Below are 230,686 nucleotides of genomic sequence, written 5' to 3' on the forward strand. Positions count from 1 at the left end.
GATCTCGCCCGGTTCGACGCGGAACCCCCGGACCTTCACCTGCTCGTCGATGCGGCCCAGGAACTCCATCGTGCCGTCCCCGCGCCACCGCACCAGGTCACCCGTGCGGTACATCCGCTCGCCCGGCTCACCGAACGGGCACGCCACGAAGCTCGACGCCGTCAAGCCCGGCCGGTCCAGGTACCCCCTCGCCAGACCGGCACCGGCGACGCACAGCTCACCGGGAACCCCGATCGGCACCAGCCGCAACCCGCGGTCCACCACGTGCAGGCGCGTGTTCCAGGCGGCCCGGCCGATCGACACGGGCCCCGGCGGCAACGGCTCGCCCGGTTCGATCCGGTGCTCCATGCACCCGACGGTCGTCTCGGTCGGCCCGTACTCGTTGACCACGGTCGCGGTCGGGTTCGCCCGCCGCCACTCCTCGACCACCTCACCCACCAGCTGCTCGCCGCCCAGGACCAGCTCACCGGTCGGTGACAGCTCGGCGGGTACGGTGGTCAACAGCGAGAGGTGGCTGGGCGTGGCCTTGAGGAACGTGGCCTGCTCCCCCGCTTCGACGTCCTCGGCCAGCTCGCTCACCCGGATGCGGCCACCCGCCAGCAGCGGCCCGAACAACGTCGTCACCGTCAGGTCGAACGACACCGACGAGTGCAGCACCGAGACGCCACCCAGACCGGGGTACACCTCGACGGCCCACAACAGGTAGTTCAGCACCGACCGGTGTTCGGCCACCACGCCCTTCGGCCGGCCGGTCGAACCCGAGGTGTAGATGACGTAGGCCGGGTTGTCCGGCGAGAGGGGCGCACTGCGGTCCACATCGGACGGATCGGTGTCCGGGTAGCTTCCGGTGCCGCGCAACGAGTCCGCGCTGTCGAGCACGACGATCGGGGCGGCGTCCTCCAACACCGCCGCCACGCGTGCCGCCGGGTAGGCCGGGTCGATCGGCAAGTACGCCGCACCGGTCTTCACCACCGCCAGGACCGCCACGACCAGCTCGACCGATCGCGGCAGCACCAGCGCCACCAGCCGCTCCGGCCCCGCGCCCCGCTCGATCAGCCGGTGCGCGAGCCGGTTGGCCCTCGCGTTCAGCTCCGCGTAGTCCAGCTCCACGCCCGCACAGGTCAGGGCGATCCGAGCGGGACCACGGGCGACCTGCGCCTCGAACAACTCGGGCAGGGTGGCCGCCGGGAGGTCGACCACCGGCCCGTTCCAGTCCACCAGCAGCCGCCGCCGCTCCTCCTCCGACACCCACGGCAACCGGGACAACGGCCGGCCCGGCTCGGCGACGATCGCGGACAGCAGCAGCACCAGGTGTCCGGTGAAGCGCTCGATCGTCGCGGCGTCGAAGAGATCGGTGTTGTACTCCAGCGCCCCGGTCAGCGCGCCGTCGCGCTCCTCGAACTCGACGGTGATGTCGAAGTTCGCCGACCGCCGGGACAGGCCCATCCGCTCGACGCGGAGCCCGGCGAACTCCGGCGCCTCGCCCTGGGAGTTCTGGAGCAGCACCATGACGTCGAACAGCGGGTTGCGGCTGACGTCGCGTTCCGCGCGAACCGCGTCGACCAGGTGTTCCAGCGGCGCCTCGTCGTGGGCGAAAGCCTCCTGCACGGTCCTCTTGACCTCGTCGAGGAAGTCGCCGAACGTCCGTTCCAGGTCCACCTCGGACCGCAGCACGACGGTGTTGACGAAGAAGCCGACCAGCCGGTCCAGCTCGGGTCTGCTGCGGCCGGTGGTGACCGTGCCCACGGCGACGTCCTGCTGCCCCGAGTAGCGGGCCAGCAGCACCTGGCAGGCCGCCACCAGCGCGGTGAGCAGGATCGTGCCGTGTGCGCGGGCGAGGTCGCCCAGTCCGGCGGCGACCTGCGCGGGGACCTCGAACGGGTGTACCGCGCCGGCGGACGTCCGCACCGGCGGGCGCGGGCGGTCGGTCGGCAGTTCGAGCGGCGCGACGCCCGTCAGCCGCTGCTTCCAGTAGTCCAGGTGCGCGCCCAGCGCGTCGTCGGACAGCCGGTCGCGCTGCCAGGCGGCGAAGTCCGCGTACTGCAACGGGAGCGGCGGTAGCGAGGCCTCCTCGCCGACCAGCGCCGCGCGGTACAGCACGGCCAGTTCCTCGGTCAGCACGCCCATGGACCAGCCATCGGTGACGATGTGGTGCGCGGTGAGCAGCAGCACGTGCCCGTCGTCGGCGACGCGCACCACCAACGCCCGCAGCAGCGGTCCCCGCCGCAGGTCGAAGGGCCGCGCGTACTCCTCGGCGAGCACCGCGTCCAGGTCGTCGCCCCGCGCCAGGTCGAGCACCGGCACGGGCAGGTCGAACGCGGGGTGGACGACCTGCACACCGCTGCCGTCGACCTCGTCGAACGTGGTGCGCAGCGACTCGTGGCGGGCGACCAGCCCGCGCAGCGCCTCGGCCAGCGCCGGCACGTCGAGGCGTCCGGTCAGGCGCAGCGCCAGGGCGCTGTTGTACCCCGACCCGCCGGGCTGGAACTCGTCGAGGAACCACAGGCGCTGCTGGGGGAAGGACAGCGGCAGCGGCCGGTCTCGCCCGACTGCTCCGATGGTGTCGGCCTGCCTCACCTGGCCCGCCAACCGGCGGCGCATCAGCTCCCTCAGGTGCGGCGGCAGGGCGGAGATGCGCTCTTCCATCGATGACGACATGGTCTTCTCCCTCACAGGTGCTTGCCGGCGTCGTCACCGAAGGCGACTCGTTCCAGTTCGATCAGGACCTTCTCCTCGACCACCCGCGCCAGTGCGGAGACCGTGCGGCTGGTCAGCACGTCGTGCGGGGTCAGCGGCACGTCGAACGCGGCCCGGCCGCGCGAGGTGACGAGCAGGCTGCGCATGGAGTCGCCGCCGAGGGCGAAGAAGTCGTCCTCGACGCCCACCCGGTCCGCTCCGAGCGCTTCGACCCAGATCGCGGCGAGCACCCGCTCGGTGTCGGTCCGGGGCGCCACGTACGCCGCCGCCGGCAGTGCGTCCACCGGGGCGGGCAGCGCCGTCCGGTCCACCTTCCCGTTGGACTTCAACGGCAACCGGTCCAGCACGACGAACGCCGAAGGGACCATGTAGTCGGGCAGGGACCGCGCCGCGAAGGCCGCCATCTCCTCGGCGTCGGGTGCCCGCGCCCCGCCGGCGGGCACGACGTAGGCCACGAGCCGCTTGGAGCCGGGGACGTCCTCCCGCGCCATCACCACCAGCCCGCCGACGTCGGGGTGGCGGCCCAGCACCGCTTCGACCTCGCCGAGCTCGATCCGGAAGCCGCGCAGCTTGACCTGGTCGTCGGCACGACCGGTGAACTCCAGCACGCCACCGGGCAGCCACCGCACGACGTCGCCGGTGCGGTACATCCGCTCCCCCGGCTCGCCGAAGGGGTCGGCCAGGAACCGCTCGGCGGTCAGGCCGGGTCGGTCGAGGTAGCCGCGGGCCAGCCCTGCGCCGGCGATGTGCAGCTCGCCGGGCACGCCGACCGGCACCGGGCGCAACCGGTCGTCGAGGACGTAGGCACGCATGTTGTCCATCGGCGCGCCGATGGGCACCACGTCGGGCACCTCGCCGATGTCGGACAGCGGGTGGCAGGTGGCGAAGGTCGTCGTCTCGGTCGGTCCGTAGACGTCCACCACCACGAGACCGGGACAGGCCTCCATCACCCGGCGGATCGCCGACGCGGGCACGACCTCGCCGCCGGTCCACACCTCGGCGAGCCCGGCCAGGCAGTCGGGCGAGTCCTGGGCGAGGACCCGGAACAGCCCGGTGGTCAGGAACGCGACGTCGACGCCGTGCTCGGTGATCAGCCGCCGCACCAGGTCGGCGTCGAGGTCGGTCGGGGGCGCCAGCACCACCCGGCCGCCGCGCAGCAGCGGCGCCCACAGCTCGTAGGTGGAGGCGTCGAACGCCAGCGGCGAGTGCACGAGCACGCTGCGGTGGGCGTCGAAGCGGCGGTCGAACGACAGCGCCACCACGTCCCGGTGCCGCACGGCCACGCCCTTGGGCGCACCGGTGGAGCCGGAGGTGAACTCGACGTAGGCCAGGTTGTCCGGGTGCAGCGCGACCACCGGCCGGTCGTCGCGCTCGCCGGACGCGTCGACCACCACGACCCGGCCGGCGTGGACCTCGCTCGCGGTCGCCCGCCACCGCTCGTCGGTGAGCAGCACGGACGAGCGCGCCTGGTCTAGCACCAGCCGCATCCGCTCGGCGGGCGCCCGGACGTCCAGCGGCAGGTACGCGCCGCCCGCCTTGGCCACCGCCAGCACGGCCACGACCAGGTCGGCGGACCGTTCCAGGAGCACGCCGACCCGGTCCTCGGGGCGGACGCCCAGGTCGACCAGCCGGTGCGCCAACCGGTTGGCCCGCACCTCCAGCTCGGCGTAGGTCAGCGACACCCCGTCCGCCACCACGGCGGTGGCGTCGGGCGCCCGGTCGGCCTGCTCGGCGAACAGGCTCGCCACCGTGCCCTCGGGCACCGGGTGGCGGGTGGCGTTGTGCTCCACCACCAGGTCCCGCAACTCGGCCTCGCCCACGACCTCGACGTCGCGCAGGCGGCGGTCCGGGTCGGCGGCCAGTCCGTCCAGCGCGCGGGCCAGGCGGTCCGCCATCCGCTCGACCGTCGCCGGGTCGAACAGCGCCGGGTCGTAGCCCAGGGCGATGGACAGCCGTTCGCCTGGCCGGACACCGACGCTGAGCGGGTAGTTCGTGGTCTCGACGGCGTGCAGGTCGCGCATCGCCAGGCCGTGGACCGACGCCGCCTCGTGGTTGACCGGGTAGTTCTCGAACACCAGGATGCTGTCGAACAGGCTGACCCCGCTCGGCACCTCGCTCCAGCCCTGCAACTCGCCCAGGGGGACGAAGTCGAACCGCCTGGCGTCCGCCTGGGCCGACTGCAACCGGCGCAGCCACGGCACCACGCCCAGGTCGTCGGCGACGTCCACCCGGACCGGCACGGTGTTGATGAAGATGCCGGTGATGGTGTCCGCGCCCGGCAGGTCGGCCGGTCGGCCGGACACCGTGGAGCCGAAGCACACGTCGTGCCGGCCGCCGCAGCGCGCGAGGGTCAACGCCCAGCCGCCCTGCACGACGGCGTTGAGCGTCAGGCCGTTGCGCTGGGCGAACTCCCGCAGTCGCCCGGTGTCCGCACCGGACAGCTCGGTGATCACCCACTCGGTCGAGCGGGTGGCGTGGGAGCGCTCCGCCGGCCGGTCGAGGGGCAGCGGGGTCGGCGTCGCGAACCCGTCGAGCACCCGGCGCCAGTGGTCCTCGGCCTCGCGCGGGTCCTGCTCGGCGAGCCACTTCAGGTAGTCGCCGAAGGGGCGTCGCCCGGTGGGCTCGGGACGGCGACCGCCGGCGAGCGCGGCGTGGCAGGCGAAGACGTCGGACAGCACCTGGAAGACGCTCCAGCCGTCCAGCAGCACGTGGTGGAACGTCCACACCACACGGACCTCGGTGTCGGACAGGCGGGCCAGCACCACCCGCAGCAGCGGCGCGGCGGCCAGGTCGACGCCGGCGGCCCGGTCGAGGTCGAGCAGGTCCCGCAACTCCCGGTCGCGGGCGTCGGGCGACAGCCCGGTCCAGTCGAGCTCACGGATCGGCACGGCCACGTCGCGGCACACCACCTGCAACGGCTCGTCGACGCCCTCCCAGACCACCCGGCTGCGCAGCACCGGCGTCCGCTCGACCACCTCGCGCCAAGCCCTGGCCAGCACGGTCGAGTCGGTGACGCCCTCCAGCACGAACGAGAGCTGTTCGAAGTAGAGCCGCTGGTCGCCCTCGGACAGGCTGTGGAACAGCATCCCGGACTGCATCGGGGTCAGCGGGTAGACGTCCTCCACCCCGCGACCGTCACCGACGAGGCGGTCCACCGCCGCCTGGTCCAGCCGTGCCAACGGGAAGTCCGACGGCGTCCGCCCACCCACACCGGGACGAGCGCAGTGCTCCACCACCTCGCGCAGGGCATCCGCCAACTCCTCGGCCAACCGCCGCACGGTGGCCTCGTCGTGCACCTGCTCGCTGTAGTACCAGGTGAACTCCAGCCGCTTGCCCTCCACCGCACCCACCACGTCGAGCAGGTGCGGCCGGGGCGTGTCCGGTGCGGCGTCCGAGCGCAGGCCGCCGGTCACCCGGAACGCGCTCCCGCCGGAGGACTCGGACCAGTCGAACCGCCCGAGGTAGTTGAAGCTCACCGCCGGGTCCGGCTGCTCACCCGAGGTCTGCGCCAGGTGGCGCGACGCGCCGTACCCGATGCCGCGCCGGGGCACGGCCCGGAGGAGTTCCTTGGTCGACTTCAGCGCCGCGCCCCAGTCACCGGGCTCCCGGTCGGCGTCGGGCACGTTTAGGACGACCGGGAACATCGTGGTGAACCAGCCGACCGTGCGGGACAGGTCGACGCCGGGCAGGACCTCCTCCTCGCGGCCGTGCCCCTCCAGCTCCACCAGCACCCGGTCTCGGCCGGTCCACCGGCCGAGGACCCTCGCCAGGGCGGCGAGCAGCACGTCGTCGACCCGCGTCCGGTAGACCGCCGGCACGTCCTGCAACAACGCCCGCGTCAGCGCCTCGTCCAACCCGACCGAGACGGTCCGCACGGTGTCGGCGGTGTTGGCGCCCCTCCGGTCCACGGGCACGGTCGGGTCCACGCCGGCGGCCACCGCGCTCCAGTGGTCCGCCTCGTCGGCGAAGCCGCCGGACGCGGTGTGCTCGGCCAGCCGGTGCGCCCAGTCCCGGAACGACGTGGTCCGGTCCGGCAACCGGACCGGCTCACCGCCCAGGGCCTGCCGGTACGCGGTGTCGAGGTCCTCCAGCAGGATCCGCCAGGACACGCCGTCCACGACCAGGTGGTGCACGGCGAGGAACAACGTCCACCGGGCCGCGCCCAAGTCGGCCAGCACGGCCTTGACCAGGGGCCCGCGACCGAGGTCGAAGCCGCGACGGGCGGCGTCGGTGACCGCGTCGAGCCGCCGCTCGGGGTCGTCCGCGGCGGACAGGTCGTGCACCTCCAGCACGTCGACCGGCTCGACCGGCGGGATGTGCTGCCGCCACCCGCTGCCGGTGCGCTCGAAGCGCGTGCGCAGCGCGTCGTGGTGGGAGAGCAGGGCGTCCAGTGCCTGCCGCAGCGCCTCGCGGTCCGGTTCGCCGGCGAACTCCAGCAGCACGGACTGGTCGAAGTGCTCCGGCCGAGCCGGTCCGGGGTCGAGGAACCAGTGCTGGACAGGGGTCAGCGGGACCTCGCCGCTGACCGGTCCTCGCGGCGCGGTGTCCGGCACGCCGGTCACCGGGGCTGCGGCGGCCAACGCGGCCACCGTGGGGTGCGCGAAGAGGTCCCTGGGCATCAGCCCGAGGCCTGCTTGCCGGGCGCGCGACACCACCTGGATGCTGATGATCGAGTCGCCGCCCAGCTCGAAGAAGTCGTCCTCGACGCCGACCCGGTCGACACCGAGCACCTGCGCCCAGATCGACGCCAGCGTGCGCTCGGCCTCGGTGCGCGGTGCGACGTAGGAGGCACCGGTGCTGCCCCAGTCCGGGTCGGGCAGCGCGTTGCGGTCGACCTTGCCGTTGCGGTCGAGCGGCAGCCGGTCCAACGCCACCGACGCCGAGGGCACCATGTAGTCCGGCAGCACGTGCCCGAGGAAGCCCCGCAGCCCGGCGTCGGACGGCTCGTCGCCCTTGGGCACGAAGTAGGCCACCAGCCGCTTGCGCCCGGCGTGCTCGCGGAGCACGACGACGGCCTCCGACACGTCGTCGTGGCGCAGCAGTGCGGTTTCCACCTCACCCAGCTCGATCCGGAAGCCCCGGATCTTGACCTGGTCGTCGGCGCGCCCGACGAAGTCCAACTCACCCGCCGCGGTCCACCGGACCAGGTCTCCGGTGCGGTACATGCGGGAACCGCCCCCGGTGAACGGGTCGGCGGGGAACCGCTGCGCGGTCAGGCCGGGCCGTCCGAGGTAGCCGCGGGCGACACCCGCGCCGGCGATGAACAGCTCGCCCACGACACCGATCGGCACCGGCCGCAGGTCGCCGTCGAGCACGTGGACCCGCGTGTTGTCCATCGGCCGGCCGATCGGCACGACGTCGGGCACCTCGTCCACCGAGGTCATCGTCCGCTGCGTGGCGAAGGTCGTGGTCTCGGTGGGTCCGTAGACGTCGACGACCACCAGACCGGGGCAGGCGGCCAGCACCCGGCGCATCGCCGTCGCCGGGACGACCTCGCCGCCGGTCCAGACCTCGCGCACGCCGGCCAGGCAGTCCGGCGCGTCCTGCGCCACCAACCGGAACAGCCCGGAGGTCAGGAACACGCCCGTCACGCCGTGCTCCGTCGTGACCCGCCGCAGCACCTCGACGTCGAGGTCGCCGGCCGGGGCCACCACGACCTGACCGCCGTTGAGCAGCGGCACCCACAGCTCGTACGTGGTGGCGTCGAACGCCGACGCCGAGTGCAGCAGCACCCGGTCGTGCCCGCCGCCCCGGAACCGCCGGTCGGAGGCCAGCGCCACGACGTCCCGGTGGCGCACCGCGACGCCCTTGGGCTTGCCGGTCGAGCCGGAGGTGTACATGACGTAGGCGAGGTTGTCCGGGTGCCACCGCACCTCGGGTCGCCCGCCCGGCTCGTCCTCCAGCGACCCGTCCACGAGCACCGCGTGCCCGTCGTGGACCGTCCGGGCGGTGTCCTGCCACGTCGCGTCGGTCAGCAGCACGGAGGTCCCCGCCTCGGCCAGCACCACCCGCATCCGGTCGGCGGGAGCCCTGGTGTCCAGCGGCACGTACGCCGCACCGGCCTTCACCACCGCCAGCTCCGCCACGACCAGTTCCACCGACCGCTCCACCAGCACCGCGACGCGGTCCTCGGCGCGGACGCCGAGCCCGATCAGCCGGTGGGCGAGCCGGTTCGCCCTGCTGTCCAGCTCCGCGTAGTCGAGCCGCACGCCGTCGGCGATCAGCGCCGTGGCGTGCGGCGACCGGTCCACCTGCCGGTGGAACAGGTCCGGCAGCGTGCCGGCGGGCAGGTCGTGGCCGGTGTCGTTCCACGCCACCAGCACCTGGTGGCGTTCGGCGTCGTCCAGCGGGGACAGCTCCGAGACCGGCCGGTCCGAGGCGTCCGGGATCTGCCCCAGCAGCACCTCCAGGTGCCGGCACACCCGCTCGGCCGTCCGCTCGTCGAACAGGGCCGGGTCGTAGTCGACCGCGATGGACAGCGCCCTGCCGGGCGTCGCCATGACGGCGAGCGGGTAGTTGGTCGGCTCGTGCGCGTGCACGTCGTGCATGCGCAGCCCGTGCTCGGCGGGCGCGTCGGCGTCGAACGGGTAGTTCTCGAACACCAGGATGCTGTCGAACAGGGCGCCGCGGCCCGGCAGTCCGCTCCAGCCCCGCACCCTGGTCAGCGGGACGTGGTCGAAGCGGCGGGACTCGGCCTGGTCACGCTGGATCCCGCGCAGCCACGACGGCACGTCGACGTCGTGCGGCACGGTGATCCGCGTGGGCACGGTGTTGATGAACATGCCGACCATCGACTCGACACCGGCCAGGTCGGCGGGCCGACCCGAGACGGTGGTGCCGAACAGGACGTCGGACGTGCCGCCGTAGCGGGCCAGCAGCAGTGCCCACGCGCCCTGCAGGACCGTGTTCACGGTCAGCCCGTTGCGCCGGCTGAAGTCGCGCAGCCGATCGGTCCGCCCGGACGTCAGCGTGACGCCGACCGTCGCGCCCGACTCGGCGCGGTGCGCCTCGACCTGCTGCCGGTCGAACGGCAGCGCGGTCGGCGAGTCGAACCCGGCGAGCACCCCGCGCCAGTACCGCTCGGCTTCCGCCGGATCCCGGTGGTCGAGCCAGTGCAGGTAGTCCCGGAAGGGACGCCGCTCGGGAAGCGCGGTGGGCAGGCCGCGCGTGATCGCGGCGTAGTGCTCGCACACCTCGGTGAAGACCCGGGCGGCGCTCCAGCCGTCGAGCAGCACGTGGTGGAAGGTCCACACGACCGCCACCTCGCCGTCGCCCAGCACGGCGATCGCCAGCCTGGTCAACGGGGCGGCGCCGAGGTCGAGGCCCGCGGCGCGGTCGCGGTCCAGGAACTCCCGCAGCGCCCGTTCGCGGGCGGTCTCGGACAGCCCGGTCCAGTCCAGGTGCGCGACCGGCAGGGTGACGTCCCGGCGCACCACCTGGAGCGGTTCGGGCAGCCCTTCCCAGACGACCTCGACGCGCAGCGCCGGCGTGCGGTCCACGACCCGCCGCCACGCGGTGGCCAACGCCTGCGGGTCTGCCACACCGGACAACCGCAACCGCACCTGGTTGAAGTAGGCCCCGGACGTGGACGTGCCGACGAGGTTGTGGAACACCATCCCGGTCTGCATCGGGGTCAGCGGGTAGACGTCCTCCACCCCGCGACCGTCACCGACGAGGCGGTCCACCGCCGCCTGGTCCAAGCCCGCCAACGGGAAGTCCGACGGCGTCCGCCCACCCACACCGCGACGAGCGCAGTGCTCCACCACCTCGCGCAGCGCATCCGCCAGCCCTTCGGCCAACCGCCGCACCGTGCCCTCGTCGTGCACCCCGTCGCTGTAGTACCAGCTCAGTTCGAGGCAGCCGTGCTCCACCGCGCCCACCACGTCCAGCAGGTGCGGCCGCGGAGCGTCGGCGGCGCTGTCCAGCTCCAAGCTGCCGTGCACGGCGTGGACCAGCTCCCCACCGGCTGACGACCAGTCCAGCCGGCCGAGGTAGTTGAAGCTGATCCGGGGAGTGGGCGCGCCGGACAGGGCGGTCGCGCGCAGCGCGCCATACCCCAGGCCCCGGCGCGGGACCGCGCGCAGCTGCTCCTTGACCGACTTGAGCACGCCGCCCCAGTCACCGTCCGGCACGTCCAGCGCGACGGGGAACATCGAGGTGAACCAGCCGACCGTGCGGGAGAGGTCCACGTCGTCCAGCAGGTCTTCGCGGCCGTGGCCCTCCAGGTCGACCAGCACGCGGTCACGGCCCGTCCACTCGGCGAGGACCCGCCCCAGCGCGCTCAGCAGCACGTCGTTGACCTGCGTCCGGTACACGCCGGGCACGTCCCGCAGCAGCGCCCTGGTGGTCCGCTGGTCGAGCCGCACGGTCAGCGCGCGGGCAGAACCGGCGGTGGCGGCGCCCGGGTGGTCGACCGGCAGCGACGGGTCCGCACCGGTGGTCGCGGTCCAGTGGTCGGCCTCGTCGTCGAAGCCGCCCGCCTCGGTGAAGGCCGTGAGCCGCCGCGCCCAGTCGCGGAACGACGTCGTCTTGGCGCCGAGCCGCACCGCCTCGCCTCGCGTCGCCTGGCCGTAGGCGGTGGTCAGGTCCTCCAGCAGGATCCGCCAGGAGACGCCGTCCACCACCAAGTGGTGCACGGCGAGCAACAGCAACGGTCTCCGTCCGCCGCCCAGGTCGAACAGCACCGCCCTGAGCAGTGGGCCGGTGGCGAGGTCGACGTTCGCGTGGGTGCGGGCCTTGATCGCCGCGACCGCCCTGTCCTGCGCCGCGGAGTCCATGACGGACAGGTCGAGGCGGGTGAGGACGTCGAGCGGCTCGACCGGCGCGTTGTGCTGTCGCCACCCCTGCCCGGTGCGCGTGAAGCGCATCCTCAGGGCGTCGTGGTGCTCCACCAGCGCCCGCAGCGCCCGCCGGAACGCCTGTTCGTCGAGCTGCTCGGTCAGCTCGGCGAGCACCGACTGGTCGAAGTGCTCCGGCCGCACGGCGTTGGTGTCGAACAGCCAGCGCTGGATCGGGGTGAGCGGCACGTCGCCGGTCACCTCGCCCTGTTCGGCGGTGACCGCTCCTGGCTCGACCACGGCGGCGACGAGGCCGGCCACCGTCGGGTGCCGGAACAGGTCGCCGGGGGTGAGGGCCAGCCCGGCCGCGCGCGCCCGCGACACCACCTGGATACCGAGGATGGAGTCGCCGCCGAGCTCGAAGAAGTCGTCCTGGGCGCCGACCCGCTCCACGTTCAGCAGTTCCGCCCAGATCCGGGCGAGCTCCGCCTCCGCGCCCGCGGCCGGCGGCACGTAGCCGCCGGTCACGCCGGCGCCCCAGTCGGGTGCGGGCAGGGCACGCCGGTCGACCTTGCCGTTCGCGTCCAGCGGCAGCGCGTCCACGGTGACGAACTCCGAGGGCACGAGGTAGTCGGGCAGCGCGCGGGCGAGGAACTCGCGCAGCGACGCCGCTTCAAGCGGCTCGGACACCGGTGTCACGTAGGCGACGAGGCGTTTGCGGCCGGTGTCGTCCGGCCGCACGACGGTGACCGCCTGGGCGATGCCGCCGTGCCGCGTCAGCGCGGTGTCGACCTCGCCCGGTTCGATCCGGAAGCCGCGGATCTTGACCTGGTCGTCGGTGCGGCCGACGAACCCGACCGTGCCGTCGGGTCGCCACCTCGCCACGTCCCCGGTGCGGTACATCCGCTCGCCCACCCGGCCGAACGGGTCCGGCAGGAACCGCTGCGCGGTCAGGCCGGGCCGGCCCAGGTAGCCGCGGGCCACGCCCGCGCCGGCGATGAACAGCTCACCGGCCACCCCGATCGGCGTCGGGGCCAGTTCCTCGTCGAGCACGTAGACCCGCGTGCCGTCGAGCGGTCGGCCGATCGGCACCACGTCCGGGACCTCGTGGGAGTCCGACATCGGGTGCGAGGCGGCGAACGTCGTGGTCTCGGTGGGGCCGTACCCGTCCACCACGGTCAGCCCCGGACAGGCCCCGAGCACGCGCCGCACGGCGGCCGGCGGGACCACGTCACCGCCGGTCCACACCTCGCGCACGCCGGCGAAGCACGCCGGGTCGTCCTGGGCGAAAGCCCGGAACAACCCCGCCGTCAGCCACAACGCCGTCACGCCGTGCTCGCTGATCGCGCGGCGCAGCACGTCGACGTCCAGGTCACCGGGCGGAGCGACGACCACCCGGCCACCGTTGAGCAGCGGCACCCACAGCTCGTAGGTCGTGGCGTCGAACGCGGACGGCGAGTGCAGCAGCACCCGGTCGTGCGCGCCGGCGCGGAACCGCCGGTCACGGGCCAGCGCGGTGACGTCGCGGTGCCGCACCGCCACGCCCTTGGGCACCCCGGTCGAGCCGGAGGTGTGCATGACGTAGGCGAGGTTGTCCGGGTGGGTCGTGACACCGGGGTCGGTGGCCCGTTCGTCCGACAGGTCCTGGGCGTCCACCGGCACGACCTGTCCACTGTGGACCTCGTTGGCGGTGTCCAGCCACACCCGGTCGGTGAGCAGGACCCGCGCACCGGTCTCGACCAGCAGCACGCGCAACCGGTCGGCGGGCGATCTGGTGTCCAGCGGCACGTACGCCCCACCGGCCTTCAGCACGGCCAGCTCGGCGACGACGAGGTCGACCGAGCGGCGCACCAGCAGCCCGACCGGGTCCTCGACGCGGACACCGAGACCGAGCAGCCGGCGGGCCAGCCGGTTGGCGCGCGCGTCCAGCTCGGCGTAGGTCAGCGCCGTCCCCTCGGCGATCACCGCGGTGGCGTCCGGCGTGCGCCGCACCTGCTCGGCGAACAGGTCGACGACCGTCGCCGGCGGCAGCTCGCGGCCGGTGTCGTTCCAGCCCTCCAGCACCTGCCGCCGCTCGGCCGGACCGAGCAGCGACAGTTCGGCGAGGGGCCGGTCCGGGTCGGTCGCGATCGCGTCGAGCAGCACCCGCAGGTGGCCCGTCATCCGCTCGACCGTGCTCGCGTCGAACAGGTCGGTGTTGTACTCGACCGAGACGTCCACCGAGTCGCCCCGCGGCCAGAACTCCACCAGCAGCTCGAAGCGGGCGGCGGGCCTGGGCAGGTGGTGCTCGGCGATCAGCAGCCCGTCCACCCGCGTCGGCCGCACCACCTCCTGTTGCAGCAGGACCAGCGCCTGCACCAGGGGTGTCCGGCTCGGGTCGCGCTCGGGGCGCAGCTCCTCGACCAGCCGGTCGAACGGCACCTGGTCGTGGGCGAACGCGTCGAGCATCGTCTCCCGCACCGCCCCCAGGAACCCGCCGAACGTCTGCGAGCGGTCCACCGTCGACCGGATCACCACGGTGTTGACGAAGAACCCGACCAGGTTCTCCAGTTCGGTCCGGTCGCGGCCGGACGTGGCGGTGCCCACGGCCACGTCGCGGCGGCCGGCGTAGGTGGACAGCAGCACCTGGACGGCGGCGGTGAGGGTCATGAACAGGGTGGCGCCGTTGCGCTGCCCCACCGTTGCCAGGCGGTCGACCAGTGCCGCGGGCAACGCCTCGCGGTGCACCGATCCGGAGGTGGTGCGCACGGCCGGTCGGGGACGGTCGGTCGGCACGTCGAGGGCGTCGAGGCCGGCGAGTTCGCGCCGCCAGTGGTCCAGGTGCCCGTCCAGGGCCGGGTCCGCCAGCCGTGCGCGTTGCCACACCGCGAAGTCCGGGTACTGGATCGGCAGTTCCGGCAGCGCGGCCGGGGCTCCTCTCAGCGCGGCCCGGTACAGCTCGACCAACTCGTCCACCAGCACCCTGACCGACCACCCGTCGGTGACGATGTGGTGCTGGTCGAGCAGCAGCAGGTGGTCGTCGGCGGCGAGCCGCACGAGCACCGCCCTGGCCAGCGGACCACGTCGCAGGTCGAAGGGCTCGGTCAGCTCCGCGACCAGCACCTCGTCCAGGGCGGTGTCCGGGCCGACGGTCAGGTCGACCACCCGCAGCGGCAGCTCCCCTCGTGCCGCCACCACCTGCACGCCCTGGCCGTCGACCGTGTCGAAGGTCGTCCGCAGCGCCTCGTGCCGGGCGACCAGCCCGTCGAGCGCGGTCCGCAGGGCGTCGGCGTCGAGGGCCCCGGACAACCGCAGCCCGACACCGGTGTTGTACTCGGAGCTGCCGGGGTTCAGCTCGTCCAGGAACCACAGCCGTTGCTGCGCGGGCGACAACGGCAGCGCCCGATCGCGGGGTGCGCGCGGGATCGGAGGGGTCGCGTCGGTGGGCAGCCGGTCCGCCAGCAGCTCGGCCAGGCCCGCGACGGTCCCCGCTTCGAACACCGCCCGCGAGGAGAGGTCGACGCCGAACGCCGTGCGGACGCGGGAGATCACCCGGATGGCCTGGATGGAGTCGCCGCCCAGGTGCAGGAAGTCGTCCTCGACACCGGGCTCCTCCCCCAGCACGTCCGCCCAGATCGCCGCGACCGCCTTCTCCGCCTCGGTGCGCGGCGCCGTGCGCCCCGCGGACGCGCCGCGGCCGGGAGCGGGCAGGGCGCGTCGGTCGAGCTTCCCGTTCGCGTTCAACGGCAGGCGGTCCAGGGTGACGAACGCCGAGGGCACCATGTAGTCGGGCAGCGACCGCAGGGCGAGCGCCCGCAACTCGTCGGCGTGCAGCGGCCCGCCATCGGTGGGCACGACGTACGCGACGAGGCGTTTGACGCCGGGTCTGTCCTCGCGGGCCACCACGGCGACCTGCGCGGTGCGCGGGTGCCTGCCCACCACGGACTCGATCTCGCCGACCTCGACCCGGAAGCCGCGGATCTTCACCTGGTCGTCGGCCCGGCCGATGAACTCGAACACGCCGTCAGGACGGCGCCGCACGAGGTCTCCGGTGCGGTACATGCGCTCGCCCGGCCCGGCGAACGGGTCGGCGAGGAACCACTGGGCGGTCAGCCCCGGCTGGTTGAGGTAGCCGCGGGCCAGTCCCGCGCCCGCCACGAACAGCTCACCCGGTTCGCCGGCCGGCACGGGCCTGAGGTCGTCGTCCAGCACGTAGGCCCGCTTGTCGTCCAGCGGCCGCCCGATCGGCACCACGTCGGGGACCTCGCGGACGTCCGACATCGCGTGCGCCGTGGCCATCACCGTGACCTCGGTGGGGCCGTAGGCGTCCACCACCACCAGGCCGGGGCAAGCCTCCAGCACCCGGCGGACGGCGCCCGCGGGAACCACGTCACCGCCGGTCCACACCTCACGCGCGCCGGCGAGGCACGCCGGGTCGTCCTGGGCGACCATGCGGAACAGCCCCGCGGTCAGGAACACGCCCGTGATCCCGTGCTCGGCGATCATCCGCCGCAGCACGTGCCCGTCCACGTCACCGGGTGGGACGATGACCACCCGGCCACCGCGCAACAGCGGCACCCACAGCTCGTAGGTCGAGGCGTCGAAGGCCAAGGGTGCGTGCAGCAGGACGCGATCGTGACCGCCGCCGGAGAACCGCCCGTCCGAGGCGAACGCGACCACGTCCCGGTTGCGCACCGCCACGCCCTTGGGAACCCCCGTCGAACCCGAGGTGTGCATGACGTACGCGAGCGTGTCGGGGTGCGGACCGACCAGGTCCCCCGCCGGCTCCGCCACCGGCGGGTCATCGGCCCGCACCACGACCACGTGCCCCGGGTGCAGCGCGGTCGCCGCGGTCTCCCGGTCGTGGTCGGTCAGCAGGACCGGCACGTCCGCCGCCGCCAGCACCGGCCGCAGGCGATCGGCCGGCGCGCGCAGGTCGAGCGGCAGGTACGCCCCGCCCGCCTTCACCACGGCCAGCAGGGCGACCACCAGGTCGACCGAACGCTCCATCAACACCCCGACCGGCCGCTCCGCCCGCACACCGAGCCCGGTCAGCCGACGGGCCAGGCGGGTGGCGCGGTCGTCGAGCTCGGCGTAGCTCAACGCCACGTCGTCGGCGACCACCGCGGTGGCCCGCGGCGTTCGCCGCACCCACTCGGCGAACAGGCCGGGAACGGTGGTGATCATCGGGTTCCCCGCGGGCCGTGGCGGTGCGTGGTGAGGCGACATGTGCGGTCCACTCTTTTCGGGCGCGGCGGAACCCACGCGAAAATGATCGGCGAGAATGGGCGGGCCGGGTTGGGCCCCGATCTCAGGCGGCTTCTCGCGCGCGCCGCCTCCGGGCGGCCACCCGGCCGCCGATCTGGATCCGGTCCACCCGGCCGTCGCGGGCGTTGCGCAGGAAACGGCCCGCATAACCCTGTTCGCCGGTGGTCACGTCCGTGACCGAGAACACGAGGCCTTCGTAGAGCGTCAACGTGGCCGCGGAATCACCGTCGACGACCAGTTGGACCTGGTCGCCACGAATGACGGCCGAGTACACGGTGTCGCCGTTGACATAGTCACCGACGCAGTCGCGCGGTGGCGCTATCCGGCGTTCCTCGCCCGTCAACGCGTGGTAGGCGCTGATGTTCAGCCCGGTGGACCGCAGCTCCGCGCCGAGGTCCCGCCACATCGCCGAGCCGCTGCCCGCGTTCGTGGTGAGCGCGATCACCGTGCCCCCGGTCGGGTCGACCCGGAGGTAGCACGACGTGCCGTCTGCCATGCCGTCGTGACCGAGCCAGGTGGTGGCGCCGCTGCGGAACAACGCGAGCCCGAGAGCCCACCCGTCGGCCAGGCCGAACGGGTCCGCGTAGGGGACGGGGCGGCGCATCTCGGCCAACTCGGCTTGGCCCACCGGGCCTGCCGCCGTTCCGCCGTGCTCGGGACTCAGGTGCATCCGGCCGAGCGCGACCAGGTCCGAGGCGCTCAAGGCCAGTGCGCCCGCCGGCGCCTCCGCCGGTTCGAGCGTCTGCTCGACCTTGCGGACCAGGCCGCGTGCCCGGTTCACCGCGTGGCCGGTCGCCACGGACGGCGCGGACGCCGAGAGGTCCGGCGTCACGATGGAGGCGGCGGTGATCCCCATCGGCTTGAGCACGATCGCTCGCATGGCCTCCCACCAGGTCATCCCGGTCAGGGCTTCGACCAGGTGCCCGGTGAGGACGTAACCGAGGTTGGAGTACGAGAAGCCGACGCCCGGCCGCTGGAGGGTGTCCAGGAAGCAGTCGCCGAGCGGGAAGTGGTCGGCCTCCGTGGGCGCGATGTGGTCGGCGGCGAGGCCCCCGGTGTGGCTGAGCAGGTGGCGCGTCGTGAGCAGGTCGACGAGGTCACCCGAGATCCGGTGCATCTCCGGCAGGTACTCGGCGACCGGTGCGTCGAGGTCCAGGTCGCCGTCGGAGACGAGCGCCATGAGCAGGGTGGTGGTGAAGGTCTTCGTGATGGAGCCGACGGGCACCTTGGTCGAACCGCTCATGGGTTCGCCGGTCCCGTGCTCCCGTTCGCCTAACTCGTACGTCCGCAACTCGCCTTGGCGCAGGACCGCCAGCTGGGCGCCGGTGACGTCGTTGCCCCGTGCGGCCCTCTCGAATCTCTCGGACAGGTCGTCTGAAGACATTTTTCCTCACTGATGGAGATCACTGATGGACATCACTCATCTCAACCCCCATGCTTGACCAATCCCCTCGATTCGAAACATGTTCACATTTCCCGACCCGGCCCCTCGGTGATCCCCCGGCCGCTCGGATGGCAACCCAGTACACGTCATGATGAATCGCGGGACCCATGCTCACCCTCACACCCCGTATGCGCGACCGCCAAATGGGTGGTAAGTCGCCGATCGTGACAATGAATAGATGATCGAGGTAAATAGACAACGCAAAGCATCCACCCTCCCTTGCAGATTCACCCGAACGCCATGTTTGGACCGCACCCTCCGCAGTCGTGCGAGATAACCGCCCCACTAATGCGAGGAAGACTCCGGTCAGCGTTCGCAAATAGCCGCGGGGTCCCGCGTACGGAAACTCACGCGGCCGATACAGTCCGACGCGGTCGGAAGGCTGCACCTACGTCCCCTGCGTCGGCTCGCGCCGAACACGCCGGTCGACCGCCGGGCGGGTCTGGAGGCACAGGATGACGGCACGACTCGATGGTGCGTCCCCGGTGGTGGCCGGGGTGTCGTTCAGCGCGGCGTCGTTGGCCGGGGCGCGCTGGGCAGCACGCCACGCCCTTCAGCGGGGCCGCGGCCTCCGGCTGGTGCACGCGTGCCGGGACCTCGCCGAGGTGCACGCCGCCCGAGCCCGCCTGGACGAGCTGGCCGCGCGATTACACGAGACGTCACCGCTCCTGGGCGTCTCGGCACGCGTGGTCGTCGCCTCCGCCGGGCGCGCCTTGATCGCCGAGTCCCACACGGCCGACATGATCGTTGTGGGCGGGCCCGCCCCGGACGCCGCCAGCGTGCTCGCCGCCACCGTGAGCGCGCGGTCCCGGTGCCCGGTCACCGCCGCCCCGGCCGACGTCGGGTCGGAGCACCCCGCCCCGACCGACCGCCCCGTGGCGGTCGGCATCAGCGGCGACGCCCTGGCCGAGCGCACGTTGCGCGCCGCGTTCCTCCTCGCCGCGGCCTTGAACACCGGGCTGCGGGTGGTGTGCTGCACGCTTGACGACCACTCCGCCGCGCCGGTCGCCATCCCGGACATCGCCCAAGCCGCCCTCTCCGCCACCCAGGCCTGCGCGGTGCACCACCCCTCCGTGCCGGTGGACGTGCGGATGGCCAGGTCACGCCCCGCCACCGGCCTCGCCCGCCATGCCGTGCTCGCCTCGATGCTGGTGATCGGCTCCAGCCCGACCGCCACGGACACCTCCACCGGCCACCGGCTGCTGCGCCGCGGAACGGGCCCGGTTGTGCTGGTGGGACCGCTGGTCGTCGTCCCCCGGTCGGCGAGCGACAGCCCTCTCCCCCCGGCGAAGTGACACCGGCGGTGGACGCGGACACCCTGCCGGGCCCATACCCCGGACAGCGAGCCCGCCGACCCCGTCATCGGCAAGACCCACAACCGATCTCGACAGCTCCCTCGCCGGCGTCAGCTCCGGCAGTCCCGTGGGGGAAGACCGATCCACGCGTCCGGCGGCCCGCTGACCGCGCGATCGTCGGCGGGCTACAACCCCGCGTACGCGAAGCAGTACGCGAGCGCCTGGTTCCGGTACAGGTAGGACAACAGCACGTCGCCCTGCTCGCCGGGTCCACCGCCCGGGTGCAAGTCCCAGCCGACGACCTCGTCGTCCGGGACGGTGCTGCCCTGACTACCGCTCTTGGGATTGGCGTACATGCCGTAACAGGTCGTGCCCGCCGACAGCACCTTTCCCATCACCGACCGCCCGGATGACACCCTGCTCCTGGAGGCGCGACCTCTACCGCTCCGACAAGACCGGAATGGCAACACGACCCTGTGTGTCGGCCGACGCACACCGTCTCCGGAGGGAGGACCGCTCGCAGTGGACGCGGTGGATCAGAAGCTGTCGGCCAGCGGCTGCACCAGGTGCCGTAGGTGGGTCTCCAGGTCCTCGGGTTGGTAGAGGTCGGGGTTCGCGTCGATGTGGATGAGCAGACCGCGCTGGTCCGGCTCGGGGTAGATGATCACGGACAGGTCGGTGACGGGGCCGTTGTTCAGGTTCCGCTCCAGCACAGGGCTTCCCGCCAGTGCCATGTCGTACCCCCTGGCCCACGCGTTGACCTTCGGTCCGAGAAACGGCACGGATCCCGAGGCGTCGCGCAGCAGGTCTTCCACTCGGCACCGCTGGTGCCGCAGGCAGGCGCGGAGTTCCCGGACGACCTGCGGGACCAGGTCGAAGGGTCCGGCGGTCGGCGGCACGGACAGGCGCACCGGTATCCGGTTGGCGAGCACGGCGGTGCCGCGCCGGGCCAGCGGGCCGAGCCGCCCGGTGACGGGGAGCTGGAGGATCACCTCGGGAACACCCGCCCGCCGCGACAGGTAGTGCGCGAGCAGGGCGGTCATGATCGCGGTCAGGCTCGCGCCGAGAGTCTTGGTCAGCGCCTGCGCGCGGGGCGGCAGGTAGCAGCTGCGGCGCAGGGCTCTGCGGTAAGGCGGTGCCGGGACACGACCGGCGAGGTTCACCGCCTGGTAGGGCTCGCTGAACCGCCGTAGCCAGAACTCCCGGTCGAGGGCCGCTCGGGCGGATGCCTCGTAGCCGCTCTCGTCGGCCAGCAGCTCTGCCAGGGACGGGAAACCAGACGGCGGTGCGGAGTCCGGCGCGGCGTACAGCTCGGCGATCCGCCGTCCGATGAGGACGGAGCCGTAGGCGTCCAGCACGAGGTGGTGCACCTTGCGGAACCAGAGGTGCCGGTCCGGTGCCACCCGGAACAGGGTCTCACGGCACAGCGGGCCGTCGAGCAGCGGCATCGGCCGCTCCAGCTCGGCCACCATCATGGCCTCGGCCACCGCGTGCGGATCGGGTTCGGCGGCGGCGTCGACGAGCGGTATCGGCCAGGATCGCGGGTGGGTCACGACCTGGCGCGGGCCGTCGTCGCCCGCCTCGAACCGCACCGCCAGCGACTCGGCTTCGACGGCGGCGCGGTGGACCGCGCGGGCGAACCGGTCAAGGTCCAGCGGGCCCGCGATCTCCAGGTAGCCGCCCAGGTTCCACAGTGGAGAAGTGGGGTCGTCCTCCTGCATGGACCAGATCGCCCGCTGGGCCGCGGTGAGCCGGTGGGTCACGACACCCGGACGGGAAGGGTCTCGAAGGCCCGGATGGTGAAGCCGGGACTGCGCCGCTTCGGCTGCCCGGCGAGCCGCAGCGCGGGGAAGCGGGCAAGGCAGGCGAAGGCCACCGCCGCCTCCATCCGCGCCAGTCGCGAGCCCAGGCAGTGGTGGATGCCCGTGCCGAAGCTCAGCGACCGCACCCCCGGCCGGGTGATGTCGAAGCGGTCGGGGTCGGGGTAGCGGTCGGGGTCGCGGTGCGCCGAGCCGTAGACCAGGGCGACCACCGCTCCGATCGGAATCGGCACGCCCGCGACGTCCAGCCGCTGACCGGCTACGCGGGAGTTCACCTGCACCGGGCTGTCCCAGCGCAGCACCTCCTCGACGGCCGCGTCGGCGCGTTCCGGCTCGGCGGCCAGCAGCCGGGCCTGCTCGGGGTGGGTCGCGAGCGCGTGCGCTCCGTTGCCGAGCAGGCCGACCGTCGTCTCGAACCCGGCGAGCAGCAGCCCGGCCAGCATGCCGGCCAACCGGCGGTCCGACAGCGTCCCTCCCGGACCGGTCAGCTCCGCGATCAAGCTGGACACCACAGCGCCGTCGGGCCTGCGCCTGCGCTCGGCGATGAGGGCCAGGAAGTAGGTGATGAGCCGGTCGTGGCTGTCGACCATGCGCCGCTTCTGCCTACCGGTCAGCACGACCTCGAAGAAGAGCGAGAACTCCGCCACCATCTCGACCAGGCGCGGCAGGTCGGCTGGTGGCAGGCCGAGGATCGTGGACATCACCACCATGGGCAATCGGTCGAGGTGCGGTTGCAGGTCCACGACCGCGCCGTTCGCGCCCCGGCGAACCACCTCGGCCAGTTCCCGTTCGTACTGCCGCTCGACCACCGGACGGAGGCCGTCGACCACCGCGGGCGCGAAGTGCTTCACCAGCACCTGCCGCGAGGCCGCGTGCGCGGGCGGGTTCCGGTACACCGGCCACTGGTCGATCGAGTGCAGGACCTGTTCCGGCCACCGCCCCAGGCGGCGCTCCTCGTGCAGGGCGCTGTCGATGACCAGCAGCCCGCGGTCCCGGTGCAGCGCGGCGCAGTCGGCGTAGCCGTTGACCAGGAACATGTTCAACGGCGCGAAGTGGTGCACCCGACCGTCGTGGCGGAGCGCGCGGTAGACGGCGTACGGGTCGGGGCAGGAACGCGGGGACAGCAACGAGTGGATCAGCCCCGCCGGTTCCGGCACGGCGCCTACTGGATGACGGCCGCGTTGCCGGCGCCGATGGCGTTCGGCACCCCGGGTTCAGACAGGCACGCCAACGGGGGCGGGGGGACGATGACCGACTCGCCCGCGAAGGCGGCGCCCGCGTACCGGCCCGCCGAGATCGTCCCCCTGGTGATCGAGACCATCTCGTCGTTCGGGCGCACCGAGCGGTTGACGACGTAGTCGACGGTGCTCGTCTCCCCGGTGGGCGACCAGGTGATCTCGATGGTGCCCTCGGCATCGCCCGCGGTGCAGCTGAATGCGGGGCTGGTCGCGTGGAAGGTGAACGTGGCACCGTTGATCTCGGCGTCGCCGACGCAGGGGCCCAGATCGCCGCTGCCGGTGATCTCGGTCGGCCTGGGGGTCGTGGTCAACCCGGGGGTGAACTCGGACGAACCGCTGCCGGGCCCGCAGAACACCAGGGTGGGCAGAGCGGCATGGGCCACCGGCGCGTGCGACGCGAACGCGACGATGATGGCGGACAGTGACGACAGAACGGCGAATCGATGCATGCCTTCTCCCCTGCGCTGCCGGCCAGGTCATCGGCCTGTTCGCCAGCGTAGGACCGGGTTCGCCCAGCCGCACCGCCCGGATCGGATGACACGGACGCACGAAAGGCGACAGTCCGCGTCACCCGCGTCACTGCCAGTGACCGGGTCAGTCGCGGTCCGGCCGGTGCACACGCACACCTCGTTGCCCCCCCGGCGGCGGCCTGGACCCAGAACGCGCGCCGCCGGGCCGCTGATCAGCGTCCCGCCAGCGCGTCCACGACCCGCTGATCCGCCTCGTCGTGCGCGACGATCAGGCTCCACTGTGGACGCGGTTGTGCTGCGGCCGTGGCCGGTCCATCCGCTGGAGCCGGATCGCCGGTTCCCGGCCGAGCGGGTCGGGCGTTCGCCGAGTCGGTGGACCGGGGCTGCAACACCGTGCGGATCTGCGCGATGCCGCTGCTGCTGTCCGGCACCGGCATCGACACCTCGGCACTGCGATTCGGCCCGTCGGGCGGCAGCTACGGCAGCCGCGTGCGCCGGTACGACGTCGGAGCACCCACCGCGCCGCCATGCGACAACAGCTCACCACCTGACGCCGCCGCCGACCGGGCAGCTGAGACCGGCGTGCCGCTGGTGTTCAGCGAGGGCTGGATCGACTACACCCCCACTGCACGGCACCTTCCAGGAAGGCCCCATCGGAGCCGAGTTCTGCCGCACCGCAGCAGCCGAAGCCGCCGGGTCCGTCTCCTGGTGGGACGACTGCGACCGAGGCCGAAGTTGACGAGGCGCCAAATCGTGACTCTGGTTCAAGCCGGTGCGAAGCCGGTCGGTCACCCCAAGCACCGCTCAAGCCGGAAGCGCTCGGCGTGAGCGGTGACGCGCGTGGCCCGGTGTCCACCCGGAGCTCATATCTCCAGGTTCCCTGGTTCGACCCCGGGACGCGCGACCGGATCGCGACCGGCCACGTCAACGGCCCGCCCGACACCCTCAGGCGATGGCGCCGGCGCCATTGACAACCAGCACGCCGGAAACCTCGCCGACGACCTCGGAACGCGTATGGAGTCCTTGCGCTTCCTACCCGCGACCTCGACACCAAGTACGGCCAGGGGTTCGACACCGTCCGCTGGTGCTCGGCGGGTGGTCAGCGGGACGGCAGGATGATCCACAGTGCGATGTAGATCAGGAACTGAGGGCCGGGCAGCAGGCAGGACAGCACGAACAGAATTCGGACCGTTCCGGGCTTCAGACCCCATCGCTGCGCCAGGCCGGCGCACACGCCGGCGATCCTGCGGTTGTCGACCGGCCTGCTCAACGTCGAACTCGTCATGTCCGTCATCTCCGTCATGGGGTTGTGGGTTGTGGGTCCAGTGCACCGCGATGCCGCCCCGCCGCGTCGGGTGGCGGGGCGAGCCGGTCCGGGACGCGGAGTTCAGCCGAGGTCGTCGGTGTCGAAGGTGGCGCAACGTGCGGGGTCACCGGTCTGGTAGCCGGTGGTGTACCACTTCTGGCGTTGGGCGGAGGTGCCGTGGCTGAACTGGGTGGTGTCGATGCGTCCGCCGAGTTCGCGCTGGATGTAGTCGTCGCCGATGCGGGAGGCGGCGTCGAGGGCGTTGGCGACGTCCTGGTCGGTGACGCCGATGATCAGGGGTTGGCCGGAGGCGGTGGGAGTGGTGGTGGCGTGGTGCGCCCAGGCGCCGGCGTAGCAGTCGGCCTGCAGTTCCAGGCGGACGGAGTCGGAGGTGGGGCCCTGGCGGGTGCGGACGCGGTCGGTGGTGCCCATCAGGTTCTGGACGTGGTGGCCGTATTCGTGGGCGAGGATGTACGCCTCGACGAACGGGCCGCCCGTGGCGCCGAACTTCTGCCGCAGTTCCTGGAAGAAGGTCAGGTCGATGTAGACCTGCGCGTCGGCGGGGCAGTAGAAGGGGCCGACGGCGGACGTGGCGTTGCCGCAGCGGGTCTGCACGCCGCCGGAGAAGAAGTTCGTCTGCGCGGGCTGGTAGGTGCGCCCGGAGCGGGCGAACTGGTCGGTCCAGAAGGCTTGGGTCGAGTTGATGAAGGCGACCGCGCGGCAGTCGGCTTCACGGTTGGCGTCCGCGCCGGTGCGGCACTTGGTCCTGATGGCCTCGGAGCCGACCTGTTGGCCGCGGTTGACGTCGCCGAACCCGGGGCCGGCGGGCAGTTGCGGGGTGCCACCGATCTGGGAGAGCACGAAGTAGATGATCAGGCCGACGATGCCGAGTCCACCGCCGCCCAAGGTGGCCCGGCCACCGATGCCGCGTTGGTCGGTGACCTGGGAGGTGTCGAGTTCGGCATCGGCGTTGAACTGCACCCGCGTGTCCTTTCGGTGCTGTCGAGCAGGGTTCGGGCGGATGAGTACCGCCGAGGGCGGCGCGGCGCACGATCAGGGTGGTCGCGGGTACCGGGTGACGCGGTGTGGTGCCGGCTGCGCGTGGTGTGCCCGGCTGGTGGTCACTCCTTCGGGGACGTCTGGTCGTTCTTGACGTAGGTGGGGTGCAGGTGCACGGGCTGCTGGGCGCGTTTGGCGCGGGCACGGAGGTTGAGGAACTCCACCAGGATGGAGAAGGCGATGGGGCCGTAGACGTAGCCCTTGGGGATGTGCTGGTCGAAGCCTTCGGCGATGAGGCTGCCGCCGATGAGCAGCAGGAACGACAGGGCCAGCATCTTGACCGTGGGGTGCCGGTTGACGAACTCGCTGATCGTCCTGGCCGAGACCAGCATGATGACCATCGCGACCACGACGGCGGAGATCATGATGCCGAGTTCGTCGACCATGCCGACGGCGGTGATGACCGAGTCGAGGGAGAACACCACGTCGAGCACGAGGATCTGGGCGATCACCGAGGCGAACGACACCGCCTTGCGGGTGCTGCCGTGTTCGGCGCCTTCGAGTTGTTCGTGGATCTCGTAGGTGGCCTTGCCGAGCAGGAACAGCCCGCCCAGCAGCAGGATCAGGTCACGGCCGGAGATCTCCTGCCCCAGCGCGGTGAACAGCGGCGCGGTCAGGCCGATGACCCAGGACAGCGACGCCAGCAGCAGCAGTCGGGTGATCAGCGCCAGGGACAGGCCCAGGACGCGGGCGCGCTGCTGCTGGTGCGCCGGGAGGCGGCCGGCGAGGATCGAGATGAACACGACGTTGTCGATGCCGAGCACGACTTCCAGCAGCAGCAGGGTGCTGAAAGCGATCCACAGCTCGGGGCTGAGCATCCATTCCATTGTGCGGGCCTATTCCTTGTCCCCGGTGGTGACCGGCGGCGGGCATTGACGAAGGCGGCGGCGCGGCAGGCGTGTCATGGGAGTGGCCGCCTGCCGCGCCGGTCTGGTGGGGGTGTCAGATCCGTTTGCGGCCGTACATGCCCGCGGCCAGGGCGACGCCGCCCGCGGCGAGGGCGACCTGGATGATGATCTCGATCCAGTCGATGCCGCGCGTGTCGCCGACACCGAGGGCGTTGGCCAGCAACGTGCCGACGATCGCGGCGATCACACCGATCAGCATGGTCAGCCAGATCGGGATGTTCTGCTTGCCCGGCAGGACGAGCCGGCCCAGCGCACCGATGATCAGACCCACGACCAGTGCGCTGATGAGTCCGGAAACAGGCATGTCCACTCCTTGCACGAGGGTTGGGTGAGCTGCACTTACCCGATCGGCGGAGGAATCATTCCTCGAAGGCCATGTCCTCGCCGCCGCCGTCGTCCTCGAACGCGTCGTCCAGGACTTCGCCGAGGATCATGCCTCCGACGACGCCGGCCGCCGCGCCGGCGACGACGCCGCCCATGCCGGAGCCCCGGTGCTGCCCGTGGTGGCCGCCGTGGTGGCCGTAACCGGGCTGACCGTAGGCGGGCTGGTGGCCGTAACCGGGCTGGCCGTAACCGGGCTGGCCGCCGAAGGCGGAGTGGCCGCCGCGTTCGGCGATCTGCGCCATCCACTGGTTGATCGCCGAAGCCCAGTCGGTGTTCATCGCGTCCTGGTGCGACACGTGGAAGCGGCCGAACGCATCACTGCCGGAGGAGAACATGCCCCCGCGCTTGTCGGCCTCCAGCACCACCACGAGTTCGTGCGGGTTGGTGACGAAGGTCAGCTCGACCTGGTTGATCCGGCCCGCGTACTGGGCGGGCGGGAAGAACTCGATCTCCTGGTAGAAGCCGAGTTCCTGGTGCACGCCGTGGATGCGGCCGGCTTCGACGTCGGCGCTGCGGAACTGGAACCCGAGCTGCCCGAACGCCTCCAGCACGCGGTCCTGGGAGGGCAGCGGGCCGACCAGGAGCGGGTCGAGGTCGCCCTTGTCGGGGGCACTGGAGATGACCAGTTCGGTGCGCACGCCGACGGTCATGCCGGGCAGTTGCTGCCCGCCGACGGCGGTGATCGGCGTCTCCCACGGGAGCGGGAGCTGGAAGGGCACGGCCATCGGCTGACCGGCCGGCACCCGAACGCCCTGGGCGACGACGACGCGCAGGAACTCCGAGACCCCGTTGAACTCGTGGTCGCCGTGCTCGACCTCGACCCGCGTCACGAGCGACAGCACGATCTGGTCGATGTTGGCCTCGTTGCTGCCGCCCTGGATGCGGACCTGGCCTGTGATCACCTGGCCGGGGGTGGCGTGCGGGGTGTCGAGGACGGTGTCGACGGACGGTCCGCCGACGCCGAAGGCGCTGAGCATCCGTTTGAACATCAGGATTTCCTTCCGGAGGGTACGAGTGCACGGGTGGAACCAGGTGGGGTGTCGGTCTCGTCCTCGAAGTCGCCGATCAGCTCTTCGAGGAGGTCTTCCAGGGCCGCGATGCCGATCACACGGCCCGCGTCGTCCGCCACCAGGGCGAGCTGCGCCCGGTCGGCGCGCATGGCGGTGACCGCGCCCGCGACGGGCATGGTGGCGGGCAGGGTCAGCGCCGGGGCCATCATGTCGCGGGCAGTGGCCCGCCGCCCCGCGACGGTGGCGCGCACGGCGTCGCGGATGTGGACCAGGCCGATGTAGTCCCCGTGGACGTCCACCACCGGGAAGCGGGAGCGCCCGGACTCGCGGCTGCGGCGTTCGACCGCCAGGGCGCTGCTGTGCTCGGACACGCTCAGCGCGTCCTCGATCGGCACCATCACCTGCGTCAGGGTGGTGTTCTGCAGTTGCAGCATCCGGGTCAGCAGCCGCTGCTGGCCTTCGGGGATCAGGCCGTGCTCACCGGACTGGCGCACCAGCATCCGCAGGTCCTCGGGCCGGTGGGCCTGCGCCAGCTCGTCCTGGGGCTGCACCTTCATCGCCCGCAGCAGAGCGTTGGTCACGCCGTTGAGCCCACTGAGGATCCAGCGGACGGAGTGCGCGAACGCGCGGAACGGCAGCGCGAGCAGCAGCGCCGAGCGTTCGGGGTGGGAGATCGCCCAGGACTTCGGGGCCATCTCGCCCACGACCATGTGCAGGAACACCACCAGCACCAGGCTCAACGTGAACGCGATGCCGTAGGACACCCCCGACGGCAGACCGGTCGCCAGCAACAGCGGGTCGACCAGGTCGGCCACCGCGGGTTTGGCCAGCGCGCCCAACCCCAGCGTGCACAGCGTGATGCCCAGCTGCGCCCCGGCCAGCATCAGCGACAGCTCGCGGATGCCGGCCACGGCCGCGCGGGCCGCGCGACTGGTCTCGGCGTCGGCTTCCAGGCGGTGGCGCTTGGCGGCGATGAGCGCGAACTCGGCGGCCACGAAGAACGCGTTGGCCACCAACAACACCAGCGAGACGAGCAGCGACCAGGTGGTGCTCATCGGACGTCCTCCCGGTCGGCTGTGCGGGCGGTGGCGCGGATGGCGAGCACGATGCTGTCGGGCACGTTGCGCGCGACGGCGGTGACCCGCAGCGACACCCCGTCCAACTCGATCTCGTCGTCCACCTGTGCGATGCGGCCCAGCCGGCTGAGCACCAGGCCGGACACGGTGTCGTAGGTGTCGTGCTCGGGCAGCTCCACACCGGTGGCGTCGGCGATCTCGTCGACCCGCATCCGTCCGGGCACCCGCCACACCCCCTCGCCCAGCGGCTCGATGACCTGCTCGACCGGGTCGTCCTCGTCGTGGATCTCCCCGACCAGCTCCTCGGCCAGGTCCTCCAACGACACGACGCCGGCGAACCCGCCGAACTCGTCCACCACGCACGCGAGCTGCCGGCGCTCGGCCCGCAGCCGTTCCAGCACCGCGGGCAGCGGCAGCGAGGAGGGCACGACCAGCGCGGGCGAGGCGATGTCACCGATCGGCGCGTCCGCGCGTCGACCCGAATCCACGGTCAGCACCTCGGCCAACCCGACCACGCCACGCAGGTCGTCCAAGTCCTCGCCGAAGACCGGGAAGCGCGAGTGGCCGGTGTCCAGCAGCTCCACCACACGCACGACCGGCTCGTCGGCGCGGACGGTGTGCACCATCACGCGCGGTGTCATCGCCTGCTCGGCCACCAGTTCCCGGAAGCCCAGGCCGCGGTCGAGCAGGCGGGACAGCTCCGCGTCCAGGTGCCCCTCGCCGCGCGCGTCGGTGATGATCTGGCGCAGGTCCTCCGGGGTGGCGCCCTGGGGCAGTTCCTCCACCGGTTCGATGCCCACGGCGCGCAGCAGGCGGTTGGCCGCCGCGTCGAACAGCCGGATCACCGGACCGGCGACCTTGAGGTAGGCCAGGGTGGAGGTGCTCAACGCCTTGGCCAGCGGTTCCGGGCGGGCGATGGCGAAGTTCTTGGGCAGCAGTTCGCCCAGCACCATCTGCACCACGGTGGCGAACACCAGCGCCACCACCATCGACAGCGACACCGCCACGGCCGCGGACAGGCCGGTCAGCCCCAACAGGTCGGCCAGCCCGGTGCCCAGCAGGGGTTCGGCCACGTACCCGGCCAGCAGCGCGGTCACCGTGATGCCGAACTGGGCGCCGGAGAGCATGAACGACAACTTCTGCGTCACCCGCAGGGCCCGCTCGGCGGCCTTGTCACCCGCCTCGGCCATCTGCTGGAGACGGCCCCGGTCCACCGCCATGTAGGCGAACTCCTGGGCCACGAAATACCCTGTGGCCACGGTGAGTGCCACGATCGCGAGCAGGCCGGAGAGGATCAGCACGGCACACCCGCCACGAGCAGGGAATCCATGATCAGCCGGGTCCCACCCGGCCGACTACTAGAAGGCTCTACGTCGACGTCTTCAGGCATACTTCACGGTAGCACGTGGCACTGTACGGTTGACGATGAGTACACGGAGGTGAGACCAACAGTGACCGTCGTCCTGCTCAAGATCGGCGAACTCGCCGCCCGAGCCCAGGTCAGCCCCCGCACCGTCGACTACTACACCAGCATCGGTCTGCTCACCCCGGCCAAGCGCACCGCGAGCAACTACCGCCTCTACGACCCGTCCGACGTCGAACGCATCCACCTCGTGCAACGCCTGGAAGTCCAAGGCGTTCCGCTGGAGGAGATCGCCGCCGCCCTCAAGAACCAGCACGCCGACGTCGGCGCGATCCTGGACCGCATCGACGAGGACCTACGCACCCTGCAGGCTGCTGCGGAAGCGGCGTCGCCGGAGGTGAACGGCCTACTGGCCGCGGTCGCCACCCGCGTCCACTCCCTGATCACCGTCGCCCTGCAGATCCCGCCCGACCTACCCCTTCCCTGACCCGCGCAGCAGCCGAAGCCCCAGACCTCGGTGATCGCGTGGTCCCCCACCGCGAGCACCTCGATCGTCCAGCCCGGCACCGTGACGCCATCGCCCGGCCCCGCGCCTGCCGACAACCTCGTCCACGCAGGTATCCTGGTACCGAATGCCTCGATAACGCGTGTGGGCGCCGCTCGTCGGCCACTGGGTGAGGATGCCCGTCGCGTGCGAGAAGACCGTTTGACCGGTGACCCCTCCGCGTCACTTCGACCCTCGAAACCGACACCTCACCGGGGTCACCGGCCAGTTCACTCGTTGCGGAATCGACTCAAAATCTCGTCGCCAACACGGTCCACGTCATCCATGGTCGACTTCTGGCACCCCACACCTCCGCTCCGATCGGACACCGCCTGCCGGAGTTCTTCGGAGAATTCCCAGGACCGCTCGGGCACCGACCTGCGGCCCGGGGACGGTTCACGCCACCTCGGACCGCACCTGGTCCCACGTCTTCGCGATGCCGACCTCCAAGCTGGTCGGCTCGGGGACGTCGAACTCGGCGAGGAACCGGTTCGTGTTCAGCACCGACGTCTGGACGAAACTCGGCGGGCAGGGCACCCGGGTGATGTCCAGCGGCAGGCCGGTCACCTGCCGGACGGTGTCGAACACCGCACTGAGCGGGGTGCCGACGCCGCTGCCGAGGTTGTAGGTGTCCTGGGTGTGGCACTCCCAGACTCGCAGGACCATGTCGATGAGGTCCGGCAGGTAGATGTAGTCGCGCACCATGCTCCCGTCGCCGAACTGCTCCAGCGCCAGGCCGTCGCGCGCGGCACGCAGGGCGATCGGGATGATGCCTTGCTTGGCGCGCGGCTTCTGTCCCAGGCCATAGGGGTTCGAGATGCGTAGCGACACCGACTTCAGCCCGTGCTCCAACTCGAAGTAGCGGAGGTAGTTCTCCAGCGAGACCTTCCCGATGCCGTACGGGGACACCGGGTTGCGCGCGCACGGTTCGTCGTGCGGCGGCTCCGCCGTGCCGTACACCGTGCCACCGGAGGAGGCGAAGAAGACGCGCTCGACGTCGTTGGCGGCGCACAGGGAGAACAGTTCGACGCCGGCCGTCATGTTCGTCGTGACGTCGTGCATCGGGTCGCGGGAGGACACGCGGGGGTTGGTGAGCGACAGGAAGTGGAAGACGTCCTGCGCGCCGGCGACGGCTGCGGCGAGGCTGGTGCGGCTCAGCAGGTCGCCCTGGAAGACCTTGACGGTGGCCGGAAGCCGGTGCCGCGGCCCGGTCGAGTAGCGGTCGAAGGCGCGGACGTTCGCACCGCGGTCGAGGAGTGCGTCGACGAGCGGCGCGCCCAGGAACCCGTTGGCCCCGATGACGGCGACGGTGCGACCGGCGAGATCGGTCAAGACGTCACCCCACCTTGGTGCCGGCGAGGCGGCTCGCTTTGTCGAGCCGTTCGGATATGCGCATCGCAGCCTCCGCGAGTTCAGGTGGACCTTCGATCACGAAATCCGAGTCGAACGTCGCGAGCAGCCCGAGAAGGCCGCCCCACGACCACGCCCCCATCGTGATCCTGGTGGTTCTGTCGTCGATGCACTCGATGTTCGCCCCGCCCGGAGCCCATTTCGCGACGAGTTCGACGGGGCAGTCCATCCGGACCGTGCCGCGACACGGCCACGAATCGGTGTTGTCACCCCGGTCGGGTTGCAACTGGATGAACCGGGTGACGTCGTCGGAGGGGAACTCGCGCGGCCTGAACCGCCACCCCGGCAGCCGGAGGTCGTTGATGCGGTCCAGCCGGTACGCGTGCCACGAATCCTGCCGCTGGCTGAACGCGATGAGGTACCAGCGCCCCGACCACACCACCAGCTTGTGGGGTTCGGCGACGACCTCGACGTCGGCCGCGGACTCGACCGACCCGGTCCGGTACTGGAACTTGACCAGCTCGCAACCCTGAGCCGCCGAGCTGAGGGCGGCCAGCAGCGCCGGGGCGACCTTGGGCGGTGCGAGGTCCCAGGCGTTGTCGATCTGCTCCACGTCGAAGGTCTTCAGCCGCCTCGCCAGGTGCGGTGGCAGCAGGTCCTGCACGGTCTGCAGCGCTCGTCTCGTGGCGTCGTCCAACCCCTGCACGGAACTGGGCGCGGTTCGCAGGGCGACGGCGATGGCGATCGCCTGCTCGTCGTCGAACACCAGGGGCGGCAGCTGCGGGCCGGGTACGAGCCGGTAACAGCCGCCGGGGCCCTTGCCCGCGTCGACGGGGTAGCCGAGTTCGCGCAGCCGGGTGACGTCGCGCCGCACCGTGCGCGTGCTCACCCCCAGTCGCTCGGCGAGCTCATCGCCCACCCACTCCTTCTGACTCTGGAGCAGGCTGAGGAGCGCGAGGGTCCGGGTGGCTATCTCCGACATGCTTCCGACAGTAGGCAAAGTAGAGGACAGGATCTGTCACCTACTGGTGCCATAGTTCGCCCTGGCCGCCGGGCCCGTCTTCTGGAATCACACGAATGGGTGTATCGCGGCGGGCCGCCTCATCGACTCCGAATCGAGGAAAGAAATGTCCACACCACCGGTTCACGAACCTGCACCGAAAAGCGCCTGGATGGGCCTCCTCGCCATCTCGCTCGGCGTTTCTCTCGTGGTGGTCGATTTCACGATCGTCAACGTGATCATCCCGCCGATCATCACCGACCTGGGGATCTCCTCGCTGGACGCGCAGTGGATCCAGGAGTCGTACGCCATCGCCCTCGCGGCGTTGTTGCTGGTGATGGGCCGGTTGTCGGACCTGCTCGGCGCCCGGAAGCTGTTCCTGGCCGGTACGGTGGTCTTCGGGATCGCGAGCATCGCGGCCGCCGTCGCGCCGAGCGGCGAGCTGCTGATCTGGTCCCGACTCGTGCAGGGCATCGCGGGCGCGGTCATCCTGCCCACGTCTCTCGCGCTGTTGAACTCGACGTTCCAGGGCCGCGACCGCGGCAAGGCGTTCGCCATCTGGGGTTCGACCATCGGGGCGGCCGCCGCGGTCGGGCCCCTGCTCGGCGGCTGGCTGGGCGAGTACTCCTGGCGCTGGGCCTTCGCCATCAACATCGTCGTGGTGGTCCTGATCATCCTGGGCGTCCTCAAGTACCTGGCCGCCTCGCAGACCCAGCCGGGGAGCCTCGACGGCATCGGGGCCGTGCTGTCGGTGCTCGGCCTGGGGCTGCTCGCGTTCGGCCTGATCGAGGGCCGCAACTACGGTTGGTGGGAGTCCACCCGCGAGTCCGGTCCGCTGGGCATCTCCTTCGGCGGTCTCTCGGTCGTCCCCGTCGCGCTCGCGGTGTCGGTGGTGTGCCTCGTGCTGTTCCTCGCGCGCCAGCGGAAGCTGACCCGGACTCGTCGGCCGGAGCCGCTGATGGACACCGAACTGTTCTCCGTCAAGTCGTTCAGCTCCGGCAACGTCGCCAGCCTGATCATCAGCCTCGCGGAGTTCGGCATCCTCGCCGTCCTTCCGCTGTGGCTGCAGTTCACCCTCGGCTACTCCACGCTCCAGACCGGTTTCATGATCGCGGTCGTCGCGGTGGGCAGCTTCGTCGCCAGCGGCGCGAGCTTCGGGATGGCCGCGAAGACCACGCCCGTGCGGCTGGTCCGGATCGGTCTCGTCCTGGAGGCGGCGGGCCTGCTGGTGTTCGGCGTCCTGGCGCGATCCGACTCCAGCTGGTGGATCATCGCCATCGGCATGTTCCTCTACGGCACCGGCGTCGGTTTCGCGACTGCCCAGGTGACCAACGTCGTTCTGGTGGACATCGCGCCGTGGAAGGCGGGCCAGGCATCGGGCATCCAGAGCGCCGCGCGTCAGCTCGGCTCCGCGCTGGGCATCGCGATCCTGACCACCACCTTCTTCAGCGTCCTGACATCGAGCACGTCGGAACGCCTGCGGCGTGACGGTGTTCCCGCGGGTGACGCCGAACGGCTCGCCGGTTCCGTCGGCGACAGTGCGGGCGCGGCCATCCCGGGCTTCGCGCAGAACCCGGCGACCGCCGACGCCGCCGCCGCCGCGCGCGAGGCTATGACCTACGCCGTGCAGATCAACGGCTACACCTGCGCCGCGTTGCTGGTGCTGGGCCTCCTGGCGACGCTGCTGATCCCCGGCAGGACCGCCTCGTCGGCCGGAGGGGCTTCGGAGTGGTCCGCCGCCGAGGCGGCTCCCGGAGCGCCGGACGCGAGGTGATCAGGGCCGGTGATCCGCCGCGGCCGTCGAGATCGGGTGCCGCCGGCGAAACTCCAAGATCCCGCCGCCTTCCCCCGGCCATACCTGTCGCCCGCGGTCCGGCGCGACGAACATCTTTACCGAACCGAGCACCTTCCGTCGGACCGGGCTCGGGTCGCACCCCGAAGGGACATCATGACCACCAGCGACGACACGCGGACGCCGCCTCGGCCGGCGCCGAGCCTCCGGCTCCTCGACCTCCTGATGGGGGCTGGAGAGCGGGCGTCATCAGCGCCTTCGCCGAGCTGGGGATCGCCGACGCGCTGCGCTCGGAAGCCCTGACCCCACAGCAGTTGGCCCACCGCATGGGGCTCGAACGGTCCGCCCTCTGGGCGACGGCACCGAGCGGGTCATCGTGTGCGACTTCTCGCGCCCTTTCACGTCCCAGGGCGCGCAGGCCACCCACGAGGAGGTCCGGGCCGCCTACGCGAACGTCGCCGGTGAGCCGTTGGCCGATGGCGAGTGCTTGTGGGCCAGCTCGTTCACCGACGCCTCCGCGCTGGTTCGAAAGTACCGCAAGGGAGGCGTGTTCCTCGTCGGCGACAGCGCCCACACCCACCTGCCCGCCGGCGGGCAGGTGGGTGTGGGCGTGTCCATCCAGGACGCCGTGAACCTGGGCTGGAAGCTGGCGGCGGTAGCCCAGGGCCGGGCGCCTGACTCCTCCTGTTCGCGGTGGACGCCGCGACGCTGGCCGAGCGGGCGGACTCTGGTGCTGGCGATGTCGGAGCGCAGGTGCGATCGGCGTTGTGGGACATCAAGCCGACCACGCAGAACAGGTCGAGTTAGGGTGGCCAGGACATCGAGTTCTCCGACGACCGTCGACCAGGAGAAGTCATGGCAGAGTTCAGCCAGTCCGACGATCTGCGGAGAGCGGAGTTCGTCGATGCGGACCTGCGTGGTGCCCGCTTCGTCAGAACCGACCTGTCCGGTGTCGTGATGCGGGGCGTCCAAATGGCGCAGGTGGAGATCGACGCACCGTGGCTCTTCGACGGCGACGGGTTCTTGCGTGTCAACGGCGTTGACGTGATCCCCTTCGTCGACGCTGAACTCAACCGCCGCTTCCCCGGCCGCGCCGAACGGCGCGCCGCGGTTCCGGATGACCTGCGCGCGGCCTGGGCAGCGCTTGAGCGCACATGGGCGGTCACTCTTGAGCGCGTCGCGGCGATGCCCGCCGGCGCAGTCGACGTTTCCGTGGACGGGGAGTGGTCGTTCGCGCAGACGCTGCGGCACCTGGTCCATGCCACGGACATGTGGCTGGGCCGGGCGATCCTGGGGCTCGAACAACCATTTCACCCGCTCGGTCAAACGGACTCCGGCACCGAGGGCGGCCCCTGCCAGGACATGTCGACCTCGACGACCACACCGTCATACGCTGAAGTGCTCGAGGTACGGGCGGGACGCGTTGCCATGGTGCGCGACTTCCTCGCAACGGTCACACCGGAGGAGTTGACCGCGAAGCGCGGGAACCCCCACGATCCCGAATACCCGGAGACAGTCCTCTCGTGCCTGCACGTGATCCTCGAGGAGGAGTGGGAGCACCACCGCTATGCCGTGCGCGACCTCGACGCGATCGAGGCGAAGCCCGACGCATGAACCGGCGTCGGCCTACGTGCGCCACGTCGACCGTCCGACTCGACCAGTTCGTCTTTGACACCTCCTGAGCCGAGTGCTGGTCGTACGCAGGCGGCTGAACAGGTCTGCCGCCGGACCGACGACGTGACCGCGTCCTACATCTCCCGTAGTCGCGACCTCGGAGCACCCTCCAGAACATCGTGGACCAGCGGCACAACGGCAGCTACGCCGGTCCCACGCCCATCACGGTCGCCAGCACGTCCGACGCGGTGCGGATGCGAGTGCCGGAAGCCGAAGTGGAACTGGAAGTCCCGCGGCGCGGTCCTGACGTCGGGGATGTTCCGCACCGGCCGGCTCGGCTTGGTCTACACAGCGCTCGCGGGCGCGGACTAGTTGGGCTGTAACGCCGAGTGCTGACCGGCTCTGCCATCGCCCGTCCACGACGATGGCCGGTGCCGAGCCCTTCGTCCGGGCTTCGCCAGCAGCACCGGCGCACCGATCGAGGCTGACCGCCTGCACCGTGCCGGCAGGCGCGTACCGATTGAGCATGGTCTTGACGCGGCCCGAGTCGGTCCCGAAACCCTGTGGCGGTGACGTCGCCGGGTGGTGATGATTGCGAACCATGACCACCGACATGTTCGTCGATCCGGGGAGCGATCCGCGGGTCGAGCCGCCGGGGCGCGGGGACGAGCGCGAGACGTTGACGGCATTCCTGCGATGGCAGCGGGGGACGTTGGAGCTGAAGTGCGCGGGGCTCAGCGCCGGGCAGCTCGCGCTGCGGGCGGTGGAGCCGTCGTCGATGTCGCTGTTGGGGCTGGTGCGGCACATGGCGGACGTGGAGCGCGCGTGGTTCCGGCGGTTCCTGGCTGGTGACGACTCGCCCGGGCACTTCGACGCCGAGCCGGACGAGGCCTTCCACGGCGCGGTCGACGATCCGGCGGTGGTGGCGCACGCGTGGTCGGTGTGGCGGGCCGAGGTGGAGTTCGCGGATCGGTTCGTCGCCTCGGCGCCCGATCTGGAGATCAGCGGTGAGGACCCGTGGCGGGGACCCCTGTCGCTGCGCTGGGTGCTGACACACATGGTGGAGGAGTACGCCCGGCACAACGGGCACGCCGACCTGCTGCGCGAGCGGATAGACGGGGCGGTCGGGCAGTGAGTTCGCCGATGTCACCGGGGTGGCTGTCGCCGACAACGGAAGCCAACCCCTGTCGTCCAGGCGACCCGATGATCCACAAGTGGGTCGCCTCGCCGATGTCGACCCACAAGTAGCCGATGAGGGGACGGGCGAGCTCGCACCAGGTAGGGGTGGACGTCGACCTTCTCGGGTTCGAGGCGGAGCTCGGCCCATGAGCCCCAGTACGGCACCTCGACGTCGACCTACGAGCAGTTGAGTTCCCACCGGAACTCCTCGTCCAGTTCCCACTCGACGTGGTGCGCGCCCAGTGTCGCCTCCAGCGGGTGGCCCAGTGCGCGAAGGGATCCGAGAACGTAACCGTTGACATCGTCCGGCGCGAGGCTCGACACTCCCACGCCATCCGCCCAAGCCCGAACGACTCCTCAGGGCATGGGGAGGCGACCCCAGACGACCTTCCGGTCGTCCTCGTGGCGCACGCCCCAGTCGTTGCAGATCGTCTCGACCATCTTCATGCCGTTGCCCCGGTTCGGACTGATGCTGGAGGACCCGACGACGGGGGTGCGGTCGGGGGTCGCGTCCCGGACCTCGACGACGAGTTCCGGTCCGCGATCCGGGTGCACTTCGCGGTGCAGCATCAGGTGCCGGGGATCGTCGGCGTGGTCGCAGGCGTTGGAGGCCAACTCCGTCGCCACCAGCCGCGCGTCGTGGACGAAGTCCTCGTCGTGCATCTGCAGCGCCTCGCCGACGCGGTCGCGCACGGCTGCGAGGTTGTCGCAGTGCAACGAGGCCTCGATCTCCACCTGGCCGGTAGTCCGACCCTCGTCGGCGTGGCCGTCCGCGCCGCGCTCGTCCTGCGGAATCGTCGCCGCCTCGCGCGACGCGGTCACGGTGTCCGCGTCCGGAAGGTCCCCAGTCGAGGGGTGATCAGAGGCGGAACTGGCATCGGTCACGAGACCAGGTTGCCCGGAACCGGTCCAACCCATACCCGATTGAGCCATTCGCCCCAACTCCACGGCGAGATCCGGGCACGGTGCGGACCGGGAAGGGGCGCAGCCTCGCATCCCGATCCGCACCGCGCAGTCCAGACCGGCCCGCCGCTGGCTGCTCAACGCACGCGCAGGTCTGGTTTCGGAACCCCCAGAACGTGGTTCCCACCGCGCCTCGCGCAAGCGCGGCCACCCTGGTCTACCCGTCGTCGCATCGGCTACACATCATCGGCTGTCGAAGTTGAACGGGCGGTCGACATGCCCCCACCCGTAGCCGAGGAGCCGGCCTCCGGCCCTCGACGACATCGTCGAACAGCCGACGGCCGAGGTTCACGTCGTGGACGCGCCACCCGCCGCGCGGCGGAACCTCGTGGCGAGGCGATCGAACGCCACCGCGAGCTCGTCTCCGTCGATCACCTCGATGTCGACGTCGAGCTGCGCCATCCACAGCGCGAGCCGGTCCGGGTCGTCGGAACCCAGTTCGACATGGCACGTGGACTCGTCGACCACCTCGATGTCGACGGGGATGTGGATCTTCGCGGCGACCTTGGCCGCGGGAGCGCGCACGAGTACCCGGGCGCGGTACTTCCAGGCCCCCTTGCTGACGCGTCCGACGACGTACTCGACGACACGGTCCTCCGGGATCACGCGCGGGCGGAACCGCGCACCAGTCGGTGCGTGCGGAACCATGCGGTCGACACGGAAGACCCGCCAGTCGTCACGGTCGAGATCCCAGGCGAGCAGGTACCAGAGCGCTCCCCAGCTCACCAGCCGTTGCGGTTCGGTGTGGCGCGCCTCTTCCCTGCCACCGGGCTTGGTGTACCCGAACCGGAGCCGTTCGTGGCCGCGGATCGCGGCAGCGACCGCGCCGAGGACCGAGAGGTCGAGCGGCGGCCCGACCCCTGGCACAACGCTCGTCGCCTCGCGCACCGCCTCCACCCGCCGACGCAGACGCGAGGGCAGCACCTGCTCCAGCTTCGCGAGCGCGGTGAGCGACGTCTCTTCGACGCCGAGCCTCTGGGTCACGACCGCACCCAGTCCGACCGCGACGGCGACGGCCTCGTCGTCGTCGAGCAGCAGTGGGGGCATCGCCGTCCCGGCGGCCAGCCGGTACCCGCCCGCGACGCCGGGGCGCGCGTCCACGGGATAGCCGAGCGACCGCAGCTTGCCGATGTCGGCGCGCACAGTCCTCGTGCTCACGTCGAGCCGGCCGGCGAGCTCGGAGCTCGTCCAGTCGCGCTTGAGCTGGAGCAATGACAGCAGTTCGAGCAGGCGGGCCGAGGTCTCCAACACGTTCTCCATCATTTCAGCAATTGCGGAAGCCAGCCTGCCGCATTGCCTGAGAACGTCCGTGTCATGAACGAAGACAACGCACTCACACCGTTCCGCGTCGACATCCCGCAGGCCGACGTCGACGACCTGCGCAACCGGCTGGCACACACGCGCTGGCCGACCCCCGTGCCGGGCCGGGACGATCGCGCCGACTTCAGCCGCGGCATCCCGCTGGTGTACCTGAAGGAGCTCGCCGAGTACTGGCGCGACGGATTCGACTGGCGTGCGCAGGAGGACAAGCTCAACGAGCACGAGCAGTTCACGACGGTCGCCGACGGCCAGACGTTCCACGTCGTCCACGCCCGATCGGCGAACCCGGAGGCCACCCCGCTGATGCTGAACCACGGCTGGCCGGGCTCGTTCGTCGAGTACCAGCGACTCATCCCGCTGCTGACCGATGAGTTCCACGTGGTCATCCCGTCGCTGCCCGGCTTCGGGTTCTCCACCCCGCTGTCGGGCACCGGCTGGGAGTTGGCGCGGACGACGGACGCCTACGCCGGGATCATGACGCGTCTCGGCTACGAGAGGTTCGCGGCCCACGGCACCGACATCGGTGCGGGCACCACCGGCCGCCTCGCGGCACTCCACCCGGAGCGCGTCATCGGCACGCACATCGGCAGCGACCCCCGGTGGCTCGGGTTGGTCGGGGACAAGCTCCCCTACCCCGACGACCTGTCCGATGACGAGATCGCCCAGATCGAGGCGGTGCGCACCGAGGCTGCGGCCGAGCGCGGGTATCTCGGGATGCAGAACCACCGTCCCGACACGATCGGCGCGGCGCTCACCGACTCGCCGGTCGGTCAGCTCGCGTGGATCGCCGAGAAGTTCAAGACCGGGGCCGGCGGCACCTACCGGACGCCGGACGAGTCGGTCGACCGCGACCAGCTCCTCACGAACATCAGCCTGTACTGGTTCACCCGCAGCGGCGCGTCGAGCGCGCAGTTCTACTACGAGGGCGAGCACTCCGGACTCGACTACTTCGCCATGGCCTCCGGCGTGCCGTCCGGATGGGCCGTGTTCGACACCCACCCGCTCATGCGCCGCGTGGTGGACCCGTGGAAGGCGATCGGCCACTGGAGCGAGTTCACCGAGGGCGGTCACTTCCCCGCGATGGAGGAGCCGGAGCTGCTCGCGGACGACATCCGCACCTTCTTCCGCGGCATTTCCTGACCCCCGCGTCAGGGCCGGCGGGCCACGAAGATCCATTCGAGGCCCGGCCGGTCCGGCGCGTCCAAGGCCTGCCCGCTCAACGGTCGACCGACCAATCCGTTCGGCATCGATTCCTGACGGGGTCGAGCGGAGCCGAGTCCTCGACCGCCAAGCTCTTGAGTCGCCGCCTGCGCCTTACGACGCTGGACCAGTCGAAGTCGATGTTTTGTTCATTCGACACTGAAGCCATCATGGCCGTTGACCAGTGGTCCACTCGGCGTTGAGCGAGGCGAATGGCCGAAGACGCGGCAACGTGATCGCGGTCGGCGCAGGCGCGCGGTGTCGTTCAGCGTCCGCCCCGGTGAACTGGTCGCGCTCACCGGTCCGTTCGGTGCGGAAAGACCGCGTGCGCGCTGTCGGCCGTGCGTATGTGGGATCCCGATACCGGCCGCGTCAGCCTGGACGGCGTCGACCTCGCCGAACGGGCCGACGACGACCTGCGCGGCGCGATCAGCGCCGTCCCCCCAGGACCCCGGTCTCCTCGCCGGCACGATCGCCACCGACATGGGACTCGGCCGCCCCTACGCCGACGAGGCCACCACCACCGCCGCGCCCACCTCGACCGACGACGACGTCGGCGTCCTCGTCATCTCCCATCGCCCGCTGAGACCGGACCGTCGAGCTGCGAGAGGGGCGGCGCACCGGGTGATCCGGCCGCCGCCCCAGTCGACTCCGTCCAGTCCTGGTCCCCAGCTTCCCCCTCGCGTCAGCCGACCCGCTTGCGACGTGCCAGGACCACCGTGGCGATGCCGGCCGCAGCGAGCAGCACGGCGACCACCAGCACCGTCCCCGTGGAACCGACACCGGTGGAAGCCAACCCGGTCGGCTTCGGCGCGGATGCCGCCGGTGAGCTGGTCGGAACCGGCCCGGTGGTGGCAGGAGTCGTGGTGGAGGTCGTCGGGGTGGTGCTCGGGGGTGCGCAGGCTCCGTTGGCCGTGGGGTCGACGTCGCCGACGGCGATGGTGAAGACGTCGCTGTCGGCGACCGTGCGGCCGTCGGCGAGGGTGGCGACGACTTCGATGGTGATCCGGTAGGCGCCTTCCGCGCCGAAGCCCCAGTTGGCGTGGGCGTGGGTGCCGAGCGGCACGGTGAGGACGTCCGGTAGCCCGTTCCCCGAGTCCACCAGCACGCTCGGGGTGATGCCGGTCAGGAAGATGCCGAGGCGGCCGGGGCCGTCCACGGCGGTGACGCGGAGGTCAACGCCGCCGGTGACGTCCTGGGGGCTGAGGGACTCGGTGTTCCAGCCCGCCCACACGATGCCGGGGATCTGGGTTTGCGGGATGAGCCAGACCGGTGCGCCCGGTGCGCCCAAGAACGAGTAGGCGGGGTCGGCGGGCACGGTGTTGCGCGCGGCGGGGACCAGGTGCAGCACGACGTCGGACGGGTCGCGCCACACGGCGCGGTCGGGTCCGGCGGTGCCGTCCTTGACCCGGGTGGTCAGGTCGCCGTCGAGGATGCGTGGCGCGACGAGGTCGACGTGCCCGTCGTCGAGGACCACGCACGACGTGGGTGGCGCGGTGGTCGTCGTCGTGCCCGTGGTCGTGGTGGACGTCGTGGTGGTCGTGGTGGTCGTGGTGGTCGTGGTGGTTGCGGTGGTCGTCGTCGTTGTGGTGGTCGTGGTCGTCGTGGTGGGCGGTTCCGTTCCCGTACCGGGTTTCACCGCCGTGGGGTCGACCGCGCCGACGGCGATGGCATAGGTCGTGGTGTCGCGCAGCGGCGTCCCGTCGGGGGTGGTGGCCGTGACGGTGAAGGTGAGCCGGTAGACGCCCTCGGCGGTGAACGTCCAGTTGGCGTGGGCATGGGTGCCCAGCACCAGCGGGTGCTGCTGCGGCAGCGGCAGGGCGGTGTCGAACGCTCGCGGCAAGGGCTCCCCGACCGGACCGGTCTGGAACACGGTGAGGGTGCCGGGTGCGGCGCTGCCGGGGAGGTCGCCGCCGATCGCGTCGAGGGTCCAGCGCACCGAGTCCGGGTCGACCTGGTCGGGGGTCAGCGCCTCGGTGTTCCACCCGGCCCAGACCACGTCGGGGTCCTGGACTTCCGGGATGAGCCACAGGTCGCTGCCCACCGGGCCGAGGAAGGCGTACTCCGGGATGTCGGGCACCTGGATGTGCGACTCGGGCTTGACGTGTGTGACCACCTGTTCGGGGTCGCGGACCGTCGGCGGTGTGGTGTTGCCGTCCTTGTAGCGGATGTCCAGTGCGCCGTCGACGACGACCGGCGCGAGCAGGTCCACGTGCCCCACGTCGACGACGGCCGTGGACTCCTGGGCGAAGGCCGGGGCGAGGGCCGGGGCGAGGGACAGCGCGGCGAGAGCCGCGACCGCGGAGGCGGCGACCGCGGCTCTCGCGCGGGTCGGGGTGGTCACGGGTTCTCCTTGGCGGGACGGCGGCGGGCGAGCGCGAGTGCGGCGACGCCCGTGACGACCAGGACGAGCGCGAGACCGGCGGTGGCGTGCAGAGCGGCCGGACCGGTGGACGCCAGGCGGTTCGGCGTGCCGGTCTGCCGGTCGGTGTTGCCCGGCTGTTGCTGTTGGGTCGGGACACCGGCGCCGTCACCGACTGCGAAGGTGAGGGTTTCCGTGTCGGTCAGCGGGCCGTTCGCACCGGGCGCCGAGACCGCGAAGGTCAGCCGGTAGCGGCCGGGTTCGGCGAACGCCCAGTTGGCGTGCGCGTGGGTGCCCAGCGGGACGGAGAGGTTGTCCGGCAGGCCGTCGGCGCTGTTGAAGATTATCTCCGGCGCGCCGAACGAGCCGGTGGTGAACAGGCCGAAGGCGCCCGGCCCGTCGACCGCGGTCAGCGTCCACGTCACCGGGCCCGACACCTCGGCCGGGCGCAGTTCCTCGGTGTTCCAGCCCGTCCACAGCAGGTCGGCGCGCTGGGTCTGCGGCAGCAGGAAGATCTGCTCGCCCGCTCCGCCGAGGAAGGACAGCGCCGGTTGCGCCGGTAGTTCGGTGCGCGCGGCGGCCGTGACGCGGAACTCGACGTCCGCCGGTTCGCGCCAGGTCGTGACGCCGGTGGCCGTGCCGTCCTTGACCTGGACGTGCAAGCCGTCCGGCAGCAGGCGGAGCGCGACGGCGTCGACGTGACCGCGGTCCAGGGTGACCCGACCGGTGGCCGTGGGCGGCTGCTGCGCCGCGGCGACCTGCGGTCGTGGCGCGGGAAGGGCCGGCAGCTGCGGGAGTGCCCGGAACTCGGCGGCGACTTCCGGCTGGTCGGCGTCGGGCCGGTCGGCGTCGGGCCGGTCGGCCTCCGGTCGGGCCTTCTCGGTGACGACCAGCTGGTAGTCGCGCTCGACGACCAGCGGCCGGCCGTCGAGCGCGTGGGCCGCGGCTTCGACGCGGAGCAGGTGGTCGCCCGGGGCCGGCACGTCGACGCTCAGCGTTCCGCCGGCGGCGACCGGGACCGTGACCGGATCCCCGTGCGGCACCTCTACCCCGGACGTGTTCGTGAGAGAGGTGCGCAGTCCGACCCGGTCCCCGAAGACGGCGCCGGGTTCGATGGCGGTGGTGTCCCAGCGCAGCACCACCCGTTCCACCTCGGTGGTGACGACCAGGGCGTCGGGTGGTCCGTCGAGCGCGAGTCGCCCGGCTTCCACGTCCAGCACCGCGTCCGCGGTGGAGACGTCCGGCGGGGTGGTCGGTTCCGGGTCGGCTGTCGCGACGGGTGCCGTCATCAGCAGTGCGGCGGCCACGCCGAGCAGCGCGCCGGTCCGGGTGGGGGTCACGACTTCTCCTCGGCGAGGGCGGCGGGGACAGCGGTCCGGCGAGGCCGGGTGAGCAGGCCGTGGCGCGGTGCGAAGAGCCAGCACAGCAGGAAGATGGCGGTGAGGGTCAACACGATCAGGCCACCCGCGGCGAGGTCGAGCGCGTAGGACAGGTAGAGGCCCAGCACGCTGCCGCCCGCGCCGATCAGCGGTGCCAGCAGCATCATGGCGCCGAGGCGGTCGGTGAGCAGCCTCGCCGCGGCGGCGGGGGTGACGAGCAGGGCGAGGACCAGGATGTTGCCCACCGCCTGCAACGAGATCACGATGGCCAGGGTCACCATCACGTGCAGCGCCACGTCCAGCCAGAACACCGGGAGACCGACCGCGCGGGCCTGTTCCCGGTCCAGCGTCGCGGCCACGAAGCGGCTGTTGAACAGCGCCGTGCACAGCAGCACCGCCGCGCCGATCACCGCGACCGAGACCACGTCGGAGTCGCTGATGCCCAGGATCGAGCCGAACAGGAACGACTCCAGCGAGCCGCCGTAACCGGGGGCCGTGCTCAGGATGACGATGCCGAGACCGAAGGAGGCGGCGAAGAAGATCCCGATGACGGAGTCCTCCTTGAGCCTGCGGTTCTGCGAGAACACCGCGATCAGCAACGCGGTGATCACGCCCGCGACCGCTCCGCCGAGAACCAGGTTGGTGCCCAGCACGAAGGCGACCGCGATGCCGGGGAAGACGGCGTGCGAGACGGCGTCGCCGATGAACGCCATGCCCCGCAGCACGACGTGGCTGCCGATCACGCCGCAGACCACGCCTGACATCAGCGCAACCAGCAGCGCGCGGCGCCAGAAGTCGTACTCCCACGGCGCCGTCAGGAACTCCAGGAACGCGGTCACCCGGTCACCCCCAGCGCCTTGAGCAGTTGCTCGGCCCGGTCCAGGCCGAAGGTGCGCAGCCAGATGTCGGTGTCGGCCAGCGCGGCGGGTTCGTCGTCGGCGATGACCGTGCGGTTGAGCAGGCACAGCCGGCTGCACAACGTGGTGGCGGCGGCGAGGTCGTGGGTGGTCATCAGCACCGCCACGCCCTCGTCGCGCAGTTCGGTGAGCAACGTGCTCAGCAACTCCTGGGTGGGGGCGTCGATGCCGGTGAACGGTTCGTCCAGCAGCAGCACCCGCGGCCCCAGGGCCAGCGCGCGGGCGACCAGGACCCGTTGCCGCTGGCCGCCCGACAGCTCGCCGACCGGTCTGGTCCTCAGGTCGGCCATGCCGACGCGGTCCAGGGCATCGGCGACGGCTCGGCGGTCGTGGGCCGTGCGGCGGCGCAGCAGCCCGGTCAGGTGGGTGCGGCCGGTGGCGACCGCGCCCTCGACCGTGATCGGGAAGTCCCAGGCGAACTCGTGGCGCTGCGGCACGTACCCCAGCGATCCCTGCGCCCGGCGCGGTGAGCGACCACCGACGACGACCGAGCCCCGGTGGACCGGGACCAGGCCGAGCGCGGTGCGCAGGAGGGTCGTCTTGCCCGCGCCGTTGGGGCCGATCAGGCCGACCAGCTCGCCCTGGCGCAACCGGAAGTCCACATCGGACAGCACTTCCCGGCCGCCCAGGTGCACGGTCACGCCGGTGATGTCGAGGACCGGGTCAGTCATCGCTCCTCCCGGCGGCCCGGCGGGAACGGGCGATGAGCGCTGCCGCAGCCCCGGCCACGAGCACACCACCCACCGCGATCCACAGCCAGGGCGGGCTCCCGGCCGCGGTGTCGGCGGGCTGCGCCGCGGTCCGGACGGACGGCGGGGTGCTCTGGCCGGTGGTGGCGAACGCCGTCGTCGGGTCGCCCGGTCCGACGTGCACCTTCAGCGTCGCGCGGTCCGCGCGGCCGTCCGCGGTGGCCATCTCCACGTCCAGCAGGTAGGCGCCGGGCGCGGTGAACACCCAGTTGCCGTGCACGTGGGTGCCGGCTTCGACGCCGGTCTCCTGCGGGTAGGGGCGGTCACTGCTGAAGATCGTCTCCGGCGTGCCGAAGTTGCCGGTGAGGAACAGCTCGAAGCGGCCGGGGCCCTCGACGCCGTGCAGCCGCCAGTCCACCTCCCGGCCGACCACGTCGGCGATGCTGGGGTCCTGGGTGTTCCAGCCAGGCCACACCACTTCCTGGTCCTGGACCTGCGGCAGCACCCAGATCTCGCCCCCCGGCGAGCCGAGGAACGCGTAGGCAGGGTCGTCGGGAACGGCGGTCTTGGCCTTGTCGGCCACCTGGAGCACCACGTCGGCGGGTTCGCGCCACACCGGGCCGTCACCGGTGTCGTCGCGGAGCTGGAGCGTCCACTGGCCGTCGACCAGGCGGGGACCGAGGTCGACGTGACCGTCGGCGATGACGACCGGGGCCTCGGCGTGCGCGACCGGCTGGACGAGCAGGAACGCCGCGACGGTGGCGAGCACGACCTGGATCAGGCGAGGCACCGGGCGATCTCCTCCGCGTTGTGGCGCATCATGTCCGTGTAGCTCCGGGCGTTGTCGTCGAAGGAGTCTCCGTAGAGAAGGCACACCTGGACGCCTTGATCGCGCGCGACCTGGGTGAGCACCGAGCCGCGCTGCGCCAGGTTGGGTTCCATGAACACGGCGGGCACCTTCAGGTTGCGGATGGTCTCGGTCAGCTTGCGCACGTCCTCGACGCTGGGTTCCTGCGCGGGGTTGGGCACCACGAACCCGGCCACGGTCATCTCGTAGGCGCTGGCGAAGTAGCCGAACCCGTCGTGCGTGGTGACCAGGTGGCGGCGGTTGCGGGGCACGGCGGCCACGGTGGCGCGGACCTGTTCGTCGAGCTCGTCGAGCCGGGCGAGGTAGTCGCGGGCGTTGCGGTCGTAGTCGGCCGCGCCGTCGGGGTCGGCGGTGCGCAGCGTGTCGCGGATCAGCTCGGCGTAGGCGCGCCCGTTGCGCACGTCCTGCCACAGGTGCGGGTCGATCTCACCGTGCACGTGCTTGCCCAGCACCGCCTGCGGCAACTGGTGCACCGACGCGCCGCCGCTGCCCAGGAACGCGAACCGGGCGTCGTCGGGCACCGTGGCGATTGCCTTGTTCGGCACCTCTATGACGGCCGCCGAAGCGGGCACGACCTCCTGGGTGGTGCCGCCGGCTCGGTCGTTGAACGTGTACAGCTCGCCGGTGTCCAGGTCGACCGTCAGGTCCGTGTGCCCCTCGTTCAGCACCGTGCCGGCGATCCCGGTCGGGTCGACGCCCACCGCGAAGGTGAAGGTGCCCTCCCCCAGTGGCACGACGTCGCCGCCGTTGTCGACCAGCGCCGCCCGCAAGGTCAGCCGGTAGGTTCCCGGTGCGGTGAACGCCCAGTTGAGGTGGGTGTGCGCGGCGGGCGGCAACGTGGTGGAGTCCACATCGGACAGGCCATCGCCGGAGTCGAAGTACACCACCGGCTTGCCCAGCGACTCCGTCAGGTAGGCCACGAGCTTCCCCGGTCCCTCCACCGCGGTTGCGGTCAGCCGCACCTCGGAGGTGCGCGTGGCACCGCGCTGCTTGCCGTCGCCCCGCACGCGCAGTCCGAGCCAGAGCACGTCGAGCCCGACGTTCTCCACCAACGGGATCACGTGCGCGCCGTAGGTCTCCGAGGCCTCGGCCAGCGAGACGTTCGGCGTTCCCGCGCGCGCGTTGGCGTCGATGGCCTTGATCAGGCGCTGTTCCTCCAGCAGCAGGTGGTTGGTGAACGTCACGTCCGCCGCGGCGACCTTCTTCGCGTCGGCGGGCGTGGGTTCGTAGGAGTGCGGGTCACCGCCGGGCGGCACCAGTGAGTCGACCCGGATCCGGTCTCCTCCGACGTTACGCACCAGGTCGGCCAGGATCTCCGTGGTGGCGACCACGGACAGGTTGTCACCACCGCCCTGTCCCCCCGCCGAGGTGCAGGCGGTCACGGTGAGCAGGACCGCGCACAAGGACGCGGCGGCCCGTGAGGGCGCACGCACTCGCATGTCTTGTCGAACCTCCAGACACCCGTCACCTGACCGGTGGGGGTATCGCGAACCTAATACCAACGACAACCGTTTTCAATACGCCATCCGGCCCTGATGATAACGATTGTCATTCGCCACACTGGCCCTCCCGTGCCTCGACACACCGAACCGACCCGAACCAGGACGACGACGATGAACACGACAGACCAGGACAACGCCACCGGCCCGTCGACGGAGGACCCCGCCGCAGCCGAGGCCGTGTTCCTGGAGGCGCACCTGGCCCTGCTCGCACCGCTGGACGTCCGCCCGGGAGACGTGGTCGCGGACATCGGCCCCGGTGCGGGCGCGGTCACAGTCACCCTGGCCCGGGCGGTGGGCGACACCGGCCGGATCTACGCGGTGGACAACGACCCCGCGATGCTCGACGCGGTGGCCCGCTCGGCGCACGAAGCCGGCGTGGCCGATCGGGTTCGACTGGTCCTGCACGACTTGGAGCAGGGTGTGCCACCGCTCCAGGAAGAGGTGTCCGCGGTCTGGTCGGCGGCGTGCGTGCACCACACCCGCGACTGGGCCGCGACCGTGGCCGGCCTCAGCGAACTGCTGCGCCCCGGCGGGGTGCTCTGCGTGGCCGAGGGCGGACTGCCCACGCGGTGCCTGCCGTGGGACGTCGGCATCGGGCGACCCGGACTGGAGACGCGCCTGGACGAGGCGCACAACCGCTGGTTCGCCGACTGGTTCCACAGCCGCCCCGGCCAGGCGCGCCAAACCAGGGGGTGGGTGGACCTGCTGTCCGCCGCGGGCCTGGCCGAGGTCACCAGCAGCAGTGCCCTGGTGGACGTGCCCGCCCCGCTGCCGGAACACGTGCGCGTCGTCGTCCTCGCCGAGTTCGCGGCCCGCGTCGACCGGGCCCGCCCGTTCCTCACCGAGGAGGACACCGCCACCTGGGCGCGCCTGCTCGACCCCTCGGACTCCGCATGGGTGGGACAGCGCACCGACCTGGCGCTGCTCACCGCCTTGTCCGCCCATCGGGGACGGGCACCGCATGGAGGCTGACAGCTCCCGGGGACAACTCGCCCTCGGATGCCGGCTCCCGCATCCCGAGAAGTGGTCCGTTCGGTCGTACTGAAAACGATAATCGTGTGCAACCCTACAGGCACGGTCCTCCCGGGCCGCCCCACCTGCACGATTGGAGTGCAACGACCTTGCGCACGACTGCACGCATCGCCCTGCTCATGGCGGCGGTGACCGGCCTGTCCGGCCTCGTCGCCGCACCGGCCACGGCCGCCCCGGTCGTCACGCTCGACTCCGGCCACGTCGACGTCTTCGGCGTCGCCTTCGAGGACGGCGAGTTCGACCTGCACGTCCACGACGAGGGCTCCGAGGCCGAGTACGCGCCCTCCGAGGTCCTGCTGGTCGCCAAGTCCGCGGCGAAGACCACCGTGCCCGCCGACCCCGCCTACGCCTTCCTCGGCGCACCCGGCGCGCCGGTCTGGGTGCTGCCCGAGATCGAGGACCCGAACCTGCTGTGGCCCGGCATCGCCACGGAGGAGGTGGAGCCCGGCGTCTTCGTCGACGGCTCACTGCGCCTGAAGGTCACGCGCGTGCACGGCCCCGGCGACTTCAGCATCTTCACCACCGACGCGGTCGGCGCGCCGACCGTCCTGGTCGACAACGGCAACGGCCTGCCCGACCGCATCGACCTGACGGCCGGCAGCCACATGCACGCCAACTGGGCCTTCGAGGCGGCCGGCTACTACCGCGTCACCGTCCGCGCCGTCGGCAAACTGGCAGCGACCGGCGAGCGCATCGTGTCCGCACCCGCCACCTACACCTTCAAGGTGAACAAATGATCGCCCGCCTCACCGCCGCGGCGTTCGCCGCCGGACTCGCCCTGCTCACCACGGGGACCGCCCACGCGGCGGTGACCATCTCCTCCGGCCACGTCGACGTCATCGACGTGGACTGGACCGGCACCGCGCTCACGCTCGACCTCCGCGACGGCACCGTGTCACCCGCCGTCGACCGCGACCCGGCGACGGTGACGCTCAACGCCGTTCCGGCGAGCAAGTCCACCGTGCCCTCCGGCAGCGCGTACTCGTTCCTCGGCGCACCGGGATCGACGTTCTGGGTCCTGCCGCAGAACTCCGCGAGCGGAATCCTGTGGCCGGGCTTCGACACCAGCGGCGTCCCCACCGGCGCGCTGCTGAACAACTCGCTGACCGTGAAGCTCGTCTCGGTGACCGGTCCCGCCGACTTCAGCGTCTACACCACCGGATTCGGCGGATCGGTGAGCGTGTGGTTCGACAGCGGGAACGGCCTGCCCGACAACCGCACCCTGGCGATCAACAGCCACGCACACGCCAACTGGGCCTTCGAGGCGGCGGGCACCTACACCGTCACCTTCGAGGTCACCGCCACCACGGCGACCGGCACCGCCATCACCACCGGACGGAAGGCCTACACCTTCACCGTGCAGCCCTGACCCCCACAGAGGTCTGATCCACCAGGTCCGCGGTGCTCACCGTTCGGTGAGCACCGCGGACCTTCGTGCATCGACGGCGTGCCCCTTGTCCGGCAACGGGATCGTGACGGACCAACCACTCACGGCTACAGTTGAAAAGGATTATCATTTGAATTAGCGTGGCGGCATCGAGTCCGGTGAAGAGGGAGACATGCGTTCCCGCACAATGAAGCTCCACGCACGCGAGCCCTTCGCCTCCAGGCTCACGCGTGTCGCGACCGCCCTCCTGATCACGATGTCCACCACCTGCGCCACGGCGATGGCCGACGAGGGGCCCGCTCCGACTCCACCGCAGCGGCAGTCGCTCTCGACCGGGCACGCCGACCTCGTGTCGGTGTTCCTCGAAGCGGGTTCGTTGGTCGTGGCAGGACAGTCCGATGTAGACCGGGTGGTCACCCGGTTCGACCCCGCGCGCACCACCGTGAACGTCACCGACGCCGCACTGCGGCCCGCGCCGGGTTCCCCGGCCTACGCCTTCCTCGGCGTCCCGGCCGGGACGCCGGTCCACGTGGTCCCGCAGGCGTTCCACCCCGGGGTGCTGTGGGCCGGGTGGAACACCGAGTCCGTGCCGCGCGGCGCACTGGCCGGTGACGCGGTCGACATCACCCTCCGCGAGGTGCGCGGGCCTGGCCGGGTCGAGGTCTACCTCAGCGGTGTCGACGGACCCGAGCGGGTCTGGAGTTCGCACGACCCGGGCCTGCGGACGTTGCGCGTGGCGGTGCCGACGCACGCGCACGCCAACTGGGCGTTCACCGCGCCGGGCGTCTACGAGCTGGAGTTCGCCGCCTCCGCCACCGCCTCGTCGGGCGCACCGCTGACCTCCGCTCCCGCGCGCTACGTCGTCGCGGTGGGCCCTCACACGACCACGCCGACCACGACGACGCTCGACGTGACGGACACCGGTAACGGATCGCGACTCACCGGCCGGGTGGCCGGCGGACCCGCACACCTGCACGGCGGCGTTCCCGCCGGGTGGATCGAGTTCCACGCCCACCACCCCGATCACGACGAGGTCGTGGGCCACGTGGCGGTAGGTGGCGGGCAGGCCGTGCTGGAGGTTCCCGACAACGCCACCGCTCTCGCCCACACCGCGCGGTTCGTGCCGGAGGTCGCGGACCTGGTGGCGCCGTCGTGGTCACCTGCCGTCGCCAACCCGAGAGCCCCTCCGGGCACCGCCGTGGTCGGCGTGCGCGACCGCTATGCCCTCGGGGAGACCATCACCGCCACCGCCCTGGTCACGCCACCTCGCCCCGACCACACCGTGGCTTGGTGGACCCGGGAAGGCACGACCACCACGCCACGGGGAACCGGTGAAACCCTGGCCATCACGGCCACCACCGACCTCGACGGCGCCGAGCTGGGTTTCGACCTGGTGGACCCGGAGGGGAACACCGCGGCATCCGCTCAGGCCGTCGACCTCCGCGTCGACCCCACCGCTACTCCGACCACGTCGACCACCCCGGTGCCCACCACCGCACCACTCCCGACGACCGTGCCCGACACCCCGCCATCCGCACCACCTTCGACCGGCACGGCCGCACCGTGCGTCGCGACCGAGGTCACCCGGACGTCCGAGGCCGGAGCAGCGGAAGTCGTTGCCGACGGCCACTTCGACTACGGACCGGTGGTCGAGAACGGCGCACTCACCGCGAGCATCGAGGACGACCGCGACGGGACACCGGCGTGGCGTGATCCGGCCGGGTACGTGTTCCACCTGACCGACGCCGCGCGCACCACCCCGCCGGCGGGCTCGGGCCACGACTTCCTCGGCCCCGGTCCCGTGTGGACGATCCCGCTGACCCAGTCCCCCGGTGTGCCCTGGATCGGGTGGAACACCCAGCACCCGTCCGTGCCGGCCGCGCTCGCCGGGGACATCACCATGACCTTGGAAAGCCTGGAGGGCCCCGGCCGGCTCGCCGTGTACGGGCAGGACCCGTTCGGCAGCGTCGGCACCCGCCACTTCGGCACCGTCGAAGGCTTCCCACGATCCACCACCGTCCCGGTCGGCCGCTCCGGCGTCCACGTCCACGCCGTGTGGGCCTTCACCGCACCGGGCGCGTACTCGGCCGACTTCTCCTTCAGCGGCACGGTGGACGGCCGACCGCTGTCCGCGAAAAGCACCCTGGCCTTCCACGTCGGGCCCGGCGAACCCGCCGCCGCCGCCGCCGTCGTCGAGACGGTCGGCCGCACGGCGAGTGGACAGGAGTGCGCGCTCGGCGCACCCGGTCTGGCGAGCACGGGGCTGGGCGGCGAGCACCTCCCGGGACTCGCCGTCGCCGCCGCCCTGCTGATCCCCCTGGGCCTGCTCCTGACCAGCCTGGCGACCTTGGCCGCCGCCCGCCGACGTTCCTGACACCACTCGCGAGGAAGGAGCGCCTTCCCCGTCCGGCGTCCCCGGACGTCATCCCCACCGCGCCGCGCCCTCCCGGGCTCGGCCAGAACCGAGGAAGAACCTTGAACGCAGTACGAGACCGCACGACCAGACGCCGGGCGAGGCGGCACACCGCCGCCCTGGCCTCGGTCACCGCGCTCGGGCTCGCCCTGGGCTCCCTGACCGGAACAGCCCACGCCGAAGCGCCCTACGCCGACAAGCAGGTCGTGTCCGAAGGCCACATCGACGTGTTCTACGTCGACGTCGTCGACTCCGCCCACACGCTGGTGGCGCACACCGGCGCCGGCAACGTCGCGCCGGCCGACCTGGTGATCCAGGCCAAACCGTCGGTGGCCTCGCGCACGGTCAGCGCGACCATCGCCGGCCTGCCCGGCTGGAAGCCGCAGGGCGAGACCTACTACCTGCTGCCGCAGACGTCCCAAGCCGGTCAGGTGTTCGGCGGGTTCGGCTACAGCTCGGCCGTCACCCGGGGCACCTCGGTGACCTACGACCTCGACTCGGTCGAGGGCCCCGGCGCGCTCGCGCTCTGGCAGAACTCCGAGGACGGCCCGAACGTCTTCCTCGCCTCCGCCGAGGGCGGCCCGAAGTCGTTCACCAGCGTGGCCGACCACGAGCACGTCAACTGGGGCTTCACCGAGCAGGGCGAATACCGCCTGACCGTCCGCGCCGCGGTCACACCTCCCGGCGGCGCCACCACGCAGCTACCGCCCGTGGTCTACACCTTCTTCGTCGGTGAGGAACTGCCGCAGGACCCGACGCCCGACCCCGGCACCCCGGCCACGCAGCTCACCATCACCGGCCTGGGCGCGCACTACCACGCCGGCGGCGTGGCTGCCCTGACCGCGGTGCAGACCCCACCGACCGGCGAGGAGCACTACCACTGGTTCACCCGCGCCGCCGGTGAGGTCGAGTGGTCGGTCGTGCCGGGCGCGCTCACCGGCAAGTACGGCTTCGTCGTCCGCACCGCCGACGACGACCGCGAGGTCAAGGTGGTGCTGTACGACCACGACCACAAGGTGATCGCCGAGTCCGCGCCGGTCGTCGTCGACGTCGACGACCACGGCAACGACCCGGTCAACGGCCCGACCATCACCACGACGCTCAGCGCGCAGGAAGGCGTGCTGGCGATCAGCGTCGCACCGGAGAACCGCGAGGTGGACCTGGGCGCGCTCACGCTGAACCCGGCCGCCGACCGCTACACCGCCGCCGGCGCGCTCAAGCCGATCACGGTCACCGACACCCGGGCCGACAACCCCGGCTGGAACGCCTCCGGCCGGGTGCGGGCCTTCACCACGGTCGACGGGCAGCAGCTCGGCGGCAGGTACCTGGGCTGGACGCCGACCGTGCTGTCCTCGTCGGCGAACCAGACCGTGACCGCCGGCCCTCAGGTCGCCTCCGGCTTCACCGCCGGCACCGGCCTGGCCACCTGGTCCCAGCTGGGCACCGCGGCGGCCGGCGCCGGCCGCGGCACCGCCCAGCTCGGCGCCGGGCTGAGCCTGGAAGCCCCCGCCGATCTGGCGCCGGGCACCTACCGGGCCCTGCTCATCCTCACCGCCATCTAGGTCACCCCTCGGTGCGGGTCCGCCCTTCGGCGCGGACCCGCACCGCCCTTTCCGCGCTGGAGCGCTCGTGAGAATCCTGCTGGCCGCAGCCCGCCGCGCCGGAGCCGTCCTGGTGGTCGCCGCCTTGCTGCCGGTGCCACCCCTGGCGGCACAACCTTCAGAGGGCGGCGGCGACCGGCAGACGTGGTCGGTCGCACCGGCCTCGGCCGCCGGGCCCGACGGCCGTGCCCGGTTCGACTACGTCGTGGAACCCGGGATGCGGTACGACGACCACCTCGCGGTGCGCAACCTCGGCGAAGGCGACATCGCGCTCGACCTCTACGCCGGCGACGCGGTCAACACCGGCACCGGCGGGTTCGACCTGCTCGCCCGCGACGAGGCGTCCACAGTGGTCGGGAACTGGGTCGCCGTCTCCGCGCCGCAGGTCGTCGTCCCCGCCCGCGACACCGTCGTCGTGCCGTTCAGCGTCACGGTCCCCGCCGACGCCGAACCCGGCGACCACGTGGGCGGGCTCGTCGCCGCCCTGACCACGGGCGGCGACACCCCGGTCGAAGTGGAGCGCCGCGTCGGCACCAGGCTCTACGTCAGGGTCGCCGGTCCGATCGACGCGGGCGTTCGGATCGAATCGGTGACGCCGTCCTACCGGGGCACGCCGAACCCGGCGGGGACCGGCGAGGTCGACGTCACCTACACCGTCGTCAACGACGGCAACCTGCGCCTGTCGCTACTGCCATCGGTGGGCCTGAGCGGCCTCTTCGGCCTCGGCGAGCGCTCGACCACCGGCGAGGTGCTGCCGGAACTGCTGCCGGGCAACGCCGTCACGCTCACCCAGACCGTCACCGACGTGGTGCCGCTGGGGCCGCTCGACGTCCGGGTCACGGCCGAGCCCGTCGCCTCTGCCACGCAGTCCCTCGGCGGCGCGGTGGAACCCGCGACCGCCGACACCTCCGTGTGGGCCGTGCCCTGGACCGCACTGGCCGCCCTGGCGTTGTTCCTGGGAATCGTCTTCGCGCTCTGGCGCGTCCGCAGGAAGATCCGGGCGCTGCGGAGCGGTCCGATGTGAGTCGGTGCTCGTCGTAGTGCTCGCCGTGCACGGCGTGGCGGTGGCCGTCGTGCACGTAGTCCACGTGGTCGCCGTGCGGAACAGCCACGTGGCCGCGACCCTCACCGTGGGCATGGGCGTGGTCGGCGTGTTCAAGGTGCGCGGTGGTCATGAACGACCCACCTTTCGATGTCCCGGGCTCCCTGTCACCCGTCTGCCTCAACGCCCCATGCCGCACCTCCACCGCTCACCCGAACGGCCGAGCACCCTCGATTCGACCTTGGTGAAAGTGGCTGTCGTTTACGGTGTGGGGCATGGACACCCCCGTCATCCTCGTGGCCGGGTTGGGCGCGCACGTCGTCGCCGGGGAGGTGCGGCGAGCGCTGCCGGGCTCGGTGCTGGTGCGGCACGACCTGAGCGGCCGGCCGAGGGCGTGGTGCGGCGGTGTGTCGACGGGGTGTTGACCGAACTGCGCCTGGAGCACGGCTGCGTGCCGTGCTCCAGGCGGCTGGACCTGCTGCCGCTGCTGCGGCGGCTGAACGGACCGGCGGGTGGACGAAGTGTGACGGGCCGCCGGCGCCGCGGCCTGGGACCGCGAAGTCGGCGACCGGGTCCAGGAACTGGTGGTTTCCGCCGTGCTCGGAGATCCGGGTCGGCTCTGCCCGGTCGGTCACCGGGCACCACTCCGGTCACTCGATCAGCTTGTCGCCCAGGGTCTCGCGCAGGAACTCGATGCTGCGCTCGGCCTCGTCGACCCGACCGCACTCCACGCTGAGGAAGATCTCGCGGTCCAAGGGCTCCAGGACCTCGAACACCCGTTCCCAGTCGACCATGCCCTCGCCGAGCGCGCAGCCCACCGGGGTGCCGGTGACCAGGCCGCGCTCGTCGGCGCTGTGCTGCTCGCTGATGTCCTTGGCGTGCATGTGGACCACGCGGTGCTTCACGCGGTCCAGTCCCTCGTACAGGTCCTCCAGCGCGGCCAGGTAGAAGTTGCCCGTGTCGAAGTTGACGTTGATCCACGGCGAGGGCGCGAGGTCCGCGATCGCCAACAGCCCTTCCGAGGTGCAGCTGAAGGTCCCGTGCGGTTCGATGCACACGTTCACCTCGTGCCGTTCGGCCACGAAGCGCGCCTTGGTGAGGGTGTAGCGCATCATCTCGTGGGCGAACGCGTCGTCCATCCACTCCGGCTTGATCATGTCATCGGTGTTGACGAACTTCGCCCCGCACGCGTCGGCGAACACGATCGCCCTGGTCAGCCTCGGCACCGCGGCTTCCGGCTTCATCAGCGGGCTGTGGCCGCTGATGCCGGACACGCGCACGCCCGCCCGGTCGCAGATCTCCTTCATCAGCAACGGGTCCTCCTCCATCGAGAAGGAGTGGAAGAAGTCCACCTCGCTGAGCAGGTCCCACCCGGTGTGCACCATCGGCTCCACCCACCGGTAGCCCAGCTCGGCCGCTTTCTCGACGCCCCACTGGAAACCCTTGGCGGCATCCTTGATGTACTCCATGTTCAGCGTCGCGCGGTACCTAGCCATGGGTGAGGACCTTCCCTTCGCGGTGCGCGTCCACCGAGGACCAGTGGGCGTGCATGGATTCGAGCACGTCGTCCAGCCCGTGCCTGGGCTGCCAATCCGGGTAGTGCTGCCGGAACCGCCGGGTGTCGGTGATCCAGCACTTGACATCGGCGAAGCGGGGCTCGGGCAGGTAGCGCACCGGGATCTCCCTGCCCACCAACGCCTCGCACTTGGCGACCGCCTCCAGCACCGAGCAACTGCGCTCCCGTCCACCGCCCGCGTGGTAGACCGCGCCAGGACGCGGGTCGAGGTGGAACTGCCAGAACATCTCGACGAGGTCGCGCGCGTCGATGTTGTCCCGCACCTGCTTGCCGCCGTGGCCGAAGATCCGGTACTCGCCGCCTGTGACCGCCGTGCGCACCAGGTGTGACAGGAAGCCGTGCAACTCCACCCCGGCGTGCCGGGCACCGGTGATGCAGCTGCACCGGAACACGCCCACCTTCATGCCCAGGTGCCGGCCGTACTCCTGCGCGGCCAGGTCCGCAGAGAGCTTGGAAACGCCGAAGAAGGTGCGGTCGGTGGCGTCGAGGGCCATCGACTCGTCGATCCCGTGCCGGTGGTGGGGGTGGTCGGGGTGGAAGTCCCACCGGGTGTCCAGCTCCACCAGGGGCAGCGAGTTCGGGATGTCGCCGTAGACCTTGTTCGTCGAGGTGTAGACGACCGTCGCGTCGAAGCAGTGCCGTCGAGCCGCTTCCAGCACGTTCACCGTGCCGACGGCGTTGATCGCGAAGTCGTCCAGCGTCCGCTCGGTGGCCCAGTCGTGGCTGGGCTGCCCCGCGGTGTGCACGATCAGCTTCACGTCCGAGCCGTAGAGCCGCAGCACCGCGTCGACCGACGCGGCGTCGCGGATGTCCAGCGTGTGGTGGCGGTAGTGGGGGATGGCGGACATCTCGCTCGCGTTCCCGCTGACGTCCCCGTCCGCACCGAACAACGTCCTGCGCATCCCGTTGTCCAAGCCGACGACCAGGTCGAACCGGGGCGCGAACATCCGCACCGCCTCGGTGCCGACCAGTCCGGCGGAACCGGTGATCACCAAGATGTCCATGCTGACCGCATCCTCGTCCTCCGTTTTCGGGCACGGTCGAGCCGTGCGGCGGGGTTGGTGGTCACGAACGCCATCAGGCGCCGATGTCGACGGCTGTTCGCAGAGGTGGTGTAGTGCGCGTTCCGGCGGGTGAGCGCTTCGGCTGGGCCAACCGGGGGACGCGTGACCCAAGGATTGGCAACGGTTCGGGAGGTTGCAACCACTGCGTGGAGGAACGCCCGAAGACCCCTTGCACGTATGCCCGAACGGGAAACCGGGTGAGCCGCCTGCTGCCCCACGGCCACCGGGTGGAGGAGTGCGTGGCCCACATCGCGGTGCCGGGGATCGGGTGGGCTCCGGTGGCCCGCAACGGTGGTGGCGGCCACCGGCGAAGTCCCCGGCATCACGGTGGTGTGCGAGGCCCGGGGTCGCCGGCGGTCCGGGGTCGCTTGGCCCGCTGGAACGCCTCGATGTACTTGGGCAGCTCGTCCAGCGCGCGTCGCAGACGCCCTCCGGTGACCTGTTCGTGGAACACCGCGTCCACGACGACGCGCTCCACCCGCGGGTGGGCTCGGCGGAGGTCGCCCAGTGCCGTGCCGCGCAGCAGGTCGATCACCTCCAGGTGTTCGGTGATCGCGTCGAGCGTGCGTTCCAGGCCCTCGATCACCCGGTCTGCCTCCGCGGGCTCCAGCACCAGCCGGCCGTCGACGGCGAGTCGCAGGTAGAGGTCGCCGGCGAACACCGGGTCCTGGTGGTCCTCGAAGTCGTCCTGGTCCCGGTTCACCAGCCGGACACGGCTTCCCCGGGAGGCGCCGGCGGAGTGCGGGAACCGGTGAGGTGCGGGTGCGGGGCCATGGTCGGCCTCCTTCTCGAAGAGGTCTGCCGAGCCGATCACGTGCTCGACGTCCGAGGACCACCCCGGCACGCGCCTGTGCACGTCCGGACCGCGCACCTTGCCCGGACGTCCACCGACCGATCGGTCTGCCCGCGAGCGGTCACGGGTCCTCCTCAGCTCGTCGGTGGATCAGATGAGGCCCGAGCGGACCGCGTACGCCACCGCGTGCGGCCTGTTGCGCAGGTTGAAGCGCGCAGTCACCCCGTAGATGACGCTCTTCACGGTGCGCTCGGAGTAGGACAGCTTGACCGCGATCTCGGCCGTGTCGAAGCCGTCGGCCATCATCCGCAGCACTTCCACCTCCCGCGGCGTCAGCCGGTTGCACGGGGAGTCGCCGACGTGCCCCATCAGCTGGCGCTGCAACCGCTCCACGTCCTTGATCAGCGCCCCGATCAGGTTGGGGGGCATGAGCCCGTAGCCGGCCGCTGCCGTCATCACGCTCTGCCTGAGCCGTTCTGCGGTGGCCGCCACCTTCGGCAGCACGGCGACCACGCGGCACTCGACAGCCGTCGCCAGCTCCGACTCCTGCAGTTCCGTGACGACCAGCACCACCGGTGTCCCCACCTCGGCCGCCGCCCGGCGCATGCCCGCCAGGACGTCCCCGCTCAGCCGGTCCGCCGCCACGACCGCGACCTCGGCCAAGTGGCCCTCGCCCCTGGGCAGGAGCACCATGTCGGGGAAGGGTTCGAGGTGGCCGACCAGACCGGCCATGGTCAGCGGGTCCGCCGCTTGAAGTGCCACTTTCACCCTGCGCACTGCTGCCTCCGAGGATCCGGGTCTGCTCTGCGTCGAAGTGTGCGACGCGGTCACCACATGCCGTCTGAAGCCGATCTACAGACGCCCTTCACGGTTCTTCGGACCGCGAAGGGACGTCATCGCCCCAACGGGCAACCTCCTCTGCACGAGCCGCGCCGACGTGCCGCCGCGGGGCCTGCGCCGGACAGACCCCCGGTTACGGTTGGGCGGTGTGGGCGCGGGGTCGGGAGAGACGAGCCGTCAGGGCGCTGGTGGCGCACCTCGACCGCGTCGACCAGACCCCCTCCGCGCTGGTCCCGGTGATCGGCGCCGCTGTCGGCGCCGTCGGCTGCGCGCTGACCGTGGACGGTCGGCGGTCCGCGTGGGGTGTCGACGGCGGCGGTTGGTGGGTGGCGGCCGTCGAGCACGGCGGGGAGGTCCAGGGCGAGCTGGCGGTGAGCCCGGCGTCCACCGGGCCGCTGCCCGAGCTGGTCACGGCGCTCGGCCCGGTGCTGGCCGCCGCGAGACTGGGCGTCGAGGCCGACCGGCTGTCCCGCGAGGCGGACGCGGCGGCCCTGGAGCTGACCGATGGCCGGTGGCGGGCGGCAGCCGAGATGGACCTCCTGCGCCGCGGCCTGGAACGCGACCTGCACGACGGCGCGCAGCACCACCTGGTGGCCCTGCGGATGTCGGTGGCGCTGCTGGAGCACGCCATCTCCACGGGCGCGCACGACACGGCGCGGCGGCTGCTGGGGCCGCTGGCGGACAAGCTCGACGCCGCCGAGCAGCTGATGGTCGACACGGCGTCGGGCGTCTTGCCCGTCGCGCTGGTCGTGGACGGGTTGGCGGCGGCGCTGAGGGCCGCGCTGGCGCAGCACGATGATGTGGTGCTCGACCTGGACGGCGACCTGCCGCGCTACCCGGCTGCCGTGGAGTCGATGGTCTACTTCGTGTGCCTGGAGGCGGTGAACAACAGCCACAAGCACGCGCCGGGGGCGTCGGTCCGGGTGGCGTTGCGCGACACCGCCGAAGGGCTGTGGTTCGAGGCCCGCGACGACGGGCCGGGGTTCGACCGGGTGCCGGGGCACGGAGGACTGCACAACCTGGTGACGCGCGCGGCGGCGGTGGGCGGCGCGGTGCGGATCGACTCCGCGTCCGGAGTCGGCACCGCCATCACCGGTCTCGTGCCGCGCTGAGCAGGCCCTCGCACGTCCGCACCGCAACCTCGCACACCGAGCGGAACCGGCCCGGGACCTCGGCCAGCACGCGCCAGCGCCCGGCCGCCGCGACGGCGGCCGCCCGGACCTCGTCGTCCCCGGCGTCCGCGGGCAGTCCGAGCCGTGCCCTGGCGTCGGCGCCGTGCAGGCCGAAGATCCGCTCGCACTCCGCCCGGAGCCCGGCGGGTGCCGGCAGGCCGGACTCGACCGCGTCGAGCGTGTCCAGTTCGACGATCTCGTGCGCCTCGGCGCGGATCCGGTCGACCTCCCGCCGCAGCGGGCCCGACGCCAGGCCGGTGACCGACACGAGCGCACGGCGTGCCGCGAGCAGGTCGGCCCTGGCGGCCAGCCGCCGGGTCAGCACTTCGCGCAGGGCGGCCAGGCCGCTGGACCGCACCAGGGTCGCGGCCAGGTCGGCCGGTCCGCCGGCGGCGCGTGCGGCCGCGACCGCCACCCGCAGGTCGTCGCCGGCGAGTCCGCCCACCGCTCGTGGCTCGGCCGACCGCAGGGCGTGGTACCGCTCCTCCCCCGTGGTCACCGCGAGCAGCGCGAGCGCGGGGCGCACGTCCGCCTCGACCAGGTCCACCCGCTGGCCCGCGGTCCGCAGGCCCAACCGGAACTGCGCGTCCGGCGGTGTCAGGCACAGGACCGCGTCGGCCGACCAGCCCGTGGTGATCTCCACCGCCAGCGTCCGGTCCACGGGTCGGGGGTCGTGGACGATCGCCAGGCCGCGCAGCAGCGGGGCCCTGCACCAGGCGGACGGCCACCGGACGTCGTCACCGTCCAGGACGTCCCCGGACGGCGAGGCGCCGTCGAGCAGGGCGCGGACCACGTCCGCGCCACCCGGCCCGACCACGACCAGCCTCGGCGGCTGACCGAGCCGGTCGGCCACGGCTTCCCACGGCGCCCGCTCGTCCGCCGCCTGCCAGCCCTGCTCGACCAGGAGCCGCACCCGGTCCACCAGACCGGCCACCGGCACGGCGGGCGCTGCCGCCGGACCGATCCGCTGGGACAGCCGCACCGCGACGGCAGCGACACCGCTGTCGACCTCGCACTCCAGTTTCCCGCCCAGCGCCGCCAACCGGGCCGCGTCGTCGGCGAGGTCGGCGCGCAGCCGGTCCGCGGACCACGGCCACTCCGGCGCGGTCACCTCGGCCCGCAGCACATCGCCGTCCCGACCGAAGAGGACACCGACCGGGGTTGCCGGATCCAGGCCCGCGAGCAGGTTCAGCACCGCGGCGCAGGCGTGGTAGAAGCCCGACTCGACCTCCCAGCCCACCCGGCGGCCGAGGTCGCCGCCGAACCGGACCGGTCGGCGCAGGACAGCGGCCAACTCCTCCAGCGCCGCGCGCGGACCGTGTTCGGGCAGCATCGCCGGGTGCACGCCGCGCACGACGGTGCGGAAGGCGTCGATCAGGTCGTCGAGCGCGTCACGGAGGTCCGCCGCCTGCCCCGGCCCAGGACCAGCGGCTCCGGTGCCGAACTCGTCGTCAAGCCGTGCGACCCGGGCCCGCACGTCGGTGAACCCGCGCCCGGCCAGGGTGGTGATCGAGCCGACCAGCCGCCGCCGCTCCAGGTCGCGCACCTCGGCCAGCCGGGCCCGCGCCACGCGCAGGTCGGCGGACAGGTGGGCGGCCCGGCCCGCGGCGCGGTCGCGGTCGGCCCGGAGCCGGTCCAGCCGGGCCGCCACGCCCAGCCAGGTGGCGGTCTCCCGCCACACCGCCCGGTCGCGCTCGTCCAGTCCGGACGCGGCGATCAGCACACCGCCACCGCCGGACACCGGTTCGACGCCGGACACACCGGGCAGCGCGACCACGGCGGCGAGGTCCGCGCCGAGCACCCGGCCCGGCGGCAGCGGCGGCCAGGACGCGATCACCGCGCCGGTCTGCTCGCAGTACGCGACGTGCCCGCCGACCAGTTCGGCCAGGTTGCGGACCAGGGCGGGGACGACCAGCGCGTGGGGCGTGCGCGCCACCACCCGGTGCGGCGCGCGGTCGGCCCGGTGTCGGGGTGCCACGGCGGCTACCCGTCGATCCGGCGGGCCCGCAGGTACGCGAGCACGGCCAGCACCCGGCGGTGGTGGGCGGACGGGTCACCGGGCAGGTCGAGCTTGGTGAAGATCGCCGCGATGTGCTTCTCCACGGCCTTCGCCGACACGAACAGCTCCTTGGCGATGGCGTTGTTGGTCCGCCCCTCCGCCATGAGCCGCAGCACGTCCGACTCGCGCTCGGTCAGCGTGGCCAGCGCGCCGCCGTCCCGTCCGGCCGGTGCCTGCACGAGCCGCTTGGCGAGCACGGGCTCGATGACGATCTCGCCGCCGGCGATGCGCGCCAGCGTGTCGCCGAGCACCTGCACTCCCGCCACCCGCTCCTTGAGCCGGTAGCCGATGTTCTCGGTGCCGATCTCCAGCACCCGCATCAGGTAGTGCGTCTCGGCGTAGTGCGACAGCAGCAGCAGCCCGACCTCCGGTCGCAGGGCGCGGATGCGCTCGGCGGTCACCAGCCCGCCGTCCGGCTCGGGCGGCATCCGGATGTCCAGCACGGCCACGTCCACGGGTTGGGTGGCCACCAGCGCCAAGAGCTTGTCGCCGTCCGCCACGCACCCCACCACCTCGTGCCCCGCCGCCTCCAGCAGCAGCACGAGCCCTTCCCGGAACAGCGCCCCGTCCTCCGCGATCGCTACGCGCACCGGACCACCGCCCAGTGGCGCCGGGGAGAACCCCCGGTGCGCTGGTCGCTGACCACCTGGACGAGGACCAGGTGGCGTCCGCCGCGCACCCGCACGGTCACCGCGGACTCGGGTCGCAGCGTGCGCAGGTGATCGGTCAGCAGCAGGCACACGCGGGACGCGGTCGCGGCGTCGATGGGGTCGGGCGGGACCTCCAGCGCGAGCGCCAGGCCGCGCCGCTCGGCGACCGCGTGCAGGGCGGGTCCGAGGCCCGCGCTGGTCAGCACGGACGGGTAGAGCGCGTCGCCCACGTCCCGCAGCTCGTCGAGCACGAGCCGGACGGTGCCCTGGACCGCGTCCACCTTCCCGCGCGCCCGCGGGTCGGTGATCGCCACCGCGATCAGGCCCAGCTCCAGCGCGAGCGCCGAGACCCTCAGCGCCGGGCCGTCGTGCAGGGCGCGCTCGAACTCGCGCCGCAGGGCGGTGGCCTCGCAGGCCGGGGGTCGAAGCCAGCGGGTCCGCCCGAGCAGCCCGCGCACCAGTCCGATCACGCCACCAGCGTGGGTGCGCGCGCGAGAAGGGGCAAGGTGGCCGGCCCGAAGGGGCAGTAGGGATTTCCCTACCGCCTCACCGGCCTCCTCGTGCGTGAGGATCACCGTGGAACGCCACGCAGGGAGGTTCGACGTGCGGTACGGGCTGGGTGTTGATCTGGGTACGACGTTCACGGCGGCTGCCGTGTCCGGGGAATCCGGCACGAGGGTGCTGTCCCTGGGGCGGAACGTCGTCGCGCCCTCGACCGTGTTCGCCACCCCGGAAGGGCGGCTGCTGACCGGTGACGCGGCGGAGATCGCGGGGGCGTCGGACCCGACCCGGGTGTCCCGAGGGCACAAGCGCAGGCTCGGCGACCCGACGCCCATCGTCATCGGCGGCACGGCCTACTCGCCCCAGGTGCTGATGGCCGCGCAGCTCCGTGACGTCGTCGCCCTCGCCACCGCCCAGGAAGGCACGCCACCGGACACCATCGTCCTCACCTGCCCCGCGGTCTGGGGTCCCTACCGCCGCGAGCACTTCGACCAGGTGCCGCACCTGGCCGGTCTGCCCGGCGCGCACATCGTCACCGAACCCGAAGCCGCGGCCACCCACTACACCGTCGAACGACGACTCGGCACCGGCGAGACCATCGCCGTCTACGACCTCGGCGGCGGCACCTTCGACGCCACCATCCTCCGCGCCACCACCACCGGCATGGAAATCCTCGGCACACCCGAAGGAATCGAACGACTCGGCGGCATCGACTTCGACGAAGCCCTCCTCTCCCACGTCGACCAGCGGTCCGGTCAGGCGCTGTCCGCGCTCGACCCCACCCGGCCCGACACCGCCACCGTGCTCGCCGCGGCCCGCGCGCTCGTCACCGGCGCCAAGGAAACCCTCTCCACCGAGCCGGACGTGACCCTCACCGTGCCGCTGCCCGACGGCAAGCGCTCCGTGACCACCACCCGGGTCGAGTTCAACGAGATGATCCGGCCCTCGGTCGCGCTGACCACCGAGGCGTTGCAGCGCACCGTGCACTCCGCCGGACTGCGGCCGGACGACATCGCCGCGGTGCTGCTCGCGGGTGGGTCGTCGCGCATCCCCCTGGTGCCCCAGATGGTGTCCGAGGCCTTCGGCACCCCCATCCGGGTCAGCCTGCACCCCAAGTTCACCGTCGCCCTCGGCGCGGCGGCCATCGCGCGCTCCACGACCGCCGCCACACCCTCGCCCGCCGTCGCACCTGTTCCGCCGACCGCGGCGGCGACCGGTCGCCGCCGGTCGCGGTGGCTGGTGCCGGCGGTGGCCGCGGCCACCGCCGTCGTGGTGGGCACAGCGGCCACCGTCTGGTCGCTCTCCGGGGACGACGAGCCGACCGCCGCGCCCGCGCCGACCACGCAGCCTTCTGCGACCACGCACTCCGCGGCGACCTCGACCAGCCGCGACCCCGGCTCGCCGACGGACCTGCGACTGCTCGACGGCGAGGCCGTCGTCGCGCCGTACGTCGGCATGGTCGGCTCGCCGGAGAACTGGGCGGGCACGCGCGTCGAACCCGACCGCGCGGTCGCCCACACAGCCGTGTCGGCGACCGCGTCCCCGGCCGGCCTGCGCACGACGTGGAACGGCAGCGGCTCCGGACAGGTCTACCTCCAGAACACCGAGGGCGGCGCCGACCTGCGCCGCTTCCTCGACGGCGGTGGCGCGATCGTGCTCGACCTCGTCGTCCACAGCCGGCCGGCGGACGCCACCTCGCTCTCGGTGCACTGCACGTTCCCGTGCGCGTCGGAGGTGCCGACCACCTCGGCGTTCCGCGAGCTCCCGGTCGGCCGCGAGTCGACGGTGACGGTTCCGGTGTCCTGCTTCACCTCCACCGGGCTCGACATCGGCCGCGTCGACACCGCGTTCCTGCTCAGCACCGCCGGCGCGTTCGACGCCACGTTCACCCGAATCCGGTGGGTCGCCGGGGCCGTCGACGCGCCCGCGTGCGACGAGCTGGGCTGATCACCGACCGACTCCCGGAGCGCCGGCCGGCGCCGGAACGTCCTCCGGCACGAGCAGGCACAGGTCGTTGACGGTGGGCGACGGGATGTGCCGCATCCGGCGGGCGTGCCGGGTCACCGCCTCGTCCAGGACCTGCCGGGCGTAACGGCCGTTGCCGAACGACTCGCCGCGCGGGGCGGCGGCGAAGTGACCGCGCAACGCGGCGACGGTCGACCCCGAACACTCGTAGCCCGCTTCGTTGGCGTGCTGGTTGAGGATGGTCACCAGCTCGTCGGTGGTGTAGTCGGCGAACCTGACGCGGTGCGAGAACCGCGACGACAGACCGGGGTTCGCCGCCAGGAACCCCTCCATCTCGCGCTCGTAGCCCGCCGCGATCACCACCACCTCGTCCCGGTGGTCCTCCATCAGCTTCACCAGCGTGTCGATGGCCTCCCGGCCGAAGTCGTGGCCGCCGCCCGCCGAGCTGGACAGCGTGTAGGCCTCGTCGATGAACAGCACCCCGCCGCGGGCGCGGTCGAACGCCTCGGTGGTGCGGCGGGCCGTCTGGCCGACGTACTCGCCGACCAGGTCCGCCCGGCTCACCTCGGTGACCTGCCCCTGGGCGAGCACGCCCAACGCGGTCAGCAGCGAGCCGTAGAGGCGGGCCACCGTCGTCTTGCCGGTGCCGGGCGGCCCGGCGAAGATCAGGTGCCTGCTCAGCGACGGCACGGGCAGCCCGGCGGCCTGCCGCTGCCGGGCCGAGGCCAACAGGTCCACCATGCCCGCCACCTCGACCTTGACCTCGTCCAGGCCGACCAGCCCGCGCAGCCTGCCGAGCAGCTCCTCCACGCGCTCCTCGTCCACCCGTCCCGCGCCCGCGCCGACCGCGGCGCCGGGCAGCGGCCCCAGGTCCTCGGGCATCAGGCGGGTCAGCGCGACCGCCGTGGCCGTCTCGTCCTCCGCCAACCGGTACGCCTGCCGGCCGATCATCTCCTCGAACACCTTCCGCGCGGTGCGGCCGTTGCCGAAGGCGGCGTCGCGCGGCAGGTTCGTGAAGTAGGTGTGCAGCGCGGCGCGGGTCTCGAACTCCAGCCGGTACTGGTTGCCGGAGCAGAGCCCTTCGACGATCGTCACCAGCTCGGCCGAGGAGTAGTCGGTGAACTCGACGCTGCGGGAGAACCTGGACGACAGACCGGGGTTGGCGGCCAGGAACGTGCGCATGTCGTTGGTGTAGCCCGCCACGATGACCACGACGTCGTCGCGGTGGTCCTCCATCAGCTTCACCAGCGTGTCGATGGCCTCCCGGCCGAAGTCCGGGCCACTGCCGCCGCTCTGCGCCGCCAGCGTGTACGCCTCGTCCACGAAGAGCACACCGCCGAGCGCCGCCTCGAACCGCTCGGTGGTCTTCAGCGCCGTGCCGCCGATCACCGACGCGACCAGGTCTGCCCGGGCGACCTCCACGAGCCGGCCGGTGCGCAGCACGCCCAGGGCGGCCAGGATGCGGCCGTACAGGCGGGCCACCGTCGTCTTGCCGGTACCCGGAGAGCCCGCGAAGACCAGGTGCCGCCCCATCGGCGGTGACGGCAGGCCCGCGGCGGCCCGGCGTTCGGCCATCTGGTGCAGCCGCACCAGGGTCTCCACCTCGCGCTTCACGCCCGCCAGCCCGACCAGGGCGTCCAGTTCCGCCAGCAGCGCGTCCAGGTCCTCGTTCACGAGGGCGCCACCGCGTCGTCCGGCCTTCTCCACCACCGGGGTGTCCCCGACGGCCCTGTCCCGCGCCGGCTCGGCGTCCTCGACGGCTCCCCTCAGGTCTCGGCCGCGGTTGCGCTCGACCCGGCAGCCGCGCACGCGCACCGGGGCGGAGGTGAGCACCGAGACGCCGTCCCCGAGGTTGTCGACCACGTCGCAGTCGAGCAGTTCACCGGACGCGTCGGTCTCCCAGCGCGCGCCACCCGCGCAGCCGCGCACCGAACCGCCGTCCACCGCCAGCCGCGCGCCACCACGTGCCAGCAGGCCGGGGCCGTTGGTGGCCGAGATGTGCGTGGCGACCAGTGCGACGTCGGCCTGGTCCTCCGCGAGGATGCCCGCACCGTCGCCGCCGGTGACCGCGCAGCGGGTGATCTTCGCCTTGGCGCCACCGGCCACGAGCACGCTGTCGTGCCCGGCACCGCGGATCTCGCAGTCGGCCAGCTCGATCGAGGAGTTCTCCAGCACGTGCACGGCGTGGCCGCGCGGCGAGTCGACCACGACCCGTTCCAGGACGGCGGACGCGCCTTGCACCACCACGATCGCCTGCGCCGCCGTGCGCTCCACGCGGCAGTCCCGCAGCACCGGTTCGGAGCCCGCGCCGACCAGCAGCGCCACACCGTCCACATCGGACACTACGGTGCCGGTGAGGGTGAGCCTGCTGTCCGCTTCCAGGACGATCGCGGCACCGGTGATCCGGTGGACGCGGCAGTCCTCCAGGAACCCGTCGGCCCGGTCGGCCGCGAGCACCGCGCCCTGCGCGTCGGTGATGACGCAGTCGACCAGCCTCGGCGTGCCGCCGGCCCGCGCCACGACGGCGGTGGTGGCGATGGACGCCAGCGTGCAACCGCGCAGCTCCGCGCGGCCGCCGTCGAACACCAGCAAACCCGCGCCGGCGCCGTTGCCGATCCGGCAGTCCCTGGCGCGCAGGTCCGCGCCCCCGCGCACCGCCACGGCGACGGACGACTCCGCCGTCACCACGCACTCCTCGGCGTGCAGCGTGCCACCGGCCAGGTCCACGGCCGCCTCGCCGCCGCTGTGGGCGAGCACGATGCCGGAGATGGTGGCGCGCTCGGCGCTCAGCCGCAGCACCGGGTCACCCGCGGACTCGATCCGCACCTCACCCGCGGCGCCCGCGCCGGACAGGGTGATCTCGCGGTCCAGCACCACGGCCTCGGCGTAGACGCCGGGGCGCACGGACACCACGTCGCCGTCGCCGGCCGCGGCGATCGCGTCGCTGATGGTGCGGAAGCAGTCCGGTTCGGTCGGCGAGACACCGAGGACCGAGCGGACGGCGTTCACCCGGCCCGCCACAGCGGTCCCTCCTCGTGGACGGGGGTCAGCGCGGCCCGCACGCGGTGCCGTTCGAGGTGCGTCAGGGCGCGGCCGGGCCTGCTCGACGCGGCGTGCTCCACCAGTTCGGGGTCGGGTGACACGAGGTGGCGATCCAGGTAGTAGTGCGAGGCTGCGGACCACACCCAGTCGCCGTCCGAGCGCAGGTCCACCGGAACCGCCCCGGTGGCCCGGGACAGCACGTCGTCCAGCGGGTCGGCAACCGGCAGCACGACCTCGCCGCCCGCGAGGAAGTCGAGCAGCCGCTGCCGTTCGTCGGCCTCGACGAGCAGTTCGCGGGTATGGCCGAAGTAGGGGCCTCGGGCGGGCTCGGCCCCGTCGAAGGTGCGGGCGACCCGGACCGGGACGGCGGGTTCGGCGCTCCACAGCAGCGTGGCGGCGAGCAGGGCTGCCTGGTGGTAAGCGGGCAGCACGGCGTCCGGGGCGAACACCTCGACGCGGGGGGACTGCTCTCCGCGGGCGGCCAGGGCCCCTTGCAGCAGGGCGGCGAGAGCGGGCAGATCCGCTCCGGACCGCGCCTGCACGAGGTACACCGGGTCCGTGCCGGAGCGCATCGCGCGCCAGCACGCGGCGACGGGCTGCGGTGCGAGGACACCGACCACCGCGCGGTCGGTGTCGGAGCACGGGTCGTCGGGCGGCTGGAAGCTCCGGCCGGCCGGTTCCCCACCCGGGTCCGCCCGTTCGAGCGCGGTGATCAGGCCCTCCAGTCGGCCGTGGTCGCCGGCGGCCAGCGCTTCACGGGCGACCGCCAACCAGCCGTCGGGCACCTGGCCCGCCAAGTCCAGCAACCGGGTGTGCGGGTCGGCGGTGCGCGGTTCGGGCACGGTGGGACTCCTTCCGTTGTCGTGTCACGCGATCGGCAGGTCGCCGCGCCACCGCGCGACGTCCTCGGTCCGCTCGCTCTCCTCCACGGCCCGCAGCCGGGCGAGCGCCTGCTCGTCGGGCGTGCCGTCCTCGCCGAGCAGCACACGCCGCCCTTCCACGGCCAGCACCCGCAGGCGGGTGTGGGCCGGGAGCACCACGTCGTCGCGGCGGTCGTCGAGCAGTCCGTCGAGGCGGCGGGCGGTGGTCGTCCAGATGAGCAGTTCGGTGCCGGGCAGCCGGTGCGGGAGCGGTGCGGCCCCGGCGAGGACGGGTGCGCGCAGGCTCAACGCCGTGCCGACCCGGTAGCCGTGGTCGGCGGGCGCGGCTCGCACCACCACCCCGCGCCGGGTGGGCAGCCTGCGCAGGCCCGACGCCAGGCACGTGTGGAAGTCCGCGTCGTAGTCGTCGGCCGGGTCGAACGCGAAGACCCGCACCACGGCCAGTTCGGCGGCCGGCGCGGCGGAGTCGGCGGTGCGCAGACCGGGGCGTTCGGCGAGCAGCCGTGCGACGGCCCGGCCGGCCACGTCGTAGCGGGTGCCCAGCGCCGCCCGGACCTTGGCGCGCTGCTCGGCGGTGCTGCGGGCGTCGACGGGGATGGACACCGGCGCCGGTGCGGCTTCGGTGGTGGGTGCGGCTTCGGTGGTCGGTGCGGCTTCGGTGGTCGGTGCGGCTTCGGTGGTCGGCGGGGCTCCGGCGATCGGCGGGGCTCCGGCGATCGGTGCGGCTGTGGTGATCGGTACGGGGTCGACGGGGGCCTGTGGTGACGGCCTCGGGCTCGGGGGTGCGGTCACGGAGGCCCGCGCGGTCGGCAGGGGTGCGGGTAGTGGGGTTCGCGCGTCGGTTGTCGGACCCGCCTCCACCAGGCCGGGTTCTGCGGAGGTGGGAGCGGGTGGCGTCGGGTCGGGCGTCTGCACGACTACCGGCTGCGGTTCGGCGGGCGGCGGTGGGGTCGGAGCGGGCGAGATCGGAGCGGACGGCGTGGAGGGCTGCGAGATGATCGGTCCCGGCGTGGCCGATGCGACAGCCGTCGATGACACGGGTTTCGGCTCGATGACCGTCAGCTGAGCGACCGTCGGCTCGGTGACCGTCGGCTGGGCGGGCGTCGGCACGATCAGGGGCCGGCGGGGTGCGCCCGTCCTCCGGCGGAGAGGTGGGTGTTCGCGTTCGGCCTGCCCGGGTGCGCCGACGACGGGATCGGTGCCCACGACCTCCCTCGGCGCCGGCGAGCGGTCGGGGGCCCACCTGCGGCGGGCCAGTGGCGCCCGGCGCGGCGGGACCGCGACCTCCGGCGGCCCGGACGGCAGCTCGACCGCCGCGATCGGCGACCGCGCGGCGAGGATCGGGGCAGCGGGCAGGACCCGGCCGTCCGCCGTGATCACGACGGTGGCCCGCCGGGGGTGCGGCACGTCGGTCAACCGCGAGACGGCCGCCTCGGCGAACGCCGACACGGGCACCAGCCGCAGGTGTTCCCGGGCGTCCTCGGGCAGGTGACGGACCAGGTCGTCCAACGCCTCCACCACCGGACCGGGCACCTCGCGGTCCGCCGCCACCACCACGTCGGCGGTCGGGCCGGTCCGGCCCGACCACTCCGGGTCCGGCACGAGGTCGTCCGGACGCGCCAGCAGACCGCGCGGCAGCACGTCGAGCCGCCAGCCCTCCGCCAACCGGTAGGCGGCGGGCGCGACGAGGGTCATCGGCGGCACGGGAGCCACCCAGCGGTCGAGGACGGGCGCGACGCCCGGCAGGTGCACGCTCTCCACCGCGAACGGCCGCCACGTCGGCCTGCCCTCCTCGTCCGGGCACACCGGCCGGTCCGGGCCGGGTATGCCGTGGAGGGTCCGCACCGGGGCGTCCAACTCCTCGGCCAGCGCTTGCGCCAAGTCGCAGCCATAGGACACGAACACCGTCCGGTCCCGTGCTTCTCCCGGCAGGGAGCGGAGCAGCGCCGCCACGGCGGACACCTCGGGGGCGGGTTCGCCCGGCGCGCCCGCGACGACCACGAGCCGCTCGGGATCGGGGACTCGGAGCCGCAGCGGGTCGTCGGGGCGGTCGGGCACCCCTTCCGCCCGCACCCAGAGGCCGAGCGGGATCTGCGTGACGGACGGGTCCGGCTCCTCCGGCAAGTGCTCCTGCCACCAGGGCGCGGGGTGGCGCGGACCGCGACGGCGACCGCTCGACCCCGGCCGGTACGCCACCCAGCCCGCGTTCCTGCCGGACACGAACACGTTGCCGCCCGCCAGGGCCTCCAGGGCGTTGTCCGGCGCGACGACCTCGACGCCCAGCCGGTCGGCCAGCAGCCTGGCCGGTGGCACGGCTCCCGCTCCACCCGCCGCCAGGTGCGGTGCGAGCAGTCGCACGCTCCCGGACACGTGCTCGTCCAGGTCGGCGACCACCCACGGGTCGACCCTCGTCACGGCGGCCACGGCGGACCTGCCGACCACGACCGCCGTCCGGTTGCGCTCGGGCGGCAGTGCGGCGGCCAACTCGGCCGCTTCGCCGTCCTCGCCGGACGTGGCCACCAGCAGCGCGTGGCCCACCCGCGCCACGGTGATCGCGTCGTCCACGGCGTCCTCCTTCCCGGGCTCTCACCAGTGACACGCGCCGGGTGGGACGGGGAGTTCACCCGGCCACGGGCAACGGCCGTCCTCTCGGCGGGAACTTCAGCTCACGCGGCTCCTCGCCGTCCGAACCGACCACCAGCGCGACGAGGTCCCGACCGAGGACGGCAGCCAGGTCGGCCGCCAGTTCGGCGGTGACGACCGCGCCGACGAGCCGCAGACCGCCGAGGCCGGGCACGAGCCGGGCCGACAGGTCGTGCAGCACGACTTCCCGTCCCGCCGCCACGTCCAGGCGCATGCGGTGGACGTCCACGTCCCGGTGGTGCAGGACCAGGTGCGCCAGCCGCTCGCGCTCGGTCGCCGCGCCCTCGGGCCCGAGGCGTTCGACGTCGGCGCGCAACGCGTGGATGTGACCGTCCACGAAGGACAGGTAGGACGACCAGTCCGGATCGGGCGAGGACGCGACCCGCTCGTACTCCGCGACCACCTCCGGACCGACCCCTTCCTCGACCGGCGGCGCGGTGAGCGGCGCGTGGACGATGAACCCGCCGTCCGCGTCCACCGGGATCGCGTACACCCGGTCCAGGCCCTCGATGGCGTCCTCGGTGGCGGGTCGGGAGGTGCCCGCCTGGGCGTCGACCAGCGACACCGCGCCGTGGTGGTTGACCACGTTCCACACGTGGCCGACGGAGCCGCGCGGGAAGCCGATGACCACGGCGTCGGAGCCGTGCCCGGCCCGCGTCACGCGGTCGATCACCTCCCGCAACGCCTCCGGCCCGCGCCCGATCCACTCCGGCGCGTACGGGGTCTCCTCGTACGCGGCCCGGACGGAGCCGGGCACCAGCTCGTCGGTCGGGCCCGCGCCCGCCACCCTGGGGTTGCCCCGGTAGGTCGAGTCGAAGGCCAGCGCGGCGTCCAGGCAGTTGACCTCACGGCCCAAGGCCGAACGGTCACCGTTGACCAGGCTCAACCACCGTGACGGGTCGGTGAAGCGCGTGCCGGGCGGGACTGCTTCCAGCAGGGCCTCGGTCTCCCGCGGCGAGGGCGGGACCAACCGCTGGGGCAGCGGGTGCGCGCGGCGCGGCTCCCTGCGGGTGACGGGCCCGGACTCGGCCTCGAACTCGTCGCGGCGGCGCTTGGCACGCCTCTCGTTCCCGGCTGCCGGAGCGGGGACGTCCACCTGGGCCGGCTCCGGCGTCGGGGCCCGCTCCGGCGTCGGAACGTGCCGGTGACCAGCGATGGCGTCCGGCGAGTAGGGCGTCGCGACGCCCGGTCGGTACGGCCGGTAGGTCGGCGCGGTCTCCCGGCCGGACGCGGACGAGTCCCCGCCGGGCCGGTATGGCCGGTAGGTGAACGCCGGCGGCTGGGTGCCGGTCCCCGGCGTCGGCCGGTAAGGCATGTAGGTGCGCTCGGTGGCCGGCGACGGCGCGGCATCCGCTCGGGTGTCGGAGATCCCCGTCTCGGGAACCGCGATGTCCGGCACTTCGGTGCCGACGACTTCGGCATCAGGTTCGGTGACATCGGGCGTGGTGAAGTCCGGCACGGTGCCATCGGCCGGCCGCGGTGCCGATGGCACGACGACCGGCGGGTTGTCGAAGACGCTGCGCCCGGTCTGGAAGCCCCTCGTCCGACCCCACTCGACGAACTGGTCCGCGGACAGGTAGTCGAACTGCGACTTCACCGGATCGCTCAGCACGAACAGATGTTCGCCGTCGACCTCGGTCGCGAGCAGGGCCATCGCGTGCCCCGGTTCGGCGAGCAGGATGCCCGCGCCCGCCTGGACGTCCTCCCAGAACCGGTCGACCGCGTCGCGGTCGAGGAGGCGCCGCGAGATCGGCACGCGCGGATCGTTCCACCGCTGCTCGGTCGACTCGGCGCGCGGGTCCGGTGCGAGGTACCGGAACGAGGCGTTCAGCACCGCCGTGTCCGGCATGCCCGTCGCGCGGCGGGACGGCCGGTCGAGGCCCACGGGCAGCAGCAGGGGGATGCTCAGCTCCCACGCGCCGGGGATGACCTTCCTGGTCAGCACCGGCGGTTGGCCGTTCTTCAGGTCCAGCACGGCGGCGAGCTTCTGCATGGTGCGCCCCCACTGCTTGGTGAGGTTCGCCCACTCGCGGCGGGCCGACGGATCGCTGTGGTTCGCGGTCGCCAGCTCCCGCGCCCTCGACTCGATCGAGTCGAACTGCCGGTTCGCGTCGTCGATCCGCGTCCGCACCATGTCCCCGACCGTGCGGCCGAAAGTCCGGTCGCGGGCCGCGAGCTCGTCCGGCGGAGCCGAGTGCAGCTCCTCCAGGACGCGCTCGACGACGCCCCTGCCCACCACGAGCAGCCCGGCGGTGGTGGGAACCTTGCCGCGCAGGACGGTGTTCACCGCAGCCGCCGCGCACGTGTTCATGAAGTGCTGCTCGTCGTGACCGGTGGCCCCGAACAGGGAGTCGACCAGCGCGGCCGGGTTGTCCAGCAGCAGCTGGAACAGCGCGTCGTCCTGGACGGCGGCACGTCCCTCGGCGTTCAGGTCCACCAGGCCGAGGCGCGCGAAGCGCTGCGGCGTCGACTCGGCGGGGTCGAACCTGATGCCCTCCACGGTGGAGCCGTCGGCGTGGAACGGGTCGACGCCCCGGTCGAGGTTCACCGAGATGTCCACCAGCACCTGCCGCAGCCGGTCGACCGTGATCGGCTGCACGACCACGCGCTCCCGCACGTCACCCAGCCGCAGGCGGGAGTTGTCCGGGACCGCCCGTTCCCGGGAGGGCACCAGGGACGCCGCCAGCACCGCGTCGTTCACCATCGTCCGCACCTGTTCGCGGACGACCGGGTCGGGCACCGCGCGCAGGTCGCGGTCGAGCTGCGCGAGCGCCTTCGACACGTCGTCCGACCCGAGCACCCTGGACGTGTGGTCCTCCAGCCTGCCGCCGTCGGCCATCGACACCAGGTCGGCGAGCCGGTCGGACAGCACGTCAGACCCCAGGGCGAGCGTGTCCAGGCCACCGAGCGCTGTCCCGTACCGGTCCGCGAAGTCCCGCGCCGCCCGCGGGAGGTCGGTGCCGCCGTCCGACCGGGTCACGGCGGATGGTCCGTCGGACCGCGCGGGGAGTTCCGGGCGGACGAGGTCCACGATGGCCGACCGCCGCCGGTCATCGAGCGTGGGGCCGGCGCTGCGCGGCTGCGGGTCCCGCCCGGCGGCGACCACCTCGGTCTTCAGCCGCTCCAGGTCGGGACGGACGCCCGCCTGCCTGCCGTTCTGCTCCCGCAGCACGTTCACGAGGGCGTCGCGCACCGCCTCGGCACGGGCCTGGCTGGTCCGCCTGGCGTGCGTCCGCGAGTTGCCGTACCCGGTGATCCTGACCCCGGTGTACGGGCTGCCGGTCGCGTGCTGGTCCGCCAGCTCGCGGTGCAGGCTGTCACCGATGTCCTGGATGACCTCGTGCGCACCGGTCGTCAGCTCGGCGTGCCGGGTGAAGGGGACCACGGCGGAGTCGATCCGGTTCGGCAGCCCCGCCACCGATGACGCGTCCGAGCCCGACTCCGAGCGGTCCGACTCCGCGTCGGACACATCGGCGTCGTCCCGGCCGGCGCTGCCCGGGTTCCCGCCGCTCGGCAACGTGTCGAAGTGCCCGGCCAGCGCCTGCGAGAAGTCGACGGCGGTCTCGTGGCCACCGCGCAGGTACTCCCAAGACACGAGCGCCAGCACGTCGTTCCACCGTGGAGTGCTGCCGTCGCGGGACAACATCGGCACGTCGTGCGTCTGAGCGATGACGTTCGTAGCGCGCTCGTCGAGGATGGCGCGGTCGGTGTCGCTGAGCTCGCGGAGCGACGACCACGCCTGCTCGGCCCGGGCGCGCACGGTGTCGGCGGTCCAACCGTCGATCTCGACGCGGCTCGCGCCGAGGTCGTCGAACACAGGGGCCGTGCCGCCTTCGAGAGTGCGCTGGAGCTCGTCCAGCTCGCTCATGATCGGAGCGACGTCTTCCGGGTACTGGTTGCCGGAGCCGTCGTCGGCGTGATCCGGTGCGAAGAGGCCGTCGTCCGATTCCGCGTCGGTGTTGCGGACCGTCAGCTCACCGCGACCACGCCACGGGAAGTCGTCGGACGATTCGCTGTCACTGCTGTAGGCGGAAGGGATGCGGCCGTTCCCGGGCTCGGACTCCGACGAGCTGTCCACCCCGTCCGCATCGGCGTTGCGAACCGCCAACCCGCCACGTCCGCGCCATCCCACCTCCTCGGACGACTCCGATTCCGCTTCCGACTGCGGTTCCGACTCCGGCGAGCTGTCGGACTCGCTGTCCGAAGCCCTGTTCGCCACCACCAAGCGCCTCGGTCCCGGCTCGCTGTCGCTGCCGCGCCGTGACAGCTCCCGCCCCGCGTTCGTGCCCTCGGACGGTGCTGTGTCGCTGTCGCTGTCCGAGGGCTCGGAGTCCTCGGGTGCGGACCGCGACTCGTCGGCCGTGGGCACATCGCCGTCCGACGGGCTCGAGGAGCGGGTGGACGAACCCGCCGGCACGGGCGGGAGCTTGTCGATCAACCGTCGTGGCAGCTTGACGTGCAGGGTGGTCTTGATCCCGGAGACCTCCTTGAGGAAGTCCCTGGCGAAGCTGACGCAGTTGTACTGGAGCAGGTTGTACTTGCGCTCCATCGCCGCCAGGGCGTACAGGTAGCCCTTGACCAGGTTCTCCGCGTTGGTCTTGTACGGCCCGACCACCTTCGTCCCGCGCGGCAGGTTCCCCATCGGGATCTCGTCGCGGATCTGGCCCTCCACCCGCACGAACGGGGTCAGCGCGCCCTGCCGGACGTTGGTGGACGGCCCGAACCCGAAGGACACCTCGGGTCCCCTCTTCGGCAGCTTGACCGTGATCCACGCGTGGCCGACGTCGCCGCGCAGGTTGTCCATCCGGTTCAAGGAGCCGATGTCCGCGACCACGAAGACGTCGATGTTCCGCCGCTGCTTGTCCGGCGCTCCCTGGATGTGGTCCATCAAGGGCCGCATGCGTTCCACGAAGTCGACCAGCGGCTCGTGCTCCGGGACGGGCCGTCCGTCCGGATCCGGTTCCGCCTCGGATCCCGAGTCGGTGTCGGTGTCGGAGTCCCAGTTCTGCCACGCGTCGACGGGCTCGACGCGTCCGATCGGGGCGGGCTCGTGCGGCGGCCCCTGCCGGTCCTGCGGCGCGCCGTCCTCGGATTCCGCGTCGACGGCCCGGCGTCGCCGACCTCGCCGGAGTTCCTCGGGCCCGACCTCGCCACCACCGCGCAGCACGGGTGCCGTGCGCGTGGTGCCGATGCCCGCCGCGATGTCGCGGGAGAGCTGCGTCGTGCGAGCCGTGTCACCGTCCATCAGGTCGAAGGAGAGAACGGTCAGCACGTCCTCGACGACGGATCGCGGCAGGTCGGGCCGGCCGGTGAAGTCGTGCGTGAACAGGGCGATGTTCCTGGCCCGCCCCCGGTGGTGCCCCTCCAGGTGGCCGCCGAGCAGGCCCATCATCGTCCGGGCCAGCCGGGCCTCGTCGCTCAGCCGGTCCGGGGTCCAGGGGCGGTTCCCGGCCGGATCGGCCGGAGCCGGGTCGGGGCCGTGCGGCGACGGCGTCGTGGGAGCCTCGGTGGCCGGGGGCACGTCGGTGGCCGGGGGAGGCGGGTCGGCGAACACCAGGGTCGGCGCTTCACCGGGGCTGAAGCGGATCAGGGGTTCGGCGTCGGGCGCGTCCTGGCGGTGGCGGTCGACGATGTCCTGGTAGATCTTGTGCTGGAAGTCGCCCTGCGGTTCCCAGTACATGTGCGCGCCGTGCTGCACACCGGTGTTGCGCCTGGTCAGCCGCCACACGTCCAGTTCGTAGTCGGCGAGGTCGAGGGGTGTGCCGTCATCGGGCCGGCGGATGTGGAACACGTCGTGGTCACCGGTGATCGGCTTGTACCCGTCCGGGGTGCTCATCTCCACGGTGCCGGACGTGGGGTCCACCCGGTAGCGCCCCTCGGCGGCGAACTGCCGGAACTCCTCGGCCAGTTCCCGGAACTCTCGACTGCGGTTCCGGTGGCGCTGCACCAGCCGGTCGCGCAGGCCCGGGTCCAGTTCGGCCACGTCGTCGGGCAGCGTCGGCTCGAAGTACCCCACGAGGCCGACGTGCTCGCGGGACGCGCCCAGGTAGGTGTCCAGCTCGCTGATCGTCTTGGCCTTGATGTCCTTCGGCTTGGGCGCGGCGCCCTGCTCCAGCCACTTGACCGAGTCGGGGTTGGTCGGCCGCACGTCGTAGGTCACGTTGAACCGGTCGGCCAGCTTCTGGAGCCGCCGCTGGTTGATCTCGGGCATGCCGAACTCGTCGCGCAGGCGTTCGGGCGTCAGCGGGCCGGGGTCGGCGGGGCGGGGCGAGTCCCACCGCGTCTCCCGCAAGTGCGCCGGACGGGGTGCGGTCTCCACGGTGTCGTCGAGCGCGTCGAACAGGTCCTCCACGAACGTGGGTGAGACGGTCTTCACCGGGTCGAGCCGCGGCGCGTCGCCGCGAGCGGTGCCGGCCGGTGCGCTCGGCGGGACGGCGCCGGGTGTGATCGGCGCGGACGGGGGCTGGATCGTGGACGACTCCAGCGCGCGCATGTGGTTCTCGAGCAGCCACAGGTGGCGCGGTTTGACGGAGGCGTCCGGCTCGTCCAGGCGGTGCGTCATCGGGCCGCTGTCGTCCACGACCCGGCCCTGGCCGTCCTGGTGCTGGAAGACCGGGACGCTGCCGTCGACCTCGAAGTACTCGTCGTGCAGACCGAGGAAGTGGCCGATCTCGTGCCCCAGGGCGCCGGGTGAGCTGTCGGTGGGCCAGGTGAACTGGTTGGGGCGACCGGACGGGGTGACGTCGATCTGCGCGTGCGCGTCGGCGGGGTCGGTGACGAATTCCACCGTGACGTGGAACTGCCCGCCACGAGGCAGTCGGTTGCCCCGGTTGAACAGGGACTCGACGCCTTGCCGGGTGCGGGTGCGCAGGTCGGCCACCTGCCGGTCGGTGACGCTGCCGTCCGGGTTCAGGTGCAGCTTGACGGTGAAGTCGCGGACCCACGCCCCGCCGACGTCCAAGTCGCGCAGGTCGTAGGCGATCAGACCGCGCCACGCCTTCAGGTCCACCTGACCGGCGGTGATGGTCGAGGTCTTCAGCAGACCGCCGTTCTCGCCGCGCACGGTGCTCGTGATCGGCACGTCGCGGGCAGCCTCGATCGCCGTCGAGTCGACGGCGTCGGGCAGGGCGTCGAACCACGACGGAGCACCCGCCGCCGTGCTGTGCCGCCAGCTCGGCTCGTCCAGGACGGGGTGAGAGCCCTGCGGTTCGGCGGAAGTGATCACCTCGTTCACGATCCGGTCGCCGACGTGCGCGGGCGGCGGCGTCCAGTCCGCGGGCCGCCGGAGGTCCCACCGCACGTGCACGTCGGTGCCCGTGCCGCGGCCGTCCGGGCGGATCTCCGCGTGGACGCCCCTGGCGTCGAGGGCGGCCGCGACGGTCCGGGCGTTCGCGCCGGACACCTCGACCGCGGCGGGCTCGTAGCCGTTGCGGTCGCGCATCGCGTTGGTCTCGGCGACCTCCGCCGCCAACAGGTCGATCCGGGCGTTCTGCTCCTGGCTCAGGTGGGTGCCTGCGGGCCCGTCGAACGACCACTCCGGGTCGGGGCCCGGTGCGGCGTCGTCACGGGTGCGGGCCGGGGGGCGTGGCGTGTCCGGCGCGTCGACAGGGGGAACCGGTGTGTCCGCGCCCCCCTCCGTTGAGGGGGCCTGCGGTGCGGACACCGTGCTCGACGCGGGAGCCGTGCTCGGCGGTGCGGAGGTCGTGCCGGGCGTCGGGAGCACCATCTCACCGACCACGCCGCGACGGCCCTGCTCGCGGTCGACGCCGGGTGCCAGGCCGCGGCCGTGGGATTCCGCCACCACCCGGATACGGTCCCCGGTCAGCGGGGACCGGCCCGGCGGCAGGTCGCGCTGCCGGTCGGCCAGCATCAGGTCGATCTCGCGCCGGACGAACGCCGCGGCGACGTCCGCGCGGTGCCGGCTGTTGGCAGCGGGGTGCGAAAGAGACTTGCTGTGGCCGTGCAGGTGGACTTCCGGCAGCGGCAGACCGTTGCGGTGACGCCACAGCGCCGCGTTGACCGCGTCGCGGGCGAGGGTCCTCAGCTTGCCCTCGCCGGGTGGGACCGCCTGACCGTCGGCGACCGCGGTCACGTCCAGGTCGCGCGCGTCGGGCATCGAGACGACGTCGGAGGACGTGGCGTTGTGCGACACGGTCACCGCCACCAGCGGGTTCGCGAGCTGCATCGTGAACTGCGGCGTGTCGACGTGGCCCCACTTGTCGAAGAACGTCTCCCCCGGCGCCTTGCTGTAGTGGTTGATGAACCACATCTGCCCGAGCGGTGGCAGGCTTTCCGGCCCGGCGAGCGCGGTGATGCTCTGCCGGGCGATGTACTCGCTCCGCTGGCGCGCGGTCTCTGCCGCCTGCCGCGTGCCGGGGTCGTCGATCCTCGGGTCGAACAGCGTCGCGCGGGCCTCGCGGAGGTCGATGAGCGCCTGCACGAGGTTCTTCCGCGCGTCGCTCGCGTCCGGGTCGGCGCGGAGTTCGTCCTGGATCTTCCGCAGCTCGTTCCCGTGCCGCCTGAGGTTGTCGCCGATCGCCCGGTCGAGGACGTACTTGCGCGCGGCGCCTTGGCGGACGACCTCCAGGGTGAGCTGCGACTTGCCGTCCGCGCTGTCCATCACGACCGAGCCGAAGTGGTAGCCCCACACCCGCGTCAACGCCTCGCCCGCGTCCGAACCGGGTACGGGCCGGGCGAAGTTCAGGCTGTAGTCGGGCGTCGGCTCGACCCGGGTGCTCGGCTTCGCCGCGGCGATGGACTGGGCGATGTACGCCTCGCCGGGGTTGGCCCAGGCGTGCTGGTTGACGCCCAGTCGCCGCGCGGCCTCGTCGAGCCGTGCGCGGGCCTCCGTGCCGGGCCTCAGCGCGGTGCCGTAGACCCGACCGGGCATCACCTCCCTGGTCCTGCCGCCGTTCTGCCGCGCCATCGCGTCGACGGCCGTCTCCGGGCGGAGACCGTCCGGCGGCGGGTTCTCGGCCGCGTTCGCCAGGACCTCGGCCAGCTCGTGCGTGCCGCGGAACACGTGCGGCCCGCCCTCGCCGATCCTGGCCAGCACGGCCGGGGCGTGCACGTCCGCCGGGCGCAGGACGGCCTGGCTCTGCACGCCGCCGATGATCTTCTGCGAGAACTCGCTGCACACCCCGGGCGGCTGGGAGCGGAACGTCGGGCGGACCATGACCAGCTCGGTGCCCACGCCGTTGCCGTCGAAGCGGATCCTGTTGCCCGGCACGGGTTCCAGCCGGAGGGTGCTGCCGACCTCGCCGAGCCGCGCGTTGCCCTCGGTGACGCGGTCCTCGGTGGCGTAGAACTCCTTGAAGTGCCCCTCCTCGGTCCGCTGCGGCACGGCGAGCGTGCCGTCCGACGAGAACACCATCACCGGCTTGTCCACCGGTGTCCGCTCCACCACCGGCAGCACGGCGGGGAAGCCGGTGCGGGTGGTGAGCGTGGTGGCCTCCGCGTGCCGCGTGAACGGCGGCACCACTCCGTCGGTCACCACGGTGTAGTCCAGCGTCACGATCGGCGCGTTGGAGGACGACAGGTTGCCGTCCACGACGACCGGGCGCGCGGCGTCGACGCCGGGGACGGAGTCGACGCCCGCGCTGGACACGGAGCGCGAGTCGGACTCGCTGTGCGCGCGCAGCGACTCGTTCTCCATGTCGGCGGTCCGCGCGACCCCCGTCTCCGGGTCGACCGTGACGACGTAGTCGGCGTTCCCCGCGATCGCGATGTCGAGGTCGCTGCGGACGGTGTCCGCCGGGTGCTCGGAGCGCGGCGAGTCCGCGAGGCCCAGGAGTTCGGCGTAGGCGGCGATCGTGTCGGCGTCGGCCGACGCGTCGTGGCCGGCGAGTGCCCTCAGGTCGGTGAGCGTGTCGATCTGGACGGCCTGCGGCCTGCCGGCTCCCGGACGACGGTGCGGGCGTGGCTGCGGTTGGTCCGCGTCGGCTGCGGGGGACGTCCGGTCGGGCGTGTTCCGGGCCGGCCCCTGGCCGTCGCGGTCTCCGGTGGGCAATTGTTCCGGGTTCCGGCGGGCGTTGTCGGGATTCCCGGCGGGGTCGAAGCCGCTGCCCCCGCGCAGCACTGGCGTCGTCCGGGTCGTGCCGATGCCTGCCGCGATGTCACGGGAGAGCTGCGTCGTGCGGGTGTTGTCGCCGTCCTGGTCGGCGTCCATCAGGTCGAACGCGAGCACGGCCAGCACGTCCTCCACCAGGGCCTGCGGCTCGTCGGACCGACCGGTGAAGTCGTGCGTGAACAGGATGATGTTCCGGGCGCGCCGCCGGTGGTCCTCCCGCGAGCGGTCGTCCAGCAGCGCCATCACGGTCCGGGCCTGCCAAGCCTCGTCGCGCAGACGTTCCTGGGTCCAGGCACCGCTCTCCGCCGAGTCGTTCTGAGCCGGGTCGGCGGCAGCCGGGTCCGGGGCGGCAGGGTCCGGGGCGGCAGGGCGGGTGGTGGACGGGTCGGTGGCCTGATCGTCCTGGCGGGGCTCGGAGGAGTGTGCGGGCGCGGTGTCGGGTGTGGCCGGTGCGGTCTGGTCGGCGTCGGACCCGGCGTCGGACCCGGCGTTGAACTCGGCGATGCGCCGCTCGACCTCGGCCTTGGCCTCCCACCACCTGGACTGCTGCTCGTCCGCCGCGGCACGGGCGGTGGCGAGGTCCTGTTCGGCGGCGGTGATCCGGTCGCGCAGGGACTGCCTGGTGTCGAGGGCCGACCGGTGCTGACGCCCGGCGTGGTCGTGGACGCGCTCCGCGCCTCGCAGGGCACCCAGACCCTTCTTCAGGCCGTCGCGCGCGGCACCGGCGGCCTCGCGGGCCTTCGTGTGCTCGTCCACGGCCTCCTTGAGCGCGTTCTCGGCGTCCGCGACCGCCCGGTTCGCGTCCTTCGCCGCCTTGCGGGCCTCGGTCTCCTCGCGCAACGCGGTCGAATGCGCTTCACCGGCCGTCTTCAGGTCTTCGCGCAGGACTTCGAGCGCACGCCGCCTGACGTCCGTGGCCGCCTCCGCGGCGGCACGCCCGTCGTCGTCGGCCTTGCCGGGCGCCTCCTCGCTGGCGCGCAGGCGCGCTTCAGCCGCTTCGACGTCGGCAACGGCGGTGTCGACGGCCCTCGCCCGCGTCGGCACGTCCTCGGCGCGCTCGCGCAGGGTCTCGTCGGCACGCGTGGCGATCTCGCGCGCCTTCCGCAGGTCCGACGTGAGGTTCTCGACCGCCGTTGAGGTTCTTTCGACCTGGTTGTCCGCCTCGTCGGCAGCGGACTCCAGCCTCTGGACCGCATCGGTGCCGGTGCGGACGGCCCGCGTCGCCGCGTCCACGTTGGACCGGCCGGCCGTCACGTCGGCCTCCGCCTTGGCGACGTCCGCCGCGAGCTCCTGCGCGAGGTCCTGCAAGGCGTGCCGGGCGTTGTCCACCGCCACCTCGGCCGACCGCCACGACTTCGCCGTGTCGCGCACGGCGTCCTGCGCGGCCGACAGCTCGCCCCCGATCTTCCGCCCGAGCACGTTCTCCAGGTCCGACAGCGGCATCCTCAGGTCGGCGGAGCCCTTGACGACCAGGTCGTTGACGCTGGTCCTACCACCGAGGTCGGCGACGAAGCGGTACTCGACGTCGACCTCGACCAGGCCGGTGCGGCCCTGCGGCTTGAGGTTGCGCAGCACGTTGGCGGTGGGGCCGGACGACTGCGACTCGGCGTCCTGCCCGATGTGTCTGGCCTCGATGCCGGTGGTCGAGAAGGTGGGGGTGCGCACCGGGTCCGGGCTGCCGTCGGCGTGGTTCTCCTGCTTGCGCATGCCACCCGACACGACGGCGACCGAGAAGTCGGCGGTCTCCGCGTGCTGCACGTCGTGGGTGGTGGCGAGGACGGTGCTCTTCGGCGCCTCCAGGTTCACGGTGTCGCTGAGCGAGTCCAGCCTCGGGTTGGCGAACTTCGCGTGCACCTTCAGCTTCGCGTGCTGCGACGGGAGGACGCTCGCCTCGTGCAGGCCGGGCACGTCCAGCGCCGCCGCGGTCATGTCGGGCAGGTTCGGCTGGAGGTTCTCGGAGCTGAGCGCGGACAGCAGTGCGTTGAGCGAGCCGGTGCCCTTGCCGGTGATGCCCGCGCCCGCGCCGGCCCTGCGCAGCGCCTCGATCGCCGCACGGCGCACGTCTGCCGCGCCGACCAGGGCTTCGACGGACGCGGTGGACGGCGGGGTGACGGGGTCGCCCGACTGCTGCCACGCCTTGACCTCGTCGGGCCGCCCGGCGGTCGCGGGCTTGTTCTCGACCGTCGAGCCGTAGCCGGGCCGGGGCTCCGGGTTCACCCGCACGCTGTCCGCGTGGATCCGCACGCCCAGGTTCTCCGGGTTGCCGCGGGCCCGGCCGAGGACCTGGTCCCCGCGTTCCACCACCAGCTCGAAGCGGATCGGGACGTCGAACCTGGCGGCGGGGCTGCCGCCCGCGCGCAGGTTGTTCGCCTGCCCGGTGGCGGACTTGGTGATGGTGCTGCCCCGCGCGCGCCCCATCGTCGCGCCGGCGCCCGCGCCCGCCGAACCCGTCACGGGCTCCGACGTCGGGCCCGACGGGTTCGCGACTCCCGCACCGCCGGTGCGCAGGCCCGCGCCCCACGCCGTGCCCCTGCCCTTGCCGGTGGCCGTCCGCTTCGCGCCGAGGATCGTGTGCTCGATGTCCCGGCCGTCGTTGACGACCCGGTCGAACTTCGGCGGCCCGGCGTACGCCTTGAGCGTCACCTGGTAGGTGTCCTTGCCCATCACCGCGCCGGGCTGGTGCAGCAGCAGCGGCACACCGCCGTCCAGCGCGCTGTCGATCAGGGACTTCACGCTGGTGGACGACGTGAAGTCGACCAGGCGGCGGAGGTTGTCCATCGAGTCGTCGAGGACCGAGTCGGGGAGGAGCTTGTCCTTGAGGAGGCTCTTGGTGTTCTCGCCGAGCTGCTCGGCCAGGTCGGACACCACTGACGACAGGTCCGGCACCTCGTGGACGAGGCTCAGCCCCAACGCGCTCGGACCGCCGCGCGGGTCGAGCCGCTTGGGTCCGGAGAGCCGGCCGAAGGACCGCGGCTGCTGCGGCGGGACGTCGCGCAGCAGGTTCAGGCCGCGGGCGGCGTCCTCGCTCAGCCGCAGGTACACCGCACCCGGCTGGGTGAGCGACCGGCCCAGCGCGTAGGGCGTTCCCCGGTAGGCGACGTTGCCGCTGCGGCTCTCGGCCACGATGTCGTACGTCACGTCCATCCGCACCAGCACCGTGCGGTCGCTGGGCGGCGTCACCAGGTTGCGGTCGACGCCACCGCCGACCTCCGCCACCTCGGAGGTGCTCCTGAGCCAGGGCACCCAGCGGGCGGCGGCGGTGAGGCTGCCGTTGGACCTCGCCGTCGTGGCCCCCGGCTTGGCCGACATGCCGACGTTGCCGGACAGCTCGACCGACTTGGTCCTCGTGGTCGACCCACCCGCCTTGAACCCGCCGGTGTCGGCGTGCTCCGTGCCGGTGTTGTCGGAGATCGACACCACGGCCGGGTTGCCGAGCCTGGCGGTCACGCCGATCGCGCCGCTCCGGTCGGTCATCCGGCGGCTGTACTTCAGGGCGTTCTGCTCGACGCCGGTCTCGACCAGCCGGCGGAGGTTCGCCTTCAGGCCCTCGGGGCTGAACAGCCGGTCGATCCGGTTGCGGGACTCGGTGCCCGGCAGGGTCAGCGCCCGGTCGCCGCCGGAGACCTGGTCGAGGAGCGCGATGGCCTCGTCGCGCAGCTCCCGGCTGTGCACGACCGCCTCGACGTGCAGCCACTCCGGCTGGGGCGGCCTGGGGGCGGCGGGGTTGAGCAGGTCGCTGATCCGCGTGTCCTTCGGCAGCGGGGTGGTCCGGTGGTCGTCGGGGTCGAGCGCCGGGGGCGCGACCTTCAGCGTCGACCCGTCGGACAACCACAAGTGGATCCTGCCCCGGATCAGCGGCAGGATCCTCGGGGTGTCCGGGTCGGCCGGGTCGAGGTTTCCCGACAGGTCCACCGTGCGGGCCACCGTGCGGCTGGGCGGCACCTCGGTGACCGGTGTCGCGGGCGTGACCAACCGGCCCTGGGTCCTGGTGCGGCTGAACACCGTGACGTCGACCTGGAACTCCACGTGGTGCTCGAACACCTGGGCGTCGGGGCTGCCGGTGTTGAGCCACGTGCTGTTCACCGTCGGCCCGGCGGCGGTCTTGACCGAGGTGCTGGAGGAGTACTTCACCCCGCCGCCGGCGATCGGCGAGAACACCGAGGCCCCGGCGGGCTTGGTCGCGCCCGCCCGCGCCTCGACGCCGGCGCTCCAGCCCTTCGTCGTGGCGGTGGAGCTGTCGAGCCGTGGGCCCGCCGAGGACGAGCCGCGCACGTTGCGCGCGTCCGCCTGCCCCAGGTGGCTGCCCGGTCCGAGCTTCGCCTTGACCGTGATGTTGACGTAGTCGTTGGTGAAGTGGCCCCTGCGCTTGAGCCGGACCTGCACACCCGCGCCGAGCAGGCTGTCCATCTGGGACCGCAGCGCGGTCGGCGACAGCTCCGTGTCCAGCAGGCGCTGGTTGGACATCTGCACGGCGAAGTCGTGGCCGTTCCAGCCGGTGGAGCCGCGGACGCCGTCGGTCCCGTTCCACTGCGGCAGGAAGTCCTCGAACCCGTCCAAGCCGGCCAGCAGGGACTCCACCTGGGCCTGGACGTGGTTGACGGGCGTGAACTCGCCGACCTTGGCGTTGCCGACGGCCAGGCCGCTCGCCAGGTACGGCGGCTCGAAGCGCGGCTCGGCGGTCGGCTTCGCGATCCCCTTCGGCGTGCCCTCCGGCACCGGCAGGCCCTGCGCGGCGGCCTCGGGCAGACCGATCCTCAGGTACGTGGTCGCGGGGACCTTCAGGTCGGGCCCGTGGGGCGTGCGGATCTCGACGTCGGCGTTGACCCGGTACAGGCCGGTGGCACCCTTGATCTGGATGCCCGTGCGGTTGGTCGTGGCGGTGCCCGACGTCGACGACTCGGCCGTCCGCGCCGAGATGCCGCCCACGAGGCCCGCGGACCCGACCGTGGCGGCTGGTGCGCCGACACCGCCGCCCACCGCCGCGTTGACGTCGACGCCGCTGCTGGTGGAGGTGGTGACGGTGCTGCCCATCGCGGTGGACTCGTGCAGGCGCAGTTGCGCCGAGTCGTGCGTGCCGAGCAGTTCCGCGTCGATCAGCGTGGCCTTGATCTTCACGGCGCTCGCGCGGCTGCCGTGTGGGCTGAGCAGGTTCGGCGAGGTCACCCAGCCGTTGAGCATGGGGCCGAGGTTGCCGCGGATGCTCGTCGGGCTGAGGAAGTCGCGCAGCGTCGAGCGGCCCTCCGCGCCGAGCTTGGTGATCGACGGGTGGAGTCGCGCCGAGACGTCCTCGAACAGCTTGTCCGCGCCGGTCATGGTGACCGCCTCGGGCACGGGGTGCTCCAGCTTGACGCCCCACTCGGGGTCGTCGGGAGTGGCCCTGCCCTGCCCGTGCTCGCGGTTCAGGTTCAGCAGGTCGTCGGCGAACTGCACGACCACGTCCACCTCGCCGGCGTCGTCGCTCCTCACGGTCGTGCCGTCCACCGGGACGCCCCGGTGGTCGATCAGCGCCACCGAGTACTGCACGGGGAGTTGGACGATCGTGGACTTCTCCCCCGCGCGGATGATCCGCTGGTCGACCGCGGCCGTCGAGGTCGTGGTGGTGGTGACGGGGGTCGCGAGGGGCGCCTTGACGCCCAGGGAGCCGTACGCGCCGACGCCCTGCGACGCCGTGGCGCCGATGCCGATGTCGTTGCCGGTGCTCAGGTTCTTCGTCGTGCTCGTCGTCGTACCCGAGTTCAGCCACATGTCGACCTTGGTCGTCTCCGCGGGCGTGGACGACGCCTCGTCCACGTCGACCGGCGGCTTCATGGTGGCCTTGACCTTGACGTCGAACCAGTGCGGGCCGACCCGCACCTGGAACGGGCGGCCTTCACCCAGGAACGACTCGAAGTCGGTTTCCAGCACCGCGCCGATCTCCATCACGCCCTTGGGCGTGCCACTCGCGTGCCGGGACAGCAGTTCGGCCACCGCCGCGGTGACCCGCTCCACACCGCGCAGGTCGACCGCGGCGACCGTGCCCAGCGCCTGGCTCTGCTGGACGTAGGACGGCAGCGCGAGCGACGGCAGCACGTCGTCGACGGGCGGGGTGACGACGATCATCGGGATGTCCCGCTGCTGTCGCCCGACGGGCACGTGCGGCGCGGGCTCCGGCTGGTCGGGGGGACGTGGGCCGCGCTCGGGGTCGAGTGCCGGGACGGGCGGCGTGAGCTGTGCCGTCGACGGGGTCGGACTCGGCGGAGCGGGAGTGCGCTCGGGGCCGGCGCTCGCGGGGGCGGGAGCCGAGAGGACGGGGATCGCCGAAACGGGGGTGGCTGGGGTTACCGCGGGAACGGAGGTTCGGGAACTGGTGGTCGGCAGGGGTGCCCGGTCGGTGGTGCCGCGGGACGTGCGGGGTACTCGCGGGGTTTCGGCGGGTCGGGCGGTGGCGCCGGGATTCCGGGACGAGGTCGACGGCTGCGAGGTCGACGGCTGCGAAGTCGACGGCTGCGAGGTGTCGGCGGTGCGGGGGACGGAGGCGGGCTTGCCGTCGGAGCGCGCCGAACCGCCCTGCTCAGCCGTCGGGGGCGCGACCGCCGTCGCAGCGGGAAGCGTGGTGGGCGTCGGGGCGGGCTGTTGAGTTCCGGTGGTGCCGGGAGTCGCGACGACAGCCGGAGCGCCGGGTTCCGGCGTGCTCTGGTCGACGCGGGAGTTCGAGGTGGTCGACACCTGGTCGTCGCCCTGATCGGTGCTCGGCTCGGGCTGTTGGCGAACCGGCTGGTCCGGTGATGCCGGGACCGACGCGTCCTCCGCTGCGGGCGCGGGGAGCGCCTGATCCGACGCGGGCTGGGTGACGGCTGGCTCAACCGACTGCGGTCCCGGTCCGGGAACGGGTGCAGGTGTGGGTGCCGAGCCCTCCGCGGGCGGGGTAGCCGTAGGTGGCGGAGCACCCGCTTCGCCAGTGGACGGTGTGGCCGTAGGCACCGGAGCACCCACCTCACCGGCCGACGGCGTGACCGCAGGCACCGGAGAACCGGCCTCATCAGCGGGCGGCGTTGCCGGAGGCACGGGAACGCCCACCTCGCCAGCGGGCGGCGTGGCCGAAGGCGCGGGGACACCCACCTCGGCCGAGGTCGGGGCTGTGGTCGTCGGCACCTGGGCGGCCGGGTCGTCGACGGGCGACGTGGTGGCGGGCGACGTGGTGGCGGGCGCGCCCTGCCGGTTGGCCGGCGTGTCCGTGCCGGGACGCGAGGTCGGTGCGGGAGGCTGGTTCCCTCCTCGTGGTCCGCCCTCGCCGGCCAGGGACGTCGGGTCGGGGCCAGGCGGCTGCGGGGTGGGAGTTCCCACGACAGGCACCGGCACGGGAACCGGCGTGTCCCCGGCCCTCGGAGGCGTGGAGTCGGCGGGCGGGACGTCGTCGTTGCCCTCCACCCTGTCCGGCGTCGGGGGCGCGGAGGGATCACGGTGGTCTGTCGAGTACGGGTTGTCGTTGCCGAGGTCCACACCGACCTGGTCCACAGCGACCTGGTCCACACCGACCTGGCCGTCGCCGGCCGGTTCGGTGTCGACGTCCCGGCGGTCGTCGTTCGAGGGCGGGTCGTCCGGCCCGTCGCCGCCGTGCGTGCCGTCCGGGCGCGGTGGCACCGGACCCGGTCCACTGCTACCCGTGGACGGGCCGCCGATCAGGTCCGTCGTCCCCGGCAGCGGACCGCCGTCGCCCGCCGGCGTGTCGTTGCCCGCGGTCTCCTCGCCGGTGCTCTCCTTGCCGGTGCTCTCCGGGACGACGTCCACCGGCGGCGGGGTGGTGTTCGGACCGGGGCCGTTGCCGCCGCCGAGCCCGAGGCCGATCTCGTTGCCGATCACGTTGCCGGCGCCGGAGACCATGCCGGACGTCGTCGAGTACGGGTTCAGCTCGAACTCGCCCTCGGTGATGTACTTGTAGAGGGCCTCGGTCAGCGTCTCCTGGAGACCCTCCACGCCGATGTCGACGATGGCCTCGGGCAGGTCCTTGTGCCAGTCACGGCCCTTCTCGACCTTGCCGAGCCAGTTGTCGAGGCCGCCCCTGGTCCCGTTCGCCAGGCCCTTGCCCACACCGGACAGGAACGGCGAGATCGCGCCGCCCAGGGCGCCGACGCCCGCGGAGTTCCCGGTCTTGTCGGTGTCCCACTCCTTGCGGCTGCCCGTGCCGAACTGGATGCCCTGCGCCAGCACGTCGATGACGAGCTGGAACGCGACGCCGAACGCCGCCGCCTGCATCAGGCGCAGGAACAGGCGACCGAGCAGGTGCCTGAGCATGGACCGCACGATGGACACCCGCGCGGCCAGCCAGGCCATGCTCGCGCCGCCGGTCCAGAACGCCATCGAGGTGGCCCAGGCGATCTCGGCGATGAGCGTCACCAGGGTGATGATCGAGACGAGCTTGACGTACTCGACGTCCAGGGCGAGCTTGCGCAGGAACTTGGCCATCATGCGGAACTGGCGGTCCGCGTTGGCCAGGTGGTTGTTCTGCCCCTCCACGAAAGGCGCCATCCGGGCGGCGAAGGCCTGCTCGGCCTGACCGTGGAAAGTGGTCCTGATGGTCACGACGGCGTGCTGCACCCGCGGGGCGAGTTCCCCGCTGAGCCGTCCCGCGGCCGTGTCCCAGGCATCGGCGAGCGCGCGCAGGTGGTCCTCGTTGGCGTCGGGCCACTCCTCGCCGGTGAGGACCTGGAACAGCGTGCGCACCTCGTCGGGCACCATCAGGGCCATCAGGGCACTCCTAGATCTTGCCGGTAACGGTGTTGGCGTCGCCGACTGCGTCCTCGAAGGAGCGGGACGTCTCGACGGTCCGGTCGCTCGCACCGCCGAGGGTCTCGTTGAGCAGGCCGAGGAACTTCACCGCCCGCTCGGCGGTGGGGACGTAGTTCTTGTCGAACATCTCCCCCATCTCGCCGGTGCCACCCGCGTTGCCGTACGCGAGGGTGGAGCCGATGAGGTCGTTGCAGATCGCGATCGCCAGCCGGGCCGTCGCCTCGACGTCCACCCCGCCGCGCCGCAGCGCGTCGACGTCCACGGTGATCCGGTCGTTCACCGCGCCCACCTGCCCGCCGTGACGTCCTCGATCGCCGCTTCGAACAGGCCGTCGAGGTCGAGCCCGCCACCCACCAGCCGCTCGGGGTCCAACCCGGCGGGCACCAGCCCGGACATCAGGCTCGTTGTCTGCTCCGCCGCCTTGTCCTGGGCGCGGTCGACCACCTCGACGAGCCGGGCCGCCAACTCGTGCGGGGCGAGGTCGCGCCAACGCCGGCCGGAGAACTTCAGGCCGGTGAGCCTGCCCCGGCCGTCGACGGTCGCCTGGATGAGCCGGTCGTCGCTGGTCACGGTGGTTTCGGCGGAGTTCAGCCTGGTCAGCGCCTCCGCGATGCGGCCCTGCTGCTCCCGCAGGTCCGCGAGGGCCGCCGTCATCTCGTTGTGCAGCGGGATCGACATCCGCTCCTCCTCCTCAGCTCGTGGTGCTGTCCGCGGTACGGCCCTGACCGGCACCGGTCGCCCGGTCCCGCGGTGCGGCGGAGCGGACGTGGACGTGGGTGGGGACGAGCACCTCGTCCGCTTCGACGTCCTCGGCGTCGGGCCTGCCGATCACGCCGAGGCCGACACCGGTGTCGGTGCCCCAGACCTTCTCGTCCTCGGACAACCAGGTCTGGCGCTCGCGTTCCTGTTGTTGCTGCTGGTTGCCCTGGAGGCCACCCATGCCGCCCATCATCGGCGGCATGAACGGCATGCCCCCTCTGCTGTCATCACGGCTGCCGGTGCCCGAAGGGTTCGCCTGACTCGTGAGGCCGCCGCTGTCGCGGCCGAACGGATCGGTGTGCCCCTCCGGCGAGCCGGCGAGGAAACCGGTCTGCCCCGAGCCTGGACCGGGACCGCCGAAGCCGTCCTTGCCCGAGCCGGGAACGTCGACACCGGCCTGTCCCGTGCCGGTGCCCGAGCCGAAGCCGTCCAGCCCGGAGCGCGGCGGGCTGAAGCCCTCCAGGCCCGCACTGGCGAACGTGCCCGCGCCGGCGCCGTCCCGGTCGTCGTCGGGCAGGCGCGGGGCCTCGACCAGCGGGGCGTCCAGCAGCGAGCCGGTGGGAGGCTGCCCGGGACCGAGGCCGGGGCCGAACCGCATCCCGCCGTCGGAGCCCAGGTCGGGCAGCGGATTGTCGGGCAGCGGGGCCTTGTCCGGGGTGGGCGTCGGCGACCAGCCGTCGATGTCGTCCAGGCCCGGCAGCGGGTTCCCGATGCCGTTGCCGTTCCCCATTCCGATGCCGTTGCCGTTGCCGGGCAGATCGAGGTCGTCGAACGCGCCATTCCCGTTGCCGGACTTCCTGCGCTCCTCGTCCTGCGGGTTCCCCGGGTTCCCCGGGTTGCCGAGCCGGAAGGCCGGCAGCAGCGGCATGGCCCCAATCCCGCTGCCCTGGCCACCCTGACCGCCCTGATCGCCGTGACCACCGGGACCGTCCAGACCGTTCAGGCCGTCGCCGAGTCCGCCGTTGCCGAGGCCGCCGTTGCCGCCGAGGAAGTTCTGGCCGTTGCCGGAGCCCAGACCGCCGGAACCCAGACCGCCGGAACCCGAACCGCCGAAACCCTCACCGAAGCCGTCGCCCAGACCGCTGAAGCCGTTGCCGCTGCCGCCTGAGCCGCCGCCAGGACCACCGAAGCCGCTGCCGGAGCCAGTGCCGTCGCCCTCGGTCTTGAAGAAGGCGTTCCTCAGCTCCTCGTTGGCGCCCTCGGGGTTGGGCGGTCCTTCCGGGTCCTTCGGGTCGGGCGGACCTTCGTACTCGATCGTGAACTTCTGCTCGTTCTGGCCCTCGCCTCGCCCTTCGCCCTTCCCGTCGCCGTCACCTCCGTTGCCGTTGCCGTTGCCGTTGCCGAGGATGTCGTCCAAGCTCGGCCCATTACCGCCACCACCACCACCGCCACCGCCGCCGAAGCTCGGCGGCTTGCTGCCGACGGTCGGGGGTGGCGTGGTCTTCAGGTCGCCGAGCGACCGGGTGGCGCGGTTGTGGACCTCGGTGAGCCGGGCGAACTCCTCCCGCGCCTTGGTGTCCAGCTTCGCCAGCTCGTTGCGCAAGTAGGTGCTGATGGCGGCGTTGACGGAGTCCCAGAAGCCCTTGGTCGAGATGTCGCCCACCAGCTGCGGGAACCCCGGCGGCAGGGGCGTCTGGCCGGCGCTGGTCGAGAAGTACCGGGACATGGTCTCCCTGATGTACTGCTCGGCGTCGGCCCGGCTGCCGAAGTCGTCGAGCACGTAGTAGCGCTGGTCGCTGTACTCGGCGTCCTTGTACCTGACGAACAGGCCGGAGTTGCGCAGGTGGTCCATGACGCTGCTGCTGATCGCGGTCGCGGCGTCGTGGGCGGCGTTGAACAGGAACGTGTTCGACTCCCACCACACGTACGCCATCGCCTGGCCGAACCGCCCCAACGCCTCCGCGCTGTCGCCGAGCGCGGTGGGCGTGGCGGGCTTGCGGTCCTCCATGATCTGGTCGCGGAGGTCGTTGAACGTGAACGCCAGCGCCTCCAGGTTGACCTTGATCGCGAACGCGGCCTTGCCCTTGAACGCGGAGTCGTCGGTGTCCATGCGGGACGCCCAGGCCTTGGTCGTCTCCAGTCCGCCGTCGAGCCACGACACGTACGTGTCGACGGCGCGCTTGGCGTCCCACAGGCGGGGGACGTCCATCATGCCCAGCCTGCCGGCGGCGAGTTGCTGCGCCACCTGCTCGATCTCGGTGACCGCCGCGACCCAGTTCCGGAACGCGGCCTGGTTGTAGTTGACGCCGAAGTAGTGGACGTCCCAGGCCCGGTAGGACATGTTCGCGGTGGAGAAGTCCTGGGCGAACTGGAACCAGCCGTCGTTCCCCGCCGCTCCCGAGATGTCCGCCAAACCGTGCAGGTCGGCGCCGTACCCGGTGACGGCGTGAAGGATCTGCTCGAACGTCGCGCGGGCGTAGTCCCCACTCGGTGGAGCGGTCGGCGGCGCCATGGTGTTCTCCTTCCGGTTCCGCTGCTACTTCTCGTCGCCGTGGCCGGGGTTGCCCTCCGGCCCATTCCCGGGGCCGCCTCCGGACCCGCCCGCGCCCGGACCGCCGATGCTGCCGAGCTGGAAGTCCGGGTACTCGGCGATGAAGCTGCTGATGTCGTAGTCGGCGAGGTCGTCGGTGTCCTTGAAGACGCCCTTCGCCGCTTTCAGGGCGTTGCGGAACTTCACCAGGGCCTGGCGGAGCGACTCGGTCTTCTCCTCCACCGAGCCGCCGAACTCCTTGCCCTTGTTGAGCAGGTCGAGGGCGGGCTTCCACTCGGGCGAGCCGGGGACGACCGTGAAGTCGCTGTTGAGCGGCACCGGGCCGGAGCTCGTGGCCTTGTGCAGCAGGCCCTGCTCCAGCTCGTCGAGCACCGCGATCAGCTTGTCGTACATGGCTTCGTCGAACGTGATCTTGTCGGTCATCGCCGTCCTCCTCCGGGATCGATCGGGGCGCGCGGGGCGCGTCGGGGTCCACTGATCGCTCCACAGTGGACCCCGACGCCGCGGGCGTTCAGCTGAGCATGATCCGCGCGCCGCGGTTGTCGCCGTTGCCGAAGATCTCGTGCACGTTGATCGAGGACAGGGTGTTGATGTTGAGCTTCTCCGCCATCTGCTGGTAGGCGGTGCTCCACTGGGTCTGGAGGTCGAGCCACAGGGGCGTGGCCTTGCCGTCCGTGGCGGTGGTGATGCCCTTCAGCACGGTGTTGAGGCCGTCCAGGATCTCGCCGACCGATTTGACGTGCATCAGGAGTTGCTCGTTGAGTTCGAGGTAGCCGTTGTTGTCGATGTCGAACGCGGTCATGGTCGGTCCTTCCGGTGGTGGGGTTCGCGGGTCGGGCGGATCAGCCGGCGGCGTTCGCGCCGCTGTCGGCCTCGTTGTCGGTGGCGCGGTTGGCCTGCAACAGGCCGTTGGCCTTCTCGTTGAGCAGGTTCAGGTTGGTGACCACGCGGCCGAAGTTGCTGTTCCAGTCGGACAGCGCCATCGACAGCTTCATGCCGGACGTGGAGTTGTTCACGCTCGGGAGCTGCCCCGCGATGCCGAGCACCCGCGAGTTGACGGTGGTCATGTTGTCCACCGCGGTCCGGGTGGCGTTGATGATGGACAGCAGGGTCGCGTCGTCGTATGCGTAGCGGGACACGGTCTTCTCCTCGGATCGGGTGACGGGTCAGGAGATGCGGTCGAGCACGGGCCCGGTCGGCAGCAGCGCGAGCAGGTCCGCGGGGACCGTCGTCGCCGAGTCGACCGGCAGGCCCAGGGCCGCGGCGGCGTCCGCGCTCGCCACGGGGTACTTGGCACCGGATTCGGTGATCAGGTGGACGCCGACGCCGGGCACGCCCGGCGCGGCGCGGGTGCGGGCGAGCAGGCCCGAGCCGGGCGTGATCTCGACCCGGTCGGCGGTCCGGCCGTCCCGGGTCACGCCGGGTTGGCCGGCGGTGCGAGCGGGGCCCGCCGGAGGCGGTGCGACGACCAGGGTCGCGGTGTCGCCCGCCCACCGCGCGCACGCGGAATCGCCGTCGAGCGCCACCGGTGACGGTGGTTCGGGCGGCAGTTCGGCCTGCCACGACGGCGCGGGCAGCACCGCCTGACCGGCCAGCTGGGCAGGCGTGATCTCCAGCACCGGCAGGCGTTCGGCGTCCGGGTCGGCGGCGACCAGGGCGGCCACCGTGGCGGTGACCGGCACCAGGCCGGTCGGCGCGACCACGAAGTCCGCCGCGCCCACGGCGTCCGGCACGGACACGAGCTGCCCCGAGGTCGTGGGCCGGCCGCCGACGACGGGTCCCGCGCCACCCCGCCGCAGCTTCGGCGCGCCGAGGTCGGGTCCGGCGGCGAATACGGTGATCCACGTCTCGTCGACCTCCAGCGCGGTGCCCGGGTCGAGGCCCAGGGCTCGGGGCGCCCACGGGGCGGTGACGCGGAACCTGCGGTCGCGCCACACCAGGTGCAGCTCGCCGGCGGCACGCACCAGCACGGCCCGGTCGGCGGGCGCCTCGCGCACCCCCGGCGCCTGGCCGATGGTCAGGGCGATCCCCGGGCCGCTCTTCGCGGTGGTCGCGCAGGCCGTCCACGGCGGTGCGCCACCGGCGGAGGGCAGCGAGTCCGGCGCGCCGAGGATGCCGACGGGGGCGCCCTGCGGCGTGCCGGCGAGGTCGTCGGCGCCCACCTTGACGACCTTGAGGTCCTTGCCCAGTGCCAACCGCGCGGAGGCGTAGTTCAGCACCGGCCGCAGCCTTCCGCCGGCCAGCAGGTACCGGTTGCCGGTGTCCTCGTCGACGACCAGCGCGCCCGGCTCGCGCCACTTGTCGCCGCCCTTGCCGGTGAGCAGGCCCGCGACCAGCACGCCCGCGACCACCAGGACGGCGATCGCGATGCCGCCGAGCACCCCGGTGGAGGTCCGCCGCACCGGCCGCTCGGCCGCGTCCGGGTCGGCGCGCAGCACCGCCGAGTCGAGCCTGCCGACCAGGAAGGAGTGCGCCTGGACCTGCTCGCGCCTGTCGTACACGGGTTCCGTCCTCTCCGATCGGGTTTCCGGGCGTCTACTGGTGGCACGTCGCCGGGTCTCGCCGGGGTTCACGCCCCGGCGGTTCGCCTCGCCACGACTTCGCGCGGCGGGTTCAGACGAAGGCGTCCCGGAGCGCGCCGTACACGCCTGTCAGCGACAACAAGAGCGGGACCACGGCAAGCGCGCACGCCCAGTGCGCCAGATCACCCCAGCGGCCCCAGCGGGGCACCAGCCTGCGGCCGGGCAGCACGTGCGCTCCCGCCACCGCAGCCGTCGCCAGCAGAAACAGTCCACAGAGGACGCATAGCCACCCCGTCGGGCCCCACCGGTCGGCCCACACGCCGGTGAGGACGACCAGGCCGACCACTCCGGGAGCGAGCGCCGACAGCCGGTGCCAGGTGCCGGTGAGCTCCCGCGAGTGCAGCAGCAGGACAACCGACACGACCCCGGCGAACGCGGCGCCGTCCCACACGGGTCCGAGGGCGACCACGACCAGGCCTCCCCCCAGCAGTGCTCCCAGCGCCACCAGGAACGCGGTCAGGTGGGCGTCCGCGCGGTCCGCACGGTCGAGCACGTCACCGCTGGGCAGCGGGTCGAGGCCCTGCTGGAACTCCTCGGTCGTCGTCGGCACGGGTTCCACGGCGAGGCCCGCCATGCGGGTGGCCACCGTGGGCACGACCTTGGTCAGCGGCAGCGCCACGGTGAGCACGATCGCCGCCGCGGCCGTGCCGCCCAGGTCGGTGAACGCGGCGATGGCCCCACCCACGGCGGTCAACGCGCCGGCCGCCGACACCGCGAGGAACGCCGACGTCGCCACGCGGGCCACCGCTCGCACCGCCGCGGCGGCCACGGCGACGGCGACACCCGCCGCGAGCACGCCCGGCCCGGTGGTCCACTCCCCCGGCGGCGCAGCGCCCGCCGGCACGGCCAGGCCCGCGACCGCCGCCGACACCACGGACACCGCGCCGAAGACGACCGCGGACGTGCGGTCGCCGACCGCGTGGGCCAGGGCGGCGGCACCGCCGAGCAGCCCGCACGCGAGCGCGCCGGCGCCGATCGCCACCGCCGTCCCGGAGCCGGCGAGGGCGGCGACCACCACGGCCAGCACCGCGCACACCCCCGCCAGCGCGACGCACGTGCGGCGGGTCAGCGCGGGCCGCCACCTGTCCTCGCGCCGGGAGAGTCCGGTGTGGACGCCGTCGACGAGGTCGTCGAAGTCGACCATCGGCAGCAGGTCGTCACGTGGTCGCAGGTGGAGCAGGTCGCCGTCGTAGAGCCCGGCCGCGGCCGTGCCCTGGTCCTCGTCCAGCGGTGGTTCGCCGAGGCGTTGCAGCACCCAGCCGCCGTGCCCGAGTCCGCTGGTGGCCAGCGACGGGTCGAGGTGGCCGAGCACGGTCGGCATCAGGTCGGCGATCGGGACGTGGGCGGGGACGGCGAGCTCCACCCGGGACGTCGGCCCGCAGATGGCGAGCCTGCACATCTCACCGGAGCCCGCGGTCACTGCGGTCGCCGGGGGCGCCGCGGTCGGATTGGTGGCCATGCCTCGACCACGGCTCCGGGCACGCGGAAGGTTCGCGTCGTCCGGCGCACGGGTCTCCCGGACCTCCGGTGAACCCCCGGACGGGCCGCCGCACGTGTACCGCGTAGGGGCGGGACCAGACCGAAGGAGCCGAGCGCGATGACCACGACGTTGTTCCGCAGGCAGGGGCGTGAGCAACCGCCGGAGATGCCGGGCGGCGAGCTGTCGCTCCAGGAGCCGCCGGTGTTGCCGGAGACCGTCGGCGGTGGCCTCGGCCCACTGCTGCTCATGGTGCCGATGGCGCTCGGCAGCGCGGTGATGATGGTCTTCATGTTCGGGCGCTCGAACATGGGGATGAGCCTCGGCATGGCCGCGATGATGGGTCTGATGATGCTCGGCATGGTGTTCAGCCAGGCCGGCCGCGGCGGTGCGGAGCGCCGCAGGCGGATGCGCGGCGAGCGCCGCGACTACCTGCGCTACCTGGGCCAGACCAGGGCGCAGGTGCGTTCGGTGGCCCAGCGGCAGCGCACGGCGCTGGCCTGGCGGCACCCGGACCCGTCGGGGCTGTGGTCGGTGGCGATGACGAACCGGCTGTGGGAACGCCGCGCCGCGCACGCGGACTTCGCCGAGGTGCGCATCGGGGTCGGTCCGCAGCGGCTGGCGATGACCATGACACCGCTGAGCACCAAACCGGTGTCCGACCTGGAGCCGCTGTCGGCGCGTGCGCTGCGCCGGTTCATCAACGCCTACACCACCGTCGCCAACCAGCCCACCGCGCTGTTCCTGCGCGGCTTCGCCCAGGTCCGGTTCAGCGGCGACGAGGAGGCCGTGCGGGGCGTGGTGCGGGCCGTGCTGGCGCAGCTGGCGACGTTCCACTCGCCGGAGGACCTGCGGGTGGCCGTGTGCGCGAGCGCGGACCGGGCCGAGCACTGGGACTGGGTGAAGTGGCTGCCACACGCGCAGCACCCCACCGAGCAGGACGGGGCCGGGCAGGCGCGACTGCTGGCCGACGGCGTGGACGAGTTGACCGAGCTGCTGGAGACGGAACTGGCCTCCCGCGCCCGGTTCGAGGCGGGTGTCGCGCCCAGCCGCGAGGAGCCCTACGTCGTGGTGGTGCTCGACGGCGTCGAGGCCCCGGTGGAGGCGCGACTCGCGGGTGCGGGCTACCGCAACACCGTCGTGCTCGACGTCTCCGGCGGGCTGGGCGGGACCGGTGGCCGGTCGAGGCTGCGCCTGGACGTCACCGCCGAGCAGGTGCACATGGTGCGCACCGACCGCACCGGCCAGGCCGTCCGCACCGCACTGTGCAAGCCCGACCTGCTCAGCCGCCCTCGTGCGGCGGCACTGGCCCGCGCCGTCTCCCCCTACCGGCTGGGCGGGACCACCGACACCTCGGAGTCGATGGTCGCCGACTTCGACCTGCCCCGGCTGCTCGGCGTGGCCGACCTGGACGAGCTGGACCCGACCACACTGTGGCGCATGACGCCCGGCCGGGACAGGTTGCGCATCCCGCTGGGCGTCGCGGAGGACGGCTCGACCGTGGAGCTGGACATCAAGGAGTCCGCGCAGGGCGGCATGGGACCCCACGGGCTGCTGATCGGCGCGACCGGCTCCGGCAAGAGCGAGCTGCTGCGCACCCTCGTGCTCGGCCTGGCCATGACGCACTCCCCGGAGATCCTCAACTTCGTCCTGGTCGACTTCAAGGGCGGCGCGACGTTCCTCGGGCTGGACCGGCTCCCGCACACCTCGGCGGTGATCACGAACCTCGCCGACGAGGCGCCGCTGGTCACCCGCATGCAGGACGCCCTGCACGGCGAGCTGGTGCGCAGGCAGGAGTTGCTGCGCTCGGCGGGCAACCACAGCTCGTTGCTGGACTACGAGCGGGCCCGCCAGTCCGGCACGCCGCTGGACCCGCTGCCGACGCTGGTGGTGATCGTGGACGAGTTCAGCGAGCTGCTGGCGGCCAATCCCGACTTCGCCGAGCTGTTCGTCATGATCGGCCGGCTCGGCCGCTCGCTCGGGGTGCACCTGCTGCTGGCCAGCCAACGCATCGACGACGGGCGGATGCACAAGCTGGAGAGCCACCTGTCCTACCGGATCGGCCTGCGCACGTTCTCCGCGATGGAGAGCCGTTCGGTGATCGGGGTGCCGGACGCCTACCAGCTGCCCAGCGCGCCGGGCAACGGCTACCTGCGCAGCGACGTGGCCACGCTGGTGCGCTTCAAGGCGGCTTACGTCTCCGGCAAGCACCGCAGGCGCACCCGTGAACAGCGCCAGGAAGAGGTTCGGCGGCAGGTCGTGCCGTTCGGCGTCTCCCGGCTGCCGCGGGTGGCCGCACCGGAGCCCAAGCCCGCCGAGGTCACCACCGAGACCGGCGACTCCGTGCTGGACGTCGCCGTGAACCGGCTGCTCGGCCGGGGCGCGCCCGCGCACCAGGTGTGGCTGCCGCCGCTGGGCGCGCCGCCGTCGCTCGACCAGCTCCTGCCACCGCTGGTGCCCGACCCCCACCTGGGCCTGGTGGCGGCGGGACGATCCGCTCACGGCGCGCTGATCGTCCCGGTCGGCGTGGTCGACAAGCCGTTCGACCAGGTCCGGGACCTGCACCTGGTCGACCTCTCCGGGGTCGGCGGCCACGTCGGCATCGCGGGCGGGCCGCAGGCGGGCAAGAGCACGGTGCTGCGCACCCTGATCACCGCGCTCGCGCTCACCCACACGCCGGCCGAGGTCCAGTTCTACTGCCTCGACTTCGGCGGCGGCACGCTGTCCGCCCTGGACGGTCTGCCGCACGTCGGCGGGGTGTCCAACCGGATGCAGGCTGAGCGGGTCGCCCGCACGATCGCCGAGGTGCAAGGCGTGCTCGCGCACCGCGAACGGGTGTTCGCCGAGCACGGCGTGGAAGGCATGGCCGACTACCGGGAGCGCCGGGCGGCGGGCGAGTTCGCCGACGACCCGCACGGTGACGTGTTCCTCGTCGTGGACGGCTGGGGTTCCCTGCGGGCCGACTTCGAGCAGCACGACCAGACCGTCCGGCAGCTGGCGCAGCGCGGCCTGTCCTACGGGGTCCACCTGGTGCTGACGGCCGGTCGCTGGTCGGACATCCACAGCGGACTGCGCGACCAGCTCGGCACCCGGCTGGAGCTGCGCCTGGGTGACGCGATCGACTCGGTGATCGACATGCGCAGGGCGGCGCAGGTGCCGAATTCGCCCGGCCGCGGCCTGACGCCCGAGAAGCTGCACTTCCTCGCCGCCGTGCCGCGGGTGGACGGCCGGGCCGGCGTCGACGGGCTGGCCGAGGCGACGCGTGAACTGGTGCAGGCGGTGGCGGAGAGCTGGACGGGGCCCGACGCGCCGGTGGTGCGGATGCTCCCGTCCGTGCTGCCCGCCGGGCGGCTCCCCGCGCCGGAGCGCGGACCGCGGGTCGCGTTGGGCGCGGGTGAACTGGACCTGCTGCCGGTGTGGCACGACTTCGCCGCCAAACCGCACCTCACCGTGCTCGGTGACACGGGCAGCGGCAAGACCGCCGTGCTGCGGCTCCTCGCCGCCGCCATCCCGCGGGTGTACTCCCCCGAACAGGCGCAGGTCGTCGTCGTGGACCCGAGGCGGACGCTGCTCGACAGCGTTCCCGAGGCGTACCGGCGCGGCGTGGCCGTGTCCACCTCGGCCGCGGCCGAGCTGATCCGCCCGGTGGCGGCCGAGCTGAAGCAGCGCGTGCCCGGCGCCGACATCCCACCCAGCCGCCTGCGCGAGCGGGACTGGTGGTCCGGCCCGGAGGTGTTCGTCGTGGTGGACGACTACGACCTGCTGACCGGTGCGATGGGCGGCCCCCTCGACCCGCTCGTCGAGTTGCTGCCGCAGGCGGGTGACATCGGCCTGCACGTCGTGCTGTCGCGCGCCGCGGCGGGTTCGGGCCGCACGTCGATGGACGCGGTCGTGCGCAGGCTCCAGGAGTCGAACACCCCGGAACTGGCGCTGTCGATGCCGCCGAACGAGATGCCGCTGCTCAACGGCGTCCGCGGCCGTCAACTGCCACCGGGACGGGCCGTGCTCGTGACCCGCCGCGACGCCACCGGCCTCCAAGTCGGCTGGACGGAGGAGCCGTGAGGGCGGGCCGGCACGCCCTGGTGGTCGGCGTGGTGATCGGCCTGGTGCTGGGCCTCACGACGATCCCGCCCGCCCGGGCCGCCGCGCAGTGCGCTCCCGCCGAGGAGGAGCCGATCGACACCGAGTCCTGGGCCCAACGCCGGATCGCCGCCTCCCGGGTCTGGCCGCTGACCGAGGGAGCCGTGCGGGTGGCGGTGGTCGACACGGGTGTGAGCGCGACCGCGCCCGCGTTGGAAGGTGCGCTGCTGCCCGGCGCCGACGTCGGCGGCGGACCTTCGACCGTCGACTGCTCCGGCCACGGCACGTTCCTCGCCGGCCTGCTGGCCGCACGCCCCCGGGACGGTTCGCCGTTCGCGGGGGTCGCGCCGGGTGCGCGGGTGATCCCGGTGCGGGTGACCGACGACCCGGCCGAGGTCGACCCCGCCCGGCTGGCGGCGGGCGTCCGGGCGGCGGTGGACGGCGGCGCGCGGGTGATCGCGGTCGGCCTGGTCACGGCGGTCGACCACGCGGCGCTGCGGGCGGCGGTCGCCGAAGCGGTGGCGCGCGACGTTGTCGTCGTCGCCTCCGCAGCCACCGGGGAGGCGGGGAACCGGTCGTACCCGGCCTCCCTGCCCGGGGTGGTGGCGGTGGCGCCCGTCGGCGCGGACGGTGCGGTGCGGACCACCCCGTTCGGCGCCGAACCCGCGCTGGCCGCGCCCGCCGACGGTCTGGTCGGCATCGCACCGGGAGGCGAGGGGCACCGGGTGGGCTCCGCGCCGGAACTGGCCGTGGCGTACGTGGCCGGCGCGGCGGCGCTGGTCCGCGACTACCACCCCGACCTGACCGCCCCGGAAGTCGTCGGCCGACTGCTCGCCACCGCGGACCGCCCTTCCGGCCGCGCACCCGACCCGGTGGTCGGCCACGGCATCGTGGACCCGGTGACGGCGGTGACCGCGGTGCTGCCGCGGGGCCACCCCGCCCTCGACCCCGTCGCCGAGCGGCTGGAAGTCCCCCTGCCGACCCGACCGGACGCGGCCCCGGCGCGTCGGGCGCTCCGGTTCACCGCGGCCCTGCTCGGCGCGGCGCTCCTGCTCGGAGCCGTCGGCGCCCTGGTGGCGCTCGGACGCCGCCGCGCTGGGGGAAGCCCTACCCCTGCCGCGGGGGAAGCCCGCTGAAGGAATCGGGAAAGCCCGTGCGAGCGGAGGGTCTGTCCCACCGACCCCAGCGTCCCGGAACGCGACCCTGATCAAGGGAAATCGCACAACGGGAGGAACGCGAATGTCCGCCTTCGAGACCATCGTCAGCGCCCACGGCTCCGCGCTGCTCGCCTACGCGAGCAGGCTCACCGGTGACCGCCACCGCGCCGAGGACGTCGTGCAGGAGACCTGGGTCCGGGCCTGGCGGAACCAGGAACGCCTCACCGAGGACCGGGGTTCGGTCCGGGGCTGGCTGCTGCGGGTCGCCCACAACATCGTGGTCGACCAGCACCGCAGCCGCCGCGCGCGGCCGACCGAGGTCGAGATGCCCGAGGGCGACTTCGCCGTGGTGCGGGAGTCGAGCGACGACGTGCTCAACCGGATGGTCGTCGACTCGGTGCTGGACGTGCTGCCGTCGCCGCACCGCGCCACCGTCGTGGAGGTCTACTTCGCCGACCGCACCGCCGCCGGCGCCGCCGAGGTGCTCCGCGTGCCGGTCGGCACCGTGAAGAGCCGCGTGCACAAGGCGCTGCGGACGCTGCGCCAGACCCTGCCGGAGCCCTCCGCGCTCGAAGCCGCGTGACCCCGGTCGCACTCGGGAGCACGAACGGGCACCACCGTCCGGACGAAGGGGCAGCGGGGACGTCCCGACCCCCGGCACGGTGTATCCCTTGTGGCGGAACGCCACTACACGTCGAGAGGGGTGTCCACAGTGGGGTACGGACTCGGTGTCGATCTCGGCACCACGTTCACGGCGGCAGCCGTGTCGGAGAAGACCGGCACGCGGATGCTGCCGCTGGGCCCCGACGTGGTCGCCCCCTCGGTGGTGTTCGCCGGCCCGGACGGGAAGCTGCTGACCGGTGTCGCCGCGGCCGGCCAAGCGTCGACGGACCCGACCCGGGTGTCCCGGGGGCACAAGCGCAGGCTCGGCGACCCGACGCCCATCGTCATCGGCGGCACGGCCTACTCGCCCGAGGCGCTGATGGCCGCGCAGCTCCGTGACGTCGTCGCCCTCGCCACCGCCCAGGAAGGCACGCCACCGGACACCATCGTCCTCACCTGCCCCGCGGTCTGGGGACCGTACCGCCGGGAACAGTTCGAGGAGGTGGTCCGCCTGGCCGGTCTGCCCGGCGCGCACATCGTCACCGAACCCGAAGCCGCAGCCACCCACTACACCGTCGAACGACGACTCGGCACCGGCGAGACCATCGCCGTCTACGACCTCGGCGGCGGCACCTTCGACGCCACCATCCTCCGCGCCACCACCACCGGCATGGAAATCCTCGGCACACCCGAAGGAATCGAACGACTCGGCGGCATCGACTTCGACGAAGCCCTCCTCTCCCACGTCGGCGGACCGGCCCTCACGGCCGACGCGGACGTGCTGCGAGCCCTGTGCGCGCAGGCGAAGGTCGGCCTGTCGAGCGAGCCCGACGTCACGGTCGCCGTCCCCACCGAGGACGGCACGCGGACCGTCACCGTCACCCGGCGGGAGTTCGACGAGATGATCCGGCCCTCGGTGGCGCAGACCATCGAGGTTCTGCGACGCACCCTCGTCTCGGCCGGGCTGGAACCGCGGCACCTGACCGGCGTGCTGCTCGCGGGCGGGTCGTCGCGCATCCCCCTCGTGCCCCAGATGGTGTCCGAGGCCTTCGGCAAGCCCGTCCGGGTCGGCCTGCACCCCAAGTTCACCGTCGCCCTCGGCGCGGCCGTGATCGCCCGGTCGGCCTCCGCGCCGGCGCGGTCCGTCACCGGCCCGGCCGCGAGACCCCGCCGGCTGGTGCCGGCCATGGCGGTCGCCGTGGTGGTGGCCGTGACCGCGGCAGTCGTCGTCCTGGCCGCGGGCGAGCCGCCGGATGACGCGAGGGCGGACGTCCCGGCTGCGGGTTCCACCACCACGTCGACCACCACCGGCTCCACGTCCGGTTCGACCACGACGGCCTCCACCACGACCACCGCGTCCACCACTGCTCCCGCCACCACCACCGCGCCGACCACGACCGCGCCCCCGGCGGTTCCCGCTCGGCAGTCGGTCATGGCGCGACCGGGCCTGGACGTGTACACCGGCCGTGACGGGGTGTCGTACCGCTCCATGCTCGCCACCTCCGTGGACGGCTGGGCGGGCACGTCCATCGGCGACGACCGCACGGCCGCGACCGGTTCGATCTCCGCCGCCCCCGACGGTCCGGGCGGTCTGCGGGTGAACTGGAGCGGCGCCGCGTCCGGACAGCTGTACCTCCAGCACACCGACGGCGGCTCCGACCTCGGCCCCTACGCCGACGGCGCCCTGGTCGTCGACATCGTCGTGCACCAGCCGCCGACCGCGACCACGGCTCTCTCCGTGCACTGCGGCTACCCGTGTGCGGCGGAGCTCGACGCCACCTCGCTCCTCCGACGCCTCCCGGTCGACGTCCAGCGGACGCTCAAGGTCCCGATCAAGTGCTTCACCGCCGCCGGGCTCGACGTGCGGAAGGTCACCACGCCGTTCCTCGTCGCCACCTCGGGCCGGTTGGACGCCACGTTCGGACACGTCCGGTGGGTCGCGGGGGCAGCGGGTGACCCGGACTCGACGCCGTGCGCCGACCTGGGCTGAGCCGATCCGCGGCACGGGTCCGGATCCCGACCGGTGCGAGGATGACGATGCGGTTGAACAGCCCGTCCTGTCGCACGTGCGGTGGGGCCGGTGGGTGTCGTCGATCGGAGGAGCCGTGTCGGAGTCGGGGCGCTTCCCCCTGCGGGTCCAGGTGTTGGGACCGGTACGGGCGTGGTCCGGCGAGCACGAGCTGCCGCTGGGCTCGAACCGCCGGCAGGCGGTGCTCGCGGTGCTCGCGGCGCAGCCCGGCCGACCGGTCCCCCGGCGGGCGTTGATCGCCGGCGTCTGGGGTGGCGAGGTCCCGCCGAGCGCGACGGGCAACCTCCACACGTACCTCTCGGGGTTGCGGCGGGCGCTGGGTCCGGCCCGCGACCTGCTGGTGTCGGACGCGCACGGCTACTCGCTGCGGCTGGACCGGGAGTCGCTGGACAGCGCCGTGTTCGACCGGTGCCGCCGGGAGGCCCGGCAGCGGCACGCGGCCGGTGACCTCCGCGGCGCGGTCGCGCTGCTGGACGAGGGTCTGGCGCTGTGGGCCGGTGAGGCGTACGCGGGGGTGCGCGGCCCGTTCGCCGAGCAGGCCCGCCGCCGGCTGGAGGGCGAGCGCCTCGAAGCGGTCGTCCTGCGTGCCCGGACCCGGCTGGAGCTGGGCGAGCACGCCGGTCTGGTCCCCGAGTTGACCGACCTGGTGCGCCGGCACCCGCTGGACGAGTCGCTGCACGAGCTGCTGATGCGCGCGCTGCACCGCGGCGGGCGGCACGCGGAGGCGCTGGAGGCGTTCCGCACGGCCCGCTCGGCGTTGGCGGCGGAGGGCGTGGAGCCGGGGCGCGACCTGCGCGACCTGCACCAGCTCATGCTGGCCGGCCCGTCGCAGCGCGACGTCGAGGTGCTTCGGGTCGGACCGCCGCGTGTCACGACCGGTGCGCTGTCGGGTCGCGCCGCGGAGCTGGCGGCGTTGACCGGCGCGCTGGACGGGGTGCTCGACGGCCGGGGACGGGCCGTGTGGGTCGAAGGGGAGTCGGGCATCGGCAAGTCGGCGCTGTTGACCGCCGCGCTGGTCCGGCCCGACGACCGCCCGCACCACCTGGCGTGGGCGGTCGCCGACGAGATGGGCGACCGGTTCCCGCTGGCGGCGGTGTTGGACGCGCTGGACGTCACCCCGAGGTCCCGTGACCGCAGGCGCGCGGAGCTGGCCGCGCGGTTGCGCGCCCCGGCGGCCCGGCAGGGCTGGAACCGCACGGCGCCGGTGGACGAGCTGCTCGGGTACGTGGCCGAGCTGTGCGCCACCGCGCCGCTGGTGCTGGTCGTGGACGACCTGCACCGGGTCGACGACGCCGGCCTGCTGTTCTGGGACCGGCTGGTGTCGGCCACCGGGCACCTGCCCCTGCTGCTGGTCGGCGCCACCAGGCCGACCGGGTCACGTGACCGGTTGGCCCGGCCGCGACGTGGCGTGGAGAACGGGAACGGTCTGCTGCTGCGGCTCGGACCTCTGCCCCAGGGCGATGTCGAGCACCTGGTCGGAGCGATGGTCGGCGCCACGCGAGGACCGGCGCTGCGGTCGCTGGCGTCGTCGGCGGCCGGGAACCCCCGGTACGCGGTGGAGGTCACCGGGATGGTGTGGCGCGACGGCGGCTTGCGGGTGGTCGACGGCGAGGCCCGACTGGACGACGGCGGCGCGCTCGACCGGCTCCGCGACGGCACGACCGTGCTGGACGACCTGTCCCAGGACGCCCGGGAAGTGCTGCGGTCCGCCGCGCTGCTGGGCGCCCGGTTCGCCGTCACGGATCTGGCGACGGTGACCGGGCGGTCCCCCGTGCACCTGCTGCGGGTGCTGGACGAGGCGGTCGCCGCGGGGTTGGTGGTCGTGTCCGAGGACCACTTGGCGTTCCGCCACCCGTTCGTGCGGTGGGCCGTGTACCGACGGGTGCCGCAGTCGCTCCGGACGGCGCTGCACCGCGAGGCCGCCGAGGCCCTGGCCGGCGCCCGCGCTCCCGTCGAGCGGATCGTGGAGCACCTGGAGTCCGCGACGGTGGACGCGTGGGTGGCCGGCTGGCTGGTGGCGCACCGCGAGGAGGCGGTGGAACGCGCGCCGCTGCCCACGATCGACCTGCTGCGCAGGCTCCTGGCCACCGGGCTGGTCGACGGGGCGGACCGGACCGCGCTGGCCATGGTGCTGCTCCGGGCGCTGTTCCGCCTCGGGCACGACCTGCGCGCGGAGGCCGCCGACGCGCTGGCCGGGGTCATCGGCCCCGACGACGCCGCCGAGGCACGCCACCTGCTCGCGCGCACCCGCCACCGCCAGGGCGACACGGCAGGCGCCGTCGCCGTGCTGGAGGCCGCCGTCCGGGTGCCCGGCACCTCGGCGATCTGGCGCATCCGGCACCACGCGTTGATCGCGGACCTGCACCGCGGCACCCTGGCGGATCCGGCCGATCTCGACGCCTGCGCCGAACGCGCCCACGGCCGGTCAACGGCCGCCGGCGACACCTGTGCCGCCGCGTACGCGTTGCAGAACAGGTGGTTCGCCGCATCGGTCCGCCGTGACCACGAGAGCGCGCTGCACCGCGTGGACGAGGCGCTGGCCCTGGTGGACGACGACCCCGCGCTGGCCCCGGCGCGGTGCGACCTGCTGGACAACCGCGCCTTCACGTTGCAGAACCTGGACCGGCTGGACGACGCGGCGCTCACCCTGCGCCGGGCGCGCCAGGTGATCGCCGACCACGGGCTGCCGGCCGGGATGGCGATCCCCTCGGCGGTGCTGCGCTACTGGTCGGGCGACTGGGAGGGCGCGCTGGTCGAGATGAGCGGGGTGAACAGCGACTCGCCGGGCACGGCGTTCTACGGCATCCGGGAAAGCGGGCCCGGCCGGGTCCTGCTGCACGGCCTGTCGGCGCTCATCTCGATCCGCCGTGACGAGTGGGACAACGCCCGGGTGCACCTCGACGCGGTCGAGTCGCCCACCGCGCTCACCGGGTCGGAGCGGGACAGCGCCGACTTCCTGCTCGTGGCCACCGCTCTGGCGGCCGAACGCCGGGGCGCGCCCGACGAAGCGGTCCGGCTGCTGACGCCCCTGCTGCGCCCGTGCGAAGCGCCGATGGTCCTGCGCCACCAGTGGCTCCCGCTCGTGGTGCGACTCGCGCTGGAGACCGGTGACGACGACGTGGCGCGCCGAGCCGTGGAGGTGGCCGAGGGCGAGGCCGCCGCGGAGGTGACCCCGGCCCGCGCCGCCGCGGCGTCGGCCCACTGCCGGGCGCTGGTCACGGGTGATGCGGAGGCGATCGCGGCCGTCGCCGACCACCACGGATCGGTCGGCCGCGTGGTGGAACGGCTGGCGGCGTTGGAAGACCTCGCGGCCACGGACCACGACCGCAGCGCCGAGGCTTCGGCCGAGGTGGAAGCGGGATACCGGCGCCTGGGCGCCCGCTGGGACCTGCGCCGCGTCCGACGTCGTCCCGGCTCGGGGGCCTAGCCGGGGAGCGGGCGCAGCCCGATCCCCCTGCTGCGCGCCAGTTCACCCGCCGCCGCCCGACCGCGTTCGCCCGGCACGCCGAGCACCGACAGCCGAACCCGGCGCAGCACGGCTCCGTCCAGCCGGTCCAGCAGGACCGACACCACCGTCCACACCTCGTCCGGCAGGGGTTCACCGGGATCTCCGACGGCGACCACCACCACCGCCGGGTCCACCGCCGCTCCGACGGGCACGGGGAACCCGGCCCGATCGGCCCGTCGCACCCACAGACCGCTGCGCATCACGCCGACCACCCAGCCGTCGGTCACCCGGAACACCCCAGGCCCGCAAGCGGAGAGGTCCGGGTGCGGCGCACGCCAGCGCAACGGCACCGCGGACCTCCCTCCTGCCAGGCACCGGATCTCCTGGAGGAACGGCGTCCACGCCGGCCGGCCGGCGGAGTGCAGCAGGAACTCGACGCGGCCGTCGCGCACGACGGGCCTCCCCTCCACCACCGTGACGGCGGTGCCGAGCATCCCGGCGACGGCACGTCCCAGCGCCACCACCTCCTGCCCGCTCCCGCACACCAGGCGTGCGGTCGCCGCCACTTCGACCGGCAGGGTCGCCAGGTACGCGGCGACGTCGTCGGCGCGGACCGGCGCGCCGCCCGGCACCCCCGCGACCACGGTGAGCCGACACGGGTCCGGCGGCACCGCGTGCCACTCCGAGCCGGACGCGGACACCCCGGGGCGCAGCAGCACCCCGGCCGGGATGTGCTCGACGACCAGGTCACCGTGGACGGCGGAGGACTCCGGCGGCGGCGACTCCTGCCACCGGGGCTCGGGATGCCGCGGCCCCAGGGCGCGGTCCGCCTCGCCCGGCGCGTACCGCGTCCACCGACCCCGCCCACCCGCCACGAACAGGGTGGTCCCGACCAGCGTGACGGCCCCGGACGGCACGAGCAGCGTCACGTCCGCACGTTCGGCCAGCCGACGCCACCAGGCCGGAGCGGCGTCCGGAAAGCCCTCGTCACCGACCAGACGCACCTCCCCGAACCCGCGCTCCGCCGCGGCGGTCACGACGTCGACCACCTTGTCGAGCACCTGGCGCCCGGTGACCACGACCGACGCCGGCACAGCGGGCAGCGCTCCCGCCAACTCCCGCAGCGCCGGGTCGCGGCGCCGGGCGGGGCGCACGACGACCGCCTCCCCGACCCGCTCCACCACGACGTCCCGCCCCGACGCGCGCAGACCCCGGCCCGCGCGGACCGGCGGCAGGACCGGGGTGGAGCGCACCCCCCGACGCGACACGCTCATGCGGCGTCGACCACTGGGCACATCTGGTCTCCTAGATGATTGATTCCAAGGGTTAGTGGTCGTAGGCGGTCAGGGAGCGCTTGATCGGCTGGTCGGTGTGGTCGTTGTGCCAGATGGCGGCGGTCAGGGCGAGGATGCGTTGCAGGACGCGGGCGATGACCCCGGTGGGTGTGCGTCCGCCGTGTCGTTCGAGGTCGAGTTGGGCTTTGAAGGTCTGGTTGATCGACTCGATGGTCTGGCGCAGTGGTTTGAACAGGGCTGCGCCGGGCCGTTCGGCTTCGCCTTTGCGTGCCGGGCGCAGCAGCCGGAGGCCGGTGTCGGCCAGGGCGTGTTCGAAGTCGCGGCCGTAGTACTGCCGGTCGGCGATCAGGACCTGGCCGGGACGCTCGACCGCGAGCGTCGGGTCGGCGTCGAGGATACCGAGCAGGGTGGTGCGTTCGTCGGCCTTCGCGCCGGTCAACGCGAAGGCGATCGGCAGGCCGCCCAGGGTGCAGACCAGGTGCAGCCGCAGGCCCCAGAAGAAGCGGGAGTGCGAAGCGCAGTAACCGTACTCGGCCCATCCGGCCAGGTCGGAGCGTCGCGTGGTCTCCCGCGACCGGCCGCACTCCACCGGCGTGGAGTCGACCACCCACACGTCGTCGGTCCACAGTGCGGTGTCGACGGCCAACAGCCGGATGACCGCCTTGACCAGGCCGGACGCCTTGCGCAGCCGCTTGTTGTAGCCGGGCTGTAGGGGCAGGTAGCGGAACAGATGCCTTAGATGCGCGCGGGCGTGGCGTAACCAGCGGGCCTCGGAGGTGAATCCGAGCAGGGCCTGCATCACCGCCAGGGTGACCAACTCCGCGTCGGTCAGGCGGGGTCGCAGGCCGACCTTCGGACGCCACGGCGCGAGGTGCGGCGCGTCCCTCAATAGGTCGTCGGTTCTGACATAGAGTGCGGTCGCGAGGGTGTCAATGTCGGTCGTCACAACCCGTACATCGACACCCTCGCCCCACATCTCCAGGTGCCTACCCCTTGGAATCAATCATCTAGACGGACAACGGATCACCGCCGCACGACGTCGCGGCGCACCACCGCGTGCGGGTTTCCGCCGAACATAGGTCAACCGGACGCCCTGATCGCCGCCCACAGCGGACTGTGCCCGTCGAGCGCCCGGGTTCTGCCCGAAGCGCCGAAGACGCGAGCGCCCCGTGCCCGATCGCGCGCCGTGCCCTGCCCGATGGATCCGATTCGCAGTGCTCCCGGCCACACCCCGTCCCGAACGAGGGGCGATGGCGCTACCGGACCGAGGTCGCCACCTGATGTTAATCTTGGCCGCGCACAAGGTAGTTACGCTCGGGCCCACCCCTCACCGCCTTGTCCGCCTTCGATCCCGGGGACGAGCCATGTCGCCTGCTGAGCCGTTGTCCGCGGAACTCCTCGGACCCGTGCGGGTGTTCCTGGGTGGAGCCGAAGTCGACCTGGGCGCCGCCCGCAGGCGGGCGGTCTTCGCCGTCCTCGCCCTGCGCGCCGGCCAACCGGTCCCGCTGGACGACCTGGTCGACGCCGTGTGGGGCGGCGAACCGCCGGCCAACGCCGAGGCGTCGATCTACACCTACATCTCCGGCCTGCGCAAACTGCTCGAACCGCACCGCTCGGCACGGTCGACTCCGGCGGTCCTCGTCTCCACCGGTTCCGGCTACTCCCTGCGGCTCGGCCCGGAGTCGACCGACGTGGCGCGCTTCGAGGCCCACCGGCGGCGCGCCGCGTCGATGGCCGCCGGCGCGGCGGTGAAGGAGCTGGACGAGGCGCTGGCGCTGTGGCGCGGTGAGGCGCTGGCCGGCGTGCCCGGCCGGTTCGCCCGAGCACAGCGCGCCCGGCTGGACGAACTGCGGCTCGTGACGGTGGAACGCCGTGCCGAATTGGCCCTGGAACTCGGGCGGCACGCGGAGGTCGTCTCCGACCTGACGACGCCGGCCGCCGAGCACCCGCTCCGCGAGGGCCTGCGGGCGCTGCTCATGACCGCCCTGCACGGCGCGGGCAGGCACGCCGAGGCGCTGGAGGTCTTCCGCGACACCCGGCGGCTGCTGGTGGACCAGCTGGGCATCGAGCCCGGCGCCGAGCTGCTCGCCGCGTACCAGCGGCTGCTCCAGGGCATGGTCGCGCCGGCCGCGCCGCTGCGCGCCACCATCCCGGTGCGCAAGCCGCCCGCGCCGCCGAGCGTCACCGGCCGGCAGCCCGAGCTGGACGTCGCGCGCCGGGCCGTGGACGACCTCGCGGCCGGGCGGGGCGGCAGCGTGTGGGTGGAGGGCGAGCCGGGACTGGGCAAGTCGGCGCTGCTGGCCGTGCTGCTCGCCGAGGCCGCGAGGCGGGGCCACCGGGTGGCGTGGGCGGAGGCCGACGAGCTGGGCATGAGGTTCCCGCTGCGGGTGCTGCTGGACTGCCTGGAGGTGACCACCACGTCGACGGACCCGCGGCGCGCGGAAGTCGCCGAGGCGCTGATCGCGGCGGGCGGGGCCGACCCCGAGCCGGAAGCCGTCGGCCGACTGGTCGACCTGGTCGCCGAGCTGTGCGACGACGGTCCGCTGGTGCTCGCGGTGGACGACCTGCACTGGGTGGACGGTGCGAGCGCCCTGGTGTGGCACCGGCTGGTGCGGCTGGCGCACCGCTTGCCGCTCCTGCTCGTCGGCACGTGTCGACCGGTGCCGCGCCGCGACGACCTGGACCGGGTGCGCGACGCCGTTCGCGGTTCCGGTGGCGAGGTGCTGCGGCTGGCGCCCTTGGCCGAGGAACACCTGGTGGAGCTGGTCGCGCGCCGACTGGCCGCCGAACCGTCCGAAGGCCTGCGCGGGCTGCTCGCGCAGGCCGGGGGCAACCCGTCGTACGCGATCAGCGCCGTGGACGACCTGCTGGGCCGGGACGTGGTGCGGGTGCGTGCCGGGATCGCCGACCTGGTGGACGAGGACGCCGACCGGACGTGGTCGGCCGACGCCGTGCCCGCGGACCGCCTGGACTTCCTGTCCGCTGACGCGATCGAGGTGCTGCGCACCGGGGCGCTGTTCGGCATGGAGTTCGCGATCGGCGACGTCGCCGTCGTGCTGGGCCGGGCGCCGTCGGACCTGGTCGCCGCGGTGCAGGAGGCGATGTCGGCGGGCGTGCTGGTCGAGTCGGGCGCGGAGTTCGCGTTCCGGTACCCGCTCGTGCGACACGGCCTGTACGAGGGCGTGCTGCCGCCGGTGCGCGCCGCGCTGCACCGGCAGGCCGCCGAGGCGCTGGCCGACGCGGGAGCGCCCGCCGTGCGGATCGCCCGCCACGTCGCCGCGTCCGTGCACGTCATGGACGCGTGGAGCGCGGCGTGGGTGGCGGACAACGTGCGCGAAGTGATGCTCGCCGATCAGGACCTGGCCGTCGCTCTCGTCACGTCCGCGGCCGACCGGCCGTCGCTGACCGAGGCGCAGCGCGACCGGTTGACGTCGTGGACGGCGTGGCTGAGGTTCTGGCAGGGCAAGCGGCCGGAGAGCGAGGCCAGGGCCGTGCTGGCCCGCACGAAGGACCCGCACCTGGCCGCCGAGATGCGGTGCGTGCTGGCGATGCTCCACCTCGGTGAGGGTCGGGTCGAGGCGGCGGCGGGCACGCTGCGGGTCGCCGTGGAGGACGAGGCCACGCCGGAGCCTTGCCGGACCAGGCAGGAGGCGCTGCTGGCCGACGTCCACCGGTCCGGGTTCGCCGACCTGGAGACCGCCGAGTGGTACGCGCACGACGCCATCAGCCGGGCCGAGCAGTCGGCCGACGGCTTCGCCATGAGCCACTCACTGCGGGTGCTGTGGCAGATCAGCACCGCCCGACGCGACCACGTGGAGGCGTTGGCGCAGGTCGACCTCGCGCTGACCATGATCGGCGATCCGCAGGACGTGCACGAGCTGCGACCCGTGCTGCTGGAGAACCGGGCGTTCTCGCTGCAGAACCTGGACCGGTTGGAGGAGGCGGGGCAGGCGCTGCGCGCGGCACGTGCGAGGGCGCGCCGGGGTCCGAGTGCGGCGTTCCTGCGGGCGGGCACCGCGGTGCACGAGTTCTGGACCGGTCGGTGGGACGACGCGCTGACCGGGGTCGGTCACGTCGCCGACGTGGTGAACCACCTCGGCATGCAGGGCCACGGCGCGGCGCTGCTGGTGCCGGGCCTGGCGGCGCTGATCGAGGCGCGGCGGGACCGGTTCGACGAGGCGCGGTCGCACCTGCTGACGGTGGCGGAGCAGCCGATGGTGCTGGTGGCCGACCAGGAGCACGCGGACTTCCTGCTCGTCGCGCGGGCGTTCGTCGCCGAGTGCGGTGGCGCGGACGTGGCCGAGGTGTTCGGCCACCTGGAGCCCTTGCTCGTCGACCGGCCGGGCCACGTGACGCTGCGGCACCAGTGGATGCCCAACGCGGTGCGGTCGGCCCTGTCGGCGGGTGCGCGGGACCTGGCCGAGCGCGCCCACCGGGTGTGCGTGGACGAGGCGGCCCGTGAACGGGTGCCCGCGCGGGCGTTCGCGGCCGAGGCGCGCAGCCGGGGCTTGCTGCTGTCCGACCCGGAGCCGCTGCGGGCCGCCGTGGCGCGGTACCGGATGGTCGGGCGGCCGGTGGAGTTGGCCGAGGCGCTGGAGGACCTGGCCGTGGTGCTGGCAGCCGCCGGAGCCCGGGTCGAGGCCCAGGACGCGCTGAGGGAGGCGGTCGACGGGTACACGGCGTTCGGTGCGGTGCGCGACGTGCAGCGGGCCGTGCGACGGGTGCGGTGACGGCCCGCCCGCCACCCGCTGCCCGTCACCCGCTGCCCGTCACCCGCTGCCCGTCACCCGTCACCCGTCACCCGTCACCGGCGAGCAGGAACCCGGTTCGCCCAGCCCGCCACTTCGTCCTGCGTCGCGCGGCGGACGTGGTCGGCGTTGAACCCGGCCAGGCAGGTCCGCCGCTTCACGTCGTCTCCGGCGCACCGGTGCCGGGCGGCGCCGCGAACGCCATCGGCTCGGCGGGCAGGTCGGGCAGGACGTACCAGCACTCGCCGGTCTCGGCCGAGGCCAGCGCGGACTCGAACGCGGTGACGACGGCGGCCACGTCCAGGACGGTCAGCCCCAGGTCGCCGATCATGGCGCGGAACCCGTCGATGATCGAGGTCTCCGCGAAGCCGGGGCACAGCGCGGTGATCCGGATGCCCTCGTGCGCCACCAGCGGCGCGTACGACCGCACGTAGTTGACGACAGCCGCCTTGGTCGCGCCGTACACCGGGTCGAACGGCACCGGGACCAGCCCGGCCAGACTCGACATCGCCACGATCGTGCCGCCACCACGGGCCCTCAGCGCCGGCACGACCGCCTCGATCCCGAAGACGACGCCATCGACGTTCGTGGCGACAACGCGCCGGTACCGCGCCGCGTCGAACCCCTCACCGCCGGTCACCACACCGGCGTTCAGGCAGGCGACGTCGAGCCCGCCGAACCGGCCGACAGCCACGTCGACAGCGACCCGGACGGCGTCCGGATCCGTGACGTCGCACGAGGTGAACACCCCGCCGACGTCCTCCGCGACCGCCTCGCCGCGCTCCACGTCCACATCGGCCACCACGACGCTCGCCCCGCGGTCCGCCAACCGCCGCGCGATGGCCGCGCCCAACCCGTTCGCCGCACCGGTGACCAGCGCGACCTTGCCGGCGTACTCGTTGTCGCCCATCCGACGTCCTCCTGGTCCGATCCCTGTGAACCGGGATCCTGGCCGGCCACGACCCGTCCGGCAACGCACAACCACACCCCCGTCCCCTCCGCGCCCCACAGCTGCCCGAACAGGCGACGTCGGGACGGCCTCGGGTGAATCGGCCCACAGAACACCGCTCGACGTGCGGTTCTGCCGGTCCCGTTCGGACACTGGAGGGGTGAGCCCCCAACCGCTGATCTCGCCGACCCGCATCTACGTGGAGCCGGCAGCCGCCGACCTGCCGCGTGGGCGTGAGGTGCTCGACCGCTTCCCCGACGCGGAGCGGGTGCGGGTCGACAGCCACTGGAACATCCCCGAGCTGCACGGCGACGAGGCCAACGCCCGCCGTTGGGTGCGCATCAAGCAGGAGGCCTTGGTGCTCGGGGTGAAGAAGTCGCTGAGCGCGCGGCCCAACGGGCGGTCGGCCCACTTCATCGCCCCGTCCACGGCCAACGGGTGCGCCATGGCCTGCGCGTACTGCTACGTGCCCCGGCGCAAGGGCTACTCGAACCCGATCACGGTGTTCGCGAACATCGAGAAGATCACCGGGTACCTCACCCGGCACGTCGCGCGGCAGGGTCCGATGACCGAGCCCGGCCAGGTGGACGACCACGCGTGGGTGTACGACATCGGGGAGAACTCCGACGCTTCCGTGGACGCCCTCATCAGCGACAACGTGCGCGACCTGGTGCACCTGTTCCGCGACCTGCCCACCGCCAAGGCGTCCTTCGCGACCAAGTACGTCAACCGGGACTTGCTGGACTGGGAACCGCGGGGCCGTACGCGCGTGCGGTTCTCCCTGATGCCCGAACGCGCCGCGAAGCTCCTCGACATCCGCACCAGCCCGATCTCCGAACGCCTCGCCGCCCTGGACGACTTCCGCGCCGCCGGGTACGAGGTGCACGTCAACCTCAGCCCGGTCGTCGTGCACGACGGCTGGTTGCAGGACTGGCGCGAACTGCTGGAGGCGCTGGGCGACGCGATCTCCCCCGCGACCCGCGACCAACTGGCCGCGGAGATCATCATGCTCACCCACAACCAGGCGCTGCACGAGGTGAACCTCCGCTGGCACCCGCGCGCCGAGGACGCCCTGTGGCGACCCGACCTCCAGGAGCCCAAGCGAAGCGAAGGCGGCGGTGTCAACGTCCGCTACCGGCGTGGCCTCAAGAGCAGCCTGCTGGACGAACTGCTGAACCTGATCACCCACCACGCACCGTACCTCCGCGTTCGGTACGCCTTCTGAGACCGGGCCCGGCTGAAGCCGTGAAGGCTCGCACCTCTTCCCCCATCACCCGGTCCCGCTGGACCCGCATACCGCGAGCGGGCCGCTGCGACCGCAGTTCGCTTCCGACCTCTCGACTTGGCCGCTGCACACGCTCGGCTGCACGTTCGACAACCCCGACCTCGTCAACCGGGTTCTCGGGTACTGCTCCTGCCAACCATTCCCCACCGTGGAGACGCGCGACTGACCGACGTGCAGACAGCCGGCGCAACCGGCCGGACGATTCCACGAGTGCTATTCACACCGGCCCGGCGGCGCGTCGGGAGTGGTCCTGCTCAATTCTCGTGAGATCACGATCCGTGGCCCGGAGTCGACAGTCTCCGGGCCACGGAGGTGGAGCTGCCAAGACCAGGACGGCGGTGTGGCCGCGTGGCCGTCGACCACGCCTTGGACCCCGACGCCCTCGTGGTCTCAAAGCCCTCGACCTACGACAGCCCGCCGACGCGTTCGATCGCGTCGGTGGTGGTGGGACACCAACCAGGATCGTGCGTCCGGCGGTCACAGTGCCGGTCTTCTCCAGCAGCGCGAGTCGGCGTGGCGAGACCCAGGGCGCCCGGGGCAAGCACTGATCAGCACCGCCACGGCGGCACGGGAAGCAGCCGACACCCCTCCATCGGCACCTAGTGCCGCATCAGGCAACGTTCGCCCTGTTGACGACTGCGCGTAGGTGTTCGTCCTGGGCGTGTTTGTTTCGCCAGATGATGTAGCGGCGGATCATGCTGCCCTGCTCTTTGTGGCTGGGGTGGTCGGTGCCGTCGAGGGTGAAGTAGCGCAGGGCCGTGAACTGGGCCTCGATGCGGTTGAGCCACGACGAGTTGGTCGGGGTGTAGGCGATCTCGACGTTGTTGGCCTCGGCCCACTCGCCCACGCGCCGGTCGACCCTGGTGGTCAGGTGCGGGGCGTAGTTGTCGCACACGATCGCCAGGCGGACCGTCGGCGGGTGCAGCGTGCGCAGGTAGCGGCAGAACTCCAGGAACTTCGTCCGGTTCTTGGTTTTCTTGATGTGGCCGTAGAGCTTGTCCGCGGCCAGGTCGTAGGCGGCGAACAGGTGCCGGACCCCGTGCGGGCGGGTGTAGGTCGCCCGCCGCCGTGGTCTGGGCCCGCGGTCGGGGTCCTTGTGCCTGCCGCCGCGTTCGGTCCACTGCCGGCCGGGATGGGGCTGGAGGTTGAGCGGCCCGAACTCGTCCAGGCAGAACACCACCTCCGGTTCGCCCGCCTCGGGGACGACCTCGCCGTCGGCGATCGCATACAGGTGTTCCACCCGTGCCTTCTTCGCCTCGTAGTCCGGGTCGCGGGAGGTCTTCCAGGTCTTCACGCGTTGAAAGGTGACGCCTTCCTCGCGGAGCAGGATGCGCAGGCCCTCGTGGCTGATGTCGTCGACCACCCCCTCGGCGACCAGGAAGTCGGCCAGTTTGGCCAGGCTCCAGGTCGAGAACGGCAGGCCGTGCTCGACCGGCCCGGACTTGGCGATCTTCTTGATCTCGCGGCGCTCGGGCAGCGTGAACGTCTTCGGCCGGCCGCCCTTGTACTTCGGATACAGCGAGTCGAAACCGTCGGTGTTGAAGTTGTGGATCACGTCCCGGACCCGGTCCGCGCTGGTGAACGTCACATCGGCGATCCTCGCCACCGGCATGCCCTGCGCGGACAACAGCACCATCTGCGCCCGCCGCCAGGTCACCACCGACCCGGTACCCCGGCGGACGATCCGTAGCAGGCGCCTGCCCTCGCCGTCATCGATCTCGCGGACACGTACCCGATCTGCCACTCACCCAGCCTGACGGACACGCACCGCCCGGAACAGGACCCGAGCGGCGTGTCAGGTCAGGGCGAACGTTGCCTGATGCGGCACTAGGCAGAAGGCGAGTGTGCCGATGGCCAGGGCGATCACGTCCGCACGACCACCCCAGAGATGCGGCCGGCCAAGCGCTGGGTCTCGGCCTCGCCGTTCTGTGCGTCCACAGCCGGCTTGGCCAGTGCCGTCGGTGCGCTGGACGGCGAGGTTTAACGACGTCATGCCGGGTGTGCCGGGGAGTCAACGTGGCTGCCGCAGACCAGGACAACCAGCGGTGTCTTTGCGCCATCCGAGCCTGTGCGCCGATTTCGAGCACCAGTGGACTTCCGGCACGGACGCAGATCAGGCCGAGTGGACGCGGATGTACCGCCGAGCGGCCGACACACTTGCCTCTGAATAGCGACCCGGATAGTTCGGCGTTGACCGTCGGATGAACAGAACTGCGGCCGTTCAGGCGACAACTCCGGTAACACGCTGTAGTTCCGTTGCCGACGCACCACGGTACCCATCGACGCGAAGTCACCCACGTTGAAGTCATGGGTGACTTCGCTCCGCTCTGCGGACGCTGCGCGCTACTCGTTGATGAGCTGCTCACGCAGGATGTCGGCGTGCCCGCAGTGCTGAGCGAGTTCCCGCAACACGTGGAGGTACACCCAGCGCAGCGGGAGCGGGCCGCGTCGGTTGCCGCGGACCGTGTCGTCCAGTCCCAAGGACGACGTCGCGTGGCGGGATGCCTCGCATGCGGCGCGGTGTTCTCGCCGGACGGTGGCGATGGTGTCGTCGTCGTCGAGGACGAACGACTCGTCCGGTGTCGCGGGGATGCCGATTTCAGCACGCGCGCGGCAGGTGACGGCTTCGTCGAACCAGACCTTCTCGACGAAGGTCGCGTGCTTCACCAAACCCAGCAGCGTGGTCCGGGAGGGCACCAGCGATCGGCGCACCTGTTCCTCGGTGAGCCCGTCCAGGCAGCGGTCGAGGGTACTGCGGTGCTCGTCGAGGAACACCTCGAACTGGGCACGAAGAGGCTGGTCCACAACGTTCTCGGCGGACGCCGCTGGGGATGCAGGCATGTGCGAAGCATCTCAAACCGGTCCCAGGAGCACCCACATCGGCAGAAGCGAACGTTCGCCGGCACTTGGCCTGCGGCGTGGCGAACGGACGCAGTGCCTGGTGGACGGTCCTGCCCCGAGGCAGTCACCGCGAAGAACGTCACGTCGACCGTGGTCGAGTCACCGACGAGGACGTCACGCGAACGGCTCCACGGCAGCTCCGTCGCGCCACGTCACGCACTCCGGGCCGTCGCGCGCCGATCACCGGAAAGCAGACGATCGGGGGTTTCATCCGGGTGGCCGCTCCTCCTAGCGTCGAAGTCAATCGGAAACCCTGCTCCCGGCTGCCCCTGCGGTCCGGGATTTCCGGTGAGGAGCGCACCACCATGAGAATTCTGCGAATGGCGGGGCTGGCCGTGCTCACGGTCGCCGTGGCCGGGTTGTCGATGACGACGGCGTCCGCGCACGACCCCGACACACCCGAAGGACAGGCGGCGGTCCGCGCGTTCATGGCCGACCACCGCCCGGCCGAACGGCACGCCGTGGTCGGCACCGCGGCCGGTGTGCCGTGCGTGAACGGCAAAGCCGACATCTACCCCTGCAAGAACGTGGACCTGCTCAGCGTGCTGCCGTTGTCCGGCATCGGCGGTGGCAACGGCAACGACATCTGGGGCTGGACCGACCCGTCCTCCGGCAAGGAGTACGCCATCGTCGGCCGCACCAACGGCACCGCGTTCGTCGACGTGAGCACGCCCACCTCACCCAGGTACCTGGGCAACCTGCCATCCAACGGCGGCAGCAGCAGTTGGCGCGACATGAAGGTCTACAAGAACCACGCGTTCATCGTGGCGGACGCCATCAGCGGCCACGGGATGCAGGTGTTCGACCTGACCCGGCTGCGCACCATCACCACGCCGCAGACGTTCTCGGTGGACGCGCTGTACCGGGAGTTCGGCCCGGCGCACAACATCGCGATCAACGAGGAAACCGGTTTCGCCTACGCGATCGGCTCCAACACCTGCAGCGGCGGACCGCACATCGTCGACATCCGGACCCCGAAGTCGCCGACCAGGGCCGGCTGCGTGCCCCAGGACGGCTACACGCACGACACCCAGTGCGTCGTCTACCGCGGTCCGGACTCGGCGTACGTCGGCAAGGAGATCTGCTTCAACTCCAACGAGGACACGTTGACGATCGTCGATGTGAGCAACAAGGCCACGCCGGTGCAGATCTCGCGCAAGTCGTACTCCGGCGCGCAGTACTCGCACCAGGGCTGGCTGACCGAGGACCAGCGCTACTTCCTGATGGACGACGAGCTGGACGAGTCGCGCGGCACCGACAAGCGCACCAAGACCTACATCTGGGACCTGGCCAGCCTGCGCGCCCCGGTGCACACCGGCACCTACAACTCCCCGGCCACCGCGATCGACCACAACCAGTACATCAAGGGCGGGTACTCGTACCAGGCCAACTACCAGGCGGGCCTGCGCATCCTGGACGTCGGCAGGGTCGCCTCGGCGCAGTTGAGCGAGGTCGGGTACTTCGACATCTACCCCTCCGGCGACACCGCGAGGTTCAACGGGGCGTGGAGCAACTACCCGTACTTCGCCAGCGGCATCGTGATCGTCAGCGGCATCGAGCAGGGCTTGGTGGTCGTCAAGCCCAACCTCGGTGGCGCCGAGCCGCCGCCGGGCGCGAGGTTCGAGAACACCGCCAACGTGAACATCCCCGACAACGGCGCGGCGGTCACCTCCGAGGTCACCGTGACCGGTGTGCCGGGCAACGCCCCGCCGGCGCTGAAGGTGGACGTCGACATCAAGCACACCTACCGGGGCGACCTGGTCGTCGACCTCGTCGCACCGGACGGGACCGCGTACCGGTTGAAGGGTTCGAGCTCGGACTCGGCCGACAACGTGCTCACCACCTACACGGTGGACGCCTCGGCCGAGGTGGCGAACGGTGCTTGGAAGTTGAGGGTGCAGGACGTCTACAGCGCCGACACCGGCTACATCGACGCCTGGGGCCTCCAGTTCTGAGGTGAAGCCCGGTGCGTGGTGGACAGCGCCGTCCACCACGCACCGGGTCCGCTGCCGTCCCGCCGGACGTGAGGAGTGACGATGCGCGACCTGCGCTTCACCGACTGGGTGTTCGTCGTCGTGGCCGTGGTGATCGTCGTAGCGGGGGCGCTGACGTTGTTCCGAGCCACGCCCACCCCCTCGCACTACGCGCACCAAGGGGCCGCACCCGCCGACATGGTGCCCGCCGCCCACAGCGACGGCCTGTCGGAAACGGAGAGCGGCTACCGGTTCGAACGGGTCACAGTGCCGTCCGCCCGGGGCCCGGCCATGCCGGTCGCGTTCCGCATCCTCGGGCCGGACGGGCAGCCCGAGACCCTCTTCCTGGACAACCAGACCAAGCAGGTGCACTTCTTCGTCATCCGCGACGACTTGCACGTGTTCCAGCACGTGCACCCGACGCTGGTCGGCGACACGTGGCACACCACGGTCACGCTGGAGGACGGCGGCGCCTACCGGATGTTCGCCGAGTTCGTCCCGCTCGACACGGAGGACCCCCGGCACCCGGTGGTGCTCGGCGTCCCGTTCAGCGTGCCCGGTGACACCACCCTGGCGCCGGTCCCCGCGCCTGCTGCCGAAGCGGTGACCAGCGGCGGGTTCACGGTGACCCGCGTGGACGAACCCTCGCAGCCCCAGCGGATGCGACCGCAGACACTGCGCTTCTCCATCCGGACCCCCGACGGTGCCCCGGTCCGCGCACTGGAACCGCACCTGGGCGCCCACGGACACATGACGGGGTTCCACACCATGCTGCTGTCGGCCACGCACCTGCACCCGGTCGAACCGCTGGGTGCGCCGCTGGTGGACGGCGAGTTGACGTTCCAGGCGGCGTTCGCCGACTTCGGCGAGTACCGGCTGTTCCTGGAGTTCGCGCACGGTGGAGTAGTGCACACCGCCGCGTTCACCATCGCGGTGACGTGATCCGCTGAGCCGATCGGTGGGCAGGTACACCGATCCGGAACCAACCGGTTGAGCCGAACCGGTCATCCTGGGAACGAATCGATCCGGTGCGGTGTCCCAGGCGCAGTAGCTTGGCCCGATCGCCACGTCGCCGGAGGCGAGCGGATGACCGGTCCGTTGGCCAACGCGCAGCGCTTGGTGGACGACTGGGAGCGCGACGCGGAGGAGAACGCCGCCCGCTACGAGTCGATGCGGCAGGAGGTCGAGCGGATCTCCACCACCGCGTCGGCCGCTGGTGGTGCGGTGAGCGCGACCGTCGGCCTGAACGGCATCCCCAGTGCGGTGACGATGACCGAGGGGGTGTACGCCGACGCCGACCTGTTCGACCTGGTCACCGCCTGGCAGCTGCTCCCCGTCACACCCGCCACCCGCGCTGCGACCGTCCCCGGCCCCGCACTCCCGCTCACCGCTATTGGCTCGCTCCGGACGCTCCACCCCCTTGTGCCGCTACGACGACTCACCCGGCTCCACCGCCCACCGCCGACCCCGACCTTCCCGACGACGACTTCCGCACCGCGCTCACCACCTACTTCCACCTCACCACGCCGACCGCCGTCACGGCGATGGAGGACGGCGACCCCGGCATCCTCGCCCGACTCTTCACCCTCCGCGACACCCTGCGCCCCGACCACGGCCCCACCACCCGCCGCACCGCACTCCGTGACACCTCACGAACCTGATCGACTTCTACACCTGACGTCGACAAACCCCGGCGCAGATCAGCGGCGACGACGCTGGAACTCGTGCCACGGCAGCATCTCGGGCACGTCGGCGCGCCCCCGCCAGGGTTCCGCCGAAGCCGAAGAGCACACCGCGAACCACGCGCCGCCCCTTCAGAACCGTCCGGCGCGGTGCGGGAAGTAGTCCTCCAGCACACCGTCGCGCTCCACGTCGACCGTGGCGCAGTGCAACCCACCGCCGAACGGCGCCACCGCCCGGAAGGGCACCGGCACGACCTCGAAGCCGAGCCCGACGAGCTGATCGGCCAGCCGGACCTCCTCCGCCTCGACGCACAAGGTGTTCGGGTCGAGGTTCAGCATGCTCACCGCGAGCCACGGGGTGCAGACGACAGCCTCATCCGGTGCTCCCACCTGGCCGGCGCAACGGCCTCCACCACCTCCCAGCCGTTGACCTCGAAGTACTTGGCCAGTTCCGGGTCGGCGAGGCGCTCACCGCTGTGCAGCACCAAGCCCGGGCGCACCGGCACGCGGATTCCCGGACGGTGCCGGACCACTACGAGAACCGGACCACACCTCAATACGCCGTCGACCGGCCAACCGGCTCGGTGCCGGTTTCCTCCTGCGCTATGACGTTTCAGCCAGCCGGGCATTCGCCGAGTGCTGCGGGCTGCAATACAGGGGACCGGATCTCGGCCTGCGCGGGCGACCAGGGCACCAGAAGCACACTCCGAAGGATTGCGCCAGCATTTCGGAAACTGTTCGAAATAGTTGACCGACGTCGGCGATCTCCCAACAATCGCAGTAGCGAATTGCGTCTCAACAGGCGATCCAATCCCCGTCTCGACACCACCCGCACTTATTCCCCAGCCGGCCAGGAGGTCCCTGTGACCCGCAAATCAGGGCGAGGCTCGTTCGTCCGCCTCGTCCTCGCCTTCGCCCTCGTCGCCACCGTCGCAGTGGCCATGCCGTTGACCGCGCGGCCTTCCCACGCGGCCACGCTGCTGACCACCGTGCAAGCGGAGTCCATGACCAACGGAGGCGGCTGCACAGCGCTCCAACAGGACCGCGCGGTCTACTACTGCAACAACGACAGCACCTACACCTCGTACGCGTTCAGCCAGGCCGGGCGCTACAGCGTCACGGTCCGAGGTGCGTCCAGCGCTGCCAACACGGCCGGTATCAGCGTGCTCGTCGGAGGCGCCAAGGTCGCCGGACTCACGTTCACCGGGACGGCGTTCACCGCGCAGTCGGCGATCTTCGACCTCACGTCCGGAGGCGCCCAGGAGATCCGGCTCAAGCTGGAGACCGACAACGGCCAGAACGACACCCACGTCGATTACATCGAGGTGTACCACGAAGGCGCGATCCCGCCGCTGCCACCGGCGCCGAACCCGCCGTCGACCGGCGCGTTCGCCAGCGGGGTGTACCGCAACCTGTTCCGGGAGTGGGACCCGTCGCTGACCGACGCGGCCGTCACCGCCAAGCTCAACACCTACTGGGATCACTTCTTCACCAGCACGGACGACACCAAGCGCCTGTACTACCCGGCCGGCTCCAACGCCAACGGCGCGCTGGCGTACATCAAAGACACCGGCAACGACGACGTGCGCTCCGAAGGCGTCAGCTACGGCATGATGATCGCCGTCCAGATGAACAAGAAGGCCGAGTTCAACGCCCTGTGGAACTGGGCGAAGACCTACATGCAGCACAAGACCGGACCCCGCTCGGGCTACTTCTGCTGGCAGGCCGACTTCACCGGGTCGTGCCGGGACAACAACCCCGCCTCCGACGGCGAGGAGTACTTCGCCACCGCCCTGTTCTTCGCCGGCCACCGCTGGGGCAACGGATCGGGCATCTACGACTACACCACCGAGGCCAACGGCATCCTCGACGAGATGCTGCACAAGGAGGACATCAACGGCGGCGTCGTGGACAGCGTCACGAACATGTTCAACCGCAACCAGAAGATGGTCGTGTTCGTGCCGTACGCCACCGCAGCCACGTTCTCCGACCCGTCCTACCACCTCCCCGCGTTCTACGAGCTGTGGGCCAGGTGGGCGACCGGCTGGAACGGCAACCAGGCCGCGGACCGCCAGTTCTGGCGCGACGCCGCCGCCCGCAGCAGGCAGTTCTTCGCGCAGGCGACACACCCGACGACCGGCCTGAACCCGGACTACGCCGAGTTCTCCGGCGCGCCGAACAACACCGGCAACCACGGTGACTTCCGCTTCGACGCCTGGCGCACCTCGGTCAACTGGGCGGTGGACCACGCCTGGTGGGCCGCCGACGCCAACTCCAAGACCCTCACCGACCGCATGCAAGCCTTCTTCGAGACCCAGGGCGTCAACGCCTACGTCAACCAGTACTCCCTCGCCGGGAACCCCTTGTCCTCCGACCGCTCCCCCGGTCTCATCGCGTCCAACGGCGCCGCCTCGCTGTCGGCCACCAACGCCCGCGCGTGGAAGTTCGTCGAGGCCATGTGGAACCTCCAGCCACCCACGGGCCAGTACCGCTACTACGACGGCCTGTTGACCTTCATGGCCATGCTGCACGCCAGTGGCAACTTCCGCATCCACAAGCCGGGCGGTGCTGTCGTCGACACCCAGCCGCCGACAGCACCGGGCAACCCGACGTCCTCGTCGAAGTCGTCCACCAGCGCGACGCTGTCCTGGTCGCCCTCCTCCGACAACGTCGGCGTCACCGGGTACACCGCCTACACGGGCGCCGGCACGACCGGCACGGCGGGCTGCACCGACGTCACCACCACCACCTGCACGGTCACCGGCCTCTCACCGAGCACCACGTACGTCTTCACGGTCAAAGCCCGCGACGCCGCCGGCAACACCAGCGCGGCGTCCACGAGCGTCTCGGTGACTACCAACACACCGTCGACCACCGCTCCGGCCGCGCCGTCGAACCTCACCGCCATCGCGGCACCCGGCTCCATCGCCCTGAACTGGCGCGACAACGCAGGCGACGAGACCGGCTTCGTCGTCGAGCGGAGGGTGGGCAGCGGAACGGCGTGGAGCCGATCCGGATCAGTGGGTGCCGGCGTCACCGGGTACCACGACAACTCGGTGACCACGGGTACGCGGTACAGCTACCGGGTGCGAGCGAGCAACCAGGCCGGAGACTCGGCCTGGTCCAACGAGGCGACCGCCACCGCCGTGGGAGCCGGCACCGGCAACCCCTACCAGCAGGTCGAGGCCGAGTCTTACGACACCGGCTCAGGAGTCACCACGCAGTCGTCCGACGGCGGAACCGTGGTCACCTTCTCCGGCGCGGGTAGCTACATCGCGTTCCACAACGTGGACTTCGGCTCCACGGGGGCGAGCCGCGTGCAGTTCCGCGTGGCCGGCGCCTCGCCCGGGGTGAACGTCCAGGTCCGCGTCGGCAGCACCTCCGCCTCCCCCGCCTGCACGGTGTACCCGGACGGCAACGGCACCTGGCACGTCAAGTCGAACTCCTGCTACCCGAAGGTGACGGGACTGCGGACCATCTACATCACCGTCACCGCACCCGTCCGGATCAACCACCTCACGTTCGCGTCCTGACCCGGGGGCACGACGGGCTGCTCGTCTGCGAGCGGCTGTCCCATCGAGTGCGCCGGGGTGCGACCATCACAGGTCGCACCCCGGCGCGGCGATGCCTTGACGCCACGGTGGACTGTTTCGCGTTTCCGCTGCAAGGGAACCCGGGAGTGTCGGCTCGGGCGATGGAGGGTGTATGCGGTGTCACTGACGGTGAACGGCAACTTGCTGGCGGGTCGCTACCGGTTGCTGGACACGGTGGGTGTCGGTGGCATGGCCGAGGTCTACCGGGCCGAGGACGTCGTGCTGGGCCGTGAGGTGGCGGTCAAGGTGTTCCGGCCTGGTTGGGACGACACGGCCAGGCACCGGTTCGAGACGGAGGTCCGCACGCTGGCCGGGCTGTCGCACCCCGGCCTGGTGCCGGTCCACGACGCCGGCACCGGGGGTGACACGCCGTTCCTGGTGATGCGGCTGGTCGAGGGGCGCACCCTGGGCGCGGAGATCGCCGACGGCCCGTTGCCGGTGCGACGGGTGCGGCGGCTGGGCGCCGAACTGGCCGAGGCCCTGGCCTACGTGCACGCGCAAGGCGTGGTGCACCGTGACGTCAAGCCGTCCAACATCCTGCTCGACGCCCACGACAGGCCGTACCTCGCCGACTTCGGTGTGGCCCACCTGCCCGGCGCGACCAGGCTGACCCGCACCGACCAGCTGGTCGGCACCGCCGCCTACCTCGCTCCCGAACAGGTCCGCGGCGCCGACGTCGACCACCCCGCCGACATCTACGCCCTCGGCCTGGTCCTGCTGGAGTGCCTCACCGGCCACCGCGAGTACCCCGGCAGCGAGGTCGAGGCGGCCGTCGCCCGCCTGCACCGCTCCCCCGCGCTCCCCGAGCACCTGCCGGCCGACCTGGTCGACCTGCTGTCCTCGATGACCGCCTCCGACCCCGACCAGCGGCCGACCGCCGCCGACTGCGCCCGTGCCCTCCGGACGGACCCGGCCGACGACACCGTCCCCGCTCCCGCTCCCGTCCCCGCTCCCGTCGCTGTCGTGGACACGGCTCCGATCAAGGCGCCGCGCTCGGCGCGGATGCCCCGCAAGGCGCTCCTCGCCTCGGCCGCAGCGCTGTTGGGCACGGTCAGCATCGCGTGGGCGCTCACACCCGACGCCCAACCGGTGAACTCGGCACCCGTGACCGCACCTTCGGCCACCTCGTCTTCCAGCGCGCCGACCGCGATCTCCCCCTCACTTCCCCAGACCGCACCGCCGCAGACCGCGGCACCGGCGACGATGCCGGCTCATCAGCCCACCGCCCAGGTCGACACCGCCACCCCGGCTCCAGCCCTCCCGGAGGTGGCGCGGCAACGAGGTGGACCGGCCAAGGAGAAGCCGCAGCCGCCAGGTAAGGGGAAGAAGTAGCCGGTTGCCCCACCCGGTGTGGGCAGGTGCCGCGACCGGCGGTAAACGTCGGAAAGTCGACATCAGGTCGTTGATGCGAGGTCGTCAAACGTGGGTCGGCCAGCGTTGTCCCGGCTCTTTGACCACCCGATCGCCGACGGCGAAGCCACGGAAGACTTCGGGCGTCACCCCGACGCTGATTGTTTCGTCGTCATCGGTGCGCACCACCAACCAGAAGTCGTAGCCGACGCTCCTCCCGGTGACGACCTTCTCGTGCCGCCGCTCGACGACGTGGCCGCGAAACATCTGAGCCGCCGTCGCGGCGACCCGGTTGCCGGGGAACGCCAGCAGGGCGAAACCGACGCAAGCCACAGCCACCAAGGCCACCACCGCTTCGACCGGCATCCCCATGTACAGGTCTTACCCCGGTCATCGGCATCGATACGCCACCCCTCGACCTGCACCCGTTCGGACCAGTCGCTCACGTGAGCCGCCCGGCGCGCACACCAAGAGGCCCCCGCAGTCAACGGTCGGGATGTCCGCATACCGATACGAACGGCTCCCGGTGCACTGGCCGTATCCGCGTTCGACCAGCCACATGGCAATGATTCCGATGCCGGTGCGGAGCCGATTGCTCTCGTCGAGCAGGCTGTCCACCGCCCGTGCCGGCCTGGCATCGGCTCGCGTCACCGAGGGGCGTGCTCGGGCAAGCGGCGGCCGGTAGGTGAACGACGGTGTCGCGGGCCTCGGGTGGGAACTTGGTGGGCGGAGGGTTGGTAGTCACCCGATTGGGGTAACAGTGGGTGCCGAGGCGTGTCCGCGTCCGGTGCAGTCCTGACCAGGATGCCCCATCGATCGACTAGGGACCACAGCGATGAGCAGCCACAACCTCCCCGTCGACGGTTCCGTCGTGCACAGCGGCGACACTCTCCCCGCCGGTCACAACGGCACCGAAACTCGTGCCCAGACCAGCGCCGCTCCGCCCGCTGACGTGGTCGCGACCCCGATCTACGACGAGTTGGCCGCCCGCTTCGACCTGCCGAACGGCCGTGAGGGCGCAGAGCGCAGCGCCGACCCCGCGCCGGTCGGCACAACCCCGTCCGGTGCCGTCGAGGTGGACGAGGAATCCATTGCCGTCCGTCCGGCCTGCTGACGAACCGCCGGTCATCGGATCGAGCGCAGGTTGGGGCGCATCGCGGCGGTGCCGGGAACGTGTCGACGGGCTGAGGGAGTGGACAGCCACCCGCACCCCTCACCTTGTCGGCTTACGGGTGCAGTTCCATCACGGCTGCGGCACGTCCGTGGACCGGTTCGCTCCGTCCCGGACCTGCCGTGGCGGCTGGCGGGACAGGCGAGCGCCGTCGACCCTGTCCGGTCACTTCCAGGTGATGGCACACGACACCGCGCGGGTGTTCATGCTGCACCGACGCCCCGGCTCCTGCTGGTGATCGGCTCGTGTTCGACGGTGATGCCGGTTGGTCGTGCGCTCGCTCAGGCCTACGGTGGGGTGCCGGGCTGACCGGTGCGCCCGGGAGTCGCTGGGCGGCAACCGTGAGGCGGTCGGGCGTGAGCGTCGAGAAGGATCCCGAGCCGCTGGTCCTGGGCTGGACGACCGAGCAGATGCCTCCCCTGGTGCAGGTCCGACAGTGGACGGCCACCGCGCTGGGGGACCTGGACGACGACCACCTGGAAGCGGTGCTGCTGATCAGCACCGAGTTGTTGACCAATGCCTACGAGCACGGCGACAGCCCGTACGGGGTCCGCCTCAGACGCGGCCGGGTGCCGTGCCGGGTGCGGATCGAGGTCGACGACACCTCGCCGGACCAGCCGGTGGTCGGACGCTCCCGGCTCGCCGACACCCGCGGCCGGGGCCTGATCATGGTCGACAAGCTGTCCTGGAAGTGGGGCGTCTCCCCTCTGCCCGGTGGGGGCAAGACCGTGTGGGCGACCATCTCCTGTGATCAGGAAGGCTGGATCCCCTGCACGGGGGACACCTGAGTCCACGCCCGCACATCGGCATGAGCGCCCGTTGGAATGCACGTCACGTCGGTCGGGGCTGGTGGTTCCACCCGGCCGAGGCGTGGACGACGCGCCTGGCGATCTCGGCGTCGAGTGGGCTCATGTCCTCACCGACGGCGTCCGACGGCGGCCACCACAGGAAGTCGAGCACCTCGTCGTTGACCAGCAGTCGGGGCGCGTCCTGGAGCCGGACGCGGTAGACGGCGAGGAGTTCGTGGCGGTCCGGGTTGGTGAGATCGAACTCGGCCACCGCGACGCCGTCCGGTTCCGCTCCGTCGATGCCGGTCTCCTCGCGGAGTTCCCGGACCGCGGCCTGACGTGACGTCTCGCCAGGCTCGCGTGCTCCTCCCGGGAGCTCCCACTGCCTTCGCCAACTGTCGAACACCATGAGCACGGCGCCCGCGTGCTCGGCCACGACCACGGACGCCGGTACGGCCGCCCGATCGTCCAGGCGCTCCAACTCCACCTCGGTGACGACGCGAAACCCCGTCAACGCGTTGCCTGCCCGGTCACGGATCGGAAGCGGAGCCACGAGAACCATGCAACCGCGACCACGAGCGACCTGCACGCTGAACCCCGACGGGCGGCGATGCCGCAGTGAGCACGTGCTCACCGGCAACACCCGCTTCACGGCATGAGCGGATGCTTGCCTCGTCTCGGGTTCGCGCGATCATCTCTCCATGAGGTGGCTCACCGGCGCGGGCACAGCGGCCGTTCAGGCGTAGTCGCGCAGCGTGCGCGCAACGTCGTGCGGCGACGGCATCGCGGCCACCTCGGCGGCCATCGCGCGGGCCGCGTGGCGCACGGCCTCGTCGGTGAGCAACCGCCGTGCCTTCGTCGCGATCGCCTCAGCGGTCACGTCCTCGGCCAACAGGTGGTCGCCCAGGCCGGCGGCGGTCACCACCTCGGCGTTGTTGAACTGGTCGGCCGCCTGCGGCAGGACGAGCTGCGGCACGCCCGCGCCGAACGTGCCCATCGTGGTGCCCGCGCCGCCGTGGTGGACCACGAGGTCCGCGTGGGGCAGCAAATCTGCTTGGGGCACCCACGGCAGCACCACGACGTTGTCCGGCAGTTCGCTCAGCGCCTCCGGATCGACCTTCGGTCCGGCGGCCACGAGCACCCTCCCGCCCACCACCGCCAGGCCTTCGACGGCGGTGCGCAACAGCGCCGCCTCGCTGAACGCCGTGCCCAACGTCAGGTACACCAAGGGCTCCTGGTGCTCCACGACCCACGACGGCAACTCGCCCGGTGCGGCGAACGCCACCGGCCGCAACGGAATCCGGTGCACCGACGAGGCCAGGAACGCCGGGTTCTGCACCGAAGGCGGGCAGATGTCGAGGTACGGGTGGCCCAGCGCCATGGAGTCGGTCCGGGGCACCTCGACGCCCAGCTCCGCGCCGAGGGCGGTGAGGTAGTCGCGCGCGGGCTCGGCGAAGTCGGGCTCCTGCCACATCCGACCGTACGAGTGGCACAGCGCGGGCACACCCGCGACCTTCGCGGCCAGGCCGGCGCCGGGGTTGCCGAACTCGTGCACGACCAGGTCTGGCTTGCGCTCGGCGAGGACCGGCGCGAGCCCGGTGGCGAAGCTGCGCGGCAACACGGAGGCGAACGTGAACGCGACCCGCTCGGTGTCGACGTGGCTCGGCGTCTCGGGCCTGGCGCCCGCGATCGCGGACTCGAACGCCTTGCCCGGCGACATGCCGCCCCTGATGTGCTTGATGCCGTGTGCGGTCAGGACGTCCGCGAAGACCTTGCCGGTGAAGTAGTCGACATCGTGGCCGAGCTCTCGCGCGGCGACGGCGAGCGGCAGCAGGGGGAAGGTGTGCCCGTATAAACCCAGGCTGGAGAAGAGGATTCGCACGGGTGCAGAGCCTAGGTACTCCGGCCACACTTGGCGACTATGTGCGTTTCCGCTGGTAGTGGCTCTACGTGATCAGTTCGGACTATGTTCTCGAAGGCAGCCGGCCGAACAGTCCGGCCGCCGGTCGGCGTGACGGCGAGTGGGATGCCGGTGGCGTCCCACTGCCCCGGGCAGAACACCGCTCCGGTCGCGGCGAGAGGTGACCACCGGAGGTGATCGTCGGCGAACCGGCCGACAGGCACGACATGCGGTCCGCGACGGAGTCGGTCGTAAAGGGGCCGGGGCGTCGGTCATCACCGATCTGCTCCATGCGCATTCTCGCCACGCTGCCGGTGCGGTCGGCCGGTAACACGACGGCGCTCCTGAAAGATTCGTTTTTTCACGGGCGGAACGTACGGGAAATAGTCGGGCGCCCATCGGACCCCGCCGAGTTCCTGGCGGTGGCGCGCGACGTCGGGTCGCGCACCGGTGGTACGGGTAATGGTTCTTCCGGTGACCGGACCCGACTTCTGCGGCCACGTTTGGCCCACGCCGTCCTGGCACCGCCGTGGCCGGCACACCGCTGGACCGACCGGAGCAACGTCCCGCGAAGTGCGCGAGAAGACCTTGCGGATTCACGAAATCACCTTCTTGAAGGCGTTCGCTCTCCTGTGCTTGGATGCCTTGGGGCACCTGACCGGCCGGTTGAGGGTCGGCGTCCATTCGGGGTCACGAGAACTGCGGCAATGCGCCTGCGGTCAATTCGACGAGCGGTTGGTCGACGAACCGCACCACCGAAGGACTCGCGGGAGCGCCATGACGACAGGAACACCTCCCAGCGCGGGGTCCGCGACGGCCGGGTTGCGCGCCACGTGGGCGAACTGGGTGGACGAGGCGGTGCGGTCGCGGTTGCGGATCGCGCGCTTGCTGCCGTCCGGGGGCGTGGGACTGGTCGTGTTCCTAACCGTGCTCAACCTCGCCCTCGGCCTGTTGCCGGTGGGCTTCGTGGTCGCGACGAGCATGGTGGTCGGCGAGGTGCCCGCCGCGGTCGACGGCGGGGTCGGCAGCGCGGCCTGGGACCGGCTGACCTCGATCTTCCTGCTCGCCGCCGCCGCGTTCCTGCTCACGCAGGTCCTCACCCCCGTGGGCAACGCCCTGGGCCAGCAGTTGCGGCGACGGGTCGACAGCGCGCTGCGGAACGACGCGATGGCGTTGATGCTGCGGCCGGTCGGCATCGGGCCGTTGGAGGACCAGCGCACGCTGGACGAGCTGAACGAGGCCGTGCGCGCCTTCGACCGCGACTGGGGCACACCGGGGCAGGCGTGCGCCGGCATGGTGGCGCTGGTTGCCCGCTACACCCGCCTGGTGGCCCTGGTGGTGGCCATCGGGCTGACGATCGGGTGGCCTGCGGGGCTCGGGGTCGGTGCGGCGGTGTCGGCGTTCCGCTACGGCCAGCGCGGCGGACTGCGCAAGTACTCGCGAGTGGGACGCGACCTCATCGGCAGGATGCGCGAGATCGGCTACCTCAACGGACTCACGATGACCGACGTGGCGGCGAAGGAGATCCGGATGTTCGGCCTCACCGGCTGGCTCGCGGATCGCTACGCGGCCGTGTGGGAGACCGTGCGCAACACCTTCGAGCGGGCGCGCCGCCGCGTCTACCTGACCCCGTACCTGCTGCTGACGTCCGTCGGTCTGCTGCTGGCCGGTGCCGCGATGGTGCACGCCGCTCAGCTCGCCGCGACCGGTCGGGTGAGCCTGACCGCGTTGGCGCTCGGGGTGCAGGCGGTCGCGATGGCGATGTCGCTCGGCGGCCACTACTCCGAGTCGGACACCAGCACGCAGTTCGCGATGCAGTCGCTGACCGCGCTGCAACGGTTGCGCGACCGGCTCGCCGAGCTGGACGAGGGGCAGCCGCGGCCCGGTCGGGTCGAGGTGCCCGCGGGCACGCCCGCCGGGTCGCTCACCTTCGACCGCGTCGGCTTCCACTACCCCGGTTCGGACCACACCGTGCTCGACGGCATCGAGCTGGAGCTGCCTGCCGGGCGCTGCACGGCGGTGGTGGGGGTCAACGGTGCGGGCAAGACCACACTGGTGAAGCTGCTCGCGCGGCTGTACGAGCCGACGTCGGGTGCGGTGCGCGCGGACGGCGTGGACATCGCGGAGTTCGACCCGGTGCGGTGGCGCCGCCAGGTCGGGGTGATCTTCCAGGACTTCGTGCGCTACGAGTTGACCGCGGCGGAGAACATCGCGCTGGGCGCGGCGCACGTGCCGGTGGACCGGGCGGTGGTGCTGCGTGCCGCGGAACGGGCCGGGATCGCCGACGCGCTGCTCGCCCTGCCCGGTGGCCTGGACACGCCGCTCTCGCGCGCCTACCCGGGCGGGACGGACCTGTCCGGCGGGCAGTGGCAGCGGATCGCCATCGCCCGTGCGCTCTACGCCTTGGAGGCGGGTGCGACGGTGCTGGTGCTGGACGAGCCGACCGCATCGCTGGACGTGCGCGCCGAGGTGGCGTTCTTCGACCGGTTCGTGGAGCTGACGCGCGGAGTGACCTCGCTGCTCATCTCGCACCGGTTCTCCAGCGTGCGGCGGGCCGACCACATCGTGGTGGTGGACGGCGGGCACGTGGTGGAGCGGGGTTCGCACGACGAGCTGATCGCGGTGGGCGGCCACTACGCACGCCTCTTCGCCTTGCAGGCGAAGCGATTCGCCCGAGGGCTGGACGCGGAGGACATGGAGGAGACCGACGCCGTGGAGGACGACGCGCTGGACGGCGGCACGGCCCCAGGGCACCCGGCGGACCAGCCGGCGCTCGATGGGGCGGCGGCGCCCAGGCAGGCCGCGGATCGGCCGGCGGCGAACGGCGCGGCGGCGGACACGGCCGCAGCGGACGCGGTGGCGGAGGGGGTCAGCCGGTGATCGACGTCGTCCGCGGTGGCTGGGAGTTGCTCCTCATCGCCTGGCAGGAGAGCCGGTACCGGTTGGTGCTCGCCGTCGTGCTCATGATCGCCCAGGCGTCGGCTATACCGCTGGCCGCGCCCGCCCTGGCCGCGTTGGCCGACTCGGCGCTGGCGGGAGACGTCCGGGGCGCGTCCGTGGCGGCGGTGCTGGTCGTGGTCGCGGTGATCGCCGCGCTGACCGCCGGGCACTTCGCCCACATCTTCTACTTCGAGCTCGGCGACCGCGCGGTGCCACGCCTGGAACGCGAGCTGATCGAGATGACCAACGGCTCGGCCGGTCTGGAGCACCACGAGCGACCCGAGTACGCCGACAAGATCCAGGTGCTGCGCAACGAGCTGCACCGGGCCGGGTGGGGTTCGATGGAGGGCCTGCTGAACAGCCTCGGGCTGCTGGTGGCGATCTCCCTCACCGCGGTCCTGCTGGCGCGGCTCAACCCGCTGCTGTTGCTGCTGCCGCTCGCGGCCGTGCCGCCGGTGCTGCTCGGGCGGCGGGCGGAGTCGATCGTCAACGGCGCGCGCGAGCGTTCGGCGGCGCCGTCCCGGCACGCCAAGCACCTCTTCGGGCTCGTGGCGAACGCGGCGTCGGCCAAGGAGCTGCGCGTCGGCGGGCTGGAGTCGGAGCTGCGCTCGCGCCAGCGCCGGGCCTGGGACGACGCGTCGGCGCAGCTGTGGCGCGGTGAGCGCCGGGCCGTGCTGCTGCGCACCGGCGGAGAGCTGTTCTTCGCCGTGGCCTACGTGTTGGGCACGCTGCTGGTGCTGCGTGACGCGGTGGCCGGCCACCGCAGCGTGGGCGACATCCTGCTCGTGCTGACCTTGGCGTCACAGGTGAACCAGCAGGTGACCTCATCGGTGGCCACGATGCAGGAGATGCAGCGCACCGGACGCGTCATGGCCAACGTGCGCTGGGTCCGCGCGCTGGTGGCGGGCCAGGCGCCGCCACCCCCCGACCGGGACGTGCCCCGACGCATCCGGGACGGCATCGAGCTGCGCGGCGTGTCCTTCACCTACCCGGGCACCGACCGTCCGGTCATCGCCGACGTCGACCTCACCCTGCCCGCGGGCAGCACGGTCGCGTTCGTCGGTGAGAACGGCGCGGGGAAGACCACCCTGATCAAGCTGCTGTGCCGGTTCTACCCGGCCACCACCGGCACGGTCTCGCTGGACGGCACGGACTTCACCCGCTTCCCCGTGGACGAGTGGCGCGCCCGCATCGCCAGCGGGTTCCAGGACTTCGCCCGGTTCGAGCTGCTCGTCCGCGAGAACGTCGGTGTCGGCGAGCTGACCGAGATCGACTCGGCCGACGCCGTGCACGACGCCCTGCGCCGCGCACACGCCGAGGACGTCCTGGACCACCTTCAGGACGGTATCGAAACCCGGCTCGGCAAGACCTACGCCAACGGCGTGGAGCTGTCCGGCGGGCAGTGGCAGAAGCTCGCGCTCGGCCGGGCCATGATGCGCCGCGAGCCGTTGCTGCTCATCCTCGACGAACCCACCTCGGCGCTCGACGCGCAGGCCGAGCACCGGTTGTTCGAGCGGTACGCGGCCGGCGCGCGTGAGGTCGGCCGGCGGACCGGTGCCATCACCTTGCTCGTCTCGCACCGGTTCTCCACCGTGCGCATGGCCGACCTCATCGTGGTGGTGGCCGGCGGACGGGTGGAGGAACACGGCTCACACGACGAACTCATGACCGCGAACGGCCTGTATGCCGAGTTGTACTCGATGCAGGCGGCGGCTTATGCGTGACGTGTGGTCGACGGCCGACGTCGAGCGGTTGGCCGCCGAGCGGTCGGCCCCGGACGTGTGGGACTACATCGCCGGCGGCAGCGGTGAGGAGGTCACGCTCGCCGCGAACCGGGCCGCGTTGGACCGGGTCGCGGTCGTGCCGCGGGCGCTGGTGGACGTCTCTGCCTGCGACACGGGCTCCGAGCTGTTCGGTGTCGCGTCGACGCTGCCGCTGGCCGTGGCTCCGATGGCCTACCAGCGGCTGATCCACGACGGTGGCGAGCGCGCGGTCGCTGCCGCCGCGGCGGCGGCCGGTGTGCCGTACGTCGTGAGCACGCTCAGCTCCGACCCGATCGAGGACGTGGCCGCGGCGGGCGGCACGACGTGGTTCCAGCTGTACTGGCTGCGCGACCGCGAGCTGGTGGTGAAGCTGCTGCGCCGTGCCGAGGAGGCGGGGTGCGGTGCGGTGGTGCTGACGGTCGACGTGCCGGTGCTCGGGCGGCGGCTGCGGGACATGCGCAACGGGTTCGGGCTGCCGTCGTGGGTGAAGCCGGTGAACACCGACGGCGAGGTGGGCGACCGGGTGGAGGGTGACTCGGTGATCGCCCGGCACACCAGTGCGGTGTTCGACCCGTCGTTGAGCTGGCGTGATCTGGAGTGGATCCGGGCGCACACGACCCTGCCGTTGGTCGTCAAGGGGGTGCTCGACCCGGGGGACGCGGCGCGGGCCGTCGACCTCGGGGTGCAGGGTGTGGTGGTGTCCAACCACGGTGGGCGGCAGTTGGACGGTGCGGTGGCGAGTGCCGTCGCGCTGCCGGGGGTCGTCGCCGCGGTGGGTGGGCGGTGCCCGGTGCTGCTGGACAGCGGGGTTCGCAGCGGGGTGGACGTCTTGCGGGCACTGGCGCTCGGGGCCGCGGCGGTTCTGGTCGGCAGGCCCGTGCTGTGGGGGCTCGCGGCGGGTGGTGAGGAGGGTGTGGCAGCGGTGCTGGACGTGCTGCGGGCCGAGTTCGAGACGGCGCTGCGCCTTGCGGGCTGCCCGGACGTGCCCTCGGCCCGCCGCCTGACCGTCGCCGAGAGTCCGGCGCTCACGGCGCGTGAGTCCTACGAACGGAGCACGTGAGTGCAACGCTCACACCGAACGCCCCGCGTGGACGCGGTACGACGGTTGGGTGTGTCGCCACCGATTGTGTACAGGTGACGCCGCAGGTTCGTCGAGCAACCCCGGGACGGCCCTGTCCGCGAGCCCCGTCCCGGCGACTCAGGCCACCGACACCGCTAGCCGTGAGCGTTGGCCTCGTCCTCCGCGGACGTAGGACTCTCGACACGTGGACGTAGGACTCTCGCGTCGACCGCGAGGTACCGGCGCAGGAAGGTGGCGACTTCGGCCCTGGCTTCACGTGCCGCGTCCGCGACACCCGACATGGCGAAGAAGCCGTGCGCCACACCGTCGTAGCGCGTGGCGACCACGGGCACACCGGCCTCCCGCAGGCGTTCGGCGTACTGCTCCCCCTCGTCGCGGAGCGGGTCGTGCTCGGCCGTGATCACGAGTGCCGGCGGCAGCCCGGTGAGGTCCTCGGCCAGCAGCGGCGAGACCAGGGGGTTGCTTCCGTGGTCCGGGCTCGCCAGGTAGTGGCTCCAGTACCAGGCGACGGACCGGCGGTTGAACGCGGCGGGGTCGTCGTTGACCCGCATGGACTCCGTCTCGCCGCGGTGGTCGGTGTTGGGGTAGACCAGCACTTGCGCGGCGAGCGCGAGTTCGCCCCGGGTGCCGAGGGCGGTCACGGCCGCCAGGTTGCCGCCGGCGCTGTCACCGGCCACGGCGAGGCGGTCGGGGTCGACGCCGAGGGAGGCGGCGTTCGCCGCGATCCAGGACACGGCCGTGCGGCAGTCGTCCACGGCAGCGGGGAACTTGTGCTCGGGCGCCAGGCGGTATCCCACGGTGATCACCTGGCACGGCACCGCGTTGGCCAGCGCGCGGCATATCTCGTCGGACGTCTCGATGCTCCCGAGCGTCCAGCCGCCGCCGAAGAAGTAGACCAGGGTGGGCATGGGCTCGGCCGTGCCCACCGTGCGGTAGATCCGGATCGGCAGGTCGCCGTCCGGTCCGGGCAGGTGGCGGTCGGCAACGTGGTGCACCGGCTCACCCTGGCCCGCCGCCGCCCGGATCGCCGCGAGGTCGGCCTTCCGGGCTTCCTCGACCGAGAGCGTGTACAGCGGCCGGACGCTCTCGGGCGTCGACCGCACCTGCGGGTCGGGTGACATGCGGACCTCCCGTGGTCAGTGTTTCAGCACCTTCTGGATCGCGGCCGTCAGCTGGGCGCGGTCGGGCTGCACGGCGTGGTCCAACGCGAGGGCGAACGGCACCACGGCACCGTCCGGCCTGGTCACCCGGACGGGTGGGGCGAGCAGGTCGAACCGCTCGGCGGCGGTGGCGAGGACCTCGGCCGCGATGCCGCACATGCGGTTGGAGTCGTCGACCACCACCAGCCGACCGGTCCGGGCCACCGACGCGGCCAGCCCGTCCCAGTCGAAGGGGTACGCGGTGCGCGGGTCGAACACCTCGACCGACACCTCACCGGCCAGTTCCCCGGCGACCGCGAGCGCGTCGTGCACGAGGTGCCCGACCGCGACGACCGTGACGTCCTCGCCGTCCCGGTGCACCCGCCCGACGCCGAGCGGCACCGGGGCCAGCGCGTCGAAATCGACGTCCACCCGCACCCCGAGCGCCGCCGCCGGCGCGAACACCACCACCGGGTCGTCGTCCCGGATGGCGGTGACCAGCAGGCCGTAGGCGTCCTCGGGTGTGGCCGGCACGACCGTCTTCACACCCGCGTGGGCGAACAGGGCGTACGGGTGGTCGGAGTGCTGCCCGGCCCAGCCGGTCTTCGACCCGGAGCCGGGCACCAGGTAGGTCACCGGCACTCGGGCCTGGCCGCCGGTCATGAGCGAGAACTTGTGCGCCTGGTTGACGATCTGCTCGAACGCCAGGTACAGCAGCGCCGGGATCTGGAACTCGATCACCGGACGGCGGCCGAGCAACGCGGCTCCGGTGGCGAAGCCGGTGAACGCCTGCTCCGACAGCGGCGTGTCCAGCACCCGGTCCGGTCCGAACCGCTTGAGCAGGCCCGCGGTCACGTTCGAGACCGCCACGCGGACGTCCTCGCCCAGCACGAACACCGCCGGGTCGCGCGCCATCTCGTCGCCGAGCGCCCGGTTGAGCGCCTTGTGGTAGGACAACCACGGCATCACCCACCACCGCCCGGACGCGCGCGCATCCCGGTGGCGTACAGGTGGTCGAGCGCGCCGACCGGGTCCGGGTGCGGGCTGCCGAGCGCGAACGCGACCGCCGTGTCCACAGTGGACTCGACCTCCGCGTCGACCCGTTCCCGCTCCGCCGCGGTCACCCGCACGCCCTGGATCACCACCGGGTCCCTCTGGCGTCCACTGTGGACCTCTTCGTCGTCGCGGTAGCGGACCCGGGCCTTGTGCTCCCACGTGTGGTGCGCGTCGAACCGGTAGGTCAGGCACTCGACCAACGACGGCCCGCCGCCCGCACGAGCGCGGTCCACCGCCTCACGTGCCGCGCCGAGCACCGTCCGCGGGTCCATCCCGTCCACCGTCACCGAGGGCATCCCGAACGCCGCGCCGCGCCCGGTGATCGTGCCGGCGACCGCGTCGGCGACGGTCAGGGTGGTGGCGTAACCGTTGTTCTCGCAGACGAACAGCACCGGCAGCCGCCACAGGGCGGCGAGGTTCATGGCCTCCAGCAGCACGCCCTGGTTGACCGCACCGTCACCGAAGAAGCTCACCGCGACCTGGTCGCGGCCCGCCTGCCCGGCGGCCCAGGCCGCGCCGGCGGTGATGGCGCCGTTCGCGCCGACGATCGCGTTCGCGCCGAGGATGCCCAACCCGAAGTCCGCGGCGTGCATGGACCCTCCGCGCCCCCGGTTGAGCCCGGTGGCGCGGCCGGCCAGTTCGGCGAGCACCCTGGCGGGATCGGCGCCCTTCGCGAGCACGTGCCCGTGCCCGCGGTGGGTGCTCGTGATCATGTCGTCCCCGCGCAGCGCCGCGCACACCCCGGCCGCGACGGCTTCCTGGCCGGTGTACGGGTGGATGCCGCCGACGATGTCGCCGGAGTGGACGAGCTCGACCGCCCGTTCCTCGAACCGTCGGATCAGCCGCACCGTCCGGTACAGGCCGATGTCGGTGTCCGGTGCCGGCTGCACCATGGTCAGGCGCGCCACACCGGAGGGCAGAACTCCGGGTCGGCGTAGTCGGGCCTGTCGTCCGCGGTGCGGCGCACGAGGGAGTCGTGGTTGTAGAAGGCGGGGCTGCCGTCGGACAGGGGGAACTCGCGGTAGGCGTTGTCGCCGTCCTGGAGGTGCAGCGAGATGGCCTGCCGCGGCCGGGCCGCGCGGTTGGGTCCGCTGCCGTGGTAGGTGCGGCAGTGGTGGAAGCTCATGTGCCCCTTGGGTATGTCCATCGGGATCTTCGTCACCCGGGTGCCGTTGTGCGCGGCGTTGACCGAGAGCAGGTTCTCCAGGTGGTTCGCGTCCCGCTCGGCGAAGTGCTTGTTCGCGCTGTCGTCCGAGCCGACCTCCTCCCAGCGGTGGCTGCCGTCGACCATGGTGATCGTGCCCAGCTCCTCGTCGCAGTCGTGGAACGGGATGAACGCGGTGAGCATCGCGTCCGAGGAGGACGACAGCCAGTAGTGCTTGTCGAAGTGCCAGGGCACGACGTTGGACGGCTCCGCGGCGATCGGCGGCTTGTAGATCAGCGTCGACTGGAACACCCGGATCTCGTCGGCCTGCGCCAGGCGTGCGGCCACTGCGCCGAGCAGCGGCTTGAGCAGCGCCTTGGCGATCGGGTCGCTCTCGTAGTGCACGTAGTCGTTGTGGCGCTGCACGTCACCGTTCTCGGGCGTCCAGTAGGCCAGCCGGGGAGGTCGGGTCGGCAGCCGGCGGCTCCGCTCACCCGCGTAGTACCGGTCGACCGCGGCGGCCAGCTCGTCCACCTCGTCGTCGGAGAAGAGCTTCTTGGAGAGGTACCAGCCGTGCTCGGCGTAGAACCGGACCTCGTCGTCGGTCGGGAGCAGGGCGCGCTCCTGCTCGGTCAGCGTGAACTCGTGCACCGTGGTCTCCCCTTCAGCCGGCCGTCGTGCCGGACAGTTCGCCCCGCTTCGCCTCGTACAGCGCCTTGATGTTCCCGCTGCCGAAGGTCAGCGCGCCCCGCCGCTCGATGATCTCCAGGAACAACGTCCGGCGCACGTGCATCGACTCGGTGAAGATCTGGAGCAACTGCCCCCAGTGGTCCCGGTCGACCAGCACGCCGAGCTCGCGCAGCTCGTCCAGCGGCGCGTCCAGGTGGCCGACCCGCTCTTCGAGCGTGTCGTAGTAGGTGCTCGGCGTGCCGAGGAACCGCACGCCCCTGCCGCCGAGCGTGCTCACGGCCTTGACGATGTCGTCGGTGCCGAACGCGACGTGCTGCACGCCGGCGCCCGCGTGCCAGGTCAGGAAGTTGTCGATCTGGCCGGGCCGGCGTTGCGGGTCGGGCTCGATCAACGTGAAGGTGACCTGCCCCGACGAGCTCTGCACCACCCTGGAGTCCATGCCCTGGCCGCCGACCTCGACGTACTCCTCGAAGATCTGCGTGAAGCCGAACACGTCCACGTAGTACCGGGCGGTCGGGGCGAGTCCGCCGGCCGGCACGCAGATCGCGATGTGGTCGATCACGCGCAGCACCTTGTCGTCCGTGTCCGGCTCGGGGTCGGTCACCTCGATCGCGCCGGGCAGGAACGCGCGCCGCGAGCCGTGCCGCTCGACCAGCCGGTGCGTCACGTCGGAGAAACCGGACACCTCGGCCACGACCACCCGCTGGTCGTGCCCGCCCGGCCCTTCGGTCACGTACTCGCGTGGCGGCGACACCGATTCGGCGCCGCGCTCGGTGAGGCCGCGGTAGGCGGCTTCGACGTCGTCCACACCGATCCCGATGACCGCCACGCCGTCGCCGTGCCGGCGCACGTACTCGGTCGCCGGGTGGTCCGGGGCCAGACCGGTGGTCAGGACGACCTGGATGTCACCCTGCCGCAGCAGCAGCGACCGCCGGCCCTCCAGCCCGGTCTCGGGGCCGCCCTGGCCGCAGACCTTGAACCCGAACGCGGTGCAGAGGTAGAACGCCGCCTGCCTCGCGTCGCCCACGTACAGCTCGATGTGGTCAATCCCGGAGGTTTTCATCAGGCATCCCGATCACTTCCCGGAGCACGTCAGCGGCTCCCGAGACGGTGGTCATGCGGCTGTACTGGCCGCTGTCGAGTTCCATGCGCACGCCGTAGCGCTGTTCCACCTGGTTCACGAGCCAGGCCAGCTCCATCGACTCGATCAGCTCGGGGACGTCGTCCGCCGGTCTGCCGTCGAGGCCGGCGAGCATCGCCAGGACGTCGTCCCGATCGGGGGCGTGGTCCTGGCCCACCGCGGCACTCCGTTCCCCGCCGTCCCCGTCCCCCACTGTCCTCATCGGATCACCTTCCACCACGCGCGACCTCGCGGAGCACCGAGCGGTCGCGCACCAGCTTTCCCGTCGTGGTGCGCGGCATCGCGTCGAGCACGTGCACCCGGCGTGGTCTCTTGTAGGCGGCGAGCCGTTCGGCCAGTCCCGCCTGGACGGTCGCCGCCGTGGCCGGGGCGTCGAGTTGCGCGTAGGCCGTGATCACGTCGTCGTTCAGCACGACGGCCGCGATCACCCCGGGCAGTTCGGCCAGCGTCGCCTCCACCTCGGTCAGGTCGACCTTCAGGCCGCCGACCGACACCTGCGAGTCGAGGCGCCCCTTGACCGTCACCAGGCCGGTGTCCGGGTCGACCGTGCCCGCGTCCCTGGTGCGCAGCCAGCCGTCCGCCCACCGCTCCGGGTCCGACAGGCCGACGTAGGGCGACCGCGGCCGGCTCACCAGCAGCTCGCCGTCGCGCTCGACCACCGCGAGGCCCGGCGCGGGGGTGAGCGCGGGCCGGTGCTCGCCGAACAGGTCGGTCGCGATCACGCCGACCTCGGTCATCCCCCACATGTTGCCCAGCGGCACGCCGTACTTGCCGGTGAAGGCGGTCGCGGTCGCGGCGGGCACCGCTTCGCCACCGGTGGTCATGCGCCTGAGCTGCGGCAGGGACGGAGGGTCCACGACCGACGCGAGCAGACCGATGTGGAACGGCACGCCCAGCACCGTCGCCGGTGTGGCTTCGCCCGCCACCGCGTCCAGCACGCTGTCGCCGGTGAGCCGTTCGGGCGGTCTGATCTGCACACCCGCGTGCAGGCCGTAGAGCAGCGCGCCGACGAGTCCGAGGACGTGCACCATCGACGCCAGCACGATGATCCGCTCGCCCGGCAGCGGCACGCCGTCGATCCGGGTGTACCGCTCGACCTCGGCGATCAGGTCGGCGGCCGTGCGGCCGATCACCTTGGACGGTCCGGTGGAGCCCGAGCTGAACTGGATCACCGCGTGCGGTGTCGCCGCGGGACGGCCGGGACGTGCCGTGACGGTCTCCTCGACCTCGGCGAACGCGCTGAGCGGTCCGCTGGTGATCCGCCCCGGTTCGACCACCACCTGCGGTGCGAGCCGACCGAGCGCGGCGTCGACCTCGAACGCGGTCAGGCGGTGGTCGAGGAGGCTGACCTGGGCGCCGATGCGCCACCCGGCGAGCAGGTTCGCCACGTAGGCCACCGACGGCGGCAGGCGCAGTGCGAGCGACCCGCCCGCGCGCAGTCCCGCCTCCGCCAGGCGCGCCTGCCGGTCCGCGACCATCCGGCGCAGCGCGGACCGGTCGACCGGTTCTCCCGAATACAGGCAGACACCGTCGTCCGCGCCGCGGAGCAGGATTTCGTCCACCCATTCCGGACTCGTCTCGAGTTCGAATCCAGGCGACGCCAGGCCTTTTGTCATCAGGTCTCCCGCCTGGTTCCGCACAGCGCTTCGAAAAAGTTTCGCAGAAGTTTCGGATCAATCACGGTCCGCGTGGGCAGAATCGTACGTCACGGTTCACCCGACGCACTATCGGCCAATCGGCCGCGATGGATCACCACGTTCGCCGACCGGGCGCACGTCATTGACCAGTGCGGCCAGCCGATCGAGGCCGCGGTCGATCTGCTCGACCGAGACGACGCTGCACGAAAGGCGCAGCGCGCGAACTCCCGAACTTCCGTCGTAGAAATGGCCCATTGGTGTCCACAACACGCCGTAATCACGCGCCGAGCGTTCCAGGAGCCGGTCGTCCACCACGAACGGGACGGTGACCACGACGAAGAACCCACCGGTCGGCACGGTCCAGGTGACGTCCGACCCGGGTGGGAAGCGCTCCGCCAGCCCGGTCACGAGGTGCCGCAGGTTCCGGTCGTAGAGCTGCCGTTCGGGGGCGGTCGCACCGGTGAGGCGGCAGCCGTGCGCCAGCAGCTTGCCGCCGACGACGGCCTGCGCGATCGGCGACGTGTTCACCGTGAGCATGCTCTTGATCTTCGACAGCTGGTCGGCGAACAGGCCGATCGTGCCGTCGGCGCCGGATACCCGCTGGTCGGCGACCACGTAGCCGACCCGTGCGCCGGGCAGCACGGACTTGGCGAACGAGCCCAGGTAGACGACGCGACGGTCCGCGTCCAGGGCCTTGAGCGTGGGCACCCGGTCGGCGTCGCCGTGGAACAGCCCGTACGGGTTGTCCTCGATCAGCAGGACGTCCTCGGCCGCCACGACCTCCAGCAGGCGCTGCCTGGTCGCCAGGTCCAGGCTCAGCCCCGACGGGTTGGCGAAGTCGGGGACGACGTAGCAGGCGCGCGGCCGACGACCGGCGACGCGTTCCCGGCGGATCACCGCGACCAGGTCCTCCAGGTCGATCCCGTTCTCCCCGGTGCGGACCGGGCGCACGGGCAGGTCGACCAACCGGGCCGCGCCGGTCAGCCCGACGTACGTCGGCGATACCGCGAGCAGCACGTCGCGTTCGTCGGCACGCAGCGCGCGCAGGACGAGGAACATCGCTTCTTGGCAACCGGCGGTGATCACGACCGATTCAGGGTCGACCGGGATGTCCTCGTCCAGGCGCAGGTTTTCCGCGACCAGTTCGTGGATGATCCCCTTGGTCCGACCGTACTGCAATACGGTGCGCCGCACCTGTTCCTCGGTGAGGTGCCGGGCGAGGTGCCCGGAGAAGATGCGCAGATATCGGTGCACGTCCTCCAGTTCGAAGAACTCCTCGCTCGGTCTCCCGGCGGCCAGCGGTATCGCGTCCGGATAGTGGATCGCCACCTCGTTGAGGAAATTCATCGAGTTCAGGGCGGGGTCCTCCAACGCGCCGAACAGCGTGTCGGTGGCCAGGTCGGCGACATTCCCGGCGGTGGCCGGCGACGCGCTCACCTCCCGTCACCCCCGGTGGACCGGCGGCGCTCGCGGGTGGCCATGACGGCGCGGAGCAGGTCGTCCAACTCGTCGTCGGACAACTGCGCCAACCGGGCCGCCCGATCGGCTTCCGCCACCCGGTCCGCTTGGGCGGCCTCCAACTCCGCCGACACGAACTCCGCGAGCGCCGCGATGGTCGGCGAGGCGAAGATCCGCGGAAGGACCAGGGTGACGCCGTAGGTGTCGGCGACGAGCGAGGCGAACCGGACCGCCGTGAGCGATCCCCCACCCAGGCCGAACAGGTTGTCGTGCACGCCGACGTGTTCGATCTCGGGGAGCAGGCCGACCCAGGTCTCGGCCATGGCCCGCTCGATCTCGACCCGCGACGGCACCGGACTCACGTCCACTTCGGTCTTCGCGGTCTCTGCGGCGGCAGGCCGGACCGCGCCGTTCGGCGACAGCTCGACCAGCGACAGCTCCGTCCGCGACGATTCGCCCGGTGACGGCTCGGTCGCCGCTGACCACGTGTCCTCGGGAACCGGCACCAGCAGCTCCGACACCGCGCCGTCCACGGCCGCGTGCTCCAGCACCGCAACCACCGACTGCAGCAACCAGTCGGCGAACCCCGAGTCGGTGCGGTGGTCCAGGGTCAGTGCGCCGTTCTCGTCCGCACGCAGGTCGAGATCGGCTTCGGCGGCGTCCGTCAGGACGACCCGGCTCCGCACGGTCACGCCGGGAAGGTCCAGCGCGGGCGCGGCAGGCGGCGGGAAGGTGAACCGCACCGCGCCGGAGAGGTCGACACCCAGTCCTCCAGCGAGCACCGTGAGCGGGACCTCGTCGTGCGACAACGCTTCTGCCGCGGCGTCCCGCACCCGGACGAGCAGGTCGGCGAAGGTCGGCTCACCCGCCAAGGACACCCGGACGGGAACCACGTCGGCGAACGGGCCCGCAACCGACTCCAGCTCCACCCGGATGCGACCACTCACCGGGAGCCCGATCACGACATCGGTCCGGTCCGCGTACCGGGACAGCACCACCGCGTACCCGGCGAGGAACGCCGTGGACAGGGTGGCGCCGACCCCCTCCGCCACGGCGGCCAGTCGCCGGACCGCAGCCGAGTCGACCACCGCGGTCAGCGATGCGGCACGGTGTCCGGCCGGGAGCCGCAACGGTCCGGGAACGTCGCGCAACACCTCGCGCCAGTGCTCCAGCTGACGCGCCAACTCCTCACCGCGCAACCGCTCACGCTGCCACACGGCGTAATCGCTGTAGTCCATCCACGACCGGTGCAACGTCGACGATCCGTCAGAGTACGCAGTGGACAGGTCGGCGAGCAGCATCGCCAGCGCGGAACCATCGACCACGACCCGGTGCGCCGCCAGCGCGAACAGCCACCGGTCCGCACCGACCTCGATCACCGCGGCCCTCAACAAGGGCTCGCGCGAAAGGTCGAACGGCCGCTCGGCCAGTTCGGCGGCGATCGACTCGGCCCGCTCCACGTCACCGGGCAGCACGACGTGCTCCACCACCACACGCCCCGTCTCCGAGACGACCTGCTCCCCGGAGGCGGTGACGTGCGTCCGGAGCGTCGAGTGCCTCGCGGCCACGACGTCCATCGCCCGTTGCAGCGCGACGGGGTCGACCGGACCGTCCAGCCAGGTCGCGTGGGACAGGGCCGCGGGCAGGGAGAGCGCCCACTCCTGTGCGAACGACAACGGATACCGCACGAGCTACCTCCCGTGTGGCGCGTCCGCCAAGACCTGTTGGCGCATCAGGAACTTCCGCACCTTCCCGGTCGGTCCGACGGTCAGCCGCCCGTCCGGCGCCACGTCGACCCGCCGCACCGTCCGCGCCACCGCCTCGCCGAGCGCGGCCCGCACCGCCTCGCCCCGGTCCAGGCCCGGATCGGCCCCTTCGTGCAGCACCAGCAGCACGTCGGTCACCGGAGTGCCGTCGTCCTGCTTCGACGCGAGCACCGTGCAATCGCGCACGTCCGGACAACGGGCCAGGACGCGCTCCTCGGACAACGCGGTGTAGAGCCAGTCACCGTCGCCGAGGTCGATCGCGTCGTTGACCCGGTCGAGGTGGTAGTAGTAGCCCTCCTCGTCCCGGTACATGAGGTCGCCGGTCAGGTAGTAGCCGTTGAGGCGGCTGCGGTAGGTGGCGGTCGAGTCGTTCCAGTAGCCGGGTGCGATCGTCGGCGACTTGAGCCCGCACTGCCCGACCTGGCCGACCGGCACCTCCTCGCCCGTCGCCACGTCCAGCAACGCCACCTCGGCGAACGAGTACGGCTTGCCGACGCACCGGTCGTAGCGGTCGCTGCCGGGCCGGTGGCTGATGGCGAACGCGCTGTGGCCCATCTCGGTCGAGCCGAGCGTGTCGATGAACTTCGAGCCCGGCTCGTCCACCACGCCGTCCGGGGTCCACACCGGGTGGCTGCCGACCGCCACCAGCTTGCGGATGTGCGCCTCGTGCGCGCAGTCGCCGGTGCTGGACCAGTTGCGCACCGATCTCAGGTCGCGCTTCGACAGGTCGAACCGCGCCAACTCGGCCCACGTGACGGCGAAGCCGAACACACCGGTGGGTCGCCAGCGCTCGATCGCGTCCAGCACCACCTCGCCGCTGCGCTCGAAAGGCCCGCCCTGCGCGGACAGGCACAGCAGCTCGTAGCCGTTGCACAACGCCTGGTTCACCACGATGATCCCGGCGGCGTGCGCGGCGGGCAGCACGGACATCTCGCGCACCTGGCCGTGCGGCCTGGCCTCGGTGAGCCGCACCGCGCGCACGGCGGCGAACAAGCTGTCGTGCGAGTGGACGACCGGCGTCGGCATCCGGGTGGTGCCGGAGGAGTGCGTGATCACCACGGGGTCGTCGCCGTGGTGGCGGTAGGGCGGCGGTGCCTGGTCGGGGTCGCCGGTGCCGGTCTCCGACGCGTCACCCAGGACGGGTACGCCGAGTTCGTGGTCCCGCAGCGCCGCGTGGTCGGCGTCGACCAGCACGCCGACGCCGCGCAGCCGGCGGACGAACTCCGCGGCGACCTCGATCGGCATGCTGCCGTTCATGAGCGCCGGGATCGCGCCGAGGTGGTTGAGCGCGAAGAAGTTGAGGAACACGTCGGCCGCCGAGGTGACGAACACCGCGACGGGGTCACGTCGGCCGATCCCCTTGCGGGCGAACCAGTCCGCCCGCGCCGCGACCCGATCGGCCAGGTCTCGCAGCGACAGCGGGGTCCACGCGGGTATGCCGTCCACGGCGACGTCGAAGGTCATCCGCGGGGCGTCGAGGTCGGCGCCGTGCTCCACCAGCATGGGCAGCACGTTGCCCGCGCCCACCCGCATGTCCTGCGCCAACGCGGTGCGCAGGTTCGCCCCGCTCATCAGACCTCCCGGTTGCGCAGAACGGTGGACCGCCGAACGGTCGCCGCCGACTCGGGTTCCCGCATCGGCGGCTGTGTGGGTTCGGACGGTGTGAGGTGTCCCGCCGACTGCGACGCCGACCGCAGGTCTCGTGAACCGGGCGTGGGGCGGACGCTGACTACTACTCAGAGACTATGTTCGCGATTCCCCAGTGGCAATAAGGCTTTCGGACGCGTCCGCGGTCGGTTCGGGCGACTTCGGGTCGGCACGGGGGCGGGGCGGTGCTCCCCCACCGAGGCGGGCGGAGATCGCGGCCCCGATCCGAGCGACCGGCGCGGGCAGCAGCATGTGCTCGTGCAGGCAGTCCACTTCCACCACGTCGACCGGTCCGGCCACGTGGGAGTCCCATGAGGCCACCTTCGCCTCGGTGGTCCGCTCGTCCTCGGTGGCGGAGAGGAACAGCACCGGGCAGCGGACCCGGCCGGGGAGATGGCGTTGTGCCACCGCGAGGTTGTTCCTGATCACGTGCGGCAGGGCGAGCAGCTGGCGATCCGGCCACTCGTGCAACCCCAACCCCGGCCGACCGCGGACCACGTCCAGCATCCGGCGCACCGGGGCGGGGTCGTCCGGCTCGACCACTGGCTGGTAACCGAACTCGCGGAGCACGAAGTCGCACACCAGCCACAGGTTGTCGTCGGCCACGCTGAGGCTGTTCGGCAAGCCGGGCATCGCGTCGCCGATGACGAGCAGGCCCACCTCGTGGCCGCGCCGCTCCAGTTCTTCGGCGATCGCGTGCGCCGTGTTGCCGCCGATCGACCACCCGAACAGGTGGTACGGGCCGTGTGGCTGGGTGAGCCTGATCTGGTCGGCGAAGTCCCGGGCCACCTCGGCCATGTCGACCGGCAGCGGTTCGGGCCTGCGCAGTCCGCGCAGTTGCAAGCCGTACACCGGGTGCTCGGGCACGAGGTGCGGCAGCAGCGCGAGGTAGCACCAGCTCGCCCCGACCAGCGGCGGCGCGCAGAACAGCGCCGGCCCGGCACCGCCTTCCCGCAGCGGCAGCACGAGGTCGAGGACGCCACCCGCGCGGCGGATGTCGGCCCGCCGCTGCCTCGCCCACGCGAACTCCTCGGCCCTTGGCAGCGCCTTGACCCCGGACCCGTCCACCAGACCGTCCTCCCGCTCGCGTGTGGTCACGTGCCGGACGCCAACTCGACCAGGTGGGCCGCCGCCGCGGCGGCTCCACCGGCGGCGGTGAACTCCGCCCCGATCCGACGGGCGTGGCGCCGGTAGTCCGGCTCGTCCAGCACCGCTCGCACCGCGGTGTCCAGCTCGGCCACCGTGACGTCGAGGATCGGCACCTCGATGCCCGCGCCCGACCGGGCGACCTGCCGCGCCAGCGCCACCTGCTCGGCCCGGACCGGTGCGACGACCATCGGGACCCCGAAGGTGAGCGCTTCGTTGACCGCTCCTCCGGCGTGGCACACCACCGCGTCCAGCTTCGGCATCAGGTCCAGCATCGGCACCAGCTCGGCGGTGATGGCGTTGTCCGGGAACGACTCCGCGGCCACCCCGGAGGTCACGAAGATCGCCTGCACCTCGTCCGCCATGGGTGCCAGCACCGCCGCGGCCCGGTCGTAGAAGTCGCCGATCATGTGGCCGACCAGCGTGCCGACCGTGACCAGCACGTGCCTGCGGTCCGAATCCCAGAGGTGCCACGGGAAATCGGGCGCGTTCGGCCTGGCGCCCAGCGCCGCGCCGGTGAGCACGCAGCGGTCCGGCAGCACCGCGTCGCCCACCAGTCCGGGCGTCATCAGTGCGATCACCAGGTGCGGCGAGAACCGGGGGTCGATCGGCGCGTCGGACAGGCCCGCCATCGCCACCGCCTGCGCCATCTTGTCGGCCAGGTAGTCGTCGAACCCCACGAGGTCGGCCGGCGGGGTCAGCTCCAGCGTGCCGGTGCACAGCGTCGCCCACGGCACACCGTGTCGGTGCGCCACCAACGCACCGGCCAGCGCGTACTGCTCGGCGACCACGACATCCGGCTTGTGCTGCAGCACCGCCTCGTCGACAGGGCCGAGGGTGAAGCGGGTGAACGGGATCAGGTAGCCGTCCCACATCGCCCGCACCCCGGCCATACCGGTTTCGTCGTAGCGGCGGTAGGCCCGTGTGCCGGTGGTGTGCACCGTCGCATCCGGGCCGACCAGCGGGCGCAGCACGTTCTCCGGGCCGCACCAGACGACTTCGTGACCCGCGCGGGCGAGTTCCTGCCCGATCGCGAGCATGGGGTAGAGGTGACCTTGCAGCGGCAGTACGACCAGCAGGAACCGCGACACCGCAACATCGTTGCACACATTGACGTTGCCGGGAACGACGTGGTGGGATCCCGCAGTGTGACCGCTCTCGACTCGGTGTCGGTGTACACACCGGCTTCCCGGGTCCCCATCGAGGACTTGGCCGGCCCGCTCGGCCTCACCAACATCCAGGTCAGGCTCTTCCGGCGGTTCCACGGACTTGACCAGGTCCGGCTCGACCCGGACCGGTCGCCGGTCGAGCTGCTGCGCGCCGCCGCCGAAGGGCTCACCGAGCTGCGCGGTCAGGAGCACCGGGTGCGGTACGTCGTCCACGGCCGGGCGATGCCGGTCGTCGTGCCGTACCCGCACAACCCGCTGCACGAGGTCTCCCGTCAGCTTGGGCTCGGTCACGCGCTGACTTTCACCGTCACACAACAAAGTTGCGCAAGCGGGCTGCTGGCGGTCGACCTGGCCGGTCGGCTGCTCGCCGGTGACCACGACGACGCCTTGGCGCTGGTGCTGACCGGTGAGAAGGCGTTCACCCGCCACGCGCGGTTGCTGCCGGGCACGTCGTTGTTCGCCGAGGGCGCGTCCGCTTGCCTGGTGAGCGCCAACGGGCGGCGCGACCGGATGCTGTCCTTCGTGTGCGCGCAACGCGGCGAGTTCGACGGCGAGTTCGGCGATCGCGAGGACGAGTTCCAACGCCAGTACCGCCCGGCGCTGGCCGAGGTGATCAACCAGGCGGTCGCCGAAGCGGGGCTCGCCCTGGACGACATCCGGTTGGTCCTGCCGCACAACGTCAACGTCGTGACCTGGCAACGCCTGTGCTCGCTCATGGGCTTCCCGGTGCGGCGCGTGCTGCTGTCGAACGTGCCCGACAACGGCCACATGTTCTGCACCGACGCGTTCGCCAACTACCGCACGGCCCGGGAGCGCGACCTGCTCCGCGAGGGCGACCACTACCTCGTCGCGACCGTCGGCGCCGGAGCCGGGGCGACGTTCTCCGCGATGGTGTTCCAGCACTGATCCCCCGTCCCTACCCAGGAGGCCGACATGACCGCACCCGACGCCCAGGTCGACATCGCATTGCGGGACCGCGTGGTCCAGGCCATGACCACCGTCCTCCAGCGGCTGGTCGAGCGCGAGGAGCCGATCACCGAGGACATGCACATGGCCGACGAGCTGGGGGTCAGCTCGTCGCTGGGGTTGGAGCTGCTGCTGGAGGTGGAGGAGCAGCTCGGCATCCAGATCGACGTGGAGCGGATGCGCCCGGACGAGTTGCTGACCGTCGGCGAGCTGGCCACGTTCATCGCCGGTCACAGCCGGCCCTGGTGATGCGCCTGGTCCGCGCCGGGCGCAGGGCTTTCACCGGGAACGCCGACGTCCTCGCCGGCGACGACCACCGCGCCCAGGTGACCGACTACTTCGCGGACCTGGCCCGGCCGTTCGGGGCCGCACCCGTCGCCGAACTGTCCGGTCACTCCTACGGCGAGATGGCCAGGGCGTTGGTGGCGGAGGTCGTGCCCGCGGCGGAGCCGGTCGACCTGCTGGTGCTGGCGTTCTCCATCCACGACGTGTGGCCGGGGCGGGCCACCGCGACCTACCTCAGCCACGTCTGCCCCGGCACGCCGATGTCGTTCGCCATTTGCGACCAGGGCAGCGCGTCGCCGTTCACCGGCCTGCGCGTCATGCGGGACTACGGCGTGCGGCGGGCGCTGCTGGTCGTGGTCGAACAGGCTTCGCTGCCCTACGAGTCGACGGCCGCGACGCCGCTGGAACACCGCGGAGTGGCCATGCTGTACGAGGACGGGACGGACGCCCGGGTGACCGATGTCCGCCAGTACCCCGACGTGGACCCGGAGGCCGTGCCGGGGTCGGCTCTGCTCGCGGTGGACGAGCTGTCGGCCGGTCACCCCGGCGCGCGGGTCGTGCTGAGCGATTCGCTCGCCGCGTTGTGGCCGGACCGCCCGGACCACACGCGGGCACCGGCGGGGCAGCCCACCACCGGGGTGTGGTGGCACCTGGCCGAGTCTCACGACGGCTCAGTGCTGGTGGGCGACTACGACCAGGAACTGCGCTACCTCTGCTTCGCCGTGGTGGCGGCCCCGTGATCCTCGAACGAGGACGTGGTGGGCACCGGCACGACTTCTCTGACCACAGTGGACGGACGAATCGGAATCCGGGAAGTCACCGCGGCCCGGTGACGGCGGACCGGGGGCGCGCCCCGGTCGGGACGTCCGAGTGGAACGCGGCCTCGATGGCCACCTCCTCCACCGCGCGCAGCAGCGCTTCCACCCGCTCCGCGGGGAGGGCGTCGATGTCGGTGACCATCTGGAGGTACACGGTGTCCGGGTGGTCCTCGATGTTGACGAACAGCTGGTCGGTCCACCGGTACACGAACTTGTTCCACTTGAGGTACGTCTCGGGCAGCTTCGCCCGGATCTCGTCCTCCGTCGTGGCGGGGGCGCCTTCCACCGCGTCGGCCCGGGTCCTGGTGCTGAACCGCCGGTCGTTGACCCGGCACGTGATCCGGGCCGGGTAGCCGCGTTCGGCGTCCAGGCGCGCGGCCAGTGCCTCCAACTGGTCGGGGTCGTAGTACGCGTGCATCAGGGCCGATGTCGTGGTGTGGCGGGCCTGCGCGATCACGTCGTCGACCGTGCCGTCGAGGTCGAGTGTGAGCACGGCGTTCTGGACCACCGAGCCGATGACGTCGGCCAGCCCGGGCCGGTACCGGTTGCCCGCAGCCAGGTGCAGCGTCAGGGGGTTGACGCCGGCGGTCCGGGCGATCGCGGTGGCGATCACCGCGAGCAGCACCCGTCCGGTGTCCGTGCGGGTCCGCCGGGCGATCTCGACCACGGCCAGGTAGGCGGCCCGCGACTGGAACCGCACGTTGCGGCACCGCCGCCCCGCCTCGTAGTCCGACACCTCCGGCGCGCCGAACGTCAACGGCGGCAGGGACCGGAGGTGGCCTTCCCAGTGGCGCATCGCCCGGTCGCTGGTCCTCCGCATCCGCGGCGTCGACTCCAGCCGGGCGAGGTCGGCCAGCAGCACCGCGCCCGGGTCCACCGGTCGGCCGACCAGCTCGCCGAGGTCGAGGTCGGTCATGAGCAGCAACGCGCCCACGCCGTCGGCGACCAAGTGGGCGATCGTGAGCACCATGTACACCGCTTCGCCGCGATACTGCATCACGCCCATGCGCAGCGGCCACGGCGTGTGCTGTTCCAGCGGAGCCGCCATCCACTTCAGCCACAGCTTGTTGCCGTGGTCGACGGCGTCCTGGCGCTCGACGTCGTCGGCGAAGGTCATGACCTCCAGCTCGATCTCCCCGGACCCGTGCACCACCTGGCACGGTTTGCCGGCGTCGTCGGTGCCGAACCGCGTCCGCAACGCGGGGTGCTTGCTCATGAGCCGGCCCAGGCGCTCGGCGACGTCGGAGACGGTGAGGCCCTCCGGCAGGTAGTGCGCACCGCTGATGTTGTACGTCCAGTCGCTGTTGCGCATCTCCTGGAGCAGGGCCTTCTGGCCCCAGCTCAGCGGCGCGGTGCCCTCGCCCGGCCCGGAGAACGGCACGGCGACCCGGTCGTGGACGATCTGCTCATCCATCAGCACTCCCGAAGATCACGCTCACGTTGTGGCCACCGAAGCCGAACGAGTTGGACATGACCGCGTCGACCCGGGCCGCCAGCGCCTCACCGCGCACGTGGTTGAGGTCGCAGGCCGGGTCGGGGTCGTCCAGGTTGTGGGTCGGTGGGAGCAGCCCCTCGCGCATGGCCTTGATGGCGATCGAAGCCTCGACCACACCCGACGCGCCGAGCATGTGCCCGGTGATCCCCTTGGTAGAGCTGACCGGTGGCACGGCGTCGTCGAACACGCTCCGGATCGCCGTCGCCTCGGCGGTGTCGCCCGCCTTCGTGCCGGTGCCGTGCGCGTTGAGGTAGCCGATGTCGCCTGTGGTCAGTCCGGCATCCCGAAGTGCGATCCGCATGCTCTCCGCCGCGCTGGAACCGTCCGGCCGGGGCGTGGTCGGGTGGTGCGCGTCGCTCGTCGCGCCCCAGCCGAGCACGTCGGCGTGCACCGCGGCGCCGCGCGCCCGCGCGAAGTCCGGCCGCTCCAGCACCAGCACACCGGCACCCTCGCCGAGCACGAAACCGTTGCGGCGCCGGTCGAACGGGCGGCTCGCGGTGGTCGGGTCGGGCCAGCCGCGGGCGAGGGCGAGGGCGTTGCCGAAGGCATCGGCGAACGTCGGGAACAGCGGCGCCTCGGTGCACCCGCACACCACCACGTCCGCTTCGCCCGACCGGAGGATGCGCATCGCCTCGCCGATGGACTGACCGCCGGCGGCGCACGCCGTGCCGGAAGACGACGTGTAGCCCCGGATGCCGAACTTGATGGCGACCCGTGCCGCCGCCATGTTGGGCAGCACGCCGGGCAGCAGGAACGGGCTGACGCCCAAGCGGCCGCGCCGGGAACGCTCGACCGCCTGGTCCGCGAGCGTGGCGAGGCCACCGACCCCGGAGAGCACGACCGCGACGCGGTACGGGTCGACATCCCGGCCGACCTCGATCCCGGCGTCGGCCAAGGCGTCATCCGCTGCCCGCACGGCCATCACGATCGAGCGGTCGACCACGCGAGCTTCCTTCGGTGGTATAACGCTTTCCGGGTCGATGAGCGGGCCGATCGCGGCCACGTCGACCACTCCGTGCAGCGGGTGGTCCTCCGGCGGGCGCACGATGCCGGACCGACCGGAGCAGACCGCCGTGAAGACCTCGTCGACCGTGGTGCCGACCGGGCTGACCAGCCCGATGCCCGTCACGGCAACGCTTGCGCTCACGTCGCCGTGGCGATCCGCGCGCGCCGGGCCACCTCGACGCAGAACTCCCCGACCGTCATGGCGGCGAACCGCTCCGCCTCGTCCTCGTTGAACCGAACGCCGAAGTGGTCCTCCACCCGCAGCGCGAGCTCGGCCATGGCGAGCGATTCCAGGTCGGCGCCGGCCGGGCCCAGCACCGTGTCGTCGTCCATGTCGGCGGTGCTGTACTTCATGACCGTCAACGAATCGAAAAGGAACTGGCGGATCTCAGCGTTCATGGCGGAGCTTCCCCTCTCCGGGAGGTCAACGGGAATCTGCCCCACCGGGGCCGAAGTCGTCAAGCACCAACACATCGCTGAATACGGGCTATGGACCGATTCCGCAACAGACCGCAGAATGTGCGCCATGCCCTCGGCGACGCTGGACCTCGTGACGCACGAAGAGGCCTCGTCCCGGTCCCCCGCCCTGCACCTCGTCGGGGGCCTGACGTTGTCCTACGGCGACTTGGCCGCCTTGGTCGGCGAGGTCGAGCGGTCCCTGCGCCACGACACCAAGGCGTTGGTGCTGTGCGCGGGCGACCGCGACCTGCCCACGCTGCTGGCCTATTTGGCCGCAATGAGGCTCGGCCACGCGGTCGCGTTCATGCCCGCCTCGTCCGAAATAGTTTCGGCGTACCAACCGGAATTCGTCGTGCCGGGTCCCGGTGGCGTGCCGGATCTGGCCGACCTCGGCTACGTGCCCGGCGAAACGGCGGGAGGTTCGCCGGTCCTCCGCAGGCGTTCGGCGCAACCGGCGTGCGACATCTTCCCGGACACGGCACTGCTCCTGTCGACCTCCGGATCGACGGGGAGCCCCAAAGCGGTCCGGCTCTCCTACGACGGTGTGGCCGACAACTCCGAAGCCATCGCACGCGTACTGGACATCACCGCCGCCGAACGCGCGCCGACCACCCTTCCCATCACGCACGCCTACGGGTTGTCGGTCCTCAACAGTCATCTGCGGTCCGGCGCCAGTATCGTGCTGAACGACCGGACGCCGCTCTCGCTGGCCATGTGGGACCACCTGGCCAGGGCGGGCGCCACGTCGTTCGCCGCTGTGCCGACGACCTACGCGGCGTTCGGCCCAGCGCACCTGAACCTGTTGGAGCGCACGGAGATCCGCACGATGACGCAGTCCGGCGCGCGTTTGCGCGACGAGCTGACCATGCGGCTGGTGCGGATGATGGAACGGCGGCAGGGCCGGTTCTTCCCGATGTACGGCCAGACCGAAGCCACCTCGCGCATCGCCTGCCTCGACCCGGCCGACCTCCCGGACCGCCTCGGCTCGGTCGGGACGGCGGTGCCCGGCGGCGTCATCACCATCGCACCCACCGAAGCGCACGACCGGGCCGCGCCCGGCGAGGGCGCCGTGCACTACCGGGGTCCGGGCGTCATGCTCGGCTACGCGACCGGTCGCCACGACCTGGGCCGGGGGTCCGAGGTGGACGTGCTGGACACGGGTGACCTCGGTTACCTGCGCGACGGTTACCTCTACCTCACCAGCCGCACCAAGCGGATCGTCAAGGTGCTCGGCGTCCGCACGAGCCTGGACGACCTGGAGCGCGTGGTCGAGCGGCCCGACCACCCGTCCGCCGTGGTCTGCGGCGACGACGACGTGGTGTACCTGTTCGGCGCGGGCGACCCGGCCGTGCACGAGCAGCAGCGGCGGCAGCTGGCCGAGGTGCTGGGAGTGCCCAGCCGGCACGTGGCGATCCGCCAGGTCGACCGCGTGCCCCACACTCCCGGCGGCAAGATCGACTACCGGGCGCTGACCGCGGCCGTCGACACCCAGGAGGTCGGGCAGTGGAACTGACGCACTGGCGACAGCTGGCCGATCGTGGAGCGGACCTCGTGCTGTGCCTGGACTTCCCCGGCGGTCGGGCCACGGCGGGCTTCGCGGAGCTGGTGTCGGGTGTGCCGGTGGACGCCTGCTTCCTGCACCTGGCCCAGCCCCGCTCGGGGCCGCTCGACGCGTGCGTCGACCGCTGGGTGGGGGACGCGGCGTCGACCGGCCGCCCGGTGCGCGCGGTGCTGGGGTACTGCGCCGGGTCGTCGCTGGCCACTTGCGTCGCCGACGCCGTGGCCAAGTCCGCACCGACCCCGGTGACCCTGCTCTTCGACGCCGAGGCGACCACCGCCGGCTCGCTCGCCCACCAGTTCACGTCCACCCTGGAGACCTCCGCGGACCACCTGACCGCCGAGGAGCTGGACGGCGCGCGCGCCTTGGCGGACGGGCTGGTCGAGGCGCACTCGGACGACCTGCCCCGCATCGCCGCCGCGCTGGTCGACCGGTACGACGCGGTGATGGGTGAGGTCGCCGCACGGCTGTCGCTCAACCAGTTCTTCCGGCAGCAGCTCACCAGCGGGTTCACCGCCTACGTGGAGTACATGCTGCTCGCCGCCCAGGGCCGGTTCGACATGCGCTCCGGGACGCCGTTGTTCGTGTCCTCCGAGGAGCACGAGCCACCCGTGGACGGCGCACGGCGCCTCGCGCTGGACGTGGGCCACGCCGACCTGCTGCGCGAACCCGCGGTGCACGATCTCGTCGCCGAACTGCTGATAGGAGAGCGCCCGTGGTGAACGTGGCCGAGATAACCGACGTCCTGTCCGCGCACCCCGGTGTGAGCCGGGCCGGGGTCGCCGTCGTGCGCCACGACGGGCGTGACGTCACGATCGCCGCCGTCGAGCTGACCGAGTACCTGAGCGGTCCGGTGCTGCGCAACCACGTGCGGCAACAGCTCGGTGAGGACTGCGGGCTCAACGGTGTGCTCGTCGTGGACCGGCTCCCAATGGCGGACGGCGCGGTGGACGCCGAGCAGCTGGCGGCGGCCGTCGCAGACGGCAGGTGCACCCTGTTCGAGGACCCGCGTGACGACGTCGAGCGGCGGGTGGCGGCGATCTGGTCGGCGCAGATGGACGTGCGGCTGGTCGGCGCGACCGACGACTTCCTGGAGCTGGGCGGCGACTCGCTGTCGGCGCTGGGCATCATCGCGGCCCTCGAAGCGGAGTTCGACCGGCCGCTGGACGTGTACGAGTTCATGACCGCGTCCAGCGTCCGGCGGCTGGCCGAGATGCTGCGGTAGCGATGACCCTCTCCGTGCACCGGCGGATCGCCGACGTCGCCCGCGCCGAACCCGGTCGGACGGCCCTGATCGGGTTCGCCGCCGACCTGTCCGAGCAGACCCTGTCGTGGGCCGAACTCGCCGAGTCGGTGCAGGACGCGGTGGCCGCGCTGCGGGCGGCGCTCGACCCGGACGTGCCGTCGTGCGTCGTCGTCGAGGCGGCCAACACCCTGGCCGCGGCGACCGGCATCGCGGCGGCGCTCGCGGCCGAGGTGCCCGTCTTCCCGCTGAACCCGGCCACCCCCGCGGCCGAGCGGGACGTCCTGTTCGGACTGCTCGGCCGCCGGTACGGGCACGTCCACCTGATGGACGCCGGGAACCGGCCGGGGCCGGCGATCGTGTCGGCCACGCCGCCGTCGACCCGGGACGGCGCTGCGGCCTACCTGCTGGCGACCGGCGCGAGCACCGGCGTGCCGAAGGTCTCGGCGCGACCGGGGCCGCTGCGCTACGACCCCGCGCGGACGCCGTCGCTGGTGATCCGGCAGACCGGTTGGCGGACGGGCCAGCGGCAGCTCATCGTCGGTCCGCTGTACCACGCGGCGCCGTTCACCGCGTTCGTGGACGCGCTGCTCGACGTGAACACCGTTGTGCTGCAACCGTTCTTCTCCGCGCAGTGGACCGTCGACCTGGTGCGACAGCGCCGCATCGAGTGGGTGCAGCTGACCCCGACGCACATGCGCGAGATCCTGATGCTCGCCGACCCCGACCCGGCGGCCTTCGACAGCCTGCGTGCGCTCCTGCACACCGCGGCTTCCTGCGACGCGGACACCAAGCGCGGGTGGATCGACCTGCTCGGCCCCGAGCGGGTCTTCGAGCTGTACGGCGCGACCGAGGGCATCGGTGTGACGCTGGCCCGTGGCGACGAGTGGCTGGCCCGGCCGGGAACGGTCGGTCGCGGCGTGTTGACCCAGCTCCGCGTCCTGGACGACGACGGCGCACCGGTGGCGCCCGACGAGGCGGGCACCGTGTTCATGCGCACCCCCCAACGGGTGGGCCGCTCCGACTACCTCAACGACCAGGTCGTCCGCACCACCCCGGACGGGTTCGCCACGGTGGGCGACCGCGGCAGGCTCGACCGCGACGGCTACCTCTACCTCGAACCCCGCGACCACGGCACGATCAACGTGGGCGGCGAGAAGGTCGACCCGAACGAGGTCGAGGCCGCGCTGCTGGCCCACCCGGCGGTGGTCGACGCCGTCGCGCTGGCCGTTCCGCACCGGACCCTCGGGTCGGTGGTCGGCGTGCAGGTGGTGCTGCGACCCGAGGTGAGCGTCCGCAAGGCCGACCTCGCCGCGCACTGCGGTCGGCGGCTGGCCGGCTACAAGATCCCGAAGCACTTCACGTTCGTCGACCGACTCCCCCGCTCCGCGGCCGGGAAGATCCAACGCTGGCGGCTCGCCGCCGATCACGAGGGCGGTGCACCCACACGATGAACCCGACCGTGGACGATGTGCTCGACACCGGCTACCGGCGCCCCCGCGACCCGGTGGAGCTGTGGCTGGCCCGGCAGTGGCAGGAGGTCATCGGGTTCGCCGTCGGCATCCGGGAGAACTTCTTCGAGCTGGGCGGCAACTCCCTGGACGCGGCCCGGGTCGTCAACGCCGTGTTCGAGGAACTGGCCGTCCAGCTGCCTTTGAACGTGATGACCGAGCACCCCACCGTGGAGAGCCTCGCCGCCCGGCTGCGCGACCACAACGGGCAGCTGTCCGACCCGCTGGCCCTGATCCAGCGCGGCGACGGGACCGCTCCCCCGTTGTTCCTGGTCCACCCGGCCAACGGGCAGGTCGGTGCGTACGCCGGGCTCGCGCAGGCGCTGGGCGAGGACTTCACCGTGTTCGGGCTCCAGGCGGCCGGGCTCTACTCGGATGTCGACCCGGTCGCCTCGGTGCGGGCCATGGCGCAGACCTACGTCGAAGCCGTCCGCGCGGCGCGGCCGACCGGTCCCTACCTGCTCGGCGGTTGTTCGACCGGTGCGTCGGTCGCCCACGAGATGGCCGCCCGGCTCGCCGAGGACGGCGCCGAGGTGCGGCTGCTGGCCCTGGTCGACGCCGAGCTCCTGGACGTCGGACCCCGGTTCGACCAGCCGCCCGGTGACCTGGTCGCGGTCCTGGACCGGTGGAAGGAACTCGACCTCGTGCCGTCGGACGCGACCCCCGAGTTCGTCAGGCGTTCGGCGCGCGTGTGGCGGGCGAACGAGGATGCCGTCCGCGACTGGGAACCCCGGCCGTACTCCGGTCCGCTCGACGTCTTCCTCAGCCCCTCGGGCGACCGGCCGGCGTTCGCGGCCTGGCCCTCGGCGGCGACGCGCGAGCACACGCCGCAGGGCGGGGACGTGGCCGGCGCGCTGCGCGGGTTGATCGGCTGACCGGGATGAGCACCTCGACCGACGCCGGTCAGCGCAGGCGGCGCATGCGGCTCACGCCCGTCGACGCCGTCCAGGTCAGCTCCACCGGATCGCGAGCGGCCGAGGGACCCGTCACCCTCGGCCAGCTCAACACCATGCAGTGGTTGGAGGACGACGCCGACCACCTCGCCGCGGTCCTGCGCGTCGAACTTCCCGTGCCCGCCGGGAGGTCCGTGGACGACGTCGCCGAGACGGCCGCCGTGCTGGTGGCCAGGCACGAATCCCTGCGGACCACGTACGTCCGGGGCGAGGACCCACGTCAGGTGGTCGCGGCGACCGGCGCGTTCACGCTCCACGTGTGCACCCTCGGCGAGGGTCAGTGGGGGCCTCGCGACCGCTCGGCGGTGGCAGGGAGGCTGCTCGCGTGGTTGCGGGAACGTGGCGACACGGCGGCCACCACGCTGCGGATGGCGGTGGCCACCGACGAGCACGGCACGGTCATCGCCTGCGTCGCGGGGTTCTCGCACATGGCCGTCGACTTCGGCTCCATCGAGGTGCTCAAGCGCGAGTTCGCCGAGATGGTCGCGCACCCGGACCGCCGGCAGGTGGGCGAACCCCGCCACCAGCCGCTGGACCAAGCCGAGCTGGAGGCGACGCCCACCGAGCGACGTCGGACCCGGGCGGCGAACGACTACGTCCGGGAGCTGGCGCGGCGGCAACCCCGCTGCCTGCTCGCGCTGCCGGGAGCCAGGCCGTCCGGCGAGTCGCTGGCGGTGGAGCTGTCGTCCCCGGCCGCCGCGATGGCGGTGCGACAGGTGGCGGCACGCACCCGGTCCAGCCGGTCCTCCGTCGTGCTCGCCGCGACGTGCGCGGTGCTGGCGCGGCGCACCGGCTACCGCGAGCTGGTGTTCCCGTCGCTGTCGAGCAACCGCTTCGACCGCCACCTGGTCGACTTCGTCGGTTCCCTGGCGCAGGGCAACCTCGTCGCCGTCGAGGTCGGCGACCGGAGCTTCGACGCGCTGGTCAAGCACACGTGGGCCGCGGTGCTGGAGGCGAGCAGGCACGCCAGGTACGACGGCGTCGAGCGTGGCGCGTCGGACGACCGGATCCAGCACGAACGAGGCATGCACTTCTTCTACGACCCGTTGTTCAACAACCTCATGCACGAGTCGTGGTCCGGGGTCACCGCGGGCGTCAAGCACCGGCCGGAGGAGATCACCGCCGCGCTGCGGCAGACGGAGCTGCGGTGGCGTCCGGTGCCCCGCAACGGGACGCCAATGCGGTTCGGCCTGGACGAGGTGGACGGCCGGGTCAGGCTCGACCTGTGGAGCGCGGACACCGGGCTGGTGCCCCGAGCCGAGATGGAGTCGTTGTTGCTGGCCGTCGAGCGCCTGCTGGTCGGTGCGGCCGGAGGGGACCTCGACGCCTCGCGCATCCGCGAGGTCACCGGCCTGGACCCCATCGCCCGCACGCCCGACTGGGTGCTGGTCGACTCGTGCTGGGTCGACCTCGCCGAGGTGCAACAGCTGCTGGACGAAGCCCTGGAGCCTTCGACGGCCCGCATCTTCGGCTCGGTCGACGGCCGCGACCTGGTCGCCTACCTGACCGCGACCGACGCCGTGCGGACACCCGAACAGGCCCATGCCCGTTGCCTGGCCGCGCTCCCCGGCCGCATCAACGCCCTCACCCCACGCCACTACGTCCTGTGCCCCACCGCCCCGGCCGACGCGACGGACCCCGCCGTGTGGCCGGCACCCCTCACCACCGGCACCGGGCGTTGATCACTGGAAGCCCCGGGCCGAGGGCGGGCACCGGGGCAGCCCTTGTCGGTTCCCGGCGGGTTCGAGCGGTGTTGCTTCCGCCGAAGAGCGCGCAGCCGAACGTGCTGACCAGCCGTAGTGCCGGGACGAGGTGTTCTCCCCCGGCGTCGTCGCGGAAGGTCACGGTCGTCGCGCGGCAGGCGCCGTGCGGACGGATGGGATGGGGTGGAGGCGAATGACCACCGGTGGCTTCTCGTCGAAACGGCTGGTTCGAGTGCGAGAGCTGCTGGAGCGCCACGTCCAGTCCGGCTTCGTGCCCGGTGCGGTGGCCGTTCTCGCCCGCCACGGCGAGGTGCACGTCGAAGCAACGGGCACCCTCGCCTTCGAGGGCACGGGCTCGGGGACACCGATGGCGGCCGACACGATCTGCCGCACGGCCTCGATGACCAAGCCGATGGTCGCCGCGTGCGCGATGATGCTGGTCGACGACTGCACCCTGCGCCTCGACGACCCGGTCGACGACCTCCTCCCGGAGCTGGCGGACATGACCGTGCTCGCCGATCCCCACGGGCCGCTGGACGACACCGTCGCGGCGCAACGCCCGATCACGCTGCGGGATCTGCTGACGTACACCTGCGGCATCGGCATGATGCCGACCCGTCCGGGGAAGGTCCCGATCTTCGACGCGTTGAACGCACTCGACTACACGTCGCCGGATGCGTGGATGCGCGGGCTGGGCGAGCTTCCACTCGTACACCAACCGGGTGAGCGCTGGATGTACGACACCGCCTCCAACGTGACCTGCGTCCTCATCGCCAGGGCTACCGGCACGTCCTTCGGGGAAGCGTTTCGCGAACGGATCTGCGATCCGCTCGGAATGAAGGACACCGCCTTCAGCGTGAGCGGCGCGGACATCGCCCGGTTGGCGACGGCGTACCACCGCGACAGTGCCGCCACCGGCGAGGCGGTCGTGGAAGACGGCCCCGACGGGCGGTGGAGCCGACCGCCGGCGTTCGAATCAGGTGGAGGCGGACTCGTCTCGACCGCCCAGGACTACTTCGCCTTCGCTTCAGCTCTGCTGGCCGGCGGCTCCCACCGCGGCCGGCGGGTGCTGTCGCGACCGTCGGTCACGCTGATGACCCGCGACCACCTGACCTCGGCGCAGAGAGCGGCCTCCGGGTTCTGGCCGGGGTTCTTCGACGGGATGGGCTGGGGTTTCGGGATGTCGGTCCTGACCCGCCCCAGCGGGCTCGGCCCGTCGGTCGGCAGCTACGGGTGGTCCGGCTTCTACGGCACCGCCTGGTACAACGATCCCGCCGAGGACATGACGGCGATCTTCTTCATGCAGCGCGGGCACTCGGGTGACCAGAGGTTGCCGATATGGCACGACATCTGGGCCGCTGTCTACCAGGCGATCGACGACTGACCTCGGGGGAGCCGCCCCGAACTCCGCCGTCAACGGACAATCCCGCTCGAAGTTGTTCCGGGTACGGCCGTGGTGTCCGGACTACCGACGCACCCACGGCGAATCACTCGTGCTCGGCATCGAAGTCGCCCCTCCACCGCGTGGCAGATCCTCATGCGCACGCACATCGTCGGCGGCCTCGTCGTCGAGTGCGGACATGTCGCCTGACCAGCAGCAACGACTTTCGGGCGGCAGGGGTCAGTTCAGGCTGACGATGCTCGCGTTGAGGGCGGTGGCGAAGCCGACCCAGGCCAGGTAGGGCACGAGCAGCAGGGCCGCCGCGAGGTGCTTGCGGGCGAACGCGGCGATCAGGGCGATGATCACGATCAGCAGGGCGATGATGTCGACCAGCGCGAGCCCGTACCGGCCGGCGGCGAAGAACAGGGGCGTCCACGCGGCGTTGAGGAGGAGTTGGACGCCGAACAGGGCCAGCTCCGGGCGGGTGCCGTGCCGCTTCCAGAACAGCCAGCCGGACAGCGCGATCATCACGTAGAGAGCTGTCCAGACCGGGCCGAACAGCCAGGAGGGCGGCGCCCAGGACGGCGTGCGGAGCTGCTCGTACTCGGCGGAGGCCGACGCGGCGGACAGCGAGCCGATCACCGCGACCGCGGCGACGGCCACGACGAACACCGCCAGTCCGACCAGGGGTCGACGCATCGTCAGGTGAGCCACCGGTCCAGGCTAGGCAGGCCGTGCGCGGTCCGCACGACAGGCGGGGCCGGGAGGCTGCGCTCGGTCTCGCACGCGAAGTCAGGCAGGTTGCGGGCGGCGGTAACGGAGGCGGCCGTGGGCGAAGCGCGGCAGCGGGCGGCGGGGATTGGCCGCCCTCCTCGCGTGCAGGAGCAGGTCAGCGCCACAGCGCCGTCGCCCCGGCTGTACTGGCCGCGGTCGAGGTCCACGACGACCTCGCTGGTGCTCGCGACGGTGGCCGGCTCACCGTCTTGCAGCAGAATGATGGTGGCCTCGTCCACGCCGGGCACGGCAGTCGTGACCTGCTCGCACACCCGGTGCAGCAGGATCGAAGCCTTCCTCTGTGCCCAGCGTGATGGGCAGTGATTCCAGGGCACCGGTGACCTCGTCGAGCACCTGCGGCCACGTGTCATCCCGGACGGGTTCCATGGCGGATGCTCCTGTCGGTCGCGCCGAGCGGACAGGAGCCCCTGCGCGACGGGGCACGATTGATCGAACGACACCGCCACCTCGATGACCGCCACGGTGACGGTGTGGTTCTTTGCCGGCCGCGCTGCTGCCGGTCCTGATCCGGGCCGGTCGGACCGGCTGCTGAAGGCCTCCACGTCGACGGATCCGGCTCGCGAGGATCGCGCCACCCACACCTCTCCACGAGAACCTGCCCGGACCGGTCCGCGAGGGCGATCACCTCGTCAGTGGGTCCGATCGAGACGTGGTTACCCTGACCGCGCACGGGTTGCTGCCCGCGCAGGTCGCACGTCAGCAGCAGCGGGAACGGGGTGGGGTGATGACCGAGCCGGGTACGGGCGGCGCGGACGAGGTTCTCCAGCGGCTCGACGAGGTCACCGGTGCCCTTGCGAGTCTGTCCCGGGTCCTGGACGAGGAGGAGGACCTGTCGATCATCATGGACCGCGTGTGCCGACAGGTCGTCGGAGCGATCCCCGACGCGGACCTGGCCAGCGTGACCGTGCTGCGCGACGGCACCCCGGATTCCCTGGTCTGGACCGAGGAGCGCACCCTCGCCGTGGACCGCGCGCAGTACGAGGCCGGTGAGGGGCCCTGCCTGGAAGCCGCCGCGTCCAGGACGGTGCAGCGCGTCGACGTCGCCGAGGCGGCCGACCGGTGGCCCGCCTTCGCCGAGGCGGCGAGCGAGCTGGGCATCGGCAGCTACCTGTCCGCGCCGCTGTGCATCGACGACGAGTACCACGGCTCGCTGAACCTCTACGGCAGGCAGACCCACGGCTTCCGCGAACTCGACGCCGCACTGCTGGAGCTCTACACCACCGCAGCCGAGGCGGCCCTGCGCAACGCCCGACGCTACCTGCGTGCCCGCGGACAGGTCGCCCAGCTGCAGGAGGCGATGACCTCGCGGGCGGTCATCGACCAGGCCAAGGGCATCGTGATGGCAGTCCACCGCATCCCCGCCGACGACGCGTTCGCGCTGCTGGTGGACCGGTCGCAGCAGGAGAACCGCAAGCTCCGCGATCTCGCCGAGCACTTCGTCGACGACGCCACCCGACCCGAAGCCTGAACGACCACCGGGGCGGGCGTTCCCGTCCCCCACCGCCATCGTCCCACTCCACCAACGGCCTCGTCCGAGTCGCCCTCGGCGGACCGGCACGCCCATCCGCGCCACACGCAGGAAGCGCTTCGGACCTGCTGGTGACCAATCCGGGTGGACACGCCGACTACCGGAATCCGCAGCGGTGGCACACCGCGATGTGCCCGCCCGGGGTGGAAACCGAGAGCTTCGCGGGCGAACGCGCCCGTTCCGGCGGTCGACCACCAAGAGCGCGAGGTCTACGTGGACCGCACCAGGAAGCAGATCAAGGACGCTCCCGAGTACGACCGGGACGACACGGACCGGGACGGCTACCGCTCAACGCACCGGGATCACCACGGCGAGAGCTTCCGGTCGGCCCCGCCGATGATGTGACCCCTCCGGGCGGTTCCGCGATTCGGTGGACCGGATCGCGGACACCACCGCGTGGCGGCGGCAGCCGGCCAACCGCCGGGTCAGCAGTCCCTTGCCCTCGTCAGCGCCCTCGCGGTTCGCCTCCTGGGCGCGGGGGAAGAAGTCCGCCAACTCGCTGTCGCCCGCGCGCTCCGCGTCGGCGATGTAGGTCTCCGACCGCAGCAACGGTGTCCGCCTCAAGCACCTGGGCGCCGTCGCCGTCAGGCGTCGTCGGGCGGTCAGGCGTCGTCGCAGTCAGGCGTCGGTGTCCCAGGGTCGTCGTCCCGCTTGTCGTCGGGCGATGACGAGTCCGGTTCACCGAGTCCTTCCTGCTGTTCGGTGGCGGGCTTCACCTCTCCCGCACGCACCGCTTCTTCCTCGGGACCGGCTCCGGTGATGTCGTCCATGCCGGTCCGGTACCCGCCTCCCTGGCCGCGAAACTCGGGCGCGACTTGGACCAGCGCGGCGGTGACCTCGGCGCCTGAGGTTGGCGGGAGCCTGCCGACCACCCCGCCCACCCCACCCCGGTCGGCGGGCCGGGCGTCGCCGTGGCTACCGCCTCGGGGGGCACCGGTCTGGTCGACAGCGACGCCCGTGTCGTCACCGGGGCTGTGCGCTCAAGTGCCGGTGATCAGCGGTTGCGGCCGGACAGCGCGTCGCGCAACCGGTCGATCAAACCCGTGCCGGGGTTGAGCAGGAGGTTGGCCGGGGGCCTGTCCGGGGCCGCCGGGTGGGGGCGGGTGGGCGCGACCTTCTTGGCCGCGATCACCTTGCGCCCCAGCTCCTGGAGGTCCTCGGCCGAGCAGCGGGAGGCCAGTTCGGGCAGGAGGTCTTCCTCCTCGTCCTTGATGTGGTGGCGGATCTCGCGCATCAGCTCGATCAGCAGCTCGTCGAAGCGGGGGTCGGTGGGCTCCACGCCCTCCAGTTCCTTCATCACCCGCTCCGCCTCGGCGTGCTCTTCGATCTCGTGATCGGCCACCTCGTCGCCGTTGGGCAGCACCTTGCGCGCGGCCGGGTACATGAACTGCTCCTCGGCCACCGAGTGCCGCACCAGCTCGGTGATCACGTGATCGGCCAACGCCCGCCGGTGCTCGGGCGTGCCCTGGCCAGACTCCAGTTCCCGGAACAGCCGCTCGACCTCGCGGTGGTCCGCGGTGATCACGCGAACCAGGTCCGTGTCGTGCTCGCGCTCAACGGTCACGAAATCCTCCTCGAAACGCCGGGTCATCACCGCCGCTTACCCGAGCCGGACGGGTTCAACCACCTGTCACCCCCGTCGGGCACGGACGGTCGCGTCACTTGTTGCCGGGCTCCTGGGTGCGGCGTTCGACTCGCTGTGCCCATTCGGCCGGACCACTCCTCTTGTCAAGTCCTGGCGGAGTCGGACGCCCACAGCCGGTCGGCCGGGTCGACCACGATGCTCTGCACGAAGATGAACCCGCTCTCGTCGTCATCGGATGACGGCGCGTTCCACGCCCGGTCGGGGAACGGCACCTCGACGCCGTCCGGTGTGCGACGCGCTCACCCCGGTGGGCATCGGGCCGCTGAACTCGTGGACCACTTGCAGCTCGCTCACCCGGGCGCTCTCACCGGACGGGCGGGTACTGGTCCTGCTTGAGCAGCCGCGCCAGGTGCGCGGCGTTGTTCGCCAGCTTCTTGTTGGTCGAGGCCACCGGGTCCGGGGTCCGCTCCAGCTCCAGGTAGTCCTTGGGCGTCATCGCCTCGTTGTTCCAGTACGTGCCGCCGCTGGCGGGGATGGTGAAGCCGACGTCGTTGAGGGCTTGGAAGCAGTCGGCGATGATCTTGTGCGCGCCGTCCTCGTTGCCGACCACCGCCACCACCGCGACCTTGCCGTAGGTCAGCAGCCGTCCCTCGTCGTCGGTCTCCGACAGTTCCGCGTCCAGCCGCTCCATCACCCGCTGGGCCACGCTGGACGGGTGCCCCACCCACGTGGGCGTGGCCAGCACCAGGATGTCGGCGGCCAGAACCCGATCCCGGATCATCGGCCACTCGTCACCCTGGCCCATGTCCTTCTCCACGCCGGGGCGCACGTCGTGGTCCACGACCCGGATGAGGTCGACCGCCACACCGTGGGCGGCGAGTTCGTCCAGCACCTGACGGGCGAGTTTGTCGGTGCTCGACGGCTCGGACGAGGGCTTGAGGGAGCAGGTCAGCGCGAGCGCGGTCAACGTCGTGGGAGCCATGCACGGGGCCTACCCACTCAATTCGGCACCAATCGGCGCGGCGTCCGGGACTCCGTCGAGCACCCGATCGCGGATCACCCGTCCGTGGACTCGTCCGGGCCCTGACGCCGTGGAGTGCAGGGAGGCATCGCCAGTCCGGCTCCGTGGAAAGCCGGCCGCCGGTGGAGTGCCGCCTCGTCGGCGCCCGGCCACGAGGCGAGCCGGCCGAGGCGGATGCCAGCCGCCTCGCACGCACCGCCTCCGGCACGGGAAGCAGGTCGTGGTCTTCCAAGTCATCGAGTGCAGGGCGGCTTTGGGCGCGCGGTCGTGCGGCAGCTCACTGCACAGCCACGTCGTTTCGCACCTCCCCGTCCCTGCACGGTCCACATCACGCGTAGTCACGGCGAAGCGGAAGTGCAGACGACCGACGCCGGGGTACTCAGCGACCATGACGCTCAACCCGATCCAGGTCCAGAAGTACCTCTCCGGTGTCGACTACCCCGCCACCAAGGACGACATCGTCGACACCGCCCGTTCCCAGGGCGCTGACGACGACACCCTCGACGCCCTCCGCAACCTGCCGCGCGACGACTTCAACTCCCCCAACGACATCAGCGAAGCCATCGGCCAGCAGAACTAGAGACCCGGACGGTTCCGGAAATGTGCTGCGGCACGAACGCGACTGCTGCCCATGGCGGCGTCGCGCACCGCCACCCCTGTCGGGCCCGTCGGCCACCAGGTGAGCCGACGGCTGGACTTCGACGCGGCGATGACGCCGACCACCCGGCACAAGTTTTCCTCCACGCCGGCAAGCAGGGACGCGGCGCGATGCCGTCGACGCAGGGCGATGTGTTCGCCTGGTGGGCCGTGATCGCCGTCGCACCGCATCGGGTGATCGCCGGGCCGTGATGACGATCTCGCTTCTGGGTAGACAAGCCCCGACCCCGCACCATCGGCCGGAAGGACAGCCATGATCGCCGACGAGAACCCCGCGAACAGACGCAAGCCCGCCGAGCCGTCCGATCACCTGGTGCTCGAACTGGTCGGCGAGGTCCCTGATCTTGCCGGAGTGCGGAGTTGGACGGGCGACGTCCTGGCCGATCTCACCGAGGACGAGATCGCCGACGCGAAGTTGGTGGTCTCCGAGCTCGTGACCAACGCCTACCAGCACGGACAGCATCCGTTGCACCTGCGGTTGCGACGCACCCGTGCTCTGATCCGCGTGGAAGTGACCGATCTGTCACCGCGATTGCCGGTGGTGGGTCGATCCTCGGTCCGGGTGACGCGCGGTCGCGGGATGGTGCTCGTGGACCGGCTGTGCCGACGCTGGGGAGCCGTGCGCCACGCGGTGGGCAAGACAGTGTGGGCCGTTCTGGCTCGCCGACCTGGGCACACCTCCGCAGTGTCGACCGGTTGACCCAACCTACCGTCGTCAGAGCGGTCACCGCGGTGGGATGGACGGCGGTCCCGCTCGACTGCACGGACCAGTTTGAGAGGTCGAACCGCCCGCGCGCGGCCCGGCCGACGAGCTGGCCGCCGCCGAGCGGGACGAGGTGGTCGCAGAACCCGGCGAGGTCGGCCACGACGTGCGAGGACAGCAGCACGGGTGGCCTTCACATCCCGCAGCGGGTCCAGGTCCGCGAGCGGCTCGTCCAGCACCAGCAGGTCGGCCCGTTCGCCCACCGCCAGGGGCGAGCGCCACCAGGGTGCGCCGGCCGCCGGACAGCCGGTCCACGCGCTGGCCGTGGGCGATGCCGTGCGCGCGTGTCAGTGACTCGTCCCGGGCCCGGCGAGGATTGGTGGCCGCGCCGAAGCGAAGCATGTCCGCCACGCTCCAGCGCCGGTACAGCGGCTTGTCCTTCAGCTGGAGCGGGTTTCCCCGCTGCGGTCGTGGTAGGCGGCGCGGACGTGGCCGGTCAGGGCCTGCCGAACTCGGCGTGCCATGTCTTCCACGCCGTCGATGTCGTACCGGCTGAGCGACGAGTCCATTTCGTCGGTGATGAGGTCGACTTGGACGGCGACGGCCGTTCGCTGGTCCTCGTCGCGGGTGGCGGCGGCGACGTCGCGCAGCATCCGGAGCAAGGCGTTCAGCACGGTGGGTTCGCGGCGGCCGTACCGACGGACCTGACCGCACGCGAGGTCGAGGTAGTAGGTGATGTCGCGGTCCGGCACCACGACCCGCCCCACGGTCTGGTCGTCCTCGTGGAGGGTTCCACCGAGCCGTCGACCGGTGATCTTCACCAACAGGTCGGACATGTGGCCCACGGCGTGGATCGCGGTGACTGGATCGTTGATCCCAGGGGACAGCGCCTTGACCGCGATGTCGGTGAGCTGGCGGAACCCGAACGCCGCGTCCTGCTCCACCGTGCGCTCGTAGTCGAGCACGACGCTCATCCGCACGCCGGCCTCCACGTCCACGAGATCCACGGGTCCGCTCCGGCGGCTCCAGACGGACGCGAGCGGTGCGCCGCGCACCACGTGGTCACCGGGACGTGTTTCGAGTTGGATCAGGACGTCCGCCGTCACGGCGGTACGGATCAGGCCGTTCACGTCGACGAACCTGACGAAGCCACTGGAGTCGGCGTAGACCGGCTCGCCCTCGCCGTCGACGTCCAGCTCCTCTGGCGGTCGGGGGCGTGGGTCACCGTACTCGGGGTAGAACTTCTTGATCGCCCGATCGGTCTCGTCGTGGACGGCGCACATCATCGTGTCGACCCGCAGCACACCCGCGATGTGGGTGATGAAGGTCAGGATGGCGATCAGCACCGCGATGCTCGCGCCGAACGCGATCACCAGCGTCAAGTCCGGAACCGACTCCTCGTGGCCGACGTAGCGCAATGCCGTGATGGCGAACACGAAGGCGCTCACCAGCACGGTCAACACCGCTTTGATCACCCGGTCGCGCTCGAACTCGCGCAGCAGGCGCGGTGAGAACTGCTGGGAGGCCAACTGAAGCGCGACGACGATCAACGTGAACGTCAAGCCGGTGACAGTGATCACCGAGGTGGCGAGCGATTGGAGGAAGGCCGTGGCGGAGTCCAGGCCACCGGGCCACCCGAGCCAGGCGAGTGGGTGCGGCCGGTCCAAGCGCACGGGCACCGACAACAGCGCGCAGAAGAAACCCGCCACACCTCCGCCACCGGGCCACAGCCACAACGGCGTTCGAGAGCGTTCCGCGCTGCGCTGCCTGGCGCTGTTCCTCGCCACAGTGTCAGCTACCCGAAGCAGCGACGCCTACGCCACTAGATCGCACGTGAACCTCGCCCGCACTCCGATCGGGTGATTCTGCCTGGTGATCCGGCTGCCACGAGTAGTTGTCGGGGCTCTTGCCTGACCGGAGCGAGGGGTGACGGATACCGGTTCGGGGAGTACCACGCGCCGTTGATCGCCTCGCAGTCGGCAGACGGTCGTCCGGGCCACGCCGGGCCGAACCTCGCGGAGCCGGCCGCCGGCCTGGGAAAGACGCTCGGGCCCTGAGTCGCCGACTCGTGCAACCTGTGCCACGGTGGAAGAAGCGCCGCCGGGCGGACATCGCGTCAGGTCTCATCGACGCGGTCGCACTCCCGTCGCCCACAGCCGCTACCGGGCACGAGCACGAGCCCCTGGCTGCCTCGTAGCACAAGGATTCGCTCGGTCGCGGAGGAGGCCCCGTGCCCAGGACCCAGGAAGTCGCGCGCCGGAGGAGAACCATTCCCGAGGGGATCAGATGACCACTGTCGACGCACAGCGGGGGTCGACGGAGCCGCGGCCGGCCGCCCCGCCGGTCGACCGCGCGGAACCCGCTCCGGGGGTGCTCGTGCTGAGGGTCGCCGGCGCCGTGCGGACTCCCTTGGCCGAAGCCGCGCAGCGGTGCCTGGGCGAGTCGCCGAGGGTGCTGATCCTCGACCTGTCCCGCGCCACCGGTTTCGACGGCCACGGGGCCGCGCTGGTGGTGGAGGTGCGCGCCCGGGCGCGGGCCCGCGGCGTGCCGGTCGAACTGGTGGTGTCGACCTACGAGGTGGCCAGGGTGCTCCGCTTCACCGACCCGGACGCTCTGCTGGGCGCGTGGCCGGCGCTGGAGCCGGTCCTGACCACGGTGTGCCCGGCCACTGACGCGACTGGCGAACGAAGCAACGACGACATGCGCGGAGGATCTCGATGACGACAGGCTTCAACCCTCTCGAACACCGCGGCATCCCGCTGGACCGCCAGGTCCGGAACTGGCGCGAGCTCGACGTGGACCCGATCGACCCCGACCACAGCGATCCGTACACCCGGTGCCGGATCATCACCATGAACGGCATCGAGGTCGAGGCGTTGCTGTTCAGCCACCAGTTCGCCCGCAACTGTGCGGACATGGAGGTGAAGCGCCAGCTGGCCGAGGTGCGCTACCTGGAGCAGCAGCAGCAGAAGGCGGTCAACTGGCTGCTGCCCGGGGTGTCCTCCGCGCTGGAGACCACGATCGCCTACGAGCAGGTCGCGGTGGACCTCACCGCGTGGGTGGCGCGCATGGAGCCCGACCCGTACCTCAAGCAGGCGTACCAGTTCGGCGTGCTGGAGGACTTCGACCACCTGTACCGCTACGCCAACCTGTACGAGATGATCCAGCGCCGCAAAGCCGAGCGGATCGTCGACGACCTCACCGAGGTCATCCCCGGCAGGCCGACGAAGTACCACCACCGGCACCCGGCCGACAACGTGCGCGAGCCCTACGACCGCAGCACCGCGGCCCCGATCTCCAAGCTGCACGCGCTGACCATCATGTCCGCCGAGCAGCAGACCATGAACTTCTACATGAACGTCGGGCCGGAGTACATGGAGCCGATCGCCCGGCAGCTCTACCAGGAGATCGGTCTCATCGAGGAGGAGCACGTCACCCACTACGAGTCCCTCGTGGACCCGGGTGAGACGTGGTGGGAGCGGCTGGTCAACCACGAGTACAACGAGTGCTACCTCTACTACTCGTTCATGCAGACCGAGTCCGATCGCCGGATCAAGGCGATCTGGGAGCTGCACCTGAACATGGAGCTGGAGCACCTGCACCTCGCGTGCGAGCTCATGCGCGCCCACGACGGCCGCGAACCGGAGGAAGTCCTCGCACCGGAACTTCCCGCGCCCGTGACGTTCGAGCCGAACAAGGAGTACCTGCGCGAGCTGCTCGACACGCAGATCGATCTGACCACCCTGGGCACGGGTTACGTCCAGGAGGCGCACGAGCGGTTCGAAGCCATGCAGGACGCCTTGATGGGCGGCGAGCTGCCACCGAGCGAGCGCGTGATCGACATGCACCGCGAGCAGTTCGGCACCGACTACCGGCACGCCACCGACGGCGAGCACCCCGTGCCCTCGCTGCGGCAGCAGCACACCACCAGCTGACGGAGGCACGATGACCACCACATCAGAGCCGGACACCGAGCGCGACGCCGACGTCGTGGAACTGCTGATCGGCCAGCACATGGAGATCCGCGACCTGTTCGCTGAGGTCCAGTCGTCCACGGGCGAGCAGCGGACCTATGCCTTCGCCCGCCTCGTCCGGTTGCTCGCCGTCCACGAGACCGCCGAGGAGATGGTCGTCCACCCCGCCGCGCGCCGCAGCGTCGACGGCGGTGACGCCATCGTGGAGGACCGGCTCGCCGAAGAGGAACACGCCAAGGAACAGCTGGCCCACCTGGAGTCCATCGGCACCGAGGACCCGGGCTTTCCCGAGGAGCTCGCCCGCCTGCGTGAGGCGGTGTTGCAACACGCCCACCACGAGGAGGCCTACGAGTTCCGCTACCTGCGTCAACAACACGACCCAGAGCAACTGCGCCGCATGGCGACCATGGTCCGGGCGGCCGAACGCGTGGCGCCGACGCACCCGCACCCCAGCACCCAGTCCGCCACCGCAAACCTCGTGGCAGGCCCCGCGGTCGCCCTGTTCGACCGCGTGAAAGACGCCATGCGCTCGGCGCTGTCCGACGAGCGGAAGTAGAGGGACCGGCCACCAAGCCGACGTCCACCCCGTGCCGCCCCAAAAGTCGCCTTTGCCGGCAGGGAAGTGCAGCAGGGAAGTGCAGGCACGGTCCGACAGGATCTGTCGCACGTCCGCGGCGACTGCTCGTGGACCTCGATGGCCGGAGAGCCGGACGCGGTGACATGGACTGCCGCCCAGCGGGTATCCGGCGGGCATGCTGATGCGCTCGCTGGGACAGGGTGTGCTCGCCGGAGCCGCCGGGGTGGTGGCGATGACGATCGCGGAGAAGGTCGAGCAGAGGTTCACCGGCAGACCGAATTCCCACGTGCCGGCCCGGGTGCTGGAGCGGCTGACCGGTCTGCCGGAGCGGCGCTCGCGGGCGCGCAACCTCGGGATGCACTTCGGCCAGGGCGCGTTGTTGGGTGTTGTTCGGGCGCTGATGGCCAATGCCGGGCTGCGGGGTCCGGTCGCCTCGGCGATGTTCGCGGTGGTGCGGTTGACCAACGACCAGATCCTGGAGAACGCCACCGGCGTCGGCGCGCCGCCGCAGACCTGGCCGCGCGGAGAGTTGGCCGTGGATCTGCTGCACAAGAGCGTGTACGCCTTCGCCACCGGAGCGGTTGCCGACGCGCTGGCCGCGCGGAACGGACCTGGTCCCGGTCAACAGCACGCCGCGCTGCGCCCCGGTCGCCACTCCGATGTCGGACCGATCGCCTGAACCGGCCGGTAGAAACACCCGCAGCCGGGCCGCGGTCACGCACCCGCTGTCGGGAGGGCGAGCGCGTGACCGCGGTCGAGGTACGTGACCTCAGTGCCCGGCCGGCGGCGGCGCACCTCGCCGACGAAGTCCGACAGCGGCGACTTCATCACGCCGTAGTCGTCGAAGTGCACGGGGACCGCACGTCGCGGACGCAGCATCTCCAGCAGGTCCACTCCCTGCTCGCCGTCCATGGTGAGCAGCACGCCCAAGACCTTCGTGCCGCCCAGGTGCACCACCGCCAGGTCGATGGCCGGGTAGTGGTCACGGATCTCGCGCAGGTCCTCGTGCACGAGCGTGTCGCCGCTGAGGTAGATCCGGAAGGCCGGCGAAACCGGGGTCGCCCGGTACTCCAGCAGCGTGCCCATGACCGGTGGCAGCACCTTGGCGAGCGCACCGAGGGCATGCCGACCCGGCAGCGAGGTCACCATCAGGGAGGCGCCGTCCTTGACCATCGTCACGTCTTCCCACGTCCGCAGAGCCACCGGCTCGCGGAACCCCCGCCTGCCCAGGCGCCGCGCGGCGTGCGGAGTGGTCAGGATCGGCAGGTCGCGGTCCAGTTCGCGGCTCGCCACCCGGTCGAAGTGGTCGCCGTGCAGGTGGGACAGCACCACGGCGTCCAGCCGCGGCAGCTCGCCGACGTTGATCGCCGGGTCTGCGCGGCGGCGGGAGATCAGGCCCTGCCCGATGTGCGTCCACTGGCCCCGCCGCAGGAAGTTGGGGTCGGTGAGCACGGTGAACGGTCCCAGCCGCAGGACCGTCGTCGCGTTGCCCACGAAGAACAACGAGTCCGACGCACCGGACGTGGTATCGCCGACCATGTCAGGCGGTACCGTCGTCGCGTCGCGGATCGGTCATGGTCTCGCCTCCTCGTTTCGGGGCCATGCAGGAGAGCGGGTACCCGGCGACCGGCCGTCGACTCCTGGAACTCCACGGGTTCCGCCGGCACCGTCGGCGACGATGCCCCTGCTGTGCCGTTGCCCCGATCCGGCACGACCACCCCGGGTTGGCGCGAATGGCCCCCATCGAGACCTGGCACCCGGGTACCCCAGTCCCGTGTGGAGAACGGGCGCGGTGCGAACCGAACGACGTCGCCCGGTTCGCACCGCGCGACCAGACCGCCGTGGGCGCTGTCTGCTCAACGACACCGCGTCGAGCCTGGCCCACCGCTTGCGCGGTCCCGCCGTGCCTACGGCACGGCACCGGCAGGCTACCCACCAGGACCGGCCTGAACACCCGTGCCACCGGTGTCGTCGATCGCGTGCCGAGAGCGGTCGTCGCGACCACTGACGACCTGCCACATTCGCGACCGTCTCGCATTCGGCCGGAGGAGGGAGGACAGTGGTGGACACCACGGTTCCGTCGGTGCCCGTCCTCGTTCCGGAGGGCCGGCCGGTGTCCGAGTGTCGTGCGCGTATCAGCCGACGCCCGAACACCGCTCGCCATGATGGCGGCGGAGCGCAACGGCGGTTTTGAGCACTTGACGAGATGGGACGGTCACATGGCCCAGCAATCGACCAGCCGTTCCCGGAACGGAAACGGGAGGTTCGCCGTAATCACGGAAAGTCACGACCACGACGACTTGGCGCAGCACTTGAGCCAGGTGGCGCTGACGCTGCACCAGCAGACCAGCACGCAGGACACTCTGGACGAGATCGTGCGGGCGGCGGTGGAGACCGTTCCCGGGGCACGCCACGCCGGGCTCATGATGGTCCTCACCAAGCACCGGGTGCGGACCGTGTCGGTGACCAGCGACCTCCCCGGCCAGGTCGACCAGATCCAGTACGACACCGGACAAGGCCCCTGCCTCGATGCCCTCTACCAGGAGAAGGTCGTCAGCATGCCCGATGTCGCCCAGGAGACGCGGTGGCCCGCGTTCGCGGAGCGGGCGGCGCTGCTGGAGGTGTCCTCCATGCTGTCGTTCCAGCTGTTCGTCCAGGACGACGATCTCGGGGCGCTCAACCTCTACTCGCCGGACACCGAGGCGTTCGACGAGGACTCCGCACGCGTCGGGTCGCTGTTCGCGAGCCACGCCGCCGTCGCCCTCGCCGCCTCGCAGGAGCGCGAGCACCTCACCGAGGCGATGCAGACCCGCGACCTGATCGGACAGGCCAAGGGCATCCTGATGGAACGCCACAAACTCACCAGCGACCAGGCGTTCACCCTGCTCGTGCGGGCCAGCCAGCGGGCCAACCTCAAACTGCGCGACCTCGCCGACAAACTCGTGCACACCGGCGAGCTGGCCTCCCGGCCCCGCGGGACCTCCTGACCTGCACGGCGGGCCGTGCGCTCCACGACCGGGCTCGTGGCCTGATCGCGGAGACGCCGTTCAGGCGACGCCGTGGTGCTGGAGCCACAGTTCGAGCACGCCGACCAGCCACAGTTCGTTGCCGCCGACCTTGGTCGGGTGGCCGTTCGGGTCGTCGAGCAGCGCCTTGACGTAGTCGGGGCGCAGGACGCCGCGCTGACGAGCCTCAGCGGAGGACAGGACGGCGCGCACCATGTCCAGGACCGCACCGTCGAGTCGGGTGAGGGCGGGGACGGGGAAGTAGCCCTTGGGGCGGTCGACCACCTCGACGGGCAGCACCTCACGCCCGATGTCCTTGAGGATCGCCTTGCCGCCCTGGCCGGACTTGAACTGCGGCGGACACGCCGCCACCAGTTCCACGAGGTCCTGGTCGAGGAACGGCACCCTGGCCTCGACGCCCCACGCCATCGCCATGTTGTCCACCCGCTTGACCGGGTCGTCAGGCATCAACAGGTGCGTGTCGGTCCGCAGCACGGCGTCCAGCGCCGTGTCCGCACCCGGCCGGTCGAGGTGGGCGGCGAGCAGGTCCCCGCTGGCGTCGCCCTCGGTCAACCAGTCGGGGTGCAGGATGTGTGCGAGGTCGTCGTGGTCGGCGAACGCGTCGTGGAGCACCCGCGCGGCGCCGTGCCGCGGCGCCGCGGCCGCGGGCTGGTGGTAGCGGTAGCCGCCGAAGACCTCGTCGGCGCCCTGGCCGGACTGCACGACCTTGACGTGACGGGCCACCTCCCGGCAGATCAGGTGGAACGCGGTGACGTCGTGGGTGCCCAGTGGCTCGCTCATCGCCGCGACGGCGTGCCTGACCGCGGGTGCGAGTTCGTCGTCGTCGATGCGCAGTTGGTGGTGGTCGGTGCCGAACTTGTGCGCGACGGCGTCGGAGTAGACGAACTCGTCGCCGTCGAGGCCGTCGCGGTCGGTGAAGCCGATGCTGAAAGTGCTGGGTCGATGCCCCTCCTCGGCCAGCAGTGCGACCAGGAGGCTGGAGTCCACTCCCCCGGACAGCAGCACGCCGACCTCGACGTCGGCGACCGTGCGTCGTCGCACCGCGGTGCGCAGGGCGTCGCGCACGGCCGCCTGCCAGTCCTGCGCCGTCCACCCGGCGTGCTCGGGCCGCCGGGTGTAGGTCGGCTGCCAGTAGACGTGGTCACGGGGCTCGCGGCCCGGTTCGAGGACGCGGATGGTGGCGGGAGGCAGCTTGCGCACCCCGCGCAGGATCGTGCGCGGCGCCGGGACGATGGAGTGCCACGACAGGTAGTGGTGCAGGCCGACCGGGTCCAGGCTGGTGTCCACGCCGCCGCCGGCCAGCAGGGCGGGCAGGGTGGAGGCGAAGCGGGTCCGGCCCGGCAGGTCGGCGACGTACAGCGGCTTGATCCCCAGCCGGTCGCGGACCAGCAGCACGCGGTCGCGCCGCTGGTCGACCAGGGCGATGGCGAACATGCCGACGAGGTGCTCGACGAATCGCTCGCCCCAGCGGTCGTAGGCCTTGAGGACGATCTCGGTGTCGCTGGTGGACGTGAAGCGGTACCGGTCGGACAGCTCGGCCCGTAGCTCCTTGTAGTTGTAGATGCACCCGTTGAAGGCGACGGCGAGTTCCAGTTCCGCGTCGACCATCGGTTGGGAACCGGTGTCGGACAGGTCGATGATCGAGAGCCTGCGGTGCCCGAGGGCCACCCGCCCCGCCGACCAGTGGCCCTCGCCGTCCGGTCCGCGTGATCGCATCGCGACTGTCATCCGGGTCACGGCGTCGAGGTCCGGAACGTCGTTCCGGCCGGTCGCGACCTCACCGGCGATTCCGCACATGGTCCACCTCGGGTGACTCGGCCAGCAGGACGGAGCTGCGCTGGGGTGGAATCCGTGTACCCCGATCATGGGCAACCAAGCACCACGGACACGAGCGAGCTGCGGTTCCCGGTTCGGGCGCGGGGTCATACCCACACCGGACGCCGCCGAAACACAGATGTGACGAGCAATGGCTTGACGCGGGCGGCTCGCCGGCTTGGGGTGTACGCCATGCCCTCCCCGTCCGCCGCGCCGCCGGCTCGCGACGAGACCGACCGGTGTCCGGAGCTCGACCTGGACGCGGCCACGATCCCCCGGCTGGCCGACCGGATGGACGCCGGTGCGCTGACCTCCGTCGAGCTGACCCGCGCCTACCTGGACCGCATCGCCGCCGTGGACCGACACGTGCGGTCGGTGCTCTTCGTGAACCCCGAGGCGTCCGACCAGGCAGCCGAGAGCGACCGACGACGCGCCCGCGGCCAGGCGCTCGGACCGATGGACGGCATCCCGGTGCTGATCAAGGACAACATCGACACCCGCGGCCTGGGCAGCACGGCGGGGTCGCGGGCGCTGTGCGTGCCGCCGTCGGACGACGCCGAACTGGTCGGACGCCTGCGCGCGGCGGGGGCCGTCGTGCTGGGCAAGACCAACATGTCGGAGTGGGGGAACTTCCGCTCCGCGTGGTCCACCTCCGGCTGGTCGGGCGTGGGCGGGCAGACCCACAACCCGCACGTGCTGGACCGCAACCCCTGCGGCTCGTCATCGGGCTCGGGAGCGGCGGTCGCGGCGTCGTTGGCGCAGGTCGCGGTCGGCACCGAGACCAACGGCTCGATCGTGTGCCCGTCGAGCCAGGCCGGCGTCGTGGGGTTCAAGCCCACGCACGGCCGGATCAGCGGCGACGGGATCGTGCCGATCTCGACGCGGCAGGACACCGCCGGCCCCGTGGCGCGGCACGTCGTGGACGCCGCGATCCTGATGTCGGTCCTGGAAGGACACGGGGTGGACTACGCCGCCGCGCTCACATCCGACCCGCTGCGCGGTGCGCGCGTGGGCGTGTGGCACAGGGCGGGCCTCGACGCCGAGGCCGACCGGGTCGTCCGGGAGGCAGTGGACGTGCTCGGGCGCCACGGCGCCACCGTGGTCGAGGTCGACCTGCCCTACCAGGGCAGGATCGAGGCCATCGGGCTGCCCGCGCTGGTCGCGGAGTTCAAGCACGACCTGGAGGCGTACCTCGCAACGCGGACGGGAGTGCCGCGGACCGTGCGGGAGCTGATCGAGTTCAACGAGGCGGACCCCGTCGAGCTGAGCAGGTTCGGCCAGGACCTGTTCTTCGAGGCCGCGAAGGCCCCGCCGATCACCGACCCGGCCTACCTCGACCAGCGCCGCACCGCGACAGACCTGGCGCGCCGGTCGATCGACGAGGTGGTCGAGGCGCACCGCCTGGACGTGATCATGGCACCGACCAACGGCCCGGCGTGGCGGACGGACTACGCCGGCGACCCCGCCGGGCTCGGCTCCTCCACGCCCGCGGCCGTCTCGGGCTACCCGAACGTCACCGTCCCGGCGGGCTTCGCCGGTCCGCTGCCGATCGGTGTGTCGTTCATGGCGGGACACGGGGCGGACGTGACGGTCCTGCGGTTCGCGGCGGCGTTCGAACGCGCCGCGCCGGCGCGGCGGGCGCCCACCTACCTGCCCACCCTCCCGTAATCCTCGGAGTCCGCGCGTTGGGCGGTGCCGTCTCGACCGTCACGCGGCGGTTTCCGGGAGCCAGTCGTGGCCGGTGTCACGGGCCAGGAGCGCCACCACGTCCTCGATCCGTCCGCGTCGCCGGAACGCCCGCCGTTGGCGGACGGCGCCGTTGCCGTTCTGGAGGACCTTGGTGGACAGTGCGTTGACCGCCCGCAGGTCCCCGGTGCGGCGCAAGGCCGGTCGGACGTGGCGGATCAGCCGCCGCAGCAGGTGGGCGGCCGGGACGCGGCGGTTGCCGAACAGGTCGATCCCGTCGCCCTCGATGCCGTCGTGAGCGGCCCGCCAGTAGGCCGAGCGCAACGCCTCGGTGGTGACCGGCAACCCTCGATCACCTCCGCGGATCGCCCCGAGGGCGGTGATGACCAGGGCACGCACCAGGGCGGCGAGCAGGACCGACTCCTCGACGGTGGCGGGCACGTCGGAGACCCGCACCTCGACGGTGGGCAGGTGGTCGGAGGGCCGCACGTCCCAGTACACCGTCCCCGGATCCAACACCGCCCCACTGTCCATCATCATGTCCAGCACCGCGTCGTAGTGCCGCGCGGACGTGAAGTACGGCGGCGCGCCGGAACACGGCCACCGGCTGTTGAGCACCGACCGCCAACTCGCGTAGCCGGTGTCGACACCCTGGTGGACCGGCGAGTTCGCGGTCAACGCGAGCAGGACCGGCAACCAGGGCCGCAGGTGGTTGCACACCTGCACCGCGGTCTCCCGATCCGGCACGGCGACGTGCACGTGACAGCCGCACACGCCGTGCTCGGCGGCCAGCAGACCGAACCGGTCCCCGATGCGCCGGTAGCGGTCGGAGTCGCTGAAGGACTGTCCCATCGGTCCGGTCAGGGGCACGCCGACCGCCAGCAGCCGCGCCCCCGCCCGCAGGGCCGCCGCCGAGGCCGTCGACCGCGCGGTCAGCAGGTGCCCGCGCACCTCGCGCAGCGTCCGGCACACCGGCGTGTTGCTCTCCACCTGCACACGGGTCAGCTCGGGCTGCAGGTTCACACCCAACCGCCCGGCCAGGTCGACGACCTCGCCGGCCACCGGAACCGGCAGGCCGCTGCCGGGGTCGACGACCAGGAACTCCTCCTCCACACCCAGGGTCGGCACGTCCGCACCAGGAAGAGGGTCCTCAGCGTTGATCATGGTGTCCTCACCGGTCGTGGTCAGCACGCGAGTGCGCCCGCACACGGGCAACCGCATGGGTGTCGGCACACTGCTTGACCGACGAGGAGCCCTTCCGGGGCCTCGTCGAATGAACCCGAGACCCCGTCGGGGATCACGGAATACCACTCACGAGTGCGGACAAACCGGGTCTGACCGGTTCCTGGGGCTCCCCCGCGGAATCGTGGTCCGCGTGGGCTGGGGCTCAGCGGGTGTCCGCCGGCCACCGGTGGCTCCACGTAGGACAGGTGGCCACCGAGCGCGCCGCCCGCGCCGAGGACAACCAGCCCGATCAGCACCCACGCCGGGGCGGACCCGGCGCTCGCAGCACCGGGGGCGAGAACGTCCTCCGCGATGGCCAACCGCTCACCTCCGTGAAACGAGGGGTCGGTCAGCCGTCGGCGGCGAGGAGGTCGTTGACGAAGCGCTCGGCGAAGTCGCGGAGCTTGACGTTCCCCCGCTGCGACCGGTCGACCAGCATCGCGAACGCCTCGTCGGCGCTCACCCGGTGCACGGCCATGACGATGCCCTTGGCCTGGTCGATGACCGCCCGCGAAGTCAACGCGTGCCGCAGTCGAGCCTCCTGCTCACGCGCGCGCAGGTAACGACGGGCGTTGCGCAACGCCGCTTCGGCGGCGGTGGCGTACAGCTCCAGCAGCGCCGCGTCGAGCGCCCGGAAACCGTCCGCCCGCTCGCTGTAGAGGTTGAGCGAACCGGGGGTCTCCTCGTCGACGCACAACGGCGCCGACAGGTAACCGGCCACGCCGAACTCCGCGGACTGCTCGGCGAAGGTCGGCCACCGGTCCGGCAGTTCGGCCGCCACCGCGTGCACGACCTCACCGGTCCTCGCGGCTTGCAGGCACGGCCCTTCCTCGGCCCGGTACTGCGCGAGGTCCACTTCCCACGCTTCCTGCCGGGTCTTCGCTCCGGTCGTCGGACCGTCGTCGGCCAGCAGCGTCACGCTCACCATGTCGGCACCGGGCATCGCGTGCACGACCTGGCGGCAGATCCGGTCGAGGATGACCGACAGGTCCTCCTCCTCGTCCAGGACCACGGCCAACCTCTCCAACGCCCCCGTGACGTCGTCCAGCCGCCGGACCAGTGCATCGGCGACCTCGTCGCCCGCCATAACCCGCTGTCTGCCGCCCATCGCCCGCCTCCTCGGTCGGTGCCGGCCACCGTCGCGCTCCTGTGGACCGGTGCCGGAACCGCTGTCCTCACGCCGATTACTTGCCCCTTTTGAAACGTCGTCACACTTGCCGGGCAGCGGTTGGCGCCACGCCATCGCCGCGCTGCGCGCCGGACGTGATTGGACCTGTCGTCCACGGGTGCGTCACGGGACCAGACCACGGAGGTGCCCGCGATGGCCACCCGGGAGCGACCGGGGAACCGCGCGGATCAGGACTCCGGGTCCGCCCCGGAAACCACCTCGCCGGACGCGGTTGCGCCCGGGTGGGGGCCGCCGCAGCCTGATCACCACCGACCACGAGGTGACCCGGAAGGGGGCCGAACAACGTGATGCGCCCGGCGACGCTTGCGGGTTGCCGAGCCCCGACACCGAGGCCGCGTGACCGGCTGGGATGAAACCCGAGCCTCACCGCCGCAACGACGGCCCCCAGTCCGCGTCCAACCGTGGTAGGAGCGTGGGTTGTGTCGTCCGAGCCTCTCCTCGCGATCGCGGGTCTGCGGGTTGAGCGCTCATTGGTCGGTGATGGCGAGGCTGTGCCGGGTGGCGGCGGGCGGTGAGTGCGCTTCGTCCAACAGGTCCCGCAGTGGACGCCACAGGGCGGGTGCCGCGGCGAGCACGTCACCGCTGCCGGGCCACGTCTGCGACGACGTGCCGACGAGGTCCCCGACCGTGCCGCCGGCCTCCTGCACGAGCAGGACGCCCGCGGCGCAGTGCCACGGTTTCAGGTCTGCCGCCCATAGCGCGTCCGCGCGTCCGGTGGCGACGCGGGCCAGCGCCGCGGCGGTGCTGCCACCACGCCGGACTTCGCCGACGCGCGGCACGAGCGCGTCCACCGTGCGGCCCGCGAATTCGCTGCGCCCGTCCGGAACGACCTCGACGAGGGCGCGGGTCAGGTCCCGTTGTCCCGGCAGCGGCGCGAAACCGTCATTGGTCATGGTGCCGCCACCCAGCCGGGCCTCGGTCAGCACGCCCACCGCCGGCTCCGACACCACACCGGCCAGCAGCGTGCCACCCGGCGCCGCGGCGGCCACGCTGACCGCCCAGTCCGCCCGTGCGTACAGGTAGTCGGCGCTCCCGCCGATCGGGTCCACGATCCACCGGACGTTTGTGCGGCCCACGGTGCTCCGCTCCCGGCCGAGGATGCCGTCAGCGGGCCGTTGCCTGGCCAGGACGGCTCGAATGGCTTGATCGGCTTCGCGACGGGCTTCGGCGATGAGGACGTCGGGCGCGGCGTCCTCCTCCACGAAAAGGCGGTGCGCGCGGTGGCGGTAGAAGGTGGCAGTGCGGCCTCCCGCCTGCGCGGCGGCACGGGCGACGGCCAGCAGCTCATCGAGGTCCACGGCACTCACCCGTGCGGCCGGTCGGACTGCGATCGAGGTGGAGGGTCGGCAGTGTCGGCGGTGTCTCGGTCATGTCGGTCCTGGAGTGGTCGGCCCGCTGCCCGGGCGGTGGGGTGACCGGGCCGCCACAGGCGCGCCCAGCCACCGGGGTGGTGGGGGCCGGCGCCTGTTCGACCGACCTGCCGAGGAACTGATCGGACGACGACGTGATGCAGCGGTGCCGTCCGGTCGACCACCGGATACCACCGCCGTCGACGGGCAAACCCGGCCCGTGAGCCCTACTGCCCGGCCGGCCGCGGACGTGTGACGTGAAGGCAGGCCGGCGCCACCTGGGAGGGCGTCCGCGACCGGTCGTCGACCGCGTTGAAGGGCCCGTACACCGGGCTGGACCACCCCGAGGCGGTGCAGACTGCCGAAACCCTCGCCATGCTCACCGCCGCACGGGAGATCGACGGCGCGGCGGAGGCCTCGGCCGCCACGTGACCCGAGGGTGGATTCGCCAAGCAGAGGAACCTCGCCGCGCTCATCAAGGCCAAGGCCGGCCTGCGGGTTGCCGCGGTCGACGTCGACGGGTGAGACATGCCTTTGCCGACGTCAACGTCGTGCTGATGAGCGAGTTCGGCCGCCGCGTCGAGGGCAACGGCAGCTCAGGCTTCGACCACGGCGGCGGTCGTCTGATGAGCCTGCTGGGCGGTGGCCTGCGCGGCGGCCGCGCGCACGGGTCCTGGCCCGTCCTGGCCGCCGATGCGGCTCGACCACCACCATCTTCCCCGACCACGCCCAGCAGGACCTGGGCGTCTTCGCCTGAGTCACCCGTGATGCGATCCGGAGGAACACGGCTGACCACGAGGTGCGCCGCGTCCGCTCCCGCCAGGAGTCGCCGCAGCCTGGACACGCGAACGTGGGTTGTGCGCGCGGTGGCAGGCGGTGCGTCCCCCCACAACACGTCGATCGACCGCTCGCTGCTGCCCAGCCGGTTCGCGTCCAGCACCAGCAGCGTCCGCTGCCGCAACGCGGGCACCTGCACCGCCTTCCCGCCTTGAACCACCCGGGTTGCCCCAACACCTCGGACCGAACGGTGCCGGTGCTCGCACCGCCGGTCCGCCGCCCGACATCGCGGAGCCCGTCCTGGTCGCCCCCATGCTTCCTGCCCTCCGCGAAGTTGCCGCACTCGCCCGTCCGCATCGTGAGCTCACCCCCACCGCCCCGGTACCCGGCTCCTACCTATGGCCCCGCGCTCGAACGGACGACGTCATCCCCGGCCGCTGCCACCGTTCCGGTCATAGCCCTCTGGCGGATGCGGAGTTCGTCCGAACGCCGGCGGACGATCGGTGCGGCTGCTCACGGCGACGGACCGCCTCCTCCAAACCCACACCGTCGTGCACCTCGCCCTCGAATCCCGCCACGCGCGGTCCCGACATCCCCGCCGGCCGCACCTTCGCCATGTCAACTTGCTTCTCGGTGTGCAACAAGCCCCCATTACCACGAACGGTGAATCCGCTTCCCAGCCGTCCGGGCCTCGAACCCGCCGCCGGGGCCCTCGGTCCTCCCCAAGGCCCCGGCCGCACCCCCCGGGTGGGTCCGTGCCGATTGATCCGACATCGGCCGGTACCTCGATGGCGTTCCGACGACACCCCACGTCGACGTCGGAACGTCCCGTCTGCCGGCCGCGAAGGACGGTCGACCGGCGGGGGGTGCACCACAATCGAGACACCCCCTGGACACCGGTCGACCAGGCACGTCCCGGCAACCGTGTTCGAAGCCTGCCGCATCCGCCGGACAGCGCGCAGACGCGAGACGTCTGCTCCAGGCTCCCGTTCACGAGGACAGCCGGATCGCTACTGTGAGCGGGAGGAATCTCGAAAGGTCTGCGAGTCGCGGCACGACCGGATCGTGATCGGACGTAGGGGGACGAGGGTTGGCTACGCGCGCGGACTTCCGCGTTCTCGGCAGGCTCGAGGTGGTGGCGGACGGGCAGCTGATCCAGGTTTCCGGGGTGAAGCAGCGCGTACTGCTGGCGTCACTCCTGCTGCGACCCAATGAGGTCGTTCCCGCTGACGCACTGGTATCCCACCTGTGGGGCGAGCACCCGCCGCGCACCGCTCGCGCGACGCTCCAGACCTACGTCCAACGGTTGCGCCGCACCCTCGGCGGCAGCGGGTCGCTGGCGACGAGCCCGAAGGGCTACCGGATCACGGTCGCCCCCGAGGAACTGGACCTCCTGCGGTTCCGCACGGCGATGCTGCGGGTCGACCACCTGCCGGACCCGGCAGAGCAGCGCCGGACGTTGAGGTCGGCACTCGGCGAGTGGCGCGGACGTCCACTGGCGGACGCGGTGTCCGACACGCTGGAAGCGGAACACCTGCCGCTGCTGCACGAGGAACGCATCAAGGCGCTGGAGCGGCTGTTCGACCTGGAACTCCGCCTGGGCAACCACCGTGAAGTCATCGGCGAACTCCAGCTCCTCACCACCGAGTTCCCCCTGCACGAACGGCTCTGCGGTCAGTTGATGCTCGCCCTGCGCCGCGCGGGGCGGCAGGCAGAGGCGTTCACCGCGTACCACCGCCTGGCGGCGACCCTGGCGGACGAGCTCGGGGTGGATCCGGGCGACGAGCTGAAGTCTCTCTACCAGGCCATTCTCGTCAACGCGCCGGACGTCGCGACGCCGGACGTGGCGGATGCCGCGCCGAAGGTCGTGGTCGATTCCCCGAGGGGGGCGATACCCCGGGAGCTGCCGGCGGACAGCCGCGATCTCGTCGGACGGGACGACGTCGCGCACGTGGTCCGCGGCCTGGTCGCGCCGGGTGATCAGGAGCACCTCCCGGTGGTGCTGCTGTCCGGGCCTCCGGGCGTAGGGAAGACCGCACTGGCCGTTCACGTCGGGCACGGCGTCGCCGGGCAGTTCCCGGACGGGCAGCTCTACGCCGACTTGCGGGGACACGTCACCGGGTCGGCGCTGGAACCGGCGCAGGTGCTCGCCCGCTTCCTGATCGCGTTGGGCGTGCCCGCCAAACAGGTCCCGTCCCAGCAGGACGTGCTGGTGCCGCTGTACCGGACCACGATGGCCTCACGCCGGGTGCTCGTGGTGCTGGACAACGCGGCGAGCGCGCAGCAAGTGCGTCCTCTGCTGCCCAGCACGCCGGGGTGCGCCGTGATCGTCACCTCGCGACGGGAGTTGCGCGGGCTCACCGCCGACGGGGCGGAGCCGTTCCGCCTCGAGGTGCTGTCCGAAGGGCAATCACAGCGGTTGATCGTCGGCGCCATCGGGGAGGACCGGGTTGCCGCCGAACCCGAGGAGGCAGCCGAGCTGGCCGCCCTGTGCGGGCACCTGCCGCTTGCCCTGCGCATCGCCGCGGCGAACCTCGCGGCTCGCCGAAGTTCGTCGATCGCCTCTTTCGTGGCGGCGCTGCGCGACGGGAACCGGCTGCGCTCGTTGGAGATAGAAGGCGACACGGACTTCGCGGTGCACACCGCGTTCGAGCACTGCTACGCGCAGTTGGAACCCGAGGTCGCGCGGGCGTTCCGGCTCCTGGGCCTGGTCCCGGGGCCGCACTTCACCGTCGACGCGGTGGCGGCGCTGTTCGGCGTGCCGCGTGCGGAGGCAGCGCGCGACCTGGACAGGCTCGACGTGGCCAACCTGGTCAGCCCGCACGGCGAGGCTCGCTACCGGCTGCACGACCTGCTGCGGCTGTACGCGAGGGAGCAGTGCGAAACCGTGCCGGCCGCCGCGGTCTCCGAGGCCAGGAGGCGCCTGTACGCCTTCTACCTGCGTCACGCGCTCGCTTCCGCGGACTTGCTGTTCCCGATGTGGCTGCGACTTCCGCTGCCGTCCGAGGACTGCGAACCGACGGGGGCGGAGTTCGACGGGGTGGCCGAGGCCGTCGCGTGGATGGACGCCGAATGCCTCAACATCGTGGCCGCCGTCGAAGACGCGGCCTCGGACGGGTTCGTGCAGTGGGCCTGCTCCCTGGCGGAGGCGCTGCGTTCCTTCCTCATCACCCAGGGCCGCTACCTGCACGAAGGTCGCGGTGCCGGCATGCGGGCGTTGCGGGCGGCGGTCGAGGCCGGTGACATCGCCGCCCAGGCATCCATGCACAGCACACTCGTGTCGTTGTGGGTGCGGCACAACGACCTGTCGCAAGCGATGAGCCACTGCCGCTCAGAGCTGGACTGCCGGCGCGCGATGGAGTCGTCCGAGGGTGAGAGCCGGGCGCTCATCACCCTGGGCAACCTGCACCTCGCCACTGCCAGGGTCGACGAGGCCGGTGAGTACGTGACCCAGGGCTTGAGCTTGGTGGGCGTGGACGGCAATCCCGCGCTCCGCCGGTTCGGCCTGCTGAACCTCGCGTTCATCGAGCTGCACCGTGCGCGCCTGGACACCGCCGAAGCGAGCGTCCGGGAAATCCTCGCCGAATCCGGAGCCGGTAGCGAACACGTGTCCGAGGCGGAGGCCCGCAGCATCCTCGGTTCCGTCCTGCTGCTGAGAGGACTCTGCCACCGGGCGATAGGCGAACTCGGGGTCGCCCGGGAGCTCTGCCGGAGAGGCTCGATACCGCATTACGAATCCACCGTGCTCTCGCGTTTGGCGGACGCACACGCCGAGCTGGGGATCGTCGAGGCCGCGCTCGACTTCGCGCAGAGGGCTGTCGTGATGGCGCAAGCGGCGGGCGTCAGGAATGTCGAGGTGGAAGCGCGGACAAGCCTGTCGAGGGCCTGCCTCGCGGCGGGGAACTACGCGGAGGCGCTTGACCAGAGCGAGCAGGCACTGGCCCTCTGCGAGCGGAGCGTGGTCTGGCACAACTTCGCGCAGGCGGTGCTGACCGGTGCGGAGTGCGCTCGCCACGTCGGCGACCTCGTGCGCGCGCGGGAATCGGTGCGCGAAGCGCTCGAAGTCAGCCGGGAGTCGGGACAGCGAACCGTCGAGGGGCGGGCGCTCACCGAGTTGGCGACACTCGACCTGGCGGACGCGGAGTTCGCCGACGCGGCGACTGGGGCCCGCGAAGCGGTCCTGATCCACGGCCGAGCCGGCGCGGTGCCGGACGAAGCGCGTGCGTCGCACGTCCTGGGCAGGATCCTGCTCGCCCAGGGTGATCAGGTCGGAGCGGCGAAGATCTGGGCCGGCGTCGAGAGGCGGTTGGACCGGACCGAGATCGGCCGCGACGCCCCGATCAGAGTCCTCTTGCGACGCTCGCTCTCCTCGTAGCGGCCGACGACCGGCCCGATGCGGACCGGCCTGCTCCTCCCCTTCACGCCACGTTGCCTACGGTCGACGCTCGTCGGGCGGCGGGGTCGGTGCCGTCGACCGGTCGGGGACGATGCCGGTCACCGGACCGCCCGGAACCCGCGCGTGGAGGGCACGAGCGCCGCGGCGGCGGGTGCAGCGAAGCAGACGGCGGCACAAGCGGCCAGCACCGGTCCGGAGCCGAAGTGGTCGATGGCCGGTGCGATCAAGACCAGGCCGACCGGGGCGAGGCCGTAGGACAGCAGGAAGTCCAATGAGGACACCCGGGCGAGCATGCGCGGGTCCACCTCCCTCTGGGTGGCCGTGAACCACGGCACGTTGAACAATTCGATGCCCACGCCGGCCACGACGTAGGCGACCACGATCACCGCGGCCGGGACGGGCAGCACCAGGCTCAGCGGCACGAACCCGTAGCAGGCCAAGCCCACCAGCGCGGCCCACCCCCGGGCGCGAGGCGTCCAGCGGGCGATGACGAGCGCGCCCACCAGCGCGCCGACGGTGTAGGCGGTCAGGGCGGCGGCGAGCACCGCCTCGGTGCCATAGCGGTCGCGGCTGATCAGCGGCAGCGCCACGCCGGTGGCGGAGTAGCCGGTGGCGATGACAGCGGTGAGCGCGCCGAGACCGGCGAGGAACCACGGGTGCCGGCGGGCTTCGCGGACGCCGTCGAAGAAGTCGGTGGTGAAGCGGGTCTTGGCGGTCGGTGTTGTCGGGCCCTGCCGGCTCCCGGCCGGTGGGATGAGCGCGGCGCCCAACCACAGCACACCGGTGGCGATCACCAAGGTGGGGGTGTCGACGATCACGGCGAGCAGCGCGGTGAGGCCGGGCGCCACCAGGGTGGTGACGCGTACGGAGATGGTCAGCGCGGCGTTGGCCTGCTGCCGCTGCTCCCCGGCGACCACCTCGGCGGTCAGCGCCTGGAACGCGGGCCGGCAGGCGCCCTGCCCGGCGCCCACGACCGCGGCGGCCACCGCCATGAGCACGACCGAACGCCCCATGCCCAGGGCGATCACGGGAGAGGCGAACCCGGAGACCAGACCCGCCCAGAGCACGACCCGGCGCCGGGAGTGCCGGTCGGCCAGCACCCCGGCCACGGGCACGGCGGCGAGGAACCCGGCCGTGCGGGTGGCCAGCACGATGCCCAGCTCCACCGTGGTGATCGACCGCTCCAGCACCGCGAGGCCGAGGATGAACGGCAGCGCCCAGGTGGCGAGCCCGGAGCCGGTGGTGCCGACCCAGAGCCGCAGGAAGGACGGACTCCGGAACACCGACCGCTTCCCGGTCGGCGCGATGTCGTGCACCACACGGACTCCTCTTCACAGCGGACTTGGTTTCGGATGATTGTCGTTCAGGGTGGCGGTTCCGTCGTCGGGCACTGGGGGGCCATGTCGCGTTCCGCCCGGTTGGTGTCCGTTGGGTGTCGTCGCAGTACGCCGACGCGTACGCGAAGATCCCGGTGCTGCCGCCGAAGGTGCTGACCGCGGAGCCGTTGCGGACCGCGCGCTCATCAGCGCCGCCTGCGCACCGCTCACCACCACGCCTGGAGCGGCACGGGCCCCGTGCTCCCGCCGTGCAGGCCACCATTGCCGATGTTGTCGGCCTGCGCACGGGAGGCGTTGCCCGTCTGATCGGTGGTGCCGTGCTGATCGGTGTTGCCGTGGTCTGAGCTGCGGGGAGGGTGGCCCGATATCGTTCCCCCATGATGGGTCTCGGCGCTGCGCTGGACCGCTGGTGATGGCGATCGTCGCCGGTGTGCTCGCGTTGGTTCTGGTCGCGGGCTGCGGCTGGGTGATCGGCATGGGCGGTGTCGGCGATCTGGTGGCGCGGTCGACCCCGCTGGGGAAGCTGGTCGCGTTCGCGGGAGTGCTGGTGTTGGTGGCGGCCGCCGCGTGGACGGCTGGTTCGGTGGTGGGACCGATCGGTGGCCCTCCCCCGTCGGTGGTCCCGACGTCCGACCACAGCGGTGACAACGGACACGGTGTCCGACCGTGATGACCGCGACCCCGAACCGTCCTGGTGTTCGCCCGACGAGGCCACGCCCCGGACCGGACGAGCCGGCCGGATCCGGCATGGCGTTCAAGCGGCTCGCTTCCTGCTGACCGGCCGCAGGTGGCGCAACCCGCCGTGCGGGCCCGAGCGCTGTCCGGGCTCGTCGTCGTCCACGTCGTCGTCGACGTCGACCCCTTGGTCCGGCAGGGTCTCGACGGGGGTGCCGTCCTCGGGGGCGCGGTGCGTGCGGCGCACGACCACCAGCAGCACCAAGCCGAGCAGGAGGAAGACGTGCGAGGTGATCCGGGGCGGTGCGACCGCTCCGGTGACGAGGTCGTTGACGGAGAACGGCACGAGCACCGCGACGAACGCCGCGACGACCGGGAGCACTCCGACGACCGCCCTGGGGCGCAGCGCGGTCCAGAACAGGCCGAGGCCCAGGGCGAGGTTCCACGCGGTGCTCTCGTTGAACAGGTGCGTCGACGTCTGACCTCCGCCGGTGTGCCCGCCGTGGTCGGCAGCGCTGTTCACCCCGAACACCTGCGCCATCCCGAGCGTGAGTTGGGCGAGGGCGACCCCGGCCAGGCCCATGCGCCAGTACCAGCCGCGCGTGGACCGTGCCACCGGCGGTGTCGGAGGAGTGGCGCCGAGCACGGCCGCGGTGAGGTCGGGGACTTCCGTCGCAGGGCGGACCCGCAGGCTCCGGGTGAGTGCCACCGCCCGCTCATGCCATTGCCGGCAGTCGGCGCAGGAGGCGAGGTGCGCGTCGGTCTCCCCGGCGGGCCGGGGTTCGGCCTCGCCGTCGACGCGCGCGGAGAGGGCTTCGCGGCAGGTGTCGCAGTCCACGTGGAGATTGTCGCCCAGGAAGCGCCGGAAGTTCCCGTCCACCGGCAGGCTTGCCTCGCTCGATCGTGTCGACGTCGAGCGAGGCACCCGGTCGTGGCGCCGCGGCGGTACCGGGATATCCCTGATCAGTGGGCGTTCCGTCCTCCGGTGCGTCGGAGGGCCAGGCCGATCACCCCGTCGAGGACGAGGAAGGCGAGCAGGCTCAGGCCGAGCAGGGGAACGGCCCAGCCGACGGCGATGAGCACGAGCGGTGCGGGGATGACGAACCACAGGGGCAGCTGCTGCCAGGTTCCCCGCCTGGGTGCGGTGCCCAGCGGTGCGTGGCGGTCGGCGCGGGCGGGGCGGCGCTGCCACCACATCCGGTAGCCGAGCACGATCAGCGCGAGCAGTCCGGCGGCGAGCAGGAACAGCGCGATCTGGTTCGCGACGCCGAACAGCCGGCCCATGTGCGCCTGGATGCCCAACGTCGACAGCTTGGCCAACAGCGGCCGGTCGGCGAAGTCGGCTCGTGCGGTCACGGTCGAGGTGTCGGGGTCGACGGCGACCTTGTCCAGGCGGACCGGCCAGGTGTTGTCGACCTGGGCGGCGGTCCACGCGGTGCCGGGCCCGCCCGCCACGTCGAGTTGCAGGGGTCCGTCCAGGCCGGCGTCGCGGGCGGTGACGAGCACGCGGTCGAACGTCGCCGGGTCCACCGGCCCGCTGCCCTGCGGTGCGTCGCCGTGTCCGGAGTGCCCGTCCGAGCCGGTGCTGCCTTCGGCGCCACCCAGGCTGGTGTCCAGGGCCGGGGCGGTGGCGTCGAGCGCGGTCAGGGCGGCGCTGAAGTTCTCCCCGGCGTAGGTCGACCAGGTCAGGCCGGTGGCCGAGAGGAACAACGCGCCCAGCAGCACCCACATCCCGATGCTGCCGTGCCAGGACCGGGTTCTCCGCACGCCCTTGGCGCCCTGTTCGGGTGCGATGACCGCGCGGACCTTGCGGCGAGCGGTGCGTTGCCGGACCAGCCACAGCGCCACGCCGACGACGGCGATCACCCACAGCCAGCTCGCTGCCAGCTCCGAGTACAGCCGGCCCGGTTCGCCCAGGTGCAGGTGCCGGTGCAGGTCGTCCAGCCAGGTCGTGACCGGGGTGGACCCGAACCAGGTGGTCAACTGGCCTTGCACCTGCGCGGTGTAGGGGTCGACGTATACGGTCTGGTCGTAGTCCTCGGCCAGTCCTGGCAGGGAGAACACGACCTGTGTCGTGGCGTCGGGGTCGTCGGCGGTGAGCACGGCGGTGACCGCGCCGTCGGGCAGGGCGGCCTGGGCGGCGGCGACCTGCTCGGCCAACGGGCGCGGCGCGCCGGCGGGTGACGACACCTCCAGCACGTCGTCGTAGAGCACGCCGTCGAGCTGCGGCGTGAGCGCGTAGAGCAGTCCGGAGAATGCTGCCACCAGCAGGAACGGCGCCACCAGTACGCCGGCGTAGAAGTGCAACCGACGCAGCAACGGCAGCACCGACACCCGGACGGGATCGGGGGCCTTCCCGGTTCGCGCGTCGTCGACAGGGGGAGCGGACACGGAGCACCTCTGGTGGGGGACGAAGGGAACACCTGCCCACTGGTCGGACACGGACGCCATCGGGTTCCCGTCAATTTCAGAGAACCCTGGCGGCACGCGCGGAGGGCCGGTCGTCCCCTTGGCCGCACCCTCCGCTTCCTGCCCGCCGGCGTCAGGAGCGGTGCCGGCGCTCCGATTGGCCGGATGCGTGACGGCCGTGGTTCCGGCGGTTCACCACATCGGCCACCGAACGGCGTGGCGCGGGCCGATCACCCGACCTCGACCGACTTGTCGTCGCCCGTGGCGCGCAGCAGGTCGTCGCGGGCGCGGGCGACCCGGGAGCGGATGGTGCCGACGGGGCAGCCGACGACCTCGGCGGCCTCGGCGTAGGGCAGACCCAGCACCTGGGTGAGGACCAGCGCCTCACGGCGGTCTGGGTCCAGGCCGTCGAGCAGCATGTTGAGCGCGACGGTGTTCTCGAAGCCGGTGTCGACCGCCGCGCGGTCGGCCTCCTGCTCCCAGTCCGAGCCCGGTGACAGCCGAGGGCGCGACTGCGCCGTACGGATGTGGTCGACGACCACGCGGCGGGCTATGACCAGCAGCCAAGTGCGTGCCGAGGAACGGCCGGCGAAGCGGCGCAGGCTCGGCAGGGCGCGGGCATAGGTCTCCTGCGCCAGGTCGTCCGCGAGCCCGACGTCGGACAGGTGGGCGACGAAGCGCCACACGTCCCGTTGGGTGGCGCGCACGAAGTGCTCGAGGGCGTCGCGGTCGCCGGAACGCGCTGCGAGGGCCCAGCGCGTCACCTCGTCGTCGGAAGCTTTCACGATTCCGAATCGTAACGACACGGTGTCGGGAACTGGTGAGCCGAATGGAGCGACTATTGGTACGTGGATTGCCAGTCCTGCCGGGAAGCGCTCGGCCCGCCTGGGCGGCGAGGCCGAGCTCGTGCCCACCGCCGCGACGCACGCGCACCCCGGCAGGGTGCACGCCTGCACCCAGTGGCGGGCGAGCGCACAGGCGGACACGCCGGGACGGTCGTCGGCAGGTTCCCGTCCGTGGTCCCGGCCGGCCGCAGACGCCAGGACGATCACCGGCAAGTCCAAAGTGGACTCGTCGCCGGTGAGGCACGCCAGACGGTGCCGCGGCGCTCGCACTCCAAGACCGTCTCTACCCGTTGGGCCAGTCGTGGACCGAGGAAACGCTCGACCAGCCACAGCAGCCACGTCCAGACCGGAGGTGACGCCGCCGCCGGTGACCCTTGGCCACCTCGACGCGCGCGCCGAAGCTGGAGGTCGCGGTTCCTGGTCGACGCTCCAACCATGGACCTCCCGATTCCGCTCCCTGTCCATGAAGTCGTGCCGACCCCGCCGTTGGTTCCCGGCACAACTCGCGTTGCCCGATGCTGGAGGCAGTTCGAAGTGGCGTACCTGCCCGAGCGCTACGTGCCCTCCGGGAGGATCATCACAGCGGCCGGCGTCTCGGCGGGCATCGACATGGCGCACACCCGGCGTCGCTGAGCACGCGACGGCGAGGCCGGCGCGTCGACTTCGGTGAGCAGGTGTTCCCCGCCTTGCGGTAGAGGTCGGCGAGGCGCTCGGGCTGGACCCAGTGCAGGGCGGTGGTGGACACCGCGGCGTCCCACGGGCCGCCGACCTCGTCGGTCCAGCGCGACGGCACCGTTGACACGACGGCCCACTTCTGCGCCTCCACAGGGACGGACGCAGGTGCCCCGGATCGCGGATCCGGGGCACCTGTCACGGCAGAGGGGGCTTGTCGGAGCGTCCACTGCCGAGTTCGGAGCCCGACGTCAGACGGCGGGCAGGGTGGGGCGGCCCTCACGGGCGGCGTCGAAGCGGCGGGTCACGTCGGTCCAGTTCACCAGCGACCACAGCTTCTGCACGTAGTCGGGGCGCACGTTGCGGTACTGGAGGTAGTAGGCGTGCTCCCAGGCGTCGAAGACCAGCAGCGGGCTGGTGTTCATGCCGATGTTGCCGTGGTGGTCGTAGACCTGCTCGACCACCAGCCGCCGTGACAGCGGTTCCCAGGCCAGCACGCCCCAGCCGGAGCCCTGCACCAGCGTGGTGACGGCCGACAGTTGCTTGGCGAAGGCGTCGAAAGAGCCGAAGTGCTCGTCGATCGCCGCGGCCAGCTCGCCCTCGGGGCGGTCACCGCCGTCGGGTGACAGGTTCTCCCAGAAGATCGTGTGCAGCACGTGGCCGGACAGGTTGAAGGCGAAGGTCTTCTCCAGCCCGACGATGCCGGAGAAGTCGTCCTTCTCCCGGACCTCGGCGATGCGCTCCAGGGTGTCGTTGGCCCCCTTGACGTAGGCGGCGTGGTGCTTGGAGTGGTGCAGCTCCAGGATCTCGCCCGTGATCGCCGGCTCCAGCGCGGCGTAGTCGTACGGCAGGTCGGGCAGCTGGTACTGGCCCACGCGTGCTCCCCCATCACTCGGGTGTCTGTTGCCAGTAGATCGTAACTGCCAGAGATCTGCAATAAGACCTGGTCTCAAAACTTAAGGGTGTGTCACTGCGTAACCTGCCGGTCCTGGTCGTCGATCGTGGGCAGTCATGGCGAAGACGACGCAGCAGCGGCGGGTCGAAGACCGGCGCTGGGAGCTGATCGAACCCCTGATCCCGTCCCGACCAGCGCCGCGCGGTCCGGGTGGGCGGCCCCGGATCGATGACCGTGCCGCGCTAGAGGGATCTTGTTCGTGCTCGACACCGGCTGCCGCTGGCGAGACCTACCCGAGCAGCTCGGATGCGGTTCCGGGCACACCGCGTGGCGGCGGTTACGTGAGTGGCAGGACGCTGGTGTGTGGGACCGGCTGCACCAGCTCGTGCTCGACGAGCTGTCCAACATCGACGAGCTCGACTGGACCAGAGGCTGCATCGACGCGGTGTCGGTGCGGTCGAAAAGGGGGGCGAGCTGACCGGCCGCAGCCCCACTGACCGGGGTAAAGCCGGCTCCAAGTACCACGTTCTGTGCGACGCGAACGGGCTACCGCTGCACATCATGTTGTCGGTGGCAAACACCCACGACAGCATGCTGTTCGAGCCGCTGCTGGACACGAACCCGACCGTGCGTGGCCACCACGGCCGGGCGAGCCGGCCACGATGCCGACCGGACAAGTTGCACGCCGACAAGGGCTACGACTACCGCCGCTGCCGCCGCTACCTGACCCGCCGCGGTATCAAGGTCCGTATCGCCCGGCGCGGGATTGAGGGCAAGTCCCGCCTCGGCCGGGTCCGCTGGGTCGTCGAACGCACCACCTCCTGGCTGCTGCGGTTCAAACGCCTCGGGCTGTGCTACGACCGGACCGAACGCACCACGCCGGCGCTACTCACGCTGGCCTGCACCGTGATCAACGTCCGCCGACTCATAAAGATCGAGCTCTGCGACCAGGTCCAACGCATCCATTCACTCGTTGGGGATACATCGGTGGCTCTGTGTCGTTGGGTGGGGTGACTGGTGAGCTTCTGAGCGCGGAGCAGGTCCTCGGGTCGGCACGGGGCCCCCGTCACCACGAGGGAGATCGATCTTCCGGAGGAGGCTGCAGCCGCGTTGCTGACGGCACCATCGACGGGGATGAACGAGCACTCTCGTCGGGAAGTGATCAGCCATCGGTGGGGCCGCCTCTTCAGAGGCGTTCGATGCGGTCGGCCTGCGGGCCCCGGTCGCTCTGACGCACCGCGTACCGGACCCGGTCACCCTTCTGCAGCGGCTCCGACCCCATGACCACGGACACGTGGGCGAAGAGATCGTCGCCGCCTGCGTCCGGGGTGATGAAGCCGAAGCCGCGGTCGCCGTCGTAGCGCGCGACGACGCCCTCGCCGCCTCGTACGGGCACGTCCCGCGCGGCCGGCCCTGCGGCCGCGGCAGGTGCCGACCGCTGCGGCGCCGTCCGGGGCTCGGCGCTCCGGACCAGGTGCACGTCGCGGGCCTGCGGGCCCTTGTCTCCACTAGCCACCTCGTAGGCGACGCGGTCGCCCTCCGCGAGCCACGTCAGCCCCTCGGCCAGGGCCTGGGCGTGAACGAAGATGTCCCCGGCGCCGGAGTCGGGGTTGATGAAGCCGAAGCCCTTGTCCTCGTCGTACCAGGCCACCGTGCCGTCGGCACCGTCCGAGATACCAGCCGCAGCGGGTGAGCCGGCCCCTGCTCCCAGCGGGATCACGTGCCCGGCCTGCGGGCCGCGCTCGCCTTCGACGATCAGGAATGCCACCCGCTGCCCCTCGGTGACCACGCCGCCGGTCACGATGGCGGAGCTGTGCACGAAGATGTCGGCGCCGCCGCCGTCCGGCGACGCGAAGCCGTACCCCTTGCCCGGCTCGTACCAGTTGACGGTGCCGAGCAGGCCCACGGCGCTGCCGGTGGCCGCATCGGCGGTGACGCGAACGCGCAGCGCCTGGGGCCCGCGGTCGTTCTCGCCGACCTCGAACACCACGGCCTGACCCTCGCGGAGCACTTTCGCGCCGCCGTCCTCGACGATCTCGGAGGCGTGCACGAACACGTCCGGCGAGCCGTCCTCGAGCGCGAGGAAGCCGAAACCACGTTCGGCGTCGAACCAACGGACGGTCCCTTGCGGCATCAAAGGCTCCAGGTCGAGAGGGCGGGCACTGGCCCCCAGTCTCTCTGACGGACTTCCGGTCCGTCGGGCCGGGCCCACGGGCGGGCGGTGCGGAGCCAGGGGCGGGCCGTTGGTTCACCTAGCGACACGCCGAGTTTTGCGACCAGGTCTAAGCGGATGACCGTGGGTGCCGCGTGTCATGGGTGCTCGACCACCTCAGGAGGCAGTCGACATCCTCGGTGCCGCTGAGGGAGCAAACGCCACCGCAGACCCGTCGCTCACCGGCGGACGACCTCGCCCGCGGATCACCGCACGGTCCCGCGCTCTCCCGGCGTTGCACACCGCGCGAACACCCGTGCCGGCCGGCGCGGCTCCCCCGCGGCCACTGGCGTCGCTGTCACACCGCCGCGTCGACGCGTTCCCCGGCCCGGACCAGCGGGGTGATGCCGCCCGCTGCCGCTTGGGCGCGGTGCAGGGCGAGTTCGGCGGTGGGGCCTTCGGCGAGGACGATTCCGGTGCACGACCGCTGGTCGGTCAGGTGCTCCAGCACATCACCGGGGCTCGCGGTCGGGTACCACTCGGGGTGGCCGGGCAGGTCGGTCAGGCGGTCCAGTCCGCTCCATCCCTCCAGCACCCCGGCCTCGCGGGGGTAGAGCGCCACGAAACCGGTGGCCGTACCGCTCCCTTCCGCACCGTCGAGCAGGTCGGGTCGCGTGCCGAGGGCGATCTGGACCATCGCGTCGTAGGCGTTGCCGCCCAGGGCACGGCACAGTGCTTCGCCGACCAGCGCGCCGCCGATGCGGGCGTTGATCTCGACGACCTCGGGGCCGCGGGTGGTGAGGACGAACTCGGTGTGGGCGAAGCCGCGCTCGTGTCCGGCCGCCTCCAGAACCCGGCTGATCCAGTCGCCCAGTTCGGCGAGCTCGCCCTCAGGGAAGGCGACCGGGAACGCGGATGCATCCTCCCGGCGCGAGGGCTCGGGCGAGAGGACCCGGCTGAGCACGCCCAGCAGCCGCGTCCGCCCTTGCCAGGTGATGGTCTCGGCGCTGTAGAGGGGGCCTTCGAAGTAGGGTTCGGCGACCAGGCGGCCCTTGAGCGGGGTGGCGGCGGCCTCCAGGAGGGCGGCGTCGCGTTCGGCGGACGAGCGCACCAGCCACACCGCCCGGGAGGACGTCCCGGCGGAGTCCTTGAGCACCAACGGGAACACGTCGACCGAAACGGGGTCGAGAGGGCCGCTGCGGCTCAGGCCGTGTTCGTGCAGCGCGGCGCGGACGGCGGCCTTGTCCCGCAGCACGCGCACCGCATCGGGGGCGGGACCGGGCAGGCCGAGGCGGGCGGCCAGTTCCGCCCCGGGCAGCGCCCAGGTGTCGGTCGAACTGATCAACCCGGCCAGGTCGCCGATGCCGCGCAACGCCCGCTCGCACGTGGTGACGTCGGTGGTGTCGACGTCCACGACGCGCAACCGGTCGCCGTGTCGGGACAGCTCATGGGTGTAGATCGAACGGTCGCCGGTCAGCAGCACGAGGTCGTGTCCCGCAGCACGGGCCGCATCGGCGATCCGGCCGAGGCCGAAGGTGAGGGCTTCCAGCAGTACGAGAGTCACGGCACGGGATCCTTCCGGCGTTCCTGAACGGGCACGAGCGGCCTGTACGACCGGCGTGCCCAGTCGATCACGGCCCACGGCGGAACCAGGTCCTCCAGTTCGGCGATCTCCACGGGAGCCAGCGAGGTGGGGTCGAGTGCCTCGCGGTGGCGGGTGAAGACCCTCTCGGTATAGCGGTGGCCGGTGTCCGCGCCGAGGACCACGTGCGTGCGGACGGGGTCGCGCTGGGCCTCCCAGGACGAGACCAGATGAGCGGCGCCGGTGGACAGGCCGGCGAACACCGCGTGCCGGCGCATCAGGTCGACGGTGGCGGCCATGGCGTGTCGGAAGTCCAGCCAGTGGATGCGGTCGTAGAGGTGGTGGTGGACGTTGTCGAAGTGGATGGCGCTGCCGATGCCGGCGATGATGGCGTCGGGGTCGGTGAACCGGTCGCTGCCGAACGTGACGCTGCCGAAGGGCTGCACGCCCACCAGCCGCATCAGCGGGTCGTGCTCGCGCAGCGCGCGGGTGAGCCCACCGGTGGAGGCCCCGGTGCCGACGCTGCCCACCACGGTCAAGGACTCGCCGGGCAGTGCCCGGACCAGCAGGCCGGCCAGTTCGGCGTAGCCGAGGTGGTGCACGGGGTCGTGGTACTGCCGCATCCAGTGCATGTCGGTCCGCCGGGCGAGCAGCTCCCGGACCCGCGCGACCCGCCTGCTCTGGTCAAGGCGCAAGTCGTCCGAGGGCGGCATCTGGTCCACGGTGACGCCGAGGATCTCCAGCTGGGCGCGCATGGTGTCGTCGACCGTGGTGGAGGCGACGATGTGGCAGCGCAGCCCGTAGCGGTGACAGGCCATCGCCAACGCGAGGGCGTAGATGCCGCTGGAACTGTCCACCACCGTCTGCCCGGGGCGGACCACCCCGGTCTCGACCACGTGTCGCACCGCGCCGAGCGCGGCGTAGACCTTGAGGGTCTCGAAGCGGACCAGCACGGTGTTGGGCGTGAGCCGGATGAGCGCCGGCGTCTTGATGGCGTCGGTGACGTGCTCGTGGACCGGTGGCGCCACGGTGTTGGGGTCGAGCACGGTCCTCACCTCCCGGTCGAGCGCGGGCAGCGGGTCGTGCCCGGCGTCTCCGTCGTGCGTGCAAGGATCATGGTCGAGCCCTTCCGGGGTGTGGTCGTGTGGTCGAGCGGCGTCGGTGGGTCGTAGGCATGCGGGCGCCACGTCGGTCCGCCCGGTGGTTGCTGGTCGAGAAGCTTCCCCGGAGCCGGTCGCCGTCGAGGTGCGGTGCGCGACCCGCCGCTCGCGAACCAGGAGTGGACCTCGGGGTCTTCGTGCCGGCGCATGTCCCTCCACGCGGTCGGCCGCCGTTCGGTGGCCACACCGCTCCAGTCCTACTGGTCGTCGGCGAGGCTTCGCCGGTTCCCGCAGCGGTGGAATCCGTTGCCGTGCTGGGAACGTCCCCGGGTGGTTGAACGACCACTGCTGGTGACGACCGGATCCCGGGGATCGGGGACACCGATGCGACCCAGCAGGCCGGATCGAGGAGCGGGGCGCACCGCCCCGCGGACCTGATCGCATGCTTCGCGGTGCCGGTGCCCGTCGCGGTCATCTGCCAGATGCCGGGCGTGCCGGTCGCCGACCGCGACCGGTTCACCGGCTGGATCGACGTCGCGCCGGCCGCCACCGCGTTCTCCAGCGAGGAGATCCACGACGCGTTCGCGAAGTCGAAGGACTACGTTGCCGGCCTGGTCGCCGACCGCCGCCGCGAACCGGGCGACGACTTGCTCGGCGCCCTGGTCGAAGCACGGGACACCGAGGACCGGCTCGGCGAGGGTGAGTTGGTCGTGCTGCGCGTGCCCCTGCTCCGCAGGCCGAACCTGCCCAGCCTGGACCGGTGGCTCACCTGACGATGCGTCGACCCCCTGGTCGGACTGGCGGTGTTGGTCATGGCCGTCGCCACTCGCTGTCGTCCGCCGCCTGACGAGCCACGTCTCGCCTGCGGCGGCGAGCACCGGATGAAGGATTCGACCGCCGGCGCTTGTCGGAGATCATCGAGGAAGCCGTCGAGGAGGGCGCAAGGTGATCCTCTTCTCCTTCTTCCTCGAAGCGCTCGACATCGCGCCGGCGGCCGGGCGATCTCACCATCGGCCCGCTGGTCGGCAAGGTCCCGCCGCAGGGGCGTCAGGCGATGGTGGACGAACTCACCGAACGGCGGGGTCCCGCCGTGCTGCTCAGCCGGATCACGACCGGCAGCCTCGGTCCCGACGTCCAAGCGGCGTCCGTGGTCGTCATCGCCGATCCACAGTGGACACCCGGCACCGAGGAGGCACCAGACGACCTACAACGGATCGACGGCTGAGGACACTAGACGTTGAACTGGACGTCGATCACCCGCGACCCGGCCTCGCGCCACGCACCGGACGCGCCGAGGTCGTTGGTGACGCACATGCGCTGCAACCACCGGTCCCACCCGTCATAGCGCGGAGTGAACTCGGAGCGGGCGTGCACCGCCTGCCGGTTGTCCACGACGAGCAGGTCGCCCGCAGTCAGCGCGACGTACGACCCGACCTCACCGACGGCCTTGCGCAGCGCCTGTAGCGCACGGTTTCCAGCGTCGGTCTCTGCCACCATCAGGTCGAGGTCGTAGCACAGCTCGGGGTCGTACGGGTTCCCGTTCAGCACCGCGAGGAGAGGGCCATTGCCCTGTTCCATGTTGCGGCTGCCGAACGAGAAGTCCACGCCCGTGCGGAACTGCTGCTGCCGCAGCTCCCACCGGTCCTGGAGCGACAGGTGCTGCATCACCATCCTGATGCCCGCGTTGGAGGTCCGCGCCTTGGCGTCGTGGTCCTGGCGCAGGCACAGCAGCAGCACGTAGTCCGGCTTGAACGGGTGGAACGCGGCCTCGGTGTGGTAGTCGAGCAGGATCGTCGAGCTCTCGGAGGACAGCTTCTCCGCGTTCTTCCTGGTCGGCACGACGTTCTGGTAGAGGCTGCCGCGCTTCTCCTGCGCGTAGGCGAACGGCTCGCCGAGCGCGCACGCGGTCATGGCCAGCCAGAACTCGGACTCGAACGTCTTGTCCGGGTGCGCGTCGGTCTCGCTCGGCGTCCTCGGCACGTTCCCCACCGGCAGGTTGCGGATCAGCAGCGCCCCGTAGTCGTTCGAGCGGGACTTGAACGTCGTAAGCGCGGTGCGCAGCTCGGACGGCATCGCGAAGAACGCCGACCGCGTCACGTCGAGGAAGTCCTCCGTGCGGCTCCAGGGGTTCAGATCGGCCGTCAGGTACTCGTCGAGCACGGCCGACAGCTCGTCCACCGCCGGGGCGACCAGGTGCTCACCCGGCACCGCGGTGATGTCGCCGACCGGCGACGTGCTGCGGGCGCAGGTCGTCACCCGGGCAGGCGCGGCGGCGACCTCCTTCAACTCGACGTCGCTGAGCGGCGTGCCGCCCAGCAGGGCGACCAGTCGCGCGAGTGCCTGCGCGTTGTTCCTCGCGGCGATGAAGGGCGCGGCGAACACCTGGTCCGAGGACACCACGACGACTCGCCTACCACCGTCGTCGAGGTATCCGACGAGTAACGAGTCGCCGTGCCGGCACAAAGCCTTCCATCTGCTGTCGGCCCCCACGAACGCGGTCGGTCGGGAAATGTGCAGCGTGATCGGCGCTTGCCCATCAGCGACGTCCTCCAGCACCGCGGAAATGCTATTGCGCCGCAGGTGCGGCTGATCCTTCCTTGGTTCGCCCGGAAGTTTGACGAGCGCGCCCAGTCCCAGTTCCCGATAGATTTTCTCATTGTGCTCACCGGGCCGTGCGACGATGAGCGTCGGCCCTCGCTCGATCACCGCGTGGATGTCCTCCGCGGACAGCCGATCACCAGCGACGATGGTCACGTGCTCGGGATCCGTCCCACCACCGTCGGATTCGGCCGGCCTCACGTCGATGCCCGCCGGTTCCAAGACCTCGGCCCAGTGCCCGGTGTACTCGGACGCGTAGGCCCCCCAGTTGCCCTGCCCCGCTTCAGAAGTCGCCGCAGGACTGCCCACCATAAGTTTTGCATGCATAGCACGACTACAACACCGGTACGAGACGTGACGCATATAAGACGTACACGGCGAAATCGTGATCGACGATACGCTCCCGGGAACAAAGGCATGGTGAATTCCGCCGCGCGCCGGGACGCGATATCCCGGTGCGGCACGGCCCTCCGGAGGTGTCCGGGGCCGTGCCGCACCGCGCGCGCGGGTCAGACGAACACGCGGTCCTTGGTCTCCGGCATCCTGGTGAACACCACTGCGGAGATCAGCGCCGCCGCGCTGACGTACCACCCGAGCAGCGCGGGGTTGCCGGAGTGGACCATCAGGGTGGCTACGAACGGTGCCGAGCCACCGAAAGCAGCGACCGTCAGCGAGTAGGGGAAGCCGATGCCCGTGGTCCGCACGCGTGGCGGGAACATCTCGGACATCGCGGCGGCGCACACCGCCGTGTAGCCGGTGAGGAACACCATCCCGACGACCATGACGATCATCAAGCTCCAGAACGAGGTGTCGAGCATGGTGAGCAGCGGCACCGGCAGCACCGTGAAGCCGACCGCGGAACCGACCAGCAGAGGCTTGCGGCCGATCCGGTCGGACAGGACGCCGGCGATCGGCTGGATGACGGTGAAGACGACGAGCGCGATCGTGCTGACGGTGAGCGCGCGTGCCGGGTCGTACCCCTGGGTGATGTCGGCGTACGTCGGCAGGTACACCGCCCAGGCGTAGAACGCGATCGTCGGGCCGATCGTCATGCCGACGATCATGGCGGACTGCCTGGGGTGCTCGCGCAGGAATTCGAAGAAGCCCGGCCTGCTCACCTCGCCGCGGCTGATGCGTTCGACATCGGCATGGGTCTCGACGGTGCCTCGCCGGATCCACAGCCCCACCAGGCAGGAGACCGCGCCGACGGCGAAGGGCACGCGCCAGCCCCACTCGTGCATGGCGTCCGAGGAGAGGAGGTTGGACATCAGCGCGGCTGAACCTGCGGCGAGCAGCTGGCCGAGGTTCGACCCGACGTAGCAGTAGCTGGAGTACAGCCCCCTCCTGCCTGGCGGCGCCGACTCGACGAGGAACACCGATGAGATCGCGAACTCCCCCCCGACCGCGAACCCCTGCCCCAGCCGGATGACCAGTAGCAGCAGCGGCGACAGCACGCCCGCCTGCTCGTAGGTCGGCAGCATCGTCATCATCACCTGGCCGACGCCCATGATCGTGACGGTCAGGACCATGGCCGCGCGCCTGCCCCTGCGGTCGGCGTACACCCCCAGCACCAGGCCGCCGATCGGCCGCATCACGAACCCGACCGCGAACACCGCCAACGTGGCCAGCAGCGGCACCAGCGAGTTGCCCTCGCTGGGGAAGACCTGGTTCGCGAAGTACACGCTGAGGTACGAGTAGACGAGCCAGTCGTACCACTCGACCACGTTGCCGCTCGACGCGGCGAGCACCTGACGTAACTGAGCCCTGTTGGGGGTGATGGTCGTCATCCCTGCGCGCCTCCGCATGCAGATGCCACGTCAAAGTCACGTAACCCTTGCCCATTGTGTTACAAATAGTCAATAGACTGCTTCAGCAGCGTAAAAACGGACACGGGAGGCAGCTTGGTGTTCGAGTTGGACGCGCTGGACCGGCGCGTCGTCGCCGGTCTCCAGGTCAACCCCCGCGTCTCCTGGGGCGAGCTCGGGGATGCGCTCGGCGAGCATCAGCGCACCGTGGGCCGCCGGGCGCAGCGGATCTTCGACGCGGGCGTCCTGCGCACCACCGCCGTGCCCGACGACCTGCTCACCGGCCTCGGCACCCCGATCCACGTCGGCCTGCGCACGACGCCCGGCACTGCCGACGGAGTCGCGGCCTCACTGGCGGCCAGGGCCGACACCCGGGGCGTCTTCGTCATCACCGGCTCCCACGACGTGTGGTGCGAGGTGGTCGGCGACCTGGAACGCCGGCACGACGTGCTGGCCAACGAGCTCCCGACGATCGACGGCGTGATCACCACCGACAGCCGGGTGGTTCTGCACACGTTCACCACGGTCGCCGAGTGGCACGCGCCCTACCTCACCGACGCCGAGGTCGCCGTGCTCCGGTCCCACGCCGAGCCGGTGGCGAAGACACCCGGCGAGCGCGTGAAGCTCGACGACGTCGATCGGCGGGTGATCGAGCTGCTGCGCACCGACGGGCGGATGAGCTTCACCGCGATCGCCGAGCAGCTCGACGTGTCCGTGCCGACCGCGGCCCGCCGGGTCGCGCTGCTGCTGGGCAGAGGACTGCTGCACATGCGCGCGGAGATCGACCCGAGACTGCTCGGGCTGACCGTCGAGGCGCAGATCGGGGTGAAGACCCGCGCTGCCGACATCGACGCGTGCGGGCGCGCGCTCAGCAAGCACTCGGGTGTCCGCTACTGCGCGGCCCTCACCGGTGACTACAGCCTGCTGCTTGAGGTGTGCCTCATGCAGGAGTCCGAGTTGTACTGGTTCCTCAACGAGATCGGCGCGATGAAGGAAGTCGTCGACGTCAGCGCCGAGCTCATCACCCGCGCGTACAAGCGCGGGAGCCTGGTCACGCGGACCGGCTCGTGACCGCGGGCAGCGCGGTGGACGAGGTCGCGGAGCTGTGTTCCGACCTGATCCGCATCGACACCACCAACTCCGGTGACCCGGACGGGCCGGGTGAACGCACGGCCGCCGAGTACGTCATGGGCAAGCTCGACGAGGTCGGGCTGACCGCGACGTACCTGGAGCCCGCGCCCCGCAGGGGGAACGTGGTGCTGCGGATCCCGGGCACCGACCCCGCGCTGCCCGGCCTCCTGGTGCACGGACACCTCGACGTGGTGCCTGCCGATCCGGCGCGGTGGTCGGTGCACCCGCTGTCCGGGGAGCTGCGCGATGGCGCGATCTGGGGCCGCGGCGCGGTCGACATGAAGAACATGGACGCGGCGATGCTCGCGATCGTCCGCGAGTTCGCCCGCACGGGACGCCGGCCGCTGCGCGACGTCGTGTTCGCCTGGCTCGCCGACGAGGAAACCGGCGGCGAGTTCGGGTCCGACTTCCTGGTGGCCCACCACGCCGAGCTGTTCAGCGGCTGCACCGAGGCGATCAGCGAGGTCGGCGGCTACTCGGTCGAGGTGGCACCGGACTTGCGGATCTACCTCGTGGAGAACGCGCAGAAGGGCCTAGCGTGGCTCCGCCTGGTCGTCGAGGGCAAGGCGGGGCACGGCTCGATGCTGCACGCCGACAACGTGGTGACCGAGCTGTCCGGTGCCATCCACCGCATCGGCAAGCACACCTGGCCCCGGCTCCTCACGCCGACGACCGAGCGGCTGCTGCGGGAGATCTGTGACGCAAGCGGCGTTCCCTTCGAGGAGAACGACCTCGACGCGACCATGAGCCGGCTCGGGGCCGTCGCCAGGTTCATCGGAGCCGCGCTGAGCAACACGGCGAACCCCACCCGGCTGCATGCCGGGTACGCCACCAACGTGGTGCCCGAGTCGGCCTGCGCCGAGGTCGACGGCCGGTTCCTGCCCGGTCTGGAGAAGGAATTCCTGGAAACGATCGACCGGCTCGCCGGCCCGTCCACGCGGGTGGAGCTGATCGACTTCGAGTCGGCGATGGAGGTGCCGTTCGACGCCCCACTGGTGGAGTCGATGCTTGCCGCGCTGAAGACACAGGACCCCACCGCGAGAATCGCGCCCTACTGCCTTCCCGCCGGCACGGACAACCGCGTCTTCGCCAAGCTCGGTATCAACGGCTACGGATTCATGCCCTTGAAGCTGCCCGGCGGGTTCGACCTCGCCGCGATGTACCACGGAATCGACGAGCGCGTTCCGGTCGATGCGCTCCAGTTCGCGGTGAAGGTACTTGACCGGCTGTTGACGACCTACTGAACGGAGGCGAGTGACGTGACTGCCCAGCTCTGATCCCACTCGCCACCCGAACCTTTGATCACCCGGCGGCGACAGTGCCGTTCCGGGATTTCGGCCTGTACTGGAGTTCGGTCAGCAGCATGGCGGCGAGAATCAATCCGGCACCGACGAAGTTCAGCGTCGTGAAACGGTCACCGGCGAGCCAGTAACCGAAAAAACCGCCGAAGACCGGCTCGAGCGCGAAGATGAGGGCGACCCTCGTCGGCGACACGTTGGCGGCCTGCGCCTTGGTCTGCACGAAGTAGGCGAAGGCCGATGCGACCACCGCGCAGACCGCCAGCGCGACCCAGATGTCGCCGTTGGCGGGCCGAGTCAGGTTGTCGGTGAGCCCGCTCCACGCGAGGGCGAGCACCCCCACCGTCGCGAGCTGGACGAAGGTGAGCCTCGCGGGGTTGACGAGGGCGCTCACCCTGCTCAGCGTGATCACGTGCGCCGCGAAGGCGATGGCGCAGCCGAGCACCAGCAGGTCGCCGTAGTGCACCTGGAAGCCGCGCATGGTGAGCAGCGCGAGACCGATCGCGGCCAGCAGCACGCTGACCACCTGGCGAGGCCTCGGCCGTACCCGGAACGCGATGAACAGCAACAACGGCGTGAAGACGACCGACATCCCGGTGATGAACGCGGTGTTCGACGGGGTGGTGCTCTCCAGCCCGAGCGTCTGCGCGGCGTAGCCGACGAACAGCGCTACACCGGCCAGCGCGCCGCCGGTGAGCTCCGTGGCGGTCATCCGTCGCAGCACCGGCAGCAGCACGACGGCCATCACCGCGGCAGCCCCGAGGAAGCGGTAGGCGACGAACGCGGAGGGGTGCATCGTGGCGACAGCGTCGTGGATCGCGACGAAGGTCCAGCCCCACACCGCGGTGATCCCGACGAGCAGCCAGGCCCACAGCCTCGCGCCCGGCAGCTCCCGCTCGGCTTCCAACCGCACGGCGTCCCCCGTGCCCGCCGCGCCGGTCACCGGGTCGTTCCGGCAAACCGAACGCACTCGAACACCTGAGCGCTGCCTCTTCGCATCGGTGACTTCCCCCTCGTCGCACGTGACGGTTCCGGATCGGCGCGACACCCCTCGCGAAGTCGTCCATTCGAGTACGAATACGGAGGGGGTCGGTTCACTCCCGAAACGCCACGAGTCAGCACGCGCGACTCTCGCAAACAACCGTGGTCGAGCAGTCGCAAGACATGCTACAGTAGCAGATGCAAGGGTATAGGTGCAACGCGGGCGCATCCACCGGAGGGTACGATGTGGACACTTCGGCGCCAAGCGCAGCCCGATCCCGCGGTCGGCATCACCTGCTTGACGAACCGAATGTCCCGCTTGGGCGGATCGGCACCCCCTGCGAAACTCGACCGGCCATGCGAATTCGCGGACCCGCGTCGACCCGAGCTTTTCCCAGGTCGCCCGCAGGCAGCACGGGAAAAGCGAGCGGGAATGACATCAAACCCCTCGTCCCGGGAAGAACCCGTGCCCGGCGCATGAAATGCATTCAAGAAAGCTGAGAGGAAAGACTTGTCGATGCAGTCGCCCAGCGTGATCACCTACCCGTGTGGCGAAACCCAGTGCACCGCCGAGGTGATCGCGGTCGTCCCGCTCCCGTCCACCGACGGCGACTCGGTGGTGGTGCTGGACCGCACCTGCTTCCACCCGCTTGACCACACCTGGCCGGACCAGCCGTCGGACGCGGGCCACCTTCTGGTCGGCTCCGAGGAGATCCCCGTGATCGACGGGGTCACCTGCGCGTTCGACGCCGACGGCGAACTGGCCATCGGCGAGGCGATCCCGGCACGACGGGGCGACGACGGCTACCGGTTCGTGGTCGGTCACGTGGTCCGCGTCGCGTCCGGCGCGCTGCCGGTGGGCACCAAGGTCGAGGTCAGGGTCGACGAGGGTCTGCGCGCCGACCTGAGCGCGGGGCACTCGGCCTGCCACGTGGCGGCGATGGCGCTCAACCAGGTCACGGACGGATACTGGAGCAAGGAGTCCCGCCGCGACTCGCGCGGGTACGCCGACTTCGACAACCAGTTCGTCACGACCTCCCGCATCGGCCGCCGGAAGAGCACGGACACCTACCGCATCGGGAAGTCGGCCCGGAAGAAGGGTCTGCGGGCGCAGGAGGTGCTCGACGCGCTCCCCGCGATCGAGGCCGAGCTGAACGAACTGCTGCGCGACTGGGTGGCGGCCGGCGGCGCGATCACGCTGACACCCGAGGTGTGCGCGCTGGACGCCAAACGGGAGTGGAGCGCAGACCTCGGCGGGAACACGGCCACCATCCCCTGTGGCGGCACCCACCTGAGCGATGTCGCCCAGCTCTCCGGTCTGTCCGTCCAGCTCGTCGCCGAGGACTCCGGGATCACCATGCTGACCGCGGTGGACTGACCACGGTCGGGCGCGGGGCAGGCGCCACGACGTCCGAGTGGAGGGTGTGCCGCTGCAAGGGGGATGTGAATGCACTCCGCCCGACTGCGAGTCGTCGACCGAGGTCACGGCTCCTACGTCTACTGCGACGACCTACCACCCTTGTGCGCGGGCATGGTCTGCTGCCTCGGTGGAGGCCCCGCCTTCACCGCCTCCGGCGCCGAGGTCGCGCTCCCGCCGCTGGCGTTCCGGATGCTGACGTTCCTCGCCTCCGCAGTCGGCAAGGACGTCAGCATCGCGCGGATCGTCGACCACCTCTGGGCGGCCGGCCCACCGGCGTCGGCGAGGGCGAACGTCCGGTCGTACGCGTCGCGCATCCGCAGCGTGTTCGGGCACTCGGCGCTCGTCCGGCGGCACGAGAGCCTCCGGCTCGTCCCGGCCGTGGTGCCGAGCGACGTCTACCTGCTGCGCGTGGCGCTGGACGAGGTGCCGGACGACGTCGAGCGGCTGGCTTCTCTGCTCGACTGCCTCAACTTCGCGCTCGCCGACGGGAACGCGGGTGACCCGCCGTCCGGAGAGATCCGGTGGTCTGTGCTCGCGGCCCGGTTCGTCACCGACTGCTTCAAACGCCTCCCCGCGCCGGAGCGCGGCGTGCTGCTCCCCGTGCTGACGACACTGCGGGAGCTGGACCCGCTGAACGAAGGGCTGTGCGCGCTGCACATGCGCGTGCAGCAGGGGCTCGGCGACCGGGCCGCAGCGCTCTCGCTGTTCGCCGAGCACCGGTTGCGGCTGTCGACCGAGCTCGGCATCTCCCCCTCCACCGAGTTACAGGAACTGAACCGGACGCTGCTCGCCACGGAGTACGAGGAGACGCCGCAGCCGGTGCACCGGGTGTTCGAACTGCCGTCCGCGCCCGAGGTCTTCCTCGGCCGCGCCGACGACGTCGACCAGGCCGCCGCGCTGCTGATGCGAGAACAACAGGCCGGCAAGGTGCTGCTGATCCACGGGCAGCCTGGCGTCGGCAAGACGGCGTTCGCGATCTCGCTCGGGCACCGGCTGGCCGACAGCTTCGCCGACGGAGTCGTGTACGTGGAGATGCACGGCAACTCCGGCGGCAAGTACGACCGGAGTGCCCTTCTGCGGGTGCTTCTGCGGTCGCTCGGCATGCCGCTCGCCGAGCTGCCCGACGAGGTCGACCGGATGGAGGCCACCTACCGCTCGCTGCTGCACTCGCGGTCCCTGCTCGTTGTCCTCGACGACGCGCCGAGGGGGTTCGACTTCTCCGGCCTGATCACCGCCAGCTCGCGGTCCGCGCTGTGCATCACCGCGCGCGAGCCCAACCTGTACGTGCCCGCGCGACGCCACCTGCGGCTGTCCGTGCTGTCGCTGGACGTGGCCGCGCAGATCCTGCTGCAGAACGCCGGCCTGGCGGCGGACGAGACCAGCACGGAGATCGCGCTGAACATCGTGTCCTCCTGCGGCGGTCTCCCGCTCGCCTCGCGGATCATCGGCGGCCAGCTCGCCACCGACTCGCTGCTGTCGCTCGAGGACGTGCAGCGCCGCGTGCGACGGCCGAGGATCCTGCTCGACAGTCTGGAGTACGGCAACCTCAGCGTGCGGCGCGTCATCGAGGCGAGCCTGGACAACCTCGACGAGCGCGGTGTCCTGCTACTCGCGCTGATCGTGTCCGCAAGGCTGCCGTGGATCGACGCGGACATGGTCGAGGCCGTGCTCGGCCCCGACGTGGAGTTCTCTCCCTCGAACATCGAGGCGCTCGTCGCGTACCGGATCGTCGACGTGCGCGGCACGGACCGGGCCTCTTACCGCTTCCGGATCCACGACCTGGTACGCGAGGTGGTCAAGGACTCCCTGCCCACCATGTGCAGCGCCCCGCGCGAACTCGATGCCGCGGTGTTGCGCCTGCTGGAGTGGTTCCTGGACGCGGCGCTGCGGCAGCACGCGCTGCTCATGGGCAACCAGCACTTCAACCTCGTCAACGTCCCGGCCGATCCCGTGGTGCCGCGACCGCGGCAGAGCTCCGGCTCACCCGCGGAGTGGATCGAGTGCTACGAGGAGGTGGTGGCGAGCCTGATCGAGGTCGCCGCACGGGGCCGGTGGACGAAGCAGGCGTGGCAGCTCGCCGTCACCTGCGCCGTGTTGTTCGAACACACCCACTCCCTGTCGACGTGGCGAAGAACCCACCTGGCGGCACTGGCGGGCGCCAGGCGCCAGGGCGACGCGGTCGGTGAGGGCGCGGTGCTGCTCGAACTGGCCGAGCTGGACTTGATGCCCGGCTCCGAGGCCAAGGCGGAGCGCTGGCTGGGAGAGGCGCTTTCCGTCTTCCAGAGAATGGGGCACCGCAGGGGCATCGGCATCGTCGAGGAGAAGCTGGGCCGCATCCGGTTCCTCCAGGGCCGGTTCACGGACGCGCGCCGGCACCTGCGGGCCGCGGTGGCGCACTTCGACCAGCTGCAGGACAAGGCGAGCGCGGCGCTCGCCAAGCGGTTCCTCGGTCAGTGCTACGCGGAGGCAGGCGACGTCACGAACGCCGACACCTGCTACGCGGAGGCGCTGGCACTCGCGGTCGAGTCCTCCGCACGGCGCCTCGAAGGCCAGATCCTCAACCACATGGCATCGCTCGCGATCATGCGCGGACAGCTGGACCGGGCGCAGGAGCACTGCGACAGCGCCTACCAGATCTTCGACGAGCTGGGAGGGGCCGGTGACAGGGCGCACGTGGTGTGCACCGAGGGATTCCTGCTCGCCGCGCGCGGGGACATCAGTGACGCCTACGCCACCGCGGTCCGCGCCGAGCAGCTCGCCCTCAAGTACCGGGACCAGGTCATGCTGCGGAATGCGCGATCGCTGATGCGTGAGCTGTCGTCCGTGCTCTCGGACCGGCACGGCTGAGTGCTGAGTGATCCCTGGGGATCCTCCAGCGGGTGCGGCCGGCGTGCGGCAGAGGACGGGGTGAATCGACCGGCGGCCGAACCTCGTGCCTGCCGGTCCCCCAGTGCAGCGCAGTGGTCACGGTGCCGCAGTTCGCGCGGAGGACCTGACCGATCGGCAGGCCGCGCACGCGGTCGGGTCACGGATCGGCTGGAAGTACCTGCTGGAACCGGCGCTGTCGCGCACGGGCTTCGACTTCACCGGGCAGCGCGGTTCCGACAGTCTCCCCCGGGTGACCGGACTCACCGCTGCCCGCTGGTCCGGTGACCGCCCGCATGGGGTGGAATGCCTCGGTGAGGGGTGGATACCCCAGCATGACGATGACAGTTGATCGAGGAGTGCTGCGTGCCGGTTCTGGACGAGAAGTTGGGTGACATCTACGACGAGGTGCTGCGTCGGAACCCCGGCGAGGATGAGTTCCACCAGGCGGTGCGCGAGGTGCTGGACAGCCTCGGCCCGGTGGTGGCCAAGCACCCGCAGTACACCGACGCGGCGGTGATCCGCCGGTTGTGCGAGCCGGAGCGGCAGATCATCTTCCGGGTTCCCTGGGTCGACGACTCCGGGGCCGTGCGGATCAACCGCGGGTTCAGGGTCGAGTTCAACTCGGCGCTCGGGCCCTACAAGGGTGGGCTGCGGTTTCATCCGACCGTGTACCTCGGAATCGTCAAGTTCCTCGGTTTCGAGCAGATCTTCAAGAACTCGCTCACCGGGATGCCGATCGGTGGCGGCAAGGGCGGCTCGGACTTCGACCCGAAGGGCCGCTCCGACGGCGAGGTCATGCGCTTCTGCCAGGCGTTCATGACCGAGCTCTACCGGCACATCGGCGAGCACACCGACGTGCCCGCCGGGGACATCGGGGTCGGTGGTCGGGAGATCGGCTACCTGTTCGGCCAGTACAAGCGCATCACCAACCGCTACGAGTCCGGTGTGCTCACCGGCAAGGGGCTGACCTGGGGCGGTTCGCAGGTGCGGACCGAGGCGACCGGCTACGGCACGGTGTTCTTCGTCGAGGAGATGCTGAAGGTCCGCGGCGACTCGTTCGACGGCAAGAAGGTGGTGGTCTCCGGGTCCGGGAACGTCGCCATCTACGCGGCGGAGAAGGTCCGCCGGCTCGGTGGCACGGTGATCGCCTGCTCGGACTCCAACGGCTACGTGATCGACGAGCGGGGCATCGACCTCGACCTGCTCAAGGACGTCAAGGAGAAGCGCCGGGCCCGCATCTCGACCTACGCCGAGACCCGGTCCGAGGCCCGGTACGTCGAGGGCGGGTCGGTCTGGGACGTCCCGTGCGACATCGCGCTGCCCTGCGCGACGCAGAACGAGCTCAACGGACGTGACGCCGCCACCCTGATCGGGAACGGGTGCACCATCGTCGCCGAGGGCGCCAACATGCCGTGCACACCGGACGCCGTCCGGCTGTTCGTCGACGCCGGGGTCCTCTTCGCCCCGGGCAAGGCGGCCAACGCCGGCGGTGTGGCCACCAGCGCCCTGGAGATGCAGCAGAACGCGTCCCGTGACTCCTGGAGCTTCGATCACACCGAACGGCGGCTCGCGGACATCATGCACGGCATCCACCACCGCTGCCTGGAAGCTGCGGACCTGTACGGCAAGCCCGGCAACTACCTCGCCGGGGCGAACATCGCCGGCTTCATCCAGGTCGCCGACGCGATGCTCGCCCTCGGTGTGATCTGAACGGCGCGGCTCCCCGCGCTCGTGGGCCGGGCACCGATCCGGGTGTGCTCCCGGTCCGTTCTGCGCTGTGGAACGCCGATCACAACTCCCCCGGCGCGCTGAACTCCTCCTCACCGGCGGCGGCATCGCCGGACACGGACACCTCGGCTCCGCGGGCAGCGCTGATCGTGAGCGGTATCCGGCATCCCGCAGTTGGCGAAGGCATGTCCGGACCGTCCGCACATGCCGATGTGGGGACGCCGGATGAGGGGTCCGTCCATCGCTCGTGTCGAAGTCCCGCCCCTCGGCCTTGAAGCCGGTTCGAAAGCGGAGCCGGCTTCAAGGCCGCACGGGGGTCAGAGCCGTATCGTGGTGAACAGGGTGGTGCCGTCCACCGCCTTCCGGCTGCTCTCGGTGAAACCAGCGTCACCAAGTCCGTTGTGGGTCTGGTCGCCGGGATCGCCCACGACCGCGGCCTGCTCGACGTGGACGCACGGGTGGCGCGGAGCGCTGCGCTGCCGCAACTCCGGCACGGCCGCGGCCCCGAGATCCGCTGGCGGCACCTGTTGCAGCAGACCAGCCAGTGGGACGGAGAACTCTGGGGCAAGCCCGCAGCGGTCGACGCGATCGACCGCACCGACCCGTCGGCACACAACACCGCGTCGCCGAGTTCGGACAACGCATCCGCCCGGCGGGTCGGACACCCGTAGAACTCATCACCCAGGCCGGTTCGCGTCGGGCGGCCACTCCCAGCGGACGCCGAACTGTCCCGGACCGAAGTCGAGCACGACGTGGTGCGCGGTCCGATCCTCGTCCAGCTCGACCGGGCGGTTCTTCTCCACGCCGTCCAGCACGGAGTACCGCACGCACCGCGAGGGCAGCGCCCGCGGATCGAACCGGACCTCCAACAGGAATTCGCGGACCGGCGTGCGGCACCGGCGCTCGAAGACGAACGAGGGTCGCGGCGATGGCTCGGTGACCTCGTGCTCGATCAGGATCGTCTCGTGCCGGGCGAGCGCGCGGGGGAACAACAGCTCCGCGGCCATGAGCCCCTGCCGCTTGTCCGCGTGGACCCGGCCTACACGGCAGTTGCGCACCGCCCGCAACTCCGGCACGTCACCACACGGGAAGTCAGCCTCGTGGATGACGACGATCCGGTCGATCCCGTGCTCCTCGGCGCGGAGCACCTGCCGGGTCCACCGGACGTCCTGCGACTGGTCGGCGGCGACGTGGACGCGGTCGTGGCCGCTGAGCCGGGTGAGGCCGCTGTCGTGGCTGAGGTCCAGGCCCCGCAGCAGGTGCTCGACCGCCTCGGCCTCGGGGAAGAACGCGCTGCCGACCACCGCCGGCCGCGGCCGGGACGCGATCCGGCCGCGGGGCTTGGGCGGGTCGAGCAGCGCCGCCAGCTCGCCGCGGGGCACCCCCACGATCGCTTCGAGGTTGCACAAAGCCTTCAGCGACGCCGGGCGCTCCGGCCGGGTGCGGCCGGACTGCCAGTAGCTCAGAGTGGCGGTGCTGACCGGCGTGTCGAGCCGGCGCAGGCGGTCGCACAGCCGCTCCAACGTGATGCCGCGATTCTCGATCGCGGCGCGGAGTGCCCGGGAGAACTCGTCCTGTCCGGTCGTCACCCCCGCACAGTAAGCGGCGCGGTTCGACAGGGAAAGGTCCTCTCGTAGGTTGAGCGCGCGGCGCCCGGATTGGTCCGGGCGCCGCGCGTGGTGGTCGGGCGTCAGCTCGTGGCGAGCGAGGTGTCGTCGATCATGAAGGACGTCTGGAGGTTCGAGTCCTCGGTCCCGGTGAACTTGATCGTGACGGTCTTGCCGGCGTGGGCCTTCAGGTCGAGCGACCGCTGGACGTACGCCGTGCCCTCGTTGACGTTGGAGTACGTCGCCAGCGTCGCCACGACCGCGCCGGTCGAGTCGAGGACCTGCACCTTCAGGGTGTCGTACACGACGTTCCCGGTCTCCGCCGAGTCGATCCGCAGGTGGAACGACAGGGTGGCGGCGGTCGTGGTCGCCGGAATGGTGACGGTCTGCGACAGCGTGTCGGTGTGCGACCGGCCGTACCCGTTCAGCCACGCCTTCCACGAGCCGGTGCGCGCCGGGTAGGTGGCGTCGGTGGTGATGACGCCCGACGTGGAGGCCCAGCCGGTGTTGCCCGACTCGAAACCCGGATTGGCCAGCAGCTGGCCGGTGGGCGGGGTGCCGCCACCGTCGCCTAGAGAGCCAATGGTCTTCTCGGCGTCGACCAGACCGGCGCCGCAGCCGCCGGAGCAGGTGCCCGGGATCGGCCGGACGTTCTGCTTCAGCAAGCTCTCGACGGCGCTGGGCGACAACGACTTCTCACCCAGCACCAGGGCGACGAGGCCGGCCACGTGGGGCGCGGCCATGCTGGTGCCCTGGTAGTACTTGTAGGTCTCGCTGCCGGGCGTGGTGGTGCCGGTGTTCATCGTCGACAGGATGCCGTTGCTGCCGTCGGCGGCCGTCCAGGTCTCACCGCCGGGCGCGGCGACGTCGACGACGGTGCCGTAGTTGGAAGCGAAGCGGCCGTCCGACCGGAACACCGACCGGTTGCCCTCCCGGTCCAGCGCAGCGACGGTGACGACGTTGTTGCAGTTGGCCGGCTGCGAGTTCGAAGCGTTCTCGTTCGAGTTGCCCGCCGCGACGACCACGGTGCTGCCGCGCCCGACCGCGCTGTTGATCGCGTTCTGGTAGGTGGAGCTACAGGTCCCGCCGCCGCCGAGGCTCATGTTGATGACCTTGGCCGGGTTGGGGTTGGCCGGGACGCCGCTGACCGTGCCACCGGACGCCCAGATCACCGCGTCGGCGATGTCGGACAGCGAACCGCCGCAGCGGCCCAGCACGCGGGCGTGGACCAGCTTGGCCTTGGACGCCACACCGGCCACGCCCTTGGCGTTGCCGCTCACCGCGGCGATCGTGCCCGCGACGTGCGTGCCGTGCCAGGACGAGTTCGTCCGAGGGCTGCCCGGGGAGCACTCGTTCTCGACCGGGTTCCAGTCCCCTTCGTCCTGCGGGTTGGAGTCGCGGCCGTTGCCGTCACGGGAGACGAACGTGTCGCTGATGAAGTCGTACCCGCCGACCGTGTTGCCGTCGAGGTCCGAGTGGGCCGTGCGACCGGTGTCCACCACGGCCACGGTGACGCCCGCGCCGTCCGCGGTGTCCCACGCCTTGGGCAGGCGCATGCCCGCGGTCGCTTCCCAGTAGTGCCACTGGTTGTTGTACTGGGTGTCGTTCGGCGTGGCGGTCGGGTAGAAGCGGACGTCCGGCTCGACGTATTCGACCTCGCTGCGGGCGGCCAGCGAACGCAGGAATCCGCGGGCCTGCTCTCCGGAAAGCTTTTTGTCCGTGCGCACGACGTGTCCGCCGACCGCGAGTTGCCGCACTTCCTCCACCGACACGCCGTGCCGCTCGCCGGCCGCGCGCAGGGCACGCGCCCGGTGGGAGGCGGAGCGACCGGCCTCCGACCGGGGCTTGAAACCGACGATGTACTGCTGGTATTCCGCGCCCGGGGCGACGTTCTCGGTGAAGGCCCGGCCGGACGGTCCCTCCGGTTGCGCCTGGACCGTGCCGTGGGCGGTCGCGGCGAAGCACGACACGACTGCGGACACAAGAACCAGACGACGGATATTTCTACTACTCACGAGAGGCACTCCTTGATGTGCAGGGAAGGAATCGGCGAGGACGATCCCGCAGGGGTCTGCAAATGGTGCGCCGCTATTCGCGGTAGCGGAAGAATTAATCGTTAAGGGCGGAAAGCGGCGGTCGCTCGCCGAGGATGCCCGAGGCCGCGCCGTCGAGGCGGGTCGCCCGGAGCGTGATCGTCAACCGCCGGTCCTCATCGCGCTCCGCAGGGTTGTCCGCCTCCGGGCGTCCTACTGGCAGAGCGCGGTGGAGAGGCGGGATGGCCGTCGCGCCACCTGGCCGGCACGCGAACTGCTGCTTCCGGTTCGTCGACGACCACCGGGACTCGGCCGATCCGGGGTCGAGATCAAAGGCTGCGTAGCTACTACGACAACGACAAGTCGTGATGTGCGAGTTTCCGGTGGTGCGCGAAGCAGCCGTTCCGGGTCCGGCACCTGGCTCGCCGCCCTGATCGCGCACCGCTGCCGGGCGCTGGAACGGGTGCGCTTCCTCTTGGCGACCGGGACCACGCCGGTGGGAGTCCGGCCGAGGTCGAGTCGCTGATGACCGGTGTCGTCGACGAGTTCGGCCTGATCACGCTGGTCGGCTCGATCACCGGGCTGTCGGTGCTCGGGGCGGCGGCGATCCTGGCCCAGACCGGCGACCCGACCCGGTTCGCCTTGGCCCGAGCCCTGGTCGAGCACGCCGGCCTGGCGCCACGGGATACGTCCTCCGGGCCGTTCACCGGCCGCCCAACTCACCGGTCAGGGCCGTCCCGGGCTACGCCTGACCGCCTGGCGGGCCGCCTGGGGAACACAACGCGCCAACCCCGCCCATGCCGCCTGCGTCACCTGCACGTCGTCGTCGCCACAGGGCGAGTCGGAACTCTGACATCGCCACCCACGGCACCACACCGGCCACCGCGGTCACCGCGGCCTGAACCCGGGCGACCGCGGCCACGCGCAGGGTGGGGGCGAACCTACGCGGCGTGGAGACACCTGCGGGTGACCTCGCCTCTCATCACGGGCAGCCCCACCCGTCTTCACACAACCCGATCACACGCTGCCGGGAGCACCCCCATGCCGCACGTGTGCGATCGTGCGGGATTCGGTCCGATCACGGGTGTGCGAGCGCGTCCCAGAAGGCCAGGTTGTGTTCCGTCGCCCGGTCGAACGGGCCGATTCGGCGGAGGTCGAGGCCTTGCACATACGGCGTGGTGTCCGCCGGGTCGACGCGGGGCCACGCCGGCAGGCCGGGCCGGTTGGGATTGCCGGTGGTCGCGAAGCGGACCCAGTAGTCGATCATCCGGTCGCCGAGGCGGCGCTGTGCGGAGGTCAGCCGTACGTCGTCGGAGCGCAGGTCGAACAGGTACCGCAGCTCGGAGCCGTGTGCGGCGAGCGGCTCGACACCGGACGGGAACTCGGGGATCGCCGGTGCCGTGCGGTCGAGGAACTCATACGCGTACACCGGGACCTCGGCCGCGAACTGGCGATCCGCGGCGCGTTGCAGCCACGCCCAGTCGAGGTCGGTCATGATCGCGGCCATTGCCTGCACCGCGGAGCCGGCGTGCCCCTCGATCGGGTACCGCTGTGCGACCGCTGCGGCGTGTGGACCGAAATGCGCGGTCAACGCGGTCATGTAGCCATCGGCACCGAGATCGGGGAACAGCAGCGGTGCGAAGAACGTGCCCTCGTCGCGCGTGGTGCCGGTCAGCAGCGGCACGTGGTTGAACCGCCCGGCCGGTACCGCCACCGCGGGGTCCTCCGGCAGCACCGCGTTCCCGAAGGCAGGCAGGGGAAACGCCGGCGCGGCGAGCAGGTCCGACACCGGCTTGCCGCGCAGGCACTCGAGCGTCGTGCACCCCAGCCCGGCGGCGACGCTCTGGCCATGCCCCTGGTGCCACTCGTGCGGCACGAACAGCGGCACGTCCAGCATCGGCCGCAAGTCCGCGCCGGCGAACGAGCCCAGTACACATGGCGTGCTCTGGGCGATCGCCCGCTGGAACAACCCGGCCGCGCCCGGTGACGCGAGCTGCGCGCACACCGAGTGCGCACCGGCGGACTCCCCTGCCAGGGTGACGTTGTCCGGGTCGCCACCGAACTCCGCGATGTTTCGCCGCACCCAGCGCAGCGCCGCCTGTTGGTCCTCGATACCGAACGCGCCGCCGTTCGCGAGCCCGGGAAAGCCGAGGAAACCGAGGTTCCCCAGCCGGTAGTTGACGGTCACCACGACCAGACCGCCTCGCTTGACCAGCCGGGTCGGCTGGTAGTCGCTACCCGCGCCGTTCATGAGCCCGCCACCGTGTAGCCACACCAGCACCGGTGCCTTCCTGGCCACACGCGGTGCGGTGACGTCGAGATGAAGGCAGTCCTCAATGACGCCGGCCGGTCGGCCGCCGACACTCGCTTGAGGACAGCGATTGCCCGGTCGGGTTGCGTCCAGTGCACCGGACCACGGCACCGGCGGCACGGGCGAGTGCCAGCGCAGGTCACCGACCGGCGGCGCGGCGTAGGGAATCCCCTGGTAAGAACGGACATTCGCGTTCGTGGTGCCCCGCACCAGGCCGGCATCGGTACGCACCACGAGGTTGTCGCTCGCCACGGCCGGCGCGGCACCCAACACCAAAGCACCGACGGTGCCCACCGCTCCCAGGAGTCGTTTCATGATCCAGACAGTGACATTCCGGGTTCACCGGACACATCAACCGATCGGTTGACGATCAGAGTCCGGTCGGTCGACGGCCGGCGACAGGCGCGCCGCACGGATGGCCGGGTACGAGGCCGCCAATCACGCCGATCACCAGCATGATCAGAGACAAAAGGGCGACACGTCCACGGAATCTCCTCCACACGGGTGCCGACGGTTCTCCGAGCACGTGGGCATCGACCCCGGATACAGGGCCGGGCATGCGCTCCATGACGGCGGCTCCGGCGGCTCCCTCTCCACGCGCATGGCACGGCGACCGCGAGGTGCTGGTGCGGCTGCTCCGCGCGAGCGCGACGGCTTGCGCACGGTGAGCACCTCGGAGCCGATGGTGCTGCGCTCCCAGGCGTCGACTGGCAGATCACCAGGGACGACCGGCAGGAGACCGCCACCGCGATCGTCCGACCGCGCGGGGGTGTGCCGATCCTGCCGGGTCGTGCGCTGCGGCACGGACGACCTGTCCGACGCCCCTGGACAAGCCTGAGTGGCGAGCATGGGCGGGCGCGAGGGGCGGACTGGCAGCGACGTTCGCCCGGTGCCAGTCCGCGCGGATCAAGGTGGGCCCGCCGCGTTCTCCGACTGCCTGAGCATGTTCACGGCGTGGTCCAGGCGATCGTCGAACGGGCTGTACTCGGCCCGTCCCCGGCGTCAGCACTGCGGTAACCGATCATCGGGATGCCTCGCAGCAGCCGACCGGGTTCGACACCGCTGTCACAACGAAGCGCTCATCGTAGGTGTGAAACCGGTGCGAGTTGGGCAACCCGGTGTGTGTAGCGATCACGCCGCGTCAAGAGACGGCGTGGCACGAGGACAAGGAACCACAGTGGGCATCCTGGGTTGGATCGTTCTGGGTCTCATCGCCGGCGCCATCGCCAAGGCCATCATGCCCGGCAAGGACCCCGGCGGCATCATCATCACCATGCTCCTGGGCATCGTCGGCGCCATCATCGGCGGATTCATCGGCCGCGCCATCTTCGGCTCCGACATCGGCAGCTTCTTCGACCTGAGCACCTGGCTGCTCGCCATCCTCGGCTCCCTGATCGTGCTCGGCATCTACCACGTCGTCACCAAGCGGAGCCACCGCGCCCACAGCTGACACCGCACCACCGCACCACTCGGGCCCGCCGGTCATCCACCGGCGGGCCCGACCCATGTCCACCGAAATGGTTCAGTTGTCGTGCCGGTCAGTCGGTGGTCACAGCGCCGGGTGGGCGTTGGCCATGACCTCGTGGAACTGAGCCGAGAACCAGTGACCCGGAAGCGGGCGTCGGCCAGGGCACCCGAGGGGCTGTTGCCGTGTGCGCGAAGCCGCACTGGCACAGATCGTGCTCTGACCGCGGTCCTGACCACCGATCTCGGGTACCCACCCTGGCAGGCGGCGGGGCGGACTGGTGTCCTGTCTCGGCGCTGCGCGGCCCGCTACGGGCACCGCGGCGCTGGCCGACCACGCGGCGCTCATGGCCGGTAGTACCTCGTGGTCGGCGCCATCACACGCCGGAACGGTGTGCTGTGGACGCGATGCGGCAGGTGACCGACGAGCCGGGTACGGCGGTGGCCTGCCATCTGTTGCAGGCGGCGGACCCGGTCGGCTGTCGGCGGATGGGTGCGGAACAGCGCGGCCATGCCATTACCGGCGAGTGGATTGGCGATCATGAGGTGCGACTGCGACGCGTGCGCCGGGTCGGCGGCCAGCGGCAGGCGCCGCACACCGGCCTCGATCTTCTCCAGGGCGGCGGCCAGGGCCAGCGGGTCACCGGACAGCTCCGCGCCGTCGGCGTCGGCCTGGTACTCACGGCTGCGGCTGACGGCGAGCTGGATCAGGCCGGCCGCGAGTGGTCCGAGGACCAACATGAGCAGTGCGGCCAGCGGGTTGGGCGCCTCCTCGTCGTCGGAGCCGAACGGCAGGAACAGCGCGAGGTTGGCCAGGGAGGTGATGATCCCGGCGAGCGCGGCGGCGACGCTGGAGATCAGGATGTCGCGGTTGTACACGTGCGACAGCTCGTGGCCGAGCACCGCGCGCAGCTCGCGCGGGGTGAGCAGGCGCAGGATGCCCTCGGTGACGCAGACCGCGGCGTGGGCGGGTGAGCGGCCGGTGGCGAACGCGTTGGGCTGGCCGAGCGGGCTGATGTAGAGCTGTGGCATCGGCTTGCCCGCGGTGGTCGCCAGTTCGCGCACCATCGCGTACAGCTCGGGCACCTGGACTTCGCTGACCGGCTGGGCGGCCATGGCCCGCAGGGCGAGTTTGTCCGACCAGAAGTAGGCGGCGCCGTTCATCGCCAGGGACAGGGCTATGGCGACGAGGAGTCCGGGACCGCCGCCGATCCAGTAGCCGGTGGTGAGGATGAGGGCGGTGAGCAGACCGAGCAGCAGCGCGGTCTTCAGTCCGTTGTGGTAGCGGCGCATCGTGTCTTCCTCCCTTCGTGCAGCGATGTGTCATGCGCCGTGGTGGTGTGTCATGCGCCGACGAAGGCCGGCGGGTTGTCGAGGGCGTCCACGCCCGGTAGGGGATCGGGGTTGTCGTAGTCCACGGTCAACCCGGTCTCGTTCAGTCCGATGTGGATGGTGGCGCCGTCGTGGACGTCGCCGCCCAGCAGGGCGCGGCCGATGCGGGTCTCGACCTCGCGGGCCAAGAACCGGCGCAACGGCCGGGCCCCGTACACCGGGTCGAAACCCTGGCGGGCGATGAAGCCGCGGGCCTCGTCGGTGAGGCCGAGGGTCATCCGGCGTTCGGCGAGCCGACCTCGCAGCTCCTGCGCCATCAGCTCGACGATGCGTTCGATCTCGTTCTCGGTGAGCGGTTTGAACAGCACGATGTCGTCCACGCGGTTGAGGAACTCAGGAACACGCCCAACAGCAACCCGAACCACGCCCCCGCCGCGGCGCCCAACCCGGCTGCCCTGAGGTGGGTCAACCGGCCGAGCACGTGCTCCACCATGCGCAGCCCGACCCCGACGATCTTCGTGTGCCCTACCGGGAACCCCCTGTCCGACAGGGAGTCCACGGCGCGCTCGGCGTCGGCGTAGTTGTCGAACGCGGCCACGGTCACCGTGTCCCGCACCGGCACCGACGTCCTCGCCACAGTCCTCGTCATCACTCCTCCCTTCATCACCGACTTCGGACTTCCGTAGTGCCGAACGCTCGCGCATCTGCCGGCGGTTCCCGAACTTGCGTCTAACTCGCTCAACTTGATCGGTTGAGCAGCCGACGACCGGCATCGCCACTGGGACGCGTACGGGCCGCAGCCGCAGGCGGGCCGTCGGCCGGGGCGGACAGCCGGCCAGTTGGCGGCCGAGCCAGTCCCGCAGGGCTTGCGCGGGCTGCGCGCCCACGACGCGGTCCCGCTCCGTGCCGTCCACCATCTGGACGAGCGTGGGGATGCTCCGCACGTCCGACAGGCCCGCAATCCTCGGCGCCTCGTCGGCGTTCACCTTGACGACCTCGAGCCGTCCGACCCGCTCGCGTGCGAGTTGCGCCCACGAACGGTGCGACCATCCGGCACGAGCCACAACACCGCGCCACACATCGACCAAGACCGGCAGCGCGCTGCGCCGGACCACCGCGTCGAAGTCATCGTCACCCGCGTGTCGACCAGTTACGGCAGGTCGCACGCCGAGATCGGCGAACCGCTGCCCCAGCTCGTGCAACCGGTCCCGACCAGGAGCGGGGACCATGTCCTGCCCTTCTCGACATGACGAAGCCGGCCGACGCGCACGGCGGGAAACCGCGCACGACGACCGGCTCTCCCCGCGCTCACCGGCGCCACCGCGTCGTCAGGACACCGGGCGGCTCGACACGCCGCAGGTGCCGGCCGAAGGGCATCCGCGCGTGGAAGGCCGCGTCACCAGGGCGCTCCGATGAGCACGGGGCATCACCGCGTGGCGACCCGAAGATCAGGCGTCGATCGCCTGCCGCTCCGAGGTCGTGCCGGTGATGGAGATCTTGCGCGGCTTGGCCCGCTCGGCGACCGGCACGCGCAGGGTCAGCACGCCGGCGTCGTAGTCGGCCCTGATGTTGTCGGCGTCGAGGGCGTCACCCAGGAACAGCTGCCTGCTGAAGCTGCCGGTCGGCCGCTCGCTGAGCACCGTCTCGACGCCGTCGCCGCCGACCGCGTTGCGCTCCGCCTGCACGGTCAGCACGTTCTTCTCGACGTTGACGTCGATCGACTCCGGGCTCACGCCGGGCAGGTCGAAGTGCACCACGAACTCGTCACCGGCACGGTAGGCGTCCAACGGCATCACCGGCGACCGCGACAGGCCGCCGCCGAGGCCACTGCCGAACCACTGCTGCGTCAGCCGGTCCAGAGCCTGGAACGGATCAGTACGCATCAGCATGGCGTTCTCCTCCTTCCCTTCGTGATCAGGCGCCCCACGTCGCGGACAACCGCGCCGCACGGGGGCACCACATCGCTGACACCACTCCGAACGCACTCGCCCTCACACTTGTTTCCGACTGTGATGCAATTCACATCGCAGACGCTTGCTGGACCGTGTCGAGTGTGAGTGTGCAGTTCAAGGCGCTGACGTGACACTCCGGGACGCGTAAGTTCTCACGTCCTGGGAACAGCCGTCGTCACGCTGCGCGTTGCACCGGGTGTCGGTGCTTGCTCCGATGCCCGGGATCGGGGCCCGACACGGAGCATCTGATCCGCGCCGACGTCCGCGGCCGACCGCTTCGGGGTGCGGCGGTCGCATCACGGTGGGACGGGACGGCGACAGCTCCTCACGCGCTCGCCGTCCCGTCCCCCACCGCGGGTCCCAGGGGGTTTCTCACGCGGCCCGCGCCAGGGGACGCGTGAGGCGTGGCCCGGCACCCGGTTCACGCCGTACGGGAGTCGCCACCGCGACCGCCCGCTGGACCTGCCCTGCGGGCACGACCTCTGCACCGGCGAGCAGGTCCAGT

The 230,686-nt window shown here is 71.7% G+C and carries 167 protein-coding genes and 3 pseudogenes (2 of these 170 cut by a window edge); 66 read left to right on the plus strand and 104 right to left on the minus strand.

Annotated features, from left to right (window positions below; translation table 11 throughout):
* The 3 genes from ACRAKI_RS19725 to ACRAKI_RS19735 form a co-directional block, all read right to left on the minus strand.
* Positions 1-2,658: the 5' end (the start) of a non-ribosomal peptide synthase/polyketide synthase gene (locus tag ACRAKI_RS19725; RefSeq protein WP_447001975.1), read on the minus strand. It extends 17,052 nt beyond the left edge of the window; only the first 2,658 of its 19,710 coding nucleotides appear in the window; it begins with the start codon at positions 2,656-2,658; the stop codon falls past the left edge of the window.
* Positions 2,659-2,669: 11 nt separating this feature from the next.
* Positions 2,670-16,637, minus strand: coding sequence for an amino acid adenylation domain-containing protein (locus ACRAKI_RS19730; protein ID WP_447008461.1), 13,968 nt, complete (start codon positions 16,635-16,637; stop codon positions 2,670-2,672).
* Positions 16,638-16,764: 127 nt separating this feature from the next.
* Positions 16,765-18,105, minus strand: a complete 1,341-nt coding sequence (locus tag ACRAKI_RS19735; RefSeq protein WP_447001976.1) for a serine hydrolase domain-containing protein — start codon at positions 18,103-18,105, stop codon at positions 16,765-16,767.
* Between the two features lie 515 nt (positions 18,106-18,620).
* On the opposite strand from ACRAKI_RS19735, the gene ACRAKI_RS19740 reads away from it, so the two are divergent.
* Positions 18,621-19,460 carry a universal stress protein gene (locus ACRAKI_RS19740; RefSeq protein ID WP_447001977.1) on the plus strand — a complete coding sequence of 280 codons (840 nt, stop codon included), beginning with the start codon at positions 18,621-18,623 and terminating at the stop codon, positions 19,458-19,460.
* 185 nt (positions 19,461-19,645) lie between these two features.
* Here ACRAKI_RS19740 and ACRAKI_RS19745 read toward each other — a convergent pair whose 3' ends face one another.
* From ACRAKI_RS19745 to ACRAKI_RS19800, 12 genes are all read right to left on the minus strand, one after another.
* Positions 19,646-19,855, minus strand: coding sequence for a hypothetical protein (locus tag ACRAKI_RS19745; RefSeq protein ID WP_447001978.1), 210 nt, complete (start codon positions 19,853-19,855; stop codon positions 19,646-19,648).
* Between the two features lie 141 nt (positions 19,856-19,996).
* The gene (locus tag ACRAKI_RS19750; RefSeq protein ID WP_447001979.1) at positions 19,997-21,223 is read right to left on the minus strand and encodes a condensation domain-containing protein; all 1,227 of its coding nucleotides are present in this window, start codon (positions 21,221-21,223) and stop codon (positions 19,997-19,999) included.
* Positions 21,220-22,437, minus strand: coding sequence for a cytochrome P450 (locus tag ACRAKI_RS19755; protein ID WP_447001980.1), 1,218 nt, complete (start codon positions 22,435-22,437; stop codon positions 21,220-21,222). Before ACRAKI_RS19755 ends, ACRAKI_RS19750 begins: the two co-directional genes overlap by 4 nt.
* A gap of 5 nt (positions 22,438-22,442) precedes the next feature.
* Positions 22,443-22,967 carry a hypothetical protein gene (locus ACRAKI_RS19760; protein ID WP_447001981.1) on the minus strand — a complete coding sequence of 175 codons (525 nt, stop codon included), beginning with the start codon at positions 22,965-22,967 and terminating at the stop codon, positions 22,443-22,445.
* 233 nt (positions 22,968-23,200) lie between these two features.
* Positions 23,201-23,419 (minus strand): hypothetical protein, encoded by a 219-nt coding sequence (locus ACRAKI_RS19765; protein WP_447001982.1) that lies wholly within the window; start codon positions 23,417-23,419, stop codon positions 23,201-23,203.
* A gap of 668 nt (positions 23,420-24,087) precedes the next feature.
* On the minus strand, positions 24,088-24,282 hold the full coding sequence (locus ACRAKI_RS19770) for a PspC domain-containing protein (protein WP_447008462.1): 195 nt from the start codon (positions 24,280-24,282) through the stop codon (positions 24,088-24,090).
* Between the two features lie 93 nt (positions 24,283-24,375).
* On the minus strand, positions 24,376-25,275 hold the full coding sequence (gene ypfJ / locus ACRAKI_RS19775; RefSeq protein WP_447001983.1) for a KPN_02809 family neutral zinc metallopeptidase: 900 nt from the start codon (positions 25,273-25,275) through the stop codon (positions 24,376-24,378).
* A 140-nt stretch (positions 25,276-25,415) separates the two neighbouring features.
* Positions 25,416-26,171, minus strand: a complete 756-nt coding sequence (locus ACRAKI_RS19780) for a TerC family protein (protein WP_447001984.1) — start codon at positions 26,169-26,171, stop codon at positions 25,416-25,418.
* 124 nt (positions 26,172-26,295) lie between these two features.
* Positions 26,296-26,565, minus strand: a complete 270-nt coding sequence (locus ACRAKI_RS19785) for a GlsB/YeaQ/YmgE family stress response membrane protein (RefSeq protein WP_447001985.1) — start codon at positions 26,563-26,565, stop codon at positions 26,296-26,298.
* Positions 26,566-26,620: 55 nt separating this feature from the next.
* Entirely contained in the window at positions 26,621-27,634 is a 1,014-nt protein-coding gene (locus ACRAKI_RS19790) for a sporulation protein (protein ID WP_447001986.1), read from the minus strand.
* Complete coding sequence (locus ACRAKI_RS19795) at positions 27,634-28,710, minus strand: hemolysin family protein (RefSeq protein WP_447001987.1); 1,077 nt, start codon at positions 28,708-28,710, stop codon at positions 27,634-27,636. Before ACRAKI_RS19795 ends, ACRAKI_RS19790 begins: the two co-directional genes overlap by 1 nt.
* On the minus strand, positions 28,707-30,032 hold the full coding sequence (locus tag ACRAKI_RS19800) for a hemolysin family protein (RefSeq protein ID WP_447001988.1): 1,326 nt from the start codon (positions 30,030-30,032) through the stop codon (positions 28,707-28,709). The genes ACRAKI_RS19795 and ACRAKI_RS19800 overlap by 4 nt, the downstream gene beginning before the upstream one ends.
* 150 nt (positions 30,033-30,182) lie before the next feature.
* Here ACRAKI_RS19800 and ACRAKI_RS19805 point away from each other — a divergent pair, with 150 nt between their 5' ends.
* Positions 30,183-30,581 (plus strand): helix-turn-helix domain-containing protein, encoded by a 399-nt coding sequence (locus ACRAKI_RS19805; RefSeq protein ID WP_447001989.1) that lies wholly within the window; start codon positions 30,183-30,185, stop codon positions 30,579-30,581.
* Between the two features lie 453 nt (positions 30,582-31,034).
* Here the strand turns inward: ACRAKI_RS19805 and ACRAKI_RS19810 are convergent, their stop codons facing one another.
* On the minus strand, positions 31,035-31,970 hold the full coding sequence (locus tag ACRAKI_RS19810; protein WP_447001990.1) for an NAD-dependent epimerase/dehydratase family protein: 936 nt from the start codon (positions 31,968-31,970) through the stop codon (positions 31,035-31,037).
* Positions 31,971-31,974: 4 nt separating this feature from the next.
* Positions 31,975-32,970: a helix-turn-helix transcriptional regulator gene (locus ACRAKI_RS19815; protein ID WP_447001991.1), complete on the minus strand. Its 996-nt coding sequence runs from the start codon at positions 32,968-32,970 to the stop codon at positions 31,975-31,977.
* A 190-nt stretch (positions 32,971-33,160) separates the two neighbouring features.
* Between ACRAKI_RS19815 and ACRAKI_RS19820 the strand changes: the two genes are divergently transcribed.
* The 4 genes from ACRAKI_RS19820 to ACRAKI_RS19835 all read left to right on the plus strand — a co-directional run bounded on the left by ACRAKI_RS19820 (position 33,161) and on the right by ACRAKI_RS19835 (position 37,529).
* Positions 33,161-34,762 (plus strand): DHA2 family efflux MFS transporter permease subunit, encoded by a 1,602-nt coding sequence (locus tag ACRAKI_RS19820; RefSeq protein WP_447001992.1) that lies wholly within the window; start codon positions 33,161-33,163, stop codon positions 34,760-34,762.
* 391 nt (positions 34,763-35,153) lie between these two features.
* On the plus strand, positions 35,154-35,738 hold the full coding sequence (locus ACRAKI_RS19825; RefSeq protein ID WP_447008463.1) for an FAD-dependent monooxygenase: 585 nt from the start codon (positions 35,154-35,156) through the stop codon (positions 35,736-35,738).
* Positions 35,636-36,394: a DinB family protein gene (locus ACRAKI_RS19830; RefSeq protein ID WP_447001993.1), complete on the plus strand. Its 759-nt coding sequence runs from the start codon at positions 35,636-35,638 to the stop codon at positions 36,392-36,394. The genes ACRAKI_RS19825 and ACRAKI_RS19830 overlap by 103 nt, the downstream gene beginning before the upstream one ends.
* A gap of 601 nt (positions 36,395-36,995) precedes the next feature.
* On the plus strand, positions 36,996-37,529 hold the full coding sequence (locus ACRAKI_RS19835; RefSeq protein WP_447001994.1) for a DinB family protein: 534 nt from the start codon (positions 36,996-36,998) through the stop codon (positions 37,527-37,529).
* Positions 37,530-37,930: 401 nt separating this feature from the next.
* On the opposite strand, the gene ACRAKI_RS19840 is transcribed toward ACRAKI_RS19835, so the two are convergent.
* Entirely contained in the window at positions 37,931-38,395 is a 465-nt protein-coding gene (locus ACRAKI_RS19840; protein ID WP_447001995.1) for an ATP-binding protein, read from the minus strand.
* A 429-nt stretch (positions 38,396-38,824) separates the two neighbouring features.
* The gene (locus ACRAKI_RS19845) at positions 38,825-39,787 is read right to left on the minus strand and encodes a helix-turn-helix transcriptional regulator (protein ID WP_447008464.1); all 963 of its coding nucleotides are present in this window, start codon (positions 39,785-39,787) and stop codon (positions 38,825-38,827) included.
* Positions 39,788-39,850: 63 nt separating this feature from the next.
* Between ACRAKI_RS19845 and ACRAKI_RS19850 the strand changes: the two genes are divergently transcribed.
* A complete protein-coding gene (locus ACRAKI_RS19850; protein ID WP_447001996.1) occupies positions 39,851-40,996 on the plus strand; it encodes an epoxide hydrolase family protein in 1,146 nt (381 codons plus the stop codon).
* 745 nt (positions 40,997-41,741) lie between these two features.
* On the opposite strand, the gene ACRAKI_RS19855 is transcribed toward ACRAKI_RS19850, so the two are convergent.
* The 6 genes from ACRAKI_RS19855 to ACRAKI_RS19880 are packed head-to-tail and all read right to left on the minus strand — an operon-like array spanning position 41,742 to position 48,710.
* Positions 41,742-43,400 carry a choice-of-anchor M domain-containing protein gene (locus ACRAKI_RS19855; RefSeq protein WP_447001997.1) on the minus strand — a complete coding sequence of 553 codons (1,659 nt, stop codon included), beginning with the start codon at positions 43,398-43,400 and terminating at the stop codon, positions 41,742-41,744.
* The gene (locus ACRAKI_RS19860; RefSeq protein ID WP_447001998.1) at positions 43,397-44,758 is read right to left on the minus strand and encodes a choice-of-anchor M domain-containing protein; all 1,362 of its coding nucleotides are present in this window, start codon (positions 44,756-44,758) and stop codon (positions 43,397-43,399) included. Before ACRAKI_RS19860 ends, ACRAKI_RS19855 begins: the two co-directional genes overlap by 4 nt.
* Positions 44,755-45,636 carry an anchored repeat-type ABC transporter permease subunit gene (locus ACRAKI_RS19865; RefSeq protein ID WP_447001999.1) on the minus strand — a complete coding sequence of 294 codons (882 nt, stop codon included), beginning with the start codon at positions 45,634-45,636 and terminating at the stop codon, positions 44,755-44,757. Before ACRAKI_RS19865 ends, ACRAKI_RS19860 begins: the two co-directional genes overlap by 4 nt.
* On the minus strand, positions 45,633-46,385 hold the full coding sequence (locus ACRAKI_RS19870) for an anchored repeat-type ABC transporter ATP-binding subunit (protein WP_447002000.1): 753 nt from the start codon (positions 46,383-46,385) through the stop codon (positions 45,633-45,635). The genes ACRAKI_RS19865 and ACRAKI_RS19870 overlap by 4 nt, the downstream gene beginning before the upstream one ends.
* On the minus strand, positions 46,378-47,193 hold the full coding sequence (locus ACRAKI_RS19875) for a choice-of-anchor M domain-containing protein (RefSeq protein WP_447002001.1): 816 nt from the start codon (positions 47,191-47,193) through the stop codon (positions 46,378-46,380). Before ACRAKI_RS19875 ends, ACRAKI_RS19870 begins: the two co-directional genes overlap by 8 nt.
* A complete protein-coding gene (locus ACRAKI_RS19880) occupies positions 47,181-48,710 on the minus strand; it encodes an anchored repeat ABC transporter, substrate-binding protein (protein ID WP_447002002.1) in 1,530 nt (509 codons plus the stop codon). Before ACRAKI_RS19880 ends, ACRAKI_RS19875 begins: the two co-directional genes overlap by 13 nt.
* Positions 48,711-48,884: 174 nt before the next feature.
* Between ACRAKI_RS19880 and ACRAKI_RS19885 the strand changes: the two genes are divergently transcribed.
* The 7 genes from ACRAKI_RS19885 to ACRAKI_RS19915 all read left to right on the plus strand — a co-directional run bounded on the left by ACRAKI_RS19885 (position 48,885) and on the right by ACRAKI_RS19915 (position 56,673).
* Positions 48,885-49,745 (plus strand): class I SAM-dependent methyltransferase, encoded by an 861-nt coding sequence (locus tag ACRAKI_RS19885; RefSeq protein WP_447002003.1) that lies wholly within the window; start codon positions 48,885-48,887, stop codon positions 49,743-49,745.
* 149 nt (positions 49,746-49,894) lie between these two features.
* Complete coding sequence (locus tag ACRAKI_RS19890) at positions 49,895-50,542, plus strand: choice-of-anchor M domain-containing protein (RefSeq protein ID WP_447002004.1); 648 nt, start codon at positions 49,895-49,897, stop codon at positions 50,540-50,542.
* Positions 50,539-51,174: a choice-of-anchor M domain-containing protein gene (locus tag ACRAKI_RS19895; RefSeq protein ID WP_447002005.1), complete on the plus strand. Its 636-nt coding sequence runs from the start codon at positions 50,539-50,541 to the stop codon at positions 51,172-51,174. The genes ACRAKI_RS19890 and ACRAKI_RS19895 overlap by 4 nt, the downstream gene beginning before the upstream one ends.
* Positions 51,175-51,364: 190 nt before the next feature.
* On the plus strand, positions 51,365-53,566 hold the full coding sequence (locus ACRAKI_RS19900) for a TIGR03773 family transporter-associated surface protein (RefSeq protein ID WP_447002006.1): 2,202 nt from the start codon (positions 51,365-51,367) through the stop codon (positions 53,564-53,566).
* Positions 53,567-53,667: 101 nt separating this feature from the next.
* Positions 53,668-55,167: a choice-of-anchor M domain-containing protein gene (locus tag ACRAKI_RS19905; RefSeq protein ID WP_447002007.1), complete on the plus strand. Its 1,500-nt coding sequence runs from the start codon at positions 53,668-53,670 to the stop codon at positions 55,165-55,167.
* A gap of 67 nt (positions 55,168-55,234) precedes the next feature.
* Positions 55,235-56,230: a DUF916 domain-containing protein gene (locus tag ACRAKI_RS19910; RefSeq protein WP_447002008.1), complete on the plus strand. Its 996-nt coding sequence runs from the start codon at positions 55,235-55,237 to the stop codon at positions 56,228-56,230.
* A gap of 293 nt (positions 56,231-56,523) precedes the next feature.
* Positions 56,524-56,673 (plus strand): hypothetical protein, encoded by a 150-nt coding sequence (locus ACRAKI_RS19915; protein ID WP_447002009.1) that lies wholly within the window; start codon positions 56,524-56,526, stop codon positions 56,671-56,673.
* A 225-nt stretch (positions 56,674-56,898) separates the two neighbouring features.
* Here ACRAKI_RS19915 and ACRAKI_RS19920 read toward each other — a convergent pair whose 3' ends face one another.
* From ACRAKI_RS19920 to ACRAKI_RS19935, 4 genes are all read right to left on the minus strand, one after another.
* A complete protein-coding gene (locus tag ACRAKI_RS19920; RefSeq protein WP_447002010.1) occupies positions 56,899-57,744 on the minus strand; it encodes a sugar phosphate isomerase/epimerase family protein in 846 nt (281 codons plus the stop codon).
* Positions 57,737-58,828 carry an NAD-dependent epimerase/dehydratase family protein gene (locus tag ACRAKI_RS19925; RefSeq protein WP_447002011.1) on the minus strand — a complete coding sequence of 364 codons (1,092 nt, stop codon included), beginning with the start codon at positions 58,826-58,828 and terminating at the stop codon, positions 57,737-57,739. The genes ACRAKI_RS19920 and ACRAKI_RS19925 overlap by 8 nt, the downstream gene beginning before the upstream one ends.
* 382 nt (positions 58,829-59,210) lie before the next feature.
* Positions 59,211-59,744, minus strand: coding sequence for a hypothetical protein (locus ACRAKI_RS19930; RefSeq protein ID WP_447002012.1), 534 nt, complete (start codon positions 59,742-59,744; stop codon positions 59,211-59,213).
* 87 nt (positions 59,745-59,831) lie between these two features.
* Positions 59,832-60,443, minus strand: coding sequence for a helix-turn-helix transcriptional regulator (locus ACRAKI_RS19935; RefSeq protein WP_447002013.1), 612 nt, complete (start codon positions 60,441-60,443; stop codon positions 59,832-59,834).
* A 224-nt stretch (positions 60,444-60,667) separates the two neighbouring features.
* Here ACRAKI_RS19935 and ACRAKI_RS19940 point away from each other — a divergent pair, with 224 nt between their 5' ends.
* On the plus strand, positions 60,668-61,633 hold the full coding sequence (locus ACRAKI_RS19940; protein WP_447002014.1) for a sensor histidine kinase: 966 nt from the start codon (positions 60,668-60,670) through the stop codon (positions 61,631-61,633).
* Here ACRAKI_RS19940 and ACRAKI_RS19945 read toward each other — a convergent pair.
* The 3 genes from ACRAKI_RS19945 to ACRAKI_RS19955 are packed head-to-tail and all read right to left on the minus strand — an operon-like array spanning position 61,611 to position 64,872.
* Positions 61,611-63,671 (minus strand): hypothetical protein, encoded by a 2,061-nt coding sequence (locus tag ACRAKI_RS19945; RefSeq protein ID WP_447002015.1) that lies wholly within the window; start codon positions 63,669-63,671, stop codon positions 61,611-61,613. The two genes, ACRAKI_RS19940 and ACRAKI_RS19945, sit on opposite strands and share 23 nt — an antisense overlap.
* Before the next feature lie 5 nt (positions 63,672-63,676).
* Positions 63,677-64,342, minus strand: coding sequence for a response regulator transcription factor (locus ACRAKI_RS19950; protein ID WP_447002016.1), 666 nt, complete (start codon positions 64,340-64,342; stop codon positions 63,677-63,679).
* Positions 64,333-64,872 (minus strand): histidine kinase, encoded by a 540-nt coding sequence (locus ACRAKI_RS19955; RefSeq protein ID WP_447002017.1) that lies wholly within the window; start codon positions 64,870-64,872, stop codon positions 64,333-64,335. Before ACRAKI_RS19955 ends, ACRAKI_RS19950 begins: the two co-directional genes overlap by 10 nt.
* Positions 64,873-64,978: 106 nt before the next feature.
* Here ACRAKI_RS19955 and ACRAKI_RS19960 point away from each other — a divergent pair, with 106 nt between their 5' ends.
* Positions 64,979-66,850 (plus strand): Hsp70 family protein, encoded by a 1,872-nt coding sequence (locus ACRAKI_RS19960; protein ID WP_447002018.1) that lies wholly within the window; start codon positions 64,979-64,981, stop codon positions 66,848-66,850.
* On the opposite strand, the gene ACRAKI_RS19965 is transcribed toward ACRAKI_RS19960, so the two are convergent.
* The 12 genes from ACRAKI_RS19965 to eccD form a co-directional block, all read right to left on the minus strand.
* The gene (locus tag ACRAKI_RS19965; RefSeq protein ID WP_447002019.1) at positions 66,851-69,889 is read right to left on the minus strand and encodes an AAA family ATPase; all 3,039 of its coding nucleotides are present in this window, start codon (positions 69,887-69,889) and stop codon (positions 66,851-66,853) included. It abuts the gene before it with no gap.
* Complete coding sequence (locus tag ACRAKI_RS19970) at positions 69,874-70,752, minus strand: hypothetical protein (protein WP_447002020.1); 879 nt, start codon at positions 70,750-70,752, stop codon at positions 69,874-69,876. Before ACRAKI_RS19970 ends, ACRAKI_RS19965 begins: the two co-directional genes overlap by 16 nt.
* A 24-nt stretch (positions 70,753-70,776) precedes the next feature.
* Positions 70,777-73,356, minus strand: coding sequence for a hypothetical protein (locus ACRAKI_RS19975; protein WP_447002021.1), 2,580 nt, complete (start codon positions 73,354-73,356; stop codon positions 70,777-70,779).
* Positions 73,357-73,411: 55 nt separating this feature from the next.
* Positions 73,412-92,227, minus strand: coding sequence for a WXG100-like domain-containing protein (locus ACRAKI_RS19980; RefSeq protein ID WP_447002022.1), 18,816 nt, complete (start codon positions 92,225-92,227; stop codon positions 73,412-73,414).
* 10 nt (positions 92,228-92,237) lie between these two features.
* The gene (locus ACRAKI_RS19985) at positions 92,238-92,549 is read right to left on the minus strand and encodes a hypothetical protein (protein WP_447002023.1); all 312 of its coding nucleotides are present in this window, start codon (positions 92,547-92,549) and stop codon (positions 92,238-92,240) included.
* Entirely contained in the window at positions 92,546-92,947 is a 402-nt protein-coding gene (locus tag ACRAKI_RS19990; RefSeq protein WP_447002024.1) for a YbaB/EbfC family nucleoid-associated protein, read from the minus strand. Before ACRAKI_RS19990 ends, ACRAKI_RS19985 begins: the two co-directional genes overlap by 4 nt.
* Before the next feature lie 13 nt (positions 92,948-92,960).
* Positions 92,961-95,480, minus strand: coding sequence for a hypothetical protein (locus ACRAKI_RS19995; protein WP_447002025.1), 2,520 nt, complete (start codon positions 95,478-95,480; stop codon positions 92,961-92,963).
* 24 nt (positions 95,481-95,504) lie between these two features.
* Positions 95,505-95,942, minus strand: coding sequence for a hypothetical protein (locus tag ACRAKI_RS20000; RefSeq protein WP_447002026.1), 438 nt, complete (start codon positions 95,940-95,942; stop codon positions 95,505-95,507).
* 88 nt (positions 95,943-96,030) lie between these two features.
* The gene (locus tag ACRAKI_RS20005; protein ID WP_447002027.1) at positions 96,031-96,321 is read right to left on the minus strand and encodes a WXG100 family type VII secretion target; all 291 of its coding nucleotides are present in this window, start codon (positions 96,319-96,321) and stop codon (positions 96,031-96,033) included.
* Between the two features lie 40 nt (positions 96,322-96,361).
* Positions 96,362-96,658, minus strand: a complete 297-nt coding sequence (locus ACRAKI_RS20010) for a hypothetical protein (protein WP_447002028.1) — start codon at positions 96,656-96,658, stop codon at positions 96,362-96,364.
* Between the two features lie 27 nt (positions 96,659-96,685).
* Positions 96,686-98,020, minus strand: a complete 1,335-nt coding sequence (gene eccB, locus ACRAKI_RS20015) for a type VII secretion protein EccB (protein ID WP_447002029.1) — start codon at positions 98,018-98,020, stop codon at positions 96,686-96,688.
* A 112-nt stretch (positions 98,021-98,132) separates the two neighbouring features.
* Positions 98,133-99,560, minus strand: coding sequence for a type VII secretion integral membrane protein EccD (gene eccD, locus ACRAKI_RS20020; protein WP_447002030.1), 1,428 nt, complete (start codon positions 99,558-99,560; stop codon positions 98,133-98,135).
* Between the two features lie 138 nt (positions 99,561-99,698).
* Between eccD and eccCa the strand changes: the two genes are divergently transcribed.
* The 5 genes from eccCa to ACRAKI_RS20045 all read left to right on the plus strand — a co-directional run bounded on the left by eccCa (position 99,699) and on the right by ACRAKI_RS20045 (position 110,874).
* Entirely contained in the window at positions 99,699-103,640 is a 3,942-nt protein-coding gene (gene eccCa / locus ACRAKI_RS20025) for a type VII secretion protein EccCa (protein ID WP_447002031.1), read from the plus strand.
* On the plus strand, positions 103,637-104,794 hold the full coding sequence (locus ACRAKI_RS20030) for a S8 family serine peptidase (protein ID WP_447002032.1): 1,158 nt from the start codon (positions 103,637-103,639) through the stop codon (positions 104,792-104,794). The genes eccCa and ACRAKI_RS20030 overlap by 4 nt, the downstream gene beginning before the upstream one ends.
* Positions 104,795-104,897: 103 nt before the next feature.
* Entirely contained in the window at positions 104,898-105,398 is a 501-nt protein-coding gene (locus ACRAKI_RS20035) for a sigma-70 family RNA polymerase sigma factor (protein ID WP_447002033.1), read from the plus strand.
* A 129-nt stretch (positions 105,399-105,527) separates the two neighbouring features.
* The gene (locus ACRAKI_RS20040; protein WP_447002034.1) at positions 105,528-107,408 is read left to right on the plus strand and encodes an Hsp70 family protein; all 1,881 of its coding nucleotides are present in this window, start codon (positions 105,528-105,530) and stop codon (positions 107,406-107,408) included.
* A gap of 115 nt (positions 107,409-107,523) precedes the next feature.
* A complete protein-coding gene (locus ACRAKI_RS20045; protein WP_447002035.1) occupies positions 107,524-110,874 on the plus strand; it encodes a BTAD domain-containing putative transcriptional regulator in 3,351 nt (1,116 codons plus the stop codon).
* Here ACRAKI_RS20045 and ACRAKI_RS20050 read toward each other — a convergent pair.
* Complete coding sequence (locus tag ACRAKI_RS20050) at positions 110,871-112,169, minus strand: hypothetical protein (protein WP_447002036.1); 1,299 nt, start codon at positions 112,167-112,169, stop codon at positions 110,871-110,873. The genes ACRAKI_RS20045 and ACRAKI_RS20050 overlap by 4 nt on opposite strands.
* Positions 112,170-112,221: 52 nt before the next feature.
* A complete protein-coding gene (locus ACRAKI_RS20055; RefSeq protein ID WP_447002037.1) occupies positions 112,222-113,136 on the minus strand; it encodes an IS982 family transposase in 915 nt (304 codons plus the stop codon).
* Positions 113,137-113,554: 418 nt separating this feature from the next.
* Between ACRAKI_RS20055 and ACRAKI_RS20060 the strand changes: the two genes are divergently transcribed.
* Positions 113,555-116,920 carry a BTAD domain-containing putative transcriptional regulator gene (locus ACRAKI_RS20060; RefSeq protein ID WP_447002038.1) on the plus strand — a complete coding sequence of 1,122 codons (3,366 nt, stop codon included), beginning with the start codon at positions 113,555-113,557 and terminating at the stop codon, positions 116,918-116,920.
* A gap of 175 nt (positions 116,921-117,095) precedes the next feature.
* On the opposite strand, the gene ACRAKI_RS20065 is transcribed toward ACRAKI_RS20060, so the two are convergent.
* Positions 117,096-117,848 (minus strand): SDR family oxidoreductase, encoded by a 753-nt coding sequence (locus ACRAKI_RS20065; RefSeq protein ID WP_447002039.1) that lies wholly within the window; start codon positions 117,846-117,848, stop codon positions 117,096-117,098.
* A 199-nt stretch (positions 117,849-118,047) separates the two neighbouring features.
* Between ACRAKI_RS20065 and ACRAKI_RS20070 the strand changes: the two genes are divergently transcribed.
* Entirely contained in the window at positions 118,048-119,112 is a 1,065-nt protein-coding gene (locus ACRAKI_RS20070) for a spore photoproduct lyase family protein (RefSeq protein ID WP_447002040.1), read from the plus strand.
* A gap of 670 nt (positions 119,113-119,782) precedes the next feature.
* Here ACRAKI_RS20070 and ACRAKI_RS20075 read toward each other — a convergent pair.
* Together ACRAKI_RS20075 and ACRAKI_RS20080 are read right to left on the minus strand one after the other, a co-directional pair.
* Positions 119,783-120,916 (minus strand): IS630 family transposase, encoded by a 1,134-nt coding sequence (locus ACRAKI_RS20075; RefSeq protein WP_447001894.1) that lies wholly within the window; start codon positions 120,914-120,916, stop codon positions 119,783-119,785.
* Between the two features lie 599 nt (positions 120,917-121,515).
* Positions 121,516-122,013, minus strand: a complete 498-nt coding sequence (locus ACRAKI_RS20080; RefSeq protein WP_447002041.1) for a DinB family protein — start codon at positions 122,011-122,013, stop codon at positions 121,516-121,518.
* 365 nt (positions 122,014-122,378) lie between these two features.
* Here ACRAKI_RS20080 and ACRAKI_RS20085 point away from each other — a divergent pair, with 365 nt between their 5' ends.
* Together ACRAKI_RS20085 and ACRAKI_RS20090 are read left to right on the plus strand one after the other, a co-directional pair.
* Positions 122,379-124,028 carry a choice-of-anchor B family protein gene (locus ACRAKI_RS20085; RefSeq protein ID WP_447002042.1) on the plus strand — a complete coding sequence of 550 codons (1,650 nt, stop codon included), beginning with the start codon at positions 122,379-122,381 and terminating at the stop codon, positions 124,026-124,028.
* Between the two features lie 81 nt (positions 124,029-124,109).
* Entirely contained in the window at positions 124,110-124,988 is an 879-nt protein-coding gene (locus ACRAKI_RS20090; RefSeq protein ID WP_447002043.1) for a hypothetical protein, read from the plus strand.
* A gap of 218 nt (positions 124,989-125,206) precedes the next feature.
* On the opposite strand, the gene ACRAKI_RS20095 is transcribed toward ACRAKI_RS20090, so the two are convergent.
* From ACRAKI_RS20095 to ACRAKI_RS20105, 3 genes are all read right to left on the minus strand, one after another.
* The gene (locus ACRAKI_RS20095; RefSeq protein WP_447002044.1) at positions 125,207-125,386 is read right to left on the minus strand and encodes a hypothetical protein; all 180 of its coding nucleotides are present in this window, start codon (positions 125,384-125,386) and stop codon (positions 125,207-125,209) included.
* Between the two features lie 474 nt (positions 125,387-125,860).
* Positions 125,861-126,073 (minus strand): hypothetical protein, encoded by a 213-nt coding sequence (locus tag ACRAKI_RS20100; protein WP_447002045.1) that lies wholly within the window; start codon positions 126,071-126,073, stop codon positions 125,861-125,863.
* Positions 126,070-126,234 carry a hypothetical protein gene (locus ACRAKI_RS20105; RefSeq protein ID WP_447002046.1) on the minus strand — a complete coding sequence of 55 codons (165 nt, stop codon included), beginning with the start codon at positions 126,232-126,234 and terminating at the stop codon, positions 126,070-126,072. The genes ACRAKI_RS20100 and ACRAKI_RS20105 overlap by 4 nt, the downstream gene beginning before the upstream one ends.
* Before the next feature lie 357 nt (positions 126,235-126,591).
* Between ACRAKI_RS20105 and ACRAKI_RS20110 the strand changes: the two genes are divergently transcribed.
* Both ACRAKI_RS20110 and ACRAKI_RS20115 read left to right on the plus strand, forming a co-directional pair.
* Positions 126,592-129,261, plus strand: coding sequence for a glycosyl hydrolase family 8 (locus ACRAKI_RS20110; protein WP_447002047.1), 2,670 nt, complete (start codon positions 126,592-126,594; stop codon positions 129,259-129,261).
* A gap of 177 nt (positions 129,262-129,438) precedes the next feature.
* Positions 129,439-130,653 (plus strand): protein kinase domain-containing protein, encoded by a 1,215-nt coding sequence (locus ACRAKI_RS20115; protein ID WP_447002048.1) that lies wholly within the window; start codon positions 129,439-129,441, stop codon positions 130,651-130,653.
* 84 nt (positions 130,654-130,737) lie between these two features.
* Here ACRAKI_RS20115 and ACRAKI_RS20120 read toward each other — a convergent pair whose 3' ends face one another.
* Positions 130,738-131,043 (minus strand): DUF7489 domain-containing protein, encoded by a 306-nt coding sequence (locus ACRAKI_RS20120; RefSeq protein WP_447002049.1) that lies wholly within the window; start codon positions 131,041-131,043, stop codon positions 130,738-130,740.
* Positions 131,044-131,506: 463 nt separating this feature from the next.
* Here ACRAKI_RS20120 and ACRAKI_RS20125 point away from each other — a divergent pair, with 463 nt between their 5' ends.
* Positions 131,507-131,785, plus strand: a complete 279-nt coding sequence (locus ACRAKI_RS20125) for a hypothetical protein (protein ID WP_447002050.1) — start codon at positions 131,507-131,509, stop codon at positions 131,783-131,785.
* A 413-nt stretch (positions 131,786-132,198) separates the two neighbouring features.
* Positions 132,199-132,630 (plus strand): ATP-binding protein, encoded by a 432-nt coding sequence (locus ACRAKI_RS20130; RefSeq protein ID WP_447002051.1) that lies wholly within the window; start codon positions 132,199-132,201, stop codon positions 132,628-132,630.
* Between the two features lie 43 nt (positions 132,631-132,673).
* On the opposite strand, the gene ACRAKI_RS20135 is transcribed toward ACRAKI_RS20130, so the two are convergent.
* Both ACRAKI_RS20135 and ACRAKI_RS20140 read right to left on the minus strand, forming a co-directional pair.
* Positions 132,674-133,183: an NUDIX hydrolase gene (locus ACRAKI_RS20135; RefSeq protein ID WP_447002052.1), complete on the minus strand. Its 510-nt coding sequence runs from the start codon at positions 133,181-133,183 to the stop codon at positions 132,674-132,676.
* 183 nt (positions 133,184-133,366) lie between these two features.
* The gene (locus ACRAKI_RS20140) at positions 133,367-134,512 is read right to left on the minus strand and encodes a glycosyltransferase (protein WP_447002053.1); all 1,146 of its coding nucleotides are present in this window, start codon (positions 134,510-134,512) and stop codon (positions 133,367-133,369) included.
* A 795-nt stretch (positions 134,513-135,307) separates the two neighbouring features.
* Here ACRAKI_RS20140 and ACRAKI_RS20145 point away from each other — a divergent pair.
* From ACRAKI_RS20145 to ACRAKI_RS20155, 3 genes are read left to right on the plus strand one after another with little or no spacing between them, the layout of a single operon-like run.
* A complete protein-coding gene (locus ACRAKI_RS20145) occupies positions 135,308-137,410 on the plus strand; it encodes an ABC transporter ATP-binding protein (RefSeq protein WP_447002054.1) in 2,103 nt (700 codons plus the stop codon).
* Positions 137,407-139,194, plus strand: a complete 1,788-nt coding sequence (locus ACRAKI_RS20150) for an ABC transporter ATP-binding protein (RefSeq protein ID WP_447002055.1) — start codon at positions 137,407-137,409, stop codon at positions 139,192-139,194. Before ACRAKI_RS20145 ends, ACRAKI_RS20150 begins: the two co-directional genes overlap by 4 nt.
* Positions 139,187-140,293 (plus strand): alpha-hydroxy acid oxidase, encoded by a 1,107-nt coding sequence (locus ACRAKI_RS20155; protein ID WP_447002056.1) that lies wholly within the window; start codon positions 139,187-139,189, stop codon positions 140,291-140,293. The genes ACRAKI_RS20150 and ACRAKI_RS20155 overlap by 8 nt, the downstream gene beginning before the upstream one ends.
* Positions 140,294-140,448: 155 nt before the next feature.
* Here ACRAKI_RS20155 and ACRAKI_RS20160 read toward each other — a convergent pair whose 3' ends face one another.
* The 12 genes from ACRAKI_RS20160 to ACRAKI_RS20215 form a co-directional block, all read right to left on the minus strand.
* Positions 140,449-141,435 (minus strand): alpha/beta hydrolase, encoded by a 987-nt coding sequence (locus ACRAKI_RS20160; RefSeq protein WP_447002057.1) that lies wholly within the window; start codon positions 141,433-141,435, stop codon positions 140,449-140,451.
* Positions 141,436-141,450: 15 nt separating this feature from the next.
* Complete coding sequence (locus tag ACRAKI_RS20165) at positions 141,451-142,419, minus strand: alpha-ketoacid dehydrogenase subunit beta (RefSeq protein WP_447002058.1); 969 nt, start codon at positions 142,417-142,419, stop codon at positions 141,451-141,453.
* Positions 142,419-143,402 carry a thiamine pyrophosphate-dependent dehydrogenase E1 component subunit alpha gene (locus ACRAKI_RS20170; protein ID WP_447002059.1) on the minus strand — a complete coding sequence of 328 codons (984 nt, stop codon included), beginning with the start codon at positions 143,400-143,402 and terminating at the stop codon, positions 142,419-142,421. The genes ACRAKI_RS20165 and ACRAKI_RS20170 overlap by 1 nt, the downstream gene beginning before the upstream one ends.
* Positions 143,403-143,404: 2 nt before the next feature.
* A complete protein-coding gene (locus ACRAKI_RS20175; protein WP_447002060.1) occupies positions 143,405-144,304 on the minus strand; it encodes a phytanoyl-CoA dioxygenase family protein in 900 nt (299 codons plus the stop codon).
* Positions 144,305-144,317: 13 nt separating this feature from the next.
* Positions 144,318-145,406: a 4-hydroxyphenylpyruvate dioxygenase gene (gene hppD / locus ACRAKI_RS20180; protein ID WP_447002061.1), complete on the minus strand. Its 1,089-nt coding sequence runs from the start codon at positions 145,404-145,406 to the stop codon at positions 144,318-144,320.
* Positions 145,387-145,686: a hypothetical protein gene (locus ACRAKI_RS20185; protein WP_447002062.1), complete on the minus strand. Its 300-nt coding sequence runs from the start codon at positions 145,684-145,686 to the stop codon at positions 145,387-145,389. The genes hppD and ACRAKI_RS20185 overlap by 20 nt, the downstream gene beginning before the upstream one ends.
* Positions 145,687-145,690: 4 nt before the next feature.
* Positions 145,691-147,046, minus strand: a complete 1,356-nt coding sequence (locus ACRAKI_RS20190) for a class I adenylate-forming enzyme family protein (protein ID WP_447002063.1) — start codon at positions 147,044-147,046, stop codon at positions 145,691-145,693.
* Positions 147,047-147,208: 162 nt separating this feature from the next.
* On the minus strand, positions 147,209-148,558 hold the full coding sequence (locus ACRAKI_RS20195; RefSeq protein WP_447002064.1) for an aminotransferase-like domain-containing protein: 1,350 nt from the start codon (positions 148,556-148,558) through the stop codon (positions 147,209-147,211).
* On the minus strand, positions 148,555-150,267 hold the full coding sequence (locus ACRAKI_RS20200; RefSeq protein ID WP_447002065.1) for a condensation domain-containing protein: 1,713 nt from the start codon (positions 150,265-150,267) through the stop codon (positions 148,555-148,557). The genes ACRAKI_RS20195 and ACRAKI_RS20200 overlap by 4 nt, the downstream gene beginning before the upstream one ends.
* 3 nt (positions 150,268-150,270) lie before the next feature.
* Positions 150,271-151,917, minus strand: a complete 1,647-nt coding sequence (locus tag ACRAKI_RS20205) for a class I adenylate-forming enzyme family protein (protein ID WP_447002066.1) — start codon at positions 151,915-151,917, stop codon at positions 150,271-150,273.
* 171 nt (positions 151,918-152,088) lie between these two features.
* Positions 152,089-153,090, minus strand: a complete 1,002-nt coding sequence (locus ACRAKI_RS20210; protein ID WP_447002067.1) for a thioesterase domain-containing protein — start codon at positions 153,088-153,090, stop codon at positions 152,089-152,091.
* Positions 153,087-154,229, minus strand: coding sequence for a glycosyltransferase (locus tag ACRAKI_RS20215; RefSeq protein ID WP_447002068.1), 1,143 nt, complete (start codon positions 154,227-154,229; stop codon positions 153,087-153,089). The genes ACRAKI_RS20210 and ACRAKI_RS20215 overlap by 4 nt, the downstream gene beginning before the upstream one ends.
* A gap of 57 nt (positions 154,230-154,286) precedes the next feature.
* Here ACRAKI_RS20215 and ACRAKI_RS20220 point away from each other — a divergent pair, with 57 nt between their 5' ends.
* Genes ACRAKI_RS20220 through ACRAKI_RS20230 form a run of 3 tightly spaced genes read left to right on the plus strand, consistent with a single transcriptional unit; the run spans position 154,287 to position 156,298 of the window.
* On the plus strand, positions 154,287-155,213 hold the full coding sequence (locus ACRAKI_RS20220; protein ID WP_447002069.1) for a 3-oxoacyl-[acyl-carrier-protein] synthase III C-terminal domain-containing protein: 927 nt from the start codon (positions 154,287-154,289) through the stop codon (positions 155,211-155,213).
* A gap of 27 nt (positions 155,214-155,240) precedes the next feature.
* Positions 155,241-155,522, plus strand: coding sequence for a phosphopantetheine-binding protein (locus tag ACRAKI_RS20225; RefSeq protein ID WP_447002070.1), 282 nt, complete (start codon positions 155,241-155,243; stop codon positions 155,520-155,522).
* A complete protein-coding gene (locus tag ACRAKI_RS20230; protein ID WP_447002071.1) occupies positions 155,519-156,298 on the plus strand; it encodes a hypothetical protein in 780 nt (259 codons plus the stop codon). The genes ACRAKI_RS20225 and ACRAKI_RS20230 overlap by 4 nt, the downstream gene beginning before the upstream one ends.
* Before the next feature lie 76 nt (positions 156,299-156,374).
* Here the strand turns inward: ACRAKI_RS20230 and ACRAKI_RS20235 are convergent, their stop codons facing one another.
* From ACRAKI_RS20235 to ACRAKI_RS20245, 3 genes are read right to left on the minus strand one after another with little or no spacing between them, the layout of a single operon-like run.
* Complete coding sequence (locus ACRAKI_RS20235; protein ID WP_447002072.1) at positions 156,375-157,790, minus strand: condensation domain-containing protein; 1,416 nt, start codon at positions 157,788-157,790, stop codon at positions 156,375-156,377.
* Positions 157,783-159,018, minus strand: coding sequence for a beta-ketoacyl-[acyl-carrier-protein] synthase family protein (locus ACRAKI_RS20240; RefSeq protein WP_447002073.1), 1,236 nt, complete (start codon positions 159,016-159,018; stop codon positions 157,783-157,785). Before ACRAKI_RS20240 ends, ACRAKI_RS20235 begins: the two co-directional genes overlap by 8 nt.
* Entirely contained in the window at positions 159,015-159,230 is a 216-nt protein-coding gene (locus ACRAKI_RS20245; RefSeq protein WP_447002074.1) for a phosphopantetheine-binding protein, read from the minus strand. Before ACRAKI_RS20245 ends, ACRAKI_RS20240 begins: the two co-directional genes overlap by 4 nt.
* Positions 159,231-159,402: 172 nt before the next feature.
* Here ACRAKI_RS20245 and ACRAKI_RS20250 point away from each other — a divergent pair, with 172 nt between their 5' ends.
* The 7 genes from ACRAKI_RS20250 to ACRAKI_RS20280 all read left to right on the plus strand — a co-directional run bounded on the left by ACRAKI_RS20250 (position 159,403) and on the right by ACRAKI_RS20280 (position 167,687).
* The gene (locus tag ACRAKI_RS20250; protein WP_447002075.1) at positions 159,403-160,848 is read left to right on the plus strand and encodes an AMP-binding protein; all 1,446 of its coding nucleotides are present in this window, start codon (positions 159,403-159,405) and stop codon (positions 160,846-160,848) included.
* The gene (locus tag ACRAKI_RS20255; protein WP_447002076.1) at positions 160,839-161,615 is read left to right on the plus strand and encodes a hypothetical protein; all 777 of its coding nucleotides are present in this window, start codon (positions 160,839-160,841) and stop codon (positions 161,613-161,615) included. The genes ACRAKI_RS20250 and ACRAKI_RS20255 overlap by 10 nt, the downstream gene beginning before the upstream one ends.
* Positions 161,609-162,118, plus strand: coding sequence for a phosphopantetheine-binding protein (locus ACRAKI_RS20260; protein WP_447002077.1), 510 nt, complete (start codon positions 161,609-161,611; stop codon positions 162,116-162,118). Before ACRAKI_RS20255 ends, ACRAKI_RS20260 begins: the two co-directional genes overlap by 7 nt.
* Positions 162,119-162,120: 2 nt before the next feature.
* Positions 162,121-163,590 (plus strand): AMP-binding protein, encoded by a 1,470-nt coding sequence (locus ACRAKI_RS20265; protein WP_447002078.1) that lies wholly within the window; start codon positions 162,121-162,123, stop codon positions 163,588-163,590.
* Positions 163,587-164,522, plus strand: a complete 936-nt coding sequence (locus ACRAKI_RS20270) for a thioesterase domain-containing protein (RefSeq protein ID WP_447002079.1) — start codon at positions 163,587-163,589, stop codon at positions 164,520-164,522. The genes ACRAKI_RS20265 and ACRAKI_RS20270 overlap by 4 nt, the downstream gene beginning before the upstream one ends.
* Before the next feature lie 5 nt (positions 164,523-164,527).
* Positions 164,528-166,282 carry a condensation domain-containing protein gene (locus ACRAKI_RS20275; protein WP_447002080.1) on the plus strand — a complete coding sequence of 585 codons (1,755 nt, stop codon included), beginning with the start codon at positions 164,528-164,530 and terminating at the stop codon, positions 166,280-166,282.
* Between the two features lie 214 nt (positions 166,283-166,496).
* A complete protein-coding gene (locus tag ACRAKI_RS20280; RefSeq protein ID WP_447002081.1) occupies positions 166,497-167,687 on the plus strand; it encodes a serine hydrolase domain-containing protein in 1,191 nt (396 codons plus the stop codon).
* A gap of 237 nt (positions 167,688-167,924) precedes the next feature.
* On the opposite strand, the gene ACRAKI_RS20285 is transcribed toward ACRAKI_RS20280, so the two are convergent.
* Positions 167,925-168,383, minus strand: coding sequence for a TspO/MBR family protein (locus ACRAKI_RS20285; RefSeq protein WP_447008465.1), 459 nt, complete (start codon positions 168,381-168,383; stop codon positions 167,925-167,927).
* A 2-nt stretch (positions 168,384-168,385) separates the two neighbouring features.
* Positions 168,386-168,940 (minus strand): hypothetical protein, encoded by a 555-nt coding sequence (locus ACRAKI_RS20290; protein WP_447002082.1) that lies wholly within the window; start codon positions 168,938-168,940, stop codon positions 168,386-168,388.
* Positions 168,941-169,203: 263 nt separating this feature from the next.
* On the opposite strand from ACRAKI_RS20290, the gene ACRAKI_RS20295 reads away from it, so the two are divergent.
* Positions 169,204-169,947: an ANTAR domain-containing response regulator gene (locus ACRAKI_RS20295; protein ID WP_447008466.1), complete on the plus strand. Its 744-nt coding sequence runs from the start codon at positions 169,204-169,206 to the stop codon at positions 169,945-169,947.
* A gap of 348 nt (positions 169,948-170,295) precedes the next feature.
* Here the strand turns inward: ACRAKI_RS20295 and ACRAKI_RS20300 are convergent, their stop codons facing one another.
* The 5 genes from ACRAKI_RS20300 to ACRAKI_RS20320 form a co-directional block, all read right to left on the minus strand.
* Positions 170,296-170,556 carry a hypothetical protein gene (locus tag ACRAKI_RS20300; RefSeq protein ID WP_447002083.1) on the minus strand — a complete coding sequence of 87 codons (261 nt, stop codon included), beginning with the start codon at positions 170,554-170,556 and terminating at the stop codon, positions 170,296-170,298.
* 53 nt (positions 170,557-170,609) lie between these two features.
* Positions 170,610-170,879, minus strand: a complete 270-nt coding sequence (locus ACRAKI_RS20305; RefSeq protein WP_447002084.1) for a hypothetical protein — start codon at positions 170,877-170,879, stop codon at positions 170,610-170,612.
* 122 nt (positions 170,880-171,001) lie between these two features.
* Positions 171,002-171,571 (minus strand): hemerythrin domain-containing protein, encoded by a 570-nt coding sequence (locus ACRAKI_RS20310; protein ID WP_447002085.1) that lies wholly within the window; start codon positions 171,569-171,571, stop codon positions 171,002-171,004.
* A 164-nt stretch (positions 171,572-171,735) separates the two neighbouring features.
* Positions 171,736-171,864, minus strand: coding sequence for a hypothetical protein (locus ACRAKI_RS20315; protein ID WP_447002086.1), 129 nt, complete (start codon positions 171,862-171,864; stop codon positions 171,736-171,738).
* A gap of 92 nt (positions 171,865-171,956) precedes the next feature.
* Positions 171,957-172,574 (minus strand): flavodoxin family protein, encoded by a 618-nt coding sequence (locus tag ACRAKI_RS20320; RefSeq protein WP_447002087.1) that lies wholly within the window; start codon positions 172,572-172,574, stop codon positions 171,957-171,959.
* Between the two features lie 427 nt (positions 172,575-173,001).
* On the opposite strand from ACRAKI_RS20320, the gene ACRAKI_RS20325 reads away from it, so the two are divergent.
* The gene (locus tag ACRAKI_RS20325) at positions 173,002-173,193 is read left to right on the plus strand and encodes a DUF2795 domain-containing protein (RefSeq protein WP_447002088.1); all 192 of its coding nucleotides are present in this window, start codon (positions 173,002-173,004) and stop codon (positions 173,191-173,193) included.
* A 390-nt stretch (positions 173,194-173,583) separates the two neighbouring features.
* A complete protein-coding gene (locus ACRAKI_RS20330; RefSeq protein ID WP_447002089.1) occupies positions 173,584-173,970 on the plus strand; it encodes an ATP-binding protein in 387 nt (128 codons plus the stop codon).
* A 443-nt stretch (positions 173,971-174,413) separates the two neighbouring features.
* On the opposite strand, the gene ACRAKI_RS20335 is transcribed toward ACRAKI_RS20330, so the two are convergent.
* Positions 174,414-175,760 (minus strand): DUF2254 domain-containing protein, encoded by a 1,347-nt coding sequence (locus tag ACRAKI_RS20335; protein WP_447002090.1) that lies wholly within the window; start codon positions 175,758-175,760, stop codon positions 174,414-174,416.
* Positions 175,761-176,259: 499 nt separating this feature from the next.
* Here ACRAKI_RS20335 and ACRAKI_RS20340 point away from each other — a divergent pair, with 499 nt between their 5' ends.
* From ACRAKI_RS20340 to ACRAKI_RS20355, 4 genes are all read left to right on the plus strand, one after another.
* The gene (locus ACRAKI_RS20340) at positions 176,260-176,694 is read left to right on the plus strand and encodes an STAS domain-containing protein (protein ID WP_447002091.1); all 435 of its coding nucleotides are present in this window, start codon (positions 176,260-176,262) and stop codon (positions 176,692-176,694) included.
* Positions 176,691-177,908: a hypothetical protein gene (locus ACRAKI_RS20345; RefSeq protein WP_447002092.1), complete on the plus strand. Its 1,218-nt coding sequence runs from the start codon at positions 176,691-176,693 to the stop codon at positions 177,906-177,908. Before ACRAKI_RS20340 ends, ACRAKI_RS20345 begins: the two co-directional genes overlap by 4 nt.
* A gap of 10 nt (positions 177,909-177,918) precedes the next feature.
* On the plus strand, positions 177,919-178,503 hold the full coding sequence (locus ACRAKI_RS20350; protein ID WP_447002093.1) for a hemerythrin domain-containing protein: 585 nt from the start codon (positions 177,919-177,921) through the stop codon (positions 178,501-178,503).
* 196 nt (positions 178,504-178,699) lie between these two features.
* Complete coding sequence (locus ACRAKI_RS20355) at positions 178,700-179,203, plus strand: hypothetical protein (protein ID WP_447002094.1); 504 nt, start codon at positions 178,700-178,702, stop codon at positions 179,201-179,203.
* A 35-nt stretch (positions 179,204-179,238) separates the two neighbouring features.
* Here the strand turns inward: ACRAKI_RS20355 and ACRAKI_RS20360 are convergent, their stop codons facing one another.
* Positions 179,239-180,063 (minus strand): MBL fold metallo-hydrolase, encoded by an 825-nt coding sequence (locus ACRAKI_RS20360; RefSeq protein ID WP_447002095.1) that lies wholly within the window; start codon positions 180,061-180,063, stop codon positions 179,239-179,241.
* A gap of 761 nt (positions 180,064-180,824) precedes the next feature.
* Between ACRAKI_RS20360 and ACRAKI_RS20365 the strand changes: the two genes are divergently transcribed.
* Positions 180,825-181,511 (plus strand): GAF and ANTAR domain-containing protein, encoded by a 687-nt coding sequence (locus ACRAKI_RS20365; RefSeq protein ID WP_447002096.1) that lies wholly within the window; start codon positions 180,825-180,827, stop codon positions 181,509-181,511.
* Positions 181,512-181,571: 60 nt separating this feature from the next.
* Here ACRAKI_RS20365 and ACRAKI_RS20370 read toward each other — a convergent pair whose 3' ends face one another.
* Positions 181,572-183,347, minus strand: a complete 1,776-nt coding sequence (locus ACRAKI_RS20370; protein ID WP_447002097.1) for an N-acetylglutaminylglutamine amidotransferase — start codon at positions 183,345-183,347, stop codon at positions 181,572-181,574.
* Between the two features lie 210 nt (positions 183,348-183,557).
* Between ACRAKI_RS20370 and ACRAKI_RS20375 the strand changes: the two genes are divergently transcribed.
* The gene (locus tag ACRAKI_RS20375) at positions 183,558-185,033 is read left to right on the plus strand and encodes an amidase family protein (protein ID WP_447002098.1); all 1,476 of its coding nucleotides are present in this window, start codon (positions 183,558-183,560) and stop codon (positions 185,031-185,033) included.
* A gap of 39 nt (positions 185,034-185,072) precedes the next feature.
* Here ACRAKI_RS20375 and ACRAKI_RS20380 read toward each other — a convergent pair whose 3' ends face one another.
* The 3 genes from ACRAKI_RS20380 to ACRAKI_RS20390 form a co-directional block, all read right to left on the minus strand.
* Positions 185,073-186,215, minus strand: a complete 1,143-nt coding sequence (locus ACRAKI_RS20380; RefSeq protein ID WP_447002099.1) for a carboxylate-amine ligase — start codon at positions 186,213-186,215, stop codon at positions 185,073-185,075.
* A gap of 409 nt (positions 186,216-186,624) precedes the next feature.
* On the minus strand, positions 186,625-187,383 hold the full coding sequence (locus ACRAKI_RS20385) for an ANTAR domain-containing protein (protein ID WP_447002100.1): 759 nt from the start codon (positions 187,381-187,383) through the stop codon (positions 186,625-186,627).
* Positions 187,384-187,931: 548 nt separating this feature from the next.
* Positions 187,932-188,762: an inositol monophosphatase family protein gene (locus tag ACRAKI_RS20390; RefSeq protein WP_447002101.1), complete on the minus strand. Its 831-nt coding sequence runs from the start codon at positions 188,760-188,762 to the stop codon at positions 187,932-187,934.
* A 572-nt stretch (positions 188,763-189,334) separates the two neighbouring features.
* On the opposite strand from ACRAKI_RS20390, the gene ACRAKI_RS20395 reads away from it, so the two are divergent.
* Both ACRAKI_RS20395 and ACRAKI_RS20400 read left to right on the plus strand, forming a co-directional pair.
* Complete coding sequence (locus tag ACRAKI_RS20395) at positions 189,335-189,805, plus strand: DUF1501 domain-containing protein (RefSeq protein ID WP_447002102.1); 471 nt, start codon at positions 189,335-189,337, stop codon at positions 189,803-189,805.
* 875 nt (positions 189,806-190,680) lie between these two features.
* Positions 190,681-193,965, plus strand: coding sequence for a BTAD domain-containing putative transcriptional regulator (locus ACRAKI_RS20400; RefSeq protein ID WP_447002103.1), 3,285 nt, complete (start codon positions 190,681-190,683; stop codon positions 193,963-193,965).
* 119 nt (positions 193,966-194,084) lie between these two features.
* Here the strand turns inward: ACRAKI_RS20400 and ACRAKI_RS20405 are convergent, their stop codons facing one another.
* Entirely contained in the window at positions 194,085-195,269 is a 1,185-nt protein-coding gene (locus ACRAKI_RS20405) for an MFS transporter (protein WP_447008467.1), read from the minus strand.
* A 149-nt stretch (positions 195,270-195,418) separates the two neighbouring features.
* Between ACRAKI_RS20405 and ACRAKI_RS20410 the strand changes: the two genes are divergently transcribed.
* The gene (locus ACRAKI_RS20410) at positions 195,419-195,667 is read left to right on the plus strand and encodes a hypothetical protein (RefSeq protein WP_447002104.1); all 249 of its coding nucleotides are present in this window, start codon (positions 195,419-195,421) and stop codon (positions 195,665-195,667) included.
* A gap of 68 nt (positions 195,668-195,735) precedes the next feature.
* Positions 195,736-195,993: a hypothetical protein gene (locus ACRAKI_RS20415; protein WP_447002105.1), complete on the plus strand. Its 258-nt coding sequence runs from the start codon at positions 195,736-195,738 to the stop codon at positions 195,991-195,993.
* Positions 195,994-196,077: 84 nt separating this feature from the next.
* Here the strand turns inward: ACRAKI_RS20415 and ACRAKI_RS20420 are convergent, their stop codons facing one another.
* The 4 genes from ACRAKI_RS20420 to ACRAKI_RS20435 form a co-directional block, all read right to left on the minus strand.
* Positions 196,078-196,836 (minus strand): zf-HC2 domain-containing protein, encoded by a 759-nt coding sequence (locus tag ACRAKI_RS20420; RefSeq protein WP_447002106.1) that lies wholly within the window; start codon positions 196,834-196,836, stop codon positions 196,078-196,080.
* A gap of 125 nt (positions 196,837-196,961) precedes the next feature.
* Positions 196,962-198,389 carry a PepSY-associated TM helix domain-containing protein gene (locus ACRAKI_RS20425; RefSeq protein WP_447002107.1) on the minus strand — a complete coding sequence of 476 codons (1,428 nt, stop codon included), beginning with the start codon at positions 198,387-198,389 and terminating at the stop codon, positions 196,962-196,964.
* Between the two features lie 248 nt (positions 198,390-198,637).
* Positions 198,638-199,195: an RNA polymerase sigma factor SigC gene (gene sigC, locus ACRAKI_RS20430; RefSeq protein ID WP_447008468.1), complete on the minus strand. Its 558-nt coding sequence runs from the start codon at positions 199,193-199,195 to the stop codon at positions 198,638-198,640.
* 980 nt (positions 199,196-200,175) lie between these two features.
* On the minus strand, positions 200,176-200,799 hold the full coding sequence (locus ACRAKI_RS20435) for a superoxide dismutase (RefSeq protein ID WP_447002108.1): 624 nt from the start codon (positions 200,797-200,799) through the stop codon (positions 200,176-200,178).
* A gap of 136 nt (positions 200,800-200,935) precedes the next feature.
* Between ACRAKI_RS20435 and ACRAKI_RS20440 the strand changes: the two are divergent.
* Positions 200,936-201,731 (plus strand): annotated as a pseudogene (locus tag ACRAKI_RS20440) (IS5 family transposase); the annotation flags it as partial.
* Between the two features lie 274 nt (positions 201,732-202,005).
* Here ACRAKI_RS20440 and ACRAKI_RS20445 read toward each other — a convergent pair.
* The 3 genes from ACRAKI_RS20445 to ACRAKI_RS20455 all read right to left on the minus strand — a co-directional run bounded on the left by ACRAKI_RS20445 (position 202,006) and on the right by ACRAKI_RS20455 (position 205,599).
* Positions 202,006-202,953, minus strand: coding sequence for a cold-shock protein (locus tag ACRAKI_RS20445; RefSeq protein ID WP_447002109.1), 948 nt, complete (start codon positions 202,951-202,953; stop codon positions 202,006-202,008).
* A gap of 376 nt (positions 202,954-203,329) precedes the next feature.
* Positions 203,330-204,535 (minus strand): ATP-grasp domain-containing protein, encoded by a 1,206-nt coding sequence (locus ACRAKI_RS20450; protein ID WP_447002110.1) that lies wholly within the window; start codon positions 204,533-204,535, stop codon positions 203,330-203,332.
* A complete protein-coding gene (locus tag ACRAKI_RS20455; RefSeq protein WP_447002111.1) occupies positions 204,532-205,599 on the minus strand; it encodes a pyridoxal-phosphate dependent enzyme in 1,068 nt (355 codons plus the stop codon). Before ACRAKI_RS20455 ends, ACRAKI_RS20450 begins: the two co-directional genes overlap by 4 nt.
* 506 nt (positions 205,600-206,105) lie before the next feature.
* Between ACRAKI_RS20455 and ACRAKI_RS20460 the strand changes: the two genes are divergently transcribed.
* Positions 206,106-206,426: a hypothetical protein gene (locus ACRAKI_RS20460; RefSeq protein ID WP_447002112.1), complete on the plus strand. Its 321-nt coding sequence runs from the start codon at positions 206,106-206,108 to the stop codon at positions 206,424-206,426.
* Positions 206,427-206,662: 236 nt separating this feature from the next.
* Complete coding sequence (locus tag ACRAKI_RS20465) at positions 206,663-206,878, plus strand: hypothetical protein (RefSeq protein ID WP_447008469.1); 216 nt, start codon at positions 206,663-206,665, stop codon at positions 206,876-206,878.
* 5 nt (positions 206,879-206,883) lie between these two features.
* Here ACRAKI_RS20465 and ACRAKI_RS20470 read toward each other — a convergent pair whose 3' ends face one another.
* Positions 206,884-208,053, minus strand: coding sequence for an L-asparagine oxygenase (locus ACRAKI_RS20470; protein WP_447002113.1), 1,170 nt, complete (start codon positions 208,051-208,053; stop codon positions 206,884-206,886).
* Positions 208,054-208,760: 707 nt separating this feature from the next.
* A complete protein-coding gene (locus ACRAKI_RS20475; RefSeq protein ID WP_447002114.1) occupies positions 208,761-210,038 on the minus strand; it encodes an MFS transporter in 1,278 nt (425 codons plus the stop codon).
* Positions 210,039-210,155: 117 nt separating this feature from the next.
* On the opposite strand from ACRAKI_RS20475, the gene ACRAKI_RS20480 reads away from it, so the two are divergent.
* Together ACRAKI_RS20480 and ACRAKI_RS20485 are read left to right on the plus strand one after the other, a co-directional pair.
* Complete coding sequence (locus ACRAKI_RS20480; RefSeq protein WP_447002115.1) at positions 210,156-211,127, plus strand: Lrp/AsnC family transcriptional regulator; 972 nt, start codon at positions 210,156-210,158, stop codon at positions 211,125-211,127.
* Positions 211,124-212,431 carry a M20/M25/M40 family metallo-hydrolase gene (locus ACRAKI_RS20485; RefSeq protein WP_447002116.1) on the plus strand — a complete coding sequence of 436 codons (1,308 nt, stop codon included), beginning with the start codon at positions 211,124-211,126 and terminating at the stop codon, positions 212,429-212,431. The genes ACRAKI_RS20480 and ACRAKI_RS20485 overlap by 4 nt, the downstream gene beginning before the upstream one ends.
* Positions 212,432-212,489: 58 nt before the next feature.
* On the opposite strand, the gene ACRAKI_RS20490 is transcribed toward ACRAKI_RS20485, so the two are convergent.
* Positions 212,490-213,455: a DMT family transporter gene (locus tag ACRAKI_RS20490; protein ID WP_447002117.1), complete on the minus strand. Its 966-nt coding sequence runs from the start codon at positions 213,453-213,455 to the stop codon at positions 212,490-212,492.
* Positions 213,456-213,983: 528 nt separating this feature from the next.
* On the opposite strand from ACRAKI_RS20490, the gene ACRAKI_RS20495 reads away from it, so the two are divergent.
* The 3 genes from ACRAKI_RS20495 to gdhA all read left to right on the plus strand — a co-directional run bounded on the left by ACRAKI_RS20495 (position 213,984) and on the right by gdhA (position 219,464).
* Positions 213,984-214,844, plus strand: a complete 861-nt coding sequence (locus ACRAKI_RS20495; protein ID WP_447002118.1) for a metal-dependent hydrolase — start codon at positions 213,984-213,986, stop codon at positions 214,842-214,844.
* A gap of 69 nt (positions 214,845-214,913) precedes the next feature.
* The gene (locus ACRAKI_RS20500; protein ID WP_447002119.1) at positions 214,914-217,733 is read left to right on the plus strand and encodes an NB-ARC domain-containing protein; all 2,820 of its coding nucleotides are present in this window, start codon (positions 214,914-214,916) and stop codon (positions 217,731-217,733) included.
* A gap of 393 nt (positions 217,734-218,126) precedes the next feature.
* Positions 218,127-219,464 carry an NADP-specific glutamate dehydrogenase gene (gene gdhA, locus ACRAKI_RS20505; protein WP_447008470.1) on the plus strand — a complete coding sequence of 446 codons (1,338 nt, stop codon included), beginning with the start codon at positions 218,127-218,129 and terminating at the stop codon, positions 219,462-219,464.
* A gap of 79 nt (positions 219,465-219,543) precedes the next feature.
* Here gdhA and ACRAKI_RS20510 read toward each other — a convergent pair whose 3' ends face one another.
* A complete protein-coding gene (locus tag ACRAKI_RS20510; RefSeq protein WP_447002120.1) occupies positions 219,544-219,669 on the minus strand; it encodes a hypothetical protein in 126 nt (41 codons plus the stop codon).
* A gap of 214 nt (positions 219,670-219,883) precedes the next feature.
* On the opposite strand from ACRAKI_RS20510, the gene ACRAKI_RS20515 reads away from it, so the two are divergent.
* Positions 219,884-220,153 carry a hypothetical protein gene (locus tag ACRAKI_RS20515; RefSeq protein ID WP_447002121.1) on the plus strand — a complete coding sequence of 90 codons (270 nt, stop codon included), beginning with the start codon at positions 219,884-219,886 and terminating at the stop codon, positions 220,151-220,153.
* Between the two features lie 6 nt (positions 220,154-220,159).
* Here ACRAKI_RS20515 and ACRAKI_RS20520 read toward each other — a convergent pair whose 3' ends face one another.
* Positions 220,160-221,071, minus strand: a complete 912-nt coding sequence (locus ACRAKI_RS20520) for a helix-turn-helix domain-containing protein (RefSeq protein WP_447002122.1) — start codon at positions 221,069-221,071, stop codon at positions 220,160-220,162.
* A 101-nt stretch (positions 221,072-221,172) separates the two neighbouring features.
* Entirely contained in the window at positions 221,173-223,071 is a 1,899-nt protein-coding gene (locus tag ACRAKI_RS20525) for a S8 family serine peptidase (protein WP_447002123.1), read from the minus strand.
* A 576-nt stretch (positions 223,072-223,647) separates the two neighbouring features.
* On the opposite strand from ACRAKI_RS20525, the pseudogene ACRAKI_RS20530 reads away from it, so the two are divergent.
* Positions 223,648-223,833: pseudogene (locus ACRAKI_RS20530) on the plus strand (transposase); the annotation flags it as partial.
* A gap of 367 nt (positions 223,834-224,200) precedes the next feature.
* Here ACRAKI_RS20530 and ACRAKI_RS20535 read toward each other — a convergent pair.
* On the minus strand, positions 224,201-225,727 hold the full coding sequence (locus tag ACRAKI_RS20535) for a carboxylesterase/lipase family protein (protein WP_447002124.1): 1,527 nt from the start codon (positions 225,725-225,727) through the stop codon (positions 224,201-224,203).
* A gap of 883 nt (positions 225,728-226,610) precedes the next feature.
* Between ACRAKI_RS20535 and ACRAKI_RS20540 the strand changes: the two genes are divergently transcribed.
* A complete protein-coding gene (locus tag ACRAKI_RS20540; protein ID WP_447002125.1) occupies positions 226,611-226,883 on the plus strand; it encodes a GlsB/YeaQ/YmgE family stress response membrane protein in 273 nt (90 codons plus the stop codon).
* Between the two features lie 359 nt (positions 226,884-227,242).
* Here the strand turns inward: ACRAKI_RS20540 and htpX are convergent, their stop codons facing one another.
* The 6 genes and pseudogenes from htpX to ACRAKI_RS20570 form a co-directional block, all read right to left on the minus strand.
* Positions 227,243-228,190, minus strand: a complete 948-nt coding sequence (gene htpX / locus ACRAKI_RS20545; protein WP_447002126.1) for a zinc metalloprotease HtpX — start codon at positions 228,188-228,190, stop codon at positions 227,243-227,245.
* Between the two features lie 50 nt (positions 228,191-228,240).
* Entirely contained in the window at positions 228,241-228,609 is a 369-nt protein-coding gene (locus ACRAKI_RS20550; protein ID WP_447008471.1) for a hypothetical protein, read from the minus strand.
* Positions 228,546-228,878, minus strand: coding sequence for a general stress protein (locus tag ACRAKI_RS20555; protein WP_447008472.1), 333 nt, complete (start codon positions 228,876-228,878; stop codon positions 228,546-228,548). Before ACRAKI_RS20555 ends, ACRAKI_RS20550 begins: the two co-directional genes overlap by 64 nt.
* A 211-nt stretch (positions 228,879-229,089) precedes the next feature.
* A pseudogene (locus ACRAKI_RS20560) lies at positions 229,090-229,458 on the minus strand (thioredoxin family protein); the annotation flags it as partial.
* A gap of 219 nt (positions 229,459-229,677) precedes the next feature.
* A complete protein-coding gene (locus tag ACRAKI_RS20565) occupies positions 229,678-230,118 on the minus strand; it encodes an Hsp20/alpha crystallin family protein (protein ID WP_447002127.1) in 441 nt (146 codons plus the stop codon).
* Between the two features lie 435 nt (positions 230,119-230,553).
* A protein-coding gene (locus tag ACRAKI_RS20570) for an STAS domain-containing protein (RefSeq protein WP_447002128.1) crosses the window boundary here: on the minus strand, positions 230,554-230,686 show its 3' portion. 233 nt of this gene lie beyond the right edge of the window; the window shows 133 of its 366 coding nt (coding positions 234-366); its start codon lies beyond the right edge, outside the window; it ends in the stop codon at positions 230,554-230,556.

This window comes from Saccharothrix isguenensis, assembly GCF_052936305.1.

Excerpts from the sequence above, each read along its gene's own strand:
- ACRAKI_RS19760 (WP_447001981.1), bottom strand. The coding sequence starts at position 22,967 with ATGCATCGATTCGCCGTTCTGTCGTCACTGTCCGCCATCATCGTCGCG.
- ACRAKI_RS20565 (WP_447002127.1), bottom strand. The coding sequence starts at position 230,118 with ATGCTGATGCGTACTGATCCGTTCCAGGCTCTGGACCGGCTGACGCAG.
- ACRAKI_RS20125 (WP_447002050.1), top strand. The coding sequence starts at position 131,507 with ATGAGCAGCCACAACCTCCCCGTCGACGGTTCCGTCGTGCACAGCGGC.
- ACRAKI_RS19745 (WP_447001978.1), bottom strand. The coding sequence starts at position 19,855 with ATGGGAAAGGTGCTGTCGGCGGGCACGACCTGTTACGGCATGTACGCC.
- ACRAKI_RS19920 (WP_447002010.1), bottom strand. The coding sequence starts at position 57,744 with ATGGCTAGGTACCGCGCGACGCTGAACATGGAGTACATCAAGGATGCC.
- ACRAKI_RS19740 (WP_447001977.1), top strand. The coding sequence starts at position 18,621 with ATGACGGCACGACTCGATGGTGCGTCCCCGGTGGTGGCCGGGGTGTCG.
- ACRAKI_RS20345 (WP_447002092.1), top strand. The coding sequence starts at position 176,691 with ATGACGACAGGCTTCAACCCTCTCGAACACCGCGGCATCCCGCTGGAC.
- ACRAKI_RS19880 (WP_447002002.1), bottom strand. The coding sequence starts at position 48,710 with ATGCGAGTGCGTGCGCCCTCACGGGCCGCCGCGTCCTTGTGCGCGGTC.
- ACRAKI_RS20285 (WP_447008465.1), bottom strand. The coding sequence starts at position 168,383 with ATGCGTCGACCCCTGGTCGGACTGGCGGTGTTCGTCGTGGCCGTCGCC.
- ACRAKI_RS20445 (WP_447002109.1), bottom strand. The coding sequence starts at position 202,953 with ATGCCGCAAGGGACCGTCCGTTGGTTCGACGCCGAACGTGGTTTCGGC.
- ACRAKI_RS20050 (WP_447002036.1), bottom strand. The coding sequence starts at position 112,169 with ATGAGCGTGTCGCGTCGGGGGGTGCGCTCCACCCCGGTCCTGCCGCCG.
- ACRAKI_RS19850 (WP_447001996.1), top strand. The coding sequence starts at position 39,851 with ATGAACGAAGACAACGCACTCACACCGTTCCGCGTCGACATCCCGCAG.
- ACRAKI_RS19830 (WP_447001993.1), top strand. The coding sequence starts at position 35,636 with ATGGCAGAGTTCAGCCAGTCCGACGATCTGCGGAGAGCGGAGTTCGTC.
- ACRAKI_RS20495 (WP_447002118.1), top strand. The coding sequence starts at position 213,984 with ATGCAGTCGCCCAGCGTGATCACCTACCCGTGTGGCGAAACCCAGTGC.
- ACRAKI_RS19820 (WP_447001992.1), top strand. The coding sequence starts at position 33,161 with ATGGGCCTCCTCGCCATCTCGCTCGGCGTTTCTCTCGTGGTGGTCGAT.
- ACRAKI_RS20350 (WP_447002093.1), top strand. The coding sequence starts at position 177,919 with ATGACCACCACATCAGAGCCGGACACCGAGCGCGACGCCGACGTCGTG.
- ACRAKI_RS20145 (WP_447002054.1), top strand. The coding sequence starts at position 135,308 with ATGACGACAGGAACACCTCCCAGCGCGGGGTCCGCGACGGCCGGGTTG.
- ACRAKI_RS20225 (WP_447002070.1), top strand. The coding sequence starts at position 155,241 with ATGACCGCACCCGACGCCCAGGTCGACATCGCATTGCGGGACCGCGTG.
- ACRAKI_RS20060 (WP_447002038.1), top strand. The coding sequence starts at position 113,555 with ATGTCGCCTGCTGAGCCGTTGTCCGCGGAACTCCTCGGACCCGTGCGG.
- ACRAKI_RS20085 (WP_447002042.1), top strand. The coding sequence starts at position 122,379 with ATGAGAATTCTGCGAATGGCGGGGCTGGCCGTGCTCACGGTCGCCGTG.
- ACRAKI_RS19780 (WP_447001984.1), bottom strand. The coding sequence starts at position 26,171 with ATGCTCAGCCCCGAGCTGTGGATCGCTTTCAGCACCCTGCTGCTGCTG.
- ACRAKI_RS20090 (WP_447002043.1), top strand. The coding sequence starts at position 124,110 with ATGCGCGACCTGCGCTTCACCGACTGGGTGTTCGTCGTCGTGGCCGTG.
- ACRAKI_RS20265 (WP_447002078.1), top strand. The coding sequence starts at position 162,121 with ATGACCCTCTCCGTGCACCGGCGGATCGCCGACGTCGCCCGCGCCGAA.
- ACRAKI_RS20475 (WP_447002114.1), bottom strand. The coding sequence starts at position 210,038 with ATGACGACCATCACCCCCAACAGGGCTCAGTTACGTCAGGTGCTCGCC.
- ACRAKI_RS19790 (WP_447001986.1), bottom strand. The coding sequence starts at position 27,634 with ATGTTCAAACGGATGCTCAGCGCCTTCGGCGTCGGCGGACCGTCCGTC.
- ACRAKI_RS20120 (WP_447002049.1), bottom strand. The coding sequence starts at position 131,043 with ATGGGGATGCCGGTCGAAGCGGTGGTGGCCTTGGTGGCTGTGGCTTGC.
- ACRAKI_RS19835 (WP_447001994.1), top strand. The coding sequence starts at position 36,996 with ATGACCACCGACATGTTCGTCGATCCGGGGAGCGATCCGCGGGTCGAG.
- ACRAKI_RS19900 (WP_447002006.1), top strand. The coding sequence starts at position 51,365 with ATGCGTTCCCGCACAATGAAGCTCCACGCACGCGAGCCCTTCGCCTCC.
- ACRAKI_RS20380 (WP_447002099.1), bottom strand. The coding sequence starts at position 186,215 with ATGATCAACGCTGAGGACCCTCTTCCTGGTGCGGACGTGCCGACCCTG.
- ACRAKI_RS20250 (WP_447002075.1), top strand. The coding sequence starts at position 159,403 with ATGCCCTCGGCGACGCTGGACCTCGTGACGCACGAAGAGGCCTCGTCC.
- ACRAKI_RS20370 (WP_447002097.1), bottom strand. The coding sequence starts at position 183,347 with ATGTGCGGAATCGCCGGTGAGGTCGCGACCGGCCGGAACGACGTTCCG.
- ACRAKI_RS20235 (WP_447002072.1), bottom strand. The coding sequence starts at position 157,790 with ATGGATGAGCAGATCGTCCACGACCGGGTCGCCGTGCCGTTCTCCGGG.
- ACRAKI_RS19995 (WP_447002025.1), bottom strand. The coding sequence starts at position 95,480 with ATGGCGCCGCCGACCGCTCCACCGAGTGGGGACTACGCCCGCGCGACG.
- ACRAKI_RS20275 (WP_447002080.1), top strand. The coding sequence starts at position 164,528 with ATGAGCACCTCGACCGACGCCGGTCAGCGCAGGCGGCGCATGCGGCTC.
- ACRAKI_RS20270 (WP_447002079.1), top strand. The coding sequence starts at position 163,587 with ATGAACCCGACCGTGGACGATGTGCTCGACACCGGCTACCGGCGCCCC.
- ACRAKI_RS20080 (WP_447002041.1), bottom strand. The coding sequence starts at position 122,013 with ATGCCTGCATCCCCAGCGGCGTCCGCCGAGAACGTTGTGGACCAGCCT.
- ACRAKI_RS19925 (WP_447002011.1), bottom strand. The coding sequence starts at position 58,828 with ATGGACATCTTGGTGATCACCGGTTCCGCCGGACTGGTCGGCACCGAG.
- ACRAKI_RS19870 (WP_447002000.1), bottom strand. The coding sequence starts at position 46,385 with ATGACTGACCCGGTCCTCGACATCACCGGCGTGACCGTGCACCTGGGC.
- ACRAKI_RS19990 (WP_447002024.1), bottom strand. The coding sequence starts at position 92,947 with ATGTCGATCCCGCTGCACAACGAGATGACGGCGGCCCTCGCGGACCTG.
- ACRAKI_RS20185 (WP_447002062.1), bottom strand. The coding sequence starts at position 145,686 with ATGAGGACAGTGGGGGACGGGGACGGCGGGGAACGGAGTGCCGCGGTG.
- ACRAKI_RS19785 (WP_447001985.1), bottom strand. The coding sequence starts at position 26,565 with ATGCCTGTTTCCGGACTCATCAGCGCACTGGTCGTGGGTCTGATCATC.
- ACRAKI_RS20500 (WP_447002119.1), top strand. The coding sequence starts at position 214,914 with ATGCACTCCGCCCGACTGCGAGTCGTCGACCGAGGTCACGGCTCCTAC.
- ACRAKI_RS20035 (WP_447002033.1), top strand. The coding sequence starts at position 104,898 with ATGTCCGCCTTCGAGACCATCGTCAGCGCCCACGGCTCCGCGCTGCTC.
- htpX (WP_447002126.1), bottom strand. The coding sequence starts at position 228,190 with ATGCGCCGCTACCACAACGGACTGAAGACCGCGCTGCTGCTCGGTCTG.
- ACRAKI_RS20510 (WP_447002120.1), bottom strand. The coding sequence starts at position 219,669 with ATGCCTTCGCCAACTGCGGGATGCCGGATACCGCTCACGATCAGCGCT.
- ACRAKI_RS20295 (WP_447008466.1), top strand. The coding sequence starts at position 169,204 with ATGACCGAGCCGGGTACGGGCGGCGCGGACGAGGTTCTCCAGCGGCTC.
- ACRAKI_RS20555 (WP_447008472.1), bottom strand. The coding sequence starts at position 228,878 with ATGACGAGGACTGTGGCGAGGACGTCGGTGCCGGTGCGGGACACGGTG.
- ACRAKI_RS20385 (WP_447002100.1), bottom strand. The coding sequence starts at position 187,383 with ATGGGCGGCAGACAGCGGGTTATGGCGGGCGACGAGGTCGCCGATGCA.
- ACRAKI_RS20280 (WP_447002081.1), top strand. The coding sequence starts at position 166,497 with ATGACCACCGGTGGCTTCTCGTCGAAACGGCTGGTTCGAGTGCGAGAG.
- ACRAKI_RS19895 (WP_447002005.1), top strand. The coding sequence starts at position 50,539 with ATGATCGCCCGCCTCACCGCCGCGGCGTTCGCCGCCGGACTCGCCCTG.
- ACRAKI_RS20005 (WP_447002027.1), bottom strand. The coding sequence starts at position 96,321 with ATGACCGCGTTCGACATCGACAACAACGGCTACCTCGAACTCAACGAG.
- hppD (WP_447002061.1), bottom strand. The coding sequence starts at position 145,406 with ATGAAAACCTCCGGGATTGACCACATCGAGCTGTACGTGGGCGACGCG.
- ACRAKI_RS20205 (WP_447002066.1), bottom strand. The coding sequence starts at position 151,917 with ATGAGCGGGGCGAACCTGCGCACCGCGTTGGCGCAGGACATGCGGGTG.
- ACRAKI_RS20165 (WP_447002058.1), bottom strand. The coding sequence starts at position 142,419 with ATGCCGTGGTTGTCCTACCACAAGGCGCTCAACCGGGCGCTCGGCGAC.
- ACRAKI_RS20355 (WP_447002094.1), top strand. The coding sequence starts at position 178,700 with ATGCTGATGCGCTCGCTGGGACAGGGTGTGCTCGCCGGAGCCGCCGGG.
- ACRAKI_RS20360 (WP_447002095.1), bottom strand. The coding sequence starts at position 180,063 with ATGGTCGGCGATACCACGTCCGGTGCGTCGGACTCGTTGTTCTTCGTG.
- ACRAKI_RS20160 (WP_447002057.1), bottom strand. The coding sequence starts at position 141,435 with ATGTCACCCGACCCGCAGGTGCGGTCGACGCCCGAGAGCGTCCGGCCG.
- ACRAKI_RS20170 (WP_447002059.1), bottom strand. The coding sequence starts at position 143,402 with ATGGTGCAGCCGGCACCGGACACCGACATCGGCCTGTACCGGACGGTG.
- ACRAKI_RS20375 (WP_447002098.1), top strand. The coding sequence starts at position 183,558 with ATGCCCTCCCCGTCCGCCGCGCCGCCGGCTCGCGACGAGACCGACCGG.
- ACRAKI_RS20155 (WP_447002056.1), top strand. The coding sequence starts at position 139,187 with ATGCGTGACGTGTGGTCGACGGCCGACGTCGAGCGGTTGGCCGCCGAG.
- ACRAKI_RS20340 (WP_447002091.1), top strand. The coding sequence starts at position 176,260 with ATGACCACTGTCGACGCACAGCGGGGGTCGACGGAGCCGCGGCCGGCC.
- ACRAKI_RS19735 (WP_447001976.1), bottom strand. The coding sequence starts at position 18,105 with ATGTCTTCAGACGACCTGTCCGAGAGATTCGAGAGGGCCGCACGGGGC.
- ACRAKI_RS19885 (WP_447002003.1), top strand. The coding sequence starts at position 48,885 with ATGAACACGACAGACCAGGACAACGCCACCGGCCCGTCGACGGAGGAC.
- ACRAKI_RS19980 (WP_447002022.1), bottom strand. The coding sequence starts at position 92,227 with ATGGCCCTGATGGTGCCCGACGAGGTGCGCACGCTGTTCCAGGTCCTC.
- eccCa (WP_447002031.1), top strand. The coding sequence starts at position 99,699 with ATGACCACGACGTTGTTCCGCAGGCAGGGGCGTGAGCAACCGCCGGAG.
- ACRAKI_RS20325 (WP_447002088.1), top strand. The coding sequence starts at position 173,002 with ATGACGCTCAACCCGATCCAGGTCCAGAAGTACCTCTCCGGTGTCGAC.
- ACRAKI_RS20320 (WP_447002087.1), bottom strand. The coding sequence starts at position 172,574 with ATGGCTCCCACGACGTTGACCGCGCTCGCGCTGACCTGCTCCCTCAAG.
- ACRAKI_RS19770 (WP_447008462.1), bottom strand. The coding sequence starts at position 24,282 with ATGACGGACATGACGAGTTCGACGTTGAGCAGGCCGGTCGACAACCGC.
- ACRAKI_RS20245 (WP_447002074.1), bottom strand. The coding sequence starts at position 159,230 with ATGAAGTACAGCACCGCCGACATGGACGACGACACGGTGCTGGGCCCG.
- ACRAKI_RS19915 (WP_447002009.1), top strand. The coding sequence starts at position 56,524 with ATGGACACCCCCGTCATCCTCGTGGCCGGGTTGGGCGCGCACGTCGTC.
- ACRAKI_RS19795 (WP_447001987.1), bottom strand. The coding sequence starts at position 28,710 with ATGAGCACCACCTGGTCGCTGCTCGTCTCGCTGGTGTTGTTGGTGGCC.
- ACRAKI_RS20000 (WP_447002026.1), bottom strand. The coding sequence starts at position 95,942 with ATGACCGACAAGATCACGTTCGACGAAGCCATGTACGACAAGCTGATC.
- ACRAKI_RS20415 (WP_447002105.1), top strand. The coding sequence starts at position 195,736 with ATGGCGATCGTCGCCGGTGTGCTCGCGTTGGTTCTGGTCGCGGGCTGC.
- ACRAKI_RS20065 (WP_447002039.1), bottom strand. The coding sequence starts at position 117,848 with ATGGGCGACAACGAGTACGCCGGCAAGGTCGCGCTGGTCACCGGTGCG.
- eccD (WP_447002030.1), bottom strand. The coding sequence starts at position 99,560 with ATGGCCACCAATCCGACCGCGGCGCCCCCGGCGACCGCAGTGACCGCG.
- ACRAKI_RS19815 (WP_447001991.1), bottom strand. The coding sequence starts at position 32,970 with ATGTCGGAGATAGCCACCCGGACCCTCGCGCTCCTCAGCCTGCTCCAG.